The 217,523-nt window shown below is 35.4% G+C and carries 182 protein-coding genes, 3 tRNA genes and 1 pseudogene; 108 read left to right on the forward strand and 78 right to left on the reverse strand.

All coding sequences use genetic code 11. The features are described from left to right. Positions 1–149: 149 nt before the first annotated feature. Together ACEN2H_RS02600 and ACEN2H_RS02605 are read right to left on the reverse strand one after the other, a co-directional pair. Positions 150–875 (reverse strand): metallophosphoesterase, encoded by a 726-nt coding sequence (locus ACEN2H_RS02600; protein WP_441730121.1) that lies wholly within the window; start codon positions 873–875, stop codon positions 150–152. A 541-nt stretch (positions 876–1,416) separates the two neighbouring features. Then, complete coding sequence (locus tag ACEN2H_RS02605) at positions 1,417–2,556, reverse strand: ATP-binding protein (protein ID WP_441730123.1); 1,140 nt, start codon at positions 2,554–2,556, stop codon at positions 1,417–1,419. Between the two features lie 124 nt (positions 2,557–2,680). Between ACEN2H_RS02605 and ACEN2H_RS02610 the strand changes: the two genes are divergently transcribed. Continuing rightward, complete coding sequence (locus ACEN2H_RS02610; protein WP_441730125.1) at positions 2,681–3,523, forward strand: DUF4382 domain-containing protein; 843 nt, start codon at positions 2,681–2,683, stop codon at positions 3,521–3,523. Between the two features lie 120 nt (positions 3,524–3,643). On the opposite strand, the gene ACEN2H_RS02615 is transcribed toward ACEN2H_RS02610, so the two are convergent. Together ACEN2H_RS02615 and ACEN2H_RS02620 are read right to left on the reverse strand one after the other, a co-directional pair. After that, positions 3,644–4,396: an SDR family NAD(P)-dependent oxidoreductase gene (locus ACEN2H_RS02615; RefSeq protein ID WP_441730127.1), complete on the reverse strand. Its 753-nt coding sequence runs from the start codon at positions 4,394–4,396 to the stop codon at positions 3,644–3,646. Between the two features lie 76 nt (positions 4,397–4,472). After that, on the reverse strand, positions 4,473–5,345 hold the full coding sequence (locus tag ACEN2H_RS02620) for an aldo/keto reductase (protein ID WP_441730129.1): 873 nt from the start codon (positions 5,343–5,345) through the stop codon (positions 4,473–4,475). 212 nt (positions 5,346–5,557) lie between these two features. Between ACEN2H_RS02620 and ACEN2H_RS02625 the strand changes: the two genes are divergently transcribed. From ACEN2H_RS02625 to ACEN2H_RS02660, 8 genes are all read left to right on the forward strand, one after another. Continuing rightward, positions 5,558–6,562, forward strand: coding sequence for an AAA family ATPase (locus ACEN2H_RS02625; protein WP_441730131.1), 1,005 nt, complete (start codon positions 5,558–5,560; stop codon positions 6,560–6,562). A 95-nt stretch (positions 6,563–6,657) separates the two neighbouring features. Then, positions 6,658–7,521, forward strand: a complete 864-nt coding sequence (locus tag ACEN2H_RS02630; protein WP_441730133.1) for a DUF58 domain-containing protein — start codon at positions 6,658–6,660, stop codon at positions 7,519–7,521. A gap of 132 nt (positions 7,522–7,653) precedes the next feature. After that, positions 7,654–9,288, forward strand: coding sequence for a hypothetical protein (locus tag ACEN2H_RS02635; protein WP_441730135.1), 1,635 nt, complete (start codon positions 7,654–7,656; stop codon positions 9,286–9,288). Then, complete coding sequence (locus tag ACEN2H_RS02640) at positions 9,288–10,289, forward strand: vWA domain-containing protein (RefSeq protein ID WP_441730137.1); 1,002 nt, start codon at positions 9,288–9,290, stop codon at positions 10,287–10,289. Before ACEN2H_RS02635 ends, ACEN2H_RS02640 begins: the two co-directional genes overlap by 1 nt. A gap of 183 nt (positions 10,290–10,472) precedes the next feature. Continuing rightward, entirely contained in the window at positions 10,473–11,507 is a 1,035-nt protein-coding gene (locus ACEN2H_RS02645; protein ID WP_441730139.1) for a VWA domain-containing protein, read from the forward strand. A 53-nt stretch (positions 11,508–11,560) separates the two neighbouring features. Continuing rightward, complete coding sequence (locus ACEN2H_RS02650; RefSeq protein WP_441730141.1) at positions 11,561–12,316, forward strand: tetratricopeptide repeat protein; 756 nt, start codon at positions 11,561–11,563, stop codon at positions 12,314–12,316. A 74-nt stretch (positions 12,317–12,390) separates the two neighbouring features. Further along, positions 12,391–14,142 (forward strand): BatD family protein, encoded by a 1,752-nt coding sequence (locus ACEN2H_RS02655; RefSeq protein WP_441730143.1) that lies wholly within the window; start codon positions 12,391–12,393, stop codon positions 14,140–14,142. A 39-nt stretch (positions 14,143–14,181) separates the two neighbouring features. Beyond that, positions 14,182–14,925: a tetratricopeptide repeat protein gene (locus ACEN2H_RS02660; protein ID WP_441730145.1), complete on the forward strand. Its 744-nt coding sequence runs from the start codon at positions 14,182–14,184 to the stop codon at positions 14,923–14,925. Positions 14,926–14,963: 38 nt separating this feature from the next. On the opposite strand, the gene ACEN2H_RS02665 is transcribed toward ACEN2H_RS02660, so the two are convergent. Then, positions 14,964–15,485 (reverse strand): CvpA family protein, encoded by a 522-nt coding sequence (locus ACEN2H_RS02665; protein ID WP_441730147.1) that lies wholly within the window; start codon positions 15,483–15,485, stop codon positions 14,964–14,966. Positions 15,486–15,711: 226 nt separating this feature from the next. Here ACEN2H_RS02665 and ACEN2H_RS02670 point away from each other — a divergent pair, with 226 nt between their 5' ends. The 3 genes from ACEN2H_RS02670 (at position 15,712) to ACEN2H_RS02680 (ending at position 17,760) form a co-directional block, all read left to right on the forward strand. Further along, positions 15,712–16,068 carry a hypothetical protein gene (locus ACEN2H_RS02670; RefSeq protein WP_441730148.1) on the forward strand — a complete coding sequence of 119 codons (357 nt, stop codon included), beginning with the start codon at positions 15,712–15,714 and terminating at the stop codon, positions 16,066–16,068. 112 nt (positions 16,069–16,180) lie between these two features. Beyond that, positions 16,181–17,200, forward strand: a complete 1,020-nt coding sequence (gene pheS / locus ACEN2H_RS02675; RefSeq protein WP_441730150.1) for a phenylalanine--tRNA ligase subunit alpha — start codon at positions 16,181–16,183, stop codon at positions 17,198–17,200. 152 nt (positions 17,201–17,352) lie between these two features. Next, the gene (locus tag ACEN2H_RS02680; RefSeq protein WP_441730152.1) at positions 17,353–17,760 is read left to right on the forward strand and encodes a hypothetical protein; all 408 of its coding nucleotides are present in this window, start codon (positions 17,353–17,355) and stop codon (positions 17,758–17,760) included. 85 nt (positions 17,761–17,845) lie between these two features. Here ACEN2H_RS02680 and ACEN2H_RS02685 read toward each other — a convergent pair whose 3' ends face one another. From ACEN2H_RS02685 to ACEN2H_RS02695, 3 genes are all read right to left on the reverse strand, one after another. Continuing rightward, positions 17,846–18,841, reverse strand: a complete 996-nt coding sequence (locus ACEN2H_RS02685; RefSeq protein WP_441730153.1) for an NAD(P)H-dependent glycerol-3-phosphate dehydrogenase — start codon at positions 18,839–18,841, stop codon at positions 17,846–17,848. Between the two features lie 298 nt (positions 18,842–19,139). Continuing rightward, positions 19,140–20,297: an iron-containing alcohol dehydrogenase gene (locus tag ACEN2H_RS02690; RefSeq protein WP_441730155.1), complete on the reverse strand. Its 1,158-nt coding sequence runs from the start codon at positions 20,295–20,297 to the stop codon at positions 19,140–19,142. A gap of 2 nt (positions 20,298–20,299) precedes the next feature. Then, positions 20,300–21,070, reverse strand: a complete 771-nt coding sequence (locus ACEN2H_RS02695; protein ID WP_441730157.1) for a type 1 glutamine amidotransferase domain-containing protein — start codon at positions 21,068–21,070, stop codon at positions 20,300–20,302. 86 nt (positions 21,071–21,156) lie between these two features. Here ACEN2H_RS02695 and ACEN2H_RS02700 point away from each other — a divergent pair, with 86 nt between their 5' ends. Continuing rightward, entirely contained in the window at positions 21,157–22,053 is an 897-nt protein-coding gene (locus ACEN2H_RS02700) for a LysR family transcriptional regulator (protein WP_441730159.1), read from the forward strand. Here ACEN2H_RS02700 and nadD read toward each other — a convergent pair whose 3' ends face one another. The 5 genes from nadD to ACEN2H_RS02725 form a co-directional block, all read right to left on the reverse strand. Beyond that, complete coding sequence (gene nadD / locus ACEN2H_RS02705; RefSeq protein WP_441730161.1) at positions 22,054–22,635, reverse strand: nicotinate (nicotinamide) nucleotide adenylyltransferase; 582 nt, start codon at positions 22,633–22,635, stop codon at positions 22,054–22,056. An 85-nt stretch (positions 22,636–22,720) separates the two neighbouring features. Next, entirely contained in the window at positions 22,721–23,293 is a 573-nt protein-coding gene (gene gmk, locus ACEN2H_RS02710; protein ID WP_441730163.1) for a guanylate kinase, read from the reverse strand. A gap of 42 nt (positions 23,294–23,335) precedes the next feature. Further along, a complete protein-coding gene (locus tag ACEN2H_RS02715) occupies positions 23,336–24,196 on the reverse strand; it encodes a YicC/YloC family endoribonuclease (protein ID WP_441730165.1) in 861 nt (286 codons plus the stop codon). A gap of 194 nt (positions 24,197–24,390) precedes the next feature. After that, entirely contained in the window at positions 24,391–25,269 is an 879-nt protein-coding gene (locus tag ACEN2H_RS02720) for a DMT family transporter (protein ID WP_441730167.1), read from the reverse strand. Next, the gene (locus ACEN2H_RS02725; RefSeq protein ID WP_441730169.1) at positions 25,262–25,618 is read right to left on the reverse strand and encodes an arsenate reductase family protein; all 357 of its coding nucleotides are present in this window, start codon (positions 25,616–25,618) and stop codon (positions 25,262–25,264) included. The genes ACEN2H_RS02720 and ACEN2H_RS02725 overlap by 8 nt, the downstream gene beginning before the upstream one ends. 74 nt (positions 25,619–25,692) lie before the next feature. Here ACEN2H_RS02725 and ACEN2H_RS02730 point away from each other — a divergent pair, with 74 nt between their 5' ends. Continuing rightward, positions 25,693–26,148, forward strand: a complete 456-nt coding sequence (locus ACEN2H_RS02730; RefSeq protein ID WP_441730171.1) for a DinB family protein — start codon at positions 25,693–25,695, stop codon at positions 26,146–26,148. A gap of 7 nt (positions 26,149–26,155) precedes the next feature. Here ACEN2H_RS02730 and ACEN2H_RS02735 read toward each other — a convergent pair whose 3' ends face one another. Further along, positions 26,156–26,899, reverse strand: a complete 744-nt coding sequence (locus ACEN2H_RS02735) for a PdaC/SigV domain-containing protein (protein WP_441730173.1) — start codon at positions 26,897–26,899, stop codon at positions 26,156–26,158. 102 nt (positions 26,900–27,001) lie between these two features. On the opposite strand from ACEN2H_RS02735, the gene ACEN2H_RS02740 reads away from it, so the two are divergent. Continuing rightward, positions 27,002–28,144, forward strand: coding sequence for a cystathionine gamma-synthase (locus tag ACEN2H_RS02740; RefSeq protein ID WP_441730175.1), 1,143 nt, complete (start codon positions 27,002–27,004; stop codon positions 28,142–28,144). Between the two features lie 89 nt (positions 28,145–28,233). On the opposite strand, the gene ACEN2H_RS02745 is transcribed toward ACEN2H_RS02740, so the two are convergent. Continuing rightward, positions 28,234–29,037, reverse strand: coding sequence for a THC0290_0291 family protein (locus ACEN2H_RS02745; protein ID WP_441730177.1), 804 nt, complete (start codon positions 29,035–29,037; stop codon positions 28,234–28,236). A 276-nt stretch (positions 29,038–29,313) separates the two neighbouring features. Here ACEN2H_RS02745 and gdhA point away from each other — a divergent pair, with 276 nt between their 5' ends. The 8 genes from gdhA (at position 29,314) to ACEN2H_RS02785 (ending at position 39,228) form a co-directional block, all read left to right on the forward strand. Then, positions 29,314–30,657, forward strand: coding sequence for an NADP-specific glutamate dehydrogenase (gene gdhA, locus ACEN2H_RS02750; RefSeq protein WP_441730179.1), 1,344 nt, complete (start codon positions 29,314–29,316; stop codon positions 30,655–30,657). 124 nt (positions 30,658–30,781) lie between these two features. Beyond that, on the forward strand, positions 30,782–33,070 hold the full coding sequence (porZ, locus tag ACEN2H_RS02755) for a type IX secretion system anionic LPS delivery protein PorZ (RefSeq protein WP_441730181.1): 2,289 nt from the start codon (positions 30,782–30,784) through the stop codon (positions 33,068–33,070). Between the two features lie 56 nt (positions 33,071–33,126). Further along, the gene (recO, locus tag ACEN2H_RS02760) at positions 33,127–33,840 is read left to right on the forward strand and encodes a DNA repair protein RecO (RefSeq protein WP_441730183.1); all 714 of its coding nucleotides are present in this window, start codon (positions 33,127–33,129) and stop codon (positions 33,838–33,840) included. Between the two features lie 110 nt (positions 33,841–33,950). Next, complete coding sequence (locus tag ACEN2H_RS02765) at positions 33,951–34,415, forward strand: hypothetical protein (RefSeq protein WP_441730185.1); 465 nt, start codon at positions 33,951–33,953, stop codon at positions 34,413–34,415. Next, positions 34,405–34,614 (forward strand): helix-turn-helix transcriptional regulator, encoded by a 210-nt coding sequence (locus tag ACEN2H_RS02770; RefSeq protein WP_441730187.1) that lies wholly within the window; start codon positions 34,405–34,407, stop codon positions 34,612–34,614. The genes ACEN2H_RS02765 and ACEN2H_RS02770 overlap by 11 nt, the downstream gene beginning before the upstream one ends. Positions 34,615–34,749: 135 nt before the next feature. Continuing rightward, entirely contained in the window at positions 34,750–38,151 is a 3,402-nt protein-coding gene (gene ileS, locus ACEN2H_RS02775) for an isoleucine--tRNA ligase (RefSeq protein WP_441730189.1), read from the forward strand. A 7-nt stretch (positions 38,152–38,158) separates the two neighbouring features. Beyond that, positions 38,159–38,539, forward strand: a complete 381-nt coding sequence (locus tag ACEN2H_RS02780) for a TraR/DksA family transcriptional regulator (protein WP_441730191.1) — start codon at positions 38,159–38,161, stop codon at positions 38,537–38,539. Positions 38,540–38,628: 89 nt separating this feature from the next. Next, the gene (locus ACEN2H_RS02785; protein ID WP_441730193.1) at positions 38,629–39,228 is read left to right on the forward strand and encodes a lipoprotein signal peptidase; all 600 of its coding nucleotides are present in this window, start codon (positions 38,629–38,631) and stop codon (positions 39,226–39,228) included. A gap of 53 nt (positions 39,229–39,281) precedes the next feature. Here ACEN2H_RS02785 and ACEN2H_RS02790 read toward each other — a convergent pair whose 3' ends face one another. The 3 genes from ACEN2H_RS02790 to ACEN2H_RS02800 form a co-directional block, all read right to left on the reverse strand. After that, positions 39,282–39,482, reverse strand: a complete 201-nt coding sequence (locus ACEN2H_RS02790; RefSeq protein WP_441730195.1) for a hypothetical protein — start codon at positions 39,480–39,482, stop codon at positions 39,282–39,284. Positions 39,483–39,524: 42 nt separating this feature from the next. After that, positions 39,525–40,088 carry a 5-formyltetrahydrofolate cyclo-ligase gene (locus tag ACEN2H_RS02795; protein ID WP_441730197.1) on the reverse strand — a complete coding sequence of 188 codons (564 nt, stop codon included), beginning with the start codon at positions 40,086–40,088 and terminating at the stop codon, positions 39,525–39,527. Between the two features lie 69 nt (positions 40,089–40,157). Next, a complete protein-coding gene (locus ACEN2H_RS02800) occupies positions 40,158–41,126 on the reverse strand; it encodes a succinylglutamate desuccinylase/aspartoacylase family protein (protein ID WP_441730199.1) in 969 nt (322 codons plus the stop codon). Positions 41,127–41,251: 125 nt separating this feature from the next. Between ACEN2H_RS02800 and uvrC the strand changes: the two genes are divergently transcribed. The 12 genes from uvrC to ACEN2H_RS02860 all read left to right on the forward strand — a co-directional run bounded on the left by uvrC (position 41,252) and on the right by ACEN2H_RS02860 (position 61,928). Beyond that, entirely contained in the window at positions 41,252–43,051 is a 1,800-nt protein-coding gene (gene uvrC / locus ACEN2H_RS02805; RefSeq protein ID WP_441730201.1) for an excinuclease ABC subunit UvrC, read from the forward strand. A gap of 50 nt (positions 43,052–43,101) precedes the next feature. Beyond that, positions 43,102–45,306 carry a patatin-like phospholipase family protein gene (locus ACEN2H_RS02810; protein WP_441730203.1) on the forward strand — a complete coding sequence of 735 codons (2,205 nt, stop codon included), beginning with the start codon at positions 43,102–43,104 and terminating at the stop codon, positions 45,304–45,306. 184 nt (positions 45,307–45,490) lie between these two features. Next, positions 45,491–46,648 carry a homogentisate 1,2-dioxygenase gene (locus ACEN2H_RS02815; protein WP_441730205.1) on the forward strand — a complete coding sequence of 386 codons (1,158 nt, stop codon included), beginning with the start codon at positions 45,491–45,493 and terminating at the stop codon, positions 46,646–46,648. A 198-nt stretch (positions 46,649–46,846) separates the two neighbouring features. Continuing rightward, entirely contained in the window at positions 46,847–48,007 is a 1,161-nt protein-coding gene (gene hppD / locus ACEN2H_RS02820) for a 4-hydroxyphenylpyruvate dioxygenase (protein ID WP_441730207.1), read from the forward strand. Between the two features lie 290 nt (positions 48,008–48,297). Continuing rightward, positions 48,298–49,071 (forward strand): DUF3108 domain-containing protein, encoded by a 774-nt coding sequence (locus tag ACEN2H_RS02825; RefSeq protein WP_441730209.1) that lies wholly within the window; start codon positions 48,298–48,300, stop codon positions 49,069–49,071. Then, a complete protein-coding gene (locus tag ACEN2H_RS02830) occupies positions 49,068–50,000 on the forward strand; it encodes a tryptophan 2,3-dioxygenase family protein (RefSeq protein ID WP_441730211.1) in 933 nt (310 codons plus the stop codon). Before ACEN2H_RS02825 ends, ACEN2H_RS02830 begins: the two co-directional genes overlap by 4 nt. 25 nt (positions 50,001–50,025) lie before the next feature. After that, positions 50,026–51,258 carry a peptidoglycan DD-metalloendopeptidase family protein gene (locus ACEN2H_RS02835; RefSeq protein WP_441730213.1) on the forward strand — a complete coding sequence of 411 codons (1,233 nt, stop codon included), beginning with the start codon at positions 50,026–50,028 and terminating at the stop codon, positions 51,256–51,258. A gap of 216 nt (positions 51,259–51,474) precedes the next feature. Continuing rightward, the gene (gene pgi / locus ACEN2H_RS02840) at positions 51,475–53,118 is read left to right on the forward strand and encodes a glucose-6-phosphate isomerase (RefSeq protein WP_441730215.1); all 1,644 of its coding nucleotides are present in this window, start codon (positions 51,475–51,477) and stop codon (positions 53,116–53,118) included. A gap of 228 nt (positions 53,119–53,346) precedes the next feature. After that, positions 53,347–56,652, forward strand: a complete 3,306-nt coding sequence (locus tag ACEN2H_RS02845) for a carboxypeptidase regulatory-like domain-containing protein (protein ID WP_441730217.1) — start codon at positions 53,347–53,349, stop codon at positions 56,650–56,652. Positions 56,653–57,573: 921 nt separating this feature from the next. Then, positions 57,574–60,813, forward strand: a complete 3,240-nt coding sequence (locus ACEN2H_RS02850; protein WP_441730219.1) for a TonB-dependent receptor — start codon at positions 57,574–57,576, stop codon at positions 60,811–60,813. A 109-nt stretch (positions 60,814–60,922) separates the two neighbouring features. Further along, a complete protein-coding gene (locus ACEN2H_RS02855; protein WP_441730221.1) occupies positions 60,923–61,345 on the forward strand; it encodes a hypothetical protein in 423 nt (140 codons plus the stop codon). A gap of 85 nt (positions 61,346–61,430) precedes the next feature. Next, the gene (locus ACEN2H_RS02860) at positions 61,431–61,928 is read left to right on the forward strand and encodes a septal ring lytic transglycosylase RlpA family protein (protein ID WP_441730222.1); all 498 of its coding nucleotides are present in this window, start codon (positions 61,431–61,433) and stop codon (positions 61,926–61,928) included. Here the strand turns inward: ACEN2H_RS02860 and ACEN2H_RS02865 are convergent, their stop codons facing one another. Continuing rightward, positions 61,929–62,399, reverse strand: coding sequence for a CYTH domain-containing protein (locus ACEN2H_RS02865; RefSeq protein WP_441730224.1), 471 nt, complete (start codon positions 62,397–62,399; stop codon positions 61,929–61,931). Positions 62,400–62,537: 138 nt separating this feature from the next. On the opposite strand from ACEN2H_RS02865, the pseudogene dinB reads away from it, so the two are divergent. Beyond that, a pseudogene (gene dinB, locus ACEN2H_RS02870) lies at positions 62,538–63,619 on the forward strand (DNA polymerase IV). Between the two features lie 92 nt (positions 63,620–63,711). Further along, on the forward strand, positions 63,712–64,230 hold the full coding sequence (locus ACEN2H_RS02875; RefSeq protein ID WP_441730226.1) for a PAS domain-containing protein: 519 nt from the start codon (positions 63,712–63,714) through the stop codon (positions 64,228–64,230). 56 nt (positions 64,231–64,286) lie between these two features. Here ACEN2H_RS02875 and ACEN2H_RS02880 read toward each other — a convergent pair whose 3' ends face one another. The 6 genes from ACEN2H_RS02880 to ACEN2H_RS02905 form a co-directional block, all read right to left on the reverse strand. Continuing rightward, on the reverse strand, positions 64,287–65,060 hold the full coding sequence (locus ACEN2H_RS02880) for a Bax inhibitor-1/YccA family protein (protein ID WP_441730228.1): 774 nt from the start codon (positions 65,058–65,060) through the stop codon (positions 64,287–64,289). Positions 65,061–65,169: 109 nt separating this feature from the next. Further along, positions 65,170–66,600 carry a pyruvate kinase gene (gene pyk, locus ACEN2H_RS02885; protein ID WP_441730230.1) on the reverse strand — a complete coding sequence of 477 codons (1,431 nt, stop codon included), beginning with the start codon at positions 66,598–66,600 and terminating at the stop codon, positions 65,170–65,172. Positions 66,601–66,605: 5 nt separating this feature from the next. Then, the gene (locus tag ACEN2H_RS02890; RefSeq protein ID WP_441730232.1) at positions 66,606–67,094 is read right to left on the reverse strand and encodes an IPExxxVDY family protein; all 489 of its coding nucleotides are present in this window, start codon (positions 67,092–67,094) and stop codon (positions 66,606–66,608) included. Positions 67,095–67,208: 114 nt separating this feature from the next. Next, the gene (locus tag ACEN2H_RS02895) at positions 67,209–67,949 is read right to left on the reverse strand and encodes a ribonuclease III family protein (RefSeq protein WP_441730234.1); all 741 of its coding nucleotides are present in this window, start codon (positions 67,947–67,949) and stop codon (positions 67,209–67,211) included. Between the two features lie 5 nt (positions 67,950–67,954). Next, positions 67,955–69,208 carry a beta-ketoacyl-ACP synthase II gene (gene fabF, locus ACEN2H_RS02900; RefSeq protein WP_441730236.1) on the reverse strand — a complete coding sequence of 418 codons (1,254 nt, stop codon included), beginning with the start codon at positions 69,206–69,208 and terminating at the stop codon, positions 67,955–67,957. Positions 69,209–69,387: 179 nt separating this feature from the next. Further along, positions 69,388–69,624, reverse strand: a complete 237-nt coding sequence (locus tag ACEN2H_RS02905; protein WP_007137004.1) for an acyl carrier protein — start codon at positions 69,622–69,624, stop codon at positions 69,388–69,390. 175 nt (positions 69,625–69,799) lie between these two features. Here ACEN2H_RS02905 and purN point away from each other — a divergent pair, with 175 nt between their 5' ends. The 4 genes from purN (at position 69,800) to ACEN2H_RS02925 (ending at position 73,911) form a co-directional block, all read left to right on the forward strand. Beyond that, positions 69,800–70,372, forward strand: coding sequence for a phosphoribosylglycinamide formyltransferase (gene purN / locus ACEN2H_RS02910; protein WP_441730239.1), 573 nt, complete (start codon positions 69,800–69,802; stop codon positions 70,370–70,372). Beyond that, entirely contained in the window at positions 70,372–70,860 is a 489-nt protein-coding gene (gene rnhA, locus ACEN2H_RS02915) for a ribonuclease HI (RefSeq protein ID WP_441730241.1), read from the forward strand. Before purN ends, rnhA begins: the two co-directional genes overlap by 1 nt. A 106-nt stretch (positions 70,861–70,966) precedes the next feature. After that, the gene (locus tag ACEN2H_RS02920; protein WP_441730243.1) at positions 70,967–71,890 is read left to right on the forward strand and encodes a PfkB family carbohydrate kinase; all 924 of its coding nucleotides are present in this window, start codon (positions 70,967–70,969) and stop codon (positions 71,888–71,890) included. A gap of 122 nt (positions 71,891–72,012) precedes the next feature. Continuing rightward, a complete protein-coding gene (locus ACEN2H_RS02925) occupies positions 72,013–73,911 on the forward strand; it encodes an amidophosphoribosyltransferase (RefSeq protein ID WP_441730244.1) in 1,899 nt (632 codons plus the stop codon). A gap of 345 nt (positions 73,912–74,256) precedes the next feature. On the opposite strand, the gene ACEN2H_RS02930 is transcribed toward ACEN2H_RS02925, so the two are convergent. Further along, positions 74,257–74,865 carry a superoxide dismutase gene (locus ACEN2H_RS02930; protein ID WP_441730246.1) on the reverse strand — a complete coding sequence of 203 codons (609 nt, stop codon included), beginning with the start codon at positions 74,863–74,865 and terminating at the stop codon, positions 74,257–74,259. 297 nt (positions 74,866–75,162) lie between these two features. Beyond that, complete coding sequence (locus ACEN2H_RS02935; RefSeq protein WP_441730248.1) at positions 75,163–75,846, reverse strand: ComF family protein; 684 nt, start codon at positions 75,844–75,846, stop codon at positions 75,163–75,165. Between the two features lie 94 nt (positions 75,847–75,940). On the opposite strand from ACEN2H_RS02935, the gene ACEN2H_RS02940 reads away from it, so the two are divergent. The 5 genes from ACEN2H_RS02940 to ACEN2H_RS02960 all read left to right on the forward strand — a co-directional run bounded on the left by ACEN2H_RS02940 (position 75,941) and on the right by ACEN2H_RS02960 (position 81,979). Then, on the forward strand, positions 75,941–77,482 hold the full coding sequence (locus ACEN2H_RS02940; RefSeq protein ID WP_441730249.1) for a glycine--tRNA ligase: 1,542 nt from the start codon (positions 75,941–75,943) through the stop codon (positions 77,480–77,482). Positions 77,483–77,852: 370 nt separating this feature from the next. Further along, a complete protein-coding gene (locus ACEN2H_RS02945; protein ID WP_441730251.1) occupies positions 77,853–78,668 on the forward strand; it encodes a LytR/AlgR family response regulator transcription factor in 816 nt (271 codons plus the stop codon). 180 nt (positions 78,669–78,848) lie between these two features. Continuing rightward, the gene (locus ACEN2H_RS02950) at positions 78,849–79,121 is read left to right on the forward strand and encodes a 3-oxoacyl-ACP reductase (protein ID WP_441730253.1); all 273 of its coding nucleotides are present in this window, start codon (positions 78,849–78,851) and stop codon (positions 79,119–79,121) included. Positions 79,122–79,227: 106 nt separating this feature from the next. After that, positions 79,228–81,285 (forward strand): tetratricopeptide repeat-containing sensor histidine kinase, encoded by a 2,058-nt coding sequence (locus ACEN2H_RS02955; protein WP_441730255.1) that lies wholly within the window; start codon positions 79,228–79,230, stop codon positions 81,283–81,285. A gap of 7 nt (positions 81,286–81,292) precedes the next feature. Continuing rightward, a complete protein-coding gene (locus tag ACEN2H_RS02960; RefSeq protein ID WP_441730257.1) occupies positions 81,293–81,979 on the forward strand; it encodes a response regulator in 687 nt (228 codons plus the stop codon). Between the two features lie 64 nt (positions 81,980–82,043). Here ACEN2H_RS02960 and thiL read toward each other — a convergent pair whose 3' ends face one another. Next, on the reverse strand, positions 82,044–83,090 hold the full coding sequence (thiL, locus tag ACEN2H_RS02965; protein WP_441730259.1) for a thiamine-phosphate kinase: 1,047 nt from the start codon (positions 83,088–83,090) through the stop codon (positions 82,044–82,046). Positions 83,091–83,266: 176 nt separating this feature from the next. On the opposite strand from thiL, the gene ACEN2H_RS02970 reads away from it, so the two are divergent. Further along, positions 83,267–84,199 (forward strand): 1-phosphofructokinase family hexose kinase, encoded by a 933-nt coding sequence (locus tag ACEN2H_RS02970; protein WP_441730261.1) that lies wholly within the window; start codon positions 83,267–83,269, stop codon positions 84,197–84,199. A gap of 108 nt (positions 84,200–84,307) precedes the next feature. On the opposite strand, the gene lepA is transcribed toward ACEN2H_RS02970, so the two are convergent. Next, positions 84,308–86,104 (reverse strand): translation elongation factor 4, encoded by a 1,797-nt coding sequence (gene lepA, locus ACEN2H_RS02975; RefSeq protein ID WP_441730262.1) that lies wholly within the window; start codon positions 86,102–86,104, stop codon positions 84,308–84,310. A 286-nt stretch (positions 86,105–86,390) separates the two neighbouring features. Here lepA and dusB point away from each other — a divergent pair, with 286 nt between their 5' ends. Continuing rightward, positions 86,391–87,383 carry a tRNA dihydrouridine synthase DusB gene (dusB, locus tag ACEN2H_RS02980; RefSeq protein WP_441730264.1) on the forward strand — a complete coding sequence of 331 codons (993 nt, stop codon included), beginning with the start codon at positions 86,391–86,393 and terminating at the stop codon, positions 87,381–87,383. A 147-nt stretch (positions 87,384–87,530) separates the two neighbouring features. On the opposite strand, the gene ACEN2H_RS02985 is transcribed toward dusB, so the two are convergent. Then, entirely contained in the window at positions 87,531–88,730 is a 1,200-nt protein-coding gene (locus ACEN2H_RS02985; RefSeq protein WP_441730265.1) for an ABC transporter permease, read from the reverse strand. A gap of 1 nt (position 88,731) precedes the next feature. Beyond that, positions 88,732–89,124, reverse strand: coding sequence for a 30S ribosome-binding factor RbfA (gene rbfA / locus ACEN2H_RS02990; protein ID WP_007137022.1), 393 nt, complete (start codon positions 89,122–89,124; stop codon positions 88,732–88,734). A 221-nt stretch (positions 89,125–89,345) separates the two neighbouring features. On the opposite strand from rbfA, the gene ACEN2H_RS02995 reads away from it, so the two are divergent. From ACEN2H_RS02995 to ACEN2H_RS03020, 6 genes are all read left to right on the forward strand, one after another. Continuing rightward, positions 89,346–92,507 (forward strand): UvrD-helicase domain-containing protein, encoded by a 3,162-nt coding sequence (locus tag ACEN2H_RS02995; RefSeq protein ID WP_441730267.1) that lies wholly within the window; start codon positions 89,346–89,348, stop codon positions 92,505–92,507. 48 nt (positions 92,508–92,555) lie between these two features. Next, positions 92,556–93,749 (forward strand): glycine C-acetyltransferase, encoded by a 1,194-nt coding sequence (gene kbl, locus ACEN2H_RS03000; protein WP_441730269.1) that lies wholly within the window; start codon positions 92,556–92,558, stop codon positions 93,747–93,749. 134 nt (positions 93,750–93,883) lie between these two features. Beyond that, positions 93,884–95,299: an OmpA family protein gene (locus tag ACEN2H_RS03005; RefSeq protein ID WP_441730270.1), complete on the forward strand. Its 1,416-nt coding sequence runs from the start codon at positions 93,884–93,886 to the stop codon at positions 95,297–95,299. 783 nt (positions 95,300–96,082) lie between these two features. After that, positions 96,083–97,516 carry an OmpA family protein gene (locus ACEN2H_RS03010; RefSeq protein WP_441730272.1) on the forward strand — a complete coding sequence of 478 codons (1,434 nt, stop codon included), beginning with the start codon at positions 96,083–96,085 and terminating at the stop codon, positions 97,514–97,516. Positions 97,517–98,061: 545 nt separating this feature from the next. Further along, on the forward strand, positions 98,062–99,477 hold the full coding sequence (locus ACEN2H_RS03015; RefSeq protein ID WP_441730274.1) for an OmpA family protein: 1,416 nt from the start codon (positions 98,062–98,064) through the stop codon (positions 99,475–99,477). A gap of 64 nt (positions 99,478–99,541) precedes the next feature. Continuing rightward, positions 99,542–102,304 carry a PD-(D/E)XK nuclease family protein gene (locus ACEN2H_RS03020; protein WP_441730276.1) on the forward strand — a complete coding sequence of 921 codons (2,763 nt, stop codon included), beginning with the start codon at positions 99,542–99,544 and terminating at the stop codon, positions 102,302–102,304. A gap of 39 nt (positions 102,305–102,343) precedes the next feature. Here ACEN2H_RS03020 and ACEN2H_RS03025 read toward each other — a convergent pair whose 3' ends face one another. The 5 genes from ACEN2H_RS03025 to aceB form a co-directional block, all read right to left on the reverse strand. Next, positions 102,344–103,129, reverse strand: a complete 786-nt coding sequence (locus ACEN2H_RS03025) for an alpha/beta fold hydrolase (RefSeq protein ID WP_441730278.1) — start codon at positions 103,127–103,129, stop codon at positions 102,344–102,346. 90 nt (positions 103,130–103,219) lie between these two features. Continuing rightward, the gene (locus tag ACEN2H_RS03030; RefSeq protein WP_441730279.1) at positions 103,220–104,020 is read right to left on the reverse strand and encodes a TIGR00266 family protein; all 801 of its coding nucleotides are present in this window, start codon (positions 104,018–104,020) and stop codon (positions 103,220–103,222) included. A 256-nt stretch (positions 104,021–104,276) separates the two neighbouring features. Next, on the reverse strand, positions 104,277–105,569 hold the full coding sequence (locus ACEN2H_RS03035) for an aminopeptidase P family protein (protein ID WP_441730281.1): 1,293 nt from the start codon (positions 105,567–105,569) through the stop codon (positions 104,277–104,279). A 158-nt stretch (positions 105,570–105,727) separates the two neighbouring features. Further along, on the reverse strand, positions 105,728–107,008 hold the full coding sequence (gene aceA, locus ACEN2H_RS03040; protein WP_441730283.1) for an isocitrate lyase: 1,281 nt from the start codon (positions 107,006–107,008) through the stop codon (positions 105,728–105,730). 35 nt (positions 107,009–107,043) lie between these two features. Further along, positions 107,044–108,645 carry a malate synthase A gene (aceB, locus tag ACEN2H_RS03045; RefSeq protein ID WP_441730285.1) on the reverse strand — a complete coding sequence of 534 codons (1,602 nt, stop codon included), beginning with the start codon at positions 108,643–108,645 and terminating at the stop codon, positions 107,044–107,046. 117 nt (positions 108,646–108,762) lie between these two features. Here aceB and ACEN2H_RS03050 point away from each other — a divergent pair, with 117 nt between their 5' ends. Further along, positions 108,763–110,244: a helix-turn-helix domain-containing protein gene (locus tag ACEN2H_RS03050; RefSeq protein WP_441730287.1), complete on the forward strand. Its 1,482-nt coding sequence runs from the start codon at positions 108,763–108,765 to the stop codon at positions 110,242–110,244. Between the two features lie 62 nt (positions 110,245–110,306). On the opposite strand, the gene ACEN2H_RS03055 is transcribed toward ACEN2H_RS03050, so the two are convergent. Beyond that, a complete protein-coding gene (locus tag ACEN2H_RS03055; RefSeq protein ID WP_441730289.1) occupies positions 110,307–111,668 on the reverse strand; it encodes a hydroxymethylglutaryl-CoA synthase family protein in 1,362 nt (453 codons plus the stop codon). A gap of 370 nt (positions 111,669–112,038) precedes the next feature. On the opposite strand from ACEN2H_RS03055, the gene ACEN2H_RS03060 reads away from it, so the two are divergent. The 4 genes from ACEN2H_RS03060 (at position 112,039) to ACEN2H_RS03075 (ending at position 116,946) form a co-directional block, all read left to right on the forward strand. Beyond that, positions 112,039–112,704 carry a succinate dehydrogenase cytochrome b subunit gene (locus tag ACEN2H_RS03060; RefSeq protein ID WP_441730291.1) on the forward strand — a complete coding sequence of 222 codons (666 nt, stop codon included), beginning with the start codon at positions 112,039–112,041 and terminating at the stop codon, positions 112,702–112,704. Positions 112,705–112,717: 13 nt separating this feature from the next. Continuing rightward, positions 112,718–114,718 carry a fumarate reductase/succinate dehydrogenase flavoprotein subunit gene (locus ACEN2H_RS03065; protein ID WP_441730292.1) on the forward strand — a complete coding sequence of 667 codons (2,001 nt, stop codon included), beginning with the start codon at positions 112,718–112,720 and terminating at the stop codon, positions 114,716–114,718. 83 nt (positions 114,719–114,801) lie between these two features. Then, positions 114,802–115,548, forward strand: a complete 747-nt coding sequence (locus ACEN2H_RS03070) for a succinate dehydrogenase/fumarate reductase iron-sulfur subunit (protein WP_441730294.1) — start codon at positions 114,802–114,804, stop codon at positions 115,546–115,548. A gap of 633 nt (positions 115,549–116,181) precedes the next feature. Continuing rightward, complete coding sequence (locus ACEN2H_RS03075) at positions 116,182–116,946, forward strand: amidohydrolase (protein WP_441730296.1); 765 nt, start codon at positions 116,182–116,184, stop codon at positions 116,944–116,946. A 35-nt stretch (positions 116,947–116,981) separates the two neighbouring features. Here the strand turns inward: ACEN2H_RS03075 and ACEN2H_RS03080 are convergent, their stop codons facing one another. After that, positions 116,982–118,619, reverse strand: a complete 1,638-nt coding sequence (locus tag ACEN2H_RS03080) for an Ig-like domain-containing protein (RefSeq protein WP_441730298.1) — start codon at positions 118,617–118,619, stop codon at positions 116,982–116,984. 213 nt (positions 118,620–118,832) lie between these two features. On the opposite strand from ACEN2H_RS03080, the gene mce reads away from it, so the two are divergent. The 3 genes from mce to ACEN2H_RS03095 all read left to right on the forward strand — a co-directional run bounded on the left by mce (position 118,833) and on the right by ACEN2H_RS03095 (position 120,754). Next, a complete protein-coding gene (gene mce, locus ACEN2H_RS03085) occupies positions 118,833–119,234 on the forward strand; it encodes a methylmalonyl-CoA epimerase (RefSeq protein ID WP_441730300.1) in 402 nt (133 codons plus the stop codon). 142 nt (positions 119,235–119,376) lie between these two features. Further along, a tRNA-Ile gene (locus tag ACEN2H_RS03090) sits at positions 119,377–119,450 on the forward strand. Between the two features lie 101 nt (positions 119,451–119,551). Then, positions 119,552–120,754, forward strand: a complete 1,203-nt coding sequence (locus ACEN2H_RS03095) for a phage integrase SAM-like domain-containing protein (RefSeq protein ID WP_441730302.1) — start codon at positions 119,552–119,554, stop codon at positions 120,752–120,754. A 66-nt stretch (positions 120,755–120,820) separates the two neighbouring features. Here the strand turns inward: ACEN2H_RS03095 and ACEN2H_RS03100 are convergent, their stop codons facing one another. Further along, positions 120,821–121,054, reverse strand: coding sequence for a hypothetical protein (locus tag ACEN2H_RS03100; protein WP_441730304.1), 234 nt, complete (start codon positions 121,052–121,054; stop codon positions 120,821–120,823). 659 nt (positions 121,055–121,713) lie between these two features. Here ACEN2H_RS03100 and ACEN2H_RS03105 point away from each other — a divergent pair. The 6 genes from ACEN2H_RS03105 to ACEN2H_RS03130 all read left to right on the forward strand — a co-directional run bounded on the left by ACEN2H_RS03105 (position 121,714) and on the right by ACEN2H_RS03130 (position 126,925). After that, positions 121,714–122,214 (forward strand): T9SS type A sorting domain-containing protein, encoded by a 501-nt coding sequence (locus ACEN2H_RS03105; protein WP_441730306.1) that lies wholly within the window; start codon positions 121,714–121,716, stop codon positions 122,212–122,214. After that, on the forward strand, positions 122,211–122,825 hold the full coding sequence (locus ACEN2H_RS03110; RefSeq protein ID WP_441730307.1) for a hypothetical protein: 615 nt from the start codon (positions 122,211–122,213) through the stop codon (positions 122,823–122,825). The genes ACEN2H_RS03105 and ACEN2H_RS03110 overlap by 4 nt, the downstream gene beginning before the upstream one ends. Positions 122,826–122,834: 9 nt before the next feature. After that, positions 122,835–124,646, forward strand: coding sequence for a hypothetical protein (locus ACEN2H_RS03115; RefSeq protein WP_441730309.1), 1,812 nt, complete (start codon positions 122,835–122,837; stop codon positions 124,644–124,646). Between the two features lie 17 nt (positions 124,647–124,663). Continuing rightward, positions 124,664–125,065 (forward strand): hypothetical protein, encoded by a 402-nt coding sequence (locus ACEN2H_RS03120; RefSeq protein ID WP_441730310.1) that lies wholly within the window; start codon positions 124,664–124,666, stop codon positions 125,063–125,065. A 1,354-nt stretch (positions 125,066–126,419) separates the two neighbouring features. Beyond that, positions 126,420–126,485: transfer RNA gene (locus ACEN2H_RS03125), tRNA-Met, on the forward strand. A 188-nt stretch (positions 126,486–126,673) separates the two neighbouring features. Continuing rightward, positions 126,674–126,925: a hypothetical protein gene (locus tag ACEN2H_RS03130; protein ID WP_441730312.1), complete on the forward strand. Its 252-nt coding sequence runs from the start codon at positions 126,674–126,676 to the stop codon at positions 126,923–126,925. A 35-nt stretch (positions 126,926–126,960) separates the two neighbouring features. Here ACEN2H_RS03130 and ACEN2H_RS03135 read toward each other — a convergent pair whose 3' ends face one another. Beyond that, positions 126,961–127,548, reverse strand: a complete 588-nt coding sequence (locus tag ACEN2H_RS03135) for a riboflavin synthase (protein WP_441730314.1) — start codon at positions 127,546–127,548, stop codon at positions 126,961–126,963. 58 nt (positions 127,549–127,606) lie between these two features. Between ACEN2H_RS03135 and pdxA the strand changes: the two genes are divergently transcribed. The 6 genes from pdxA (at position 127,607) to accC (ending at position 132,593) form a co-directional block, all read left to right on the forward strand. After that, positions 127,607–128,656 (forward strand): 4-hydroxythreonine-4-phosphate dehydrogenase PdxA, encoded by a 1,050-nt coding sequence (gene pdxA, locus ACEN2H_RS03140; protein ID WP_441730316.1) that lies wholly within the window; start codon positions 127,607–127,609, stop codon positions 128,654–128,656. An 84-nt stretch (positions 128,657–128,740) separates the two neighbouring features. After that, positions 128,741–129,292, forward strand: a complete 552-nt coding sequence (locus ACEN2H_RS03145) for a YceD family protein (RefSeq protein WP_441730318.1) — start codon at positions 128,741–128,743, stop codon at positions 129,290–129,292. Positions 129,293–129,301: 9 nt separating this feature from the next. Next, the gene (gene rpmF / locus ACEN2H_RS03150) at positions 129,302–129,496 is read left to right on the forward strand and encodes a 50S ribosomal protein L32 (RefSeq protein WP_007137315.1); all 195 of its coding nucleotides are present in this window, start codon (positions 129,302–129,304) and stop codon (positions 129,494–129,496) included. Positions 129,497–129,670: 174 nt separating this feature from the next. Continuing rightward, a complete protein-coding gene (locus tag ACEN2H_RS03155; protein ID WP_441730320.1) occupies positions 129,671–130,669 on the forward strand; it encodes a beta-ketoacyl-ACP synthase III in 999 nt (332 codons plus the stop codon). Positions 130,670–130,692: 23 nt separating this feature from the next. After that, complete coding sequence (accB, locus tag ACEN2H_RS03160) at positions 130,693–131,166, forward strand: acetyl-CoA carboxylase biotin carboxyl carrier protein (protein WP_441730322.1); 474 nt, start codon at positions 130,693–130,695, stop codon at positions 131,164–131,166. A gap of 80 nt (positions 131,167–131,246) precedes the next feature. Then, positions 131,247–132,593 (forward strand): acetyl-CoA carboxylase biotin carboxylase subunit, encoded by a 1,347-nt coding sequence (accC, locus tag ACEN2H_RS03165; RefSeq protein WP_441730324.1) that lies wholly within the window; start codon positions 131,247–131,249, stop codon positions 132,591–132,593. A 63-nt stretch (positions 132,594–132,656) separates the two neighbouring features. Here accC and ACEN2H_RS03170 read toward each other — a convergent pair whose 3' ends face one another. After that, the gene (locus ACEN2H_RS03170; RefSeq protein ID WP_441730325.1) at positions 132,657–134,558 is read right to left on the reverse strand and encodes a S9 family peptidase; all 1,902 of its coding nucleotides are present in this window, start codon (positions 134,556–134,558) and stop codon (positions 132,657–132,659) included. 216 nt (positions 134,559–134,774) lie between these two features. Here ACEN2H_RS03170 and ACEN2H_RS03175 point away from each other — a divergent pair, with 216 nt between their 5' ends. From ACEN2H_RS03175 to ACEN2H_RS03190, 4 genes are all read left to right on the forward strand, one after another. Beyond that, on the forward strand, positions 134,775–135,887 hold the full coding sequence (locus ACEN2H_RS03175) for an NAD(P)/FAD-dependent oxidoreductase (RefSeq protein WP_441730327.1): 1,113 nt from the start codon (positions 134,775–134,777) through the stop codon (positions 135,885–135,887). Beyond that, positions 135,887–136,630: a monofunctional biosynthetic peptidoglycan transglycosylase gene (gene mtgA, locus ACEN2H_RS03180; protein WP_441730328.1), complete on the forward strand. Its 744-nt coding sequence runs from the start codon at positions 135,887–135,889 to the stop codon at positions 136,628–136,630. Before ACEN2H_RS03175 ends, mtgA begins: the two co-directional genes overlap by 1 nt. Beyond that, positions 136,631–137,476 (forward strand): lipid A deacylase LpxR family protein, encoded by an 846-nt coding sequence (locus ACEN2H_RS03185; protein ID WP_441730330.1) that lies wholly within the window; start codon positions 136,631–136,633, stop codon positions 137,474–137,476. Between the two features lie 323 nt (positions 137,477–137,799). Then, the gene (locus ACEN2H_RS03190) at positions 137,800–139,644 is read left to right on the forward strand and encodes a hypothetical protein (RefSeq protein WP_441730332.1); all 1,845 of its coding nucleotides are present in this window, start codon (positions 137,800–137,802) and stop codon (positions 139,642–139,644) included. 112 nt (positions 139,645–139,756) lie between these two features. Here ACEN2H_RS03190 and ACEN2H_RS03195 read toward each other — a convergent pair. Then, positions 139,757–139,830 (reverse strand) — tRNA-Ala (locus tag ACEN2H_RS03195). 114 nt (positions 139,831–139,944) lie between these two features. On the opposite strand from ACEN2H_RS03195, the gene ACEN2H_RS03200 reads away from it, so the two are divergent. The 3 genes from ACEN2H_RS03200 (at position 139,945) to ACEN2H_RS03210 (ending at position 142,128) form a co-directional block, all read left to right on the forward strand. Then, entirely contained in the window at positions 139,945–140,712 is a 768-nt protein-coding gene (locus tag ACEN2H_RS03200) for an enoyl-CoA hydratase/isomerase family protein (RefSeq protein WP_441730334.1), read from the forward strand. Positions 140,713–140,898: 186 nt separating this feature from the next. Continuing rightward, positions 140,899–141,351 carry a 6-pyruvoyl trahydropterin synthase family protein gene (locus ACEN2H_RS03205; RefSeq protein WP_441730336.1) on the forward strand — a complete coding sequence of 151 codons (453 nt, stop codon included), beginning with the start codon at positions 140,899–140,901 and terminating at the stop codon, positions 141,349–141,351. Positions 141,352–141,375: 24 nt separating this feature from the next. After that, complete coding sequence (locus ACEN2H_RS03210) at positions 141,376–142,128, forward strand: UDP-2,3-diacylglucosamine diphosphatase (protein WP_441730338.1); 753 nt, start codon at positions 141,376–141,378, stop codon at positions 142,126–142,128. A 2-nt stretch (positions 142,129–142,130) separates the two neighbouring features. Here the strand turns inward: ACEN2H_RS03210 and ACEN2H_RS03215 are convergent, their stop codons facing one another. The 6 genes from ACEN2H_RS03215 to ACEN2H_RS03240 form a co-directional block, all read right to left on the reverse strand. Beyond that, complete coding sequence (locus tag ACEN2H_RS03215) at positions 142,131–142,487, reverse strand: hypothetical protein (RefSeq protein WP_441730340.1); 357 nt, start codon at positions 142,485–142,487, stop codon at positions 142,131–142,133. Between the two features lie 64 nt (positions 142,488–142,551). Beyond that, positions 142,552–143,820, reverse strand: a complete 1,269-nt coding sequence (locus ACEN2H_RS03220; protein WP_441730342.1) for an MFS transporter — start codon at positions 143,818–143,820, stop codon at positions 142,552–142,554. A 13-nt stretch (positions 143,821–143,833) separates the two neighbouring features. Then, the gene (gene recJ, locus ACEN2H_RS03225; RefSeq protein WP_441730344.1) at positions 143,834–145,522 is read right to left on the reverse strand and encodes a single-stranded-DNA-specific exonuclease RecJ; all 1,689 of its coding nucleotides are present in this window, start codon (positions 145,520–145,522) and stop codon (positions 143,834–143,836) included. A 131-nt stretch (positions 145,523–145,653) separates the two neighbouring features. Next, positions 145,654–145,998 (reverse strand): HopJ type III effector protein, encoded by a 345-nt coding sequence (locus ACEN2H_RS03230; protein ID WP_441730346.1) that lies wholly within the window; start codon positions 145,996–145,998, stop codon positions 145,654–145,656. A gap of 10 nt (positions 145,999–146,008) precedes the next feature. Next, positions 146,009–146,743, reverse strand: coding sequence for a 16S rRNA (cytidine(1402)-2'-O)-methyltransferase (rsmI, locus tag ACEN2H_RS03235; protein ID WP_441730348.1), 735 nt, complete (start codon positions 146,741–146,743; stop codon positions 146,009–146,011). A 77-nt stretch (positions 146,744–146,820) separates the two neighbouring features. After that, positions 146,821–147,879 (reverse strand): hypothetical protein, encoded by a 1,059-nt coding sequence (locus tag ACEN2H_RS03240; protein WP_441730350.1) that lies wholly within the window; start codon positions 147,877–147,879, stop codon positions 146,821–146,823. 242 nt (positions 147,880–148,121) lie between these two features. Here ACEN2H_RS03240 and ACEN2H_RS03245 point away from each other — a divergent pair, with 242 nt between their 5' ends. Then, positions 148,122–148,715: a thymidine kinase gene (locus ACEN2H_RS03245; RefSeq protein WP_441730352.1), complete on the forward strand. Its 594-nt coding sequence runs from the start codon at positions 148,122–148,124 to the stop codon at positions 148,713–148,715. 144 nt (positions 148,716–148,859) lie between these two features. On the opposite strand, the gene ACEN2H_RS03250 is transcribed toward ACEN2H_RS03245, so the two are convergent. Continuing rightward, complete coding sequence (locus tag ACEN2H_RS03250; protein WP_441730456.1) at positions 148,860–148,985, reverse strand: hypothetical protein; 126 nt, start codon at positions 148,983–148,985, stop codon at positions 148,860–148,862. A 146-nt stretch (positions 148,986–149,131) separates the two neighbouring features. Between ACEN2H_RS03250 and ACEN2H_RS03255 the strand changes: the two genes are divergently transcribed. After that, positions 149,132–151,360 (forward strand): putative Ig domain-containing protein, encoded by a 2,229-nt coding sequence (locus tag ACEN2H_RS03255; protein ID WP_441730354.1) that lies wholly within the window; start codon positions 149,132–149,134, stop codon positions 151,358–151,360. A gap of 123 nt (positions 151,361–151,483) precedes the next feature. Here the strand turns inward: ACEN2H_RS03255 and rpoN are convergent, their stop codons facing one another. From rpoN to ACEN2H_RS03270, 3 genes are all read right to left on the reverse strand, one after another. Then, positions 151,484–152,950 (reverse strand): RNA polymerase factor sigma-54, encoded by a 1,467-nt coding sequence (gene rpoN / locus ACEN2H_RS03260; protein ID WP_441730356.1) that lies wholly within the window; start codon positions 152,948–152,950, stop codon positions 151,484–151,486. A 64-nt stretch (positions 152,951–153,014) separates the two neighbouring features. Then, entirely contained in the window at positions 153,015–154,451 is a 1,437-nt protein-coding gene (gene asnS, locus ACEN2H_RS03265; protein WP_441730357.1) for an asparagine--tRNA ligase, read from the reverse strand. A 184-nt stretch (positions 154,452–154,635) separates the two neighbouring features. After that, positions 154,636–155,004, reverse strand: a complete 369-nt coding sequence (locus ACEN2H_RS03270; protein ID WP_441730359.1) for a hypothetical protein — start codon at positions 155,002–155,004, stop codon at positions 154,636–154,638. A gap of 199 nt (positions 155,005–155,203) precedes the next feature. Here ACEN2H_RS03270 and ACEN2H_RS03275 point away from each other — a divergent pair, with 199 nt between their 5' ends. Continuing rightward, on the forward strand, positions 155,204–155,392 hold the full coding sequence (locus ACEN2H_RS03275; protein WP_441730361.1) for a membrane lipoprotein lipid attachment site-containing protein: 189 nt from the start codon (positions 155,204–155,206) through the stop codon (positions 155,390–155,392). A 159-nt stretch (positions 155,393–155,551) separates the two neighbouring features. Continuing rightward, positions 155,552–155,977, forward strand: a complete 426-nt coding sequence (locus ACEN2H_RS03280) for a TlpA family protein disulfide reductase (protein WP_441730458.1) — start codon at positions 155,552–155,554, stop codon at positions 155,975–155,977. A gap of 188 nt (positions 155,978–156,165) precedes the next feature. On the opposite strand, the gene ACEN2H_RS03285 is transcribed toward ACEN2H_RS03280, so the two are convergent. Then, positions 156,166–158,796 (reverse strand): MGH1-like glycoside hydrolase domain-containing protein, encoded by a 2,631-nt coding sequence (locus tag ACEN2H_RS03285; protein WP_441730363.1) that lies wholly within the window; start codon positions 158,794–158,796, stop codon positions 156,166–156,168. A gap of 323 nt (positions 158,797–159,119) precedes the next feature. Further along, positions 159,120–161,525: an efflux RND transporter permease subunit gene (locus ACEN2H_RS03290; protein WP_441730365.1), complete on the reverse strand. Its 2,406-nt coding sequence runs from the start codon at positions 161,523–161,525 to the stop codon at positions 159,120–159,122. 196 nt (positions 161,526–161,721) lie between these two features. Here ACEN2H_RS03290 and ACEN2H_RS03295 point away from each other — a divergent pair, with 196 nt between their 5' ends. Next, complete coding sequence (locus ACEN2H_RS03295) at positions 161,722–163,992, forward strand: cation:proton antiporter domain-containing protein (RefSeq protein ID WP_441730367.1); 2,271 nt, start codon at positions 161,722–161,724, stop codon at positions 163,990–163,992. A 69-nt stretch (positions 163,993–164,061) separates the two neighbouring features. Here the strand turns inward: ACEN2H_RS03295 and frr are convergent, their stop codons facing one another. The 3 genes from frr to ACEN2H_RS03310 form a co-directional block, all read right to left on the reverse strand. After that, positions 164,062–164,625: a ribosome recycling factor gene (gene frr / locus ACEN2H_RS03300; RefSeq protein WP_441730369.1), complete on the reverse strand. Its 564-nt coding sequence runs from the start codon at positions 164,623–164,625 to the stop codon at positions 164,062–164,064. Between the two features lie 75 nt (positions 164,626–164,700). Continuing rightward, entirely contained in the window at positions 164,701–165,408 is a 708-nt protein-coding gene (pyrH, locus tag ACEN2H_RS03305; protein ID WP_441730371.1) for a UMP kinase, read from the reverse strand. 68 nt (positions 165,409–165,476) lie between these two features. Further along, positions 165,477–166,256, reverse strand: coding sequence for a patatin-like phospholipase family protein (locus tag ACEN2H_RS03310; RefSeq protein ID WP_441730373.1), 780 nt, complete (start codon positions 166,254–166,256; stop codon positions 165,477–165,479). Between the two features lie 110 nt (positions 166,257–166,366). Between ACEN2H_RS03310 and ACEN2H_RS03315 the strand changes: the two genes are divergently transcribed. Continuing rightward, positions 166,367–166,975, forward strand: coding sequence for a thioredoxin family protein (locus ACEN2H_RS03315; protein ID WP_441730375.1), 609 nt, complete (start codon positions 166,367–166,369; stop codon positions 166,973–166,975). Between the two features lie 572 nt (positions 166,976–167,547). On the opposite strand, the gene truB is transcribed toward ACEN2H_RS03315, so the two are convergent. The 4 genes from truB to ACEN2H_RS03335 form a co-directional block, all read right to left on the reverse strand. Further along, complete coding sequence (gene truB / locus ACEN2H_RS03320; protein ID WP_441730377.1) at positions 167,548–168,249, reverse strand: tRNA pseudouridine(55) synthase TruB; 702 nt, start codon at positions 168,247–168,249, stop codon at positions 167,548–167,550. A gap of 6 nt (positions 168,250–168,255) precedes the next feature. Next, positions 168,256–169,077 carry an undecaprenyl-diphosphate phosphatase gene (locus ACEN2H_RS03325; RefSeq protein WP_441730379.1) on the reverse strand — a complete coding sequence of 274 codons (822 nt, stop codon included), beginning with the start codon at positions 169,075–169,077 and terminating at the stop codon, positions 168,256–168,258. Next, positions 169,078–169,320 (reverse strand): DUF3098 domain-containing protein, encoded by a 243-nt coding sequence (locus tag ACEN2H_RS03330; RefSeq protein ID WP_441730381.1) that lies wholly within the window; start codon positions 169,318–169,320, stop codon positions 169,078–169,080. A gap of 66 nt (positions 169,321–169,386) precedes the next feature. Then, a complete protein-coding gene (locus ACEN2H_RS03335) occupies positions 169,387–170,262 on the reverse strand; it encodes a cell division protein FtsX (RefSeq protein ID WP_441730383.1) in 876 nt (291 codons plus the stop codon). Between the two features lie 201 nt (positions 170,263–170,463). Between ACEN2H_RS03335 and ACEN2H_RS03340 the strand changes: the two genes are divergently transcribed. Further along, positions 170,464–173,700: a leucine--tRNA ligase gene (locus ACEN2H_RS03340; RefSeq protein WP_441730385.1), complete on the forward strand. Its 3,237-nt coding sequence runs from the start codon at positions 170,464–170,466 to the stop codon at positions 173,698–173,700. Positions 173,701–173,897: 197 nt separating this feature from the next. Then, a complete protein-coding gene (locus ACEN2H_RS03345; RefSeq protein WP_441730387.1) occupies positions 173,898–174,587 on the forward strand; it encodes a zinc metallopeptidase in 690 nt (229 codons plus the stop codon). Positions 174,588–174,649: 62 nt separating this feature from the next. On the opposite strand, the gene ACEN2H_RS03350 is transcribed toward ACEN2H_RS03345, so the two are convergent. The 3 genes from ACEN2H_RS03350 to ACEN2H_RS03360 form a co-directional block, all read right to left on the reverse strand. Next, positions 174,650–175,120 carry an Lrp/AsnC family transcriptional regulator gene (locus tag ACEN2H_RS03350; protein ID WP_441730389.1) on the reverse strand — a complete coding sequence of 157 codons (471 nt, stop codon included), beginning with the start codon at positions 175,118–175,120 and terminating at the stop codon, positions 174,650–174,652. A gap of 162 nt (positions 175,121–175,282) precedes the next feature. Further along, positions 175,283–176,032 carry a uroporphyrinogen-III synthase gene (locus ACEN2H_RS03355; RefSeq protein WP_441730391.1) on the reverse strand — a complete coding sequence of 250 codons (750 nt, stop codon included), beginning with the start codon at positions 176,030–176,032 and terminating at the stop codon, positions 175,283–175,285. Positions 176,033–176,045: 13 nt separating this feature from the next. Then, positions 176,046–176,717 (reverse strand): DUF4271 domain-containing protein, encoded by a 672-nt coding sequence (locus ACEN2H_RS03360; protein ID WP_441730393.1) that lies wholly within the window; start codon positions 176,715–176,717, stop codon positions 176,046–176,048. A 103-nt stretch (positions 176,718–176,820) separates the two neighbouring features. Here ACEN2H_RS03360 and ACEN2H_RS03365 point away from each other — a divergent pair, with 103 nt between their 5' ends. The 3 genes from ACEN2H_RS03365 to ACEN2H_RS03375 are packed head-to-tail and all read left to right on the forward strand — an operon-like array spanning position 176,821 to position 179,392. Next, positions 176,821–177,546, forward strand: coding sequence for a polyprenol monophosphomannose synthase (locus ACEN2H_RS03365; RefSeq protein WP_441730395.1), 726 nt, complete (start codon positions 176,821–176,823; stop codon positions 177,544–177,546). 11 nt (positions 177,547–177,557) lie between these two features. Then, the gene (locus tag ACEN2H_RS03370; protein WP_441730397.1) at positions 177,558–178,898 is read left to right on the forward strand and encodes a dihydroorotase; all 1,341 of its coding nucleotides are present in this window, start codon (positions 177,558–177,560) and stop codon (positions 178,896–178,898) included. A gap of 14 nt (positions 178,899–178,912) precedes the next feature. Continuing rightward, complete coding sequence (locus ACEN2H_RS03375; protein WP_441730399.1) at positions 178,913–179,392, forward strand: DUF4296 domain-containing protein; 480 nt, start codon at positions 178,913–178,915, stop codon at positions 179,390–179,392. Between the two features lie 11 nt (positions 179,393–179,403). Here ACEN2H_RS03375 and ACEN2H_RS03380 read toward each other — a convergent pair whose 3' ends face one another. Further along, complete coding sequence (locus ACEN2H_RS03380; protein WP_441730401.1) at positions 179,404–180,405, reverse strand: NAD-dependent epimerase/dehydratase family protein; 1,002 nt, start codon at positions 180,403–180,405, stop codon at positions 179,404–179,406. Between the two features lie 93 nt (positions 180,406–180,498). Between ACEN2H_RS03380 and tyrS the strand changes: the two genes are divergently transcribed. Beyond that, positions 180,499–181,797, forward strand: coding sequence for a tyrosine--tRNA ligase (tyrS, locus tag ACEN2H_RS03385; protein WP_441730403.1), 1,299 nt, complete (start codon positions 180,499–180,501; stop codon positions 181,795–181,797). A 44-nt stretch (positions 181,798–181,841) separates the two neighbouring features. On the opposite strand, the gene ACEN2H_RS03390 is transcribed toward tyrS, so the two are convergent. The 4 genes from ACEN2H_RS03390 to ACEN2H_RS03405 all read right to left on the reverse strand — a co-directional run bounded on the left by ACEN2H_RS03390 (position 181,842) and on the right by ACEN2H_RS03405 (position 187,463). Then, on the reverse strand, positions 181,842–182,822 hold the full coding sequence (locus ACEN2H_RS03390; RefSeq protein ID WP_441730404.1) for a LuxE/PaaK family acyltransferase: 981 nt from the start codon (positions 182,820–182,822) through the stop codon (positions 181,842–181,844). 122 nt (positions 182,823–182,944) lie between these two features. Next, on the reverse strand, positions 182,945–183,283 hold the full coding sequence (locus ACEN2H_RS03395; RefSeq protein WP_441730406.1) for a T9SS type A sorting domain-containing protein: 339 nt from the start codon (positions 183,281–183,283) through the stop codon (positions 182,945–182,947). Positions 183,284–183,386: 103 nt separating this feature from the next. Next, positions 183,387–184,493 carry a hypothetical protein gene (locus ACEN2H_RS03400; RefSeq protein WP_441730408.1) on the reverse strand — a complete coding sequence of 369 codons (1,107 nt, stop codon included), beginning with the start codon at positions 184,491–184,493 and terminating at the stop codon, positions 183,387–183,389. 210 nt (positions 184,494–184,703) lie between these two features. Then, positions 184,704–187,463: a TonB-dependent receptor domain-containing protein gene (locus ACEN2H_RS03405; RefSeq protein ID WP_441730410.1), complete on the reverse strand. Its 2,760-nt coding sequence runs from the start codon at positions 187,461–187,463 to the stop codon at positions 184,704–184,706. 177 nt (positions 187,464–187,640) lie between these two features. On the opposite strand from ACEN2H_RS03405, the gene ACEN2H_RS03410 reads away from it, so the two are divergent. After that, positions 187,641–188,324 (forward strand): response regulator transcription factor, encoded by a 684-nt coding sequence (locus ACEN2H_RS03410; RefSeq protein ID WP_441730412.1) that lies wholly within the window; start codon positions 187,641–187,643, stop codon positions 188,322–188,324. 84 nt (positions 188,325–188,408) lie between these two features. Further along, positions 188,409–189,500: a sensor histidine kinase gene (locus ACEN2H_RS03415; protein WP_441730414.1), complete on the forward strand. Its 1,092-nt coding sequence runs from the start codon at positions 188,409–188,411 to the stop codon at positions 189,498–189,500. A 97-nt stretch (positions 189,501–189,597) separates the two neighbouring features. Here ACEN2H_RS03415 and ACEN2H_RS03420 read toward each other — a convergent pair whose 3' ends face one another. Beyond that, positions 189,598–190,269 carry a TetR/AcrR family transcriptional regulator gene (locus tag ACEN2H_RS03420; protein ID WP_441730416.1) on the reverse strand — a complete coding sequence of 224 codons (672 nt, stop codon included), beginning with the start codon at positions 190,267–190,269 and terminating at the stop codon, positions 189,598–189,600. A gap of 367 nt (positions 190,270–190,636) precedes the next feature. Between ACEN2H_RS03420 and ACEN2H_RS03425 the strand changes: the two genes are divergently transcribed. From ACEN2H_RS03425 to ACEN2H_RS03445, 5 genes are all read left to right on the forward strand, one after another. Further along, positions 190,637–190,978, forward strand: a complete 342-nt coding sequence (locus ACEN2H_RS03425; protein WP_441730418.1) for a hypothetical protein — start codon at positions 190,637–190,639, stop codon at positions 190,976–190,978. Positions 190,979–191,075: 97 nt separating this feature from the next. Beyond that, positions 191,076–192,035: an L-threonylcarbamoyladenylate synthase gene (locus tag ACEN2H_RS03430; protein ID WP_441730420.1), complete on the forward strand. Its 960-nt coding sequence runs from the start codon at positions 191,076–191,078 to the stop codon at positions 192,033–192,035. 12 nt (positions 192,036–192,047) lie between these two features. Next, a complete protein-coding gene (locus tag ACEN2H_RS03435) occupies positions 192,048–193,010 on the forward strand; it encodes a sodium-dependent bicarbonate transport family permease (RefSeq protein ID WP_441730422.1) in 963 nt (320 codons plus the stop codon). Between the two features lie 430 nt (positions 193,011–193,440). After that, complete coding sequence (locus tag ACEN2H_RS03440) at positions 193,441–194,808, forward strand: dihydroorotase (RefSeq protein WP_441730424.1); 1,368 nt, start codon at positions 193,441–193,443, stop codon at positions 194,806–194,808. A gap of 1,124 nt (positions 194,809–195,932) precedes the next feature. After that, a complete protein-coding gene (locus ACEN2H_RS03445) occupies positions 195,933–198,194 on the forward strand; it encodes an anion permease (RefSeq protein WP_441730426.1) in 2,262 nt (753 codons plus the stop codon). Between the two features lie 403 nt (positions 198,195–198,597). Here ACEN2H_RS03445 and ACEN2H_RS03450 read toward each other — a convergent pair whose 3' ends face one another. The 4 genes from ACEN2H_RS03450 to ACEN2H_RS03465 all read right to left on the reverse strand — a co-directional run bounded on the left by ACEN2H_RS03450 (position 198,598) and on the right by ACEN2H_RS03465 (position 205,071). After that, positions 198,598–199,671: a glycosyltransferase gene (locus ACEN2H_RS03450; RefSeq protein WP_441730428.1), complete on the reverse strand. Its 1,074-nt coding sequence runs from the start codon at positions 199,669–199,671 to the stop codon at positions 198,598–198,600. A 118-nt stretch (positions 199,672–199,789) separates the two neighbouring features. Then, positions 199,790–203,221 (reverse strand): hypothetical protein, encoded by a 3,432-nt coding sequence (locus ACEN2H_RS03455; RefSeq protein WP_441730429.1) that lies wholly within the window; start codon positions 203,219–203,221, stop codon positions 199,790–199,792. An 83-nt stretch (positions 203,222–203,304) separates the two neighbouring features. Then, a complete protein-coding gene (locus ACEN2H_RS03460; RefSeq protein WP_441730431.1) occupies positions 203,305–204,564 on the reverse strand; it encodes an aspartate kinase in 1,260 nt (419 codons plus the stop codon). A gap of 27 nt (positions 204,565–204,591) precedes the next feature. Beyond that, a complete protein-coding gene (locus ACEN2H_RS03465; RefSeq protein WP_441730433.1) occupies positions 204,592–205,071 on the reverse strand; it encodes a GNAT family N-acetyltransferase in 480 nt (159 codons plus the stop codon). Between the two features lie 169 nt (positions 205,072–205,240). Here ACEN2H_RS03465 and fbp point away from each other — a divergent pair, with 169 nt between their 5' ends. Further along, a complete protein-coding gene (fbp, locus tag ACEN2H_RS03470; RefSeq protein ID WP_441730435.1) occupies positions 205,241–206,260 on the forward strand; it encodes a class 1 fructose-bisphosphatase in 1,020 nt (339 codons plus the stop codon). 55 nt (positions 206,261–206,315) lie between these two features. Here the strand turns inward: fbp and ACEN2H_RS03475 are convergent, their stop codons facing one another. Next, the gene (locus tag ACEN2H_RS03475) at positions 206,316–206,747 is read right to left on the reverse strand and encodes a TerB family tellurite resistance protein (protein ID WP_441730460.1); all 432 of its coding nucleotides are present in this window, start codon (positions 206,745–206,747) and stop codon (positions 206,316–206,318) included. 184 nt (positions 206,748–206,931) lie between these two features. Between ACEN2H_RS03475 and ACEN2H_RS03480 the strand changes: the two genes are divergently transcribed. From ACEN2H_RS03480 to ACEN2H_RS03490, 3 genes are read left to right on the forward strand one after another with little or no spacing between them, the layout of a single operon-like run. Then, positions 206,932–207,525: a HupE/UreJ family protein gene (locus ACEN2H_RS03480; protein WP_441730437.1), complete on the forward strand. Its 594-nt coding sequence runs from the start codon at positions 206,932–206,934 to the stop codon at positions 207,523–207,525. 2 nt (positions 207,526–207,527) lie between these two features. Next, complete coding sequence (locus tag ACEN2H_RS03485) at positions 207,528–207,959, forward strand: deoxycytidylate deaminase (RefSeq protein ID WP_441730439.1); 432 nt, start codon at positions 207,528–207,530, stop codon at positions 207,957–207,959. Continuing rightward, positions 207,960–209,537: a S41 family peptidase gene (locus ACEN2H_RS03490; RefSeq protein WP_441730441.1), complete on the forward strand. Its 1,578-nt coding sequence runs from the start codon at positions 207,960–207,962 to the stop codon at positions 209,535–209,537. It begins immediately after the preceding gene. 24 nt (positions 209,538–209,561) lie between these two features. Here the strand turns inward: ACEN2H_RS03490 and ACEN2H_RS03495 are convergent, their stop codons facing one another. The 3 genes from ACEN2H_RS03495 to ACEN2H_RS03505 all read right to left on the reverse strand — a co-directional run bounded on the left by ACEN2H_RS03495 (position 209,562) and on the right by ACEN2H_RS03505 (position 211,860). Continuing rightward, positions 209,562–210,311: a lysophospholipid acyltransferase family protein gene (locus tag ACEN2H_RS03495; protein ID WP_441730443.1), complete on the reverse strand. Its 750-nt coding sequence runs from the start codon at positions 210,309–210,311 to the stop codon at positions 209,562–209,564. Positions 210,312–210,958: 647 nt separating this feature from the next. Further along, positions 210,959–211,156, reverse strand: a complete 198-nt coding sequence (locus ACEN2H_RS03500; protein WP_441730445.1) for a hypothetical protein — start codon at positions 211,154–211,156, stop codon at positions 210,959–210,961. 122 nt (positions 211,157–211,278) lie between these two features. Next, positions 211,279–211,860 (reverse strand): MarC family protein, encoded by a 582-nt coding sequence (locus ACEN2H_RS03505; protein WP_441730446.1) that lies wholly within the window; start codon positions 211,858–211,860, stop codon positions 211,279–211,281. A 212-nt stretch (positions 211,861–212,072) separates the two neighbouring features. On the opposite strand from ACEN2H_RS03505, the gene ACEN2H_RS03510 reads away from it, so the two are divergent. The 4 genes from ACEN2H_RS03510 (at position 212,073) to ACEN2H_RS03525 (ending at position 217,420) form a co-directional block, all read left to right on the forward strand. Next, positions 212,073–212,639: a DUF3109 family protein gene (locus tag ACEN2H_RS03510; protein ID WP_441730448.1), complete on the forward strand. Its 567-nt coding sequence runs from the start codon at positions 212,073–212,075 to the stop codon at positions 212,637–212,639. Positions 212,640–212,900: 261 nt separating this feature from the next. Beyond that, positions 212,901–213,878, forward strand: coding sequence for a ribonucleotide-diphosphate reductase subunit beta (locus tag ACEN2H_RS03515; RefSeq protein WP_441730450.1), 978 nt, complete (start codon positions 212,901–212,903; stop codon positions 213,876–213,878). A gap of 280 nt (positions 213,879–214,158) precedes the next feature. Then, on the forward strand, positions 214,159–216,582 hold the full coding sequence (locus ACEN2H_RS03520) for a ribonucleoside-diphosphate reductase subunit alpha (protein ID WP_441730452.1): 2,424 nt from the start codon (positions 214,159–214,161) through the stop codon (positions 216,580–216,582). A 337-nt stretch (positions 216,583–216,919) separates the two neighbouring features. Beyond that, the gene (locus ACEN2H_RS03525; protein WP_441730454.1) at positions 216,920–217,420 is read left to right on the forward strand and encodes an RDD family protein; all 501 of its coding nucleotides are present in this window, start codon (positions 216,920–216,922) and stop codon (positions 217,418–217,420) included. Positions 217,421–217,523: the final 103 nt, after the last annotated feature.

The raw sequence follows: 217,523 nt of genomic DNA on the forward strand, positions 1-217,523 counted from the left end.
CGCAGTCAACTTAAAAAGAATACTCAAATTAATGTAGGAAAATCAAAGCTACATGCGCAGTACACTCAATGAGCCTAAAAAGTCAAAAATCGACTCTAATCAAAATAAGTGAAGTTTTTCAGTGGCCTCGTAAAAATTGAAGCGGTTTTTTAGTTTCTACCTTTTTCGTCAAAATACAAGTTATGCAAGTGCTCGCTTTGCCAAAATTCTTTGGTGTCGATATCCATTATAGTCAAAGGTCCTTTGAAAGCCGCTCCAGTATCGACATTCCAAACACATGCCATTTGCAAAGGTTCGGTTTTTCCTACTCTTGTTACAGGTGTATGTCCAATATAAATCTCATCGTACAATGTTAAGCGTTTGGGATACAATAAATCATTGGGTTTTATACTTCGATCTAAAGCTAATGCAGTTTCCCACAAGGTTCTGTCCCAATAAAATAGTTTTGGATAAAATTCATATTTCACACCGTTCAAGTTCGTAAATCCAGCATGAACAAAAAGACGATTTTTTTCATCTAAATAATAATCTTCTAGAGATAATAGAAAGTCGATGTGCAGTTGCTTTGTGTTTTTATCTACTTGTTCATATGCTAAAATCGTTGCTTCTCCCCCGTGCTTATGCCACAAAGGGTTGTCCTTAGTTTCTTTGAGCCAATGCAATAATAATTCATCGTGGTTACCACGAATAAAAATACAATTATTAGTGCTTTTTAATTGAATAAGATAATCTATTACCTGAGGAGATTGGCTCCAGCCATCTACATAATCTCCTAAAAAAATTAAGCTGTCCTGCGGAGTAACGTTAGCTCTTTCCATAATTTGGTGAAGTGCACGCAAACCTCCGTGGATGTCACCTATAACTAATGTTCTCATTTGGTGTGTTCTCAATAGGGTTTTCTAAAAGCCTAAGTAGGCTTTTTCTAGGTGATAAAAATAGGCAAAAGAGTTTGTACCTAAGAGATTTTAATTAGTTTTTTCGATAGAAAAGAGTCTAAAACAGCTCGATTTGCGTTAAAACAGCTTTATTATGAGTTAGTAAATCTGTTGGATTAGTTTTCCTTCTTCTGTTGATTGTATAAAAGAATGTGATTTGAATTAGGACAGATTGGAAAAATGAAGTGGTAAAACGATTATTGGTCCAGCCTTGAAATATACCCAGTTTTAGTGATTGATTAGTTTAATAATTAAGCTTAGCTTTAAAAAAAATAAAACGTCAGAAAAATGAATGCAATTATCGCTTTTTCACTTTTAATTATGGAAATGATATGTAGTCTTATAAACGACTTATTATTTGGTTGAAAGTTTAGTTTCTCTTGTAGGCATAACTAAGATTTTAATTACCCTACTTTTGATATAGTAATTATTAATGCTAGAGAATTAATAGCCATCATGCCCTTAAAATTTTAATGGCAACTTACTGCACGTCATATTTCATCTTCCTCAAAATCCGCATGGCTTCTTTAAAGGACAAATATATTTGTGGATAGGGTTTCAATAACGGTTTTGCTTCAATCAGTTTTTCTTTCGCATCATCAAATCCGTTGAGGTAACAAATCATGAAAGTGGAGGGTAAATTTTCCAGATCCCTATGTTCTCGTTCAATCAAGGCTTGTTCTTTCTTCAATTTTTTTAATAAGGCTAGATTGGAGTTATATATGTGGTGGAGTAGTTTGCGATTGAATTCTGGAGGCTGAAAAAGCATTTCACTTTCAATCCTATAATAGCCATTTTCGTAAAAGTAAATAGTTTGTTTTTCCAATGGATAATAACTTGTTTTGTCATTCAATCCCAAAGGGACATATTCCATTATGGTAAAAGAGTGTTCGTCATAGTTGATCGCGACAACATCTTGCGCCGAATAGAATAATTTCACTTGTTCATTGATGAGTTCAATATCAACACGCGATAAAAAGAGGGTTCCACGCACTATTTTAGGAATTCCAGCCCAGCAAATGATAAATAATTCTTTGAATACTTTGTATTTTGGTGCCATGTCTTTGTGCCGAAAATTCATAAAATCAAAGACGCCATCCAAAGTATGTTCAATATTGTTCCTCGAACTATTTTCAATACCAATAACGGTTTCTGTATTTTGATAATTTTTTTCGATCTTATCCTCCGTTGGCGTCGTATTGCTGCCTCGTCTGATAAAGACGCTCCCAGCAGGAATGGTATGAATTCCCTTTTTGAAAAAGGAACTGTTTTTTTTTGGTTTAACAGTTACTAGTCCTATGACTTTATCTTTAGGTAGATTCGGAAAAGGTACATTCTCGTATTGTATTTTGGGAGGATTTTCCAGGTAAGCATTAACTAAATTCTGAATATGACTGTCGTCAAAAAAATCATCTCCCACAATTTCGTTGTCTTGGTCTTCTACTCCCACGACGATATAGGAATTATTATTAGGATTAGAATTTGACAATGCACAAATGTGTTTCAAAAATTTTGCTTTTCCTTCTCGCGTATGTAAATTTAGCTGGCGTTTTTTATCGTAAAAACTGCACTCATCGTTATAGGCGAGCAGGTTTTTGATTAAAAGACGTTTATTTATCATTTGGTAAATACTGAGTTTGTAAAATAATTAAAAGTGAAATTATTGAGCTAAAGTAAAATTTATTCGCTAAATTTATGTATTGATTTTACGTTGTTAATATACTAATTTTTAATAATTTAAAGATATGAAAAAGATAAAATTTTGCTTAAAAGGCTTTTTTGCAATAAGCTTAATGGGTTTAGTTTTTTTGGGATGTGATAGTAATAATGATGCATCCGGAACTTCAAGAGTGACTGTTAGAATGGTGGATGCTCCAGGAGATTATGACGAGGTGAATGTCGAGGTACTAGACATTTTGATAAAAGACAATTCAGACACCGGTGATCAAGGTTGGGTAAGTATTGGAGATGCTCTTGAAGTTGGACCAGGTAAAATTTATAACTTACTTGATTTAACAGGAGGCGTTAATATTTTATTGGCAGACAACTTAGTCCCTTCTGGAAAGTTGGGCCAAATTCGGTTATTGTTAGGAGACGAAAATTCTTTAATGCTGAAAGGGGCCACAACTACTATTCCTTTGAAAACGCCAAGCGCCCAGCAATCAGGTTTGAAACTCAAGGTTAACCAAACCTTAGAAGGAGGGAAAACGTATGAGTTTTTATTAGATTTTGATGTGGAGCATTCAGTTGTCAAAGCTGGAAATTCAGGGATTTATAATTTACACCCCGTGATCAGAGTTACCACAAAAGAAAATACGGGGGGCATTAAAGGAAAGGTTGTAAGTCCTTCTCCATTTCCAGCAGATTTTGCAGTTTTAGTATCTATACCTGTGGAAGGCGGAACAATTTCTTCGTACATGAATTTGGAAACGGGAGAATTTCTTTTAAGCGGTGTCCCTGCCGGCAAACATACTGTAACTCTAGACCCTGGAGCAGATTCAGCATATGCAGCAAGAATTATTGAGAATACGGATGTAATCAATGGGTCAATTACGGATGTGGGTGATCAAACTTTTATTTTAAAATAATCTAAATTAGTTAAGAAAAAAAAGCAGCTGTCTCACAGCTGCTTTTTTTAAATTTAGTGCGTTAATCTGTTCATCGGTATTTTTCGACTTCGTGATCACGATTACTAATTCGGTTTAAAATCAATCTTTTTTTACAATAGTTGATGAAGCTTGCGCCGTGCTCATTACTACTAGATCAGCAATATTGATATGATATGGTCTAGAAACTACAAAGTGGATGATACCAGCAATATCTTCGGGCTGCAACGGATCGAAACCTTTATACACATTTGAAGCTCTGTCGGTATCTCCTTTGAAACGTACCTCACTAAATTCAGTTTGCACCATTCCGGGATGAATTGCACCAACCCTTATTCCAAATGGGTTTAGATCCATACGCATTCCTTGATTTAGCGCATCAACGGCATGTTTTGTGGCACAATAGACATTTCCATTTGGATATACTTCTTTTGCAGCAGTGGAACCGATATTAATAATATGGCCTGATTTTCTTTCGATCATTTGAGGGATGATGGCTTTAGAAACATATAAAAGTCCTTTTACATTGATGTCGATCATGGCGTCCCAATCGTCTAAATCGCCATTTTGAATGGGATCTAAACCATGCGCATTACCAGCATTGTTAATTAGGATGTCAATTTTTGAAAACGCTTCTGGCAAGGAATTGATCTGCTCTGAAACGGCTTTTTTATCCCTAACATCAAAATGTAAAGTGTGCACTTCGGTCAATTTAGAAAGTTCAGTCTCAATGGCAAGCAGGCGGTCTTCCCGTCTTCCGCAAAGGATGATTTTATATTTGTTTTTTGCTAATAGTTCAGCTGTGGCTTTACCAATACCGCTTGTGGCACCAGTTATGAGGACTGTTTTATTCATAGTTCGTATTGCTATTTAGTTTCTAATTATTTATTTTTTGTGGGAAGGAGGTATGGTTTGAAAAGGTATAACCAATTTAAGGCACGTCTTTTCCCATGCTTTCTGACCAGATGGCAAACCAATCTTCTTTCTCGAGTTCTAATCCAACCGCTTTCATTAATGATTGTATTCGAGCCACATTTACGGTTCCTGCAATCGGAATAACTTTTGACGGATGTTTCAAAACCCAAGAGAGCAAAATGGTATCGGAACCCAAATGATATTTAGAAACTAGTGTCGCCAATAGTTTTTTCAATCGGTGCGTTTGTGGAATATCTTTCCTGAATACGCAACCTAAAGGATTCCATGACATAGGCCTAATGTCATGCATTTGCATATAGTCAAAACTTCCGTCGAGCATTGGTTCGAAATTAGTTGCCGAAAACTGGACTTGATTATAGCTAATTTCCGTTTTTTGACGAATCAATTCGGTCTGTGAAGAGGTAAAATTTGAAAGTCCGAAATCGATAATTTTCCCCTCAGATTTTAGTTTTTCAACTGCTTCAGCAATTTCGTCGGCTTGCATCAATGGACTTGGTCTGTGTAGCAAAAATACGTCTAAATAATCAGTTTGTAGGTTCTTTAAGGATTGTTCAACGGACTGGATAATATGCGATTTGGAATAGTCGTAATGTTTGATAGTATTATCCCTGTTTTCTGACAGCATCCTTATGCCGCATTTAGAAATTAATTGTATTTTTTCTCTCGCTATTTTGCTCGAGGCAAATCCTTTCCCGAAACCCGCCTCGGTGGTGTAAGATCCATAAATATCGGCGTGATCAAAGCTAGTTATCTTGTTCTCTACGCAAACGTGAATCATGTTTTCCATTTCCTTTGAAGTGAGGTTTTTATCCCAGACTCCCCAATTCATGGTACCCGCTATTATAGGGGATAATGTTGTTTTACTCATGGTTTTTATTTTTTAAGGAAATCACTAATTCAGTGATTCCGAAGTATATTTTTTAAAGTTCTTAAAAATATAAAAATTGTATCATAATTCGACCTTAAAATTAGAGCAATGATTGAAGTTTTAACCATTTTTTAACATCTTACGTCTAAAAAATAATTCAATTTGCACTCTCAAAATGAAGACATTAAATTCAAGGTTTTAAATATATCAATATGGAAGAAAATACATCGACTTTAGACATTAGAGCAATCAATGAAAAAATAGAGAGAGAGAGCGCTTTTATCGACCTCCTGACTATGGAAATGAATAAAGTGATTGTGGGTCAAAAGCACATGATTGAGCGATTATTAATTGGACTTTTGGGTCAGGGACATATTTTGTTAGAAGGTGTTCCGGGATTAGCAAAAACATTGGCCATAAATACACTTTCACAAGCAGTGCATGGTTCATTTAGCAGAATCCAGTTTACTCCTGATTTATTGCCTGCGGATGTTGTAGGGACAATGATTTACAATATTAAACAAAATGAATTTTCCATAAAAAAAGGACCTATTTTTGCCAATTTTGTCCTTGCCGATGAGATTAACCGTGCTCCGGCCAAAGTGCAATCAGCGTTGCTGGAAGCGATGCAGGAAAAACAAGTAACCATTGGAGACACCACTTTCAAGTTAGATAGACCTTTCTTGGTCTTGGCCACGCAAAACCCTATCGAGCAAGAGGGAACATACCAACTTCCAGAAGCGCAAGTCGATCGTTTTATGTTGAAAACGGTGATCGATTATCCTAAAATGGATGAAGAGCGTCTGGTTATGCGTCAAAATCTAAAAGGAAACTATGAGAAAGTAAATCAAGTGGTTTCTGTGGAACAGATTTTACGTGCGCAAGAAGCAGTTCGTGAAGTATATATGGACGAAAAAATAGAAAAATACATCCTTGATATTGTTTTTGCCACTCGTTTCCCAGAGAAGTACAAACTGGCAGACTTGAAGCCGCTAATCAGTTTTGGGGCTTCACCACGGGGAAGTATCAATTTAGCCAATGCGGCCAAATGTTATGCTTTCATCAAGCGTCGCGGTTATGTTATTCCAGAGGATGTTCGTGCCGTTGTTCACGATGTTTTGCGTCACAGAGTAGGTATTACCTATGAAGCGGAAGCAGAAAATATTACTTCTGTTGATATTATTAATAAAATAATTAACGAAGTTGAAGTACCTTAAATTTAGTATGCAGTGCTCAGCCCGTAATTAATTAAGTCCCTTATGGACCTAATTAGCTGAATACTAAAGTAACTGAATGCTGAACACTCTAAAAAATGGATACAAAAGAGCTTTTAAAGAAAGTACGAAAAATAGAAATTAAAACCCGAAGATTGAGCGATCATATCTTTTCGGGGGAATACCATACTTCGTTCAAGGGGCGCGGAATGACTTTCAGCGAAGTGCGCCAATATCAGTATGGAGATGACATTCGTGCTATTGACTGGAACGTAACGGCGAGATATAACGAAGCGCATGTCAAAGTTTTTGAAGAAGAGCGTGAATTGACGATGATGCTGATGGTTGATATTTCAGGCTCTGAGAGCTTTGGTTCCAAAAAACAATTCAAAAAAGATATTGTTACTGAAATCGCTGCGACGATGGCTTTTTCAGCTACGCAAAATAATGATAAAATAGGATTGATTTTATTTTCGGACCAAATCGAATTATACATCCCGCCAAAAAAAGGACGATCACACGTATTGCGCATTATCCGAGAATTGATAGAGTTTCAGCCTAAAAGCTATAAAACGGATATTGCTCAAGCATTGAAGTTTTTATCAAGTACTCAAAAGAAGAAGGCAATCGTGTTTATGATTTCTGATTTCATGTCTGAGGACTATGAGCAAACCTTGAAAATAGCTTCTAAAAAACATGATATAACCGGTATTCGAGTATTTGATATTCGAGAAGAAAAGATGCCCAATGTTGGTATGGTTTCAATGCTTGACGCCGAAACGGGGGAAACCCAGTTGATTGATACCAGTTCTAAAACGGTTCGACTAAACTATGAAAAATATTATAGGGATAAAGTGAACTATTTTAAGGAAACCTTCAGTAAATCAGGTTCCGGGGTTGTTAATACTAGAGTTGACGAAAGTTATGTGACTAAATTGTTAGGTTATTTTAAATCGAGATAGAGATTAAGTATTAATACAGTCAAAATAAATCTCAAATAATTTAGTTTTTTGAGGTCAAACGAATAATGATTTTGGAAAAAAAGCAAAATCTCAAACCGTTATCCTAAAATCAAAAATTCGCAAAAGTGAAAAATGAAAAATAATTATTACCTACTAATACTGTTGATTTCCACTGCTGTTTTTGCTCAACAAAAAAGGCCTGAAACAAGTATAGATACAACAAAAAATAAAATCGGCGCCGAGTTTAAATTAACAATAAAAACTTCGGTTGATACTTTGTCCAAAGTTATTTTTCCGAACCTTAAAAATATTGGTGCCCTAGAAGTGATACATTCTTACCCGATTGACACGGTTAAGAAAGACGACCGCTATGAACTAATCAAGAAATACGGATTGACACAATTTGATTCTGGAAAATATGTGGTTCCTAGCATAAAGATTTTTATCAACAGTAAACCGTATATGACGGACTCTCTTTTAGTGGAAGTTGCAAATGTTCGGGTTGATACATTGAAACAAAAAATGTATGACATTAAGGAAATCACTCCGGTTAAGAGTACGTTGGGCGACTGGTGGAAATACTTGTTGGTACTTGCTTTAATTCTGGGTATTGGCGCATTGGTTTATTGGTTTGTAAAAAAGAAGCAAAAGAAAAAAATCGAGGAAGAGGTATATAAAACACCTATTGAAAGAGCCACTAGTTTACTGAACAGCTTAGAAAAGAAAGAGCTTTGGCAAAAGGGAGAAGTTAAAGAATATTATAGCGAATTAACAGATATCGCGAGAAATTATATTGAGGAAGCGATAGAAATTCCTGCTATGGAAAGCACGACTTCTGAGCTGATATTGGGACTTAGAGCCGCATCCGTCAGAAAAAAAATGACGGTTTCAAGAGAAACTATAGAAAATCTGGAGAGGGTGTTGAAACAAGCAGATTTAGTAAAGTTTGCCAAGTCAAAACCTTTAGATTACGAAATAACGGAAGATAAAAATAAAATACAAAAAGCAATTTTAACACTTGATAGTGCTATTCCTATTGAGGTGGAGATTGAAGAAGATGCGATACTGAATGAAGCGCAAAAACAAAAACAGATCAAAATCCAGTTAAAGAAAAAGAGAAAGAGAAGAATTCTTACTGCAGTAGCTTCAGTTCTTTTATTGCTATTGGCAACCACAAGTTATTTTGTCGTGACCAAAGGTTTTACTTATGTGAAAGACACAATAGTCGGTAATTCTAATAAGGAATTATTAGAAGGGGAATGGATAAAAAGCACTTACGGGAATCCAGGGGTTAGCATAGAAACCCCCGAAGTGCTGAAAAGGGTAGATTTGAAAAAATCATTGCCTAAAAACGGATTGGCCCTTATTAAAGAAATGAATTCTTTTACCTACGGTAGTGTTTCTGATAATTTTTACCTGATGGTTTCTACTCTAAAATACAAGCAGGACTCAACGGCAGTGGATTTGAAAAAATCTTTAGAAGTGAGCTTGCAGACATTAGAGTCTCAAGGGGCGCAAAATATGATTGTGAAGCAAGAAGATTTTGAGACGAGAGAGGGAGTAACCGGTATAAAAGGATATGGTACTTTTTCGAGAGTAAATGACAAATCTATAGGGAGCGAAAAATTATATTATGAGATAGTATTATTTAGTCAAGAAGGGGGATTGCAACAAATCATGATTTTCCATGAAGATGGGGATTCCTATGCAAATGAAATAGCTAACCGGGTTTTCAACTCAGTCGAATTAATACAAGTAAGTAAATAATGACGAAAATAACTTTTCTAAATCCTGAGTTCTTCTGGTTGTTTCTTTTGATTCCAATTGCCATTGTTTGGGTGGTTTTCAAAAGAAACAAGCAGGCGGTCACTTTAAAAATTAGTTCAATTCAAGGATTCAAGGGATCAAATTCTTTATTGGCAAGGTTTAAACCTTTTTTGAGCGTATTCCGTTTATTAGCGTTAAGCTCCTTAATTGTGGCCATGGCGAGACCAAGAACGGTTGATATAAGCAATCAAACAAAAACGACAAGGGGAATCGACATTGTAATGGCGGTGGATGTTTCAGGGAGTATGTTGGCCAAAGATTTGAAGCCAAACCGAATGGAAGCGCTAAAGAGGGTGGCGGCCGATTTTGTTGACGAAAGATCTAACGACAGGATAGGGCTTGTGGTTTATGCCTCTGAAGCGTATACAAAAACACCGGTAACCAGCGATAAAGCGGTCGTTCTTCAGGCTATTAAGAGCATTAAATACGACAATGTTTTACAAGATGGCACTGGAATAGGTATGGGATTGGCCACGGCCATAAACAGATTGAAAGACAGTAAGGCTAAAAGTAAAGTGGTTATTCTTTTGACGGACGGTGTCAATAATGCAGGTTTTATTGAGCCAGAAACGGCTGCCGATATTGCGAAGCAATATGGTATAAAAGTATATACAATAGGTATTGGAACAAACGGTATGGCTGAATTTCCATACGCAGTGGGTCCAAATGGTCAGTTTTTATTCCAAATGATGAAAGTGGAAATTGACGAGAGACTTTTGAAAAGTGTTGCTAAAAAAACAGAGGGACGGTATTTTCGAGCAACAAGCAATAACAAACTTGCTGAGATTTATGGAGAAATCAATAAATTAGAAACCACCGAAATCGAAGAGCTGAAGTTCTATGATTATGACGAGAAATACAGACCTTTTGTTTGGCTTGCAGGGTTTCTACTATTAGCAGAAATTGGTTTAAGAAATACAGTGTACAAAAGCTTTATATGATGTTCAGTTGGCGCAACTGTTGAATTATTTAAGATTATGAAAATGTAAGGAAGGATTGTTCATCAACTTTAATGTTAGTTTGTTAAAGAATGGAGTAAAGAGAGTGATAAATAGCACTCTTTGATTTAAAATAATTTTGTGTGCTTTGTGCTAAAACTTAGTGCCCTTTGTGTTTAAGAAAATATGGAATTAGACGAAAAAAAATATTTATACCTGCTTTTCATACTACCATTAGTAGTGTTGTTGTTTCTTTTCAATTTATATTGGAAACAAAAAAAGCAGCGTGAATTCGGAGATTTAGATGCCATAAAAAGGTTAAGTCCGGAGAGATCTACTTTTAAACCCACTTTAAAGTTGGTAATTATTCTTCTAGCGTTAGCGGGATTGATACTGGGATTAGTAAATCCAAAAATAGGAACCAAAATGGAAACCGTGAAACGGGAAGGGATTGATATCGTTTTTGCGATGGATATTTCTAAAAGTATGCTTGCAGAAGATGTGGCTCCGAGCCGATTGGAAAAAAGCAAACAGATTATTTCACAAATTATAAATCAATTAGGAAGCGACAGAATAGGGATCGTAGCTTATGCAGGAAGTGCGTTTCCGGTCTTGCCTATAACTACTGATTACAGCGTCGCTAAAATGTTTTTGCAAAGCATGAATACCGACATGGTTTCTTCTCAAGGTACCTCTCTTGATGAAGCTATAAAATTGTCGGCGACGTATTTTGACGATAAAAGCAAAACGAGCAAGTTGTTGATTTTAATTTCAGATGGAGAAGATCATTCTGAAGGGGCTCAGGCAGCGGCAGAAGAAGCTAATAAGCAAGGAATGAGAATCATTACAATTGGTATTGGAACCGATAAAGGAGGGACTATTCCTTTAAAAAGGAACGGAATTGTGGAAAGCTATCAACGTGACAATAATGACCAAGTTGTCGTAACTAAATTAAACCGTGCCAGTCTAGAAGCTATTGCTAAGGCTACTAAAGGGGGTTATGTAAGCGGAAACAATACAAAGGAAGTCCTGGAATACATAAAGAGTAACCTAGATAAAATTCAAAAAACAGAATTTGAATCTACTCAAATGGCTGATTTTCAGTCGCAATTTCAATGGTTTCTTGGAATTGCATTTGGCTTATTGTTTTTGGATTTCTTCTTGTTGGAAGGAAAAACTAACTGGGTCAGAAAGTTGAATTTATTTAATGAAGAAAAGTAAATCTCTATTCCTTCAATGTTTAGGCTTTGCAGGATTAACAGAATTAAATTAAAATGAAAAACAGTAAAAAACGCATATTTGTCTCTTTCCTATTTCTCCTTTGGGGAATAGCAGCGGTGACTGCACAAGAGAAGGATAAAAGTTTACCCAAAGCCAATGCGGAATATGAAGACAGTAAATTTGCTGAGGCTGAGGCCAATTACAGAATTTCGAGCTCAAAATTTCCTGGCAGAACAATAGCTTCCTATAACTTAGGAAATACCATATATAAGCAAAATCAAGCTTCGGAAGCAAAGTTTGCATATGCAAAATCAATCAAAAATGCCAAAACTAGACCTCAAAAACATAAGGCCTATCACAATTTAGGTAATGTTTTTATGAAGGAAAAAAACTATTCTGAAGCAGTTGAGGCGTATAAAAACGCACTGCGTAACAAGCCGTCGGACGAGGAAACGAGATACAATTATGCCTTGGCTAAAAAGATGCTTAAGGACAACCCTCCAAAAGACGACAAGGACAAGGACAAAAAAGACAAGGACAAGGATAAAAAAGACGAAAAAGATAAAGATAAAAAAGACGACAAGGGCGACAAGGACAAGGATAAAAAAGACGAAAAAGATAACGACGGAAAAAATAAGGACGACAAATCGAAAAATGAAGAAAAACCGAAGCCAGCTCCCGGAGGAATTTCTAAACAACGATTAGAAAATCTTTTGGATGCCGTCAGTAATGAAGAAAAGAAAGTCCAAGACAAAGTAAACGCTTCGAAGGTACAAGGAAAGCCAACGAAAACCGAGAAAGATTGGTAATCAGTTTGGCAATTTCAGCAAAGAAATAATAGAATTTAATATATATATCCGGTAAGGAAAGATTGAATAAGAAAATGAAGAGATATTTGGTTTTACTACTGATTAGTTTTCAAGGACTTTTGGCTCAAGTGCAGTTTGAAGCGAAAGTCAGCAAAACAACACTTGGATTAAACGAAAGACTTCGTGTGGACTTTGTCATGAATATTGATGGTGATAACTTTAATCAACCTTCTTTTGATGGATTTAAACTAATTGCAGGACCTAGCCAGCAAGTGAGTCAGTCTTGGGTAAATGGCAGAAGCTCTTTTGAGAAAATTTATTCCTATTATCTTTTGCCAAATCAAAAAGGAAGCTTGGTAATCAAGCAGGCTACGATTGAATACAATGGGCAAGTATATAAGACATCTCCAATAAAAGTCAACGTAACAGCTGCCGTTGAACAACCTAGAGACCCAAATGACACCAGTGTTTTGGCAAATAATAATATTTATCTGGTTGCTGATATCTCTAAAATGAACCCCTATGTGAACGAACCGATTACGGTTGTATATAAATTGTATTTTAGTTTTAATGTAGGTATTGACAATTTTAAAGAATTAAACAAGCCCAAATTCAATAATTTTTGGAGTCAAAATATCGAAATAAAACAGCTTGTGGCTGAAGAAGGTATGTTTAAGGGTGAGAATTACCGCTACGTTGTGTTAAAAAAGGTGGTCTTGTATCCCCAAAAACCTGGTAAGCTTGATATTGAGCCTTTATCGATGGATATTGATGTACAACTGCCCAGTAATCGAAGAGACGTTTTTGGAAGAATGGTCTTAATCGAGGATAATAAAAGGGTATCGGCTGGAGCTAAAACCATAACGGTTAAAGCACTTCCAGAAAATGGCAAACCAGAAGATTTTTCTGGGGCTGTTGGTAATTTTGATTTCAAAGTTACGCCTACTAAAACGAACCTAAAAAATGGGGAAAGTCTTGATTTAATTGTAAGCGTTACCGGTAAGGGAAATATGAAATTGTTTAGTTTGCCAAAACCTGTAGTTCCTAATGCATTAGAAATGTATGATCCTGTTCACAACGAGCAAGTTACTACTTCATTGGCAGGGATGTCCGGAAAAGTGTCGGATAATTATACTATCGTGCCACAATACAAAGGGAACTATCCTGTAAAACCAATGCAATTTTCCTATTTCGATTTGGGGTCAAAATCCTATAAAACGATAACATCTGCTGAGGTAATGATCAATGTACTTGAAGGTCCTACCGATACTAGAATTGCTAAAACTGAAAATTCTACTAGTGATAAGAATGCCGTTGCGAGTTTAGAGCAATTTAAATACATTAAATTAAAAACTAATCTTATCCCGAAAGCCAAAAATGATTTCTTTGGATCTAATTTGTTTTTTGGATTACTGTTTATACCCTTTTTAATGTTGCCGCTTATTGTTTTGTTTAAGAAGAAGAAAGAAGCTATTGACGGGGATGTTGTCGGTAATAGGATTCGAAGGAATAACAAGTTGGCTAAGAAATACTTGTCTGAGGCAAAAAGGCAAATTAAAAACAAGGAGCCTTTTTATGTTGCTTTAGAAAAAGCAATGCATAATTTCTTGAAGGCTAAATTGCATATCGAAACTTCAGAAATGAGTAAAGACAATATTAAGGAATTATTATTAGAGAAAAATGCCAGCCCAGAAGGGGTAGCCGATTTTATTGCTCTTACGGAGAATTGTGAAATTGCTAGATATGCTCCGGCCTCAAGTGCTACAATCCAGAAGGATTATGATAAGGCGGTTGTAATAATCTCCGAACTTGAAAAGCAGATATAACAATTGATAATCAGAAATACAATTGACAATTGAAATAAAATGAAAAATATTTTTTATATACTATTACTGACTACTCAAGTTTTCTTTGCCCAAAATGGTTTTGAAACTGGAAACGATTTATACCAAAAAAGTAAATACAAGGAAGCGATTGCGGCCTATGAAAATGTTTTGAAATCCAACAAGCAATCTGCCGAGGTATATTTTAACTTGGGAAACTGCTACTACAAGCTCAATCAGGTAGCGCCAGCGATTTATAATTACGAAAAGGCATTGTTGTTTAGTCCAAATGATAGCGAAGTGCTCGAGAACCTAAGATTTGCACAGAAGCGTACCATAGACGAAATAAAAGTAATTCCCAAAGTGGGTTTTGGCAAATTGCTTCGGGAATTTACGGCCACCTATCATTACAATACTTGGGCATGGATTTCGGTTTCCTTTTCCGTGTTGTTTTTATTTTCTTTTATTGGCTACTATTTTTCTCAATTGACATTGTACAAAAGAACATTTTTTGTGGGAATGTTTGTGTTGTTTTTTTTACTTCTGATTAGTGTCGCAGCAGCTATTTTCGAAAAAAGCCATTATAGGAATGAAAAACCTGCAATTGTCTTTGCTGAAATGGTAGAGTTGAAGAGTGAACCTCAAAAGTTAAGTTCAAATGTGATAACGTTGCACGAAGGGACAAAGGTTTATGTGAAAGAAACACTTGAAAACTGGAAAAAAGTTCAGTTAACGGATGGAAGTGAGGGTTGGATTGAAGCAAATGCCATTAAAGAAGTGAAGTGATTTAAACTTTAGAACTAATTACTTTTCAAAAACTGGTTTTAAACGGGATTGCTTTGTTTTTTATTTTTAAAATCAGTGTACCAAGTTTCTAGAGAAGGATAAATATATTTTGAAGTCTCTTGAATTGGGTTATAAAAAATCGAACTGTCGAGAGTTTTTTCTTTTACAATCATATTGTTGATGTTGACTTTCTGAAAAAGATTGAAAAGAATACTCAAAAGTAAGACGTTCTTTATAACACTAAAAAATCCTCCGGCGAGTTTATTAACCCAGCCTAAAAAAGCAAAGTCCATAATTCCCGTAAAAACCTTTGCTAATAAATGTACCGCTAAAACTACAGCTATAAAAGTCAATCCAAAAGCAATTATCTCGATATATTTAGGTGACCAAGAAACATGGCCAGCAAGAGATTTTCGAATCAAATAAGAGAATTTTATGGCAACATAGATTCCCAATAGCAATGAAATCAACGAGGCTAATTCTATAAATAGACCATTTTTCATGCCTTTATACAAGGCGTAAAGTAGTAAGGAACCTAAAACAATATCTAAAAAACTCATAGTTAAAGAATAAAGAGAAAATAGCAAAGATAGGGGAATAAAGAAAATAGAGGGAAGAACAGCAAGAAAAGAAAGCAAAAGAGAAAAGGTATTAAAAGAATGAAGAAAATAGAGAATAGAAAATCCCGAAGTCAAAAATGGAGTTCCTATCTTTGCAAAAATTAATTTTTTTAAACGCAAAGGATGAAGTGTTTTATCTTTATTCTTTATTCTATTTTGTAAAAAAATGTCAAGAGATACACAACTTAAAGACCGCTGGGAAAACCTAGTAAACATACTTTCAAATCAGTTTTCGCAAGGTGAAGATTTAGATTTGGACGCCATTATTTATTTAATCGGAGTGCAGGAACTTGGAAAGGTTCATAGTGAATATAAAAAAGACGAGAAATTAAATTTGATGCATATTGCCATTTGTAGGTTATTAGAGCCTTATGGATTCTATGAATTCGAGTTTTTTGATGAAGATGGTTGGCCGCATTATACCGTAAAAGAAGAATTACCACCTCTAAAGGCGGGAGAGCAATCTGTTTTAATGAAAGAAGCGATTGTTAATTATTTTCTGGAAAGAGAAGTTATAGAATAAGGATTTAGGATTGCAGATTTATGAGTTTTGATTTTAGCGTGTAAAGTTTGAACTTTAAACTATAAACCTGAAACAAATTATGTAAATTTGCGCACTCAATTATGGAATGAAAATGATAGAAAAGATAAAAGAATATATTGGTGAAGCACAAGCTTTCTCAACACAAAATGCATCAGAACTAGAAGCTTTCCGAATTAAATTTCTTGGAAGTAAAGGTGTTTTAAAAGAATTTTTTGCCGAATTCAAAAATGTTCCTAACGAACAAAAAAAGGAATTTGGACAAGTGATTAACTTGTTAAAGACCTCTGCTGAAGAAAAGGTAAAATCAATACAGGAAGCTTTAGAAAACAAAGAAGAAAGTAAGGGGTTTTATGGTGATTTGACAAGATCGGGCGAGCCGGTAACTATTGGTTCACGACACCCTATATCTCTAGTTAAAAACCAAATTATAGATATTTTTTCAAATATTGGTTTCAATGTTTCTGAAGGGCCTGAAATCGAAGATGATTGGCATAATTTTACCGCATTAAACTTGCCAGAATACCATCCGGCGCGTGATATGCAGGATACTTTTTTTATTCAAACCGATCCTGATATTTTGTTGCGCACCCATACCTCATCAGTTCAGGTGCGTTACATGGAAAACAACAAGCCGCCCATACGTACTATTTCACCAGGAAGAGTTTTTCGTAATGAGGCAGTTTCCTCTCGTTCGCATTGTATTTTCCACCAAGTAGAAGGTTTATATATCGACAAAGATGTTTCATTTGCCGACTTGAAACAAACGCTTTTGCATTTTACAAAGGAGATGTTCGGAAAATCAAAAATCCGATTGCGTCCCTCTTATTTTCCATTCACGGAACCAAGTGCCGAAATTGATATTTATTGGGGACTGAAAACCGAAACAGATTACAGAATCACCAAGGGAACTGGTTGGTTAGAAATTGGCGGTTGCGGAATGGTAGACCCTAATGTGCTTAAAAACTGCGGAATAGATTCAGACGAATATACTGGTTTTGCTTTCGGGATGGGAATTGAAAGAATTGCCATGCTGAATTATCAAATCGGTGATATCCGTATGTTTTACGAAAATGACGTTCGTTTCTTGGAGCAGTTCAAAGCGAGTATTTAATTAATAAGAATTCGGAGCTATTTCCAGCTATTCGTTACAATCTTTTCTTGTTTTAAAGAAAAATAAGAAAAGGATTTTCACTTCTATCTGGGCTAGGAAGTTCTAAACAATACTATATTTTGTCTCTGAGACATCATAGCAAAACAGCAGTAATGAAAAAAGACATCATCATACCAGAAGTGGAAAACGTATTTGTAGCTGCCGTTCAGGAGTGGAGCGACGATTTCATGGAGAAAGTTTGGTTTGCCTATTTAGTAAACGATAGTGACTTCCTTATCGAAAGCGTTATGGTTGTTTCAAAAGCTTTTGGAACTATAGATGGTGAAATGAAAAAAACGTCTCTACTTCGTCATGCTTTTATCGAAATTCCTCCAGTTTCTGTTATGAAAATCGAAATGATCTATAAAAGTGTTTTGGCACTTAATAACGAGTTTTCAGTATCTTATTTTATTGGCGATAAGCTATACGATAAAAAATTTATTTTTAAAGCGAATTCAATTAACGAAACAGCGACAGAAGAAGTGCCTATTTTATTCGTTGAAGGAATAATTGTGAGGTAAATTATGTTTATTAAGTAATACTATAAAACTAAAGGCGCTATTTCTAAAAAATAGCGCCTTTAGTTTTATATATCTTGTAATGTCTTTAATCTAGCTTATCAGTTAGTGCCTTAAACACTGCTTTTGCATCTTTTCCTTCGTATAAAATTTGATAAACGGCATCGATAATCGGCGTTTTTGCTCCATAACCTTGATTGAGCTTATAGGCGCTTTTTGTCGCATAATAGCCTTCAGAAACCATGCTCATTTCTAGCATAGCGCTTTTTACCGTATATCCTTTACCAATCATGTTTCCAAAGGTTCTATTTCTAGAAAAAACAGAATATCCAGTTACTAATAGATCGCCCAAATAAGCAGAATCATTTATGTTTCTTTTCATTTTGTGGACTTTTTTGATGAATTTTTTCATCTCTCTGATCCCATTGCTCATTAAAACGGCTTGGAAGTTATCGCCATAACCTAAGCCATGAGCCATACCTGCAGCAATAGCGTAAATGTTTTTAAGCATAGCAGCATATTCCGTACCTATAATGTCATCAGTAATCTTAGTATTAATATAGTTTCCTGATAAATACTTGGCTACAATTTCTGCCTTTTCTGGATCTCCACAAGCGATTGTTAGATAAGATAGACGCTCTAGTGCCACCTCTTCGGCATGACATGGGCCAGTAATTACTCCCACATTATGATAAGGGATGTCATACTTGAAGTGAAAATGTTCTCCTACGATCATACTTGTTTCTGGAACGATTCCTTTTATCGCGGAGAAAATTACCTTGTCGTGTAGAGGCACTGTAAGCTTTTCTAATTCGGTACTTAAAAATGCGGAAGGAACTGCAAATATGATATAATCAGCATAAGCAACAGCCTCGTTAATATCGCTGGTTAATTTGAGTTTTTTTGTGTCAAACTCTACTGAGCTTAAATAATTAGGGTTGTGTTTGTAGGTTTTAATATGTTCAATTGCAGATTCATTGCGCATGTACCATGAAACTTCAGTAAGATTTACACACAGCATTTTTGTAAGTGCCGTTGCCCAACTTCCTCCACCGATCACTGCAAACTTTATATTTTTGGTCATTTTATCATTAAATTTTATCAAAAGTACTTAAAAATGGATTGATTAAACAAGAAAACAATCGAAGATAATTGTAAGTCTTACGTCCATAAAAACAGAGTTATTGAAATTAAAGTGTTTTATGTGACAATACCGCACAATAAACATATTTTATTAACGTTCTAACTTATTATAAATTAAGTTTTTAATAAAAAATGAGGATTGAGTTAGTTAGTTTTGTTTTTGTATTATGAAAAAGGCGTCCTGAATTAAATTCAAGAACGCCTTTTTATTTCACACTGAATGATTCCAGTATTCTGAATTAGTAACTCATTTCCACAATAGATTTTACTTTGTCTAATGTGATATTTTGTTTTTCACCTAAGGCTTTCCATCCTCTTTCGTCAAAACGATTTACAATGAAATCAGCTGTTTGATCATATTCTTTTGTATAGTCAGAAAGTTTAGTTTCCATTCCCATTGTGTGGAAAAAGGCAACCGTTTTGTTGATTGCTTCATTAGCAATTTCGTCTTCCGTTCCTTCTAGGTTGAAGATGCGTTTACCGTATTGTGCTAGTTTTGCTTTCTTAGTTTCAAACATAACTTTGTACAGATTTGGTGCAATAACAGCTAGTGTTCTCGCGTGGTCAATTCCATACAGAGCAGTAAGTTCGTGGCCAATCATGTGCGTTGCCCAGTCACTAGGAACACCTTTTTGGATTAGTCCGTTCAGCGCCATGGTACAACTCCACATAAAATTAGATGCTAAAGCATAATCTTTAGGGTCTTCCACTACTTTTGGGCCAACTTCAAGTAAGGTTTGTAAAATTCCTTCAGCAATACGATCTTGCAAATAGCCTTCATGAGGATAAGTTAAATATTGCTCCATCACATGCGTGTAGGCGTCTACGACTCCGTTTTGTAATTGCCTTTTTGGCAAAGACTCAATCACTGTAGGGTCACAAATAGAGAATTTTGGAAAAATGGCGGAACCTCCAAAAGATAATTTTTCTTTAGTAGATTCAATTGTTACCACAGCGCCAGAGTTCATTTCGCTTCCAGTTGCAGGTAAAGTTAATACTGTTCCGAAAGGGACTGCATTTTCCTTGATTAAAATTCGCTTTTGTAATATTGCGATGGGGTTTCCTTCAAAATTAACAGCAGCTGAAATAAATTTCACACCATCAATTACAGATCCACCACCTACAGCCAAGATGAAGTCAATCTTTTGTTCTTTAACAATCGCTACAGCTTTCATTAAAGTCTCAAAATGAGGATTAGCTTCTATTCCGCTAAATTCTACAATTTTATGACCGTTAAGGTTGTTGATTACTTGTTCGTGTATTCCGTTTTTAAATATACTCCCACCACCGTAAGCCAATAATATTTTAGCTCCTTTGGGTACAAGGCTTCCTAACTTTTCTATTTGCCCTTTTCCGAATACAAGATTCGTGGGGTTGTATAATTCAAAGTTTAACATGATTATTTTTTTGCGTTCAATTGATGTAATAATTTCTCAGCAACTAATTTAGAGGAAGCAGGGTTTTGACCGGTAATCAACAATCCATCTTCAACTGCATAAGGATGCCAGTCTTCTACTTTTGAATAGCTTGCTCCATTTGCTTGCAAAGCGTCTTCTAATAAGAAAGGAACAACATCAGTTAATCCAACAGCTGCTTCTTCAGTATTTGAAAAACCGGTTACATTTTTACCTTTCACTAAAAACGCTCCATCTACTTTTACGTTTTTCAGTACTCCCGGTGAATGACAAACAAAAGCTACTGGTTTATTATTTGAATAAAAAGCTTCAATTAACGCACTTGATGTTTTATCTGTAGCTAGATCCCAAAGTGGACCGTGGCCCCCCGGATAAAAAACAGCATCATAATCAGCTTCATTTACATCTGATAATTTGTGCGTGTTTTTTAATTTTGCCAATACTTCGGTGTCTTTATCTAGTCTTTTTGTGTCTTCAGTTGCAGCAGAAGCATCGTCACTTTTCGGATCGATTGGAGGTTGTCCTCCTAGTGGAGTTGCAATATCGATTTGAACACCATTATCTGCTAATTCGTAATATGGAGCTGCAAATTCTTCTGTCCAATATCCTGTTTTTTCTCCGGTATCTCCTAGTTTGTCATGACTAGTAAGAACAAATAATACTTTTTTCATAATTTTTTTATTTTGTTGTTGTGCGGTTGCGCTTAGGCAACTTACTGTTAATGCTATTGCTGTAAACAATGCTATTTTTTTCATTACTGATTTTCTTTATACAAATATACGGCGAATATGTTATTAGTAAAAATAATTTAAATTATGTTTGTGATAAATATATTTATATCATGGTTAATTTAGAATGGTACAGAACCTTTAAATCTGTATATAAAAACGGTAACTTTTCTTTGGCAGCCAAAGAATTATTTATCAGTCAGCCTGCGGTAAGTCAGCAAATGTCAATGCTGGAGGCACATGTGGGCTATAAATTGTTCAATAGAAAGTCAAAAGGAGTTGAGCCGACGGAATATGCTAAGTTGTTAAATAACCTAATCATAGAGGCCTTAGATCGATTGGAAAATGTGGAAAACGGTTTTCGTACCAAGGCTTTTAACGCTAACCGATTAATTACAATAGGTATTTCCAAAGATTTGTTCAGTAGTTTAGGCGGAGCGCTTATTTCAAAATTTGATTATATCGATTTTAGTTTTCATGAAAATCAAATGCTTTTTGAATTGGTTAATGCTAAGAAATTAGATTTTGCAGTTCTAACCGCAAAATATGATACTTTTGATACCATTCAAAAAAAAGTAGGTGATATCAAACAAATTATAGTTGGATCAAATACTGTTGATGCCTTTGGATTAAAATTTAAAATTAAAGAAAATGATTTTGCTGCAACGGAAAATTGGCTAAACGAACAGATTTGGTATAGCCATGATTCAGGAATTCCACACGTTAAATTATTTTGGATGTATGCCTTTAACAAAAAAAGACCCTCGATAATCCCTAATTATATTATTCCTTCTGAATACGAAATGCTAGAGGTGCTTTCAAAAAACAATGGTGTTGCGGTTGTTTGGAATTGTAACGCCAAATCCTTTTTGCAAGATAAAAGATTGCAACTTTTGTGGAATAGCGATCAAATGCCCAATACCGAAGTTTATCTCTTATCAGGTAAAAGCGACAATATGCAGGCCGCTTTTGAAAAAATTGAGTCCGAGTTGAAAAATATATTGGAGTAATTACTTTTTGTAAAAATTATTATGATCAATGTATTCCCAAACTTTTGAAGGTAATAATGGCTGGATATTTTTCCCCTCCTTGATACTTTTTCGAATAAAAGTCGAAGAAATTTCAACAATTGGAGCGTTAATCAAATGAACTTTCGGGTGGTTTTTTAAATCTGAATCTTCCTGTTCAGCAGAGAGCCTTGGATAAACATAAATTTCATGATTTTGTAAAAGGACCTCAAAGTTTTTCCATTTGTGTAAGGATTTCAAGTTGTCTTCTCCCATAATAAGGGAAAATTCATGGTCTGGATATTTTTCTTCAAGATGAACCAAGGTATTTACCGTAAAATTAGGTTGCGATAATTTGAATTCAATATCAGAAGGCTTGAGTTTTGGGTAGTCCTCGGTAGCTAGGTGTGCCATTTGGAGGCGATGATAATCGTCGAGTAAGGTTTCTTTCTTTTTGTGGGGATTGTGTGGTGTCACGACTAACCATACTTGTTCTAAGTCCGCATTTTCCGCCATATGATTGGCGATAATTAGGTGACCAACATGCATGGGGTTGAACGTACCAAAATAAAGTCCTATTTTCATAGATTTAATTTAAAGATTTTAAAATTTAAGGATTGAAAGAATATCATCTGTTGTTAAATCTTTCAAATCTTCAATCTTTTAATTTCTATTTATTTACAAAATCTTTCACCAATTCATGGGCTTCTTTCAAAGCGATATCTAAGTCGTAGTTTTTGATAACGACATCAAACTGGGGAGCAGTAGCTAATTCTACCGAAGCTTTAGCGATACGCATATTGATCTTATCCTCACTTTCTGTGGATCTTTTTTTCAAGCGAATCTTCAACTCGTCAATACTGGGAGGTTTAACAAAAACGGCTAATGTTTCTTCAGGAAACTTGTGTTTTATTCGTAATCCACCGGCTACGTCAATATCAAAAATAACGTTTTTGCCTTTTGCCCAGATCCGCTCCACTTCACTTTTTAGGGTACCGTAGAAATTATCGCGATAGACTTCTTCCCATTCCACAAAATCTTCGTTTTTGATATGGGTTTTAAATTCTTCCAAAGACATGAAGTAGTAATCTTTTCCGTTGACTTCTTCCCCCCTACATTCGCGGGTAGCAGCTGAAATAGAAAATTCCAAATTCAAATCCGGTTTGCTTAATAAATGCCTAACGATGGTCGTTTTCCCAGAACCAGATGGTGCTGAAAAAACGATTAACTTTCCTTTTTTCATTTTACGCTGAATTTATTTCAGTATGTTTTTTAGTAGTTAAAGCTACAATACATTCAAAACTTGTTCTTTAATTTTTTCCAATTCGTCTTTCATTTGAACGACTAACTTTTGCATTTGTGCATGATTTGATTTAGAACCCATAGTATTGATTTCACGTCCCATTTCTTGGGTAATAAAACCTAGTTTTCTGCCGTTGGCTTCTGTTCCGTTTATAGTATCTAAAAAATAATCTAAATGATTGGTTAGACGTACTTTTTCCTCAGTAATGTCAAGTTTTTCCAGGTAATAGATTAATTCTTGTTCAAAACGATTTTCATCCACATTTACTTTAAGTTCTGCAATTGCAGTTTGTAAACGGTCTTTAATAGCTTGCACACGTTCTGGGTCTAAAGCCAGTGCTTCAGTCATATATTGACGGATATTTCCAATGCGCAATTGAAATTCTTTTTCTAGAGACATTCCCTCGTCTTTTCTAAAAGCTAAGATGTTCTGAACGGCTTCTTCGACAACTGTTTGTATTTGGACCCAGTCATTTTCGTCAATTTCGTCACGTTCCACTTTTAATGCGTCTGGCATTCTTACCGCCATTTTCATTAATTCAGTCTCATCTGCCTCAGCGTAGATTTCTTTCAATTGCTTGATGTATCCTTTAATGATTGGAGCATTCACTTTAGTTGAAGTTTGTTCTGCTGTGCTTTCGATAAAAATGGAGAAGTCTACTTTTCCTCTTTCAAGTTTCAGTGCTATCTGGTTGCGTAAGCCCAATTCCATTTCACGGTAAAGAGAAGGCATTCTTACGTTCAAATCCAGTCCTTTACTGTTAAGGGATTTTACTTCTATTGTTATTTTTTTGGTTGGTAATTGCAAAGAGGCTTTACCAAAACCGGTCATTGATTGTATCATATAATTTTCTAAAAGAGTTCAAAGATAAGAAAAAGTGTTCGGTGTTCCGTTTTTAGTGTACAGTGATTTGGTTTGAAAAAAATCTTTTAGTAATCTGATTTTTATTTTTCATTCTTAAAATAGAGGTAAAAAACAGTAAACTGAAAATTAAAAGGTAAAATAGAACTGAGTACTAAAAAAAATGAACACTGTTTTTACTTTTTCTGCGTAACCATATAAACACCCACAAAGATCAAAATTGCCGAAATGATTTTTACCACACTTAAGTCGTCTTTTCCTAATCCGATTGCAAAAACGGTGGCGAAAAATGGCTGAAGATAAATAAAAACGGCAACTGTTGTTGGTTTTAGTTCTTTCATGGTGATCAGATTTAATAGATAGGTAATGAAGGTCGAAATGACTACCACGAATCCTATTTTCCAATAAATATGCATTGGGACTATCGCCCAATTTACCGCTTCAAATTGGCTCCAGCCAAATGGTAAAACCATAAGGAAACCAAATAGATAGATCCATTTAACAAAGGTAAATGCATTGTATTTGTCCATTAGTTTCTTGACGGTTATCAGATAGAAACCATAGGAAACGGCATTAACAAAAACTAAAATATTACCCAAACTAGCATTAGAGGCAGTGCCAATAGATCTGCCGTAAAGAATCAGAAAGGCAGTCCCTACTAACCCTAAAATTATACCAATAACCATACGTTTTTGCATGCGTTCTTTCATAATAATTGCTGAAAGTACTAGTACAATCATGGGTGTGGTGACCATGATCACAGACGCCGAGATGGGAGAAGTTAAGCTTAATCCTTTAAAAAAAGTAAGCATGTTAAAAGCCACTCCAAAAAAAGCAGCGGCGATTATTCGCGGAAAATCTTTTAGTGCAATTTTTTCTTTTGGCATAAAAAACCAAGAAAGCCAAAACAATAACATGGTTCCGCTTACTCGCAATAATATAAAGCCATAAGCATCTATATACTCTGGCATTACGTCTTTAGCAATAGTAAAAGTGACGCCGTAAATTACAGAAACAATAGTAGCGCCAAAAAGAGCAACATTCCTTTTAGACATTTCCCAATGCTTTCATAACTTGAAGCATGTTTTGTTGTGTGCCGCCTACATAAACGTTATTATCGATGACGAAAACGGGACGGCTCAAAAAAGTATAATGTTCTAATATGTATTTTTTGTAATCGGCTTCGGTCAAAGACTTGTTCTTTAAATCCATCGATTTGTACAATTGTGCTTTTTTACTGAACAGCGCTTCGTAACTACCAGAAAGCTGGTACATTTCATCTAATTCCTCTTCCGTCAAAGCGGTTTGCTTGATATCACGAAAAACCAGATTATTCCCTTTTGGTAATGATTTTATGATTTTTCGGCAAGTGTCACAAGAAGCGATGTAATATATTTTGTTCATAATAATTTCAATTTATTGGTGCAAAGAAAAATCATTTGAAACTGAAAATGATTATTTTTATCAAAAAATTAAAAATGAACACCTCTTTAGACGTTACCAGAACCAGCAGAAAAATGTTATCTCAATTTTTAAAAGGCTATAGTTTAGGGCAACTTAACACCATTCCTGAAGGACATAACAATAATTTGATTTGGAATATTGCTCATATAATTGTGGTACAACAAATGCTGGTATATAAATTGTCTGGGGTTCCAATGAAAATTTCAGATACGCTTGTAGAGAAATATAAAAAAGGAACAAAACCGGAACAAGATGCAACACAAGCTGAAGTAGATGAAATCCATAATTTACTTATGGAAACGATCGATCAAACGGAGATTGATATGAATAATAATATTTTTGTTAACTTTCAAGAATACCCAACTTCGACAGGATTTGTTTTGAAAAGTGTCAAAGACGCTATGCTCTTTAATAATTTTCATGAAGGCATCCATATTGGAGCTATTTTGAGTTTGAGAAAATTTATTTAGTTTTAAATTACTTAATCAGTAAATAATCATTTACCTCTTTATAAGGCAATAGTAATTCTTTAGGTCCATCAACATAGGACGCCGCTTCATAAGGGTTGTAATATAAAAGTAGCCCTTTTTCTGTGTAAAAGATGTTGAGAGGTAATTGAAACGCATTATCTTCAAATAGAAATCCTGTAGCGTTTATGGACTTGTTTTCTGGGATTTTATATTTGCTTCTGAATTTTTTTTCTGCGAAAGACTTAAAAGCATTCTGGTCCTTAAATAATTGATTGTTTTGGATTGATTTTCCGGTCTCAGGATCAAAAAGCAAAGAACGCAGGCCTTGATAACCATGTGCGCCACCCGTGTAAGTGTAATGCTTAATTTGCAGATTTAGGATGCTTTCAGATTGGTATTTAATGGTTCCTTCAATTTCTGCTTCCCAACCAAAAGTATCTTCTGGAAATTCTTTCCGAAGCTGCTCATAGGAACCAATAAATGAATTTATAAGACCATTATAATCGGTCGAGGTATATGGTTTTTTGCCAAAATAAATAATCTCCTTCAAAACTGAAAACACTTTTTTATTGATGCTATCAGCTACGATTGGGAGGTTTTTCGCAATTGGAATAGTAACGGTTATATGGGGGCAGTTTTCGGTACATGGTAAACTGGTTTTTTTTTCGAAGGACTGGTTTTCAAAAGTCAGCTCTTTTGAACAGCTTGCTACAGTAAAGAGTAATATTGAATACAGTACAATGTTTTTCATCTTAAAAAGTGTTGATTAAGTACAAAGGTATGTTGTTGTTTCTTGCTGAGAATAAATTTAAAGCTAAGTTTGTTAAACTATTAAAAACTCAAAATTAAAGATATGAAATTCAATACTAAAACGATACATGGCGGGCAACATCATGACCCTACTACGGGGGCGGTTATGCCAGCAGTTTTTCAAACCTCCACTTTTGCGCAAACTAGTCCTGGGAAACCTATTGGTGATTATGTTTATAGTAGGTCGGCAAATCCAACCAGAACGGCACTAGAAGCTGCTCTGGCAAGTATCGAAAATGGTGCAAAAGGTTTGGCTTTTTCATCTGGCTTAGCGGCAACAGATTGTTTATTGCGTTCTTTTAAAGCAGGTGACGAAATTATTGCTATGGATGATTTGTACGGCGGGACCTATCGTATGTTTACTAGAATATATAAAGATTCGGGGATCAAGTTTCATTTTGTAGATATGAATAACTTGGATAATGTTCGGTCATTAATTAACGAAAACACTAAAATGGTTTGGTTAGAAACACCAACCAACCCGTTGATGAAATTGGCAGATATTGCAGCTGTAGCAAAAATCACTAAGGCAAACAATATTCTGTTAGCGGTGGATAATACTTTTGCAACACCCTACTTGCAGAATCCATTAGACTTAGGGGCAGATGTAGTGATGCATTCAGCTACAAAATACCTTTCAGGACATTCTGATGTTGTGGCTGGAGCTTTAATTGCTAAAACGGCTGAACTGGGAGAGCAATTGCTTTTTCAACAATTTGCCACGGGAGCGACACTTGGACCAATGGATTGTTTTCTTGTTCTAAGAGGAATAAAAACATTGCACTTACGAATGCAAAGGCATTGTGAGAACGGGGAGAAAGTGGTTGAATTTTTAAGCAATCACCCAAAAGTCAAAACAGTTTTTTATCCCGGATTAGTGAGCCATCCTTTTCATGAAATTGCTAAAAAGCAAATGAGTGGTTTTGGCGGAATGGTTTCTTTTAATTTTGTATCGGGTAAAAAAGAGGATTCTGTTGATTTCTTAGAAAAAGTTCGCTTGTTTACTTTGGCAGAATCTTTAGGAGGTGTTGAGTCTTTAGCAAATCACCCAGCTTTGATGACGCATGCTTCTATACCGGAGGACAAACGAAAAGAAGTTGGAATTACAGATGATTTAGTGCGCCTAAGTGTTGGGATAGAAGATATAGAGGATCTGATAGAAGATTTGAGAAAAGCATTGGAATAAAGTATTCTTCTCTGTTTTGGGATAGGTTGTAACCAATAAAAAAATCAATTTAAGTTTGGGATTGGTTTTTTTCTATTGTCGATAATTACCTATTGCAGATAATAAATGTAACCTACATTAAGCCACACTAACCAGTCGTTTGCTTTATTCTCCTTGTAAATCGCAGGGTTGGGATTTAAGCCATCCACCCAGTTGGAAAAAAAATATTGGAAACGTAAATCTATCATTAAGTCGCGCAAAGGCGTTAATTTATATCGTGTTCCCACGCTTGAAACAACTGACCAAACGGAGCCTCCTTCTGTCGAAAACCCATAAGGACGGTTGTCAGTAGGGACCAAATATTTTGGGAATGTCGTTAAGGGGGTGCCCAATGGGCCTAATGTAGAATAAGCCTTGGCGTCATAATAACTGAATTGAGCTCCCAGACTAACGAATGGACCTAAACTACCTATTCTGGATGTGAAATCACGGATGCTAAAAGGAAAGTACTCTAGTTGCATTCCTATATTGGTTACCGCTGTGCTTCCTTTCATGGCCCTCAACTGATCAGCACCTAATGACGTTCTTTCTGGAGCGACCCATTCTCCAAGGTGCTCTAAATCAGTTTTATTATAGGATAATTCGCTTCTTAATTTAAAATGATCATTAAAATAGGTTTCGGGGGTATAACAGTTACATTCTGCTTCGTAGGAGAAGTTTATATAGTGGATTATTCCTATTCCCAATCCCGTATTTCCTGCATTAGTGTTTAAATTGTAACGCTCACCGTAGTCTGATTGAAAAGCTACAGGGCCAGCAATAACTCCCACCTCATGAGAGAAGCCGAATTGAGCATTTGAATTGTTTGAAAATGCGAATAAAACAAATAAAATAAGAGAGAAGTATCTGTGCATTTCCTGTTAAAATTTCGAGTACGGACAAATATATGAAAAACATCATTGCCCCGTTAAAATTAAAATCGAAAATAAGTTAACAAACAGTAATTTACTTATGAAAAAGACAAGGTTTTTATGTAATTGGCAACTTCAAAAGCGAAAATTTTAAAGAATGATTAATAAAAAGATAATTCGGCAATATATAATTAAATATTAATTAGAAAGATTTTTATAAAATGTATATTTGTGTCCACTAACGAAAACGTTTTCATAAACGTTAATAATCTAATAATCATGTCACAAAGTATTACTACTTTTATAGAAGAGGTTGCTAAAAAAAACCCAAACGAACCGGAATTCTTGCAGGCAGTTTTAGAAGTTGCTGAAACAGTGATTCCTTTTATCGAAAAAAATAAAAAATACCAAAACAAAATGCTTTTGGAAAGAATGGTCGAATCGGATCGAATCATTATTTTTCGTGTAGCTTGGATTGATGATAAAGGGGCAACTCAGGTAAATAGAGGATTTCGTATCCAAATGAATTCGGCTATAGGACCATACAAAGGAGGTCTTCGTTTTCACCCGTCTGTGAATTTGAGTATCTTAAAGTTTTTGGCTTTCGAACAAACATTTAAAAACAGCTTAACTACATTGCCAATGGGTGGTGGAAAAGGTGGAGCTGATTTTGATCCAAAAGGGAAATCAGATAATGAAGTAATGCGTTTTTGTCAAAGTTTCATGACAGAATTATCCAGACATATCGGAGCGAACACAGATGTTCCAGCAGGAGATATTGGTGTAGGAGGAAGAGAAGTAGGATTTATGTTTGGTCAATATAAAAGACTGAGAAATGAATTTACAGGAATTTTAACGGGTAAGGGACTTTCTTTTGGGGGTTCATTAATAAGACCAGAAGCTACAGGCTACGGAAACGTATACTTCGCTCAAAGTATGTTAGAAACAAAAGGGGATAGTTTTGCGGGTAAAACAGTTGTTGTTTCTGGATCTGGGAACGTTGCTCAATATTCTACTGAAAAAGCAACTCAATTAGGAGGTAAAGTAGTTACTATGTCAGATTCTGCGGGGTATATATACGATGCTGAAGGGATTGATGCTGAAAAGTTAGCTTTTGTAATGGAGCTTAAAAATGAATTAAGAGGAAGAATTAGCGAGTATGTTGAGAAATATCCAAACGCTAAATATATCGCTGGAAAACGCCCATGGGAAGTAAAATGTGATATTGCATTGCCTTGTGCAACTCAAAACGAATTGAACGAAGAGGAAGCAAAAGCTTTAGTGGCACACGGATGTATTTGTGTGGCTGAAGGAGCTAATATGCCAACTATGCCAGACGCAGTTATTGTGTTCCAGAAAGCAAAATTATTGTTTGCTCCAGGAAAAGCATCAAATGCAGGTGGTGTTGCAACTTCAGGATTAGAAATGTCTCAAAACTCATTGCGATTGAGCTGGACTTCTGCAGAGGTAGACCAAAAATTAAAGGAAATCATGCTTAATATTCACTCTTCATGTGTGAAGTACGGTTCTGATTCAAATGGATATGTTGACTACGTGAAAGGGGCAAATATTGCTGGTTTCGTAAAAGTGGCTGATGCTATGCTAGCCCAAGGGGTGGTATAAATCTTTTTTAAATACTTAAAAAGCCTTCTGCCGAAGTTTCGGACAGAAGGCTTTTTTTTTGGATAGAACGAAAACCGGATGCTTTTGTTTGTGTTATATTTGTAAACCAATAGCCATACCTGTAATGAAAAAAGTATTTTTAAGTTTGCTGCTTCTATTGATGATTCAAATGAGTTTTGCTCAAACTAATTTGTCTTGGCAAGGCTATTTTTCATACAATGAAATTAAGGATGTGTCAGTATCGGCAGCTGGAATTTTTGCGGCGTCAGAAAACGCCTTATTTTCTATAAATTCAATTAGCAACCAAATAAAGACAACCAATACTATAGATGGGCTTTCAGGTCAAACCATTAGTTCACTTTATTATAGCTCTAAGTTTAACAAATCACTTGTTGGTTACGAAAACGGATTGATTATTGTTATCAACGAGGCTGACGGGAGTATGTTAAATGTGATTGATATTATCAATAAACAACTCCCTTCTAACGTGAAAAAAATAAATCATTTCATGGAATATGAGGGCATTGTTTATGTTTCTTGTGATTTTGGAATAGTCCAATTCAATTTAAGCACGATGCTTTTTGGAGATACTTATTTCATAGGAAATAATGGAGCTGAAATCAGTATTAGACAAACGGCAGTTTATAACGGATTTATGTATGCAGCCACAAATGATGGTATTCTGCGAGCAGCTGTGTCTAGCCAAAATTTAAATGACTTTAATCAATGGGAACAAATTGCAGCTGGGACTTGGTCCAGTATAGAAACTTTTGACATGGAGTTGGTGGCGATTAATAGTTCAGGAAATATACATAGATACAATACAAATACAAATTCCTTTACCAGTTTTTTAGCTCTCGGTCAACCGACTTTCGATATGAGGGCAAATGACACTTACTTGATTATTACAAGCTCAAGTACAGTTTATGTCTACGATAAACAAATGCAGTTGGTACGTCAAATAAATAGCAATCAAATCCCAGAAAGTAACCCCGCATTTAGCTGTGCCGCAACTGTAGGGGACGTAATATACATTGGGACAAAAGAAGATGGCTTATTTAGGACTACAGCTGTTGCTGTTTCGGATTTTGAAAACACAACTCCATCAGGACCTTCGAGAAATAATATTTTTGCGCTTCAGGCGACGTTTAGTGCAGTTTGGGCAGTTTATGGAGATTATTCAGTTGAATATAATCCTTATCCATTAGATAATTATGGCATCAGTAAGTTTACTTCAACAGGTTGGTTAAATATTCCTTATGAATCAGTTCTTGGGGCAAAATCAATAAGTAGGATAATTGTTAATCCAAATAAAGAAAACACCGTGTACGCCAGCTCGTTCTTTTCTGGGTTGTTAAAGATAGAAAACGACGAACCTACATTTTTGTATGATCACACTAATAGTGGCTTGGAAACTTTAACCTTCGCTGGTCCGGGTTATTTTGATGTGAGGATAAATGGAGCTGCATTTGATAAGTCTGGAAATCTTTGGGTCACAAATAGCAGGGTAAAGAACGGATTAAAGGTATTGGGAACTAATGAACAGTGGCAAAGTTATTCGATGGACAACGTATTAGATGCAAGTCAAGACAATAGTTTCGGTAGGATGGCGATTGATAAAAACGGAACAAAATGGATGGCTACAAATCGAGATGGTGTTGTTGGTTTTAATGAAAGTAATAAGTCGTTCAAGAAAATTACATTTGGACCTGATACAGGAAACTTGCCTACTTCAGACGTAAGAGCAGTTGCTATAGATAACAGAAACCAACTATGGATTGGTACAACAAAAGGGCTGCGTGTGTTATTTAATGTGAGTAATTTTCAAACCGAAAATCAGTTGACAACGAATTCGATTATTATATTAGAAGACAACCTTGCTCAAGAATTATTATACGAGCAATTTATTACTGACATTGTTGTTGATGGAGCCAATAATAAGTGGATTGGTACAGCAGATTCTGGTTTGTTTCTGGTTTCTCCTAACGGTCAGCAAACAATGTATCATTTTACGATAAAAAATTCCCCTTTACCTAGTAATTTTATCAACGATATTGATATAAATAGTTCGACTGGAGAGGTTTTTATTGCCACAGACAAAGGATTAGTTTCTTTTAGAGGAATCGCTACAGAAGCGAGTGAGGATCTAAGTAAAGCTTATGTATATCCAAATCCGGTTCGGCCAGAATATGAAGGCACCGTAAAAATTGCAGGTTTGATAGATAGGGCCAACGTAAAAATCACTGACATTGAAGGTAATTTGGTTTACGAGGCCACTTCCGAAGGAGGCACATTAGAATGGGATACCTATGCTTTTGGGAAATACAAAGTAGCTTCTGGAGTCTATATGATTTTTATTTCTGCACAAGACGGGCTGGAAACCAAAGTAAAAAAAGTGATGATCGTAAGGTAATTTAAAGAATGAATTAATTTTTCAATCTTAAATTTTTCAATCTTTAAATTAAAATAATGCAAGTCAAAACCAAAGCCATCGTTATTTCATCTATAAAATTCCAAGAGAAAAGCTTGATTGTAAAATGCTTTACGCAATCACATGGTTTGAAATCTTATTTTGTTAGAGATGCTTTTTCGGGTAGAAAGTCCAATCAAAAAATCGCTTATTTCCAACCCCTGTCACTTCTTGAAATCGAGGCGGTACATAAGAATAAAGGAACTTTGGAAAACTTCAAAGAAATTAAGTTAAGTACTCCATTCCAGACGATACATTCGGATATTTACAAAAGTACTATTGTTATTTTCATTTCCGAGATTTTATACCATTCTATTCATGAAGAAGAAAAAAACGAATCACTTTTTAGCTTTCTGGAGACAGCTTTGCTTTGGCTGGATCATCATGATGAAATAGCCAATTTTCATTTGATTCTAATGTTGGGAGCCACAAAATATTTGGGTTTTTACCCTGACACTTCTGATATGGATATGCCTTTTTTCGAAATGACAGAAGGTGTCTTCACCCCGTTTCATGCCATAAGCTCCTTAACGGAGCACGAAACGAATTTATTCAGGAAACTCATCAACTTAAAATTTGACAATGACCAAAAAACTTTTCATGTCATTGAAAGACAAATTGTTCTAAAAATACTGATTGATTACTACAGTTTTCATCTTGACGGCTTCAAAAAACCAAAATCTCTTGACGTTTTAAAGGAAGTTTTTTCTTAGAGTTGAAAATTTTACAGTAAATTATTTTTTGTATTAAAAAGTAAAGTATATTTGTCTTTTAATCAAGTTTGTTGTCCTTTAAGGAAAACAAACTTTAACTAATAAAGTTTATGGAAGTAAAAGTAAAACAAGAAGGAGATATCGAAAAAATCAATAAAATTACGGGTTACCAACTTCCTAATAAATTTAAAATTGTTGGGTTGGTGTTATTTATTGTTTCGATTTTAGCAATTGTTAGCTCTATTAAAATTTATTTTACAGAGGTAAGATGGCAAGAGTTATTTGAGAGAATAGCTCAAACAGGAATGGTTTTAGGGTTGCTTATAATTTCAATTTCTAAAGAAAAAATAGAAGATGAGTTAGTTGCAAAAATCCGAATGCAATCGTATAATTATGCTGTTATAGGAACAGTCGTTTTTTATTTAATAATAGGATTTGTTAACTATGCCATTATTTTTGTTAAGTCATCTGCGTCTAAAATGGATGGAAGTACCGATATTGCTGTTTTAGCACTTATGCTGACGGTGCAGATTCTTACTTTTAGGTCGTTAAAAAAAGCGTACAATGAAGAATAAACTAAAAATTGAACGTGCCATTTTAGACCTTACACAAGAGCAGTTAGCAGATAAAATCGGCGTTTCTCGTCAAACGATTAATTCAATTGAGAAAAATCGGTTTGTGCCATCTACTTTATTAGCCTTAAAATTATCAATGTTATTCGGGAAATCAGTTAATGATTTTTTCGAGTTAGACGAGGAGGATAAAAAACAGTAGTTGATAGAATGGTTTCCATAAGAAATTCTAGTGATTAAAGAGTTTTTATAAACAAAAAGGGTGTCAATTCGTGAAATTTTCGTTTAATTATTGAAAATTCCTTACTTTCGCACTTCGATTAAAGAAAAGGATAAAATGAGCACAAAATTTACTGAATACAAAGGACTTGACTTACCAACAGTAGCGTCAGAAGTACTTGATTTTTGGAAGAAAGAGAACATATTTGAAAAAAGCATAACTACTCGTGAAGGGAATCCACCGTACGTGTTTTTTGAGGGGCCGCCTTCGGCAAATGGCTTACCGGGAATTCACCATGTGATGGCACGTGCCATTAAAGATATTTTTTGCAGATATAAAACACAAAAAGGATTCCAAGTAAAGCGTAAAGCCGGTTGGGATACCCACGGTTTACCTGTAGAACTAGGAACAGAGGCAGCATTAGGAATTACAAAAGAAGATATAGGAAAAAAAATATCTGTAGAGGACTATAACGAAGCGTGTAAAAAAACCGTGATGCGTTATACGGATGTTTGGAATGATCTGACCGAAAAAATGGGGTACTGGGTTGATATGGAAGATCCGTATGTGACTTACAAGCCTAAATATATGGAAACCGTTTGGTGGTTGCTGAAGCAAATCTACAACAAGGACCTGATGTATAAAGGCTATACCATCCAGCCTTATTCACCAAAAGCAGGGACCGGATTGAGTTCTCATGAAGTGAATCAGCCGGGTAGTTACCGCGATGTAACTGACACTACGGTTGTTGCACAGTTCAAAGCAATAAGCGAGACACTTCCAGTTGCGTTTCAAGGATTTGGAGATATTCTTCTCTTGGCTTGGACAACGACTCCTTGGACGTTACCTTCAAACACTGCTTTGACCGTGGGGCCAAAAATTGATTATGTTGTAGTGAGAACATTCAATCAATATACTTTTCTTCCTACAAATGTGGTTTTGGCTAAAAATTTAGTTGGAAAACAATTCGGGAAAGGTTTTTTCGAAAGTAAAGAGGTTGCCGATTTTGAAAATTTTAAAGAAGGAGATAAAAAAATTCCATATCAAGTTATTGCTGAATGCAAAGGGAAAGATTTAGTTGGGATTCGTTATGAACAACTAATGCCTTTGGTTCTTCCATATCAAAATGCAGAAAATGCTTTTAGAGTAATTCCTGGGGATTTTGTGACCATTGAAGATGGAACAGGAATCGTGCATACTTCACCTACTTTTGGTGCAGACGATGCAAAAGTAGCTAAAGAAGCTACTCCAGAGGTTCCGCCAATGTTAGTTTTGGACGAAAATGATTTTCCAGTTCCGTTAGTGGACTTGCAAGGAAGGTTTACTTCACATGTGGGAGAGTATGCCGGTAAATACGTGAAGAACGAATATTATAACGACGGCGAAGCACCTGAACGATCTGTAGATGTTGAAATTGCCATTCGATTAAAAGAAGAAAATAAAGCTTTTAAAGTAGAGAAATATGTGCATAGTTATCCGCATTGTTGGAGAACAGATAAGCCTATTTTGTACTACCCTCTTGATTCTTGGTTCATAAAAATTACGGAAGTTAGAGACCGAATGTTCGAACTTAACGAAACCATCAACTGGAAACCAAAATCAACAGGAGAAGGGCGTTTTGGAAACTGGATAAAGAATGCCAACGACTGGAATTTATCCCGTTCAAGGTATTGGGGAATCCCGTTACCGATTTGGAGAAATGAAGAAGGAACCGAAGAAATCCTGATAGGTTCGATAGAAGAATTATACAATGAAATCGAAAAATCGGTTGCAGCTGGATTCCAAAAGGAAAACCCTTTTAAAGGTTTTGAAATTGGGAATATGGCAGAAGAAAACTATGATTTAGTTGATTTGCATAAAAATGTAGTCGATGCGATTACTTTAGTTTCCGCTTCGGGGAAACCAATGAAAAGGGAGGCGGATTTGATCGACGTTTGGTTTGATTCAGGCTCAATGCCTTACGCGCAATGGCATTATCCTTTTGAAAACAAAGAGAAAATAGACGAGAATAAAGATTTTCCAGCTGATTTTATTGCAGAAGGAGTGGATCAAACACGTGGGTGGTTTTATACCCTGCACGCTATAGCCACATTGGTTTTTGATAAAGTAGCTTATAAAAATGTAGTTTCAAACGGTTTAGTTTTGGATAAAAACGGACAAAAAATGTCCAAACGTTTAGGAAATGCAGCAGATCCTTTTGACACATTAGGGGAATATGGTCCGGACGCCACAAGATGGTATATGATATCGAATGCCAATCCTTGGGACAATTTAAAATTTGACCTTGAAGGGATTGCAGAAGTGCGTAGAAAATTCTTCGGAACCTTGTACAATACCTACTCTTTCTTTAGTTTATATGCTAATATCGATGGATTCAAATACGATGAAGCCGAAATCCCAATTAATGAAAGACCCGAAATTGATCAATGGATTATTTCTGAACTAAATACTTTGATAAAAGACGTCGATGGTTTCTATACCGATTATGAGCCAACAAAAGCTGCTCGTGCGATATCTGAATTCGTTCAGGAGAATTTGAGCAACTGGTATGTTCGTTTGTGCAGAAGACGCTTCTGGAAAGGCGAATATGCACAAGACAAAATTGCGGCCTATCAGACCTTATATACCTGCTTATTGACCGTAAGTAAGCTGGGTGCCCCGATCGCTCCCTTCTTTATGGATAAGCTTTACAGAGATTTAACTTTAACAACACGATCAGAGAAATATGAGAGTGTACATTTGGCTAAGTTTCCGGTTTCGGTTGAAAACTATGTTAATAAAATGTTAGAGAGTAAAATGCAGAAAGCGCAGACTATTTCTTCATTAGTATTATCACTCCGAAAAAAGGAAATGATTAAGGTGCGTCAACCATTGCAAAAGGTAATGATACCGGTTCTTGACGAGAATCAGAAGCTTGAAATTGAGGCAGTTTCTGATCTGATAAAAGCTGAGGTAAATGTTAAAGAAATCTTACTTTTAGACGATGCTTCTGGAGTTTTGGTGAAGCAAATAAAACCCAATTTTAAAACTCTGGGACCTCGTTTCGGTAAAGATATGGGTTTGATTTCCAGAGAGATAAAATATTTTTCTCCCGAAAAAATAGCTCAATTGGAGAGTAATGGAGTTATAGATGTAATTATTGGAGGAAAAAGTATAACTTTATCTATGGAAGACGTAGAGATTTCATCCCAAGATATCGAAGGATGGTTGGTCGCTAATTCAAACGGAATAACGGTAGCCCTTGATATAGTTATTTCTCCAGAATTGAAAAAAGAGGGTATAGCAAGAGAATTAGTTAACAGAATTCAAAATATAAGGAAAGAGTCTGGATTTGAAGTTACAGATAAAATAAAGGTTCATTTGCAAAAAAATGATACTTTAGAGGAGGCAGTAAAATCAAATGAAGAATATATTAAATCAGAAACGCTTACAGAGGAATTGGTTTTTGAAGAAAATTTAGAAAATAGTACAGAAATTGAATTTGACGAGATAAAAACAAAAATAAAAATTACTAAATAATCAGGATATGGTAGATGCACCAACAAGATACTCTGACGCCGATTTGGCTGAGTTCAAACAAATAATTTTAAATAAAATAAATAGAGCGCAAGCAGACTTAGAACTGATAAAGAGCGCCTATATGAACGATGGAAATAATGGAACTGATGATACATCCCCAACATTTAAAGCATTTGAGGAGGGAAGTGAAAGTATGTCTAAGGAAGCGAACTCTCAGTTGGCAATCCGTCAGGAAAAATTTATCCGTGATTTGAAGAATGCATTATTCCGTGTAGAGAATAAAACTTACGGTGTATGCCGAATGACAGGCAAACTAATTAGCAAAGAAAGATTAAAAATCGTTCCTCATGCTACAATGAGTATAGAGGCCAAAAATCTACAACGATAAGCTTGCCCCGTTATATAAATATTTAACGCTCCATTAGGAGCGTTTTTTTTGATAAAATTATTACTTTTACGCCACTTAAAATTTTAAAAATGTCATTACGAAAAGCGTATCTACTTATATTCATCATATTAATCGTTGATCAAGTTTCGAAAATATTTGTAAAAACTAATTTTATATTAGGAGAAGAAGTTGAGGTTTTCAGATGGTTTAAAATTCTTTTTATAGAGAATGAAGGAATGGCTTGGGGTACCGAAATCCCAGGGACTTATGGAAAATTGTTTTTGACTGTTTTTAGATTGATCGCAGTTGGTGGGATTGGTTACTGGTTGTGGGATTCTGTAGAAAGAAAACACAGTTCTAATTACTTGATTGTAGCAATAGCATTAATTCTGGCAGGAGCCTTTGGAAACATCATTGATTCTGTATTTTATGGCGTTATATTCGACGATAGTAATTCGCAATTAGCTACATTATTTTCTGACCAGCCTTACGGCAAATATTTTCACGGTAAGGTGGTCGACATGTTTTACTTTCCTTTTTGGCGTGGTACTTTACCAAGTTGGTTGCCGATTTGGGGCGGAAACGATTTTACCTTTTTTAATGCTATTTTTAATGTTGCCGATATGGCCATATCGACAGGCGTAGGAATATTGATTTTTTTCAACAAAAAAGCTTTTCATAAGAGTTAGATATTAAATTAGGATAAAAAAAAGACCAATTCAGATTTGAATTGGTCTTTTTTTTATTTGTTATGTCCTGGAGCATATCGTTTTGCGCTTTTGTCTCCGTGCAGTTTTTTAGCTTGTCCAGGAGGAAGTTTTTTAGCTTTGTGACTATGAGTAGCTCGATTCGTTCTCCAGTTAACACTACAGTTTGATACTGAAACGGCAAACAGAAGAACTAGAATTGCCACTATAGATCTTGGACATTTAATTTTTTTCATGGTTTTTAAAATAAATTGAACGCAAAATTAAGGTTTTTAAAATTAGAACTCATAAATAGTATTCGGACTAACGCAGTAATCTAATTTCACGTCAGTTTCACAAATATCGGCAATCAATTCCTCCGCTTCAAAAAAAGAGAGTCCGATTTTAATTGTTTCAGGTTTGCACTCAGATAAAAAGACATCATAAAAGCCTTTGCCGTAACCCACGCGATGTCCTTCTTTGTCAAAGGCCAATAGCGGAACAAAAACTACTTCGATTTTATTAGAAGGGACTTCGATTCCGTCAACAGGTTCGGGAATATTATATTTGTTTTTCTTGATCTGTGTATTATCTGTAAGTAGAAAGTGAGTCATATTACGGGTTTCAAAATCAGATTTAGAAATGACGATTTCTTTATCTTTTCCTGAAAGCAGATGTAAGATGAGCTCAGTATCGACTTCTTTATGTTCAACTATAGGCAAGAAAACATGAAAGTAGGTCTTCTCCCAAATAGGCAGTAGCATCAATTTATTGGCAATAGTCAAACTCATTTCCTCCAACTCATTTTCAGATAGTTGGGTTCTTAGTGTTTTATACTTCGAGCGTAATTCTTTTTTTTGCATGAATGCTGGTTTTTAAATCAGGCATAAAAGTACTCAAATGGACTATTTCTAAACGATTCGTGTTCCCTTTTATTTTTCTAAAGTTTTAGATATATGATAAATAGCATCACCTTGGTAAACAATAGAAGAAAGATTTGCATTGATTATATATCCGTCATTTGAGGCTTTTATTTTTCTTTCAAATTTTCCAAAAGGGTCAGTAATAATAGCCAGAACAGTTCCTTTTTTTACAAAGCTGCCAATGGTGTTTTGATCATGCAATAAGCCAGAGCACTTAGCTCTAATCCATCCTGATTTTTCAATGTAAATCGTGTTAGAGCCTTGTTTTTCGATAAGCTGTTTCGAGTCTAGCATGTCAAGGTGTGCTAAAACTCGTTTCACACCATTCACTCCTGCATCGGCGACTGATTCGTTGATGTCGAGCGATTTTCCTCCTTCAAAAAGTAACATCTTCACATTTAATTTCTGACTCGAATTCCTGAAAGATCCAGCGATATTTTTAGAAAACAGCGTGAAAGGGGCATTAAAAACATCAGCTAATTCTTTTAGCTCAGGACTGTTTGGGGCAAGCCGAATTTGAGGTGCGTTGAAGCGACTTGCGCCTCCTGCGTGAAAATCAACTGCATAATCAACAAGAGGCATGATTTCAGTTAAGATATGGTAAGCAAACCGGCTAGCTAATGATCCTTTTTTGCTTCCAGGAAAAACCCTATTTAAATCCCGGCCGTCAGGAAATTGTCGTGACATATTAATAAAACCAAACATATTGATTATTGGAATGCAAATTATAGTTCCTTTTTTTGGTTTGTTGATTTTTTTTGTAATCAGTTGGCGTACTATCTCCACGCCGTTGATTTCGTCGCCATGGATTCCAGCTGAAAAAAGAACTGTGGGACCGTCAATTTTAGACCGTTGAATAATGATCGGAATTTTAAGTCTCGCCGTGTTGTGCAATTTGGCGATTTCCATATCGATGGTTTTGCTTTCACCAGGTAAGATCACCTCTCCTAGAATAGTGATGGGTCGTGTGTTTTTCATGGGTAATAAAAAGTCTAAATGTAGAAATTATTATTTGTAATTCGTAAATTTGGAATCAAATTCAATTTAATAAAACCCCACACATCACTAAATGCTGCTGTGTGTCTTTGTGAAAGATCAATAAAATGCAAAACCCAACTCTCGAGCTCCAAATAAAGACTTTGCCAGACGGCCCTGGTGTATATCAATATTATGATAAAGAAGGGAAAATACTATATGTAGGTAAGGCGAAAAATTTAAAAAAGAGAGTTTCTTCCTATTTTAATAAGATTCACGATACGGCCAAAACAAATGTGTTGGTCAAGAAGATTGTTACTATTAAGCATATAGTAGTGCCTACAGAGACAGACGCACTTTTATTGGAAAACAACCTTATAAAAACACTACAGCCTCGTTACAATGTGTTACTGCGTGATGACAAAAGCTACCCTTGGTTGTGTATTAAGAAAGAGCCTTTTTCACGCATTTTTGCCACAAGAAGAGTCGTTAAGGATGGCTCTGAGTATTTTGGACCATATACCAGTTTTAAGACTGTTAACACCATATTAGAGCTTATAAAGGAATTGTATCCGCTTCGCAGCTGTAATTATGATTTGAATAAGTCAAATGTAGAAACGGGAAAATTTAAAGTTTGTCTCGAATATCATATTGGAAACTGCAAAGGCCCATGTGAAGGCTATGAATCTTTAGAAAATTATCAAAAACAAGTCGATGCCATTCGTGAAATTCTCAAAGGAAATTTTAAAGAAAGCATGAAAGACTTTAAAAAGGTGATGACGGAGTTAGCCCAAAACATGCATTTTGAAGAAGCTCAAAAAATAAAAGAGAAAATTGAGGTGCTCGAGAATTACCAATCGCGTTCCACGATTATAAATCCAAAAATCACCAATATCGATGTGTTCTCTATAGTTTCCGATGAAAGCGCTGCATATGTGAATTTTTTGCAAATTTCCCATGGATCGATTATTCGCTCACACACCATGGAAATAAAGAAAAAACTGGAAGAGACGGATGAAGAGTTATTAGAGCTGGCGATTATTGAATTGAGGGAACGGTTTCAATTATTATCTCGAGAAGTTCTTGTTCCGTTTTTAGTGGACTTAGGTGAAAATATAAAAGTTACCGTGCCGCAGTTGGGGGATAAAAAGCAGATTTTGGATCTTTCTATTCGCAACGCTAAATTTTACAGGATCGAGCAGTTAAAACAATTGCAAATTGTAGATCCTGACAGACATACTAATCGAATCATGACACAAATGCAGAAAGATTTGCGATTGCCATTTGAACCAAGGCATATCGAGTGTTTTGACAATTCGAATATTCAAGGTACGAACCCTGTGGCGGCCTGTGTGGTTTTCAAGGATGGAAAGCCAAGTAAGAAAGATTATCGTCATTTTAATATAAAGACAGTCGAAGGCCCAGATGATTTTGCATCTATGACTGAGGTTGTTTATCGTCGTTACAAAAGGCTTGTCGAAGAAAACCAGCCTTTACCACAACTGATAATTATCGATGGAGGGAAAGGGCAATTGTCAGCGGCGCTGAAAAGTATCGACGAATTGGATTTGAGGGGGAAAATAGCCATCATTGGTATTGCGAAAAGACTTGAGGAATTGTTCTATCCAGGAGATTCTATTCCTTTATATTTAGATAAAAAATCAGAAACGCTTAAGGTAATCCAACAATTGCGAAATGAAGCGCATCGATTTGGGATAACTCACCATAGAGACCAAAGAAGTAAAGCGGCATTAAATTCATCTATAGAATCCATTCCTGGAATTGGCGAAAAAACGATGCTGGCTTTAATTCAACATTTTAAAAGTGTTAAAAGAATAAAGTTGGCAACAGAAAAAGAAATTTCAGATGTTATTGGCATGTCAAAAGCGAAAAAAATAGTCGACTTTTACAAAACCATAAAGGAATGACTTTAAGCCAAATAATGAGAAATAGCAATCTCACAAATAAAAAAAGCTTTATGAAAAAACATTTTTTTATAACACTTATGTTTTTCAGTTATGTGGCGATGTTTTCACAAGAGTATGATAGGCCAAAAGTAGGTTTGGTTTTAAGCGGTGGTGGAGCAAAAGGATTTGCACATATAGGAGTTTTGAAAGTACTGGAAGACGCAGGTGTAAAAGTTGATTATATAGGAGGAACGAGTATGGGTGCCGTAGTAGGTGGTTTATATGCTACGGGATATAATGCCGCACAAATTGATTCTATTTTCCGGACGACCAACTTTAATGAACTGATAAATGATTTCATTCCAAGGTCCTCAAAAAATTTTTATGAAAAAAGAAACGATGAATTGTATGCACTCGTTTTACCTTTCAATAAGTTCAGCATTAGTATACCACAAGCTTTATCAAAGGGACTTTATAACTTTAATTTATTAAGTAGGATCACAAGGAATGTAAGGCATGTAAGAGACTTCAATAATTTGTCGATTCCTTTTTTATGCATAGGGTCTGATATTGAAACGGGTAAACAGGTCATATTGAACAAAGGAAATTTGGCTGAGGCTTTACTCGCTAGCTCTGCATTTCCGTCCCTATTTTCTCCAGTGGAAATTGATGGGCAACTTTTAGTTGATGGCGGTGTTACTAACAACTATCCTATTGACGAGGTTAGGAAGCTGGGTGCAGATATTATTATTGGAGTGGATGTGCAAGATGACTTAAGAGATAGATCTACCCTTAATGACGCCACAAAAATTTTAGTCCAAATTACGAATCTGCAATCGATAGAAAAAATGAAAGGCAATGTCCTTAAAACCGATATTTACATCAAGCCTGATATTACAGAATTTGGAGTGATATCATTTGATAAAGGAAAAGAAATTATTGAAAAAGGAGAAGAGGCTGCTTTTTCTGTATTTGAGAGAATGAAAGAATTAGGTCGAAATGATTTAATACAGTACAAAAAACCCAAATTAAGAATTCAAACGGACAGTTTACACATAAAGAACATAAATATTGCTAAATTAAACAACTTTACAAAAGACTATGTTCTTGGGAAATTGAGATTCAAACCAGGATCAACAATTAGTTATAAACAGTTGGAGGTTGGGATTAATAATATTAATTCAACAAATAACTTTAGCGTCATAAATTATTCGTTCGACGCAAATAAGGGGGGAGATGACTTAAACCTTTATTTGAAGGAGAATCCAATTAAGACCTATTTGAAGTTTGGAATGCACTATGACGGCCTGTTTAAAAGTGGTGTGTTACTAAACTTGACTCGTAAAAGAACATTTTTTAAAAATGATATCGCATCATTAGATATAGTTTTGGGAGACAACTTTAGGTATAATTTTGACTACTACCTCGAAAACGGATACAATTTGAGTTTTGGTTTTAAATCATTTTTAAATCAATTTAATAGAAATGTTACTAGCGATATAAGTAGTTTAGATTTTGGGTCTTTAGGTTTAAACGCGATTAATATTGACTTTTCGGATGTAACGAATCAGGTTTATTTTCAATCGTTATTTGTACAGAAATTTTTGATAGGAGGAGGTGTTGAATATAAATTTTTAAAAATTAAGTCGGAAACCTTAGCTACTTTGGATCCTATCATAGACAGGAGTGATTATTTAAGTCTTTTTGGGTATATGAAGTATGATTCATTTGATGATAAATATTTCCCTAAAAAAGGTTGGTATTTTTCTGGTGACATGCAGTCCTATTTGCTTTCTTCAAACTATACTAAGCAGTTTAACACTTTTTCTATTGCAAAGGCTGACTTTGGCGTGGCTGCAACAATTTTTAAAGACACTACAATAAAAATTCAAACGGAGGCTGGTTTTTCTTTTGGGAATGACAGTGTAAGTTTTTTTAATTTCGTTCTGGGAGGATATGGGTATAACACTATAAATAACTTCAAACATTTTTATGGCTATGATTTTTTAAGTATTGCGGGCAATAGTTACGTAAAGTCTACTTTAACTTTCGATTATGAGTTCTATAAAAACAATCACCTTAATTTTTCCGCCAATTATGCTAACTTAGGGGATAGGATTTTTGAATCTGTTAATTGGGTTTCACTTCCTAAATATTCGGGTTATGCAATTGGATATGGACTTGAAACGGCAATAGGCCCTGTCGAAATAAAACATTCTTGGTCGCCTGAAACTCAGCAGGGATATACTGTGTTTAGTGTTGGATTTTTGTTTTAAATTCAGAATATATCAATAAAAATTCCGATATTTGTTATAATGAAAAAGAAATGGATCGGTTTGTTGGATTATCTTCAATTCCTCATCAAGAGAAATCCTGAGTGAGCAACTATTTTTTGATTTAACGCAAATCGTTATAAAGTAATCTCAACTTTAAACTTTTAAACTTATAAATAAAAAAATCATGCCAGTATACCATAAATTAGGGGATTTCCCCCAAAAAAGACACACACAATTTCAAAAACCGAGTGGAGGTTTTTATTATGAACAATTATTTGGAACGGAAGGTTTTCATGGAAATTCCTCACTTTTGTACCATGTTCACAGACCAACTCAGGTAAAAGAAATTACAAAGTCCTATTCCGTTGAACCCAAAATTACCATTGGTAAAAACATAAAATCATTATTATTAAAAGGATTTGACTTGAAGCCTGAAGATGATTTTTTGGACAGTCGCAAAGCTATGTTGGTAAATAAAGACTGTACAATAGGTCTAGCCGCGCCACAAAAGTCATTGCGTGAATATTTCTATAAAAATGCCGACGCGGATGAAATGATTTTTATTCACAAAGGGAAAGGAAAATTACGCACAATGATGGGAAACATACCATTTGAATATGGTGACTACCTAATCATTCCTAGAGGAATTATATATCAAATTGATTTTGAAACATCTGTAAACAGACTGTTTTATGTTGAGTCTTTTGCGCCATTTTACACCCCTAAACGTTATAAAAATGAATCTGGACAGCACCTGGAGCATTCTCCATTTTGCGAACGCGATTTTATTCTACCAACGGAACTAGAAACCCATGATGAAAAGGGTGATTTTTTAATTAAAATCAAAAAAGAAGGTATGATACATGAGGTAGTTTACGCTACACATCCTTTTGATGTAGTTGGCTGGGATGGTTACAATTACCCTTACGGATTCAGTATTCACAATTTTGAGCCCATTACCGGGCGAGTACATCAACCGCCACCAGTACATCAAACATTCGAAACGTCAACATTTGTGGTTTGTTCCTTTGTCCCTAGGCTATATGATTACCATCCAAAATCAATTCCAGCTCCATACAATCATAGCAATATTGACAGTGATGAGGTATTATATTATGTAGACGGTGACTTTATGAGTCGCAACAATATAGAGCAAGGGCATATCACTCTGCATCCAAAAGGAATTCCTCATGGTCCAGCACCCGGAGCAATGGAAAGAAGCATTGGTCATAAAGAAACTCATGAGTTAGCGGTAATGGTTGATACATTTCGACCTCTAATGGTAACAGAAACTGCAATGGGACTAGATGACGGAAAATACTATAAATCCTGGGTTGAGTAGGGGAAAGAGCTGTTTCCTGCTGTTCGTTATATCTCTTTATTCTGAAAGTTCAGAATAAAAAGGATGTCGCTTCCTTCAGGGCGATGGCCTTTGTGTAAACATCAAGACTTTTTAAATTAATATAATCAGCGTAAATCTCTTTGTACTCGTGTTTTCTGCGTTTAAAAATCAGATTTTCTAGTAAAAAAAATTAAGATCATGTCAAAAGAAGTAAAATCAGTGGAATACGGACTAGAGAAAATATTCGAAGGAGCGCAAGATTTCCTTCCCTTACTAGGAACCGACTATGTAGAATTCTACGTAGGTAATGCAAAACAATCGGCACATTATTATAAAACTGCTTTTGGATACCAATCGTTAGCTTACGCCGGGTTAGAAACAGGAGTAAGAGACAGGACTTCTTATGTCCTGAAACAAGATAAGGTTCGTATCGTACTTACAACACCATTAACACAGGATTCTCCCATACACGAACATCTGAGAAAACATGGGGATGGAGTGAAAGTTGCTGCGCTTTGGGTTGAAGACGCTACAAGTGCCTACGAGGAAACAATGAAACGCGGTGCTCGCTCGTTTATGGAGCCTACTATAGAGAAAGATGAATTTGGAGAAGTAGTGCGTTCCGGAATTTACACCTACGGAGACACGGTTCATATTTTTGTGGAGCGTAAAAACTATAAAGGTATTTTCTTGCCTGGTTATAAAGAATGGAAGTCCGACTATAACCCTGAACCAACTGGATTAAAATACATTGACCACATGGTAGGAAATGTAGGTTGGAATGAAATGAATATTTGGGTTAAGTTCTATGAAGACGTAATGGGATTTGTAAACTTTCTTTCTTTTGATGACAAACAAATTAACACAGAGTACTCGGCCTTGATGAGTAAAGTAATGTCTAACGGAAACGGAAGAATCAAATTTCCTATTAACGAACCTGCAGAAGGAAAGAAGAAATCTCAAATCGAGGAATATCTTGACTTTTATGGCGGACCTGGAATACAACATATTGCTATTGCAACAGACGACATCATTAAAACAATAAGTCAATTAAAGGCTAGAGGAGTCGAGTTTTTATCGGCGCCCCCACATACCTATTATCAAGCGATTCCGGAACGTTTGGGGGAGCATATGAAAATGATGAAAGAAGATTTAAACGAATTAGAAAGATTGGCTATCATGGTAGATGCAGATGAGGAGGGGTATTTATTACAAATTTTCACAAAACCAGTACAGGATAGGCCTACATTGTTTTTTGAAATTATACAAAGAATGGGAGCCAAAGGTTTTGGCGCGGGGAATTTTAAGGCCCTGTTTGAATCTATTGAGAGGGAGCAGGCATTGCGAGGAACGCTATAAAACCTTATTTTTTTTACATTATGTAAAAAAATAATTGACTAACACCTTGTTATTTTAACAATGTTGTGTTAAACTTATTTTTTGGTTTAATTATGTAGTTTTGTTAACTACCTTTGCACTCGCAAAAAGGAAGGGGTGGTTTCCTTCCAAATTGATATAAATTTCACAATTTATAGTTTTTTGGTTAGTTAATAGCATAAAAACTCAGTCATTATTTGACTGAGTTTTTTTGTTTTAATATATTTGGAACAAAATTTGCACCTGCAGTCGATAAATAGGTAAAGTAAGTTATGAAAAAAATAATACTATTCTTGTTATTGATAGTAACCGTAAGTTTTGATGCACCTAAGCAAGAAGCCTACAATACGGGCGAATGGTTTAAATTTCGTATTCATTATGGCTTTGTAAATGCAGGCTACGCTACCCTAGAGGTTAAAGATGCTGTTGTGAATAACAAAAAAACATTTCATGTTATAGGTAAAGGATATACTACTGGAATGTCTCGATTTTTCTTTAAAGTAGATGACTTATATGAAAGTTATATCGATAGGGAGTCTGGTAACCCGCACCAATTTTTAAGAAAAATTAATGAGGGTGGCTATACTAAAGACCAGCAAGGTTTTTTTAATCAAACTGCCAATAGTATTTTGGTAAAAGATTATAAACATGGAAACGAAAAAACCTTTGTTATTCCTAAAAACACCCAAGATATTTTATCTTCTTTTTATTATCTAAGGAACTATCCAAGTATTGACAAAATTAATCCAGGAGAAACAATCGCAATCGACATGTTTTTTGACGATGAAACGACAAAATTTAAGTTAAAGTTCTTAGGCCGTGAAGATATTACGACTAAATTTGGCACCGTGTCTTGTATGGTATTTAAACCATATGTACAATCCGGACGTGTTTTTAAGGAACAGGAGAGTTTAACGGTTTGGATATCAGATGACAAAAACAGATTACCTATTAGAATAAAGGCGGATCTTGCAGTAGGGTCAATTAAAGCAGATTTAGACGCGTTTAAAGGATTGAATAATCCGTTTAAAATAAAAATACAATGAAAATTAGTGGGAATAGAGAGGCTATTTTGAAGGAAATCGAGCTTAAGTACGACTCCATAGACCAAAAAACAGACACACATTTAGAAGGTTTGCTTTGGTCAAAACCAATAAATTACTGGGATTATATTCAGACTGATGCACTCTTAAATTTACAGATTCAAAGAACAACACTTCCTGATGAAATGGTTTTTATCATGTATCATCAGGTGAATGAGTTACTGTTTAAAATGATTCTGTGGGAAATGAATCAGATCTCTTATTGCAAAAACATCAAAGCTGACTTTTTCGCGGAGAGGTTAATGAGAATCAGTCGGTATTTTGATATGTTAACCACTTCTTTCGATATAATGGGTGACGGTATGGAAGTAGAACAATACATGAAGTTTAGAAATACGCTAACTCCTGCGAGTGGTTTTCAAAGCGCGCAATATCGCCTAATAGAATTTTCTTCTACTGATTTAATCAACCTTATTGATCACCGATATAGAGACGCAATAGATAGGAACACTGCTTATGAGCATGCCTTCGAGCACTTATATTGGCAAGCTGCAGGTAAAGATTATAAAACTGGAAAGAAGTCTTTCTTACTAGAAGAATTTGAGCGAAAGTATAAGGGAAGTTTCTTAAGACATATGGAGGAATACAATACCATAAACATATGGCAGAAATTCAAGCAGCTTCCAGATTCAGACCAGAATAATCCACAATTGGTAAAAGCGATGCGTCATTACGACCATACGGTAAATATAACCTGGGTCATGGGCCATTTGAATGCCGCTAGGAAATATATCGATAGCGGATACGGTACAGGTGAAGCTACGGGGGGGAGTGATTGGAAAAAATACATGCACCCAAAGTACCAAAGGAGAATCTTTTTTCCGGAATTATGGAATGTAGATGAATTAGCAAATTGGGGCGTAGAAAATTAAATTGAATACAGAAAAATAACAAAGTTTGAAGAAGGTATTAATGATTATCATAGTATTGGCAGCAGTACTATCTTGTAATAAATCGAGTAATAAAACTGAAGAGGCAATTAAGGTCAAGCCTGTAAAGCAGATTGCGAAAAATTCGGATTTCGGATTTAATTATTCGGATTTTAATGTAGTTGAGGATACAGTTAAAAGTGGTGATACTTTTGGGACCATCATTAATAGACAAAATATTGGCGATAGGAAGGTTTATGAAATTGTTAAAAGTGTAAAGGATACCTTTAATGTGAGGGTAATTAGACCAGAGAAGCCCTATACAGTTCTTAGGTCGAAGGATAAAACAAATAAATTGCAGGTTTTTATATATCAACAAAGTGCTGTAAATTATTATGTCTTTGATTTCCGCGACAGCACAGTTGTTGCTTATAAAAAAACAAGACCCATCACCCTTAGACGCAGAACGATTGCGGGGGTTTTAAAAGGCTCTTTATCCGAAACTTTAGGGAATGCGGGGGTTGGAGCTGCTTTAGCATATAAAATCACAAAAATTTATTCTTGGTCAATTGATTTTTTTAAAGTTAAAAAGGGTGACCGCTTTGGTGTCACGTTTACGGAACGATTCATAAATGATTCTATTTACGATGGAGTTGACAATCTTGAAGCTGCGTTTTTTGAATACAACGGAAAAATCATTTATGCCTTTTCCTTTGCCCAAGATCCTTCATCTGGACAAATTAGCTATTACGATGAAGAAGGAAGGACGTTGAAGAATTTTTTCCTTAAAACGCCAATCAAGTTTAGTAGAATCTCGTCTAGATTTACAATGAATAGATATCATCCTGTACAACACAGGTGGAAAGCACATAAAGGTACTGATTATGCCGCGCCTAGAGGAACTCCCATTACGACTACGGCCGCTGGAACCGTCATTACAACTGGCTATACGGCTGGAAACGGTAATTATGTCAAAGTAAAACACAACAACACCTATACTACTCAGTACTTACACATGTCAAAAATTTTGGTACGACGTGGTCAGCGCGTGAATCAAGGAGATGTTATAGGAAGAGTTGGCAGCACTGGTTTGGCGACGGGACCACATGTGTGTTATCGCTTTTGGAAAAACGGTAAGCAAGTGGATGCATTGAAGCTAAATTTACCAGGAGGAGAACCAATGAACAGTAAAAATAAAGCAAGATATTTAAAGACAATGGAGCCGTTGAAATTTGAACTAGATAGCATTGGGAATTTATAATTCGATATGTAAATGGTATAAAAAGAGTCTTTTAGAAATTAATCTATGGGGTCACAATTATTTTAAACAAATAATCGTGACCCCTTTTCTTTTTCTTTGTAAAACCGTTTCTCTTTCAATTTTCATTAAATTTTAATAAAAATTAAAACGCTTTATCGATTAAAACTTAATGTAGTATTTTTGCAAATATAAAATAATACTTGAACCCAACTAAAAATGGCCTTAAATACCACAAATCCTACAGAAACGGCATCTTGGAAAAAATTACAAAAACACTTTGATGAGATGCAAGATGCTTCAATGTTGAAGATGTTTCAAACCGATGCTACAAGAACTGAAAAATTCAACTTGAAATGGAATGACTTTTTAATAGATTATTCAAAAAACATCATTAATAAAGATACGATGATTCTTTTGCTTGAATTGGCAAATGAAATGGGCCTTGAAAAGGCGATAGCAAATTGCTTTGAAGGTGATATCATTAACCAGACTGAAAATAGAGCGGTACTTCATACCGCATTAAGAGCTAAGGAGTCAGCTGTTATCAAAGTAAATGACATCAATATAGTTCCTGAAATATATGACGTAAAGAGTAAGATAAAAGCCTTTACAAATCAAATTGTATCAGGGGACAGAAAAGGGTATAGCGGAAAAGCTTTTACAGATGTTGTAAATATAGGAATCGGAGGTTCTGATTTGGGTCCTGCAATGGCGGTTGAGGCGCTCCAATACTATTCAAATCATCTTAATGTTCATTTTGTTTCGAATATTGATGGGGATCACGTAAATGAAATTATTAAAAAGTTAGATCCAGAGACGACGCTTTTTGTTGTTGTCTCTAAGACATTCACAACCCAAGAAACGTTGACTAATTCTGAAACGATTAAAAAATGGTTTTTGCAATCAGCAAATCAGGAGGACATAGCTAAACATTTCGTTGCGGTTTCTACCAATGTGCAAAAGGTAACTGAATTTGGGATAGATCCAGAAAACGTTTTTCCAATGTGGGATTGGGTTGGTGGCCGCTTTTCTTTGTGGAGTGCGGTTGGACTTACTATTAGTTTAGCGATAGGATTTGATAATTTTGACGATTTGTTAGGCGGTGCAAATGAAATGGACGAGCATTTTAAAACGACTGATTTTGATAAGAACATGCCCGTAGTTTTAGCTTTACTAAGTGTATGGTACAATAATTTCTTTGGTGCCGAAAGTGAAGCGTTAATACCTTATAGTCAATATTTACAAAAATTAGCTCCTTATCTTCAACAAGGGACGATGGAAAGTAATGGTAAAAGTGTAGGTAGAGATGGTAAGCCGGTCGATTATCAAACTGGAACTATTATCTGGGGTGAACCCGGAACCAATGCGCAGCATGCTTTTTTCCAATTGATTCATCAGGGGACTAAGTTAATTCCGTCTGATTTTATTGGGTTTGTAAAGCCTCTGTATGGAGATCAGGATCATCACGACAAATTGATGTCTAACTTTTTTGCGCAAACCGAAGCCTTAATGCACGGTAAAACGGCAGGCCAAGTTCAAGCAGAATTTGATAAAGAAGGGCTTTCGGCTGATAAAGCAAAACTGCTTCTTCCTTTCAAAGTGTTTAATGGCAATAAACCGACTAATACTATTCTTATCGACAAACTGTCTCCAAAATCGCTAGGTTCTCTTATTGCCTTATACGAACACAAGATTTTCGTTCAAGGTGTCATTTGGAATATTTTTAGTTTTGATCAATGGGGAGTAGAACTAGGAAAGCAGCTCGCGAGCTCTATATTGAAAGAGATAAACACTAAAAAAGTTGAAAATCATGATAGTTCAACGGAGTTTTTGTTGAACTATTTTTTAGAAAATAAATAAGAAACAATTATTAATTCCTTTTAAAACTCGAGCTTTAATTAAGCTCGAGTTTTTTTTTAACATTTGTTTGTTTCGAATTTGTTATTTTATTGTGTTTAAAGCTGTTTATATTTATTTTGCTTTAACAAAATGAATGTTGTATTGATTTTTTATTAACGTTGTCTTAACTTTTTAAGCTAAAAATGTTATACTTTTGCTAAAAATTAATAAACTAACAAAAAAACAAAAATGAAAAAGATTATTTTTATTTTCATGATTTTTTTATCGGCTTTTGGCTATTCGCAGGTTACTAGTTCTGCAATGTCGGGGACTGTTAAATCAAGTGGTGGGGAACTGCTTCCTGGTGCATCTGTTCAAGTTGTTCACAAGCCAACTGGAACGATATATTTTTCAACTACTAGTGCTAGTGGTGGGTATGCTGTACAGGGGATAAGACCCGGGGGACCTTATACGGTTAAGGTTATTTATGTTGGGTATCAAACAAGCGAAATTACTGAGATCACTGCACCTTTAGGGAGTAGTATCGTAGTTAATGTAGTTCTTGCTGAGGAATCTAATGCTTTAGAAGAAGTTGTTGTTTCGACAAAATCAAATGGCGCTTTTAATAAAGGTAAAACTGGGGCTTCGCAGCAATTTTCAAATAGAGAGTTAACAGCTATACCGGTTACTGGGTCTAGATCAATAAACTCAGTAACTAAGTACAACGCTAATGCAGGTGCAGGTGGTTCATTTGGGGGACAAGATTCTAGATTGAATAACTTTACAATTGACGGTTCTGTCTTTAATAACGGCTTTGGTCTTGGTTCTGACTCACAAGCGGGAGGAAGAACAGGTTCAACAGCAATTTCTTTAGATGCAATCGAGCAATTACAAGTTAGTGTTGCCCCTTTTGACGTACGTCAATCAGGCTTTTTAGGTTCTGGAATTAATGCAGTAACTAAATCTGGATCAAACGAAATCGAAGGGTCTGTTTACACATCATCTAGAAGTAATAAGAAGAGTTTTATAGGTACAAAAGCTGGGGATCAAGAAATTGTTCCGGGAAAATTTTCGGAAAAAATTCTTGGAGCAAGAATTGGGGCTCCAATTATTAAAGATAAATTATTTTTCTTTGGAAACTTTGAAACGGTAACAAATACGAGTCCGGCTACAACATGGACTTCTACAGGTTCTCCGCAGCCAAGTGCTCAAGTATCGGCGCCAACTTTCACACAAATGGAAACTCTTTCTACGTTTTTGAAAGACAAATTTGGATATGTAACTGGACCATGGGAAAATTATGATGCTGAAAATGTATCTAAAAAATTTCTTGCACGATTAGATTGGAACATAAATGATAATAATCAATTAACTGCTAGATATGTTTTTCATAATTCAAATGCGGATAATTTAATTTCAAATTCAAGATCGGCAGGAAATGGAGATAGAAGAACGAATCCTAATTCAATGTCTTTTCAAAATAGCGGATACGTCGTTCAGGATAATACAAGATCTATTGTATTAGAATTGAATAGCAAGTTAAGCAACTCGTGGTATAACAACTTTGTGGCAGGTTTTGATAAGCAAATAGAGGATAGGGCTTTAATTGGTGGAGGTTTATTTCCTACAATCGATATTAAAGAAGGTGCAAATACCTTTATATCAGCTGGTTTAGATCCTTTTACTAATGGAAACAAACTGTCTTATTCAACATTACATTTTACAGATAATTTGACTAAAACAATAGGGAAACATACTTTATTGTTTGGAGGGAATTTTGAGCATTTCAAATCGAGTAATTTATTTTTCCCTGCGTCAAACGGGGTCTACATCTTTAATTCCCTTTCTGATTTTTATGCTGCTGCAAATGAGTCCTCTGCTAATGGAGGAGCTCCTTCAACTACGGCGCTTCCATTTCGCACACAATTTAGATATTCTGCTTTAGAAGGAGCCGCAGAGCCGTTACAAATTTACAAGTCAAATAAATTAGATCTATACACTCAAGACGAAATAAGATTTAATGAAAGGTTTAAACTTACTATTGGTCTTCGTGCTTCTAGAGTTTGGTTTGCAAATACTGCCTTAGAAAATCCAGCAGTTACTGCATTGACGTTTTTGGACGGTCAAAAGTTCAATACTGGAACAATGCCGGGTGCTCAAACAATTTTAGAACCAAGGGTTGGTTTTAATTATGACGTTAAAGGTGATGCCGCAACTATTCTTCGAGGAGGTAGTGGTGTGTTTACGGGTAGAGCCCCAGGTGTGTTTTTGTCTAATGCAATTGGTAATAATGGAGTGCTCACAGGTTTTGTAGATGCGAGTGGAGCGTCACTAGCTTCAGGAGGTTATGGTTTTACTCCTAATCCAAATGATTATTTCATTCCTGAAACTCCAACATTGCCTTCTACTTTTGATTTGGCATTAACAGACACTAAATTTAAATTCCCACAAGTTTGGAAAACAAATTTTGCTGTAGATCAAAAACTTCCTTTCGGTTTTAGAGGAACACTTGAAGGTATTTTTCAATCGAATATTAATGCTATACATTACTATAATGCTAATTTTGATGCTCCAGTGGGTAATTTTAGTGGACCAGATACAAGACCGGTGTACGCTCGTAATGACAATGGTGTACGTATAAATGATAATGTGTCAAATGCGATTGTTTTGACAAATACTGACAAAGGTTATTTCTATTCTTCAACAGTTAAATTAGAGTATCCTTACAAGAAAGGTCTTTGGGGGTCTTTTGCTTATACTTATTCAAGTGCTACTGATTTGCTGTCAGCAGGTTCTATTGCCTCTGGTTCATGGACAGGAGCTAGATCTGTTAATGGAAATAATGATTTACCAGTATCATTGTCAAATAACAATACACCACATAGATTAGTTGGTATATTAGGATATAAAATTGAGTACGGTAATAAATCAGGTGCTGCGACTTCAATTAACTTAGGTTATATTGGAGAACAGGCAGGTGCGTTTTCTTATTCTTATGCTGGGGACATGAATGGAGACAGAATATCTAATAACGACTTGATTTATGTTCCTAATAATGCAAATGAATTGCGTTTTCAAAATTTGTCAGTTACAAATGTTGTAAATGGAGCAAATGTGACAACAGTTTATACTGAAGTAGATCAACAAAATGCATTTGAGGCATACATTAAGCAAGACTCATACCTGTCAACTAGAAGAGGTCAGTATGTGGATAGAAATGCTGCTACGTTGCCGATGTTACATAGATTGGACTTATCTGTAACACAAGATTTCTTTGTTAAAATTGCAGGTAAAAAGAACAGTTTTCAGTTTAGAGCTGATATCTTAAACTTTACTAATTTATTAAATAGAGATTGGGGAGTTACCCAAAGAGTTACTAATGAAAGAGTGCTAAGCTATAGAACGACAACGGCTAACGTACCATTTTATCAGTTGGCTACACAAGTAGATGCAGCTGGAACAAGGGCTTTAATTAAAGATACTTTTCAAAACAATGCTTCGCCATTTGACGTGTGGCAGGCGCAATTTACACTTAGATATATTTTTGGGAAATAATAAACTAAGCAAAATATTTTAAACTAAAAACCACGCTGTACAGCGTGGTTTTTTTTATGTCTTCTATTGATATTTTATTATACCTAGAGCCTAATATACTATTATGTTTTTTTGACGGTACGCTTCAGCTATTGCTCTTATTAATGGAGATTATAATTATCAACTCACCCATGGCTAATTAAATCGTTAGAGCCAAATTTATTGTGTTTACTATCAGTGACTTTAAATGTTTTGTGAACTGTAGTGTTGATTTCTTTAGGAGCAAATAGATTTGTGAATATTATTTTTGAGAGTATTTTTGAGGATTCGTGTATGAATACTAAAACAACAAAGTAAAAGCGAATGGCGCAATTACTAGTATATGTTGCCTTTGGATTTAGAAAGAGATTGCGCAATAGCAAGCTCGGTTAGTTTTTCTGCTTTAATTGCTAAGTTTCCTATCATGACTTTGCACACGAGTGATATATTCGAAACTTTATGGAGCGTGCTTAAAACTTAATATAAAGGATAGATAATCAAAAGACCTAAATAATTAGTTACAGTCAAAATTGTGATCGAAAAGGGAATTAAGGATTCCTGTTGTTTTTCTATAGCTGATCTTGAGGTTGTTTTAACTTCTGTGTGTTTATTTTAGGTAATCGTTGTCGAACCCCTGGTAATTTTGTTTTATCAGCCATTTTTTATTGCGAAAAAGGAGGTTTTGCAGAATTGCGGACATGGCTTATTAAGTTCCTTTGTTTTTGTTAAATACTTAATTTATTGTGATTAAAAGTGATTAATTAATATATTTTTATTAAAATAAAGTGATTTTTTGATTTTAGTGCAAGAAAAATAAAGTAAGGCTTTTTCACTTCTTAACGTTATGTTAACGTATTGTGGTAATAATATTATAATTTTGCCCTAAACAATTAACAAAAAAAGATGAAAAAAACATTTAAGTTATTTTTAGCGCTAGTTGTACTAGTTTTTACTAGTACTGACATTTATGCTCAAGGTAACACAACTTCTTCAATAAATGGAGTTGTATTTGATAATGTAGGGGAAGCTTTGCCGGGAGCATCAATTTTGGCTACTCACTTAGAATCGGGAACACGTTACAGTGGGGCAACTGATTTTAGTGGGAATTTTAGAATTTCTAACATGAGAGTGGGAGGTCCGTATGAAATTGTTGTTAGCTACATTGGTTTTGGAACATTTAAACAAAACGGTATTTATCTGCAATTAGGGGATTCTAAAAATTTCAAAATAGTGCTGGCAGAGGACACAAACGAACTACAAGAAGTAGTGGTTAAGAGTGTTAAAGACAATACTTTCAATTCAAACAGAACTGGTGCTCAAACTGTAATTAATTCTGATCAAATCAAATCCTTGCCATCATTGTCAAGAAATATAGCAGACTTTGCAAGGTTGACTCCACAAGCACAGATTAGTGGGGATGACGTTTTATCTATTGGTGGTCAAAATAATAGATATAATGCGATTTATATTGATGGAGCTGTTAATAATGATGTTTTTGGATTATCTTCAAGCGGCACGAATGGTGGTCAAACAGGAGTTAGCCCAATATCTCTTGATGCTATTGAGCAATTTCAAGTAAGTGTTTCTCCGTTTGATGTTAAATTATCTGGATTTGCAGGGGGAGCAATTAGCGCTATTACTCGTTCTGGATCAAATAATTTTGAAGGATCTACTTATTTTTTCTACAGAGATCAAGCGTTAGCAGGAAAAACTCCTCTGGAATCTGGAAGTACTAGTACTAGAGAAAAATTAGCTGACTTTTCAGCTCAAACTTATGGGGTAAGAGCAGGTGGCGCTATTACAAAAAATAAATTGTTTTATTTCATTAATTACGAAAGACAAGATAATGCTACACCAAATCCTTTTGATCTCAAAGATTATTTAGGTGACAGTGGTGCGAGAATACCAGAACTTGTAAATTATTTAGGAGACAAGTATAATTATAATCCGGGTTCTTTTACCAACAATATAAGTACATTAGTTAGTGATAAATTGATCGCTAAAATAGATTGGAATATTAATGACAACCATAAATTATCTTTTAAAAATAGTTATGTAAAAGCAACTAATTTTTCACCAAATAGATCTTCTTCAAGAGGTATTAATTTCTTGAATGGTTCTCAAAATTTTGTTTCTACAACAAATTCTACAGCGCTTGAATTAAATTCACGCTTCAGCAATAAGTTTTCAAATAATTTAGTTATTGGTTATACAGTAGTAGATGATAACAGGGACCCTATTGGTGATCGTTTTCCTAGTGTAGAAATCATTGATGGTTCAGGAAGAATGTATTTTGGAGCTGAGGCATTTTCCACAGCAAACTTACTAAAGCAGAGAATCCTTACGGTGTCTGACAACTTTGAAATCAATGTCGGGAAACACAATATTTCGATAGGAACTCACAATGAATTTTCTTACGCTAAAAATGTATTTGTTGGAAGAAACTTTGGGTATTACAGGTATAGCGCTCTACAAGACTTTTTAGATGATGCTAAACCAGATAGATACCGTTTGGGATATTCATTATTTGGTGGTTCAGGAGACGACTCACAAGGAGCTGCAGAATTTAATGTTAGCCAATTTGGTGTTTATATTCAAGATAATTTTAAAATTACTAATAACTTTAAATTTTCTTATGGTTTAAGAGTTGATGTTCCGGTTTGGGATAAAGGGACTGTAAATGAAGATTTTAACAGTAGAACTATACCTTTGTTAAACGCTGCAGGTAAAAATCTTCAAGGTGCAACAGTGGGTGATAGAATAGCTACCACAGCTCATTATTCTCCTCGTGTCGGATTTAATTATGACTTAAATGGAGACAGAGTTACTCAGTTTAGAGGAGGTTTAGGTATTTTTACTTCTAGATTACCTTTAGTATGGCCAGGTGGTGCATATAATAATAATGGAGTTTCTCAAGGTGCAATTGATATTAGTACCGGAACACCTAATTTTAATCCAGATACAAGTGTAGAAAGTCAACTTAATAATAATGGTACCGCTCTAGGACCTTTGCCTGGAAGTGGAAAACTAGGAGGAAACATTGATTTGTTTTCTAAAAACTTCAAACTACCTCAAGTGTTTAAAGCTAGCTTTGCAGTAGATCAAAAATTGCCAGCAGGATTTGTAGTTTCAGGGGAGATTATTTATAATGATAATATCTCTGCGGTTACTTATGAAAATGTAAATCTGGGTAATCCAACTTCAAATTTAACCGGAGCTGATACAAGGCCAAGATATGATGAAAGAAATAACCGTATCGATAATACATACGTTGGTGTTTTCTTAGGTTCAAATACAAGCGCAGGTAAAGCTTGGAACTCATCAATTACAGTGACTAAAAATTTTGCATCTGATCTTGTTGATGCTAATATTTCTGCAACTTATGCCTATGGGAAATCTACTGTATTGTTAGATGCTACATCTTCTCAAAACAGTTCTCAGTGGAATAACATCGAAACAGTAAACGGTTCTAATGCAATTGGTAGAATTTCAAGATCTGATTTTGATCAAGGGCATAGGGTTTTGAGCAATTCATCCGTAAAATTCAAGTGGTCTAACAATATGAAAACTACAATTGGAATTTTCTATGAAGGAGCTCAAGGGTCACCGTTTAGTTATGTTTATAACGACAGAGGAAACTTGTTGCAAGACACATTTAGTGCATCAGCTTTGATTTTTGTGCCGGGTAATAGAGCAGATATTAACTTAGTTTCAAATTCAAATTTCACAGCTGATCAGCAGTGGGAAGCGCTTAGCGCTTTTATTGAAGGGGACAGCTACTTGAGAGGTCGTAAAGGTAATTATGTTGAAAGAAATGCCGATCGTTTAAAGTGGAGTCATGTTGTTGATTTAAAATTAGCACATGAATTCTCAATAAATGTTAATAAAAAGAGTCACAAAATAGAGTTGACTGCAGATGTGTTTAACTTCACTAATTTACTTAACAAAAATTGGGGAAAGAGATATTTTGCATCATTTGGTCAAGTTCAGTTACTTGAACAAAGAGGATTCTTAGCAGATAAAACGACGCCAACATTTAGTTTTGATCCTAACAATGCTGATAGAATCAATCAAGTTGATGATTTAGGATTGCAATCTTCAAGATGGCAAATGCAGGTAGGAGTTAGATATTCATTTGAATAACTTCTATTGGTAAAAAACAATATTACTAAAACCCTTCAATTCAACTGATTTGAAGGGTTTTTTTTATTCCTTTTTTACTTATATTTGTTAAAACAAAAAACACTTTTACATGTACGAATTCATTCAAAAATTTCATTCTGGTTGGGCTTATTTAGCACTTTTATTATTGGTTGTCGCGGTTATAAATTCAGTAGTTGGCTTAGTTGGTAATAAGGAATTTACTGCCAAAGACAGAAAGATCGCGATGTTCGGACTGATAGGGACACACACCCAATTGTTAGTGGGAGTGATATTGTATTTTGTTTCTCCACTCGGTTTTGCCTCTCTTGGACAAATGTCCGATAAAGCATTAAGGTTAACTTCATTGGAACATCCTTTAATTAATATTATCGCTATAGTGTTGATTACCGTTGGTTGGACAAAACATAAAAAATCTTCAATATCCAAATCAAAATTCAAAGCTATTTCTATTTTTTATGGATTAGGATTGGTGCTTATTTTGAGTAGAATTCCATGGTCGATGTGGTTTTAAAAACACCTAAAAGTCCTAGAAATGGGACTTTTTTTCATCTAGGTATGGTTCTTGTTTAAAGAGGTTTATAACTAAAAAGTTAATAATGAGAAAATCAATAACAGCTCTTTTTCTATTTGCCATCGTTGCATTGGTGAGTAGCCAAAGTCAAATTATAAATAATCAAAAATCCCTAATTCAAAAAGCTGTGGTAGCTACAGACACAGTAAAAAAGACAAAAGAGATAGTACTTCAGCAGGAAGTTAAAAAGGATACTGTAGAGGAAAAAATAGGGAAGCCAATTCCCTATAAAAAAGGGGCTCACGCGTCCTATTATGCTGATAAATTTCATGGAAGAAGAACGGCTAGTGGTACTTTATTTGACATGAATAAATATACAGCCGCCCATAAAAAATTTGCTTTCGGAACAAAATTAAAGATAACTAACGAGGCAAATGGAGCGTCCGTAATCGTAGAGGTTACTGATAGGGGGCCGTTTGTTAAATCAAGAGAAATTGACCTTTCAAAGAAAGCTTTTATGGAGATTGCTAAGAATAAGGGAGCAGGCGCAATGACTGTAACTATTGAGGTATTTAAAAAATAGTTATTGCCAGCTTGTGTATGGACTAGCACTTAAAGTAGAATTATAATAACGTTTGTCATTCGTTACTTCTTGTCCCAGCCAGCTTGGTTTTTCATAATCTTCTCCTTCAGATTGAAGTTCTATTTCCGCGATTATTAAGCCTTCATTGTCTCCGTAAAACTCATCGACTTCATAGATGTGTTGACCGACTTTTACTTCATATCGAGTTTTGTCGATGGTTCCTTTTTCGCATAAAAGCAGTAGGCTTTTGGCTTCATCAATCGGAATTTCTTTTTCCCATTCAAAACGAGACATTCCTGTTTTGTTTGTTATTCCTTTAATAGTAAGGTATCCTTTGTCTCCTTTTATGCGTACCCGCACTGTTCGCTCCGCCACTGAGCTCAAATATCCTTGTGCAATTCGGTTTTGGCTAAAAGCAGTTGTCTTGAACGAATGGTTTTTAACTAAAAATTTTCTTTCTATTTCTATCATATGGTGTCAATTTTGCGGTAGATTAGATATTCCCCAACAGCGTTGGCCTGCATCTGTGCTTGCTAAGTTTCCCAAATATATCAAATATTTTAACTGTGAGACCTCTCATTATATATAAAAGGGCGTTAAATTTGTGTCATGCCTGATAACGCTAAAAATAGGAAAATTATTCATATCGACATGGATGCTTTTTATGCTTCTGTGGAGCAAATGGACAATCCCAAATTACGCGGCAAGCCTGTTGCGGTGGGTGGTTCAGAGAGTAGGGGCGTTGTCGCTGCGGCTAGCTACGAGGCACGGAAATTTGGGGTTAGAAGTGCTATTAGTGGTGTGATGGCTAAAAAGTACTGTCCTGAGATTATTTTTGTTAAACCGAGATTCGATAGGTATAAGGAAATTTCAAGCAAGATTCAGAAAATTTTTCTTGAGTACACTGACTTGGTTGAGCCGCTCTCACTTGATGAGGCTTACTTAGACGTTACCCAAAACAAAAAAGGAAATCCAAGTGCCAGTTTATTGGCAGAAGAGATTAGGCTGCGAATTTTTAATGAGGTTGGTTTAACAGCTTCAGCGGGAATTTCAATTAATAAATTCGTTGCTAAAATAGCCAGCGATTATAATAAACCAAATGGCCAAAAAACAGTTAATCCAGATGAAGTTATTTCTTTTCTGGAGGACTTGCCCATTCGCAAATTTTACGGTGTAGGTAAGGTTACAACAGAAAAAATGTATCAGCTGGGAATTTTTACCGGTGTAGAGTTGAAAAGTAAGTCACTTGAATTTTTAGAAAAACATTTTGGGAAAGCGGGGAATTTTTATTTTAATGTGGTCCGTGGAATCCACAATAGTGAGGTCAAATCAGATCGAATTACAAAGTCAGTTGCAGCCGAACATACTTTTGATGTCAATCTTTCCTCAGAAATATTTATGTTAGAAAAATTAGAGAGTATTGCGATTGCCCTAGAAAAAAGATTAAGTAAGCACAAGGTCGCCGGAAAAACAATCACTTTAAAAATAAAATACAGTAATTTCACACAACAAACTCGCAGTAAGACAGTTGCGTATTTCATTTCGGATAAAGGCCTTATTTTAGAAATAGTAAAAGAGCTTTTGTATCAAGAACGGATGAAAGAATCGTACGGCTGCTGGGTATAGCTTTAAGTAATTTGAATACAGAAGAAAAGAAAACCCTTGCAGTACAGTTAAAGTTTGCTTTTTGATCCTGTAAAATGATCGTTCAACAATGGTTAAATTTCGGAGATTGTTTTTTTTTTTTTACAAAAAATTTTACTTTTGGTTCAAATAAAAAAAAATGAGCGATTTAAAAGAATATGAAGAGGCTATTGTTAAATACAATAAGGAATTACGAATTAAATCTCTTCCAGTTATTTCTTCAGATTTTCATTATCAATTTGTAAATGAATTAAAGCAGTCGCTTTCCGACTTGCGCGACCTTAAAGGTATGGCGTTGAGAAATAAGTGGGCGCTGTGTTCAGATTGGGATATTGAAGCGCCTATAAAAGAAGAAGTAATAGTAGTTACAGATGCCAAGTTAACTATCGTTTTCGCTTCACAGAATATAAAGAAAATGAATGGTTATTCTGCAACTGAAGTAATGGGGAAAAGTCCAAAAATGTTCCAAGGCGAAGTGACTGATAGTATAGTTTCGGGCGAAATAAGTACTTCGATTCGATCACAAAAAGCTTTTGAAAAGACAGTTTTAAATTATAAAAAGAACGGCGAGGTATACGCTTGTCTAATAAAAGCCTACCCTATTTTTAATAAAAACGGGAAACTTAGTCACTATATTGCTTTCGAGAAAGCAGCATAAAAAAGGCCTTTCTAAATAAGAAAGGCCTTTTATTATTTTATAGTGGCTTATTTTACTTAGTTTTTACTGTTTAGTTTTGATAGTAAACGTAAAAACTCAATATATAGCCACACTAAAGTAACCATTAACCCCATTGCGCCATACCATTCCATGAATTTTGGCATCTTTTGTTCGGCTCCTTTTTCTATTCTGTCAAAATCCAGGAATAAATTTAATGAGGCGATTATAATTACAAACACACTAATTCCGATACTCATCATGGAGTTACCGTGGTGAACTGGCTGGAAGTTTGTAAACATAGAAAACACCCATGAAATTAGATAGTAGGTTGCAATAGCAAGTGTGGCCGCAACTACCACTGATTTGAATTGCTCTGTTACTTTTACAATTTTATATCTATATAATCCTAAACAGACAATAAAAGTGACAAAAGTTGCTCCAACGGCCTGCATTACTATTCCAGGATACATCGTTTCGAAAATTGCCGAAATTCCACCGATAAACAATCCCTCAAATAATGCGTATCCAGGTGCTAAGTAAGGCGAGTATTGTGGTTTGAAAGCAGCTATCACTACTAAAATTAAACCTACAATAGCACCTCCAATTGTTGGAACAATAGGATTTGTGCCATTAAAAGTCATCCACCAAATCACCATGGCTGATGCGGCAAGCAATAAAAAGAGAATTAAAGTTTTATTGATGGTGCCAGACAAGGTCATTTCTTGGCTGTAATCTAAAACAGTTGCATGATGTACTTCTTCTTTTCTAGCAGCAGTTGTCGCAGAAAAAGATTTGTTAGTTAAAAAAGGATTCTTGGATTTGAAACTCATTGGGGATGGATTTATTTTGTGCAAAGATAAATTAAAAAAAAATTAGGCACAAAAAAATCCGTCTTGTTTAGTTATTAAACAGACGGATTGTATTTTGATTATCTTAAACTTATTCTATTTCCGAAACTCTCATGGTATTCACCATTCCTTTTTCTTTAATAGGCATAGCCGCTAAATTAATAAGGAAATCACCTGGAGTTACGTATCCTTTCTCTTTTACAATGTTGTTTATGTCTGTGACAGTATCGTCAGTACTTACTACTTTGTCGTAGTAATATGATTTTACTCCCCACAATAAACTTAATTGTGTCAAGATTCTTTTATTCGATGTAAAAACTAGGATATAGGCTGATGGCCTCCACGCTGAAATTTGGAAAGCGGTGTAACCACTATTAGTCAAAGTGCAAATAGCTTTTGCGTTAATGGCATTTGCCATAAGTGCGGCATGTCGACAAATTGTTTTAGTGATAAAACGTTTTGTTTTTATTTGCGGTGTGTTTTGTGGTACAGTTATTAGTGGAGAATCCTCAACTGCTTTAATGATTTGCGTCATTTTTTCGATTACTTGTACGGGATAATTACCAGTAGCTGTTTCACCGGAAAGCATTACCGCATCAGCACCATCCATTACCGAGTTGGCAACATCATTTACTTCAGCTCTTGTAGGGGTCAAACTAGTGATCATCGTTTCCATCATTTGAGTGGCAACAATTACAGGAATTCGAGCCATTTTGGCTTTGCGAATCAATTCTTTTTGAACAAGTGGAACTTCGTGAGCAGGAAGTTCAACACCAAGATCTCCACGTGCAACCATTAATGCATCACAATAAGCAACTATCTTGTCAATGTTTTCTAATGCTTCAGGCATCTCAATTTTAGCTACAATCGGAATTTTATGTTCAGAATGCTCTGCAATCAAATCTTGCAAGTCTTTTAAATCTTGTGGTGTTTTTACAAAAGAAAGGGCAATCCAGTCCACTTTTTGTTCAATCGCAAAAATAGCATCGGCAATATCTTTTTCTGTCATTGCTGGAAGTGATATTTTTGTGTTGGGCAGATTAACTCCTTTTTTAGATTTCAGTTCACCACCTTGTATTACTCTTGCAACGACTTCTGTTTTTTTGTCTGTTTCAACTATTTCAAAAATTAGCTTCCCGTCATCCAATAAAATACGCTCCCCAGGATTAACATCATTTGGGAAGTTTTTGTATTTCATGAATACTTTTTGTGCCGTTCCAATAATGTCCTCTGCAGTAGTGAAGGTTATTAAATCTCCATCATTTACTACAACCCCTTCACCCATAACTCCTACGCGAAGTTTTGGTCCTTGTAAGTCGCCAAGTATTGCAGTCGTATAGCCATATTCATCGTTGAGTCCTCTGATGATTTTAATTTTTTCTTTAACATCTGCGTAATCTGCGTGAGAGAAATTAACTCTGAACACATTTACACCTGCGTCAATCATATCTTTTATGATTTCTCTAGTACTACATGCAGGCCCAAGTGTGGCTACAATTTTTGTTTTTTTGTTTGTAATCATTTGTATTAAAAAATTAAATTGTTTTTCGATTTTATTTGATTAGTATCTACAGTATATACAGCAGATATGTGATCAATGGTATTTAATAATATCTTTATTTCTGACACATCTATGGTGTCGTCAGTGTTATCAATTTTAAAAAAAAAATCGGCTTTTTTAAATTCTGGTAACAAGAATACTTTTGTGGCAGTTTCCATGGTTATATTTGAAAATAAATTTTGGAGTGTTTCTTTTTTTTGTTGGTACACTTCGTTTTTATTCTGGACCAAATTCCAAGAAACTGCTTTTTCTAAGTCATAATAATGAAACCTAGAAAAATTTGTCTCCCCTTCTTTTATATTAATTTGAACCTCATCCTTACTTTTTCTTAAATTTATCGGCAATTTTTGATTGATGAAATAGGCTAGTCGGAAATCTTCTAATGAAGTATGAATAGCAATAAGATTGTAATCTATTTCGTCGAAGTCGCCAAGATCCAGTTTGTGAATAGCCATTTCATCATAAAATAAGTTGTAAATATACTATATCTAATGAAGTTATGATGCACCAAACCAGCATGTTTTAGTTCATTTACTAACGATAACGTTGTAGTTTTAAGTAAAAGGACGCTATTTTTTATCCATTTTATCTTGAAAAGCAAAAAAGGTACGTTGTGATGCTTTCTCTTCTGCTTTCTTTTTTGAAGTCGCTCTAGCTTTTGCAATTACTTTGCCATCAATGCTCAATTTTACTCCAAATAGACGTTGCCCATCGATTGCGTTGTCTTCAAAAATATCATAATGGAATATTTTCTTTTCTTTCTGGCACCATTCTATAACCAAGCTTTTGTAGCTAATCACCTTTCCTTCCAATCTGGTAATATCAACATAAGGGATGACAACTCTTTTTTGTATAAACTTTTCACAATAGACATAACTTCTATCAAGATAAATTGCGCCTATCAAAGATTCAAAAATGTTACCATGAATGTTTTCTCCAAAATGTTGTATTGGGACTTTGCTTTCTATAAATTGTATCAAGTTCAGGTCTTTCCCCAGTTCGTTTAAGTGTTCTCTACTTACGATTTTGGAGCGCATTTTTGTAAGATAACCCTCGTCTCCGTGAGGAGCTTCGCGAAAGAGATACGCCGCAATTACAGAACTCAGCATCGCGTCGCCTAAAAACTCCAAGCGCTCATAGTTAATAATGTTTCCTGCCTGGTCAAGACTGCTAGAAGAACGGTGAGTAAATGCTTTTCTATAGTGATCTAAGTTTTTAGGGGGAAAGCCTAAAATTGTTTGGATAGCATCAAAAAAAATCCCGTCTTCTGGAGAACGGGATTTTGTAAATATTTTTCTTAATCTATTCATTTAAATTAGAATTCTAATTTTTTTACTAATACACAAGCATTATGTCCACCAAAACCAAAAGTATTACTCATGACTACTTTCATATCTCTTTTTTGGGCAACATTAAAAGTAAAGTTTAGTTTTGAATCAATATTTTCATCATCTGTGAAATGGTTGATGGTTGGTGGGACTATTCCGTATTTCATAGATAGAATAGAGGAGATAGTTTCAACTGCTCCAGCAGCACCAAGTAAGTGACCCGTCATTGATTTTGTCGAATTCAAGTTCATGGTGTAGGCATGCTCACCAAAAACATGCTCAATCGCCTTTGACTCTGCTAAATCCCCAAGAGGAGTAGAAGTTCCATGCATATTTACACCGTCAACATCAGTTGGTTTTAATCCTGCATCTCTCAAACAGTTTAACATTACGTTTTTTGCACCTAAGCCGTCAGGATGAGGAGCTGTTATGTGATAGGCATCAGCTGACATACCGCCACCGCCAATTTCACAATATATATTAGCGCCACGGGCTACTGCATGTTCGTATTCTTCAAGAACTAAGGCACCTGCACCTTCTCCTAATACAAATCCATCTCTGTCTTTGTCCATAGGTCTGGAAGCTGTTGTTGGATCATCATTTCTTGTGGATAGCGCATGCATAGCGTTAAAGCCACCCATTCCCGCAATAGTTACCGCAGCTTCTGACCCGCCAGTTACCATAACATCTGCGTGTCCTAAACGGATGTAGTTAAATGCATCGATGATCGCGTTTGTAGAAGAAGCGCAAGCCGAAACGGTTGCGAAGTTGGGCCCTCTAAAGCCATATTTAATTGAAATATGACCACAAGCGATATCAGAAATCATCTTCGGTATAAAGAAAGGGTTGAATTTTGGAGTGCCATCGCCGGCAGAATAATTCAACATTTCTATTTGAAAGGTTTCTAAGCCACCTATTCCTGAGCCCCAAATAACTCCGGCCCTGTCTTTATCTAATTTTTCAAAGTTGAAAGCTGCATCATTTATCGCTTCTTCAGATGAAACCATGGCATATTGTGCATAACGATCCATTTTTCTAGCTTCTTTTCTGTCTAAGAAATCTTCTACATTAAAGTTTTTCAATTCGCAAGCAAATTTAGTTTTGAACTTTGTAGGGTCAAAGTAAGTTATTGTGGCAGATCCACTTACGCCACTGATAAGGGCGTTCCAATATTCTTGAACATTATTTCCAATAGGAGTAAGAGCACCTAAACCCGTAACAACAACTCGTCTTAATACCATAACTATTTTATTTTGTTATCTTTAAACAAATAAAACCCATGCTTTCTTTGCCGTATTTTTATTACAAAAGAGCCATGGGTATTACAATAAATATCTTTTGATTGAAAATCAATCTTAATTTAGTTTTTTAAAATAATAATAACACCCGCGTGCAAAGCTGCAGGCGGGTGCTTAAATTATTATTTTTTAGCTTCTTCGATGTAAGAAATAGCTTGACCAACAGTAGCAATGTTTTCTGCTTGATCGTCTGGAATTTGAATATCAAATTCTTTTTCGAATTCCATAATAAGCTCAACTGTGTCCAATGAATCAGCCCCTAAGTCATTAGTGAAGCTTGCTTCTGTTACAACTTCGTTTTCGTCAACGCCTAATTTGTCTACGATAATCGCTTTAACTCTTGATGCAATGTCTGACATAATCTTTAATTTTAGAATTTAATTTGTTGGCAAAAATAAAAAACTTTATTTTAAAACAACGAATAAGTTGATAAATGTGACATCTAAATTAGAAAATAAATTTAAACAAAGACTTACAATGTTCTTTAAATTGAATTTTTATGCTTTTTTTTGCGTAATATAAATTGGAAAAATTATGAAAAAAATAGTTGTTTTTGCTTCCGGATCAGGTACAAATGCTGAAAATATCATAAAGCATTTTACTTCAAATGAAGAAGCAACAGTAGTAGCAGTTTTTACAAACAATCCAAATGCTAAAGTTATTGAAAGAGCTAAGAATAATGATGTGGCAATGGAGATTTTTTCGAAAACAGAGCTAAATGAAGGTAGAGTACTACAGGTTTTAAACACGATTCAACCGGATTTAATTGTCCTCGCTGGATTTTTATTAAAATTCCCTGAAACCATTATAGCTGCTTATCCCAATAAAATAATAAATATTCACCCTGCATTATTACCCAAATATGGCGGGAAAGGAATGTATGGAATGAACATCCATAAAGCAATCGCTGATAATAAGGAAAGGGAAACAGGAATTACGATTCATTATGTTGATGAAAATTATGATGAAGGGGATGTTATTTTCCAAAAAAAGATTTTCTTAACGGGAAGTGAGTCGGCCGAAGATATTGCTGCTAGGATCCATGAAATAGAACAGGAATTTTTTCCAAGAGTAATCGAAAAATTGATAACTGAGATTTCAAAATAGTGAATACTTACGATGTACACATATACACAGATGGAGCTGCAAAAGGAAATCCTGGAAAAGGAGGATATGGCGTAGTTATGGAAACAGTTGTGGGTGGTAAGACTTACAAAAAAGAATTTTACGAAGGTTTTAGACTTACCACTAATAATAGAATGGAGTTACTGGCCGTAATTGTAGGTCTAGAAAAACTAAAAAATCCAAATACCAGAGTTTTAGTCGTTTCTGATTCTAAATATGTAGTGGATTCAGTTCAAAAGAAGTGGGTTTTGGGCTGGGAAAAAAAGGGTTTTGCTGCTAGAAAAAATGCTGATCTTTGGAAGCGTCTTTTAGCTATTTATAGAAAGCACAAAGTAGACTTTAAATGGATAAAAGGACACAACAATCATTTGCAAAATGAAAGGTGTGACGAATTAGCGGTTATGGCTTCCGCCCAAAAGGAGCTTTCTATTGATTTATTTTATGAAAAAGAAGTCGGCAAGTTGCTGTAAGCATTGATTTTAATGGTTTGTAAATTAGCGTAACTTTACAATTAGCAGTCTTTGCAATTTTATACTTTATAAACTACCTTTGCGACTTAATTAGAATCTCAAATAAATGAATAAATTATTGATTGTTGGAACAGTTGCTTTCGACGCCATAGAAACACCTTTTGGCAAAACAGATAAAATTTTAGGTGGTGCAGGAACGTACATTGGTTTGTCCGCCTCTTTTTTTAATTTACAATCTGCCATAGTTTCTGTAGTTGGTGATGATTTTCCACAAGAATATTTAGATTTGTTGACCGAAAGAAATGTTGATATTTCTGGACTTGAAGTGGTGAAGGGTGGGAAAACCTTCTTTTGGAGCGGTCGCTACCGCAACGATTTAAATTCACGTGATACTCTTGATACTCAATTGAATGTTTTAGCGGATTTTCAACCTAAAGTACCTCAAGATTTTAAAGATGCTGGTGTAGTGATGCTAGGAAACTTGCATCCACTAGTACAAAGTAGTGTCTTGGACCAAATGGAAACGAAGCCAAAATTAGTAGTTTTAGACACTATGAATTTTTGGATGGATTGCGCTTTACCAGAATTATTGGAGGTAATAAAACGTGTAGACGTTATAACGATCAATGATGAAGAAGCAAGACAACTTTCTGGAGAATATTCTTTGGTTAAAGCTGCTGCGATAATTCAGGCTATGGGACCAGAATATGTAGTAATCAAAAAGGGGGAGCATGGTGCACTTTTGTTTCACGATAAAGAAGTGTTCTTTGCGCCGGCATTGCCATTGGAAGAAGTGTTTGACCCAACAGGGGCTGGTGATACTTTTGCAGGTGGATTTGCAGGATTCATTACGCAAAGTGAAAACGTCTCATTTGAGAACATGAAAAATGCGGTAATATATGGTTCAAATTTAGCCTCATTTTGTGTTGAGAAATTTGGTACTGAAAGAATGGTTGATTTAGATAAAAAAGAGGTAATGTCAAGATTGAAACAATTCAAGTCATTGACACAGTTTGAAATAGTATTGTAATACTTTGAAACCCCGGGAATGGGGTTTTTTTGATTTATAATAAGTTGGGAGTGAAAAAAGAAGATCCCTTTTATTTGTAAGAATTTATATTTAGAAACAACAACACAACAAATAACTACACAATGAGCGATGCGTTACAACATGAATGTGGAATAGCCTTAGTTAGACTGCTTAAACCGCTTGAATTTTATAAGGAAAAATACGGAACTGCTTTTTACGGGATACAGAAAATGTATCTCCTTATGGAAAAGCAACACAATCGTGGACAAGATGGTGCAGGTTTTGCAAGTATAAAATTAGACATGGAACCGGGAGAGAGGTATATAAGTAGAGTGCGTTCTAATCACGCGCAGCCTATTCAAGATGTTTTTGCGCAAATAAATGACAGAATAAACGAGGAGATGACTTCTCATCTTAAATACGCTGATAATGTATCTCTTCAAAAGACGAATATTCCATACATAGGAGAATTGTTTTTAGGACATGTGCGTTATGGTACTTTTGGTAAAAATAGTATCGAAAGTGTTCATCCTTTTTTACGTCAAAGTAATTGGATGCATAGAAACCTGATATTGGCCGGAAATTTTAATATGACCAATGTAAAAGAGCTATTCGAAAACTTAGTTGAACTGGGTCAGCATCCAAAAGAGATGGCAGATACGGTTACGGTTATGGAAAAAATAGGGCATTTTCTAGACAAAGAAGTAATGCAATTGTATCAAGATTGTAAGCAGGAAGGCTTGTCAAAAAGAGAAGCATCTCCAGTTATTGCCGAAAGACTAGATATTGCTAAAATTTTGAGACGTTCGTCAAAGAATTTAGATGGAGGTTATGCTATGGCAGGACTTTTGGGGCATGGTGATTCATTCGTGTTTAGAGACCCTGCAGGGATTCGTCCTGCTTATTTTTATCAAGATGATGAAGTTGTTGTTGTGGCTTCAGAGAGACCCGTTATTCAAACCGTTTTCAATGTTCCATTCGAAAAAGTGCAGGAAATTGAACCAGGAAATGCTTTGATAATTAAGAAAAATGGAACTGTTACAATGGAAGAAATTCTTGAGCCAACAGAAAAAAAAGCGTGCTCATTTGAAAGAATTTATTTTTCTAGAGGTAGCGATGCTGAAATATACCAAGAAAGAAAAAACTTGGGTAGATTAATTCTGCCTGCAGTTCTTGAATCGATTGATCAAGACACTGACAACACTGTTTTTTCTTATATTCCTAATACTGCTGAAACCTCTTTTTACGGTTTAGTAGAAGCGGCTCAGGATTTCTTGAACCAACGTAAAAATAATTTCATTTTAGAAAATAGAAATACACTGACCAAAGAAACATTACAAGAGCTTCTTCAGGTAAAAATACGTACTGAAAAAGTTGCGATTAAAGATGCTAAACTTAGGACGTTTATTACAGAGGACAGTAGTCGCGATGATTTAGTAGCCCATATTTATGATGTAACTTATGGTGTTATAAAACCAACAGATAATCTAGTGATTATAGATGATAGTATTGTACGTGGAACTACCTTGAAAATGAGTATTATCAAAATGATGGATCGCTTGAACCCAAAAAGAATAGTTGTCGTTTCTTCGGCACCTCAAATACGATTCCCTGATTGCTACGGTATAGACATGGCAAAACTAGAAGGTTTAGTGGCGTTTAAAGCGGCATTAGGATTATTGAAAGAAAGAAATTTGTACCATATTGTTGATGAAGTTTATGCTAACTGTAAAGCTCAAGAAAACTTTAAAGACAGTGACATGATAAATTATGTTACCGCAATTTATGAGCCTTTTAAACCTCAAGAGGTTTCTGATAAAATAGCTCAAATGTTGAGCTCTCCTGAAATAAAAGCGGAAGTGAAGATTATATTCCAAACCGTTGAAGATTTACATATTGCTTGTCCTAAAAACTTAGGAGACTGGTATTTTACTGGAGACTATCCTACTCCCGGCGGTAATAGGGTTGTGAGTCGTGCATTTATGAATTTCTATGAAGGAAAAGATGCAAGAGCATATTAAAAACTATGAAATTGTGCAATTAAACGAATTTACGGGTTGTTCATCTAAAACATTTGGTTAAAATACACATCTGCCATAAATTTGGAGAGTCATAAAATTAGTAGGTTAAGTTTATGGTAGATTTGGGGCAAAAAAGGTGGAAGAGATTCCACCTTTTTTATTGGAATAAAGTCAAATAAAATTAGAACAGAGGAATAACGAATAGGCTGAGAGTTTATTCGTTTTTTTATTTGAATCAGCTGTGTAAAATTTAGAAACGAGTAGGCGTAAAAAAAGAACAGACAAACCAACTTCTCAGTCAATTTGTCTATTCTTTATGTTCTTTAATCTATATTTCTATGAAAACTATTTCTCAGAAGCGTATCTTCTAGAAACTTCTGTCCAATTAATTGTGTTGAAAAAAGCTTCAATATAATCGGGTCTTCTGTTTTGGTAATGCAAATAATAAGCATGTTCCCAAACATCCATACCCAAAATTGGAGTACCGCCACAACCGATTCCCGGCATTAATGGATTGTCTTGATTTGGAGTTCCACAAACCTCTACTTTTCCTCCTGGGTGAACACAAAGCCAAGCCCATCCTGAACCGAACTGCGTAGCTCCCGCTTTGCTGAATTTAGCTTTGAACTCTTCAAAAGATCCAAAAGCAGTTTCAATCGCAGTAAGCAAATCTCCATTAGGAAGTCCACCTCCATTTGGAGTCATAACAGTCCAATACAGATTGTGATTATAAAATCCACCACCATTATTTCGAACAGCGGTATTTTTCATGTCTAGGTTGAGTAGAATATTATCTATAGTCTTACCTTCCATGTCAGTACCAGCGGTAGCCGCATTTAGGTTTGTAGTATATGCATTATGATGCTTTGTATGATGAATTTCCATCGTGCGTGCATCTATATAAGGTTCTAATGCGTCATACGCATAAGGTAATTGAGGTAATTCAAAAGCCATAATATATTTGTTTAATGATTTATAAAATTTATTCAAATTTAATCATTTAAGTTTGGAATTGAAAATTCTATGTCGTTATATTTTTATTAATTAAATTTGTAGTGTAATTAATTGTGCTGATAATTGTCTTTTTATTGAGGTAAAACCATGTCGTTTTTAAATAATAAACAATGAAACGACGTACATTGGCTATTTTAAGGCACTAGAAAGACTTAGTTTGTAAGTAGAATAATGATTTCTTTTAAGCGCTGAAAAAACGGATCTTAATTTTATTGGACTGAAGTAATTGCCGATTTTTTAGGATTGTGCCATTGCCATGCATGCGATGCTAATCTTTGATCCTGGAATTGTAAGCAAAGCGCGGGAGCAAGCTTCAAGTGTGGCTCCTGTTGTAATTACATCATCAATAAGTAGAAAGTGTTTGCCATGATCATTTTCCGTAAAGGAAACTTCAAAAATGGTTTTAATACCTTCGTTCCTGCCCAAAAGGTTTTTTTTGGATTGTGTTTTTGAATAGACTTTTCGTTTCAATATAGAGTCATTATAAGGAACATTCAATTCAGACGAAAGCGCTTTTCCAAAAGTAGTTACTTGATTGTAGCCTCGTTCCCTATGCTTTCTTTTGTGCAAAGGAACTGGAATTATAGCATCTACTGTTTTTAGGATTACGACATCCTTTAAATATTGAGCATACCAATGTCCCAGAACTGTTCCTATTTCTTGATGCCCTTTATATTTTAATTTGTGAATTAGTTCTTGTGCTATTCCTTTTTTATGAAAATAGAGGAGCGCCGATGCATATTCTAAAGGAATTCTACCGTAAAACTTTTTGAAGGCCTCGTTATTTGGACTGATGTGTTGATGAGTTAGCGGTATGTTGTGCCTGCAAATTGTACAAATCACTTTTTCATTCGGTGATAATAAAGAGTTGCAGCCAGCGCACACAGCAGGGAAAAATAGATTTATTATGTGTTTGAACATATAATTAGCAATTTATTTATAAAAATATGAAAATCAACGCTTCAAACTTCAGCTATTCTTCTTTTTTTAAGTTCTCTTTTTATATTTTTGCAGTATGGCTAAACAAGAAGATATATTTAAGAATGTAATTTCGCATGCAAAAGAGTACGGATTTATTTTTCCGTCAAGCGAAATATACGATGGTTTGAGTGCAGTTTATGATTATGCACAAAACGGAGTGGAGTTAAAAAAGAACATACGTGAATATTGGTGGAAATCAATGGTTCAATTAAATGATAATATTGTCGGTCTGGACGCTTCGATACTGATGCACCCTACTACTTGGAAAGCGTCAGGACACGTAGATGCTTTTAATGATCCATTGATTGACAATAAAGATTCTAAAAGAAGGTATAGAGCCGACGTTTTGATTGAAGACTATGCTGAAAAGTTAAATGTCAAAGCAGTTAAGGAAGTTGAAAAAGCGAAGATTCGTTTTGGCGATGCCTTCAACGAACAGGAGTTTGTAACAACAAACACTAGGGTCGTTGAGTATAAAGCCAAAGAAAGAGAAATTCTAGAGCGACTTGGGCGTTCTCTAGGTAATGAAGATCTGGAAGATGTAAAAGCGCTAATTGAAGAGTTAGAAATAGCCTGTCCTGAATCAGGTTCCAGAAACTGGACCGAAGTGCGACAATTCAACCTAATGTTTGGAACTAAGTTGGGAGCATCTGCAGATACAGCGATGGATTTATATTTGCGTCCGGAAACTGCTCAAGGTATTTTTGTCAATTTCGCGAATGTACAAAAATCGGGAAGAATGAAAATTCCTTTTGGAATTGCGCAAACAGGGAAAGCATTTAGAAATGAAATTGTTGCTAGACAGTTCATATTCCGTATGCGTGAGTTTGAACAAATGGAAATGCAATTTTTTGTACGTCCAGGAGATGAAATGAAACATTATGAATTCTGGAAAGAAACAAGGCTAAAATGGCATTTGTCATTAGGTTTGGGTAAAGAAAACTACCGTTTTCATGATCATGAAAAATTAGCTCATTATGCAAATGCTGCGGCTGATATTGAGTTTGATTTTCCTTTTGGATTCAAAGAACTGGAAGGGATTCACTCTCGTACAGATTTTGATTTAAAAGCACACGAAAAATTCTCTGGAAGAAAATTGCAGTATTTTGATGCCGAGTTGAATCAGAGCTATGTGCCTTATGTAGTAGAAACTTCTGTGGGATTAGATAGAATGTTCTTGGCCGTTTTTGCGACTTCCTTGAAAGAAGAAACATTGGAAGATGGCTCAACGAGAACGGTTCTTAAATTGCCTTCAGTACTTGCACCTACCAAGGCAGCAGTTTTACCCTTAGTTAAAAAAGATGGGTTACCTGATTTAGCGCATAAAATCATTGAAGATTTAAAATGGGATTTCAATGTAACATATGATGAGAAAGATGCAGTTGGTCGTCGCTATAGAAGGCAAGATGCATTAGGAACGCCGTTTTGTATTACGGTTGATCATCAAACTGTAGAAGATCAAACGGTAACAATTCGTCATAGAGATACGATGAAACAAGACCGTGTTAAAATATCAGAATTGAAAGCCATTATTGATAATGAAGTTTCCATGAAAAACTGGTTGATGAAAATGTAATTAAATATCATTCTATATTACAAAGGCCTTCCTCGCGAAAGGCCTTTTGCATGGCATAATGTTCTTAAGATCGCAGTTAAAGAGATAACTTCATATTCTCTAGCATCTGAATTCATGTACTTTATCGGGTTTATTTGCGCTTCATCTTAATGTGTTAACATTTGTTAAGAACATATTAACATCTTGCACGAAAAATACTCTAAACCTGTATTTTTAGTTTGTTAAATAAGTATTAAAGACGTGTTATTAATTTGATAACTGGCTTTTCTTATGCAATTAGTTTCCCAAAACTACCATCAATTTTTAATGCTTTGACGTATATCATCTTCAAGCATCCGATAATATGCCTAACAATTAGGAAAAGCCATCAATGAATTATTCGTACATTATTATTGACGACGATCAAGAAAGTGTTTTGAAAACAAAAGCCATGGCTGACAGTTTTTCGGAGCTGGATTTTATAGCTTCGGCTAACAATTATCAAGATGGCTTAAGCCTTATATTAGAACACACTCCTCAATTAGTTTTTCTTGAGATCGATCCCACCGATAAAAAAAGTAATTTATCATTAGCACTAATCAATGAACTCTACCGTTATTTAAAGATTGTTCCAAAGATTATTATCACTACAAAAAAAAGTGAGCTGGCTTTTGAAGCGATACAATATGAGGTTACGGATTATTTATTGAAGCCACTAGAGCGAATTACTTTTGTTAAATTGATTCTGAAATTGAATAAATCAAATCAGGAGTCTGAAAACCAGTCTGTGCAGCCTATAGTTATTGCGAATGAGTCCCCAAAAACTGTTCAACACCAGGAAATAAGCTATAGGGAAAAGCCGTTAATATTATGTATAAAGTCTTACGGTGATTATAGATATATTGATGCGAACGATATTGCTTACCTCCAAGCGGATAATAACTCCACTGACATTCACCTAAGTAATGGCGAGATGATCACTGCGTTCAAGACATTGAAACATTTTGAGAGTGTATTGACCTATCCATTTATTAGAATTCACAACAGCTATATTGTAAATCGGACTTATATTTCTAGAATTCACAGCGGCAACACCGTGTGTTATATTAAAAACACTACAACAAAACTTCCCTTTTCTAAATCATATAAGGCAAATATTGACCTTATCATTAGTGAGTTTTCAAACGAAAATTACCTAGAAATTTAAAACCCATCCATTCACATTAATTTGGCATCCATCTACTACCAGATGGACGTATTCTACCATTTATGCTTTTTTTTGTAAGAAAAAAACAGAGATGCTATGTAGTTTTACACCGTGATACTTCAATAACTAAAAGGTCACCTAGTAATGTACATTCATATAATCATATAAAAAAAACCTATTATGAAAAAAGCAATCTTAACAATCAGTTTATTCTCTTTAGTAATGATCTTAACTTCATTTACTACGCCAGAAACAAGTAATAATGATGTAAATATCACCAACAGTGCAGCATCTCAGGATACTGGAGATAATTTAAAAGTCGACATTAGAGGAGCGCAGTCAGTTGGCGGAAACATGAAAGTTGATATTAGAGGATCACAGTGTACTGGAGGCAACATGAAAGTTGATATCCGAGGATCACAATGTACTGGCGGAAACATGAAAGTAGACTGAAAATTAAATTTTTCTCAATATAATATAGGCTATCAATTTATTTGATAGCCTTTTTTTTATGTCAGTAGTTTTATTTCACTATTTTTGATGAAATCCAAAGCAAATATTGAAAAATAAAGAGTACATACTTTTATTGTTATTTATAATCTCTATTTTTTTTGGATGTACCAAAAAAGATAGAGAAAAAATTTCTGTTACTTCTTCATCAGACAGTTTGTCAACTTATTTTTCACTAGCAAATGATTTTAGTTTGGGTTACGAAAAAAGACTGCTGTTTACTCAAAAAGCATTTACCATCGTTGCCAATAAGGAGAATGATTCGTTAAACCGGGTGAATCTATTTAAAGTTGCCAACAGATATTATAACATAAATCATTACAAGGAATTTAATAAGACCGTCAATCTTGTATTGTCTAACTCAGAAGCGGCTCAGGACACTTTGAATATTATAAAAGCTTATACCTACCTGGGGGATTATTATGATTCACAATCAGTTATGGACAGTTCTTTTCAGTTTTATTATGCAGCGGAAAAAATGTCTGTGGACTCAGGTGACAAATTTAATTTAAGCAGAATCCTCATAAACAAAGCAAATTTGCAGTTTAAGGCAGGCGATTATTTTGGGGCTGAAAAGTCCGTTTTCAGTGTGTTGCGAACAATTAAGGGAACAGAGCTAACAAATAACACTTTATATGACGCATATAACCTTTTAGGAGTGATATATGTGGAGTTTGGAGAATATGAAAATGGAATTACTTATCATAATAAAGCATTATTAATTAGTGGTGATAAAACAATACCGGAGGTATTTCAGTCAATGGCTACCTCTTACAACAATATTGGATTTCTGTATCTCAATTCAAAAAAGTATTTGCTTGCCAAGGAATATTATCAAAAAGGATTACAGCAGAAAAATTTAATCATTCAAAAGCCACTACTGTATTCGATGTTATTGGATAATTTGGCGTATTCTAAATTTAAGTTAAAAGAGAAAGAGGGACTCCCGAAACTGTTTTACCAATCTTTGAAGCTACGGGATAGTCTACAATTGACATCTGGAATATTCGCTAGTAAGGTGCACTTATCAGAATATTTTGCTTCAAATGAAGATTCGATCAAGGCGTTGCAGTATGCGAAAGAGGCTTTGCTGCTAGCCCGTAGCACGAATAGTTCCCGAGATATCTTAGTGGCTCTTAAACAATTGGCTTTAATTGAACCTGAAAAAGCATCTGTTTATACAAAAGAATATATTCAAATTAATGAAAAGTTGCAAAAAGCGGAGCGCGCTATGGGAGATAAATTTTCTCGTATTGAATACGAAACGGACAAAATTAAGACTGAAAATTCTAGTTTAGAGGTCCAAAATAGGAATTTGGTGTATCTGTTTAGTGCGTTGGCCATCTTAGGGATGTTTTTGTATATACTAAAATCCCAAAAGACCAAAAACAGGGAACTATTGTACAAACAACAGCAACAAAAAGCCAATGAGGACATCTATAACTTAATGATTTCCCAACAAAACACGATCGAAACAAATAGGGTAAAAGAGAAAAAAAGAGTGGCTCAAGAATTACACGATGGTGTCTTAGGCAGAATGTTTGGTGTTAGGATGAATCTCGATGGTTTAAATGGTCTCCAAGATGAAATAGCTATCAGTCAAAGAGTTAGTTACTTGTCTGAATTAAAGAATATCGAACAAGATATTCGCGAAATTTCTCACGATCTGAATAGAGAAAAATCAGAATTAATTAATAACTTCGTTGCCATTGTTGATAATCTGTTTGAAGAGCAAAGAAAAACATTTCAATCTAAATTAGTCTCAACCATAGATAGTAGAATAAAATGGGAGTTAATGACCAATTCTTTGAAGATCAATTTATTCCGAATTATCCAAGAGTCATTTCAGAACATTAACAAGTACGCCAAGGCAGATTGCATTATTGTTGAAATAAAAAGACAAGAAGACGATTTGTTATTAGTAATTAGTGATAATGGTGTTGGATTTAATTCTAATTTGAAACGAAAGGGGATAGGGATACAAAACATGCTTTCGAGAACTAAAGAATGCAACGGTATCTTTAATATTAAATCTAAAAAAGGCGAGGGTACAGTTATCACGGTTACTTTGCCAATAGAACAAAAACAATTACAAACACTTATATAAAACATCAATGGACTCAGCCGGCCTAACAATAATAAAGAATAATATACTAATTGTGGACGACCATCCTTTTATTATACAAGGATATAAGAATGCAATCACTAGATACAATCCTAGTAAGTATGAGTTCTCAATATCTGAAGCTAAGGATTGCGAGTCAGCATATAATGTTGTTACAGATCTGGATACCGTCGCTTTTGACATTGCTTTTTTAGACATTAGTATGCCGCCTTATGAAGAGAAAGCGATTTATTCTGGTGAAGATCTGGCAAAATTGATTTTGGAGAAGATGCCAAACTGCAAAATTATTTTACTTACTATGTTCACCGAGTTTTTAAAAATAAAAACCATCCTGAACAACATCAATCCTCATGGTTTAGTGATCAAAAATGACTTAACATTCGATGAATTATTATTCGCTTTTGATAAAGTGATCAAAAACGAGCGGTATTATAGTGAATCTGTTCTGAAAATGTTGGATTCCCAAGAACAGACTGTAGAAATTGACTTATTTGACCAACAGATTTTGTTCCACTTATCTAAAGGAACAAAAACCAAAGACATTCCTCAATATATTCCAATATCATTAAACGCAATCGAAGTAAGAAAGTTAAACCTCAAGGTATTATTAAAAGTACCTGAAGCGAGTGACATAGAGTTGGTACGAGAAGCCCGAAATATTGGGTTGTTGTTTTAATATTAAAGTAGTAGCACAAAAAAAACCGACATTTGATGAAAATGCCGGTTTTTTTCTGTTTTAATTATTCAGTAATGGAGTCCCAGCCTCTTGCCTTTAAAGGAATTTTAGTATTTGCTCTGGTCACTAAATGAATGCCCTCACTTTCCTGAGTCATATGTCCAATGATGGAGAAATTAGGATTAGCTTTTATCTTTTCAAAATCATCCATGGCTATGGTAAAAAGTAGTTCATAATCCTCTCCTCCGTTTATGGCAACCGTAGTGCTATCAATATCAAATTCTTCACACACACTGATCAGTTGAGGATCTAATGGTAATTTATCTTCATATAGATTACAGCCCACTTTTGATTGCTTACACAAATGCATGATTTCAGAAGATAGTCCATCAGAAATATCAATCATTGAAGTTGGTTTTATTTCTAATGCATGAAATAAAGTACGAACATCTTTTCTTGCTTCGGGTTTGAGTTGGCGTTCGATTAAGTAGGTATAAGCATCTAAATCTGGTTGTGAATTCGGGTTTACCTGAAACACCTGTTTTTCACGCTCTAAAACTTGTAAGCCCATGTATGCTGCACCTATATCGCCAGTTACTACTAATAAATCGGTTTGTTTTGCGCCATTTCTGTAGACGATTTCATCTTCGTCAGCTTCTCCAATTGCAGTAATACTTATGATTAAACCTTTTTGAGAAGATGTTGTGTCACCACCAATTACATCCACATTATATTCCTTAGCAGCATGGTTAATTCCAGCAAATAACTCATCTAGTGCTTCTAATGGGAAACGATTTGAAACTGCGATGGAAACTGTAATCTGAGTTGCTTTAGCATTCATTGCGCAAATATCAGAAATGTTAGTTGTTACTGCTTTGTAACCCAAGTGCTTCAAAGGCATATAGGCCAAATCAAAATGCACCCCTTCAATAAGTAGATCAGTGGAAATAACTACTTTTTTATCCTTAAAGTCAAGAACGGCAGCGTCGTCTCCAATTCCTTTTATGGTCGAAGCTTGATTAATTTCGAAGTTTTTTGTCAAATGGTCAATCAGTCCAAATTCGCCTAATTGCGCAATACTGGTACGTTGTGGGTTTTTATCTTCAATCATGTTTTTATGTTTATTTTGTGGAAGTCTTATTCAAAATTTATTAGGATGACAAAGGTACAAAGTTGCAAAGGTTTTGTCTAATTTAAAAAAAACATTAATAGCTAAATGACAATGGTAAATAGTGCTAATGATATTTAGTTTTTTTTCGGATCTTTAACTAAGTAAAACTGTCCAAGATGAAAAAATACAAAATCGTAACTCTAACTGTAAACCCTGCACTTGATAAAAGTGCTCATTTCTCTGGACTCGTGCCTGAACAGAAGATTAGGTGCCAAGCTCCGTTGTATGACGCAGGAGGCGGAGGAATAAATGTTTCTAAGGCAATATCTCGGATGGAAGGAACTTCATTGGCGGTAATAGCTTCTGGCGGGCCCTCAGGCGAAATGATAAAAAAAATTCTAAACAAGGAATTAATTCCGTTTCATTCTATTGAAACTAAAAATTGGACAAGGGAAAGTTTTGTCGCGGTTGATGACAATACCAATTCTCAATATCGTTTCAATTTTCCAGGAACTTCAATTACAGATGCTGAGAAAAACAAGATCACTCAAGCAGTTGAAGAACTTGAATCGGATTTTCTTGTTATAAGCGGAAGTTTAAGGGATGGTTTACCGGTCAATTTTTATCAAGAGATTGCTGAAATTGCAAAAAAGTCAAATACAAAATTGATTGTTGACACAGCAGGTGAAGCGTTGAAGAAAGTATTAGAAACCGGAGTATATCTAATTAAACCTAATGTGGGCGAGCTCGCCAAGCTAATTGGTGTTGAACGCCTCGAAATGGAAGAAGTAAATGATGCCGCCAAACAAATTATTGAAAAAGGTGGAGCCGAAATTGTAGTCGTATCTCTTGGTCCGCAAGGAGCAGTGTTAGTAACTAAAGATGCGTGTGATTTTGTACCAGCACCAAATGTTGCTAAAAAAAGTACGGTGGGTGCCGGTGACAGTATGGTAGGGGGCATGGTCTGGGCACTGTCGCAAAATAAAAACATGAAAGAGGTAATCCGTTGGGGCGTGGCCTGCGGTTCAGCGGCAACAATGAACGAAGGAACCCAGTTATTCAAATTAGAAGATGCGAAACGTTTGTATGAATGGTTGAAGGATAAATAACACCGGTATATTCGCAGTGCAGTTCGCACTGATTAAATAAAAAACCCTGACAATTTCTACATCGTCAGGGTTCATTTATAATTTAAAACTCAGAATTTAAAATATTTTTTAATCATTCAATTTCAACACCGCCATAAACGCTTCCTGAGGAATTTCTACATTACCTACCTGTCTCATACGTTTCTTTCCTTTTTTCTGTTTTTCAAGTAGTTTACGTTTACGGGAAATATCACCACCATAACATTTAGCGGTAACATCTTTACGTAAGGCTTTGATCGTTTCACGTGAAATTACTTTTACTCCAATCGCTGCCTGAATCGGAATATCAAATTGTTGACGTGGAATCAATTCTTTCAATTTCTCACACATTTTTTTACCAATGTGGTAGGCGTTATCTACGTGAATTAATAAAGACAGTGCGTCAACGATAGTCGCATTCAATAGTATATCTACTTTTACCAAGTTTGAAGTACGCATGCCGATAGGAGCATAATCGAAAGAAGCGTATCCTTTTGAAACTGTTTTCAAACGGTCGTAAAAATCAAATACAATTTCTGCTAGAGGCATGTCAAAATTCAATTCAACACGATCAGTAGTCAAATAGGTTTGATTCGTGATTTGGCCGCGTTTTTCGATACACAATGACATTACATTACCCACAAAATCTGATTTAGTAATGATAGTCGCTTTTATAAACGGTTCTTCTACGTGATCCAGTTTAGAAGGCTCCGGCAAATCAGTTGGATTGTTTACCACTAATGCGGTTTCTGGATTTTTTTTGGTATAAGCAAAATAAGAAACGTTAGGAACTGTGGTAATTACAGTCATGTTGAACTCCCGTTCTAAACGTTCTTGAATGATTTCCATGTGTAACATTCCTAAGAATCCACAACGGAAACCAAATCCTAGAGCAGCAGAACTTTCTGGTAAAAACACAAGTGAAGCATCATTCAGTTGTAGTTTTTCCATCGAGTTTCTCAAGTCTTCATAATCCTCGGTGTCAACAGGATATATTCCAGCAAAAACCATTGGTTTCACATCCTCAAAACCTTTAACCATATTAGTTGTTGGAGTTTTTGCATCAGTTACAGTGTCTCCCACTTTTACTTCTTTCGCTTCTTTAATACCAGATATCAAATAGCCAACATCACCAGTGGAAATCACTTTTTTAGGAACTTGGTTTAATTTTAAAGTTCCAATTTCGTCAGCATAATACTCGTTTCCAGTAGCCATGAATTTAATCTTCTGACCTTTTTTAATTTCCCCGTTTATAACACGGAAAATAACTTCAATTCCGCGGAATGGATTGTAATGGGAGTCAAAAATTAAAGCTTGTAAAGGCTCGTCTATATTTCCTTTTGGAGGTGGAATTCTTTCGATAATTGCAGCTAATATATTTTCGACACCTAAGCCAGTTTTTCCTGACGCATGTATGATTTCTTCCAGTTTGCAACCCAATAAGTCAACAATATCATCGCTTACTTCTTCTGGATTAGCACTTGGTAAATCTACTTTATTTAAAACTGGGATAATTTCAAGATCATTCTCTAAAGCCAAATACAAATTCGAAATGGTTTGTGCCTGTATGCTTTGAGCCGCATCTACAATCAAAAGTGCTCCTTCACAGGCAGCAATTGATCGAGAAACTTCATAGGAGAAATCGACATGTCCGGGAGTGTCAATCAAATTCAGGATGTATTCTACTCCTTTGTAAGTGTACTCCATTTGTATGGCGTGACTCTTAATCGTAATTCCGCGTTCCCGCTCTAAGTCCATGCTGTCAAGCAGCTGTGCTTTTTCTTCACGTGCCGTAACAGTTTGTGTAGCGGCAAGTAAACGGTCAGCAAGCGTGCTTTTCCCGTGGTCAATATGTGCAATAATGCAAAAATTACGTATATGTTTCATCTTCTATTTATGTCAATTTTTATTTGGGCATGACTTTGCTTTCACTTTCGTTTCAGCAAGGTCGGGCTATTCGCTTCAAGTCCTCGCAAAGTTTCGCTATCGCTACACTTTACTGTGGGCTTTTCACTGCCATCCCTCATGCAAGGATTTTAATCTGCAAAGATAGTTTAAATTCAACAGTTTCAAACTCAGAAATCGCAAACTAATGGGTTAAGTAATAAGTCTTTCGTCATTACGATTTCCTCCTTTAATCAAAAAAGCGTAATTTTGCACAAAATTTAAGCATATGATTAAGATTGGCAACATAGAATTACCAGATTTCCCTTTACTTCTCGCTCCTATGGAGGATGTGAGCGACCCGCCTTTTCGCAGGTTGTGTAAAATGCATGGTGCTGATATGATGTATTCTGAATTTATTTCTTCCGAAGGGCTAATTCGGGACGCTATCAAAAGCCGAATGAAATTAGACATCTTCGATTACGAACGACCTGTGGGGATTCAGATTTTTGGAGGAGACGAGGAAGCAATGGCCATGTCTTCTAAAATTGTTTCTACAGTAAATCCAGATATCATCGATATTAACTTTGGTTGTCCAGTAAAAAAGGTTGTTTGCAAAGGCGCTGGCGCCGGAGTTTTGAAAGATGTTGATTTAATGATACGCTTGACACAAGCCGTTATCGATAGCACACATTTGCCCGTAACGGTAAAAACTCGCTTGGGATGGGATGATAATTCCATTAATATTGATGAGGTTGCGGAACGGTTACAAGACATTGGTGTAGCTGCTTTGAGCATACACGCCAGAACTCGTGCCCAAATGTATAAAGGGCATTCCGACTGGTCGCATATCGCCCGAGTGAAAAATAACCCTAGAATAACCATGCCCATTTTTGGGAATGGAGATATTAGTAGTCCAGAGAAAGCATTACAATATAAAAACGAATACGGTATCGACGGAATCATGATTGGTCGTGCCGCCATTGGGTATCCTTGGATTTTTAACGAAATAAAACATTACTTCAAAACAGGGGAACATTTGGCTAAACCCACAGTAGTTGACAGAGTAGAAGCGGTGCGCAACCATTTGACTTGGGCAATGGAATGGAAAGGGGAAAGATTAGGTATTGTAGAAACAAGACCTCATTACACTAATTATTTTAAAGGAATCCATTCGTTTAAACCATTCAAACAACAACTAGTGACATTAGATCGCCCAGAGGAATTATTTGCGGCTCTTAACGAGATTGAAGATGCTTATGCAGCATACGAGTTTGCATAGCGGCTAGATTTAAATAAATCAGAAGAAAATAGTTAAACATAAGTTCCGCTAATTTGCACAAATTAATTCGTGTAAATTAGTGGTTTTCGTGTTTTTATATGACTTTTTTATTCCTTGTAAAAATGTACTGTAGTGTATCAATTTCCGCTAGTCCAATAATTTCTTACTCACACGGCTACTCGCAATAAGCGAAGCAATAAAGCCAAGACAAACAATTGTTCCCATAACAATCAATACGTTTTCTAAAGTAAAAACAACGGGATAAGCCAGTGTTGGTGTGATCATAACTAATTGGAAATGTTGCTGTAGCAAGACAATGATTATTCCTAAAGTCAATCCAATAACTCCTCCAAAAACACTCAACAGCGTTCCTTGAAGCAAAAATATTTTTCTTAAGCCTCCGATTTCGGTTCCTAGATTAAAAAGTGTTTTCAGATTTTCTTTTTTGTCGAGAATCATCATAATCAATGCTCCGATGAGGTTGAAAAGCGCCACAACAATTACCAAAGTAAATATTAAATACACGGCAATATTCTCTGTATTCAACATTTTATATAGGGCATCATTAAGTTGCGCCCTGTTTTTTACCTCGATTTTGTTTTTGAAAATGATTTGTAATTGGTTGATAATGGCATTTTCATCGGCTCCCGTTTTTTCTTTAATCTCAATTCCAGAAATCTGATTGGTTTTGTATTCCATTAATTCTTGGGCTAAACCTAAATCGGCAAAAACATACTTGGAGTCTAGATCTTCACTTATGGCATAAATCCCAACAGGAATAACAGCCGTTTTATTAAAAGCTTGTTCTGCATTTTCTATAGTGCCTTTACCTGGTTTTGGAACCAGTACTTCCAGGTTTTTATTAAAATCAAGCAGGCCCATCGAGAATTTTTGTGCAATTCCATAACCCACAACTACTTGGTAACTATCGGGTTCAAGCCATTGCCCGTTGTAAAGCGTCTTTTTAATAGCATTTACGTTACTAAAGTTGGAATCAACACCTTTCAAATAAGTCACTTCCTGCTTGTCGTCAAAAACAAACAAGACGCGTTCTTCTATTATTTTAGAATAAGAGGCAACGCCCTCAATTTTTTTGATTTGGTCTTCTTGCTTTGCCGTAACAAAAAACGATTTCCCTAAAGTGCTACTTATTTTTAGATCTGGATCGATATCATTGGTAAACGAAAGGCTAAAAACCTTCAGGCCGCTAAAAACTGACAAGACCACAAACAAAGCCATTGCGCCAACAATGATCCCCATACTCGCAATGCGATTAATGATATTTATGGCATTGTTTTTACTGTTACTAAGAATGTAACGTTTGGCTATGTAAAGGGGGAAATTCAAATTATATCAGCTTGCGTTTCTCTAAAAGGTCCCTGTTTTCGATAGGGTTATCTCTGTTTGATAATGCATTGTCAATTTTTTCAATGTAATCTAAAGAATCGTCAATAAAGAAAACCAAGTTAGGTACTTTTCTTAATTGCAAACGAACCCTTTGTGATAGATCGTGTTTTATTGTTTTAGCATTCGACTTAACTGCCTCTAAAATCTCTTTCGCTTTATCTTGCGGAAAAACGCTTAAATAAACTGTAGCCACAGATAAATCTGTTGTAACAGTAACTTTGGATACCGAAATAATTAAATTACTTACTCCGTTTTTTCTCACTTCACCTTGTAGGATGTCAACCAAATCTTTTTGGATAACCCCACCTATTTTTTTCTGTCTATTTGTTTCCATAGTGCAAAAATAGTACTTTTAAACATTAAACAATCAAATTTTAAAAGCAACCTAGCAATAGTTATTTTTTATGGAGCTTTTTCCTGCTATACACTCTATCTTTCCTGCCGAACGCCGGCAGTAAAGGATGCCGTTTCCATCTGGGCTAGGGCTTTTGGGAAATTAGAAAGTTGCGTTTAAATCAGGAATCTAAAATTGTTAATCAGAAATCTAAAATTCAAATGCAAAGACCTTCTTTCGCTATATATGACGCATCCGCAGGATCTGGAAAAACCTACGCACTTGTCAAAGAATATTTAAAAATCATTCTAGTGGCTCATAAAAATGATGCTTACCGAAATATTCTCGCTATCACATTTACCAATAAAGCGGTACACGAAATGAAAAGCCGTATCGTGGGCAGCTTGTCTGAATTTGCCAAAGACGAACCGTCGCAAAAAGCAAATGATCTTATGCAGGATTTGGCAATTGATACCCAACTTTCCATTATCCAAATCAAAACCAAGTCCCAGCAAATCATAAAGCATATTATCCATAATTATGCTGCTTTTGATATTTCGACCATTGACAAATTTACCCACAAAGTGATTCGGGCTTTTGCGCACGATCTTAATTTGCCCATGACGTTCGAGGTGACTTTGGACACGGAGAATTTATTAATTGAAGCCGTAGATGCGATTATTGCGCAAGCTGGTGAAGACGAAACCTTGACGAAGTTACTGATCGATTTCACGATGGAAAAAACCGATGATGATAAGTCTTGGGATATTTCGCGCGAAATTCTAGACACAGGCCGCTTGGTGCTGAATGAAAATCACCGTTCTGAGATTACTCATTTCCATGACAAATCCATTGCTGATTTTGTAGAAATTAAAAAGAAACTCGCCGAAACCTGTAAAGTTTTGGGTAAGGATAACGCCGCGCTTGCAGAAGGTCTCTTGACCCTTATTGCAAGCAACGGCATCGATTTAAAATCTTTTTCTCGTGGTACTTTTCCAAACCATTTGGTTAGTATTCGAGATGGAAAATTCAATCCAAAAAACAAGACTTTTCACGAGTTTGATGATATTGCAATTAATAAAACGGCAAAAGACCGTGCTTTAATTGAAAATTTAATTCCAGAATTGATCCAAGTTTTGGCAGCTATTTATAAAAATTCCGAGAAAAGAGATTTCTACAAAGCCTTTCTTAAAAATATAACGCCACTTTCATTACTGAATACGGTGAGTAATGAATTGGCCAAAATTCAGGAAGAACAAAACGTACTTTCGATAACCGAATTTAACGCCATTATTCATAGGGAAATTCAAAATCAGCCTGCCCCTTTTATATACGAACGATTGGGCGAACGCTACCGTCATTTTTTTATTGACGAATTTCAGGATACATCCGAGATGCAATGGCAAAACCTGATTCCGCTTATTGATAATGCGCTCTCTGGTCAGGATGATTTTGGCGAAAAAGGTACCTTGATGATTGTGGGCGATCCCAAACAGTCTATTTATCGCTGGCGCGGAGGGAAAGCGGAACAATTTATTGAGTTGAGTAAAGACAATAATCCCTTTAATAATCCAGATAAAAAATTAGAGCATTTAGATAAAAATTATCGCAGCTATTCGCAAGTAATTGATTTTAATAATGAATTTTTTAAATTAGTGTCAGGAGAATTTGAGCACCCTGATTATAAAGATTTGTATGAAAACCATAGCCATCAAAAAACCAATAGTAAAACGGGAGGCTATGTAAATATTTCCTTTATTCCGAAAGTGGAAGTCGCTGAGGTTGACGAAGAATCTTTGGGTAAGACCGAATTATACGTTTTAGCGACTTTGAAGACGATTCAAAAAGTACTCCGTGAAGGTTTTGAATATAAAGATATTGTGATTTTGACTCGTAAAAGAAGTCAAGGAATTGCTATTGCTAATTATTTAACGGAGCAAAACATACCGCTTTTGTCATCAGAAACACTGATGATTCAAAACGCCACCGAAGTACGCTTAATTATTCACTTATTAAAATACCTGAAAAATAACGCCGACTTAGAAGCAAAAGCCTATTTTTTGCATTATATCGCCGAAAATATTCAGGACAAAATGCCAGTGCATGATTTCATTGCTAAAGGTATGGAACAAAAACAGGAAGTTGATTTCGAGAATTGGCTTATGAGTTTTGATATTTCACTATCCTTTCAAAACATTCGAAAAAAGTCATTGTACGAAGCGGTGGAGATTATTACAGCTAAATTTCTGTCGCCAAATCTTGCCAAAGGCGGCGGAGCTTACGTACAATATTTCCTTGACATTGTCCTCGAACGTGATGTACGCAACCAAGCGGGAATATCTGATTTCTTAAACTTTTGGGATAAGAATGCGGAGAAATTCAGTATTCCGTCGCCAGAAGGAAATAATGCAGTGCGCATTATGACCATTCATAAATCAAAAGGGTTGGAATTTCCAGTGGTAATCATGCCTTTTGCCGAAGAAGATTACAGTAGAAAGCCTAAAGATAAATTATGGTTAGATGGGGAGAAAATGGATTTTGGTTTGCCTAAGGTATTGATTGATAACAGTGCCGCTGTGGAAGGTTTTGGTGAAGAAGCAAAATTGGTTTATGATCAAAAAAAACAGGAAGAGTTGTTGGATAATATTAATGTTTTGTATGTAGCGCTTACACGTGCGGAGGAGCAATTGTATATTATTTCGAATATGAATTTGACTAGTAAAGGCGAAGTGAAGACAAATGATATGTCGACTTTCTTTATTAATTATTTAATGAATTACGGTGGTTTTGATGAAGGTAAGTTGGAATATGAATTTGGAAGCCCAAGTAAATTGTCTTCAAATGCCAAACATGTTGACACTTCAAAAAAAATAGAGGTAGTAGCTGAAACTTTAGATCCAAAAAATATAAAAATTGCTCAACGGGAAGCTTTAATGTGGGGGACCCAGCAGCAGGAGTCAATCGAATACGGAAATGTAGTGCATGAAATTTTGTCTTATGTGAAAACAAAAGAAGATGTTGACTTAGCTGTTCATAAAGCTATAGAAAATGGACTGATTAATTTTACGCAAAAAGAGTTGGTTTATCGAACGATTCAGGACATTGTCAACCATAGGGAATTAGAATTTTTTTTTACAGAGGGGAATACTATTTTGAACGAACAAACCATCATTCAAAAAGAAGGAAGTACTATAAAACCTGACAGAATGGTTGTTAATACTAATAATGAAGTCTATTTATTGGATTATAAAACAGGTACGCAAAATGCAAAATATCAAAAGCAGCTTGAGAATTATCAGCATGCAATCGAGTTAATGGGTTATAAAGTCGTAAAAAAAGCATTGATTTACATAGGAAAACAAATCGATGTAGTAAATTTGTAGGGTAAAAATGAATTATTCGCAAAAAGCAAACTTATAAAAACATAAAAAATGTACGGAAAAATTAAAGAACATCTTCAAGGCGAATTGCAAACGATAGAAGATAATGGAATTTTTAAAAAAGAAAGAATTATCACCTCTGCACAAGGCGCAGAAATTACGATTTCTACAGGGGAAACAGTGTTGAATTTTTGTTCCAATAATTATTTAGGGTTGTCATCTCATCCAGAAGTAGTTCAAGCTGCAAAAGATGCTTTAGATTCGCATGGTTTTGGAATGTCGTCAGTACGTTTTATTTGTGGGACGCAAGACATTCACAAAACTTTAGAAAGAAAAATAGCTGAATTTTACGGAACAGAAGACACGATACTTTATGCTGCCGCTTTTGATGCGAATGGGGGCGTGTTTGAACCATTATTAGCTGAAGGGGATGCAATTATATCAGATAGTTTAAATCACGCCTCAATTATCGATGGAGTGCGTTTATGTAAAGCATCACGTTACCGTTATGAGAATAGTAACATGGAGGACTTAGAACAACAACTAATTAAGGCCCATGAAGCTGGAAGTCGTTTCAAAATTATCGTTACGGACGGGGTTTTCTCTATGGATGGTGTGGTGGCACCTTTGGACAAAATCTGTGATTTAGCGGATAAATATGATGCCATGGTTATGGTTGATGAATGTCATGCTGCGGGTTTTATAGGAGCAACGGGCAAAGGCACTCCCGAGGCTAAGGGAGTGATGGGTCGAGTAGATATCATTACTGGAACTCTTGGAAAAGCCTTAGGTGGAGCAATGGGTGGCTATACTACCGCTAAAAAAGAAATAATAGAACTGTTACGTCAACGTTCAAGACCGTATTTGTTTTCAAATTCGTTGGCACCGGCAATTGTTGGGGCTTCCATTAAGGTTTTTGAACTATTAGAAAAAGACACGAGTTTAAGAGACAAACTGGAATGGAATACCAATTATTTTAAGGCAGGAATGAAAAAGGCAGGTTTTGATATCGTGGATGGGGATTCGGCAATTGTACCTGTAATGTTATATGATGCTAAGTTATCTCAGACTATGGCTGATGAATTATTGAAGAAAGGCATTTACGTGATTGGGTTCTTTTTCCCAGTTGTGCCAAAAGATAAGGCTAGAATCAGAGTTCAACTCTCAGCGGCGCATACAAAAGAGCATTTGGACAAGGCAATAAATGCATTTATTGAAGTGGGAAGCTCTTTGAATGTTGTATAATTAGGTTTGGAAGTTATATAATTATCATTTTTAGTTATTTCTTAACACTTTTTTTAACATTTTTTTTTGTAGTTAAAAAATTACGTGTTACTTTTGAGTGTAATTAACTAAATTTTAAACAAAAAAAATTAAGTATGAAACATCTTAACAAGATTTTAGTTGCTGTAATGATGGCGATGGGCTTAAGCTCTCAAGCACAAGACAGTAACAACCCGTGGGCAATCTCTTTTGGAGTTAATGCCGTAGATACTAAAGCAAGTGCTGGTGGTGGAAATGGATGGTTAGACCAACATTTTTCTCAGCCATTCGCTGTTAAAGACAACTGGAATATTCTTCCTTCTCTGTCATACATAAGCGTATCTAAGTATCTAGGAGATAATTTTTCCTTCGGAGTTCAAGGAACTGTAAATAAAATTGATAAACTTGTTAGGTTTGCCCCCACTGAAGCAGGTAGTGATTCAAGAGGATATGTAGTTAGTAACCCTGGAGACTTAATGTATTACGGTATTGATGCTACGGTTAAATATAGCTTTATGAATCTAGTCAATTCTAAAGTTATTGATCCTGCTTTATCTGTTGGAGGAGGTTATACTTTCTTAGGCGATAGTAGTTTTGGAACATTAAATCCTGGAGCCGGACTTACTTTCTGGTTTAGCGATAATATTGGTTTAGAGCTTGCTACTAGATATAAAAAGGCATTTGGAGAAGGAGAATTTGTTAGATCTCACTTCCAGCATACAGCGGGTCTTACTTTCAAATTTGGAGGAAAAGATACTGACGGAGACGGAATATACGACAAAGACGATGCTTGTCCAGAGGTTGCAGGTTTAAAAGAATTCAACGGTTGTCCTGATACTGACGGAGATGGAATTATCGATGGAAATGATACTTGTCCAGATGTATTTGGTTTAGCAGCATTAAACGGTTGTCCTGACACTGACGGAGATGGTATTGCTGATAAAGATGATGCTTGTCCAGATGTATTTGGTTTAGCTGCATTAAACGGTTGTCCAGATGCTGATGGAGATGGAATAACTGATAAAGATGACAAATGTCCTAAGGTCGCGGGTCCAAAAGAAAACGCAGGTTGTCCTTGGCCAGATACCGATGGAGATAGTGTTTTAGATAAAGATGATAAATGTCCAGAAGTGAAAGGGACTGTTGCTAACAAAGGATGTCCTGAAGTATCAAAAGAGGTTATGATGCAATTAAACGAGTACAGTAAAACAGTCTTGTTTGATTCTGGAAAATCTAGCTTCCAAAAACAAACTTACCCAGTTTTGGTATCGATCACTGATATCTTGAAAGAATACCCTTATTCAAAATTCTTGGTTGAAGGCCATACTGATAGTGATGGTGCTAACGAAATGAACCAAATATTATCTGAAAACAGAGCTGCGGCAGTTAAAAATTACTTAATTGAAAATGGTATTAAAGCGGATAGATTAAAATCTACTGGCTACGGCGAAACAAAACCAATTGACACTAATAAAACGTCTACTGGAAAAGCACATAATAGAAGGGTTGAAATATCTTTAATAAAAGAATAAACTTTTTAAAATATTTATTAAAAACGCCTCGATTTATCGGGGCGTTTTTTTGTTTAAAGGCAAAACAATTCTCTTTAATATGAAATCAGGGGCTTTTAATAGACGATTACTGCAACAAACTTTAAAAAATAGGGAGATGGCGCGATAAAAAAAAATTTAAATAATTTTCATCGATTGACTAAATAGCGAGTTAAAACAATTATATTGCTTCTAAAATTATCAGTTTTGATGAACTTATTTGTAATACTTCATCCGTTGATTCAATCGAATGTTTATTTAATTTTGGAAAGTGTATTTTTTGGACTTAGAAAAGTGAACTTTGCTATTTTTCGAATTATTTGCTGACTAAGCAAAAAATCCTTGGTCAAAGATTTTATCAGATCGACTAATATTTATTATGTACTTCCCATCTTTAGCCTTCTTAAAAAGAAGTTGAATACCAGCAAAAATAAAAGTAAAAACAGAAATACTTCCGAAATTACTATCAGTCTTGATACAACATTCACATGGTAAAAAAATCGGGAATTAGAGAGGCTTATTTGGAAGTAATTGATATTTTAATTCATAAAAAAAGCATCTATTTGGTAGTTTTAGCTGACGTAATACCGCTGAAGAAAAAACAACGCAGGACCAATATTTTTTTGTTTTTAATCAGAATAGAACTTTTTGGGAACTTCATCATTTTTCTTGACTTAGCGATTAAATCGGAAAATTATTTTTCAATTAAGAAATTCATTGCTTTTTTTACGTAAAATTAGTTAAATTGCGATCAAAAAAACAAGTATGAAACATCTTAACAAGATTTTATTTGCTGTAATAATGGTGGTGGGAATAAATTCGCACGCACAGGAAATTAATAAGCAGTGGACCTTCTCTTTTGGAGTTAATGCTATAGACACAAAAACAAGTGCTGGTGGTGGAAATGGGTGGTTAGACCAACACTTCTCTCAACCATTAGCAGTTAAAGACAACTGGAATGTTCTCCCTTCTCCGTCTTTTATCAGTATATCTAAGTACCTTTTTAATAATATCTCATTCGGAGTTCAGGGTTCTATAAATAAAATTGACAAAGCAGTTTACTTTAAACCAGCTGCTGAAGGTCATGACTCAAGAGGTTATATTGTTAGTAATCCGGGAGACTTAATGTACTACGGAATTGATGCTACTTTTAAATACAGTTTTATGGGGTTGATTAAATCAAAAGTGATTGATCCTACATTAAACTTTGGAGGAGGTTATATATTCTTAGGGAAAGACAGTTATGGAACTATTAATCCTGGAGCAGGCGTTACATTATGGTTTACTAACAACATAGGTCTATCTTTTGAAACTGCTTACAAAAAATCTTTTGGAAATAGAGAAGATCAAAAAGGATTTATTGATTCTCCATCACATTTTCAACATACTGCAGGTTTTACGTTCAAGTTTGGTGGAAAAGATACTGATGGAGATGGAATTTACGATAAAGATGATACTTGCCCCGAAGTTGCTGGTTTAAAAGAATTCAGCGGTTGCCCTGACACTGATGGAGATGGAATTATCGATGGAAATGATATCTGTCCAGATGTATTTGGTTTTGCCGTATTAAATGGCTGTCCTGATACTGACGGTGATAGCGTTGCTGATAAAGATGATGCTTGTCCAGACGTATTTGGTTTAGTTGCTTTGAAAGGTTGTCCAGATGTTGATGGAGATGGAATAGCTGATAAAGACGACAGATGTCCTACCGTTCCGGGTTCAAAAGAAAACACAGGTTGTCCTTGGCCGGATACTGATGGAGATAGTGTTTTGGATAAAGATGATAAATGCCCTGACGAGAAAGGTCCGGTTGCTAATAAAGGATGTCCAGAGGTGTCAAAAGAGGTTATGATGAAATTAAACGAGTACAGTAAAACTATATTGTTTGACTCGGGGAAATCGAGTTTCAAAAAACAAACTTATCTAGTTTTAGTATCAATCACTGATCTCTTGAAAGAATACCCATATTCAAGATTTTTGATTGAAGGTCATACTGATAATGATGGTGCTAACGGAATGAACCAAACTTTATCTGAAAACAGGGCTCACGCCGTCAAAAATTACTTAATTGAAAATGGCATTAAAGCTGACAGATTAGAGCACTATGGTTATGGTGAAACTAAACCAATTGATACTAATAAAACTGCTCTAGGAAAAGAACACAACAGAAGAGTTGAAATTTCTTTAATAAAAGAATAAAACTTTTAAAATATTTATGAAAAATGCCTCGATTTATCGGGGCGTTTTTTTTTTTGAAACAACACACTCTTTCTTTTTTAGAAATACTACTGTAATATTTTTAAATAATTGATAGTAAATTTCCAATTATTTACATTATTTGAAGTACGTGAAACACATTTAATTTGTCAAAAAGGGAGGGCTGGGGCTCGATACAGATGATATTTACTTAATAATCAGTTTGCAATTAATACCAGCTTTTATCTATTCATACGTTAAAAAAAACGGAATACCAGAGTTGACTTATAAGGAAGTGAAAGCCGCAATAATTTTTGAAAATCAAGAACAGAAATGCAACATCTATTTGTTAGTTTTAGCGCAGGTAACGGGGCTAAAAATAAAATAAAATGAAATCAAAGTTTTATAGTTTTAAATCATGCTGAAATTTATTGAAATATCGACGAAGCACTCCATAAACAGCCTAATATCAGTAAATTATTTTGTAGTTAAAAAATTACTTATTACTTTTGTGCCCAATTAATTAAATTACAATAAAATAAATAAACATGAAACAACTTAACAAGATTTTAATTGCTGTAATGATGGTGATGGGCTTAAGCTCTCAAGCACAAGACAGTAACAACCCGTGGGCAATCTCTTTTGGAGTTAATGCCGTAGATACTAAAGCAAGTGCTGGTGGTGGAAATGGATGGTTAGACCAACATTTTTCTCAGCCATTCGCTGTTAAAGACAATTGGAATATTCTTCCTTCTGTATCATATATCAGCGTATCTAAGTATGTAGGAGATAATTTTTCTTTCGGAGTTCAGGGAACTGTAAATAAAATTGATAAACTTGTTAGGTTTGCCCCTACTGAAGCAGGTAGCGATTCAAGAGGATATGTAGTTAGCAACCCTGGAAACTTAATGTATTATGGTATTGATGCTACGGTTAAATATAGCTTTATGAATCTAATCAATTCTAAAGTTATTGATCCTGCTCTATCTGTTGGAGGAGGTTATACTTTCTTAGGCGATAGTAGTTTTGGGACAGTAAATCCTGGAGCCGGACTTACTTTCTGGTTTAGCGATAATATTGGTTTTGAGCTTGCAACTAGATACAAAAAAGCATTTGGAGAAGGAGAATTTGTTAGATCTCACTTCCAGCATACAGCGGGTCTTACTTTCAAATTTGGAGGAAAAGATACTGACGGTGATGGAGTTTATGATAAATATGATGCTTGTCCAGAAGTTGCAGGTTTAAAAGAATTTGACGGTTGTCCTGACACAGATGGAGATGGAATTATCGATGGAAATGATACTTGTCCAGACGTATTTGGTTTAGCTGCGTTAAACGGTTGTCCTGATACTGACGGAGATGGAATTGCTGATAAAGATGATGCTTGTCCAGATGTATTTGGTTTAGCTGCATTAAACGGTTGTCCAGATGCTGATGGAGATGGAATAACTGATAAAGATGACAAATGTCCTACTGTTGCAGGCCCAAAGGAAAACGCAGGTTGTCCTTGGCCAGATACCGATGGAGATAGTGTTTTAGACAAAGACGATAAATGTCCAGACGAAAAAGGGACTGTTGCTAATAATGGATGTCCTGAGGTAACTCAAGCAGACTTAGATGCAATTAGCTTAGAAGCTAGATCAATTTTCTTTAATACTGGTAAATCAACATTTAAATCTGCAGATGTTCCAGTAAGATTAGAGTCAATTGCAAAAATTCTTAAAAACTATCCTAAAGCTAGCTTTGTGGTAGAAGGTCATACAGATAGCGTTGGATCAGATAAAGCAAATCAAAAACTTTCTGAAGCGAGAGCTAATGCGGTTAAAGAGTCTTTGATTTCAAATGGTGTTGCTGCTATGAAGATCAGTACTATTGGTGCAGGAGAATCTACTCCCATCGCAACTAATGCTACTGCAGCTGGTAGAGCTGAAAACAGAAGAACAGAAGTGAAATTAGTAAAATAATTTTTTCTAAAATATTTATAAGAAACGCCTCGATTTATCGGGGCGTTTTTTTTATTTTTATGAAATGATAAACACTTCTTTTTTAGATAAAATTGCCCAAGTTTTAATTGAAAATCACTCCGGAGAATTGTCCAATATGATAGTGGTGTTACCTAATAAAAGGGCTAAAATATTTTTAATTGAAGCTCTTAAAAAGCAAGTTGAGAACAACATCCTCGCACCAGAAATAATTAGTATTGAAGACTTTATTCAGGATATTTCAGGCATACGTTCCATTGATCCAATTGAATTGTTGTTTGAGTTTTATGAAGTTTATTTGTCCGTTACTGAAAAATCAAAGCAACAATCTTTTGAATTGTTTGCTAATTGGTCAAAAACATTACTGCAAGACTTTAATGAAATCGACCGTTATTTATTAGACCCTACTCATGTTTTGTCTTACTTAAAAGATATTGAGGATATCAAAAAATGGGGAATTGAAGTGGAAAATAAAACTCAACTGCTCGAAAACTATATCGATTTTTGGAAATTATTACCCAATTATTATCAATCGTTGTATGCACACCTGCTCAAAAAGGGAGTAGGTTACCAAGGATTAATTTACCGCCAAGCGGTCGAGAATCTAAATCATTTTTCGAAGTCGATAACTCCAAAGCAATATCTATTTGCGGGTTTTAATGCATTGAATGCCGCCGAAGAAAAAATAATACAACATCTGATTGCTGCTGATCAGGCCAAAATTTATTGGGATGTCGATAAAACGTTTCTTAATGATCCTTATCACGATGCAGGATTGTTTGTTAGGAGGTTTAAAGAGAGTTGGAAACATTACAAAACGAATCCTTTTGAATGGATTGTAGACGATTTTTCGCAAACTAAAAATATTCAGGTTATCGGGACGCCAAAGACCATTGGTCAGGCTAAAATTACCGGTAGCATCATTGAAAACATCGTCAAGGATAATCCAGATACAACTTTAGACAAGGTTGCGGTTGTTCTTGGAGAAGAAAACCTTTTGGTTCCGCTTTTATATTCATTGCCATCAACAGTTGGCGCTTTGAATATTACCATGGGTTATTCGAGTAAAAACAATCCTGCCCAGATATTGATTGCGAAGATGTTCAAGCTGCATACGAATGCCTTGTCCAGAAACGCAAAGAACTATGTCTTGTACTATAAAGATGTGTTAGACATATTGACCCATCCATTGGTAGAACCTTACTCGAAAACAGCTGGTTTAGTAAATATTATTAATCAAAATAATTACACCTTTATAACCCATCACAAATTGATGGAGTTAAATCCCGATCCTAGTGACTTGTTTCGTCTGCTATTCGAAAAATGGGAAAAAGGTTCGATCCCCGTTTTAGAAACGGTATCAAAGTTATTATTAACGATTAAAGACAATTTGAATAATGAGAATGAAGAAGAAAAAATTACAAAAGCCTTTGTTTTTGCTATTTTTAAAGTAATCAATAAGTTGATTAACTATTACTCTCAGCATGAACATATTGATAAAATTGATACACTGCATGCTATTTACAAACAGGTAATTGATCTTGCTGAAGTTTCTTTTGAAGGCGAGCCGCTCAATGGTTTACAAATCATGGGGGTTTTAGAAAGTAGGGTGCTTGATTTTGATACCGTTATTGTTACTTCAATGAATGAAGGGAAATTTCCGGCAGGGAAATCGCAGAATTCTTTTATTCCCTATGATGTGAAACGCGAATTAGGTTTGCCTACTTTTAAAGAGAAGGATGCAATTTACACCTATCATTTTTACCATTTGTTGCAACGAGCCAAGAATATTTATTTGCTTTACAATACGGAAAGCGAAGGACTGGATGCAGGAGAAAAAAGTCGGTTTATCACACAGTTAGAAGTGGAGAAACAACCTAACCATAACTTAACCCACGAAATATACAATGCCGTTTTGCCTGAAACGGCTTATAAGCCTATGGTAATTGAGAAATCAGAAGCTGTGATGGCCCGCTTGGAAGAAATTGCGACTGTTGGTTTTTCTCCTTCTGCTTTGACTAGTTATCTTCGGAATCCAATTCAGTTTTATTTCCAAAAGATTTTACGCATTCGGGAAGTCGAAGAAGTCGAAGAAAATATTGCCTTGAATACCCTAGGAACTATTATTCACGAAACTTTAAAAGCCTTGTATGAGCCTTTCATTGGGAAGTTTGTTTCTGAACAGGATATTCAAAATTGCTTTAAGCAAATAGATGCTGAGGTTTTAAAGCAGTTTAAAGCAGTTTATAAAGAAGGAGAGATTAAAAAAGGGAGGAACTTATTGGCTTTTGAAGTTGCGAAACGTAATGTTTTCAATTTCTTGAAAGTAGAATTAGAATGTGTTAAAGCCGGTGATGCAATCAAAATTCTTGCCTTAGAAAAAACCTTTGAACGTAAATTAGAACATCCAAGTTTGGCTTTTCCTGTTTTGATAAAGGGAAATGTCGACAGAATCGAAGAGCGCAACGGAACCATTCGGATTATCGATTACAAAACGGGTAAAGTGGAGAAAGCAAGTGTAACCTTGAAAACCTGGCGAGGATTGACGGAAGAGATAAAGAATGACAAAATAATACAGGTTTTGGCGTATGCCTATATGTATGAAACCGAGGCTAAATCAAGACCAATAGAAGCCGGTATTATTTCTTTCAAAAACTTAAAGTCTGGATTTTTGCCATTTAACTTTAAAGAAGAAAAAGAAGCAAACATGATCATTAATGAAGAGGTTATGACTAATTATCTCGAGCAAATTGTTTTGTTGTTAAATGAAATATTGGACGTGAATATTCCGTTTGAAGAGAAAATATAGGGTTTTAACATCAAATCTAGTTAAGCGATTAAAGTAATTTCATTGGATTTTCTTAAAAAATTGTAATAATACTTTGGTCAGTTCGTCCTGGTTTTCAATGTGTGACATGTGTCCGTCAGGGAAAGTGACTAATTGCACTTCGGTATTTTCAATTTGTTCTTTGGCTTCTTCATATGCTACAATAGGATCTTTTTTACCAAGGATAAGCATTTTTGGATAGGGACTAAGGTGTAATAAAACTTCTCTGTCTGATCTTATTTTCATGCCTTCAAGTGAAGCTATAATCGCTTGAAGTGGTGTTTTTAGAGCTTCTTTTTTTGCGTTCGCGATTTCTGCAACAAGTCTTTCTCGATTGTTTTCGCTGAATAGATTGGCTATAGCCAAACTGACAAAACCGATATAACTTTTCTTTACAGCGATAATGGCACGATCTCGGTTTAATTGTCGTTCAGTACTATCGGCTCTGGCAGTCGAATTCAATAGAACTAGGCCTTTTACATTTTCAGGATACAATTCGGCGAAAGCCAAACCCACATAGCCGCCCATGGAGTGGCCAACGAGAATCGCTTTGCGGATATGCAACTCAGCTAGTACTGCATGAACCGCATCAGCATTGTCCTCCATACTGTGCACATAGCCTTGGCATTCCGTATGTCCATGACCCAACAAATCAATGGTAATAACGCGGTTTTTTTTAGAAAACGCCTCAACGTAATTGTCCCACATTTTTTGGTTTTCTAGAAATCCGTGTAGTAGAACTATCGCGGTGCCTTTTCCATTATCAGAATAGGAGATACTTGTATTTTTAAATTGTATGTTTTTCAAAAGCTATAATTTGCAGTAGCAAAAATAATTTTTAATAGTGAAAATGAAAATTAAAACGGCTCACATTTTAGCAGATCTTGCTAATTGAAGTTAAAAACGATTATCTCCATCTAATAAATTACCTAAACCTCCTAATACACTGCCTTCTCCACGGCTACTTCCTCCTGCTTTTGGTGCGGAAGCAATGATTCGATCTGCTAGGCGGCTGAAAGGCAAGGATTGTATGTAGACAGTTCCAGGACCTCGTAGGGTTGCGTAAAACAAACCTTCTCCGCCAAAAACAGAATTTTTTATGCCGCCAATGAATTCGATGTCATAATCTACGTCTTTAGTGAAGCCAACAATACAGCCGGTGTCTACTTTTAGTATTTCCCCAGCTCTTAATTCTTTTTTTGCTAAGGTTCCCCCCGAATGCACAAAAGCCAGACCGTCACCTTCGATTTTTTGCATGATGAATCCTTCACCTCCAAAGAAACCACGGCCTAATTTTTTGGAAAATTCAATCCCTACGGAAACTCCTTTTGCTGCACAGAGGAAAGAACTTTTCTGGCAGATGAATTTTCCTTGGAATTCAGTTAAGTCAATAGGAAGGATTTGTCCAGGATATGGCGAAGCAAAAGAAACTTTGCCCTTAGTATTGTTTTGGTTTATGAAAGCGGTCATGAAAAGACTTTCGCCTGTGAGCACTCTTTTTCCTGCATTTAGTAATTTGCCAAACAGACCGTATTGCTGCTCAGATCCATCGCCAAAAATAGTTTCCATTTGGATATTATTATCCATCATCATAAAACTTCCTGCCTCGGCGATAACGATTTCTTGTGGATCTAATTCTATTTCTACATATTGCATTTCTTGACCGAAAATCTGATACTCTATTTCGTGTGCTTTCATAATTTAGTTTTTTTGATTAGTTGGGCCTGACGTCAAAATGTTACATATTTATGATTTATTTAAGGTTTTTTCGTAAGGGATAATAGCGAGCATCCCGACCCTGCCGGAGTTTACGGAGGCGCGATGCGCCCAAGGAATTGTTTAATTTTTTTAGCGTTTAATTGTTGAGTTGGTCGAGAGAATATTGGGGCATAAAAAAACGGCTCACATTACTGCGAACCGTCTTTATTCTTTTCTCTTTATTCTTTTTTCTAAATTAAGAATTCATCAAGCTTTCAATCTCGTCTACTTCAATAGGGATGTTGCGCATTAAATTAAACGGTTCGCCAGTTTCCTGAATCACGACATCGTCCTCAAGGCGAATTCCAAAACCTTCAGCAGGAATGTAAATTCCGGGCTCTACAGTGAAGACCATATTGGCTTGCATTGGTTCTGTAAGTATTCCGTAATCATGCGTGTCTAGTCCCATGTGGTGCGAGGTTCCGTGCATGAAGTATTTTTTATAAGCAGGCCATTCTGGGTTTTCGTTCTGAACATCGGCTTTGTCTAGCAATCCTAAACCTAATAATTCTGAAGTCATAAGCTTGCCCACTTCGATGTGGTATTGTTTCCAAAGTGTTCCGGGAGTTAGCATCTTGGTTGCTTCATTTTTTACTCTCAAAACAGCATTGTATACGTCTTTTTGTCGGTCATTATATTTACCCGAAACTGGAACGGAACGTGTCATGTCACTTGAATAATTTGCATATTCTGCACCAACATCCATTAAGATTAAATCCCCCGCTTTACATTGCTGGTTGTTCTCGATGTAATGCAATACATTGGCACTGTTTCCAGACGCTATGATTGGAGTATATGCGAAACCTTGCGAGCGGTTACGTGTAAACTCGTGGATGAATTCGGCTTCAATTTCATACTCCATCACATTCGGTTTTACGAAAGATAAAATACGTCTGAAACCTTTTTCGGTAATGCTACAGGCTTGTTGTATCAAATCTAATTCTTCACTTTCTTTTACGGAGCGAATGCGTTGCAGGATTGGGTTGCTTTTTGCGACAGCATGTGCGGGGTATTTATCCTTCCACCATTTCACAAAGCGCGCTTCACGAGTTTCCGTCTCTACTGATGCACGATAATGCTCATTAGTATTGATGTAAATAGTATCGGAATGTGTCATCATTTCGAACAGTATTTTTTCAAAATCTTGCAACCAATAAACTGTCTTAATTCCAGAAACGGCTAAAGCGCGTTCTTTGGTGAGTTTCTCACCTTCCCAAACTGCAATATGGTCATTCGTTTCTTTCAGGAATAATATTTCTCTTTGATGTTCATAAGGAGCGTCAGGGAAAAGCAGTAAAATACTTTCCTCTTGATCTACACCGCTTAAATAAAAAATATCTCGATCCTGTGCGAAAGGCATTGTGCTATCGGCGCCAATTGGATAAATATCATTAGAGTTAAAAATGGCAACGCTTTTCGGCTTCATTTGAGCCAAGAATTTCGAGCGATTTTTTATAAATAAGTCACGGTCAATTTGGTGGTATTTCATAGTAATTTGAGATTTACGTTTAATATCTCAAAAATACTAAGATTAAATCGTTTGAGGTCATCAATATGGCAATATTAAATAAAAAAACACAAAACACATCAGTTTAAAATATTGCGTTTAAACCGATGCGCTTTGTGCTGAACAAAAATCAAATTTATTTAAAACTGAGCGGCTTCTGTAGAGTCTTTCATGGCAGTTGTTGAAGATTTCCCAGTAGTAACGGTGTTTTGTACGGCATCAAAGTAGGATGTTCCTACGAAGCCTTGGTGTTTAACGGCTCTAAAACCGTGTTTTTGTAACGCAAACTCTCTTTCTTGTAATTCAGAATATCCAGCCATTCCTCGTTCTTTATACGCTTTAGATAATTCAAACATACTTGTGTTCAAAGCATGAAATCCAGCTAAGGTTATGAATTGGAATTTGTATCCCATTGAAGCTAAATCTTCCCTGAAGGTTTCCATCTGTGCAACAGACAATTTTGCAGCCCAATTGAATGACGGTGAGCAATTGTAAGCTAACATTTTACCTGGAAATTCTTTGTGAATTGCATCTGCAAATTGTTTTGCATATTCTAGATCTGGATTGCTGGTTTCCATCCAAATTAGATCAGCGTAAGGCGCATAACTTAAACCTCTGTCGATTCCCTGTTGTACCCCACAATTCACATGAAAAAAACCTTCAGATGTTTTCTCTCCCGTAATGAATTTTGCGTCTCTGGGATCAATATCGCTTGTTAATAAATTAGCGGCATCAGCATCCGTACGAGCTATAATCAAAGTAGATGTTCCCATAACATCTGTTGCGAGTCTGGCTGCGACCAACTTGTTGATGGCTTCCTGTGTAGGAACCAGAACTTTTCCTCCAAGATGACCACATTTTTTAGCAGAACTTAATTGATCTTCAAAGTGAACTCCTGCAGCGCCTGACTCAATCATCGATTTCATTAATTCGAATGCGTTTAGATTACCCCCAAAACCCGCCTCGGCATCAGCTACTATAGGTACTAAATAGTCTTTTTTATTTACTTCCCCATTTACAACTTGAATTTGGTCTGCACGCAACAGTGCATTGTTGATTCTTTTCACAACTAAAGGGACACTGTTTGCAGGATATAAAGATTGGTCAGGGTACATTTCTCCTGCAACATTAGCGTCTGCAGCAACTTGCCATCCGCTTAAGTAAATAGCTTCTAGACCTGCTTCCACTTCTTGGATGGCCTGATTTCCGGTTAATGCCCCAAGTCCTGCAACAAAATCTTGAGAATTAAGTTTTCTCCATAGTTTTTCCGCTCCAATTTTTGCGATGCTGTGCTCTATTTTGTATGATCCTTGTAGTTTTACAACTTCTTCAGCAGTGTATGGACGTTCGACACCTTTCCATCTAGGGTTTGATATCCAGTCAGCAACTAATTCTTGAATTCTTGTTTCGGTAGTTTTCATAATTTTTTTTTAATAGTTTTTTGGTTGGTGGTTTTTTAAATGTATTTGTAGCCAGGAATAGTTAGAAAGTCTATAAAATTTGGATTCACGACTAGTACGTCTAATAGTTGTTCTGCCAAATTGTATTTTCCCTTTTCGTGATTCTCCTCACCAACTAGTTTTTTTATTTTTTCGAATTCTTCCACTGCTAATCGATGGTAATAATTGTTGGTCAGTTTTTTGTCATTGTCCAACTTGACTTCGTTTTGTAGCCACTGCCATAATTGGGATCTCGAAATTTCGGCTGTCGCCGCGTCTTCCATTAAATGATGTATTGCTACCGCACCTTGTCCGTTAAGCCATGAAGCCAGATATAAAATAGAGATACTGATGTTTTTCCTGACACCTTCCTCCGTAATCGTTCCCTGAGGCACTTCTAGCAGCTCCTTTTCGGTCACTTGTATGTCACTTCTTTTTACATGAATTTGGTTTTTTGTCGGCATGCATTTGTTGAATACATCCAGCGCTAATGAAACCAAATCTGGGTGCGCCACCCAAGTCCCGTCATGTCCGTTTTTTGCTTCGCGCTCTTTGTCAGCAATTACTTTGTTGAAAGCAATCGTATTTGCTTGCTCGTCATTTTTTATCGGAATTTGAGCCGCCATTCCGCCAATAGCATGTATGTTGCGTTTATGGCAACGTTGAATCACCAGTTGTGAATAGGCACTCATGAAAGGAGAAGTCATTGATACTTGATCCCTATTTGGAACAATGAATGCTGGGTTGTTTCTTAGCTTTTTGATGTAAGAAAAAATATAATCCCATCTTCCGCAATTGAGACCCACGATATGGTCTTTCAATTCGAAAATTATTTCGTCTAATTGAAAACTGGCTGTTATCGTTTCGATTAAAACGGTGGCCTTGAAAGTCCCGTTTTGCTCCCCTAAATATTCTTGCGTAAATTCAAAAACATCATTCCACCATCTCGCTTCCAGATAATGCTCTAGTTTAGGTAAATAAAAATAGGGTGCAGATCCGTTTCTTGTTAGTTCTTCGTGATTGTGAAAAGCATACAATCCGAAATCTATCAGGGATCCCGAAGCTTGCTCTCCATCTATCAAAATATTTTTTTCCGACAAATGCAGTCCTCTTGGTCGGACAATTAAAACTGCCGTGTCTTCATTTAAGGAGTAAGTCTTGTTTTTTATAGGGTCTTCAAGAAAGATTGTTTTGTTTACTGCATCAATCAAGTTTTGTTGGCCAGTCATTAGGTTGTTCCAAGTTGGTGAAGTGCTATCTTCAAAATCAGCCATGAATGTTTTTGCACCCGAATTCAAAGCGTTGATGACCATTTTCCTGTCAACGGGACCGGTTATTTCTACTCTTCGGTCTAATAAATCTTGTGGTGTGGACGCAGCGCTCCAGTTGCTTTCACGAATACTTTTTGTTTCAAGTGGAAAAGAAGGTAATGCGCCGGCATCAAATAATACTTGTTGTTGTTTCCTTTCCTCTAATAACAAAAGTCTTTTGTCGTTGAATTTCTGGTGCAATGCAGTTAGGAAATCAATAGCCTTATCCGTCAGTATTTCAGGATATTTTTGGTTTGTTTGAGCTGAAAATTTGAAATTTTTTACGGATGTTTCAGGTAGATTTGTCATGGTTAATTCGTTTTACATGACAATGTTACGAAAAGTATTTTACAAAACAAGCGAACGTACGCTAAAAATACAAAAAACTTTTTTTACGAATTTTATTTTTTAAACTATCTTTGAAATATGAATGTAGAAAAAGAGTATATTAAATTAATTTTTGGGCTAAAGCTCAAGCAGGCTCGTACCGGTAAGAATCTGTCTTTATTTGGACTGGCCAAAATAACGGAGCTTTCTAAGTCCTATTTGAATGAAATAGAAAAAGGTAAAAAATACCCTAAAACGGATAAGATTATTCTTTTGGCGGAAAAGCTAGAAGTTTCGTACGATCATATGGTCTCTTTGAAGCTAGATAATAATTTGGCTCCAATTGGGGAGATTTTAAAATCGGGTATTCTCAAAGAGATCCCCTTGGATATTTTTGGGATTCAGGAAAACGACCTTATTGATATCATTGCAAATGCCCCTGCAAAAGTAAATGCGTTCATAAGTACCATTATTGAGATTGCACAGCATTATAATTTGACCAGAGAAAGTTTTTTTCTGGCTGCCTTACGTTCATATCAGGAAGCGCATAATAATTATTTTGAGGACTTAGAGCAAAAAGTCTTAGACTTCTCCAAAGCATTTCAGATTAATATAAACACTAAAATTTCTATAGAAGACTTAACTGCAGTGCTGACCGAGGAATATGGCTATACCATTCAGGAAATTGCCTTTTCGGAACAAGAGGAATTAGGGGATTTAAGATCCATATATGTGCCTAAGAGCAAAACCTTGTTGCTTTCTGTAGATATCGATTCTCAGCAAAAAGCGTTTATTTTGGCAAAAGAAATTGCTTATAATTATCTTGAAATAACGGAAAGGTTGTACACATTCAGTTGGATCAAGTTTAAGAATTTTGATGAGGTTCTAAATAATTTCTATGCCTCTTACTTTGCTGGAGCCTTGTTGATTCCACGTAAACAGTTGGTGAGTGAGCTTAATTTATTTTTGGCCAAAACAGATCCTAAGCCGCAAGAAATGATTCAGTTGATGAGCCAGTTTAACGTTTCCCCAGAATCTTTTTACCAGAGGTTAACGAATATTTTACCAAAGGACTTTCAATTAAAAAATATTTTTTTCCTTCGTTTGTCTCATAGAATAGGTGCAGAAACCTATCAGATTAAAAAGGAACTGCATATTACTAATCAGCAGGAGCCACACGCTAACGAAATGAATGAGCATTACTGCCGTAGATGGGTTTCAGTAAAAACAATTGTAGAATCTATAAAGCAAAACAAAAGTCATTTTTTTGATGCTCAAATTTCGCGCTATGAAAACAGCGGTAATGAGTTTTTGGTTTTTTCATCAGCTACAGAAGACCCGTTCAAAAAAGATTGTTTGAGGAGTATATCCGTTGGGATTTTGATTACGCCCGGGATGAAGAAAAAATTTAAATTTATTGACAACAAATCACTAAAAAAACAAATTGTGGGGGTGACTTGCGAAACCTGCGCCGTCAAAAATTGCGAAGAGAGAGGTTCTCCGCCAATTCAACTAGATCTTAAAATCCGAAATGAAAACACAGATTTGATTGTTCAAAAATACATGGCTAAATTTAGCTGATCAAACTTATTTTAAAGAAAAAACCTCGGTTGATACTTATTACAATCGAGGTTTTTCTGTTTTTAGTCAATCCATTTGTAGTATCGTGCGCCTAATAGGTTTGAAATTTCAGTTTCTATTCGGTCTAAAACCCATTCATTTTGTGGAGTTCGGATACTTTGATTATACTCTTTTTTATGCAACTTTTCGTAGGTTTCAAAATCAATTTCAAAACTACTTTTTAAAGTTTCAAATAAACTGCATTTAGCTACCGCTTCTTTCCAATTATCTTGAATAGTACCTTCGAAAACTTTTGATTTAGAACCGCTACCATAAGCTAAGAATCCAAATTTAAAGTTAGCTATCTCTTGGTTAGTACCATGAAAATGAGCTAAAGTAGATAGTAATCCCATAAAGATAGAGCCTGTGTATAAATTCCCTATCAAGGAAGAGGCCAGTTCCGCAGGTACTAATTTTTCAGCTACAAAATTTATATATTCGTCAGATTTGCTGATTGCTTTAAGCTTATTTTGGTACTCAGTGGCATCTTCATTTCCTATGATTATTTTTGTTTCCGAATCTAATGCGTAAATTTCAGATAGCATTCTGCGGCCCTGAAAAGCATAAGGCAAATGCATGATGATACTTTTCCAGGAATTATAAATGGTTTCGTTCGTTTGCTTTAGTTTTTTGAATGAAAAATAGGCATTCCGAGTTCTTTCCATATAACATTGATTCGAATATTGGCCATCAAAAACGGGTTGCTCTTTGTGAATTTCAATCTCGGATTCTAAATTATCAAACCAAGGTTCGTTAGTATCTTTTCCGGTAATAGCTTTTTTTGAGATTGTTCTGGATGGTTTGAAAAAGTCAAAAACGCCTTTTGTACTTGTCGCCCAATTGTTGTCAAAAGCAATAATTCTGGGGTTCGCGGTAATGAGCGTCGCTAACGCTCCAGCGCCTTGTGTGTATTCTCCGGTTGAGTTTAAATCGTATTTTGCTAAGTCTGTAGTGACGACAATCGCTTTTTTTGTAGGATTTAATTTTATGTAATCGATGCAATTTTGCATGGCATCAACGCCTCCAATACAGGCAAAAGTAAAATCGACTACGTCACATTCAGACAAGCAGTTTTCTCCGAATTTCTGCTCCATTAAACCAACTAAAAAGGAGCTTATGGGTTTTGAACTGTCAACACTACTTTCTGTTCCGACATATATACGTGCGATTTCGTTCAGATCAATGTTGTTATCTTGGATTAGTTTTGTCAATGCATTTGCTCCAAAAACCACCGGGTCTTGGTGAGAATCGGCTAAAGTCATTTTTAATAGTCCGAGGCCTTTTTCTAGCTTTTCGGGTTCAATGTTTCTGGCTTTCGCCAAAGTTGTAATGGGTAAATGTATTTTGGCAACGTCAAAAGAGATGCAGTCAATTCCTATTTTCATATTGAATTCATTTTAGCCTGTAAAGTTAAAATCACTTGGGTATAAAGCAATTTTTTAAACTAACAAAACGTCTCTTTTTTGTGTTTTTGTTAATTCGGAGGGAAATAGTAAGTATAATTATGGTATTGCTAATTCTAACTCTTTTTGCGATGTTGATATTGCTCATTGTCTAAATTCTTATTTAAGACTTTTTTATTATGTGTTTAAGTAACTTGCCGGAGGATAATGATTTAATACTGAGTTTTTAGTGATTTATTAGCTTTGTGGTTAAAACACTTTAAAATCATTATAAATAACAGCGAAATGGTTGTAGTTAATGTCTATTTGGTTTATTTTTGTGGTATATTTTAAAACAAATTACTCAAATCTTATGGCACAATCTGCATTATTGAAGTCGTCAATAGCTAAAAAAGTTGCTATGGCGCTTTCAGGACTTTTTCTGATGTTGTTTCTAGCACAGCACTTCTTTATCAATATGACCTCGGTGTTTAGCGCCGACGTATTCAATTCTATTTCGCATTTTATGGGGAATAATCCCTTAGTTCAATTTGTAATTCAACCAATTTTGATCGTTGGAGTTGTTTTTCACTTTATAATGGGCTTTGTTTTGGATATTAAAAACAAAAAAGCAAGACCAATCGCTTATGCAAAAAACAATGGTGCTGCAAACTCTTCTTGGGCGTCAAGAAATATGATTATTTCCGGTTCAGTGATTTTGGCGTTTTTAGGTCTGCACTTTTATGATTTCTGGGTTCCGGAAATGGTGTATAAGTATGTAGCGTTTAATCCACTTGACGAAACTAGGTATTTTCATGAATTAGCTGAAAAGTTTGAAAGTCCAGTTCGTACAGGATTGTATAGCTTAGCTTTTGTGTTGTTATCGTTGCACTTGAAGCATGGGTTTAGTTCTTCTTTTCAATCGGTAGGTTTCAATAATAAATATTCTAAAGGACTGAAAAATTTCGGATTAGCTTTCGCATTTGTAGTTCCTTTTGGGTTTATTTTTATTGCATTATTTCATTATTTCAATCATTAATATTCAATTATCAATGGCATTAGATTCAAAAATTCCAAGCGGTTCAATTTCGGACAAATGGACAAATTATAAAGATCATATTAATTTAGTTAACCCTGCAAACAAGCGTAATTTAGATGTTATCGTTGTTGGAACAGGATTAGCTGGAGGTTCTGCTGCTGCAACATTAGCAGAATTAGGATATAACGTAAAAGCTTTTTGCTTTCAAGATTCACCTCGTCGTGCACACTCTATTGCTGCACAAGGAGGGATCAATGCGGCAAAAAACTATCAAGGAGACGGTGATTCTGTATTCAGATTATTTTATGATACCGTAAAAGGTGGAGATTACCGCTCTCGTGAAGCAAACGTTCATCGTTTGGCTGAAGTTTCTACTAATATTATTGATCAGTGCGTAGCGCAAGGTGTGCCTTTTGCACGTGAATATGGAGGGTTACTAGATAACCGTTCTTTTGGAGGAACTTTAGTATCGCGTACTTTTTACGCTAAAGGACAAACAGGACAACAATTGTTGCTAGGTGCGTATTCAGCAATGAATCGCCAAATAGGACGTGGTAAAATAACAATGCACAAGCGTCACGAGATGCTAGATCTAGTAATCGTGGACGGAAAAGCAAGAGGTATTATAGCTCGTAATTTAGTTACAGGTGAAATCGAAAGACATTCAGCTCACGCTGTTGTTATTGCTTCTGGAGGATATGGAAACGTTTTCTTTTTATCTACCAATGCAATGGGATCTAATGCTACTGCAGCTTGGAAAATACATAAAAAAGGAGCCTTTTTTGCGAACCCTTGTTATACGCAAATTCACCCAACATGTATTCCAGTTTCTGGAGATCATCAGGCAAAATTAACCTTGATGTCTGAGTCTTTAAGAAATGATGGTCGTATATGGGTACCAGCAAAACTAGAAGATGCTAAAGCGATTCGTGAAGGGAAATTAAAACCAACTCAAATTGTTGAAGCCGATAGAGATTATTATTTAGAAAGAAGATATCCTGCATTTGGGAATCTTGTTCCTCGTGATGTAGCTTCTCGTGCTTCCAAAGAAAGATGCGATGCTGGTTTTGGAGTGAATAAAACAGGCGAAGCTGTATACTTGGACTTTGCTGCGGCAATTCAACGTTACGGAAAAGAACAAGCACACATAAAGGGATTAGATGAAAAGGATGCTGAAGTAATTGTCAAATTAGGTACTGATGTGGTTGCCAATAAATACGGTAACTTATTTCAGATGTATGAGAAAATTGTAGATGAAAATCCATATGTAACTCCTATGATGATTTATCCTGCAGTACACTACACAATGGGTGGAACTTGGGTTGATTATAACTTGCAGACTACTATTCCTGGATGTTTCTCTATCGGGGAATCAAACTTTTCGGATCACGGTGCAAATCGCTTAGGTGCCTCTGCTTTAATGCAAGGTTTAGCTGATGGATATTTTGTATTGCCTTATACTATTGGAGATTATTTATCACCTGATATTAAAATGGGACCAATCTCTACCGACTCGCCAGAATTCGCTGCCGCTGAAAAAGGAGTGAAGGACCAGATTGAAAAATTCATGAACAATAACGGAACACAATCTGTTGACCACTTCCATAGAAGATTGGGTAAAATTATGTGGGACAAAGTTGGAATGGCTAGAAACGCTAAAGGTCTTAATGAAGCGATCACAGAAATTGCAGCGTTACGCGAAGAGTTTTATAAAGATGTTAGAGTTCCAGGAACTGATAAAGGATTCAATCAAGAATTGGAAAAGGCCACTCGCGTTGCCGATTTCTTAGAGTTGGGAGAATTGTTCGCAAAAGATGCGTTACACCGTAATGAATCTTGTGGAGGTCACTTCCGTGAGGAATATCAATCTGCCGATGGTGAAGCACAGCGTGATGACGAGAACTTCGCTTATGTAGCCGCATGGGAATACAAAGGGAAACCAAGTGATGCCGTTCTACATAAAGAAGAATTAATTTTCGATAATGTTAAATTAGTAACTCGTAGTTATAAATAGTAATTTGTCGAAAGTTAAAAGTTAGGAGTCTCAATAAAATTGGACTTTTGACCTTCGACTTAAAGACTTTCAAATTTAAAAAGATGAAACTTACATTAAAAATATGGCGTCAGAAAAACGCCCAAGATAAAGGAGCAATGGTCGACTATCAAATCGACGGAATTGAGCCAGATATGTCGTTCCTTGAAATGCTTGACGTATTTAATCAAGACTTGATGAATAAAGGGGGAGAACCAGTAGCGTTTGACCACGATTGTCGCGAAGGAATTTGCGGAATGTGTTCTTTATATATTAATGGTGAAGCGCACGGACCTGATAGAAAAGTAACCACTTGCCAACTGCACATGCGCATGTTCAAGGACGGGGATACAATCACTATTGAGCCATTTCGTGCAGGTGCTTTTCCTGTAGTAAAAGATTTAGTTGTTGACAGAAGTGCTTTTGATAGAATTCAACACGCTGGAGGATTTATATCTGTAAACACTTCAGGAAATACAATCGATGCAAACACGATTCCAATTAATAAGCAAGATGCAGATGATGCGTTTGATGCGGCGACTTGTATTGGTTGTGGTGCTTGTGTTGCTTCTTGTAAAAACTCATCAGCCATGCTATTCGTAGCTGCAAAAGTATCTCAGTATGCTTTATTGCCGCAAGGAAGAATCGAGGCGACTGATCGTGTATTAAACATGGTACACCAGATGGATGCTGAAGGTTTTGGTAACTGTACTAATACTGGAGCATGTGAGGTGGAATGTCCTAAAGGAATTTCTTTAGAGAACATCGCACGTATGAACAGAGAATATCTTTCTGCAAGTATGAAAGGATAAGAACATTTTAGCCAAATGGCGAAATAGATAGTTTTAAAAAACGCATTCATTCACTTGGATGCGTTTTTTGTTTTTGGGCTGCCCTGCGCAAAAGCTCCGGTCGGGCTATGCGTTGCAATCTTTTATTCCATTTCATTTCATAAAAGGGTTTTCACTGCTATCCCTCATCCTAGAGAAAGAGTTTAGAGCATAGAAAATAGAAAAATGAGACTTACACTATTTACTCTCTTTTATGATTTTAGCCGATGGCCGAAATGATAAATAAATCCGTAATTTTATGTAATTGACTGCTATTCATCACTTGAGAGAAATGAAGAGCTAAGAATAAAGAATATAGATGTATTTTGTTGATTTCAAATACTTGATTTTTTGATTGGATTTGCGTCGTTAAAAACAACCAATATTAAAATTATTTTACGAACGGAAAAGGTTAGGGTTTTTTGTTTCTATTTATCCCGATTCCCCGGAATCTTCAATCCGTTCCTGAAAATAATTCGACGAATAAATCTTAAAATTTGGGTAAAGTTTTTATTTAATTCGCTTAATCCGTCTCATTTGCGTTCCGTTTTAAAGCAGAGTAATTCAAAATAACACCCCATCATCTGTTTGCCATATTTTTAGTAATTTTATAAAATGAAAGTAGCCTTAATTCAATCCGCCTTAGTTTGGGAAAACCCAGAAGCAAACAGAACGTATTTTGAAGAAAAAATCAATTCAATTACTGAGGAAGTAAATCTAATTGTGCTTCCTGAAATGTTTACTACCGGCTTTACGATGAACCCATCAGCAGTTGCCGAGACTATGGAAGGCAAAACGGTAGTCTGGATGCAATCTTTGGCGAAAGCTAAAAATACAGCCATTACAGGAAGTGTAGTAATTGAAGAAAATTCAAATTTTTACAATCGCATGTTATTTGTTTTTCCGTCAGGCAAAATTGAGCATTATGATAAAAGGCATTTGTTTACGCTAGCCGGCGAAGACAAAGTTTATTCAAGAGGCATTCAGAAATTGATTGTAGACTACCTAGGTTGGAAGATCTGTCCTTTCGTTTGTTATGACTTACGATTCCCAGTTCTCTCTCGGAATGTAGAGAATTACGACTTGTTACTGTATGTGGCAAGCTGGCCCAAAACAAGAATTAAAGCTTGGGATACCTTACTTGCTGCGCGTGCTATCGAAAACATGAGTTACACTATTGGCGTAAATAGGATTGGGAAAGATTCTAATGGTTATGAATATGTAGGACATTCTCAAGCAGTAGATTTTCTGGGTGAATCTATCTTGGAACCACAAGAATCGGAAGGTGTTTTCTTTGTTGAATTAAATAAAGAAAAAATGATGCAAACGCGATCAAAATTAGACTTTTTGAGTGATAGAGATGCTTTTGAAATACTCTAAGCGCTATTCTAAAGCCCTTTCTTTTTCTCTTTTTCCTATTTCTTTTTGGGTTCTGGAGTATAAGGAAGGCTCACATCAAAAACTTGTTCCACATCCCAGTTTGCCCGTACGTCTATTTCTTTCGAGAAATAAATGACTTCTTCGGCATATCGTTTTTCTAAATAACTGCCGGAATCATAAGCCTTATTTTTGTTTTCGTCATAAATAAGACGCAATGTAAATTGCGCGGGTTCTAGTAAATTAAAGTCCACGGTGGAATTGCTTTCAGAATATTCGCTTGCAATCAGGTCTCCTTTGGGATTCGTCAATTCAACAATAACAGGGAAGCTTTTAACGTTTTGTAGTATCACCCTTAGATTGCCGTATTCTGCAGTGCTTTTCGTATTCACTTTATAGGTCAAAGTGTCATTTGATTTTTCATAAAAGTCAGTTAATGCACCTGGTAAAATAGTGAAGCTGTATTTTTCGGAAGGTTCTTTCTTGAAATCAAAAAACAATTTTTGGTTAAAGTCATCATATTCGGAGGTAAAGGCTACTGGAATAGAATCGTTTGCTGTCAATTTTATTTTTGTGTTATCAAAACTAACCAAAGGAGTGGCAGATTCTAAGGTAAATCGATCTCTGAAATTTAAAGTACCAGTAGATAAAGCAGAGATGTTCAAACTGTCTTTTTTCTGTTCTTTAATTTTCAACACGAAATTAGCTGAGTATTTGTTTTTAGTTACTTCTAATGCCAGAGAATCGACCTTCAAAGGCTTGTACCATATTTGGAGTGAATCTTTTTTAGGGAACTGTGTTACAATAGTAGCCAAGGTTTCACTATTGTTTTTTAAAGCTATTTTAGGTCTCGAACTTGCCTGTTTCATATTGCCTTCATAACCCATCAAAAGTCGATTTCCGGATGCTTGAATAGGTCTGTATCCTTTAAAAGCGGATGTCTCCTTAAACAGGCTCAATTCGTAGGTGGTGTCGGTAGGGATTGTAATATAGTCCTTGATAAATCCGATTTTATCTTCTCTAGGATTGAATTTATTGTTGCTGTTTTTATCTTTCATAGCCACAAGAAGGTACTTTCCTGCTTTTAAATTCTCTAATTTGAAAGTTTTCATACTGTCAAGTGTATTCGTAATATACCTTGGGGATTCTTTATAAACGATGGAGTCATTAAATGCGTCATTGGCCTCATAAAGCATCACGGAAACGAAAGATTCCACTTCTTTACTGTACGCATCTTTTATTTTTCCACCCAAAGTCAGTGAATCAATATACTCTCCAGTCGAAAAGACATATTTGAACTGATTAAAAGGGTTACCTTCGTTATTATCGGCTATACTTTGGCCAAAGTTGAAACTATAGGTGGTATTGGGTAGTAAAGTATCCTTTATTTTTATCGTAAGATATTTAGTTGCAGATGTCGGCGCTATTAGCGGCTCATTCTTCATAGGAGGAGAAATGACCAATTGTTTATTTAAATTTTTGAGCTTAATATTTTCATCGAAGACTAATTTAATTTCATTTTCCTTAAAGTTTGTGCTGAAGTTTTTTGGGAAGCTCATTTTTAATACGGGAGCAATGCTATCTTTCAAACCTCCAGTAATCGTTCCTCTTTTGGCACAGCCTACCACAATTAAAAGTGTCAGTAAGAGAATGTATTTTAAATCGTTTTTCAACATATCAAATTTGTATTAGAGTTTACAAAATAACAATTATAATTAATGGAATTGAAATTTTTTATAGATTTATTATGCTCGTGTAATTAGTCTAGTTTTTGCGAGTCTTCTTATTTTTTAGATTTTAATATGTAGATTTACAACAACAGGAAGTTGGGGTACAAGACTCATGATTAATAGGTTCTTTGGACTAAATTTTAATAAAAGTATTAAATAATGAAAAAAATAGAGCACGTAGGGATCGCCGTTAAAGACTTAGCCGTTTCAAATTTAATTTTCGAAAAATTGTTTGGTGCGCCAGCCTACAAGTGTGAAGAGGTGGAGAGTGAAGGGGTGTCGACTTCGTTTTTTAAAAGCGGACCAAATAAAATAGAACTTTTGGCAGCCACAAGCCCTGAGAGTCCCATTGCTAAGTTTATAGAAAAAAAAGGAGAGGGTGTTCATCATATCGCTTTTGCTGTAGAGGATATTGTGTCAGAAATCGCGCGTTTGCAGAAAGAAGGCTTCGTCGTCTTGAATGAAACACCTAAAAAAGGTGCGGATAACAAACTGGTGGCTTTTCTGCATCCAAAAAGTACAAATGGGGTTTTAATAGAATTATGCCAGGAAATAAATTAATTTATTTGTTCGAAAATTTTTATAAATCTAATAATCAGCCGTTTTCGACATCAAGTGGTTTGTAATTGCAATTAACTATGAATATGAGGTAAAAATATTTGCAGTAAACGAAAAATAGTATTAATATTGCAAACTCTAAACCGGTCCTATAGCTCAGCTGGTTAGAGCACCTGACTCATAATCAGGTGGTCCCTGGTTCGAGCCCAGGTGGGACCACTACTAAAAAAAGACTTCACATTCAAGTGAGGTCTTTTTTGTTTAAATAGTTTGCACATAGTTTGCGCAAAATTGTATTCCAAGACCATAATTTATCCTTTATGGCAAACATTAAAACGCTCTTAGACATTCGTAGAGCAAAATCTGATGGAACATTTAACATCATCTTTAGAATCATTGATTTTAAGAAAGTTTACACCATTAATTCAGGTATTTCCCTTCAACAGCATTATTGGGATGAAAAAAAAGGGCAAGTGGGAAAGGCACACCCAAATTCCAAGCTTCTTAACATCAAACTCTCCAAGGACTTCTTTAAAATCGAACAAGCTGTTCTCTCATTAGATGATGAATTCTCTATTGAGAAGCTCAAAGCGATGTTCTCTGGGAAGCCTCAAGATGAAGCTCCTGAAACATTCCAAGTATTTGCTGATAAAATCATTCAACAAATGATGGAAGCTAACAGGGTTGGTAATGCAATGGTCTACCAAACAGCAGTTAACAGACTTATCGCTTATTGTGAGAAAGATGTTACCTTTCTTGAAGTTAATTACAAGCTCTTAGACCAGTTTAGTCATCATTTAACCACCTCAGGACTTAAAATCAATAGTGTGTCAAACTATTTCAGATCAATTAGAGCTATCTACAATAAGGCAATTAAGATGAAAGTGGTTGACAGGTCATTATATCCATTCCATGATATCAGTATCAAGAGTGAAAAGACAGTAAAAAGAGCTATTTTAAAAGATGATATTGCCAAGCTTTTAGGAATTCACGTAGAGAAGAATTCAACCTCTTGGAGGGCGCTAAATTATTTCATGCTGAGCTTCTATCTTCGTGGGATTTCTTTCACCGATTTAGCCTATTTAAAGTACTCAAACATCGTCGACGGTACAATTGAATACAAGAGAAGAAAAACCCACAAAAACTACAGTGTGAAGTTGTTTCCTGAGGCAGAATCTATAATAAATCAGATGCATATTTCAGGAAGTGATTATCTACTGCCGATTATTCCATTTGGAGTGACAGAAAACAGTATTAGGGCTAAAAAAATCATTCATCAATGCATCAAGACCACAAATAAATATTTGAAGCGATTATCTGCAGAGGTTGATCTAGGTTCTCCTGTAACAACTTATTCAAGTAGACATTCATTTGCCACCATAGCTAAGCGAATGGGCTATTCTAACGAGCTTATAGCAGAATCACTCGGGCATGAGTATGGGAATAAGATCACTAACATATACTTAGATGCATTTGAAGTAGAAGTGCTTGATGCAATGCATCAGCATGTGATTAAAATGTAACTCTGTATCTTATAAAAGAATGTATTAAAAAGTATTAATTGATTATGCTTCTACAGGAGAACGAGATTAATTAAGTCTTTTGTAGGAGCTCTTATCAGTACCAATAGTACCAGATGAGATTGCTTTAGAAAGTTTCATCTTATTCTTGTGAAGCTCACCATTTACTTTATTGATAGCTATAAGTTCTGGTGCTACTTTAGATATTACTTGCTTCAATTTGTAATGATCAGTGCTTACAAGACGAATTTTACTGCCTCTAGAGTGTATTAAGTTCCACAGTTTAACAGGGTCAGTATCCATTAGCTTCTGGATAGATATGTAAGCGTTATCTAGTTTAATGCTATCTTGAATCCTAAGCCTACTAGAGATACAAAAGTCATCTAATCTTCTACTCATCTTGTTGTATATCTATATGTTATGGGAAGCCCAAAGGTAATGCCAATTTTTTAAGCATACAATTTTTGAACCTTCAATTTATAAACAAAATGGGGCTGTTTTCAACACATATGTGACAAATGGGACAAAATATTCTTCAAATAAAAACTTACACACAAATGATGAGCTGTATTCACAACACCCCCTAAATCATCCTTCAAAACCAAAAACTATATTTGGGAGCCATATACTATTAATATAGCTTTAAGTTGGTTATTTGGAGTATTTTCAATACATCATTTAATAAATTATTATCCAAAAATTTTTTAACTAGTTTGGTTATTTTGATGTGTACGTAAATTTTAATACGCATCCCAGTCAAAACCCCCTAGTGTTATTTTCAAGTTCGATAGCCCTCCCTATGAAGGCTGATTTAAAAAACATTTTGACTAAATGTTAAAAAACCGTGTATTTTTTTTAAGTGTGAAATAGAATCTTTAATAATAAATAAGTGTTTTGAAATAAATTATGTTTTGAAATAATTATGGGCAGCTTATGGGCTATTTAAATTATCTGTTTTCAGTATGTTTGTAAATTATCAAATAGTTATGAAGTATGTTATTTTATTATTAATCAGTATTTCGGGGTTTAGCCAAGATCTTCACCACCAAATGCTGTCCTCACAAGGTAAAAGCGTTGTAATGAGTAACGGAGTGCTAATAAGTCAAACTATAGGGCAGCAAAGCGCTATTGGTAACTTTAAAAATGGCTATACAGTTGGGCAAGGTTTTCAGCAAAGTAATTGGAAGAAAATAGTTGCAAAAAATATTGAAACCAATATTTCAACCATAACGTTTCCTAATCCTTTTATTTCAAGAATAAATTTTCAGTTTTCTAAACAAATTACAGACAAAATTCAAATTGCAATTTTTGATGTTAGAGGTAGATTAATTTTTCAACAAGAAAAAAGAGCAAATAATAATATTCTAACAATTGATTTAGAATCTATTGCATCAAGCAATTATCTGGTAAAACTAACTGCTGAAAACTATACTTATTATACTCAAATCTTAAAAAAACAATGAAAAAAAAAATACTGCTAATGGTGATTTTAGGTGCATTACAGAACTTACATTCACAAGAAATTTATTTTTATTCAGGAAAGAATTATACCAATTATGATTACAAAGATAATGCAGGTTTTTCAAATCCTGAATTACAAAAAGGTAGTGGAGTTTTTTATGAAATGGGTTATGCGATACCATTAGCTAATGAAAAAATCAGTTATGCTATAGGATTAAATTTAAACGATTACAATGCTATTGGAGGAAATAACGTCAATTCTTATTCATGGAATTCACAATATTTAGGAGTAAAAAATTCTATATCCTATTCATTATTTGATAGGAGAAGTTTTGATATCGGTATTAGTGGAGGTATTACTATTGCTACACTAGTGTATGGAAAGCAAATTCGCAATGGTACTTACCTTGACCTAATGTCACAAAAAGAATTCTCTGGTGTAATTGTTCAACCTTTTTTAGGATTCCAAACTAGATATAACATTTTACAAGATGGCTATTTAAGTTTTGGTTATAACTTTTCTAAAAGCTTTAATGTAACCAATAGTACTAGCGAGAAATTATCTTTTAACAATAGTCAGTTACAATTCGGAATTCATTTCAATATGCAATAATCTACAATCATGAAAAAAAAATACTTTTATTTCTTACTACTTTGTAGTTCCTTTCTATATTCTCAAACCAGTGGAATAACTTATCAAGCGGTCATTCTAAATCCTATAGGAGAACGTATTCCTGGTTATAACAATGACAGAACTCCGCTTATAAACAAATTAATCTGTTTGCAGTTTAAGATAATGGCAGGAGCTTCACAAATAGAGTATCAAGAAAACTTAACCACTACAACGGATGAATTTGGAATGGTGAATGTTGTCATTGGAACTGGCGTTCCATCAGGAGGAACTGCCAGCTCATTTAGTGGAATTGTTTGGAATGGAACTCCAAAAAAATTAATTGTTGAGTTAGATTTACAAGGAACCTGCTCCTTTTTCACAGAAATTAGCAATCAACCTTTTACGGCTGTTCCTTATGCAATGTATGCTGCCAATGCAGGTATGCCAGGTGTCGCTGGACCATCTGGAGCAACAGGTTCACAAGGGATTCAAGGTTTAACGGGATTAACAGGGCCTCAAGGAATTCAAGGTCTAAAAGGAGACATCGGTTTGATAGGACCTAATGGGCCACAAGGAGATATAGGATTAACTGGTATAGCTGGAGCAACTGGACCTCAAGGTATTCAGGGTTTTACAGGTGCAATAGGGCCTCAAGGGCCAAAAGGTGATACTGGTGCTACTGGACCGCAAGGTATTCAGGGTTTAATAGGATCTACTGGACTTCAAGGCATTCAAGGATTAAAAGGCGATATAGGATTAGCAGGTGCAACAGGAACGCAGGGTGCTAAAGGTTTAACAGGACCGACTGGACCACAAGGAATTCAAGGTTTAATAGGCTCACAAGGTCTTATAGGATTAACTGGTGGTACAGGTCCTCAAGGACTAAAAGGAGATATTGGATTGACTGGACCTGCGGGTCCACAAGGATTAAAAGGTGATACAGGCTTGGCAGGTACTGCTGGAGCTACTGGAGTAACAGGACCACAAGGAATTCAAGGCCTAAAAGGAGATACAGGATTAACTGGACCTCAAGGAATACAGGGATTGACAGGTGATACGGGTTTAGCTGGTTCAGCAGGCCCTCAAGGACTAAAAGGTGATACAGGATTAACAGGAGCAACAGGACCGCAAGGCATTCAAGGGCTTAAAGGAGATACAGGTTTACCTGGAGCAACTGGACCACAAGGTTCAGCTGGTTTGAACGGAATAAATGGTGCTGTTGGTGCAGCTGGTCCGCAAGGGCCTATTGGGTTGACGGGTGCAACGGGTTCACAAGGACAAATAGGCCTAACAGGACCTACTGGAGCAACAGGAACACAAGGTATCCAGGGACTAAAAGGTGATACAGGATTGGCAGGAGCCATTGGGGCAACTGGTCCACAAGGAATTCAAGGACCGCAGGGTCTAATTGGATTGGATGGACCTACTGGATCAACAGGATCACAAGGTATTAAGGGTGATATTGGAGCCAATGGTATTGATGGTACGCAAGGTATTCAAGGTATTCAAGGAATCCAGGGTTTAACAGGACCACAGGGTATTGCAGGACCTAACGGTATAGACGGAGTTGACGGCGCTACTGGTCCACAAGGTCCACAAGGTCCATCAGGTCCATCAGGAACGAATGGCATATCTATTAATTGGCTTGGTACGTTAACAGCAGCACCAATTACCCCTTCAATTAACGATGCTTATTATAATAGCACTGAGGGCAAATCTCTTATTTGGAACGGTGCTTGGGTAATTTTAGCAAAAGATGGCACAGTACCTACTTCTGGTAGTAATGCCAATACTTTAATTTATACGACAAACGGATTTTAATACTAAAAACAAATACAATGAAAACAATTTTATTAACACTAGCTATCGCATTTTCATGTACCATTTTTGCTCAAGGTGATTTACAATTCAATCAAGTAGTAACTAAGACAGGCACATCAACAGCCACTGCAACAACTTACACGGTACCAACAGGAAAAATATGGAAAATAACTGGTGTTTTTAGTGGTGCATATGCCAGTAATGCCTCCTTTTTTGGATTAAATATTAATGGAGCTAAAATTGTGAAAGTAAATCATTCTAATAATGGAAATGGATACGTAAATAACGACCCTATTTGGCTTAATGCTGGAGATACTGTCGCTATTTATGCAGGGGAACTTGGTACTGGTGGGATAGTTGCTGTAAATCCAGATTATGCTTGGACGATTTCCATCATCGAATTTAATGTAGTGCCTTAGGCATAGCATTATTACTTATAAAATATAACTTTACAATTAATGAAGATACTTAAAATAATAGTACAACTTATATGATACTGGTTCAGAGATTCCTTTAACGGCAAATCTTTTTCCAAACTTTAGTTATTTAGGGGGGGGCGTTAAAACTTTCTAGTCCACCAAATGTTGGTTGGATTAACATGAATTAGTAATTTTAATTAACTTCATACATTTTAGTATTCATAAGAAACAAATTAAGTTAAAAAGGAGTTCTTATAAATTTAAATACAACTTGCTGATGTGGTATTAATAAACTATCAATTTGTTTGTTGAAAGTCGTAAAAGGCTTATCTTATACTATAATATCTTCATCAGGCATCTTATTGCAGCCTACCATAAGAAATCGAAGCAAGAAGAAATATAAAAGTTTACTCATTTTAATTACAGATAAATTTATTAATTCATTAAAACAAATATACTAAGAAAAAAAACAGGAGCTTTATTGCTAGAGTGTTTGCATCAACCCAAGCTATGTTGCATTTTTAAACATTATAGTTTAGTATAAAAACAATATCTTCGTTACAAAGAATAAGGGCAAAATAAAGGTCTCTCTTTGGTCGTTCATTTTGTTGCATGATGCTTTTCCAGTCAGTCGTGCCTCCTTCCATTCCAAAGATCACTTCACTACATAAAAATAAAAGCAGCTTGAAAATAAGCAGCTATTATTCTTATTCCGTTCGTTCATCATTTCACACAATCACTTCCTTCGTTCGTTAGGGCTAATAAATCCAAAATACATCTTCACTCAGTTACACTTCGCAAGCTACGTTTCTCTTCATTTCAGAAGTATTTAGTCTTTCGCCCTATGTTTTTTCAGCGGTTGCACCTATGCCCAGCAGTTGGGTTTGCTCCGTTATCACTTTGCATTAAATTAAGGAACGCTACGCTGTCTTTTATTGTTCTCCCAACGAAACGCTCTAAGTCTTTCGCATCACTTCGCAAAAGCTACGTTCTGCTCTCATCCTTAGGCTGCTGTTCATGGCCGCAACTCCGCAGCTTGTTCCTCTAAAAATATTCCGTAAACTCCATATTTTTATGCGGTATAGCTGGTCGTTAGTCTTACCAATAACATTTTGCTAAAACATAAAAAAATCCAGCAAATTTAGAGTTCATTCTTCACTTTCAGTCAGTCAATGCTTCCTTCCATTCTCGTTCATCACTACCTCAATTTGTAGAGCTTTCTTTTTTTCTTTTTTGTTTTGAAAAAATAGTTATAAATTTGAAGTAGTATAACAAATATATTTAAACCAGGTTTTGGTTTGCACATAGTTTGTACAATCAGTGAAAGACTTTTAAAATATACAGTTTCCTTCTTAGCTCAGCTGGTTAGAGCACCTGACTCATAATCAGGTGGTCCCTGGTTCGAGCCCAGGTGGGACCACAGCAAAGCCCTTAAAATCTATGATTTTAAGGGCTTTTTTAATTATATAAAGATAGCATTTGTCCGAGAATTGATAACCGCTTTGTTTTTTAGGAAATAGGATATTGAAGTCAATTTTTTTAATCAGTTCGTAGGAAATAAGTTAAATTAATTTTTTTATAACAATTGTTTTGCTAATTTTGAAAATTATGAAAATTGCATCAAACAGATTCATTATTTTAACAGTCTTAGTTATTGGATGGTTTTCTGTGATTGCTGGTAATAATCCGCCACAGCCTAATCCTATGGGGAAAAATAATGCAGCAATGGATGATTCTTTTCCTCCTCCTCCTCCTGGCCTTCCTGTCGATGAGAATATTTTTGTTTTATTTAGCGTTGCGATATTATTAGGAACTTTTATTATCTATAAGAACAACTTAAAAGCAAAAAACCCAATCTAAGTTGGGTTTTTTGCTTTTTATAATAAATCATAATTTTATTTTTTTGCATACAATCGAGACACGTACTTACCTATTACGTCAAATTCCAGATTTATTTTTGTCCCTACTTTAAAGCTGTTGAAGTTGGTGTGTTCGTATGTGTATGGGATAATAGCTACACTAAATTCATTCTTTTTTGAGTCCACTACCGTTAGGCTTACCCCGTTTACGGTAATTGAGCCTTTTTCAATAGTAATGTTGTTTAGTGCTTCGTCATATTCAAAAGTATAAAGCCAGCTGCCGCCAGTTTCTTTTGCTACAATGCAGGTTCCAGTCTGATCTACATGCCCCTGTACCATATGACCATCGAGCCGATCGCCTAGTTTCATCGCTCTTTCAAGATTAATACTGTCGCCAGTCTTCCAGTTCCCCAGATTTGTTTTTCTTACCGTTTCATCAATAGCTGTTACCGTATAGGAGGTGTCCTTTATGGCGACCACGGTTAAGCAGATGCCATTGTGAGCTACACTCTGGTCAATTTGGAGTTCGGCAGTTATGGGCGAGTCCACTGTGATATGAAGGTTGTCTTTGTCTTTTCGTATTTCCTGGATAGTACCAAGGGTTTCTATGATTCCTGTAAACATTTCTTATTTTATTTTACTAAATTTGCACTTCAAAATTAGCAATAAATAACTTGTGGTCATGATGAAAAATGCAGAAAATATTATAGTAGGAATTTCAATAGGAGATTTAAACGGTATTGGAAGCGAAGTGGTACTGAAAACTTTTGAGGATTCACGAATGTTAGAGCTGTGTACGCCTGTTATTTTTGCCAATGTAAAAATAATGTCATTTATAAAAAAAAATATAGATTCGACGGTCGCTTTGCATGGTATTGATAAACTAGACCAAATTCTACCAGGAAAAATTAATGTTTTGAACCTTTGGAGAGAAGGTGTGGACATAAACTTGGGGGTTAACGATGATAAAGTTGGCGAGTATGCGGTGAAATCGTTTGTAGCAGCTACTACGGCACTAAAAAATGGATTGGTAGACGTTTTGGTTACGGCACCTATAAATAAATACAATATCCAGTCGGAGTCTTTTAAGTTCCCAGGTCATACGGATTATTTAAATCAAGAATTGGAAGGGAATGCGTTAATGTTGATGGTTCAAGATAATTTGAGGGTTGGGTTGCTGACAGACCATATTCCTTTGAATGAAGTCGCTTCGCATCTTACGGAAGAGTTGATCAAGCAAAAAATTGAAACGGTAAAGCAGTCGCTAATCCAAGACTTTAGTATTAATAAGCCAAAAATTGCTGTCTTGGGTTTAAACCCTCATTGCGGTGATGGCGGGGTTATTGGTAAGGAAGACGATACGATATTAAAACCAGTACTTAAAAAATTATTCGAAAAGGGAACTTTAGTTTTTGGGCCCTTTGCTGCCGATGGTTTTTTTGGGAGTGGGCAATATGAAAAATATGATGCTGTCATAGCAACGTATCACGACCAGGGATTGATTCCCTTTAAAACATTGTCATTTGGTAATGGCGTAAATTTTACAGCAGGGTTAAATAAAATTAGGACTTCACCAGATCACGGCACCGCTTATGATATCGCTGGGAAAGGGATTGCAGATTACAACTCTTTTAAGGAAGCCGTATATCTTGCCTTGGATGTATATCGCTCAAGGTTTCAGCATGCAGAAATTAGCCAAAAACCGCTTAAAATTAAAGAAAAACAGCAGTAAAGAAAAAAAGATAAATAAGCTTATTAATTTTATAATAATTTTATATCTTTGCACTCCCGAAGTTTGGGGTAAAATTGTGTCGAAATGAATAAAACTAAACAATATTTAATTCCTTTTGTAGGGTTAAAGCTAGGCAAACATCATTTTGAATATCAAATAAATAAAACGTTCTTTGAAATCTTTGATTACGATGAATTTGAAAATTCGGATATCAAAGTAAATGTAGTTTTAGAGAAAAAAGGTACGATGCTCGAATTAATTTTCAAGCACCAAGGGACAGTTAACGTGCCTTGTGATCTTACTAGTGAAGATTTTGACTTGTCTATAGAAGGTGAGATGAAATTGATAGTGCGTTTTGGTGATGTGTATAATAGTGATAATGAAGAATTGCTTATTCTGCCTTTTGGAGAATTTGAAATAGATATCTCACAATACATATACGAAATGATCGTGCTTTCAGTCCCTCTAAGGCGTGTTCATCCAGGAGTAAAAGATGGCAGTTTAAAAACTGAAGTGCTTACAAAACTGAATGAAATGACACTGAAAGAACAAACAGAAGTAGAAGAAACAGAAAATAAAGAAGAGAATATAGACCCGCGTTGGGACAAATTAAAGCAACTATTAACGGATAAATAATATAGTAAAATGGCGCATCCTAAGAGAAAAATCTCCAAAACAAGAAGAGATAAAAGAAGAACACATTACAAAGCTACAGTAGCACAGATCGCTACTTGCCCAATCACGGGTGAGGCACATTTATACCATAGAGCCTACTGGCATGAAGGTAAAATGTACTACAGAGGGCAAGTTGTTATAGATAAGTCTGTAGCTGTTGCTTAATGCATTTTTTTTGTAAATGATATTGGAACTCTCACATCGTGAGAGTTTTTTTGTTGTCTATAACTTTGTTAAATAAGAAGTTCAAAACTAGTGCTTTGGATTTTTTTTTGTAGATTTCAACTCTTTTAAACGTTTTTCCAAATGGTAACATTTGAAAAAAAATATTCGAATACAATGAATACAATTACAGCCGCAATAACCGCTGTTGGAGCTTACGTTCCCGACTTTGTTCTTTCAAACAAAGTGCTAGAAACAATGGTCGATACAAATGATGAGTGGATAACTTCAAGAACAGGGATTAAAGAAAGAAGAATTCTCAAAGATGAGGATAAAGGAACTTCTTTTTTAGCTATTAAAGCAGCTCAAGACCTATTGTCTAAAATAGATGTCGATCCTTTAGATATTGACTTAGTCATCATGGCAACTGCAACACCAGACATGCCAGTAGCCTCTACGGGAGTTTATGTCGCTACTGAAATTGGAGCGACGAATGCTTTCGCTTACGATTTGCAAGCAGCATGTTCCAGCTTTTTATTTGGAATGTCAACTGCAGCTGCGCACATTGAATCGGGTAGGTACAAAAAAATATTATTAATTGGGGCGGATAAAATGTCTTCGATTGTAGATTATACTGATAGATCTACCTGCATAATCTTTGGAGATGGTGCAGGAGCAGTTTTATTTGAACCAAATTATGAAGGACTAGGTTTACAAGATGAATATTTAAGAAGCGACGGTATAGGCCGAGATTTTCTAAAAATTGATGCTGGAGGATCTCTTAACCCAACTTCATTAGAAACAATAAAAGGAAACAAACATAATATCGTTCAAGATGGTAAGACTGTATTTAAATATGCAGTAACAAACATGGCCGATGCGAGTGAGTTAATCCTTAAAAGAAACAACCTAACTAACGAAGATGTTAATTGGTTAGTTCCGCATCAGGCAAATAAGCGTATCATAGATGCTACAGCCAACAGAATGAATTTAGAAGAATCTAAAGTTTTGATGAATATAGAAAAGTATGGAAATACTACCTCGGCAACCCTGCCTCTGGTGCTTAATGACTTTGAGCACCTGTTCAAAAAAGGAGATACCATTATTTTAGCGGCATTTGGCGGAGGGTTCACTTGGGGGTCTATTTATTTAAAATGGGCATACGACAAAAAATAAATTTAAACTAAAAACAAATAATTATGGATTTAAAAGAAATTCAGAACTTAATCAAATTTGTAGCAAATTCGGGAGTTGCAGAAGTTAAATTGGAAATGGATGATGTAAAAATCACTATCAGAACAACTTTGGAAGGAAACTCAGATACCACTTATGTGCAGCAAGTGCCTTCTCAAAGCCCATTTCAGCAAGCTTTAGCACCACAACCAGTTGCTCCAGTCGCTTCTGCTCCAGTTGCAGTTGAAGAGGATTCAAAATTTATTACTATAAAATCTCCAATTATAGGGACTTTCTATAGAAAACCATCTCCTGATAAGGCTATGTTCGTAGAAGTAGGGACTACTATAGGTAAAGGGGATGTTCTTTGTGTTATAGAAGCAATGAAATTATTTAACGAAATCGAGTCTGAAGTTTCAGGTAAAATCGTAAAAATATTAGTTGACGATATGTCTCCTGTTGAATTTGACCAACCTTTATTCTTAGTTGATCCATCTTAATTAATTTTAAATTATACATTTCAGAGGACGATTTCGTTATCTGAAAAAATTTAAAAGTCACAATTAAAATTTAAAAAAAGATGTTTAAAAAAATATTAATTGCAAATAGAGGAGAAATTGCACTTCGTATAATACGAACTTGCAAAGAAATGGGCATCAAAACTGTGGCTGTTTACTCTACTGCTGATGCAGAAAGTTTGCATGTTAGGTTTGCTGACGAAGCTGTTTGTATAGGGCCTCCTCCAAGCAACTTGTCCTATTTAAAAATGTCAAATATTATTGCAGCTGCAGAAATAACAAATGCTGATGCAATACATCCCGGATATGGATTTCTTTCTGAAAACTCAAAGTTTTCAAAAATATGTCAAGAACACGGAATAAAATTTATTGGAGCTTCTCCTGAAATGATTGACAGAATGGGCGATAAGGCATCTGCCAAATCGACTATGATTGAAGCTGGTGTTCCTTGTGTTCCAGGTTCAGTGGGAATTTTGGAGTCATTCGAACAAACTCAAGAAATAGCAAAATCTTTTGGATACCCGGTAATGCTTAAAGCTACTGCTGGTGGTGGAGGTAAAGGAATGCGTGCCGTTTGGAAAGAAGAGGATTTATTAAAAGCTTGGGAAGGTGCTCGTCAAGAGTCAGCGGCCGCGTTTGGTAACGACGGAATGTATCTTGAAAAATTGATTGAAGAACCACGTCATATCGAAATTCAAGTGATTGGAGATTCTTACGGAAAAGCCTGTCATCTTTCTGAGAGAGACTGTTCTGTGCAACGTCGTCACCAAAAACTAACTGAAGAAACTCCTTCTCCATTTATGACAGACGAGCTGCGTTTGAAAATGGGAGACGCTGCGGTAAAAGCAGCCGAATATATTAAATATGAAGGTGCTGGTACAGTAGAATTTTTGGTTGATAAACACCGTAATTTCTATTTCATGGAAATGAATACTCGTATTCAGGTAGAACACCCAATTACTGAACAAGTAATCGATTATGATTTAATACGTGAGCAAATATTAGTTGCTGCTGGTGTCCCTATTTCAGGTAAAAACTATACGCCACAGTTACATGCTATTGAGTGTCGTATTAATGCGGAAGATCCTTACAATGACTTTAGACCTTCACCAGGAAAGATAACAACATTGCATATGCCAGGAGGCCACGGAGTTCGTTTAGATACTCATGTATATTCTGGGTATACGATTCCTCCAAATTACGATTCGATGATTGCAAAACTGATTACTACTGCACAATCTCGCGAGGAAGCAATTAGTAAAATGAGAAGAGCACTTGATGAATTCGTAATCGAGGGAATAAAGACAACAATACCTTTTCATAGACAATTGATGGATGATCCAAGATATATAGCTGGAGATTATACTACGGCTTTTATGGATACCTTTCAAATGATTGCTCCTGAATAGGATGATAAATTTATTTTAAAAACCTCACTGGAAAGTGAGGTTTTTTTATGGTTATTTTTGAACTTACAAAGTTTCTTTCAACCATTTAAAAAATTCTTTTTGCCAAACCTGTGCGTTTTGAGGCTTAAGAACCCAATGATTTTCTTCAGGAAAGTAAACGAACCTACTTTTTATTCCGCGTAATTGTGCTGCTTGAAAAGCTTCTTGTCCTTGTCCAATAGGCACACGAAAATCTTTACCTCCTTGATAAATTAATATTGGAGTGTCCCATTTTTCAACTAAAGTGGCTGGATTGAATGTGGTGTAGGTTTTTTGGGCAACTGCGTTGTCTTTTTCCCAATAGGCACCTCCAAAATCCCAATTGCTGAAGAAAACTTCCTCAGTGGTTCCAAACATACTTTGGGTATTAAATACCCCGTCGTGTGCAATAAAAGTTTTAAATCGGTTATTGTGGATTCCAGCTAAATAAAAGACGGAGTAGCCACCGTAGCTTGCGCCAACGCAGCCTAGACGTTCTTTGTCTACATAGCTTTCTTTGGCCACATCATCAATAGCTGATAAGTAGTCGTCCATTACTTGTCCGCCCCAGTCCTTGCTTATTTGTTCATTCCATTCTACTCCGTGTCCTGGCATTCCTCGACGATTGGGTGCTACTACGATGTATCCGTTGGCCGCCATTAATTGAAAATTCCAACGGAAAGAATAAAACTGTGTCAATGCGGCTTGTGGTCCGCCTTGACAATATAAAAGAGTTGGGTATTTTTTTGAAGCATCAAAGTTAGGTGGTAGAATTACCCAAACTAGCATTTTCTTACCATCAGTTGTGGTAACATATCTTCTTTCGGTTTTGCTTAACGCCAAAGAATTATAAGTATCCGTGTTTACATTAGATAATTGTTTCCAAGTTTTTTTCTTCATGTCAAAAGAAAATATTTCGGAAGCATGATTCATGTCGGCTCTTGTAACAATGATGTTATTACCTGAGAAGCCCACGATTTCATTAACGTCAAAATCACCCTTGGTAACTTGTTGAACTTGGATTGCAATTTTTGTTAAACCTGGGAAATTAACTTCAAATAGTTGTTTAGTACCATCAATTGCTGCATTAAAATAGATTGTTTTACCGTCTTTACTCCAGGTAAAACTATCAACTGTTCCATCCCAATTAGCGGTCAGGTTCATTTTAGTTCCTTTAAAATCAACTATGATGTCATTTTTATCTGCTTCATAACCCTCACGCTTCATTTGTAACCAAGTCAAATTTCCTGAAGGCGAAAATATAGGTGCAACGTCATATCCTAGATTATCTTCAGTTCTATTTACCGTTTGTCCTGTTTCTATATTATATTGGTAAATATTCGTATTTGTGGAGATGGCATATTGCGTACCCGCTTTTTTCTTACTAACGTATAAAATGTGTTTACTGTCGGGAGACCAAATATAATCTTCGTCACCACCGAAAGGTTTTTGTGGACTATCAAAGATTTCTGATCCAAGAATGTCTACTCCAACAGCTCCTTCACTATTCTCTTTGTAAAGGACATGGTTAAACTTGCCTTCATTCCAAGTATCCCAATGGCGATAATCAAGGCCGTCATAGATTTGCACTTCTGACTTATCTAATTTGGGATAAAAGTCTTTTCCAAGAACATTACTAAGCTTTACTTCCTCGTTATAAACAATGTATTTACCGTCTGGAGATATATTTTTGTCTTTTACTAAATCTTTATAAGATTCAACTTCTGTTGGAGCTCCGCCATTAACGGGGATGAAATAATATTTTGAATTTGATTTGTTTTCTTCAATTGAAGGAATTGATACTTTGTAAACGATGTTTTTTGTGTCATTAGAGATGCCTAAGGGAGTTACTCTACCCAATTCCCAAAGGGTTTGGGGTGACATTACATTTTGACCAAGAGCACTTAAACTTATCATAGTTAGGGTTGTAAGGAGTATTTTTTTCATTTTAATAGTGTGATTTTTCTTGACATAAAAATAGAAAATTTAAGTTAGTTGCTTGTCGCTTTTGGAATTCTTTTAGAGTAGATCATTACTTTAGCTGTTCTATTTTTTTTAAATACTTAAAGACTATACAGAACTTCTTTTATTTTAATTTTAGTTTATTGCATTATATAGCTGCAGTGGGAGCAAAAAAATATTATTTTTATAAAAAATTAAAGCATGCAATTAAGTTATTGGGAGTTAAAAAATTGGTTTACAGACGTTAATTATACAGTTGTAGGAAGCGGGATTGTAGGTTTGCACGCTGCTCTACGCTTGCGCGAAAAATTCCCAGACAGCAAAATAGTAGTTTTAGAAAAAGGAATGTTACCCCATGGCGCCAGTACTAAGAATGCGGGCTTTGCTTGCTTTGGAAGTATTTCTGAGATAATCGATGATTTAAAATCCCATTCTGAGGAAGAGGTTTTTAATCTGGTTCAAAAACGCTTGAAGGGATTACAATTATTGCGAAAAAGACTCGGGGATGAACAGATCGACTTTAAACCACATGGCGGTTATGAGCTGTTTTTAAAAGAAGACGAGAGTTGTTATGAGGAATGCGTTAAGAAATTGCCTTTAATCAATGAAATATTAAGACCACTTTTCAAAGCAGACGCTTTTGTAAAAGAAATTGATCGTTTTGGTTTTAATGGGATTCGGGAGCACTTAGTTTTTAACCCATTCGAGGCGCAAATCGATACAGGAAATATGATGCAGGCCTTGTTGAAAGAGGCTGTTTCTGAAAATATATTAATTTTGAATCAGCAGACGGTTACTTCCTTTTTAGATAAGGGCCATGAAGTCGAAATCGTATTAGATGATTTTAGTTTTAGTACTAAGAAAGTTTTGTTTGCTACAAATGGTTTTTCAAATGAATTAACTAGGGGAGCAGTGAAACCTGCAAGAGCTCAGGTTTTAGTTACGGAACCAATTAAAAACCTAGATATCAAAGGAACTTTTCATTTGGATCGCGGCTATTATTATTTTAGAAATATTGGCGATCGAATTCTATTAGGTGGAGGGAGAAACTTGGATTTTGATGCTGAAACTACAACTGAGTTTGCCCAAACTGAAATTGTGCAGAGTAAATTAGAACAGTTATTAAAAGAAGTGATTTTGCCGAATCAAGAGGTTAAAATTGCGCATCGCTGGAGTGGGATAATGGGTATAGGTAATAGCAAAAACCCCATTGTTTCCCAATTATCTGAAAACGTGTATTGCGGAGTGAGATTAGGAGGAATGGGAGTCGCCATAGGAAGTTTAATAGGAACAGAATTAGCAGATTTAATATAATGGCTACAAAAATCACACAAAGAAAACCCGCAAAAAAACCAGTAAAGAAAGGATCGAGTAGCTTTATGAGCAAATTAAGTCGGTTTTTATTTAAAGTTTTTTTATGGTTTTTAGGAGTATCCGTTTTTTTTGTTCTGCTTTTTAAGTTTGTACCAGTGCCGTTTACACCGTTAATGGTAATCCGTGCAATCGAAAATAAGACGGCTGGCAAGGAAGTGTATTTTAGTCATGACTGGGAGCCTATCGAAAATATATCGGTTAATTTACAAAAAGCAGTAATCGCAAGTGAAGACGGAACCTTTTTGAAACACAGTGGTTTTGACTTTACGGCGATGCAAAAAGCATATAAAAACAACGAGCGTGGCCGAAGGATAAAAGGAGGCAGTACTATTTCGCAACAAACAGCCAAAAATGTATTTCTGTGGCAGGGACGTAGTTACTTAAGAAAAGGGTTAGAAGCCTATTTTACGGTTCTTATAGAAGTTATTTGGGGCAAAGAACGGATCATGGAAGTGTATTTGAATAGTATCGAAATGGGCGATGGCGTTTATGGAGCACAAGCGGCGGCTGAGCATTGGTATAGAAAAGACGCTGTGAATCTTACTCCAATTCAAGCAGCTGGAATAGCAGCTATTTTGCCTAGTCCTAGAAAATATACTGCTACCAGTTCGTCGTCCTATATCAACAATCGAAAATCAAAAATTATGCGCGTGATGCGTACTGTTGGAAAAATAGAATATTAGATGTTATGTAAAAAAGCACTCCTTGTTTTAGCGGTTATGATGTCGTTTCTTGCTTTTGGGCAACAGAAAAATACTGAAATAGGAATTATTACAGATAACGACTTGTATACTTCTTCACGGAATGATAAATACTATACCAATGGTCTCGAGGTATTTTATCGATTTTTGAGTAAAAATAAAAAGGAAGAAGTAAACAAAGAAATCACCCAAATAAGCATAGGGCAGTACATTTATACACCTAGATTCTTAAACTCTCCCAGAAAAGAAATTATGGACCGCCCTTTTGCTGGATACCTTTTTGGGGAGATAGGGAAAAACATATTCTATAAAAATGAATCTGTTTTTAAAATAGATTTGCAAATTGGTGTTGTTGGGCCAAATTCTTTTGCCAAAGAAACACAAAAAAATTTTCACGATTTAATGGGGTATAAGGTGGTTCGTGGTTGGGAATATCAAGTCAAGAGTGCGGTTGCTGTTCAAACTCATTTCTTATTTTCAAAAAAGATTTTTTCAAAAAGGGATAACAAGGCAGTCGATTTGCATTTTCAATCTGAAGCTAATTTAGGAACAATCTTTACAGGAGGCTCAGCTGGTTTTATGACTAGAATAGGGTTTTCAAAGCTAGCTCCTATGTATGATTCTAATTTTTATGGTGGATCGATAGGAAGCAAGGCAAAGGAATTTTATTTTTATATTGCGCCAAGTATGAACTATCAGTTGTATGATGCTACTATTCAAGGAAGTCTTTTTAATAATAATAGTCCCGTTACCTTCGACTTGGTTCCCTTGCGGTTTAATGGGGAAGCAGGTCTTAAATACCGAAAAAATAATCTAAATCTATCTTAGCCTTTATTTACAGAGGAAAAGAGGTGAGGAATAAAGATAACAAAGGATATTTTTATGGCTCGATTTCCGTTTCTTTTTTATTTAAATAGAACGAGACTTACGTAAAATAAAGAACCGTAAACACTTATTTAAAAGTATTTACGGTTTTTGTTTATTGTGGAGAATATTTTTATCGAATAGTCGTAAAAGAAAGTATCTAATTAAAAAAGGTAATTTTATATATATACTTCAAATATAATAAATTAGCACTTTTACGAAAAATATTGATTGTAAGAATTTTATTTAATTTACATTTGAGTAACGCTAACTTTTACTTGGATAAAATGAAATTAGAAAAAATACTAGATAAATTGGGTTCTCTTGAGAAAAACTCCTTCATAAAAATAATAGATAATATTATCTCTAGTAATCCTAAAAATTTTAAAGAAATTGATTTAATACTAAGTTCTACCGATAAAGTTTTGAAAACGGTTGATAGTCAGAATGTAACTAAAATTTTTGAATTGATTAAAAATGAGTTTTTAGACTATATTAAAACTGAATTTGAAGATACGGCATCACAATTAGATATTTTAATTGATATCATTATTCGAGATGGGAACTGTATAATGAGTCAAGTACATCTTTCAAAATTATACGAAATTGAGCTTAAAAATTTAAAAAGTAATATCAAAACCCTAAATTCTGATTTAGAAAACGATAAATCAGAATTGACTCTTGACAGAAAGCGAGATTACAAAATTTATAAATCTTGTTTATCTACTGCATACAATAATGATTTGCTAAATAATAGAGAGGCAAAAGTATCTTCTGATGAATTATCAATTTTATTGACTCTTTCAAAAGAATTAGAGCTCTCCCAAGAAGAAATAAAATTAATCAATTATTCTATTCTTCCAGTAAAGAATATTCAAATTCCAGACGTTATAAACAGTTTGAAGAATTTCGGGGTTGTTTTTTATTCAAAGAAAGATAGTACAGTTTTTGTTGCAGACGAGATGGTTAGTATTTTGAGAGAATTAAGAGGAAAGGAAATTGCAGATAAATACTTCAGAAGAACTCTAACTTTACTAAGAGAGCCGATTATAAATCAGATAGCAAAAAAACATAGTATCGATAGAAAACTAACCAATTCACAGAAAATTGAGAAAATTATAAAGGGAGGAATTTCATTTGCAGGAGTTTTATCAACTGACATTTATAAAGAAGGCATGTCATTAACTGAAAAGAAAAAAGAACTTAATGATCTATGTGAAGAAGGATTAAATCTTTCTAATTTAAAAGGAAGTACTTTAGAGGACAAAATAAGTAGTTTAATTACCTATTTTGAGAATATTGACAAAGATGAAAAGATAGGTATTTCTTTAGATGGATATAAAAAAATGGTTTCTGAACTAAACACATCAATACCAAAGTTCAACAAACAAGTTAAAGACCAATTCGAGTTGCAAGACGACTTTGTGTTAAATGCAACATTCCTTTTAGATTATAATATTAAGCCTAGAGACTTATTAGATTTAATAGAAAAAAATGACTTGATTGCATTTATAAAACATAACGGCATCAGACAAAGGGGAGACAATATCACTAATATTCTTGAAAATTATAAGGATGCAGAAAACCTATACTTAGAAAATTATCAAAATGTTGGGTATAGAGACTTAAACGTTTTAAAAGACAATGGAATCGTGATAAAAGAAAGTGAACTTGGTTTGAAATTCGAGGAGTTGACGAAAGTTATTTTTAATAATATTGGCTTTAATGTGGATGAAAAATTAAAAAATTCATTAAACACTACTAAAGATAAAATAGATGTTGTTTTAAATATAGGTAATGATGAAATCATTATTGTAGAATGTAAAACCAGCAAAGAAAGTAGTTACAATAAATTTAGCGCCGTATCTAGACAACTAAAATCATATCAAAATCTAGCTTTAAAAAATAACTTAAGGGTAATTAAGGTACTATTAATTGCGCCTGATTTTAGTGAAGATTTTATATCAGATTGTGAAATGGACACTGAAATGAACTTGTCACTTATAACCGCCTCTACATTGTCTAAAATTGCAGATACTTTCAAATTATCAAAACATAAAGTTTTTCCCTATATTTTATTCCGAGATGTAATAGTTAATGAAGAAAGAATCTTAAAAGCCTTACTTAAATAAATGCTCAGAGTAGCCTCAAGAGTCACTCCTTTTTATGTAAATAGAATCAGACTTAAGTAAAAAAAAGAACCGTAAACACTTATTTAAAAGTTTTTACGGTTTTTGTTTACTGTGGAGAATATCGGATTCGAACCGATCACCTCTTGCCTGCCAGGCAAGCACTCTAGCCAAATGAGCTAATCCCCCAGAACTGCCGCAAATATAGTATAAAAAACACATATTTTGAAAAACAGCTTTCAAATTTTTCAAAAATGTATTGTTTCCTTGTAAAATTTATAACTTTACATCAAAACAACTTAAATGGCAGCACAAAACCCAAATGGTTCTCTCACTACAATAATCGAAAATAAAATTGCTACGGTTGAATTCGGACATCCAGCGAGCAATTCTTTTCCTCGTCAGTTGTTGGATTCATTGACTTCAGAGCTTAATGTATTGAGTGCTAACGAGGACGTATCGGTAATTGTTTTGCGAAGTGTTGGTACAGGAGCTTTTTGTGCAGGCGCTTCTTTTGATGAGCTTTTGGCTGTGTCAAATCAAGAGCAAGGAACAATCTTTTTCTCTGGTTTTGCTAATTTAATTAATGCTATGCGCAGCTGTTCCAAAATAATTGTGGGTCGCATCCACGGGAAAGCAGTGGGAGGCGGCGTCGGTATTGCGGCTGCCTGTGATTATGCTTTTGCAACTGTAGATAGCTCGATAAAGCTTTCGGAATTGGCTATTGGAATTGGGCCGTTTGTGATTGAACCCGCTGTGAGCCGAAAAATAGGGAAAAGCGCTATGTCCGAAATGACATTGTCAGCTCACGAATGGAAAAATACCGATTGGGCACATCAAAAAGGACTTTATGCCAAAGTACTGCAAGACCAAGTGGAGTTAGACATTGATTTGGCTCATTTCACCAGTAAACTGGCTTCGTATAATCCAGAAGCTTTAATCGAAATGAAAAAAGTGATGTGGGAAGGGACAGCACATTGGGACAATCTTTTGTTAGAAAGGGCCGCCATTACTGGTAAATTAGTGCTAGCGGACTTCTGTAAAAACGTATTGTCTCAATTCAAAAAGTAGTTTTAAGGACTCATTCCTTTTTTTTAGGAGCTATTCCTGCTATTCGCTATATCTTTGGCTGCCTAAAAAAGCCAGCCAAAGGATGTCGCTGCTATCAGGGCTAAAACCAATCGGAGTGGGAAACCCAAGATTTCCAAGCCATTTCTCATGTCAATTTACTAAATTTGCAGTCAAAATTATATCTCGATGAGCAATATCAGAATTACCAAAAAATTTAGTTTCGAAACCGGTCACGCCTTATATGGTTATGATGGGAAATGTAAAAATGTTCATGGGCATAGTTATAAATTGTCAGTTACCGTGATAGGAAGCCCTATTGAGAACCGAAATGATGTTAAATTTGGAATGGTTATCGATTTTACCGACTTGAAAAAAATTGTTAAAGAAGAAATTGTCGATCAGTTTGACCACGCGACTGTTTTCAACGAAACGACACCGCATGTTGAGTTGGCACACGAATTAATTAATAGAGGTCACCACGTAATCTTGGTAGATTACCAACCTACTAGCGAGAATATGGTAGTCGATTTTTCACAAAGAATTATCGGAAGGTTGCCTGTAGGGATTCAACTTTTTTCACTAAAACTTCAAGAAACAGAGTCCTCTTTTGCCGAATGGTACGCTAGCGACAATTTGTAATTTCAAAATCCATACTTTAGCTGCATGCAATTACCTAATAATAAGAAAGTATATTTCGCATCCGATCAACATTTTGGAGCACCAACACCCGAATTGAGTTTTCCAAGAGAACAAAAATTTGTGGCCTGGCTCGATGAAGTAAAAAAAGATGCAGAAGTTATTTTTTTGGTGGGTGATTTATTCGATTTTTGGTTTGAATATAAAACGGTTGTGCCTAAAGGGTTTGTCCGAGTTTTAGGTAAACTAGCTGAAATTCGCGACAGCGGAATTCCAATCTATTTTTTCGTAGGAAATCATGATTTATGGATGGATGATTATTTTCAGAAAGAATTGAATATTCCAGTTTACTATGACAATCAGGAGTACACTTTTGGAAATAAAACCTTTTTAGTAGGTCATGGAGATGGAAAAGGGCCGGGAGATATGGGTTACAAACGCATGAAAAAAGTGTTTACAAATCCGTTTTCTAAATGGCTTTTTAGATGGTTACATCCCGATATTGGAGTTCTTTTGGCGCAATATCTATCCGTAAAAAACAAATTGATTTCTGGAGATGAAGACATCACTTTTCTTGGAGAGGAGAAGGAATGGCTGATTTTGTATTCCAAAAGAAAACTAGAAACTAAACATTACAATTACCTTGTTTTCGGTCACCGCCATCTACCTATGAAAGTGTCTGTAGGAGAAAATTCAGAATACGTAAATCTGGGCGACTGGATCATTTATTTCACTTACGGTGTTTTTGACGGGGAAAATTTTGAACTAAAAAAGTACTAGAATTAATTCATTCCCTCACCAAATAAATAATCATTTAGATTAATTTTAAACAAAGTACCTTCTACTAGGTCTTTTATCGAACTTAGCTCGTCCATAGAAACGGCTAAATCAATTTGAGAACAGGGTGTTTTTAATAGAAATTTAGGGCACTCATTTTTTAAGGCACAATCATCACAAGAGTTGTTAAGCGTATAACTTTCGTGAATACAACACTGAAACAGTTTCAGTTCATGGCGGCTAAAATAAAAACCAGTTTCTCTAAAAATCAATTGGACTTTGTCTGTTAATACTTCGTTCTCTTTTCTCCAGTAGAAAGAAGTGCCTTCATCATTGAAATATATTTGTTTCATTTCTTGCATAGTAATTAGTTTCAAACAAATATAATAATTATTTAGATTTATTCTAAATAAAATTAGTTAAAATTTACTCCTGATTTTCGTGTTCTTCTAAGTCTTTGGTCAGATCTAGTTTTCTAAAAGTTGGTGAAATTATCCCTGTGGTCAATACAACGAAGAGAGTCATACTTCCACCAAAAACTACCGCAGTTACTGTTCCCATTAGTTTTGCCGTAAGTCCGCTTTCAAAAGCCCCTAATTCGTTTGAAGAACCCACAAACATCGAGTTTACTGCTGAAACCCTCCCGCGCATGTGGTCAGGCGTTTTAAGTTGTAAAATAGTTTGTCTGATGACAACTGAAATCCCATCGAATACGCCGCTGAGGAACAAGGCTAAAAGCGATACCCAGAAAATAGTGGAAAGCCCGAAGACAATGATACAGATTCCAAAGGCAAAAATAGCGGACAATAATTTCATCCCTGCATTTTTACTCAAAGGAACGTATGCCGTAATGAGCATGGTGATGAAAGCGCCAATCGCTGGAGCAGCTCTCAAGAAGCCAAACCCTTCTGGACCTACTTTTAAAATGTCCTGCGCAAAAATAGGCAATAGTGCCACAGCTCCTCCAAAAAGAACGGCCACCATATCTAGTGTTATGGCTCCTAAAACGGTCTTGTTGTTGAATACAAACTTTAATCCTTCAGATAAGCTTTGCATCACCGGTTCTCCTATTTTCGGATTCAGAATTGGCTTTTTCTCAATTTGAGATAAAAAAAGCATTGCAAAAATGGAACAGCCAAAAACGGAACACATAGACCAGTGAACACCAATTAAAGTGATCGAAAAACCCGCTACGGCAGGCCCGGCCACTGAAGCTATTTGCCAAACGGAACTGCTCCAAGTAGCAGCATTAGGATAAATTTTCTTTGGTATTAATAGTGATAGAAAGGAAAAAATGGTGGGTCCCAGAAAAGCTCTCACTAATCCTCCTAGAAAAACCAAGAAGTAAATGGAATACAAAATAGTTTTTGTAGTGTAACCTTGAACAACTGCAGGCCAAGTCAATAGAAAAAGTCCGAAACTAATTACCGAGAAAGCTAAAATACATTTCAGCAACAGCCCTTTCTTCTCCTTTTGGTCGACAATGTGTCCGGCAAACAATGCCATAGATACGGCGGGAATTACTTCCATCAAGCCAATAAGTCCTAGTGAAAGCGGATCTTTAGTGATACTGTATACCTGCCATTCAATTACGATAAACTGCATAGACCAAGCAAAAACCATGGCAAAACGCAACAATAAAAAAGTATTAAATTCTTTGTAACGTAAAGCTGCGTATGGATCTTTCTTTTTCATTTTGGATTGCTAATTATCTGATATTTTTTAATCTCAGTTGGATCGAAATTTTTCCATTCCATTCATTTTCGTCAATGCAATAGACGGCTTCAAATGCTTTTTGGTTTGTAGTCAAATCGATCTTGTTTCCTAATCCAAAACCTATTGCTGAAATGCCTTCAGAATTATTTTGTTTTACAAATAATTTCAAATGCTCGTCTTCACCACCTAGTTTCTTTGCATATCCGGTATCTTTTACATTCTTGGTCAAAAACACAGGTGTCATGTTTTGTGGACCAAAGGGTTCAAATTGTTTTAAAATTCGGGTAAGTTTGGGTGTGATATCGGCAAAGTCAATTTCGGAATCAATTTCGATTTCTGGGATCAACATATCGGGATGGATTGTTTCCTGAACTTGTTTTTCAAATGCTTCCTTGAAAGTCGAGTAGTTTTCTTCCTTTAATGTCATTCCTGCAGCATACATATGTCCTCCAAATTGTTCCAAATGTTGTGAGCAGGCTTCCAGAGCATTATATACATCAAAACCTTTGACAGATCTTGCCGAAGCCGCATATTTATCGCCACTTTTCGTAAAAACAAGCGTAGGACGATAGTAGGTTTCGATTAAACGAGAAGCCACAATCCCGATAACCCCTTTGTGCCAGTCTTCCTGATAAATGACCGTGGTGAAGCGTTCTTTTTCGTCATTATTTTCAATTTGCAGCAAACCTTCTTTGGTGATTTGCTTGTCTAGGTCTTTTCGGTCAGAATTGTATTGTTCAATCTCCGAAGCAAACTGCTGTGCTTGTTCAAAATCAAATTCGGTTAATAACTCAACCGCATGATTTCCGTGTTTTAAGCGTCCCGCTGCATTGATACGCGGAGCAATAATAAAAACGACATCGGTAATATCTAAGCTTTGTTTTTTTATTTGGTGAATCAGCGCTTTAATTCCCGGTCTCGGATCGCTATTAATAACTTGCAAGCCAAAGTGGGCAAGCACCCGATTTTCGCCAGTCATAGGGACAATATCGGCGGCAATTGCCGTAGCGACAAGGTCTAAGTAGGGGATAAAATCATCAATAGTTTGATTTCTATTATTTCCCAAAGCCTGTATTAATTTGAAACCAACGCCACAACCGCACAATTCGTCATAAGGATAGCTGCAATCATCTCTTTTTGGGTCGAGAACCGCAACGGCATCGGGCAAAGTAATTCCTGGTCTGTGGTGATCACAAATGATGAAGTCGATGCTTCTTTCTTTTGCATAAGCAACATGATCGATCGATTTTATTCCGCAATCTAGAGCAATGATTAGCGTAAAGCCATTGTCATCAGCAAAGTCAATTCCTTTAAAAGAGATGCCGTAGCCTTCGGCATAACGATCTGGAATGTAAGTGGCAATATTCGGGTAATAGGTCTTTAGATAAGATGAAACAAGCGAAACCGCTGTTGTACCATCAACATCATAATCACCAAAAACAAGAATATTCTCTTCATTAGCAATCGCAAGTTCAATCCTTGCTACCGCTTTATCCATGTCTTTCATCAAGAATGGATCATGCAAATGGGCTAATGAAGGGCGGAAAAAATTCTTGGCATCTTCAAAAGTTTCAATGCCTCGTTGAACCAATAATGTAGCTACGAAATCTTCGACATTCAATTCTTGCGCCAGGTTTTTTATTTTCTCCTCTGCAGGTTTTGGTTTAATGGTCCAACGCATATTAATTTGGGATTATAATAGTTTATGAATTTCTATTGTATCGAAAAAAGAGACCGCAAATTCGCAAATTAAGTTTATCAAACTGAAATAAAAAAATTTGTGAATTTGCGGTTAAATTGTCTTTTTTTATATTATTTCGAATCTAAAACTTCTCCTTCAAAACGAATTCCGTCCCAACCCATTTTTATGAAATTACGAATATTTTGATGGTCATTTCCTTCAGGGTTTTTTAAAACGTCTTCAAAATAATAGGCCCCAAAACAAGCTAATGTTTCTTCTTTCGAAAGGCGATGCAATTTGGCGAAAGCAAATAATTTACATGAACCAGAGTTTTCGCCAGCCGCATTATGCTGACTTCCATTTTGGAATGCTGTTGGAGTAAAAACATAATTTTCCTCTATTGTAGCTATGGTTTCAGTAAACGCAATAGTTTTTGGAAATTGTTTTAACTGGGTAATATAAGTTTCTAAAGTCATATTTTATAAATTAAACTTCTTCTATTTCTTGTGTTTCGTCTTTCGAAAATTTGCTTTTTTTTACTTCTTTAATGATTGGTTTTCCGCCAACTACAACAACAATTTCTCCTCGCGGCGCTGTTTTTTCAAAATGAGTCAAAACCTCACGAGTTGTTCCTCTCACATTTTCCTCATGTAATTTTGATAATTCTCTAGAAACACATATTTGGCGTTCTTCACCAAAGTACGTTATGAATTCGGCTAATGTTTTAACTAGCTTATGAGGTGAAACATATAGAATCATAGTTCTTGTTTCCTCGGCCAGTTCTAAATATCGGGTTTGCCGCCCTTTTTTTTCGGGTAAGAAACCTTCAAAGATAAATCTGTCATTGGGCAAGGCACTATTCACTAAGGCAGGAACAAACGCTGTCGCGCCAGGCAAACATTCGACCGTGATGCCGTTTTCGACACAAGCGCGAGTTAATAGGAAACCAGGATCAGAAATTGCTGGAGTTCCCGCATCAGATATTAAGGCAATGGTTTCGCCTGCTTTTAATCGCGAAATTAAATTCTCTACGGTTTTGTGCTCATTATGCATGTGATGACTGTACATGTGCGTACCGATCTCAAAATGCTTCAAGAGTTTTCCGCTGGTGCGGGTGTCTTCGGCCAGGATTAAATCGGCTTCTTTTAGAATTCGGATTGCTCGAAAAGTCATGTCTTCGAGATTACCAATTGGTGTGGGTACTATATATAATTTTGACATAAGATGGATGCGAGTATTCTATTTAGTTTTGGATAAGAACAAAAAAGTCTTCTGTTATTTTAGAAATTCAGATTTGTCTAAAGGAATTTTTTCTCAATGATGTCCATAAAACGTTCTGCATAATCATCTTTTCCTTTCCAATCATTGTAATCGGGTTTTACCATCTCTTCGATAAAGTTTTTTGTTTCATAAAAGTTATCAAAAGTGATTAATTGATTTAGCACGCGATTATAGTCTTCGTTGCTATTTCCAAAAAGGTGTTTTACAAATGCAATTCTATCATTCAAATCGATATCGATTCCTTTTGAAAGTTTATCGTTCAGAGATACATTTTTTGCTTGTTCAATTTCTGGTGGGTTTATCTCTGTATTAATTTGAGCTTTTTCTGATTCTGGAATGTCGTGCACCGCTTTAAATAGGGTTATTGGTGGTAAAGCTTCAATATCATCTACTTTTACAAAATGTGGTTCACTATAATTGCCGCCCAATAAATCTGAAAATGATATCTGTACTGTTTCTGCCAGCTTCGTAATTTCAGTTTCGCTATCTTCTGTTAACTCAAAAGCGGCTTTAAACGGTGGAGGTGTTTCTTCCTCAGGGAATAGATTTTCGCCTGTTTCCTCTGGAGATGTCTCTTCGTGATTGCTTTCTTCTGGCTCAAGCTGTAGCTCCTGTATATCTGCTTGAAATTCTTCAACCACTTCTTCGTCTTCCTCGTTTTCAGGTGCTTCTTTTTCTTCATCGACAGAGGAATCTGCTTCAGTAACTATTTCTGCTGCTGGCGCTTCTTCGTGATCTAAACTTTCAGGTGCCTCATCCTCATCAACAGGGTGGGTCTCATTGTGGGTTTGTTCTTCTGCAACTTCCGGAAACACTTTGCTTTCCGTCATTTCGATTACAGTTTCAGCAGGCAATTCTTCAGTACGGTCATAAAAATCTTCTATTTCTTTCTGCATTTCAGCATGACCTATAGTTGGTTTAATTAGGCCATAATTTTCTTCTATAAATCGTAAAACGGACAATTTTTCATATAATTTTTGAGTTTCAAAAAACAATTGATTGACATCAGATTTATTCTTTATTTTTAATATTCTATGGGCAATGCTGATTAAGTCGGCTTCCAATTTTTTTTTCATAACGTTTTAGATTATAGTATGTATGGCGTATGTATTTGTGTTTTTTGTCTAATTGTATTTTGCCTAAGAAATAAAGATCTTTTTATCTGGAACATTTTATTGTTTAAATAAGCGTTCACAGATTCCCGAATTGATAAAATTTTTCTACATTTGAGACAACGTAAAAGTATAAAATCTTAAGCGGGTTTATTACACTACAAAGTAATAAAAACTATTCATGTTTTAAGTTAGAAAAATACGAAATGTTTCTCGAAAATACAGTAAATCATAAAGAACAATTTGGTTGGATCGAAGTTATATGCGGTTCCATGTTTTCAGGCAAAACCGAAGAGCTTATACGGCGTTTGCGAAGAGCGCAATTCGCTAAGCAAAAAGTCGAAATTTTCAAACCTGAAATTGATACCCGCTATCATGATGATATGGTAGTTTCTCATGATGCTAATCAAATTCGCTCCACAGCAGTACCTGCAGCCGCAAACATAGCTATTTTAGCTCAAGGTTGTGATGTCGTAGGAATTGATGAGGCGCAATTTTTTGATGACGAGATTGTGCGAGTTTGTAATGATCTTGCCAATCAAGGTATTCGCGTTATTGTAGCCGGACTGGATATGGATTTTAAGGGGAATCCTTTTGGTCCAATGCCTGCATTAATGGCAACTGCTGAATATGTTACCAAAGTTCACGCAGTATGCACAAGAACAGGAAATTTAGCTAATTACAGTTTCCGTAAAACTGACAATGACAAATTAGTTATGTTAGGGGAAACCGAAGAATATGAGCCATTAAGTCGAGCAGCTTATTATCATGCGATGCATAAAGATCAGGAGAATAGATAAAACCTTCTCCGCAACCATCTCAAAAGGATACTCAGGCGGAACGGAAATTTAGTAAATAAGAAACCCTTGCAAAATTTTATTTTTGAAAGGGTTTCTTATTTATAGGGATATTCGATTTTGGCGATAAATTTAAGAACGATACTCTTAAATCTTTTTCCTTATCCTTGCTACAGGAGCGTCCAGTTGTTCTCTATATTTTGCAATTGTTGTTCTGGCAATAGGGTATAATTTTTCCTTTAGCAATGTGCTTAAATCATTGATTTCCAAAATATTTTTTGAAGATTAATACTAATTTTTTTGTTTTCGAAAACGTTTTTGTAAGCTCATTAATGTTATAGTTTTGTTTTAAGTATGTTTTATTAAACTTAATTTTATATTTACGAATCAATATTTTTTTGATATAAATAAATTTTAATATGGTTGATTTTAAGAAAATTGTTAGTGTAATTGTTCTTCTTATTTCTAGTGTAGCATTTTCTCAGAAAAGTATATCTTTTCCTGAGGCTAAATTTAAAAAAGGGGATCAGCCTGAATGGAAAAATATTGATCATGATGATAGTGATTGGGCAACCATAAAAACTACTTTACGCTGGGAAGAGCAAGGGTATATAAAGTATGATGGTTATGCATGGTATCGTATCAAGTTTGTAGTGCCTTCGTCATTTAAAAGTGAAGCTGCTGCAAAAGAAGGGTTGACTTTTTTTCTCAGTAGAATAGATGATGCAGATGAAACGTATTTTAATGGCGTAATGATTGGTAAAACAGGCAGTTTTCCAATTGATACAGAAGGACCTGTTACTGCATGGGGAGTGAATAGGGTTTACAAAGTGGATACCAATAAGGTCGGTATCAATTGGGATAAAGAAAACATACTTGCTATACGGGTGTCCGATTTTTCAGGAGGCGGTGGTGTTTTTGGCGCTGTTCCTACTGTTAGAATGAATACGTTGAAAGATGTTTTAGACATGAATATTGAAGCAGACTCTATCAAAAAAATGGATTATCATGTTGTAATAAAAAACACAACTCAAAGTGTGATTGAAGGAATTTGGACTATCTATACCAAAGACGGGGAGACCAATAAAATAATAAATACCGTAAATAAACCTATTCAATTAAAAGGTCAGGCCCAATTCGAAGAGAATATTGCAGTCACTGATGTTTCTAAAAGAATTGAAATTGTTTCTTCTTTCAAAGAAAATGAAAGTTCTGAAGAAAAAAATGTAGTTTGTGTTACGCCATATATCCTTACGCCCGCATCTTCCGACATTCCTAGAATTAATAGTCCTGCAGTTTTTGGAGTTCGTCCAAACTCCCCTATGTTGTTTAAAATTGCGGCAACGGGTAAAGGAGAATTGATTTATAAAGTGAAAGATCTTCCTAGAGATTTGAGTTTAAATAGTAAAACAGGAATCATTAGCGGAAAAATATCTAATAAAGGAAACTATAAATTATCGGTAGTTGTTTCAAATAAATTAGGCAAAGCAGTTCAAGATTTTGTTATTAAAGTTGGAGATCAAATAGCGCTAACTCCGCCAATGGGTTGGAATAGTTGGAACTGTTGGGGGTTAAGTGTGAGTGATGAAAAGGTGCGAAGTTCTGCGCAAGCAATTATAGACAAAGGGTTAATTAACCACGGATGGAGTTTTGTTAATATTGATGACGGCTGGGAAAGTGAAAAACGCAATGATGACGGTACTATTTCTTCCAATAAAAAATTTAAGGATATGAAATCCATGGGAGATTGGTTGCATGATAACGGAATGAAATTTGGGATATATTCTTCTCCGGGTACTAAAACCTGTGGAGATTATTTAGGATCTTATCAATATGAAGATAAGGATGCAGCAATATATTCAAAATGGGGTGTGGATTATTTAAAATACGATTGGTGTAGTTATGACGATATTTTTTATCAAGCAAAAGATTCGTCACTTGCGGCTTTTCAAAAACCGTATAAAATAATGCAGAAAGCCTTGTTAAGTCAATCCCGCGACATTGTTTATAGTTTGTGTCAATATGGAATGGCAGATGTTTGGAAGTGGGGAGGCGAAGTGTCTGGAAATAGCTGGAGAACTACTGATGATATCAATGACTCTTGGCAAAGTGTAAAAAACACAGGGTTTACCCAAGGTAAATTATATCCTTATGCAAAACCCGGGAACTGGAATGATCCAGATATGTTGGTTGTAGGTCAGGTAGGTTGGTCAGGAAAGCTAAGACCATCTAGACTAAATCCAGATGAACAATATTCTCATATTAGTTTGTGGTGTTTGTTGTCTGCTCCTTTATTAATAGGTTGTGATATTAATATGCTGGACGATTTTACACTTAATCTTTTAACAAATGACGAAGTGATTGCTGTAAATCAAGATGTTTTAGGAAGGCAAGCACAGCAAAAAATTAAGACAGATGATACTGAAATCTGGGTAAAAGACCTTGATGATGGTGGCAAAGCAATTGGTATTTTCAATATGAGCGAAAATTATGCAAAGATCCAACTTAATTTTGCTGAAATTGGATTGGATAATAGCTTTGAAATTAGAGATATATGGAGGCAAAAAGATTTGGGTGTTTTCAAAAATGAGTTCCCAACATCAATTCCGCCTCATGGGGTAACTTTTATAAAACTCCTTAGGAAATAAAGTTTTGCTAAAACATAGAAAAACGCATAATGAAAAACTTTCATTATGCGTTTTTTTTTGTGGATTAGAAAAAAAGTAGTCCTGAAATTCAAATTTCAAGTTGTTATTGGAACCACAAAATTTCTAAATCTTTTTCCTCATTCTTGCTACAGGGATGTCTAGTTGTTCTCTATATTTTGCAATAGTTCTTCTAGCAATAGGATAACCTTTCTCTTTTAGCAATTCGGCCAATTGATCATCTGGTAAAGGTTTTTTCTTGTCCTCTTCCTCAATGATATTCTGCAATATTTTTTTAATTTCAAGTGTCGAAACATCTTCACCCTGGTCATTTTTCATCGCTTCTGAGAAGAATTCTTTAATCAGTTTTGTACCGTAAGGTGTTTCTACATATTTACTGTTGGCTACACGTGAAATAGTTGATATGTCAAGGCCTACCAGGTCCGCAATGTCTTTTAGAATCATCGGTTTCAACTTGATCTCGTCGCCATCTAGGAAATACTCTTCCTGATAATGCATGATGGCGTTCATCGTTACAAAAAGTGTTTCCTGACGCTGTCTAATGGCGTCAATAAACCATTTTGCGGAGTCCAGTTTTTGTTTGATAAACTGAACGGCATCTTTTTGTGTACCTGATTTATCCTTGGACTCCTTGTAAGTCTGCATCATTTCTTGATAATCTTTGGAAACATGCAGCGAAGGGGCATTTCTTCCATTTAAAGTCAATTCCAGTTCGCCATCTACGATTCTAATGGCAAAATCGGGAACGACATTCTCCGTGATTTTATTATTACCTGTAAAGGCTCCACCTGGTTTCGGGTTGAGTCTTTCTATTTCATGAATCGCTTTTTTTAGCTGCTCATTCGAAATATTATATTTCTGGATTAACTTGTCATAATGTTTTTTTGTAAAAGCATCAAACTGATTTTCGATAATATCAGTAGCCAGTTCCAGGTATTCTGTAGGGGTTTTATGTTTTAATTGTAACAGTAAACATTCTTGTAAATCTCTTGCGCCAACTCCTGAAGGTTCCAGTTCATGGATTACGTGCAACATTCTTTCTACAGTCAGTTCATCAGTATAAGTTCCTTGAGTAAACGCCAAATCATCGACAATGTCAGCTACGCTTCTACGGATATACCCCATGTCATCAATACTTCCAACAAGAAATTCAGCGATATCCCTTTCGTCGTCATTCAAAATGAAAGTGTTTAACTGGTTGATCAAATCTTGATGAAAACTCACTGGTGCTGCTAATGGAGACTCCCGTTCCTCATCATCATCACTGTAATTATTGGCTTGTGTTTTATAATCGGGGGTCTCGTCATTACTCAGATATTCGTCAATATTAATGTCTTCGGCCTCGATTCTGTCGGATTCCGAATCGTCATAATCATCGTAATCTTCATTTTCATATTCATCCTTTTCGTATTCCTCTTCTTCTTTACCCGCTTCAAGTGCAGGATTTTCATTCATTTCTTCGAGTAAACGTTGCTCAAAGGCTTGCGTAGGCAATTGAATTAACTTCATCAGCTGTATTTGCTGCGGAGATAATTTCTGAGATAATTTTAAATTTAAGAATTGCTTCAGCATTAAGTTTAATCGTTTATTCGGTTAATCGTTTATTTGGTTAAGCAATTAACCGAATAATTTTTTTTTAAAACTCTGCATTCATTGGCGTTCTTGGAAAAGGAATTACGTCACGTATGTTCGTCATTCCAGTTACAAACAGCACTAATCTTTCAAATCCAAGTCCAAAACCAGAGTGAACCGCTGAACCAAATCTACGTGTATCAAGGTACCACCATAATTCTTCTTCGTCGATTCCTAAAGCTTTCATTTTTTCTACCAAAACATCAAAACGCTCTTCTCTTTGAGATCCTCCTACGATTTCGCCAATTCCAGGGAAAAGGATATCCATAGCACGAACTGTTTTTCCGTCTTCGTTTAAACGCATATAAAATGCTTTGATATTTGCTGGGTAATCAAACAAGATTACTGGGCATTTAAAGTGTTTTTCTACTAAATAACGCTCGTGTTCTGATTGTAAATCAGCTCCCCATTCGTTGATGATATAATTGAATTTTTTCTTTTTATTTGGAGTACAATCTCTCAAAATATCTATCGCCTCAGTGTAAGATACGCGTTTGAAATTGTTTTCTAAAACAAAATTTAATTTGTCAAGCAAAGCCATTTCACTTCTTTCCGCCTGTGGTTTTGATTTCTCTTCATCTAGCAATCTTCCTTCTAGAAATTTCAAATCGTCTGGACATTTGTCTAAAACATATTTAATTACATACTGAATAAAATCTTCAGCCAAATCCATATTGTCGTCCAAATCATTAAAAGCCACTTCGGGCTCAATCATCCAGAATTCAGCTAAATGGCGAGAAGTGTTTGAGTTTTCGGCTCTAAATGTTGGTCCAAAAGTATATACTTGGCCCAAAGCCATAGCATAGGTTTCTGCTTCCAGCTGACCTGAAACGGTAAGGTTTGTTTCCTTACCAAAGAAATCTTCTTTGTAATTTACCTTTCCATCTTCAGTTCTTGGAGTACCGTCAAATGGTAAAGCTGTAACTTTAAACATTTCACCAGCACCTTCCGCGTCAGATCCAGTAACGATTGGCGTATTAACATACACAAAGCCTTTTTCCTGAAAATAACTATGAACGGCAAACGATAAAACCGAACGCACGCGCATGATTGCGCCAAACATATTGGTACGTACACGCAAATGTGCATTTTCACGTAAGTAATCCAAGCTTGGTTTGTTTTTTGGCTGTATTGGGAATTTCTCTGCGTCAGAGTCTCCTAATATTTCCAGCTTGTTCACTTGAATTTCAACTTTCTGACCAGCACCTTTACTTTCGACCAAAGTTCCTGTTACAGAAATAGCGGCGCCAGTAGTTATTCTCTTCAATGTTTCATCGGGAGTGTTCTCAAAATCGACAACACATTGTATATTGTTGATGGTAGAACCATCATTTAAAGCGATAAATTGATTGTTTCTAAAAGTTCTCACCCAACCTTTTGCATTTACTTCATGAAGTGTCGTTGTACTGTCTAGTAAGTCTTTAACTTTTGTATGTCTCATTTAATTGTATAATTGATATTAAAAATTCTGGTTCAATCGAATTACAAATATAATCGATTTCTTTTAAATGTCATTGTTGTGATAGTGTATTCAGGAGCTATTTCCCGCTATTCGCTTTATCTTTTACTTTTTAAAGAAAAAAGTAAAAGGATGCCGCTACTATCGGGGCTAGGAAATATTGGAATTATGGGTTTCTTGTCTTACTTCGTTTTATAAAGTGACTAAGATTAAAATAGATTCCATATCCCGAAACGATAGCTGAAACTAATAACGAAATGGTATATCCAATATAGGAGAATACAACCAAGAGTAAATAAATTATTCCAATATTTTTCAACACATGATAGTCTTTTTTTAAGAGAAAAATAAGGTCAATCGGTAATGTAAATAAGATGAAAATAAAAACATTAAGAATTACGGCGTATCCTTCAAAGAATTTTTTTATGACAAAGTAATCATAAGATAGTGGAATTATGACACCAAATAAAAATAATGCAAATGCAATCCCCAAAAGCAGTAGGTGGAAATTATCTTTTAAATTCGTATTATTCATGTAGCTTAATTTACTAGAACAGCTTTTTATTTTAAAAAAGAATTTTGATTCGTGAGGCTTCTTTTCAATAAATTTACTACTTTTCAGAGTATTTAATAGATAAAATGGAGTTCTTTTTTTAATTTTGTTCAGCTTTAGTAATCATATTATTTTTTGCTTCTTTAAGCAAATGGTTAATTTAATCGCCTAGTAAACCGCAATGAAAAAAACATTCTACGCCATCTTCTTAGTGCTGTTACTTGCTTCTTGTTCTGGACAAAATTCGTTTGGCAAACCTGAAGTAAATCCAATTGATATTCAAACTGATTTTATGGATTGGTGGACCTATCAGTACAATAATATTATGCTTTCTAGGGATTTTGTAGCATTAGATGCAAATTCAAAATAAATTACCAAAGTCCATTTTCTAAAAGAATTAAGTGAGGGAAATTACATCCCAATTCGGTTAGATTCAGATACCACTATTTTTTATTACAAACTTTTTAAGATTGATCCAGCATCAGACACAAGTATCAAAGCTACAATTACTGAAACAGCTTTCAATGAAATTCAAAATCTAAAGAAAGAAGGCGAGCCATTTCCTGAATTTTCATTCAAAGATTTAAACGGTAATTTAATTACAAATGAAAATCTTAAAGGAAAAATTGTAGTTATAAAATGTTGGTACATTCATTGTTCTGCTTGCATCAAGGAATTTCCCGATGTCAACCAATTAGCCAGCAAGTATAAAAGTCGAAACGATATTGTATTTCTAAGCCTAGCCGAGGATTCGCCAGAACAGTTAAAACCCTTTTTAGCTAGAAAACCACTTTCGTATGCTGTTGTTCCCAATATGAAATCCTATATGAATTTGACCTTACAACTCAATGCTTTTCCTACACATTTTATAATCAACGAAGAAGGAGTAATCGTAAAAGTACTATCTGATTTTAAAAGTCTAGAGGTTGCTTTTGAGAAAGTAAGTGGGGAATAAATGTATTGGTTTAAAATAAATCTTAAAACCAAATGTTGCAATGGGCCTTGCTTAGCGTGTAAAAATTTAAGTTACAGCTATACAGATTAAAAGGATTAATCTGTACTAATCCTTTTAATCTGTGGCTAATAAAAAATGGGATAGACTTTCAGGTTGTCCCAAATCTATGAATTTTGAGTACGTAGGGCTTACTTATTGTCCTCCATGTCCATTATTAAATTGGCAATAAGAGCAGTCCAGCCCGTTTGGTGAGATGCACCTAGCCCTTTACCTGTGTCTCCATCAAAAAACTCGTAGAAGAAATGTTCGTTTTTGAAATGTTCGTCTGTCGCAAAATGTTTTTCAGCGTCATCAGAATGGTATTGAAATTTACCTTCGGCATTTGTCTCAAAAAGATTGACTAATCTTTTCGTTAATTCGTTGGCAATTTCATTTAAGTTCAATTTGTGTCCTGAGCCTGTAGGGAATTCATAAACATACGTAGGCCCGTAAAAAGTAAAATATTTACGTAATGACGTAATGATCATATAATTCAAAGGCATCCAGATAGGACCACGCCAGTTTGAATTTCCTCCAAACATACCCGAACGACTTTCGCCAGGTTCATATTGAATTTGGTGATGACCTTGGTCTCCAAAAACAAAAGGATGGTCTTTATGGTACTTAGATAACGAACGAATTCCATAATCAGAAAGAAACTCGTCTTCATCTAACAAGCGTTTCAAAAGGTGTTCTAATCTAAAACCACGCATAATCGAGAATAGAAAATTACCCTCTTTATTGACGTTCTCTATATTTGAAATTAAGGATGCCAGATCGGGACGTGTTCTTATAATTTCCTTTGATCGTCTTTGAAAGTCTTTTAACTCTTTAAATAAATCGATATTCATGATTTCGACTGCAAACATTGGAATAACACCAACTAAAGAACGCACTTTTAAACGTTCTGTACTTCCGTCAGACATTTCAACAACATCGTAATAGAAATTGTCCTCATCATCCCAAAGCGAAATGTCTTTTTTTCCAATATGATGCATAGCCCAAGCGATATTTAAAAAATGCCTGAAAAACTTAGCCGAGATTTCTTCGTAAATTTTGTTTGTTTTTGCTAATTCAAGTGACATGCGCAACATATTCAAAGAGAACATCGCCATCCAACTCGTTGCATCTGCCTGTTGCATTTTCTTAATTCCCTCCGGCATATGGTTGCGGTCAAAAACGCCAATGTTGTCTAGACCTAAAAACCCGCCTTCAAATAAGTCCGTACCACTAGTATCTTTTTGGTTTACCCACCACGTAAAATTGATGAGTAGTTTTTGGAATGCTTTTTCTAGAAATGGAGTGTCAGCTTTGCCTGTTCGCTTTCTGTCTTTTTCATAAACAGTCCACACTGCCCAAGAGTGAACTGGCGGATTTACATCGCTAAAATTCCACTCATACGCTGGAATTTGGCCATTGGGATGCATATAGCTCTCTTGTAATACTAATAGCAGTTGTTGTTTAGCAAAATAAGGGTCTATTTCTACAAAGGAGGCCATGTGAAAAGCGAGGTCCCAAGCGGCATACCAAGGATATTCCCATTTATCGGGCATGGAAATAATGTGCCTGTTATTAAGGTGTTGCCAGCTAAAATTGCGGGAGTCAGTTCTTCTGTTGGCTGCTGTTTCATCAGTGCTACCAAATATCCATTTGTGGACATTGTAATAGTAAAACTGTTTGGTCCATAGCAATCCTGAAAATGCACTCTTTGCAATAGCTCGATGCTCTTTTGGAATGTCTTTACTTATGATTTCATTATAGAATGCTTCACATTCCGTTTTTCTTATATCAAATATCGTGTCAAAATTTTCCCAGGGATTTTCTAAAGCGACATTGCTCAAACGTATTTTGATGCTTTTTTCTGCGCCTGCTTTTAAGTCGAATTGATGCCAGATAGCCGCTTTAGTACCTTGCTTTTCTGGGTTTACAGTTGCTTCTCCGCCTATAATATGGTTGTTTATGCCATCCTTAACATAATCATATTCATTAGGGGAATTATAAATGCGCTCGTTGTTTGTTTCGTTTTCGCAGAATAATTGTTCACCTTCATTATGATAAAGATAATAATCGTTATTTCGGCTACTTTTAGAAAGTATGGTATTCTCTGAAACAGATTCCATATTAGGACGTGGATGTCTGTTATTGTGTTTCCAGAAATTACGAAACCATAGATGAGGAAGGACGTGAATTCCAGCGGTGTCCTTTCCTCTGTTAACCACAGTAACTTTCATCAAAATGTCGTCAATATCCGCTTTTGCATATTCGATATAACAATCAAAATAGGCATTGTCTTTAAAGGCAGCAGTATCTAATAGTTCAAATTCTGATTCTTCTCTATTCCTGTGATTGTTTGTTACTATTATTTCCTCATAAGGAAATTCGTTTTGCGGGTATTTATAGAGGTATTTGTTGTAGGAGTGGGTAGGCGTTGAAACTTGATGGAAATAAAGTTCTTTAACGTCCTCTCCGTGATTTCCTTGATTGTTAGTGAGGCCAAATAAGCGTTCTTTTAAAATTGGGTCTTTTCCGTTCCAAAAAACGGGAGCCAAGCATAAAATCTCACGGGAGTCGCAAAATCCACCAATACCTTCTTCTCCCCATCGATAGGCATTACTTCGCGCTTTGTCATGATTGATAAATCCCCATGCGTCTCCGTTATCGCTATAATCTTCACGAACAGTTCCCCATTGTCTTTCGGCTAAATAAGGTCCCCATTTTTTCCAATTCTCGTAGCTATTAGAAACCGCTAATTTTTCTGTCTCAGAAATTTGATGAGTCATGTTTTGTGGTGTAATCGTTAATTTTAGTTTAAAAAATCAAACACTTAGTCATAACCCCTTTCAATTAAAAATATAAATGAAGGCTCTTTTCTTTAAAAGGGTACTGCTAAAAATAAGATTTATCTTGTATAAGTAGTTATTCAATTAGTTACTATTATTTAATTGTTGTTATTGATGTGATTTTTTTGGTATCTCGTGAAAAAACAAAGCGTTAATTGACGAACACTTACTGAAATTCAGGCAATAACTTATAAAAAAGCTATATAAAAAGACGTTCACCTTTATAAAAGCTAAAAATATATTTTTATCAGAGTAGTCATAAATTATTTTAAATGTTCTTCTTCCTCCATGTTACTTAAAACATCAATTTTAGGTTCGATGAATTCTTGCTCGTTGGCCAAGGATTTGTTTAATGTCAACACTAAACAAGGTAGCAGCATGAGATTCGATAGCATTCCGAAGATTAAGGTAACGGCCACTAATCCTCCCAGAGCCACTGTACCTCCAAAATCAGACAACATAAATACAGAGAATCCTGCAAATAAAACCACTGAAGTGTAGAACATACTTATTCCAGATTCCTTTATAGTTGCAAAAACCGATTTTTTAATCTTCCAGTTGTTGTTTGTCAACTCTTGACGGTATTGTGCCAGAAAGTGAATGGTGTCATCGACTGAAAGTCCAAACGCAATACTAAAAACTAAAATCGTAGACGGCTTCAGAGGAATCCCAAAATAACCCATTAGTCCAGCAGTAATCATTAACGGTAATAAATTTGGAATCAGTGAAACGATCACCATTTTGAAGGAACGGAACATGAAAACCATTAAAAGTGAAATTAGTAAAACGGCAAATAGTAATGAAGTGACCAAGTTGTCAAGTAAGTATTTTGTTCCTTTTTCAAAAACCAATGCTTTTCCAGTCAGTACCACTTTATAGCGGTCTGAAGGAAATACTTTGTTGATTTTTGTCCAAAGTTTAGTTTCGATTTTACCCATGTTCCCAGTGGCGATATCTCTCATGAAAGTAGTAATTCTAGCCACTTGCCCCGTATTGTCAACATAACTTTTCATGATGTTGTTATCGGTATCCTTGGTAGCGTTTTTCGCGTAACCTAAAATAAAACTTTGTTCCTGAGAAGTGGGTAGCTCATAATATTCAGGGTTCCCGTTATAATAGGCTTGTTTAGAATATTTAACTAAATTTAGAATGGAAATAGGTTTAGAAAGCTCAGGGATTTCCTCGATAGTTTTTTGAAGTTCATCCATCTTTTTCAAGGTAGAGAGTTTCATTACTCCTTTTTTTCTTTTGGTATCAATGGTGATTTCAAGGGGCATTATTCCTTCAAACTCTTTTTCGAAGAACTGAATATCTTGAAAGAACCCAGTATTTTTCGGCATATCTTCAATCAAACTACCCGAGGTCTTAATTTTAAAAGCGCCAATAGCACTGACTAAAAACAAAAAGATAGCTACGGCATAGACATAACGTCTGTTGTATTTCACCATTTTTTCTATCCAATCCATGAAGACGCGAGTATAATTACGGCTTAAATGTTCCAAATGTTTCTTTTTTGGAATAGGTTGGTAGCTATAATAAATAGGAATGATGATGAGGCATAAAAAGAACAAAGCGATAATACTCAAAGAGGAAATGATTCCAAATTCTCTCAACAACTCACTTTGGGTAACTATAAAAGTGGCAAAGCCGGCGGCGGTAGTCAAGTTCGTCATCAGGGTTGCGGTTCCCACCTTCGTAATTACCCTTTGTAGCGCGCGCGCTTTATTACCGTGGGAAATAAATTCTTGTTGGTACTTATTGGTCAGAAAAATGCAATTGGGAATCCCAATCACAATCACCAATGAGGGAACTAGTGCGGTAAGGACCGTAATTTCAAAATGGAATAAACCAAGCAGTCCGAAGGTCCACATGACACCAATTACGACGATAAGTATTGAAATTAAAGTCGCTCGAAAAGAGCGGAAAAAGAAAAAGAAAATTAAGGAAGTGACTAGTAGAGATGCGCCTATAAAGAGGCTTATCTCGTCAGTAATGCTTTTTGCATTCAGTGTTCTGATGTACGGCATTCCTGAAACCCGTAAATCAATACCCGTTTCTTTTTCAAAAGCTTCAATTTTTGGGATAAAATCACTTAAAATATAATCCCTGCGCTCGGAGGTATTTACAATTTCCTTGTCTAAGTAAATTGCTGAACGAATAGTTCCATTTTTTTTATTGAAAAGTAATCCTTCGTAAAAAGGCATTTTCTCAAACAACTCTTTTTTAATTGACGTAAGATACTCTTGATTTATTGTTTTACTTTGATCCACAAAAGGGACTAATTCAAAAGTCTGAAGGCTGTCATTTTTCTGAAGCTTCTTCAAGTCGCTGATGGAAACAATCAAATCGATTTCTTTTTGGGATTTGATGTCGTTCATTAATTTATCCCATGCGGCAAACGCTTTCGGAGTGAAGAAAGTGTCGTCTTTGACCCCTACGACAATTAAATTCCCCTCTTCTCCAAACATATTTAAAAAAGCATTGTATTCTTTATTTACAATGTGAGTATCAGGAAGTAAATTAGCTTCTGTAAAAGAAAACCGAATGTTTTTCCATTGCAGGGCTAAAAACACGGTTATTAAGATAATAACACCAAGTATAACAATTCTATTTTTAAGCACGATTCTGGCGATTAGCGCCCAGAAATCCACTTTTGACTTCTTTTTCATAAATGTATTAAGTGGGTGCAAATGTAGTGAAAACCACCACTAAACAGGAGGTTTGTTTAAAAAATTTTACACTGTTTTACGCTAAATACGTGTTTTTAAATTTCGTAAAAATCTTAATTTGACTGTTGTAAAACATATGATAGAATTTCACATCTTTGTGTACGTATTAAAATGAAATAGCTATCATAAAAGGAATATGAAAAAACATAAAAACAGCTTGTTTTATTTCAGTGTTACAGGTGGTTTTACCGTTTTGATTTATTGGGTACTCACCAAGGGAAAACAATTGCAAGGAGGTAAAATTGTTGCTGTATCTGACATGGGGAGTAATAGCTGGAATGAATTCTTGACAGCACTGCATGAAAATTTCCAAGATCCTTTGGCCATATTATTGTCTCAGATAGTAATGATAATTTTAGTGGCTCGTCTTTTTGGATGGGTTTTTAAAAAAATTGGACAACCAACGGTTATTGGCGAAATCATTGCAGGAATCGTTTTGGGCCCATCCTTGGTCGGGCTATATTTTCCTGAATTTTCGGCTGCGTTATTTCCCGTTGAATCCTTGGGGAATTTAAAATTCCTAAGTCAAGTAGGGCTTATTCTTTTCATGTTTGTCATAGGAATGGAGCTCGATATAAAAATCTTGAAAAATAAGGCTAGTGAAGCAATCGTGATCAGTCATGCCAGTATAATTATTCCATTCGCAATGGGCATTGGACTGTCTTATTTCGTTTATAATAAATTTGCTCCAACGGGTGTTGAGTTTCTTTCCTTTAGTTTGTTTATGGGAATCGCCATGAGTATAACCGCTTTTCCGGTGTTAGCGCGAATTGTCCAAGAGAGAGAGATTCATAAAACGAAGTTAGGAGCCATAGTGATAACATGTGCTGCGGCAGATGATATTACCGCTTGGTGCCTTCTGGCCGTGGTAATTGCAATAGTAAAAGCGGGAAATTTCGTTGGGTCAGTATATGTAATTTCGCTTGCTGTACTTTATGTGCTTGCCATGATCTTTATCGTAAAGCCTTTTTTGAAAAGAATTGGTGATTTATATGGTTCAAAGGCTAGTATTGGAAAGCCGGTGATGGCCATTTTTTTTCTCTTTCTTATTCTGTCTTCGTACGCCACTGAGGTAATTGGAATTCATGCGCTATTTGGAGCTTTTATGATGGGCTCTATTATGCCCGATGTTTCTAAATTTAGGATGATATTTATAGAAAAAGTAGAGGATGTTGCTGTCATTCTTTTGCTGCCTCTATTTTTTGTGTACACGGGTTTACAAACACAAATAGGGCTTATTAACGACCCTTATTTATGGAAAGTAACCGCAGCTATTATTGCAGTTGCCGTTACGGGCAAGTTTCTAGGAAGCGCTTTGGCTGCTCGCTTTGTGGGACAAAACTGGAAAGATAGTTTAACCATTGGTGCTTTAATGAATACTAGAGGACTAATGGAATTAATCGTTTTAAATATAGGGTTGGAATTAAAGGTCCTTAATCCAGAAGTGTTTGCGATGATGGTGATAATGGCATTAGTAACAACTTTTATGACCGGTCCTGCATTGGATTTTATTAATTTTATTTTTAGAAATAAAGATACCGCCGAAGCCGAGGAAGTTACGAGTCAGAATAAATACCGAATACTCTTCGCGTTTGGGAATAATGAGAAGGGGAAGTCATTATTGCGATTAGCAAATAGCTTGGCAAAAAAACAAAAAAACAGCTCTGATATCACCGCGATGCATTTTTCGTTGAGTGATGAGTTGCATTCTTTCAACTTGGAAGATAAAGAAAAAAGTAGTTTTGATCCTATTTTTGAAGAGGCAGAGCAATTAAACCTGAAAATAGCGACCATCTTTAAGGTTACCAACGATATTGAAAACGAAATTGTTGATGTTGCGAATCACGGAGATTATGATCTGCTATTGGTAGGCTTGGGAAAATCTATTTTCGAAGGTACGTTGCTTGGCAGAGTAGTAGGTTTCACAACCAGGATGATCAATCCGGATCGGCTGATTGACAAATTCACGGGTAAGGAAGGCTTGTTCGAAAATTCTCCTTTTGATGAAAGAACCAGACAGATCGTCGCGAAAACGAAGTTACCGTTGGGAATATTGATTGACAAAGAATTACAAGAAATAGACCGAGTTTTTATTCCCGTTTTTAAATCGGAGGATTCCTTGTTGATTGATTATGCTCAAAAACTGATCAGCAACAACAATTCTAAAATAGTGGTTTTGGATTTGAACGGTCACGTTCGTACCAATTTTGTCATTCAGAGTGCCGTAAACTCACTCGAGCAAAAATACCCGAACAATATGGAGATTGTGTTGGAGAGCATGGTTGACACTGCGTTTTTGGAAAACCAGGATCTTATGATGATTAGTCTTGAGAGTTGGAAAATTTTAATAAATTCAGACGCTAACTGGCTAAGCGGCGTTCCGTCGGTTCTGATTATTAAACACTAGGAAATATTATAAAAAAATATCCGTCCTGTTAAAATAACGAGACGGATATTAATGTTGAATTTATGAAATTTATACTTTCATGATTTCGGCTTCTTTCGTTACAAGAAGTTCATCTACTTTCCTGATGTAACTATTGGTTAAGTTTTGAACATCTTCTTCTGCACTTTTACAAATGTCTTCGGATGTTCCATCTTTCTCCAATTTTTTAATCTCTGTATTGGCATCTTTACGCGCATTTCGAACACCCACTTTAGCATCTTCAGCTTCTACTTTTGCTTGTTTGGCAAGATCGCGTCTTCGTTCCTCTGTCAATGCGGGAACGCTTATAATAATTACATCACCATTATTCATTGGGTTAAAACCAAGATTAGCAATCATAATTGCTTTTTCGATGGGGTGCAACATGTTTTTTTCAAAAGGCTGCAAGGTGATCGTTCTTGCATCTGGAACACTGATTTTTGACACTTGCGAAAGCGGCGTTGCTGAACCGTAGTAATCAACAAAAACACTTCCTAACATAGCGGGGGATGCTTTACCAGCACGAATGTTTAAAAATTCTTTTTCTAAGTGAGCAATAGAGCCAATCATTGATTCTTTTGTGCTATCTAATATAAATTCAATTTCTTCAGTCATAACTTTTTATTTAGTGGTCAGTGATCAGTATACAGTGATCGGTTTTACTGCAAATTGATCACTGCTTACTGCTAACTATATATTTACTACGGTTCCTATGTTTTCTCCTTCGCATATTTTCTCAAGATTTCCTTGTTTGTTCATATCGAAAATTACTATCGGCAATTTGTTTTCTTGGCTTAAAGTGAATGCAGTTGAGTCCATCACATTTAGCCCTTTTTTAATTACATCTTCAAATGAAATAGTATCAAATTTTACTGCAGAAGTATTTTTTTCTGGGTCTGAATCATAAACACCATCCACTCTTGTTCCTTTAAGAATAACATCAGCATGAATTTCAACACCTCGCAAAACGGCTGCTGTATCTGTTGTGAAATAAGGGTTTCCGGTTCCGGCTCCAAAAATCACGATTCTGCCTTTTTCAAGATGGCGAACCGCTCTTCTTTTTATATAAGGTTCTGCTATGGCTTCGATCTTCAATGCCGTTTGCAAACGAGTAAGCATTCCTTTGTCTTCTAATGCGCCTTGCAAGGCCATTCCGTTAATAACAGTGGCGAGCATTCCCATGTAGTCTCCTTGAACTCTATCCATACCATTGCTGGCTCCAGCAACACCCCTAAAAATATTTCCCCCACCTATCACAATGGCGATTTCGACCCCTTTATTGTGAATCTTTTTGATTTCTTCGGCGTATTCAGCTAATCTCACTGGGTCAATACCGTATTGTCTATCGCCCATTAAAGCTTCGCCACTTAATTTCAGAAGAATTCTTTTATATTTCATGTGTTTGTTGAGTTGTTTCGTGCAAATATAGTCATATTCTTTTTTTTTGAAATAGCGTCGCCAAAGTTTTATAGATTAAGTTTTTCATAAGAGCTTTTCGCTGCTTCATATCCGATATTAAAAATGGCGTCCATTTTAAGTCTGTTCATTTCAAATGTACTGTAAAGAGTTAACTCCGTAGGTTCAATTACCCAATCGCAGATGCTAAATTTTTGCAGATTTGTGTTCGCAGAAAGAATATCAAAAGCCCTTGAAGTAACTGCTCTTATGGAATTCAGATCTTTAGCTTCTATTTTTTGTACAGGGCTTACGTAAACGCCAATTATGATTTCGCATTGTCCTTGCAAAATATCCGTTGGGAAATGATTTAAAATACCGCCGTCGCTATAATGTTCTCCTCTTATTTCAAAAGGGGAGATTACTCCAGGAAAAGCTGATGAGGCTAAAAGAGCATCGATGATTTTCGTTTCCGAATCAAAAATCTTCAATCTTCCCTTCACCATGTCTGTTGCCGTAATTTGCGTAGGAATATTTAACTCTCCAATCACCGCATCTTTAAAAATAGCATAAAAATCATTTCTAAACGAGTCTGAATCGATAAAACCGGCTTTTTTGAATGTGAAATGTCTCCATTGAAAAAGGTAGATGGATTTAAAAAAATCTAAAATTTCATCTGGGGTTTTCCCCCAAGCATACATAGCGCCGACGATCGATCCGGCACTTGTTCCAGCAATCCGATTTGGGCGAATGTTTTTTTCTTCCAAGAATTTTAAGGCACCAGCGTGAGCCAAACCTTTTGATCCACCGCCGGAGAGCGCAAGGCCAATCGATTTTGAAGCTAAATTCATCTACTTTTATTAGTTTTTTATAAAATTACACTTTTTGTTTACTTGGATATGATTTTTATCATATTTAAAATGGTTAAATTATTTTAGCTTTACTTGTGTAAAAAGAAAACATGAAAACGACAGTTGCTAAAGCACTATTTAATAGTCATTCATATACAGAATATAGAAAAATGGTGTCTGATTTGCTTCGTGATGAAAGATCTACCGGTAATGAACAGTCAGCAAAATTGACAAATTGCAGTGGTTTGAACCAAACCCGCATGAATCTTTTGGAGAAAACAATAAAAATACCAGAGGGTATCATTCAGAGCTTGCGATCCTTGAAAAACGAGTATATATGGTTAGTCATTACCGAAGGTTGGAGTCGTGATGCAGCTCAGGCACTACCCGTTTTTAACGAGATGGCTAGAGAGTCCAAAGGTAAAGTTGATGTAAAAATTGTGCTAAGAAATGAAAACGAAGAATTGATGCGCTTATTTTTGACAAATAAGAAAAGATCTATTCCTAAACTAATTGTGATTAATCGAGAAACGGGCGGTATGCTTGCTCACTGGGGACCAAGACCCAAAGGAGCTTCAGATTTGATTAATGATTATATCAAAGAGCATGGGTCAATTGACGAAGCCGTAGAAATGCAATTAGAAGTATGGTATCTGCACGATAAAGGCCAATCTATTCAAAATGAAATTATTGGGATGATGCTTGATTTGGACCAATAGACACTTCTAGTTGCGTACCTATAAAAGTAAATTCTAGGCATTACGTACTAATATTAGTGTAGTGATCGTCGAGATAAATTCGACGTTTTTATAGGTTGTTTTGTTGCAAACTAAGCCGATTTAAATTCAAGGAACTGCTGTTTTATTATTTTTCCTACATGGCTAAGGCTAATCAAATCGGAACTTTTTTTTGCTGATTTACAAAGTCTTATAAAAAACGGCGGTATCGGCAAGCTACTTAAAGTTAGTTGATTAAGTGTTGTTTTTATCGTAGAAAAATTATAACTTAGCTCCGCCCTTCAATATCCGCCATTTTCTATTTGATATACTATTTTATTCGTGTTAATATATTGTTTCACAATTTTAAAAAACATCATTATGAAAAAGCTATTTGAAAGGTTTTACGATTATTTATCAAACTTTCTTTTTGGAGGTGAAAACATAAGTAATTATTAAACCAGTGGTGAGCAGCCACATAGACAAAAAGAGTATGGTATAAAAGTACTTCATTTTAGGAAAAAGACACATCACAAAATCAATTTTGAGTTTTGTGATGTGTTTTTCTTTTTTATTTAAAGAGTAGGACTTATAGTTTCTTCGAATAATTCCGCATTTATGGCGTTTGTCACGTCATAATTTCCAATTTTTGTCCTTCGTAAAACGGTGAGGTGCGCCCCAGATTTCATAGCGAGTCCGAAATCAAATGCTAAAGAACGAATGTAAGTCCCTTTGCTACAAACTACTCTAAAGTCGATCTCGGGCAGTTCGATTCTAGTGATTTCAAATTCATGAATACTGGTTTTCCGAGTGGCTATTTCTACAGTTTCGCCAGCGCGTGCATGTTCGTACAAACGAATTCCGTTTTTTTTAATGGCAGAAAAAATAGGTGGCTTTTGATCAATTTCGCCCATAAACTGTTTCACGGTTTCGAGGATTAGGGATTCATTTATATGAGTAGTTTCAAAAGTCTCATCAACTTCAGTTTCTAAATCATATGAAGGTGTTGTCGCACCTATAAAAAAAGTACCTGTGTATTCTTTGGCTTGGCCTTGAAGTTCAGTAATTCTTTTCGTGAACTTTCCAGTACATATTAATAGCAGTCCTGTCGCTAGGGGGTCTAAAGTGCCCGCATGTCCAATTTTAATTTTTTTTGGTAGCCCTAATTTGTTTATGAGCGCGTATTTTAATTTGTTTACAGCCTGAAAAGAACTCCACTTCAAGGGTTTGTCAATTAATAAAATTTGTCCGTTTTGGAAATCTTCTGCTGTCTTCAAATAGAATTATTTTAGATATGTAAAGTAAATTAATAAAAATGCACCAACAATAATTCGGTACCATCCCCAAGGCTTGAAACCGTATTTTTTTATGATCTCAATAAAGAACTTTATTGCTATAATGGCAACGATAAAGGCAACGAGATTTCCAATAAGGAACAATTGTATGTTTTCGTTAGACTTTAGAATAAGTTCGTAACCCTTCAATTGAGTAGTCTCGTAAGTTTTTAAGAAAAGCGAATAACATGTAACTGCCATCATTGTTGGAACTGCCAGAAAGAAAGAGAATTCTGCAGCTGCATGACGTGTTAATCCTTGTTGCATTCCACCAATTATTGAAGCGGCAGAACGACTTGTTCCTGGCATCATAGCCAAACATTGCCAAAAACCTATCGCTACGGCTTTTTTTACGGTAATGTCTTCTTCTTTAACAACAGTTGGGTTTTGAAAACGACTGTCAACAAAAAGCAGAACTACTCCGCCTAAAATTAATACAATTGCGATGGGAATAGGATCGCCCATAACTGCTTCGATTTTATCGTCAAATAATTTTCCTAAAACTAAGGCCGGAATTACGGCATAAATAAGTTTGAGATAAAAGCGCATCGCAACATTAAGGGAAGAGAAATCGAAAAATTTTCTCCAATATAAAGCGACGACTGCTAGAATAGCACCAAATTGAATAGAAACCTGAAAAAGTTTGACAAAATCGTCTTCTTGAATTCCAAAATAGGAGCTCAGAAAAACCATATGAGCTGTCGAGGAAATAGGAAGGTATTCAGTTATTCCTTCGAGAATGGCAATTAGAAAAGCCTGTAATGTATTCATCTAGGCTTTGTTTGGATTCTTTAATATGGCATAAATAGTAATCCCAAAACCAATCAAAACGGTTGTAGGTGCCAAGCGAATTCTTCTAAAGCTGAATATTGCGTCGCTGAAAACGTTTGGGTCATCACTCCCTCCACCTGACATTAGTAAAAAACCAAGGATGATAACTCCAATGCCAATCAGTAGAATTTTGTAGTTTATTTTGCCAAAAAGGAACTCTTGTTTGTGTGCTTTATTTTCCATTTATGCTGAGTTTATTTCAACATTAAAAAAATGCTGAATTATATTGTAGTTTTTTAGAATCGTAAATTAATAAAGTTCGTCTGTCCTTAAATTCAAGAATCGTTGCGTTGCAAAATAAGTGCTTAGCCATGTAATTAGTATACCAAACCCCAGCACACACAATAGTACTGCTGCAATTAGTACTTTGTCATTCAAGATTCCAAGGTCAGGAAAGCTGGTTTCAACGTAGGCTAAAACACCAAGTAGCGCGAGGATTGCCAATGCGGCTCCAAGCATTCCTAGTTTTACGCTTCGCATCACGAACGGTTTTCTTATAAATGATTTTGTTGCGCCGACCATCTGCATGGTTTTTATGATAAAGCGGTTAGAATGTATCGAAAGACGTAATGAGCTATTGATTAACAAAACGGCGATAAAAGTCAAAAAGCCACTTATTATTAAAATCCACATACTCACTTTTTTGATATTGTCATTGACCATATTCACTAATTGTTTATCATAAACAATATCTGAAATCATAGGGTTAGATCGTAGTTGTTTTTCAATTTTTGGAATACTGTCCTTTTCCACGTATTCCGCTTTTAAGTGAATGTCATACGAATTTTGCAAAGGATTTTCTCCAAGGAAAGTCATGAAGTCTTCACCAATGATATCAGTATGTTGCTTCGCAGCAGTTTCTTTGGAAACAAAAACATTTGATTTTGCGTATGGAGCTACTTTTAATTGTTTGCCAAAAGTCTTTAGTATACTGTCATTTGCCTCATTTTTGAAAAATACCGTCATGGCAATTTTTTCTTTAAAATCGTTGGCTAGTTTTTGTGAATTTATGATAAAAAATCCTAAAATCCCCAATAAGAATAAAACTAAGAATACGCTTAGCACTACCGAAAAATAAGAGGAAATTAACCTGCGTTTTTGAAATTTATCAAATGAAGAACTCATAGTTTACTTTAATTACGGGGTAAAAATAATAAAGAATTTCTTTATTTGAAGTTAATAACGTCCAAAGTTTCAACTTTCGTACAATAAACGTAAATTTGCCGCTTTATAATTCATTGTGAAAAAGCATATATAACATTGAATCCGAACTAATGATGGGAGTTAGCGACTGCATTTCTCCATTAAAAAACAATAATAAAGGGAATGAAATACAATCCGAACGAAATAGAGGCCAAATGGCAAAAATATTGGGCAGAAAATCAAACTTTTGCTGCAGAAAACAAGTCCGAAAAGCCCAAATATTATGTGCTTGACATGTTTCCTTATCCATCTGGTGCAGGATTGCACGTAGGTCATCCATTAGGTTACATTGCCTCCGATGTGTATTCACGATATAAAAGGCATCAAGGTTTTAATGTTTTGCATCCAATGGGGTATGATAGTTTTGGTTTACCTGCAGAACAATATGCTATTCAAACGGGGCAGCGTCCGGAAGATACTACTTCAGTAAATATTGACGGAGGTTTTGATAAAGAAGGAAATCAAATTGCAGGTTATAGAAAGCAGTTGGACAAAATAGGGTTTTCGTTCGATTGGAGCAGAGAAGTGCGCACTTCAAATCCCGATTACTATAAACACACTCAATGGATTTTTATCCAACTATTCAATTCTTGGTATAATAAACATAGTGACAAAGCGGAAGATATTGCGACATTAATTTCGGTTTTTGAAAAGGAAGGAAACGCAACAATCAATGCGGTTTGCGATGACAAAATCATCTTTTTTTCTGCAACTGAATGGAATGCTTTCACAAATAAACATCAGGAAGAAATACTATTGCAATATAGACTGACTTACTTGGCGGAGGCTGAAGTGAACTGGTGTCCAGGTTTGGGGACAGTTTTGGCGAATGACGAAATTGTAAATGGAGTTTCAGAACGTGGTGGTTTCACTGTAGTTCGTAAAAAAATGACGCAATGGAGCATGCGTATTTCTGCATACGCAGAGCGCTTGCTGCAAGGATTGAATGATGTCGATTGGAGTGAAAGTATTAAAGAAAGTCAACGCAACTGGATTGGAAAATCTATTGGGGCGATGGTTAGTTTTCCAGTTATGCCAGTAGGTATTAACAGCGAAAACAACAATAGTTTTGCGCTCGAAAAAGCACTAGAAATCAGAGGGGATTCAACGGTGACTGAACAAAAATTATGGCAAAGTTTAAAGTCAAAAGCATTAGATTATAAGTTCAAGCACCAATATTTAATAGGTGACTTTATCGTTGACTTTGTTTGTCTTTCAAAAAAAATGGTTGTTGTAATTAACGATGAGACTATAGATTTTCAAGAAGTTGCAAATGTAGAAAGATCGAAAGTTATTATTGAAAAAGGGTTTAAAATAATTCGTTTTAACAAAGAAGAAATTTTAAGAAATATCGATGGAGTTCTAGATGCGATCACACAAGAATTAGATGAAAGTGAAGGTGTAGCTTCTGTCATTGATAAGATCGAAGTTTTTACCACTCGTCCTGACACCATATTCGGAGTTACTTTTATGACTCTTGCTCCAGAGCACGAATTGGTAGCGAAAATCACTACTCCAGAACAGAAAGTAGCTGTTGAGGCTTACGTTGAAAAAACTGCAAAACGTTCGGAAAGAGAACGCATGGCCGATGTTAAAACCATTTCTGGTGTGTTTACAGGAGCCTATGTTGAGCATCCTTTTACCAAAGAGCCAGTTCCTGTTTGGATTGGAGATTATGTTTTGGCAGGTTATGGAACAGGAGCTGTAATGGCAGTTCCTTGTGGAGACGAAAGAGATTATGCTTTTGCTAATTTCTTTAAAGGTCAAAGCGGAATGAAAGAAATAAAAAACATTTTTGCTAATGTTGACATTTCCAAAGAAGCCTATGGTTCTAAAGACAACGTGATTATTGCCAATTCAGATTTCTTGGACGGCCTTACATATAAAGAAGCGGCCAAGAAAGCGATTGAAGAATTGGAGAAATTAAACCAAGGATACGCAAAAATTAATTACCGTTTGCGTGATGCTGTATTCTCTAGACAAAGGTATTGGGGAGAACCATTCCCAGTATATTATGTGAGTGGCTTACCAAAAATGATTGATTCAAAATATTTACCTATTGTTTTACCAGAAGTGGAGAAGTATTTGCCAACAGAAGACGGATTACCTCCTTTAGGGAATGCTGAGGTTTGGGCTTGGGACAGTGTTCAGTGTTCAGTTGTCAGTAGTCAGATGGTAGACAACAAAACTATTTTTCCATTGGAACTTAACACTATGCCAGGTTGGGCGGGAAGTTCTTTTTACTGGATGCGTTATATGGATGCGCACAATGAAAACGAAATTGCTAGTAAAGAAGCGCTTGCTTATTGGGAAAGCGTTGATTTATACATTGGCGGAAGCGAACATGCAACCGGGCATTTATTGTATTCCCGTTTTTGGAATAAATTTTTAAAGGACAAAGGTTTTGCACCAACGGAAGAACCCTTCAAAAAACTGATTAATCAGGGGATGATTTTGGGAACGAGTGCTTTTGTTTATAGAGTTGAAGGAACAAATACATTTGTTTCTAAAAACAAGATTGATGGGCAGAATGTGCAGCCTATTCATGCAGACGTTTCAATGGTCAATTCTTCAGATGAGTTAGACATAGAAAAATTCAAAGCTTGGAGAGAAGATTATAAAGATGCCGAATTCATTTGTGACGAAAACGGAAAATACATCGTGGGTCGTGAAGTCGAGAAAATGTCGAAATCTAAATACAATGTGGTAACGCCAGATGATATTTGTAATGAATACGGAGCAGATACTTTGCGTTTGTATGAAATGTTTTTAGGGCCATTGGAACAAGCCAAACCTTGGAACACCTCGGGTATTTCTGGAGTTTTTGGTTTCTTAAAAAAACTGTGTCGTTTGTATTTCGATGAACAGGCAATGATTGTCACTGATGAGCTGCCAACCAAAGACAATCTAAAAACTTTACACAAGACCATTAAGAAAGTTTCTGATGATATTGAGAATTTTTCATTCAATACTTCGGTTTCACAATTTATGATTTGTGTCAATGAATTGTCGACTCAAGCTTGTCATTCCCGTGCCATTCTTGAACCACTAGCAATTGTGATTTCGCCTTATGCCCCGCATATCGCAGAGGAATTATGGAGTTTGTTGGGAAATAGAGGTTCTGTCGCGACGGTGCCATTTCCGGTTTTCGAACCAAAGCATTTAGTAGAATCTGAAAAAGAATACCCAGTTTCTTTCAACGGAAAAATGCGTTTTACGATCACATTGCCTTTGGATTTAACCAAAGATCAAATTGAACAAATCATTATGAAAGACGAAAGAACAATAAAACAATTGGAAGGAAGGACGCCAAATAAGATCATTATTGTTCCGGGAAAAATCATTAATTTGGTGGGGTAGACCTGAACAGCGTAAGCTTTTAGCGTGATCTGCAGCGCATATTCTGATATGACATATAAAAACCGAAATTTCACATCTAGTGGAGTTTGGTTTTTTTTATGGTTATTTTAACGTGTGTCAAATTGACATTGTAAAAAATTGGTTCGTAATTTGATGTTGATTTTTTGACTTTATATAGGAACAAAAACACAAAGGATATGGGAATGAGTTATTTGATATTGGCCGGTGTAATCATGCTGGCTAGTTGGCTGGTAAGTTCAAGGTTAAAAAGCAAATTTGAGCATTATTCTAAAATGCAATTGCAAAATGGGATGAGTGGGGCCGAGATTGCCACGAAAATGCTCGCCGATAATGGTATCCATGATGTACGTGTGATTTCGGTAGCAGGGCAATTGACAGATCATTATAATCCAGTTAAAAAAACCGTGAATCTTAGTGAAGCTGTATATAACCAGCGCAATGCTGCGTCAGCTGCAGTCGCTGCACATGAATGTGGTCACGCGGTACAACACGCTGTGGGATATGAATGGTTGACGATGCGTTCTAAGTTAGTGCCTTTTGTGAATGTGGCATCAACGTACATGCAATGGATTTTGATAGGAGGAATATTGATGATGAGAACTTTTCCACAATTATTACTTTTTGGAATCGTGCTGTTTGCTGCTACGACCTTGTTTTCAATTATTACTTTACCTGTAGAGTATGACGCGAGTAATCGTGCTTTGGCTTGGTTGGAAAATAAAAGGATGCTTACTCAACAAGAACAAGCAGGGGCAAAAGACGCCTTAAAATGGGCGGCCAGAACTTATGTAGTCGCTGCTCTGGGGTCAATCGCGACTTTACTGTATTATGTTTCGATTTATATGGGCGGGAGTAGAAGAGATTAAAAGAAATGAAATAAGAAACTTTAAATCCTACTTATGAAGATTGTAGTTTCTTATATGGTTTTTTATAATTGTATTTGTCTGTCAATTTGTTGGTCCAGAGAAATAAAGGTTTCTGTTCTTGAAACACCTTCTATCGTTTGAATTTTTGTGTTAAGTAGTTGCATTAAATGTTGATTGTCGCGACAGATTATTTTTATTAATATTGACCAGTTTCCAGTAGTGTAGTGGCATTCCAATACTTCGGGTATTTTGTTTAATTCTTTTACGGCTTCTAGATTTTTTGCTGCCTTGTCCAAATAAACGCCAACAAACGCCATGGTGTTATAACCCAAAACTTTTTGATTCACCACAAACTTAGATCCGGAAATCACGCCAGATTGTTCTAGTTTTCTCAACCGCTGGTGTATCGCTGCTCCGGAGATACCGATTTTATTGGCTATTTGTAGAATTGGCTTACGGGCGTCTTCCATTAGGGATCTTAAGATTTCTTTGTCAATACCGTCGATTTCTACTACTAGAGAGTTGATTTTCATAAGTTGATTTTTGGAGCTTAAACCTATATTTTCGTTGCAATTTAGAATCAAAATTAAACAAAATAAGATAAAAAGGGTCTGATTTGCTAGCTTTATTTAAAAAACAGGAAATAAAAAAAGCCGCAGATGTTGCGACTTTTTGATATATAATAAGAATCTAGTTTATTTTCCTTTATTGGCCTCGGTAATGTATTTTTCTAAGGCCATGGTCATCGACGGTGTGTCTGGAGTAGGCGCAAGAATATCTATTCTTAAACCACTTTCTAAGGCTTCTTTTTGAGTAGAGCTGCCAAAAACAGCGATTCTTGTATTGTTTTGTTCAAAATCCGGAAAATTTTTCAATAATGATTTTATTCCTGTAGGGCTGAAAAAGACTAAAATATCATAATAAACATCAGCTAAGTCACGGAGGTCACTCATGACCGTTTTGTAAAAAACAGCCTGCGTCCAGTCCACCTTTAATGCGTTAAGAGTAATTGGGGCATCAACATTCAGTTGATCCGAGGCAGGTAAAAGGAACTTTTCGTCTTTGTATTTTTTAATTAATGGAGATAAATCTGCGAAATCTTTAGGACCAACGTAGATTTTTCGTTTTCTGTATACAACATACTTTTGTAAGTAAAATGCAACAGCTTCCGATTGGCAAAAATATTTCAATCCTTCGGGTACTTTAAAGCGCATTTCTTCGGCGACTCTAAAAAAATGATCGACAGCATTTCTACTTGTCAAAATAATTGCAGTATAGTGATTAAGATCGATTTTTTGTAATCTTATCTCTTTAGCACTGACTCCTTCTATATGAATAAAAGGTCTGAAATCAATTTTTACTTTATGTTTTTGCTGAAGCTCAAAGTAAGGAGAATTCTCTACTTTAGGTTCGGGTTGTGACACCAAAATTGTTTTCACTTTCATATTTTAACTTTTTCTAAGCGCCTCCTTTAGTAATAAAATAATAAATGAAGAAATAGGGGGCTATTTCAAGAGTGCAAAGATATAAAATAAAGTAAAACAAGTTGCCGAATATTAAATTATGATACTTTTTTATTGAAATCATATAGGTTATAATACTGAATATTAGCATTATAGACATAATAGTTAGTGGAATAATTCTAGGTATTGTGTCGTAATAGAACAGAATAACGTTTATTGGCAGTAGTATAAGCCCTATATATGTTCGATAAGTAACTTTTTGCAGATTAAATTGTTCTACAAATTCTTCGATATTAAATGCCGTTGCGATAATTTTTTCTATCAGATATTTTGATAATATAAAAAAAACTAGAAAAGTTACGATCTGAATATAGAGGATGAAATCAGTCTTGGATGCATATCCAAAAAGGGTTAATGTAAGTTGAATAAAAAATGCTAATGAAATCACCTGAGCAAAAAAAAGAGAAATGTTAAATCCGCTATTCATTTGGCTCCCATCGCGGTACATCTTATTGTATTTATCCGAAAATAGTAGATTCATGAAGTCTGCAAATCGATTTTCGTTAGTGGATTTGGTAACGGCGATTATGGCGAAGCACAGAATAAATAAAAAGGTTGCCCAATCTTTATTCTCAGTGATTCGAGGGTGAAGTAGATGTTCAATCATAATGGGCAAAATTAGTAATTTTTTATATCAATCTTTTTATTATAATTTTATTATGTACCAAATGCTATAAAAAGGTTACTTTTGCGCTGAAACCACTAGAAATATGAACGATTGTATTGTTATAATTCCTACCTATAACGAAATTGAAAATATTGAAAGCATTATCAGATCGGTGCTTTCTCAACACAAGCCTTTTCATATTCTTATCGTTGATGATAATTCTCCGGATCATACTGCAGAAAGGGTAAAGCTTTTGCAAACAGAATTTGAAGGTCGCTTGTTTTTGGAAAATAGGGAGAAAAAGGCCGGACTAGGAACAGCTTATGTTCATGGATTTAGATGGGGACTAGATAATGGTTACGACTTTATTTTTGAAATGGATGCTGATTTTTCCCATAATCCGAACGACCTGGAAAAGCTCTACAATGCTTGTCATTTTGGGAAAGCAGATTTAGCGATTGGATCGCGCTATGTCACAGGAGTAAATGTGGTCAACTGGCCTTTAAATCGTGTGCTGATGTCTTATTTTGCCTCGGTCTATGTGCGACTCATAACAGGTATGGAAATCCATGATGCTACAGCAGGCTTCATATGTTATAGGCGAGAGGTTCTAGAAAAAATTGACCTTAATAAAATAAAATTTGTGGGTTATGCGTTCCAAATTGAAATGAAGTACAGAACCTTTTGTAACAAATTCAAGATCGTCGAGGTTCCAATAATATTTACAGACAGGACAAAAGGAGAATCGAAAATGAGTAATTCAATAATAGTTGAAGCCGTTTTTGGAGTAATCTCTTTAAGATTTAAAAAATTAGTTAACAGTTTATAAGAAAATATACAATGAATAGGGTTTTAATTAAGAATGCCAAAATAGTAAATGAAGGGGTGATTTTTGAGGGCGATGTTTTAATTGAAAATGACTTAATTGTTGAGGTTTCAGAAAGCATAAGTGCAAAATCATCGCAATGTCTCATTATTGATGCTGAGGGAAATTATTTGATGCCGGGTGCTATTGATGATCAAGTTCATTTTAGAGAGCCTGGACTCACTCATAAAGGAGATATAGAATCGGAATCTAGGGCCGCGGTTGCGGGGGGAATAACTTCATATATTGAGCAGCCCAATACAGTTCCTAATGCCGTTACTCAGGCAATTTTAGAGGAAAAATATCAGCTTGCTGCCGAAAAGTCATACGCCAACTATTCGTTCATGATGGGTGCAACCAATGATAATTTAGAAGAAGTCCTAAAGACAAATCCTAAAAATGTTGCTGGGATAAAAATATTTTTAGGGTCTTCAACTGGGAATATGCTGGTTGACAATGAAGCTACTCTCGAAAAGATATTTTCAAGTACACCAATGCTGATTGCTGTTCACTGCGAGGATGAAGCTACCATTAGAAATAATTTAGAAAAATATAAAGCGGAATTTGGAGAAGATATTCCTATTACCGCACACCACCTTATCCGATCTGAAGAAGCTTGTTACATTTCTTCTTCTAAAGCAGTCGCTCTTGCCAAGAAGACTGGTGCGCGTTTGCATGTTTTTCATCTGTCTACTGCCAAAGAAATGAATTTGTTTACGAACAAAATTCCCTTGGAAGACAAGAAAATTACTGCTGAAGTTTGCATTCATCACTTATGGTTTACTAATGATGATTATGCAACCAAAGGGAATCTTATAAAATGGAACCCTGCCGTAAAAACCGCTAACGACCGAAAAGTACTTTGGGAAGCATTGCTTGATGACAGAATCGATGTCATTGCTACCGATCATGCGCCCCATACATTGGAGGAAAAAAAGCAATCATATCTAAAAGCACCCTCGGGTGGTCCACTAGTTCAACATGCCATACCGGCTATATTTGAAGCCTATCATCAAGGCAAAATCAGTATTGAGAAAATTGTTGAAAAGATGTGTCATAATCCGGCCAAGATTTTCAAAATAGAAAAGCGTGGTTTTATTAGAGAAGGCTATTATGCTGATTTAGTTATCGTAAATTCGGCTTTGCCATGGAGCGTTAAAAAGGAAAATATTTTTGCTAAATGCGGATGGTCTCCCTTTGAAGGATTTACATTCAAATCTAGAATTACGCACACTTTTGTGAATGGTCAACTAGTTTACAACAATTTTAAGGTAAAAGAAATTCGTGCAGGTAAACGAATGTTATTTGATCGATAAAAAAGACTAATTAGATGAGAAAAACAGTGTCATTGTTAGTGGTTTTAATTTTATTTTTAAGCTGTAAGGAAGAGGCAGTTGAAAAGCCAGATCGTCTTATTGAAAAAGGAAAGATGGTCAATATCATGTATGATTTAGCCATTTTGGAGGGGATAAAGTACCAAAACCCAACTTCTTTGGTTACTTATGATATAAATCCATCCAAATATATTTATAAAAAATATAAAATTGATAGTTTACAATTCGCGCAGAGTAATGTTTATTATGCCTCTAATTATGAGGATTATAAGGATGTTTTTGATGAAATAATCAAACGAATTGACGATCAAAAAGAAGTGATGGACTCATTGGTAAAGATGGAGAATAAGAAAAAGATGAAACTTGACTCCATCAAATCAAAAAGAGAAGTTTTAAAAGTCGGTGATACTTTATTACCGTTGAAAAAGAGGCGGGAAAACTTAAAATTGACGAAGAAAATTTTAAAAAAGAGATAATCTTAGACGGCTTATAAGCTTGAGATTTCTTTAATGTATTGATGAACGTCTAAAAAATCTGTTGTTAATTCTGCTTTAATTTTTTCATTGGAGTGGTCATTGTTTGAACATGATGCCTGAGCCATAGCTTTTGGTAGCTTGCTTTTTCTTCGAAAAACGGCAGATAAAATCCAATCGATTCTCCAACCAACTCCCATCAAGAAAGGTGTTAAGTGAATGGTAGGTCGTTTTACTTTCAATGCGTCGGCTACGGTGTTCAAAAGATCACGAAAAACGACATTTTGGGAAATTAGGGTATATCGTTGATTCTGAATTTCACTTTTTGTAAGTTGAACTGCGATCCTGACCACGTCACTAACCGCAATAAATCCCGTGCTGCCCAGTGTGTAAAATGATAATCCATTGGCCACTTGCTTAAATAGCTGTCCACTTCCTTGTTCTGGAAATCCAGGACCTATGATAACCCCAGGGTTGACTATTATGACAGCTAATCCTTCTTGCTGGCCCCGCCAAACTTCCATCTCAGCACCATACTTAGAAATGGCATAATCGCTATGGGTTTTTTCTGGGTTCCATTCTGATTCTTCATTAATGACGGATTCATGCGCGGCTAAATCCCCAAGTGCAGCTGTAGAGCTAATGTAGCATAGTTTTTTCACCCCTTTGTCGAGACAAAAATTGACAATATTTGCAGTTCCTTCAATGTTTGTTTTTCGGAGTAAACCTTCGTCTTTTGGATCGAATGAAATTACAGCAGCACAATGATATACAAACTCAATTTCATTAAAAGCGCGCTCTAGTGATGGAACATCTACAATATCTGCCTGTACCCATTCTATGGTGTCAAATAAGATGTCTTTTTTGTACAGACTAAATAGAGACTTTGTTTTTTCTATGCTCTCGAAATTCCGATAAATAGCGCGTACTTTATCGCTGCCAATGCTTCGTGATTCTATCAAATGAAGCAATAAATGTGCGCCTACTAAACCGGTTCCTCCTGTTACTAAAATCATTTTGTAAAGATAATTAGATTGTTGGATTTTTAGACTGTTTGATTTTCAAATTATGCAATTAAAACTATCTTTGTGAAAATTGATTTTTAGAAAATGAAAAATATTATTTCCGAATTACAATGGCGCGGATTGGTTCACGACATTATGCCTGGAACCGAAGAACAACTTCAAAAAGAAATGACTACGACATATATAGGATTTGATCCAACATCTGATTCTTTGCATATCGGGAGTTTGGTGCCTATCATACTTTTAGTTCATTTAAAAAACTTCGGTCATAAACCAATTGCATTGGTGGGCGGAGCTACGGGAATGATTGGTGATCCTTCGGGAAAATCGGATGAGCGAAACTTATTGGATGAAGCGACTTTAGATCATAACGTAGAGGGAATTAAAAAGGTATTGTCTCGTTTTCTGGATTTTAATTCGAAGGAAATAAATGCTCCGATTCTTGTCAATAATTACGACTGGATGAAAAACTTATCCTTCATTAATTTTGCGCGTGATGTGGGTAAACGCATTACCGTGAATTATATGATGGCCAAGGATTCTGTCAAAAAGAGATTGGCAGGGGAAGGGGAAGGGATGTCTTTTACGGAATTCACCTATCAGTTAATCCAAGGATACGATTTTTATCATTTGCATAAAGAGTACAACTGTTTGTTGCAAATGGGGGGTTCTGACCAGTGGGGGAATATCACAACTGGAACTGAATTAGTGCGCAGAATGAATGTAGGCGAAGAAGCTAAAGCTTACGCAATGACCTGTCCTTTGATTACGAAAGCAGACGGAACAAAATTTGGAAAATCTGAAGGCGGTAATGTTTGGTTGACGGCGGATAAAACTTCGGTTTATAAATTTTACCAGTTTTGGATGAACACAACCGATGTGGACGCGGAGAAATACATCAAGATATTCACGTTTTTAGACAAGCAAACAATCGATAATCTCATCGAAGAGCATAAGACGGCTCCTCATATGAGGGCGTTGCAAAAAAGATTGGCAGAAGAGTTAACAACTTTTGTTCACTCGAAAGAAGAACTAGAAAAAGCGATCAAAGCATCTGCTATTTTATTTGGAAATGCAACAGCCGAAGATTTAAAGGAATTGGATGAAACCACTTTCCTGGAAGTTTTCGATGGTGTGCCCCAAGCTGAAATTGCAAGAAACGAAATCGAAGCTGGAATCGACATCATTACTGTATTGAATGAAAAGACAGCTTTCTTTAAATCGAATGGTGAAGCCAGACGCGCTTTGGCCGCTAATTCGATTTCTGTAAACAAGGAGAAAGTGAAAGAAGATTTTGTGCTTTCATCAAAAGATCTCATCAACAACCAATTTGTTTTGTTGCAAAGCGGAAAGAAAAATTATTTTGTGGTGAGGATTGTTTAATTGTTTATTCTGTTATACGATTAAAAAAACAACCGAATCAACTTTTACAAAACCATCAAATTACAACCTCGAATATCAGAATTATCAAAACGTCCCAATACTTCAAAAGAGTTATTGGGATTTTTTTTGCCCAAATCCTGGGTGGCAATAAATGAGCAGGAATTGATGTTAGCCAAATCGATTACGTTCAGGCCGCCCGTTTTTCCTTGCGGAATGTAGCTTAAAGCATCTTCGGTATCGCGAATGAGGACATGCATCCAAGAAGGGCATTCAAACACCCCGTTTCCTAAAGAATAGGCTTGTGACAGCAGTTCTGTCATTCCGTATTCTGAATGTATCATTGACACTCCAAAACCTTCGCATAGTTCGTTATGCAGTTCTTCCCGAATCATTTCTTTACGTTTGCCTTTCATACCGCCGGTTTCCATGATGATGGTGTTCTGTAGCTGGAATTGTTGCTTTTCGATCAAATCCAGTAAAGCATAGGTAACCCCGATAAGAATTATGTTTTGACCTGATTGATCTAATTCGAGAAGTTTCTTGATTAGTTCGTCATGATTGTGTAGGTAAAAGCCGCTATCAGAATGCTTAGACAATTGAATCAAATCTTCTACCATGTAAATTAATGAGGAGCCTTCCCGTTCGAGATAAGAAGGCAATAATGCCAAAACGACATAATCTTCTATGTTCCCATAAAATTGGGAAAAACCTTTTCGATAACTTTCTTCGTAGATGGAAGTGTCAGTTACCAAATGTTTGCTCGTATTCGTCCCGGTAGTGCCGCTACTAGTAAATGTGGCTTCAATTGCATTTGTATTAGAAACCACTTTGTGACTTTTGAAAAACTGTATGGGCAAAAACGGAATTTGCTGTAGTGTTTTTACTTTTTGAGGTTCCACTTTCATGAGGTCGCAAAATGCCCTGTATACCAAGTTATTTTCATGCTGGTAGCGAAATACTTTTAAGGCTATTTTTTCAAATTGCTTTTGACTCGAAATGGCAAATATGGTGGTGGCTGTAATCAAGAATTTTTATTGCAAAGGTATCAATTTTAATAACCCTTTCGGTTGTATGTACGTGGTGTAATTTTAAATAAAAAAGCTCCAATTTGACTTGGAGCCTTAGAAATATTTTCCGGGAATAATTTTTATCGTACAATAAGTTTTCTGGTAGCCGATGCATTGTCTTCGGTAATTTTAATGATATAAACCCCAGAGTTTAGACTCGATACATTTAGTTCTTTTGAGCTTATCAATGTCTGCATTACTTTTTTACCTAGAAGATCAAAAATGATAATTTCTTTTTCCGAATCGTTTTTGGTGGATATATATATTTTACCATTACTAACGGGATTCGGGTACAAGTTTAATCCTTCAATAATGGAGGTTTCTTGTAGTTTTGGTTGTTGCTTCATGTCTTGGGCGCTGAGGCTTAGGGAAAAGAAGAAGACCAATAAGATTACACTATAGAAGTAATTTTTTGCCATTAGCTTGATTGTGAGGAGTAAATATACAAAAAAATCAAATACTGAACCAAAAAAAAACACCTCCCGAAATGAGAGGTGTTTTACTGTTGTTTATGTGCTGTAATTATTTAGTCCAATCAGCCCAAGAAGGTAGAGTTGCACCAGCACCAGCACCAGTTTGATTTGTCACATATGTTGCTGTAGTATTATTTGCAGTTACAAAATTTGCACCATTTACTTTGAATTCTCCTGCAGCGATTCTAGCTGTAGCTCCTGTATTTGCGTCTAACTTAGCAAATGTTGTAATTCCGTCAACAAATAGATTAGTGTATGTTTGTTTTCCACCACCTTCTTTGAAATTGATTGCTTTCTCAGAAGCTGTAAATTTAGAGGCTGTCCCTTTTACAATTGATATATTTGTAATTTTTGCATCTGTCATCGGTAAAGCGATGTCGTTTGCTCCGTTGTTTGATCCTTCAACACCACCAAAAGAAATACCGTTGATGTAAACATTTGTAATTGTTCCAACGTATCCATCTGCAAAATCTAATGAATCATCGTACGAATTTATCATTACAAGATTACTGGCATTTACTGCACCTCCAAAAAATTCAATTGCATCATCTCCACTTTCAAAAGTGTAGATATTTGATACTTTAGTACCACTACCTACTCCAAAGAATGAAACTCCATTGTATTCTTTACTATCACTAAATTTAGATCCTGTGTAAGAAATTTTCAAGTAATTGATTTCTCCAGATGAATCCGCATTGTTGTTACCTCCGTATAATAATCCACCTACTTCAGATGTTCCATTGTCTCCTGTGTTTACTTTAGCATCTCCACATATAATCAAACCGCCCCAGTTTCCTTCAGTTGGAACTGCGTTACCTGAAGTCATAACTACTGGTTTAGCAGCAGTACCATTCACAAAGATTTTAGCGCCTCTTTCTACAGCGATGTAAATTGTTTTAGAATCAGCTGTTGGGTCAGATTTAATTGTTGTTCCTGCCGGAATATTTAATGTAGCTCCAGATTTAACTACTAATCCGCCTGTTAATGTGTATGTTTTTGTAGGGTCTAATGTTACAGATCCATCAATTATAGTTCCTTTTAAATCATCTACTTTTAAAACAAAAGTACTTGCAGGAGTTGTTTCTGGAGTATCACTTGTACAGCTTGTAAATGCAATTGTCACTACCGTTAAAATTGCTAAAATTGATTTTTTCATTTTCGTTTAATTTTTGTTTTTGTTTTTTTTAACAATACAAAGAAACATATTTACGTTTTTTTTCAGGTTAAGCGATTATTACTATGCTGTTAAGAATTCTTCTAAGGTTTTCAATATAATTAACATTAAATTTACACTCCTTATTAAACATTAAAAAGAGGTAGCTGATGATGATCAATTACCTCTTTTTAAAGTTATTTTAAGTTGGGGCTAGAACTTATAATTCAAAGACAAACTTAAGTTAGATCCAATTTTATACGAACTTGCTAATACATCTGCAGTTTTAATTAGTGGAGCACTGCTTTGATCAGTAAATCTTTCATAAACTGGATTTAAGATGTTTTTATATGACAATCCTATGTTTATTTTTTTAGTTAAGCTAGATTTTAGAATAAAGTCTAACCTACCAATTGATTTGTCTATTAAGTTTCCTCTTTCTGAAGTCCCTATTACAGCTAATTTATCAGAAACATAGGCATATGTTACTGTTGCGGTAATGTCTTTGTCGTTTTGGAATTCCTTTGTAAAAGAAACATCTGCATTTGCTAAAAAGTCAGCAGCTCCTGATAATTTTGAGTTTTTATAAGTAAAGTTAGCACCGAATCCATTTTCATTTAAAACTTTGGTATTACTTAAATCCATATCCTGATACATATAGGACCCGTTAAAGCCGAAGGTTAATTTTTCTTTTAAGTCATTTTCATTGCTAATTTCAAAAATATTTTTTCTAAATTCTAACTCTATTCCAGCTACTACCGCATTATCACCTGTGTTTGCCCAAGTAATGTTTCCAGAGGAGGAATTGGTATACATTTCATTGATTGGGTTTTGGATTAATTTTCCAAAGGCAGTTACCGAAAGAATTTCGTCGTTACTAGGATATAATTCCCAACTTAAATCAGCATTGTAGTTTGTTGAAGCGTAAAGTTTATCGTTTCCTTCATAACTTTGCCCTACTTCTTGAAAGAGGATTCTTACCTTTTCTTTAAATTGTGGGAGAGTGTAGGTATTACTAGCTGCAAATTTTAAGTTTTGCTTATCATTTAATTTGTATTTAGCGATTATGCTAGGTAAAAACTTCACTGGTGCGTAAGTATTACCAGTTCCGTCCGGAGCATCTAAACTCACGTAATAAACGTATTGCTCTATTTGTTCAAATCTACCTCCTAAAATCACCGATAATCTATCAGTAAAATTGTATTGTGCATTTCCGTAAACGGCATGAATATTTAAATGGCCATTATAAAGTTGAGATAGTATGCTAGAACTGTCGCCATTTGCTAAATCAAAATTGGTGTCATTTAAATACAAATCGGTATTGTTAAATCCATCTTTTGGAAAAAGCGTTTTATTAGTTTCTGGAAAAAAGGAGTATTGCTGGGAATTAAAGTCAACAGTTTTCATCTTACCAGAGTATCCTATTGTAGCTTTACCTTTAAATTCGTCTTCATTTGTTTTAGTAAAGTTATACGAACCTGAAATATTTGCTGACCATTCTTTTTCAGTTAAGCCCTGGTAATAGCGGTGATTGTTTATGCTTGAGTTTTTGAAGAAAGTATAATCTGTAGATCCATCATTTGAGGGAACAAAAGTATTTTGCATACGATCTGGAATGGTATTGTCTAATATGCTGTAGCCAAGACCCCAATTTGCTGTAATTCTTTCATTGTATTTGTGCTTACCTAATAATTGGTTTACAATTAACTGTGTTTTATCGAAAGTTCCGCGTTTTATAAAACCTATTTGGTCTAAACCTGAGAACTCAATGTTAAACCCTTCGTACTCACTGTAATCTTGTGAAGTAGAGTTTAAAAATAAAGTAGTAAATAAAATAGAGTTGTCTCTATTGATTTTGTAATCTGCGGTACCCATTACGGTAGAATTAGTGTTGAACTGATACGTTTTTCTAAAGAGATCAGTATTGGCTGCACCTTGTGCAGTAATGGCTGTTCTATAGATACCTTCGTTGTATTTGTTTTCAGCGTCAAATCCAGCAGTTATGAAAGCACTAATAGTGCTGTTTGCACCAACATTGAATTTTTTTCCTGCGGACAAAGAAATATTATTATTTAAAGTGTTTTTTCTTTCTTGTCTGTCCCAGCTATTATTATAGTTGTATGGTAGTAATGGGTTGCTTGGAGCGCTTGTTTTATTGAAACCAAAGTAAGAAGGACCGTCTTGCAGGTAGAAATTATCAAGTTTAGCTACGTTTGTGTTCGTGCCTGCACCAACACCGATTTGGATAAATGGAGAACCCGTCATTTTTTTTGACACTATATCCACGTTTGCTCCTCCAAAATCGGCGTAATTTTGTGATTCAAATGTTTTGCTGATCCCTACAGATTCAACAATATCTGTAGAGAAAATGTCCAAAAGTATATTCTTGTTTTTAGGATTATTAGATGGTAAAGGCAATCCGTTTAAAGTGGTTACATTATAACGGTCTCCTAAACCTCTTACAAAAACACTTCCTGAACCTTCTTGTTTGGTAATACCGCTTATTTTAGTCACTGCAGAAGCGACATCACTTACTCCTTTTCGGGCTAGTTCTTGCGCACCGATACTTTGCTTTATCTCTACTGCATTCTTCTGATCCATTAATAAAGCCGTTTCTCTCTGTTTGTTTATTGTAGTGGTGATTACAACATCGTCAAGTTTATAACTAGATGAGGAAAGGGCTATATTTACAGTAATTGTTCCGTTCTCTTTTACTGTTACAGGAATCTCAACAGATTGGTAACCAATAAAACTAAACTGAATAATATGGTTACCCGCTGCTGTGTTTATAGTATACTTGCCGTCTATGTCCGTTGTTGTGTTTTCGTTTGTACCTTTGATTAATACATTGGCGAATGGTAATGTTTCGTTGTTAGAATCTTTATCAGTTATTACCCCAGAAATAGTACCCTTGTTTTGTGAGAAAGAAATGGTAGTAATAAAAAGCGCTAAAATGAATAATTTCAGTTTCATAGTTTTCTTAAATTTTTTGCAAAGTAACGCCGCTAATGTAAGTTTTGTGTTACCGAGTCGTTAAGGTTTCGAGTCCTCAGTGTTAACAAAAAGTTATCACATTAAATTATGGCTAAGAGCGGTTTTTAAGAAATGATTTATCGTTACATTTACAAGCTTAAGAATAAATTTGCCCAAATGAAAAAGAAACACACAAAGATTTTATTGGTTGATGATGAGCCGGATATTTTAGAAATTGTTGGTTACAATCTTAAACAGGAGGGGTATCAAATTTTTACTGCTGCAAATGGTAAAGAAGCTGTCACAAAAGCAAAAAAGGAATTGCCAGATCTTATAATAATGGATGTGATGATGCCTGAAATGGACGGTATGGAGGCTTGCGAAAACATCCGAAAAATACCAGAATTAAGTAATGTGATAATCACTTTCTTAACAGCAAGAAGTGAAGATTATTCGCAAGTAGCAGGATTTGATGCGGGGGCTGATGATTATATAGCAAAGCCTATAAAACCAAAGTTATTGGTGAGTAAAGTAAAAGCCTTGTTGCGACGTTTAAAAGAAACGGAGCAAAACAGTGAAACTCTAAATGTGGGGGGAATAGAAATTAATCGCGAAGAGTATAAAATAGTAAAAGATGATATCGAAATAGCATTGCCTAGGAAAGAATTTGAATTGTTTTATCTCTTGGCATCTAAACCAGGTAAGGTATTCAAGAGGGATGAAATCCTAGATAAAGTATGGGGAAATGAAGTTGTAGTTGGAGGAAGGACTATAGACGTTCATATTAGGAAACTCAGAGAAAAAATCGGGGAAGATTTTTTTAAAACGATAAAAGGAGTTGGCTATAAATTTGAAGTTTAAATATAATACACTTAAAGAGGAATTTATGTATCGGTCATAATTATTCGTCAGGTCTTTTATTTTAATTACTCAAGAACAATATAAATGAAAGTCAGTTTTAAAAAAACTTACAAGTTTGCTGTAAAATCAGCGTTATACATCAGTCTTTTTGCAACGGCATTTGTTGTATTGTTAGTATCTACGATATTTAGCTATACTTCGGAAATCTTGCTGTTGTTTGCTGGTATTTTTATTCTCGTAATTTACCTCTTTTCATTTGTTGTTTTGCAGTATCGGGTAGAACGTTTTATTTACAGAAGGGTAAAGAAGATCTATGACGACGTGTCTTTATTGGAATCCAGTTCCTTAATCAATTACCCTATAACCACTGATATGGAGACCCTGACTAGGGAAGTAAAGAAATTTGCCACGGATAAAAAAATGGAAATTGAAATGCTTAAGGTGCGGGAGGAATACAGGCGGGAATTTCTTGGTAACGTGTCGCATGAACTTAAAACCCCACTTTTCACGGTTCAGGGTTATATTTCGACTTTGCTAGATGGAGCAATGGAAGACAAAGACATTCGTAAAAAATACTTAAAGCGTGCCGAAAAAGGGGTGGAGCGATTGATCTATATCGTTGAGGATTTAGATATGATAACCAAGCTGGAAGTAGGGTACTTAAATCTAGATTATTCTGAATTTGACATTGTCGAGTTAATTCAGAATGTGTTTGATTTACTAGAAATGAAAGCAGACAAAAAGAAAATTACACTCGCCTTTGAAAATTACCCTATTCTGCCAAACTTTGTGAGAGCTGATAAAGATCGTATACAGCAGGTTATTGAAAACTTAATAGTTAATTCCATTAAATACGGAAAAACCAAAGGTACAACTGAAGTGGCAGTGGTTAATTTGACAAAAGAAAAAGTGCTAATCCGTATTAGTGATAATGGAGAGGGAATAGACAAGCAAAACATACCAAGGTTATTCGAGCGTTTCTATCGCGTCAATCAAAGCGGTTCCCGATCGGAGGGGGGGTCTGGATTAGGTCTAGCCATCGTTAAACATTTAATAGAGGCACATAAAGAAAAAATTTATGTTGAGAGTGAGTTAGGAGTTGGCTCAGAGTTTTCTTTCACTCTTGAAAAGGCCAGTAAAAAAAAGCCCTTGGAAATAGAAACTACGCTTCCGTAAATAGCTTCTCTTTCTGTTAAGCTTTCATCTTGGTGTAAGACTAAATTAATTTTTTTTCAATAAATAGCACTTTACTTGGTAACGGAATAACAATGCTTTAGTTTATGCTACTAAATACCAAATCGTTAAGGAACGCAGCGATTTTCGACTCCTTTTTGCTATCACCAAAATCAGTCAGGGAAGGGAGATTGTTCATGAAAAAATTTTGAAAATGTGCCATTTCAATTATTGTTGTGGCTAGTGATCGGGGATATTTGTACTTTGAATTGCACTCTAATATTAAGTCCCCAATAACTTTACAAAGATCTTTGTATGGTTTAAAAAAACGGTGTTTATTGTCTTCACCTACTTGTTTCGTTAAATATACTTTGGAGCCTTCTGAAATTACAATTTGATGCAGTAAACTTGAGTTGACATAGCTTATTTCTTCATCATCCTCCACGGCCGTTGCCAGTATATTTATTACTTTTTTCAGTTTTAATTTCGGGCTTTTGATATTTTTAGTTTGGAAAACAATCTGGAACTCAATCCAACTCCAATACCAAGATATTACATAGGTCAATAAGAGGTGTTTGTTTTCGAAATACCTGTAAATACCAGCTTCTGTAGTTCCAATCTCTTTTGCCAGTTTTTTAAAAGTAAGCGCCTCGAAGCCATTTTTGTGGATCATAATTATGCTGTGCATAATTATGTTTTTACCTAACTCTGATTGTTCGGGGTTACGCAGGTATAGAGCCTCATTCATTTTTATTTGTAACTGTAACTCCATTTATGTTTTAAGGTTGGCTGATTATTTTTGTATATGTTGGAAAACCAAGTTTTCCCTTTAGCAAATGTAATAAAAAACATTTCATATTTTTAAGACAGCATTACTATCATTAATGATATTATGTCTATCTTTGTCGCGTTTAATCTAAAAGTGGATTGTGAAAATAGAAAGAGGAGTAGGAGAGTCGACAATAACTTGACAGGAAGTGTTTTTTTATTGTTCTTTTATTTTCCATGGAGACCAAGATTAGTACAGGTTGTACATTTTTTTTAGATAGTTTATTGATAATAAATTAATTCTGGCAAAGGTGATTTGTAGGGATTTTGAATATAGTAGCATCAAAAAACAGTAATAAAGTCAAAGGTTTATGGAACGATTAAGCAAAGCAAAAAAGAGTAATACTGTAAAAATAAAACAAACAAGTGTGAAAATGGAAAATCAAGAAGTTTTTAAATTAATCGAAGGGGTTTTTACCTCAGAAGAGGCAGGTGATGTATTAACTAAATTAATAAATAGTAAGATTGACCATCACAATCTAGAGGATTTTAGTAGTCATATTCGTTTCAATAATGACATTTCTAATTCTAAAAAACGATTGCTGGAACTTAACGAAACCAAAGAAGAAATTAAAAAATTACTGAAGGTTGCGGAAGGAAAGGGATTAAATTTATTCATAAAGAGCACGATTGAAATAAGTTTTAACGAATAATCAGTTGTTGCTAAGGAATAGAAATTTTTACTGCAAGCATTTACCAAGAATAACCGAAGTCTAGTTAAATTCGGTTTTCTCAACACTTAAAAAAATCATGATAATAGTTTCAGAAGACATATTAAAAGCTGCCGATATTTTAAAAGAGGAAAATTTAGTTGCTATTCCAACTGAGACCGTATATGGGTTGGCTGGGAATATTTATAGCGAAAAAGCGATAAAAGCTATTTTTGAAATGAAGCAAAGACCTTTTTTTAACCCTTTAATCGTGCACATTAAGTCGATAGCACAATTAGATGAATTAGCAAAAGAGATACCAGAAAAAGCAAGGTTATTAGCCGATAAGTTTTGGCCTGGTTCTTTGACAATGGTTCTGAAAAAACAAGAATCAGTTCCTGACTTGGTGACTGCCGGAAAAGAATCAGTAGCGATTAGAATTCCAAATCATGCTGCCACATTAGCACTTTTGGAAGCATTAGACTTTCCATTAGCTGCTCCAAGTGCCAATCCTTTTGGGTGTATAAGCCCAACATCTGCATCTCATGTTGTCAACTATTTTGCTGAAAAATTACGAATGGTTTTAGACGGAGGCAATTGTCAAAATGGAATTGAGTCTACCATAATTGGTTTTGAAGACGAAGAAGCTGTATTATATCGATTAGGGTCTATTTCTGTTGAAGATATTGAAGGGGTTATTGGAAAAATTCAAATTAAAAACAAAAAAGAAAGTGCGCCGCACGCACCAGGGATGTTATCAAAGCATTATGCCCCCGTGACTCCCACTTTTTTAATAAATGATGTAGCAGAATTCATAAAAGAATTTCCTGAAAGAAGGATCGGATTATTACTTTTTAAAGATAAAGTTGAAAGCACAAGTCTGATTCACCAAGAGGTTTTATCTGTAAAAGGTGACTTAAAAGAGGCTGCGTCAAACTTGTATGCGGCAATGCATCGACTAGACATGAAGAAATTAGATATGATTGTTGCAGAACAATTTCCAGATTTTGAATTGGGAAAATCAATTAATGACAGATTAGAGCGCGCCACGGCAAAATAAAAAACAAATAAAATGAACTTAGACTTACTATTTGACAATCTAACAAATCCGGCTTTATTGTTTTTCCTCCTTGGAATAATAGCCACTAGATTGAAGAGCGATTTAGAAATCCCTTCCAATACATCCAAGTTTATTTCTTTGTACTTACTATTATCTATAGGTTTTAAGGGCGGACAAGAATTAGCGCACAGTCACTTTACTATGGATATCATTTGGGCAGTGTTATTTGGAGTACTAATTGCATCTGTTATTCCTATTTATTGTTTTTTTATTCTCAAGCGAAAGTTTAGCATTGAAAATTCGGGAGCGATTGCGGCATCATATGGATCGGTCAGTGCGGTAACTTTTGTAACCGCAGTAACTTTTTTGGAAATGCAAAAATATACTTTCAGTGGGCACATGGTAGCTGTGATGGCTTTAATGGAAGCTCCTGCGATAATTATTGGCGTAATTTTAATTAAAATGTACAATAAGAAAGAAGCTAGTTCTACTAAAATTAGTGCCGTAATAAAGCATTCTTTTACAAATGGAAGTGTTTTATTAATCCTAGGAAGTTTAGTAATTGGATTTCTAGCTAGTGAACAGCAGGCAATGGGAATTAAACCTTTTACTACTGATATTTTTAAAGGGTTTTTAGCCGTTTTTTTACTGGATATGGGTATTATAAGTGGAAGAAAATTAAACGATTTCATTAAAAGCGGCTGGTCTACTTTGGTATTTGCCATCGTAATACCCTTGATTAATGGTATAGTAGTGGCGTATTTAAGCCAAATAGTGACTGATGATGTGGGCAACCGATTTATTTTTGCTATTCTCGGCGCCAGTGCTTCCTATATTGCAGTGCCAGCAGCCATGAAGATTGCGGCACCAAAAGCCAATCCGGGCTTGTACCTGCCCATGGCCTTGGCCGTTACTTTTCCATTCAATATAACTTTTGGAATGCCTATATACCTGTCTATCATTCTGAGTTCATAAAGGATAATAACTGTAATGAGAAAGACAAAATAGTAAATGATAAATAGCTGCGTTAAGGGTAATTCAGCTGCTTGTACATGACAAAAAAACTGGGGCCAGAATTCTTAGTTCGATGAAAAAGAGTAGTACTAATTCCAAATATGAGGCGCTATAATAGCCGCACTTTTGATGTTTACGAGGACTTTAATAAAATGGCTGTCGCTATTAATTGTTCTGTTTTCTATAAAAGCTAGTTTTTTCAAAGTCAAAGAATTAGGAAAAATAATGGTATAGGTAGGATCGCTGCTATAAACACTTTAAAAGTAAGCTCGAAAATAACTTTGCTCGCTGAAACTCAATTGCGGAAGGCTTAGAAAAGCCACAAAAAAATTGTTTTGCCTAGGCCGCTCTCAAAACGGGTACAAAATTGCATTTTCAATATAATAAAATTATGGAAAACTCTACATTAATAAAGAATGTCAATATCGTAAACGAGGGTCAAATTAAAATTGCTGATGTTTTTATTCAAAATGGTATTATAGAATACATTGGTAGTAGTCTCTCTTCAGAGATAACAAAGCTTGCACGATTTATTGACGGAACGGATAAACATCTTTTTCCAGGTGTAATTGATGGACAAGTACATTTTAGAGAACCAGGTTTAACACATAAGGGGGATATTTTTTCTGAAAGTGGAGCAGCTGTTGCTGGGGGAACTACATCTTTTATCGATATGCCAAACACTGTTCCAAATGTTTTGACCACTGAAATACTTGATGAAAAGTTCAGGATTGCCGCTGAAAAATCCTGGGCGAATTACTCCTTTTTTTTAGGAGTTAATAAGGACAACTTAGAGACGGTTCTTGAAATGGATACTACCCAGTTTATCGGGGTTTCTGATGATGGACTTTATTTTACAAAAAAAGGGAATTTACTTGCCGATAGTCCAGATACAATGGATAAACTTTTTTCTAAATGTAAATCAATTATCGCTATACATTCGGAGTTGGAAGAAATTATAGAGGGAAATGAGAAAATATTTAGGGCAAATTATGGAGATGATGTGCCTATCGAAAAACATCCGTTAATTCGTAGTGGCGAGGGCTGTTATCAATCTACTAAAAGAGCAATTGCTATAGCTGAAAAGTATAAAGCGAGATTGCATATTTTACATTTGACAACCGAGGCTGAAACTCACTTGTTTAGAAACGACATACCTCTTAGCGAAAAGAATATTACCACTGAAGTATCGGTTCAAAACCTGTGGTTCTCTGATAAAGACTATACGCGGTTGGGGACATTTATAAAATGGAATCCAGCAATAAAGACTGAAAAGGATAGAGAAGGCCTTTTAAAAGCTCTTCTTGATGATCGAATAGATATTATTACAACAGATCATGCGCCACACACCATAGAAGAAAAGCAAAAGCCTTATTTTCAATCAATGTCGGGAGCCCCAATGGTGCAGCATGCCCTATATATTATGCTAGAATTATATAAAAGAGGACTTATCTCTTTAGAGAAGATCGCTGAAAAGATGAGCCATAATGTAGCAGTTCTTTATGGTATTGAAAAAAGAGGGTTCATTCGTGAAGGATATTTTGCTGATTTAACTTTAGTTGACTTGAATTCACCCTGGACTGTTAGTAAAGAAAATGTTTTATACAAGTGCGGATGGTCACCTTTGGAGGGAGAAACGTTTCATTCGAAAGTGACTCATACCTTTGTTAATGGGAATATTGTTTATGAAAACGGCAGTTTATCAAGGTTTTGTGTAGGGCGAAGATTAGAGTTTAAACAGGAAAGCGATGCCAAATAGTTCTGGTTAAATTAGATGAGTTTATTTTGAGTTAGTATAAAATGAATTCATTTGGAAAGCTTCATAGTCATAATGGCTACGGAGCTTTTTTTGTAAAATAAACTTATTTAGACAGATTTTTTTTCTATCAAATGTATTTTTAGTCATTTTTTAATCTTGTATAAAGGTTGACTAATTATTCATTGCAATAATGTATTATTTTTATTGTATTCCGTCCATGAGACATGTTAGGAATAGCAAATAACGGAAATATAATTTTTTACATAATTCTATTTTATTTGCCTACAAAAAACTGGGTAATTGGATTTGGGCAAGTAAAGCTATCGTGAAATAATCAAAGAGTAGTATCGTCAGGATCTTTAGAATTTACGGATAAAACTATTAACAATTAATTATTCACCTGGACTTTGGATTATCTCTAGATTATTTTTTACAAGAAGCCAATCATTTTTCTGATGCGTTCAAAGGAACCATTACTAAAGATGAAGAAAGGAATTAAACAAAAGATTTAAATAATAGTAATGCCTTGGCAGGAATAGTGCAATTATTTCCTTGGATAGCGTTTATTGCATTTTGAAATAACCAAGCCCACTGTAGGTGAGTAGTCAAGAAATTCCATACTGGTAATACTCTGGTTAAGTGTTATATTCATTTTCAGGTTACGACTGCTATTTAAAAATAGGGCTGTAATAGTAAATGTTGCGTAACACTTACGTAACACTGAATTTACATTTGCATATTACTTTTGTACAATGTTTTGAAAAAAATGTTGAAAGCAAAACCAAAGAATATAGCTGTTGAGTCAAGAATCGCTGCTGTAGCAGTAGCAATAAAAGCAAGCGATATTGTTTACCATTATCATAAAATAATGTAGATGGTTTAATGAAAATGAATAAAGATGTTAGTGTCATCAATTTAGCTTGTGTATCTCGTTTAGGTTTAATGGCTTTAGTTGATGTTACTAGAAATATTTCAGTGACTTAAGGAGACTTGAAAATAGAAGAGAGACTTAAGTTCTCTGAAAACAGTTAAAAGTTAAAGACACGAATTTTAAAATATAAACACAGAAAGTTTAGAATAATTAACCGATTTTTGCAGTCCTATTTAAAAAATTATTATCAATTATGGAACAAATTTATTTAGTAATGCTCGTTGTTTTGGGTATACTTGCAATAACGGATCTGGTTGTAGGAGTTAGTAATGATGCCGTAAATTTCCTTAATTCTGCAATAGGTTCCAAAGCTGTTTCTTTCCGTACCATAATGATTGTGGCTAGTTTAGGAGTTTTAGTTGGGGCATTATTCTCCAGTGGAATGATGGAGATTGCCAGAAGTGGAATTTTTATTCCAGCCATGTTCAGTTTCAATGATGTAATGATTATTTTTTTGGCTGTCATGATTGCGGACATTATACTGTTAGATTTTTATAATTCTTTCGGAATGCCTACTTCGACAACGGTATCCATCATTTTTGAACTTTTGGGTGCCGCTTTCTGCCTAGCACTCTATAAAATATACATGTCAGGTGACAGTTTTAATACGGTTGGGAATTATATTAATACTGAGAAAGCGACGCAAATCGTTTCCAGCATTCTTCTATCAGTAGTTCTATCGTTTACTTTGGGTAGCATTGTTCAGTATATTTCTCGTCTTATTTTTACCTTTCAGTATGAAAAGAGGATGAAATATATTGGGTCAGTTTTTGGAGGATTTGCGATTACCGCTATTAGCTTTTTCATCCTGATTAAGGGGTTGAAAGGTGTTTCTTTTATCAGTGCCAATACCCACTTGTGGATAAAAGAAAATCAGTTTTTGATTATTGGTGGAAACTTTGTCTTTTTTACCTTGCTTTCTCAAGTGTTAATGACCTTTTTTAAGGTTAATATTCTTAGAGTGATTATTGTTATCGGAACCTTTGCACTGGCATTGGCATTTGCCGGAAATGATTTGGTTAACTTCATCGGAGTGCCTATCGCAGCATTCAATTCGTACCAGATTTTTAGTGGTTCAGGAGTGTCTGGTGATGTATTTATGATGGGAGGCCTTGCGGACGAAAATATTGTAGCTCCATTCTACTTTTTGGTCTTTGCAGGAGTTGTTATGGTAGTAACCATCTGGACTTCTAAAAAAGCAAAAAATGTTATTGAAACCGAAGTCAATTTGTCTAGGCAAGATGAGGGATCAGAGCGTTTTTCGTCGAATGCTTTATCTAAATCGGTGGTTAGATCAAGTGTATATGTGGGTCAATGGCTTAATTATGTTTTACCTAAGGCCATTCAGATCAGAATTGACAAACAATTTGAAAAGCCCGAATTAAAAGGGAAAAAGAAGAAAGAGGAACCTGCTTTTGATATGATCCGTGCGGCCGTCAATCTGATGGTAGCCAGTATTTTAATATCTATTGGTACTTCATTGAAATTACCGCTTTCTACCACCTACGTTACGTTTATGGTGGCTATGGGATCTTCGTTTGCTGATAGAGCATGGGATAGAGAAAGCGCAGTTTATCGTATCGCTGGTGTTTTTAATGTTATTGGCGGTTGGTTTTTTACGGCCATTATTGCCTTTATATCTGCCTTTATTATTGCTTTTTTACTAAAAGTAGGAGAGGTTTTTGCTTTTGTGGGACTCTTGGTTTCTTTGGGGATTATTTTATACCGTAGTGCAAAAAAATATACTAAGAAAGAGAAAGAAGTACAGGAACTAATGCTTCTAAAGCGGGAAGATATTGTAACAATTAATGAAGTTATTAATGAAAGCTCGGCTCAGATTTCACATGTTATTCGTAGTGCCAACGAAATATACAGTAATGTCATTGATAATTTAGGACTGCAGGATTTAGGTAAGCTAAAGGAAAATAAAAAAGTTCTAAAAAAACTCGAGAAAGAAGTGGATGAATTGAAGACTAATGTCTACTATTTCATTAAAAATTTGGATGAAACCTCTGTCGAAGCTAGTATGTTTTACATTATGATTCTAGGGTATTTGCAGGATATGATCCAGTCACTTGTCCTTATAAGCCAAAACAGTTACAACCATATTGATAACAATCATAAGCAACTAAAATTCAATCAGATTAGAGACCTTAAAAAGGTAGATAATGAATTAATGGCCCTTTTTGATAAGATAGAAGTTGTTTTTAGCGACAACACTTTTGACGATATTAGCAATCTTGTCGAAGGAAGAAATGAGCTTTTAGAGTTAGTTTCCAGTTTGATTCAAAAGCAAATTGGAAGGATTAGAACCGTAGAAACAAGCCCGAAAAATAGTAAGCTTTATTTTGCCTTGCTTCTAGAAACTAACGACTTGATAAAAGCGACGATGAGTTTACTCGAGTTATTCAACGAATTTAATGTCCATGCCAATTCAAAAGTTACTAAATTGTAACTAAAATATTTTAAATCATATATACAGCTTACAAACATCCTTATTACTGGGATTAGGCTGTTTTTTATGCCATTATTAATCAGATAGTTGTCCTCCATTAGTGCGGTTTTTGATTGGTGTTAAGACCTAAAAAGCTTGTATTTATAACAAATCTTAAGATACAGAAGCGTTTTGCGCATTATAAATAACTAATTAATTATGGTAATGAAACAATTCGATAGAATTGCATATCATTTTACAAATAGTGCAGAATCTACCTGTTTATGATTAATGCAAAGAAGAGTAAGCATTAAAAAGTTAGAGATAAAAAATAATTACTTACTCCTATAAGGATAATTTAAAGCGGATTTACGTATTCATTTTAGAGCGAAAATTAGTTGTACGTATTAAAAAAGAACCATTATTAACTTTCGAAGATATTAAACAGATTTTTCCACTCGATTGCAGGATTGAAAGATTTCAATCCTGCATAAGACTGAACCTCTGACAAGTTTTCAATTGAAAAATTGTCTTGATCTGCGTACGGTACCAAACCTTCTTTTTTCAATTTTTTTGCTAAATACATCTGTTCGTATTGTCCAGGGGTAGGTATAAAAAAGGCTTTTTTTCCTAGTTTTGCTAAATCCATAATAGTGGTGTATCCTGATCTACATAGGACAATATCACTTTCGTTAAATGTTTGTTCGAGCTGGCGGCTATTCATGAAATTATAATAGCAAATCTTATCAATTTGTTCCTTGACTTGATCTGCCTGCACTAGTCCTTTAATAAAAACTACATTGCCTTTGAATTTTTGTACTTCGGTTTTTAGCTTTTCCTCCAATATTCCTCGTTGTGGTTCTGGTCCTGACAGAATAATCATCAGGTCATATTTCTTAGGAGAATCTTTTTTTTGCATTCGACTTAATGGGCCAATGTATTTCAGTTTTAAAGAAGACTTTTTTATATGGCTAAGTTCTCCAGCTAAACTTCGATCAGTTTCAGTATCGGGAACCCAGCATTCTGAGTATTTCTTTATAATATTTTGATGTAGTTTACTAGTTAGCCAAGTAGTGCTTCCGGTCATTACTTGCAGTTGGTGAGTGATAAATACAGAGGGGATGCTTTTACTAAAAACACCTAGCCGATTGTCTGATATTATTCCATCTATACCATGTTGACTAACCCAAGTTTTTACTAATTGTTTCTCGTGTAAAACTGCCTTAATCATTTTTGGTAAGTTTTTTATCAATTTCCATTTGAAATGTCTACCGTTTTTAGCATATTCTATATGGTAAGATGGTAGTTCTAGAAATTTTAAATAAGGAAATTCTTTGCGTAATAATGCAAGTGCAATACCATCTGAAGCAATTATAGGGATGTGATTATTTTGTTGTAATGCTTTTATGATAGGAATACAACGCGTCGCATGACCCAAACCCCAGTTCAGTGGCGCAATCAAAATAGTTTTATTGTCTTGGTTGGCGTCTTGTAACATAGGTAGTATTCTTTTTCGTGCAAGTTACATAAACATACGATTTGTAAATACACAAGCTGGATTACCAAACGATTAAGTTATTGTCGTACAATGTGTATTGAATGAGGTATGGTTTTTTTTAAAAATAAGCTCTTAACTGGACGTTTCCAGTATGAATGGTTTGAGTTGACTCACTCTTGCGTCCCTGATAATTTAGGTTAATGTCTAGAAATTGTGTGATGTTCTTCTGAACTAGGAATCTCCAGGTCAGGTTTTCGCCAGTTTGTAGACCTTCTAGCATTTGGAAACCAACAGGGGAGTATTCATTACCATTAAATTTGTTTTGATAAAATGAAAGCTCTCCGTTCATAATGAGTTTGTTATTCCCTGCATAGGTGAATGAAGTTCCAAAACGACTTTGAAGCAGGGTTTCTAATTCGCCTATTTTGTTCTGCTTGTTTTGTAGCTCGTAAAACAAATCCCAACTGGTGTTTTTTGAAAATAGGTAACTGATTTTTGGGGCCAATTGATAGCCTTTTATAGTGTAGTTTTTTTCAGGAAAGTTTTCAGATAACAGAGACGTTTGGATTGTTTTTCCAAAAACACTCAACAACCAGCTTTTCTTGTACAAATGGGAATACTGTGTTTGGTGGGAGCTATTGTCGGATTCCTGTGACCCTATGGAAAGCAAGTTTTTTATACGGTTTTGTAAATAGGAATAGGTAACTGAATGGTTTTGCTTTCCGCGATTGTAAAACAAGCTGTTTCTGAAACTGGAGCTAAGGCCCAACACATTCTCCTTTGAGGTAGAAAATGGATTTAGTTCGAAATTGTTGCCTTCGTTTTTTGTTTTTCGATCGATGATAAAAGAAGTTTGATTGTAAAAAAAAGAAGCTATTTTTTTTAACCCAGTCTCATTTTGCCACTGATTAGGATTTAAAATTAAAGACTGGGAGAATTTAGTTTGATGTGTTTTAATGTACACTCGATTGGGCAAATAGATTCTAATGAAGGTAGCCTGATCAATAAACGGAGCTACTTCAAATTCTTGTAATTCCTGAATTCCATTGTTGTTGTAGTCATTCCAGGTGTAAACTCCCTGTCCAGCAGGAACCTCTATATAAGTGAATTCTTGTTGAGGTAGCGTTCCAGAGTTATTTTCGTAGGCAGTTGTTCCTTGAATTAGTTGATTGAAAAAACGATCGTTGTACACGATTCTAGAATTTAGAGAAGGTTCATTTTTTTTTGAAGAGTCGGCAAAATCAAGAACCCTATAATTAGAGTAAACGGATAAATCGCTTTTGCTTGTTTGGATTAATTTCGATTTCAAGAAATAGGTTTGTGAGCTGTTTACCCTTTGTAATAATCCACTCTGTATGCTGTCATTGTTTCTTTTCAAAAATCCCATTTCTACATAGACATTCGTACTATCTCCCCGACCTGCGAAAAACCCATATTCGGAAAAGCGCTGGCTTAAACTGGACAATTGTTTTGTGGATTTATTTTTTTCTTGGTTATCTTCAAGCCGTTGGCTAGTGCCAATCCAGTTTTTAGTAAAATGATACTTAATCTGAGATTCATTCCGAAGGAATTTTGAAGAAGTTACCGGTCCGTCGCTTTTCAAGTAACTGCCTCGGTTTTGAAAGAGCCAGTCTTTAGTAGTGTATCGGCCATTTATAATGTGCCTGTTGCCCGAAAAACTATCTGAAAATGCTAGGTTTTCAAATTGGTAGGTTATCAATCCCTTATTTGCTGAATCAATTCTTTTATTTAGGTTGAAATTGAGCCCAGACACTAATAAACTTTGATTTCCAACAGCCGTTGTTCCCAGATTCCAATCCCTGTTAAACTCGATGGTGTATACGCGTTCAACTGATGTGAATTCCTTTTGGGTAAATTGATAATTCGCAAATGCATCAACATTCCATTTTGCCGATAAAAGCCGTTGTTTTAGGTTTATTTTACCACTTAAACCGTGGTTGTCAGAGTCATCACTAGTAGAGAAAAGATTCTTATCATTATTACTGATTCCCATTTCAAAATTAACGGCTGATTTTTCTGAGGGACTATATCTTCCTAAAAATGTGGCTATTTGAATTTTCGTAGGAGAAACCAATTGAATAATGGGTTCATAACCTCCTTGCGGAATTCCGTTGATGGGTTCGACATATTCATATATGCGAGTGATGCCAGAAGCGTTTTTCAGGATGTAATTGCCTTTTTCAGATCCAATTGGAGTAAAGCGGACATTGAACAGTTCTTGTTGTGAGTCATTAGAATATTCAAAAACTTCAACGGCGTTAATAATAGTTTTTTTATACAACACCTTATTGTCAGAATAGGAATCCAGGTATGCTGAAGGCGCTACCATTAATTCCGGATTGTCGCCAGCACGTACTAAAATTTGTGCTTGTTCTTCAGTAAGACTTTGTTGGAGTGGTTGGTTTTTTATATCATTTTCAGAATATAGGTAACTCCCAAAACTCCATGTTTCATTTTTATGAGTGGCTCCGGCGTAGCTTACAAAGCGGGTATAATTTCTATCCGAGTATTGATATTCTATCGCAATTCGCATTTCGGAGGTGATTGTAAACAGTGGAGTGAATGTAATTTCTCCGGCGTTATAGTCGATTGTATAATCGTTGTTTTCTCCTCTTTTTAAAAGAAGGCCATTTACGTACACTCGTTCAGAACCAGATATGACTAGGACGTACAATTCGCCATTTGTCCCTTTTAATTTGTATGGACCCTGGTTACCTTCAATCCCAGTGAAATTGCTCTTTGCGTATTGGCCTCTTACTAAAGCCGCTGCCGCAAAGACCTCGGTTTTGTTTTTATCGTTTCCTAAAGTGAAATTTGCGGAAAGCCCTTGTACCTTTTTATTAAAATTTAGAAATTCGGTTTTATGATTTTCAAGAAACACATCCCCTGCCCGAAGGCTCCATTTGTCGCTGAAAAGTTCCATGAAAACATTATCAAACTGATCTAATTTTTGAGAGTAGCCTCCATCCTGTAATGGAATGTTACTGTCTTGTAAAGAAGCGCGCAGACTCACTTTTTCGGATAACTTGCCGGTGATTTGTAAGTCTAGATTTGAGTTTAATACTGTGTTTTGGTTGTTGCCTATCGTAACGCCCCGCGTAATGCTTCCTGAAGTGCTTAGTCCGTCAAACGGTATGTTTTTTTGCGTAGGGTTTACATCGATTTTATAGAGCTTTTCTTCATTAATGTCAGTGCTGACGATTCGGCTAGGATCGTAAGTTTGGTAATTTTTCGTTAAGAAATCAGGAAACTTTAGGTATTTGACTGTTAGTGAATCTGAAGTTAGGGCAAAGTTTCCATTTAGAATGAATGTTCCATTTTCAAAGTCAACCTTATAAAGAGATGGGTCAATAGTATTGTTATTAGCATCAAGCAAATTAAAAAAACTAGAATTGAGACTTTCGTTTTCAAGGTGGATGCTGTCCTTGGAAACAGGAATTTTTTTTGTTTTGTATAACGATTTATTCTCTTGGGCTTGCAACCCAGAAAAACAAGTAATCATCGCTAATAGCAATAGCTTTTTGACCATAAAGAAAAAAATTTCTATATCTCAAAAGTAGTGTATTCTATATTATTGATTGCGATTGTGATACAATAACGATTAAAGTTTTATTATTTGTCATCACTAGTTACGATTTGCATGGTTTCCGTGCTGACTTGTTTTAAAATCACTTTTTTACCTTGTTCAACTGTTTGTGTCGCCGTATCATTAAAATGTCTAATGGTATATAAAGTAACATTCTCGCTAAAGTCAACTTTGAATTTTTTTGATAATATGGTGTTCAAACTTTTAAAGTTATCAAATTTATCTTCTACACATACTGCAAAACTAATTGCGGTGTTCTGAATTAAATTTACCTTAATTTTGAATTCATGAAACAAAGCGAAGATTTCACTGATATTCTCTTCCATTATGAAAGAGAAATCAATTGATGAAAGAGAAATCAATAATTGGTTTCTTTTGACTATAAAGCAAGGTAAATGAGGCTCTAATGCAACGCCTTTAGAAACGCTTGTTCCTTTTAATAAAGGATTGATAAATGATTTAACATACAATGGAATTTCCTTTTTTTGTAAAGGTTGTAATGTTTTTGGATGTATAACGGTTGCGCCATAAAAGGCTAGTTCTATCGCCTCGCGATAAGAAATCTGATTCAGTAAACTTGCATTTTCAAAGTATCTTGGATCTGCATTCATGACTCCGGGTACATCTTTCCAGATTGTTACACTTTCTGCATTCAAGCAATAAGCAAATATGGCGGCAGTATAGTCAGAACCTTCACGACCTAAGGTGGTTGTAAAATTATCTTCGTTAGAACCTAAGAATCCTTGAGTAATGTTTAAAACTTTTCTTTGTATATTTTTTGAAATGTTTTTTTGCGTTAAGTCCCAATCAACTTCGGCGTCTCTATAGTTTGAGTTCGTTTTGATGAAATCACGAACATCAACCCACTGTGTTTTGATATTCATGTAGTTCATGAAATGACTCAAAATAGTTGTAGAAATTAATTCTCCAAAACTCACGATTTGATCGTAAACAAAATCATAGTTTGGGGATTTGTTATGGGCCAAAAAATATTCTAAATCCGAAAAATGAGACTTTACCGCTACGAAAGCCGGATTGTTTTCGTTTTCAAATAAATCCAATAAGATTTGGTTATGGTATTTTTTGACTTCCTGAACGGAGGATTGCAATGAGGCCGATTTGTCAAAATAGTCCTTGATGACCGCTTCAAGAGCATTAGTTGTTTTCCCCATAGCCGAAACTACCAAGAGCACATCCTCAAAACCTACTTTTTGTAAAACCTCGTAAACGTTTCTAATCGCGTCGGCATCTTTTACAGATGCTCCTCCAAATTTGAATACTCTCATATTTTTTAAGCAAATGATATTGTAACTTTATTTCAATCTATTATCTACAAAATAATTGATTCCTTCCTCATCCATTTGTGCCAGATACCAGTTTTTAAGTACTTTTGCGCCTGATTTTTCGTAGAATTCAATTGCGGGAGTATTCCAGTCAAGGACATGCCAATCAATTCTGAGGACATTGTCCCGTTTGCCTTGTTTGATGATTTCAGAATATAAAGCATAGCCTAGTCCTGTACCTCTCATCTTTTGCTTTACCACTAAATCTTCAAGATGAATTATTTTTCCCTTCCAGGTGGAATATCGATAATAATACAATGCAATTCCTACGATTTCTGATTCAACTTCTGCTACAAAAACATGAAATAATGGATTGGAACCAAAACCGTCCCGAACCAAGTCATCTACTGTTACTAAAACCGCATCGGGCTCTTTTTCATAATCCGCCAATTCTTGAATTAATTCTAAAACTGCGGTCATGTCCTCTGCTTTCCCTCTTCTAATATTCATATAATCTAATTTTAAAGGTTTAAATGCTCAAAATAGAGCTTTTCAACTCCTAATCTAGTTATTTTTATAAGCAAATATACAATACTGCCAAACTAAGTAAATTTTATTGAATCCATTTTCACAAAATTAGCGATATTTGTGACCTTAAACTAACTACAACGATTTCGTAATGGAAGAACGCAACAAGACCTTAGGGGAATTTATCATTGAAAACCAGAATGCCTTTCAATATTCGTCTGGCGAATTATCAAGAATTATTAATTCAATCAGATTAGCAGCTAAGGTGGTCAATTATAAGGTGAACAAAGCCGGATTAGTTGACATAGTGGGATCGGCAGGAGAGCAAAACATTCAAGGAGAAGATCAGCAAAAAATGGACGTTTACGCTAATGATGTTTTTATTCAAACTTTAATAAACCGTGAAATTGTATGTGGGATTGCTTCTGAGGAAAATGACGATTTTATAACTGTACAGGGCAGCGATAACAGTCATAACAATAAGTATGTCGTTTTGATGGATCCTCTAGACGGTTCCTCAAATATTGACGTAAACGTTTCTGTTGGGACCATTTTCTCTGTTTATAGAAGAATAACTCCAGAAGGAACTCCAGTTACAATTGAAGATTTCTTGCAGCCAGGTACAAATCAAGTTGCCGCAGGATATGTGATTTACGGTACATCGACTATGATTGTTTATACGACAGGTTATGGAGTAAACGGTTTTACGTTAAATCCGGCAATCGGAACCTTTTATTTGTCACACCCAAACATGAAGTTTTCCGAAGACGGGACCATTTACTCTATTAATGAGGGTAACTATATTCATTTTCCTCAAGGTGTTAAAAATTATCTCAAATACTGTCAATCAGAAGAAGGTGACAGACCGTATACTTCTCGTTATATAGGGAGTCTAGTCTCTGACATTCATAGAAATATGATAAAAGGAGGAATTTATATTTATCCAACAAGTTCTAAATCGCCAAAGGGAAAGCTACGATTGTTGTACGAATGCAACCCAATGGCTTTCATTGTAGAGCAGGCCGGAGGAAAAGCGTCTGATGGTTTTGGAAGAATAATGGAAATTAAACCAACAGAACTACATGAACGTGTGCCGTTTTTCTGTGGTAGTTATAACATGGTAGAGAAAGCAGAAGAATTTATGTATGAGGCGAAATTAAGCAAATACTAAAAAGCATAAAAAAAGCTTCCGTTAACTACGGAAGCTTTCTTTGTTTTTATTAATTCTATTTTTCTACCTTTTCTATTTCTACTTGAAAAGTATCTAGATCTGCTTTTTCGTCTGCTAATGAAAGAGCTTTAGAGACAACTGCATCTACGTTTTCTAATGTAAAACCAATGCCTAAACAAAGTTTTTTTAACATAATTTCCTGATTGTCACCAAGGTGATGGTCGATATTGACAATTCGAGCCAAATCATACAGACGCTCAATTCTCCTAGAATTTAAGTAAGGAGGGTTGATTGGGTACTTTGTGGGGTTTTCTAGAATTTCTTCATATTCTTCTAGAGAAATTTCTAGTCGAATAGCTAATTTGTCTAAAAATTCTTTTTCTTCTGGGGCAAAAAACCCGTCTGCTAATGCTAACCTTACAATAGAAGAAAAGTGACCTTTATTCCTTTGTTTGAATTCGCTATCAAATAAATCTGAAAATGACATAGTTAATTTTTTATTTATATGTAGCAAAGATAATTCAATTTTTAAAATATTAATTTTCTTTTTAGATTTTCTTTGAGTACCATTATTTTTAATGAAATTGTAGATGATTTGCGGGTTCAATTCAGTCATTTTCAAAATTAATCGTAAGTTTACAATCCCTTTATCAATTTAATTATTTTAGCCTATGTCACAGTTTTGGATTTATTTTCAAATAGGATTAAAGCATGTTTTAGACGTACATTCTTATGATCATGTTCTGTTCTTAATCGCATTGGCTATTCCATTTTCTTTCAAAGACTGGAAGAGAATAGTACTTTTAGTTTCGCTTTTTACGATAGGTCATACAATGGCTTTAGTGCTTTCTGTTTTTGAGATTATAGCGATCAAAGTGAGCGTGGTAGAATTATTAATCCCGATAACTATTTTGATAACCGCATTTTATAACCTCCTAACCGCAGGTAAATCAAATAAAAAAGAGGGGTTGAATTTGATTTTTTTTATTACCCTGTTTTTTGGTATAATACATGGATTGGGTTTTTCAAACTACTTCAAATCCATTCTAGGCGGAAGTGCTTTATCTAAAGTATTGCCTTTGTCTGAATTTGCATTAGGAATTGAAGCTGCGCAAATTGTTGTGGTTTTTATTGTTTTGATTTTGTCGTATATTGTACAGACCGTTTTTAGATTCTCAAGAAGGGATTGGGTTTTGGTTTTTTCGGCGTTTGTTATAGGGGTGGTTTTGCCAATGGTAATAGGAAATGAAATTTGGATAAGATAGAAATGGAGACAAAAAAATTGAATAAATACGACAAAGCGTACCTTAGAATTGCCACAGAATGGGGGCTTTTATCATATTGCAAACGGAGACAGGTAGGAGCGATAATTGTCCGTGATCGAATGATAATTTCGGATGGTTATAACGGTACGCCTTCTGGCTTTGAAAACTGCTGTGAGGATGAAGAAGGGTTAACGCGTTGGGATGTTTTACATGCGGAGGCGAATGCAATACTAAAAGTAGCTAGATCCACTCAGTCTTGTGAAGGGGCAACTTTGTATATCACTCTTTCACCATGCAAAGAATGTAGTAAATTAATACACCAATCCGGGATAAAAAGAGTGGTGTATCACAAGGGATATCGTGATGATTCCGGAATTCAGTTTTTAAAAAAAGCGGGAGTGATTGTTGAGCACATTTCAGCGTTAGAAGAATAAATGAAAAAGAATATTAAATACCTTTCTTTACTACTTGTAATGACTCTTGTTCTAGGGGTTTTTCTAGGGGTGCTTTTGAGCTCGTCTAATGAAAATTACTTTTCAGCAAATAATACTTCAAAAACAAAACTCAGTAAACTGATTGACTTTATCGATAATGAATATGTAGATGATGTTAATACGGATTCTATTGTAAACATAACGGTCGATAATATTTTAGGCCAACTAGATCCTCATTCTGTTTACATGCCGCCAAGTGAGCAAGCGCAAGTTGCTGAAAATATGAAAGGTGATTTTGTGGGAATTGGAGTTAATTTTTATATGTACAATGATTCTGTAGCGATTATAAAACCAGTTGAAAACGGTCCTTCTGCAAGAGCGGGGATTAAGTCAGGTGACAGAATTTTATATGCGGGAAAGACGAGGCTTTTTGGACGTAAGTTACCTAGCGATAGTTTGTTTTCTCAGTTAAAAGGAGAACAAGGCTCTGTTGTTGAACTAACTATTTACAGAAAATCAGAACGGAAAAGAATAAAAGTAAAAGTTAAAAGGGATGTTATTCCTTTAAAAAGCTTGGATGTTGCGGTGATGCTAGATGACGTCACCGGGTACCTAAAAATCAACCGATTTGCCGAGACGACATTTGAAGAGTTTAAGACAGGGCTAGCCAAATTAAAAAAAGAGGGGGCTAAAGTACTCGTTATTGACCTTAGAGATAATGGGGGTGGTTATATGGAAGAAGCCATTGACATTGCTGATGAGTTTTTAAAAGACGAAAAATTAATCGTTTTTACCAAAAACAAAAGTGGCAACATAAAAAAGACCTTTGCTACTAAAAAAGGTGATTTCGAGAACGGGGGGGTGTTTGTTTTAATCAATGAAAATAGTGCGTCTGCTAGCGAAATTCTTGCTGGTGCCATTCAGGATAATGATAGAGGAACTATTGTGGGTCGTCGTTCTTTTGGCAAAGGGCTTGTGCAACGAGAAATGGATTTTGCTGATGGCTCTGCAGTGCGATTGACCGTTGCTAGATATTATACGCCTACAGGGCGATCCATTCAAAAACCCTATTCCAACGGAAATGAAGAATATTTTAAAGAATCAGAATCTCGTTTTGAAAAAGGAGAGCTTTATGAAAAAGATAGTATAAAATTAGTGGATAGCTTGAAATACAAAACCCCAAAAGGAAAAATTGTATATGGAGGTGGAGGCATCGTCCCCGATATTTTTATACCGCTTGGAGCAGAAGACGGTAATGAAAATGTCCTTTATTTAATGCAATCTGGTATTGTTGGTAATTTTGTTTTTGAAGAATTGGACAGTGATAGAAGTGTTTTTAAAAAGCTTTCATTTGAAGGTTTTGTTTCTAAAATGAATGCTACCAATTTATATTTTAAGCATTTTCAGGAACAGCTAAATAAAAACGGATTAAACATAAAGTTGACAAGTAGTAAGACAATGGTGAAGCGGTACCTCATGGCCGAGTTCGCCCGACAGTTATATGGAGAAGATAAGTATTATGAAATTCTCTTAAAGGAAGACGCAATGATTAAAGCGATATTAAATAACAAAAGCTAAAAGGTAGGGTATTAAAAATATTTTTTATTTTTCATTATCCCAGTCTTTCCTAAAACGAATAAGTTCTTTGTCAATCATGTCTTTAGAAGTCTTTAATAAATATTCTGCATCTGCAGAATATAGTGGAGGGAAATAAGTGATTTTTATTTCGGTAGTCTGTTTTCCAAAACATTTTAAAAAATGGGGGATAAAGGTGTCGTCATTTACAAAGGCGTCTGATATTACTTTATAATCAATAGCAACAGGTATGATTGCTGCTTTTATTTGGGTAGCAGTTCTAAACGAACCGTAATTAAATGCTACTGTCGTTGGTAAAACATGAGTTGTACCTTCAGGGAAGTTTATTACGGAGTTACCGTTATTGATTATATCTTTTATCCCTTCACAGGTCTTTTGTCTGCTATCTTGACATTTTCTATCTACGAAAACAACGCCCGATATTTTACAAAGATAACCGATAACAGGCCAGGATGCTACTTCTTTCTTGCCTACAGGAAAAGCATTGAGATGGGTAACAATGAGTATTGGATCGAAATAAGAACGATGATTAGCAATGATTAATCCTTGAACTTTGGGCAGCTCCCCATATGTAATACTGCGAATGCCTAAAATTCGATTTGTTATTTTTAGTATAAAATCACGAAGTAAAAGAGCGTTTCGTCTTGTAGTGTCTTCGTTCCAAAAAAAACTTACCAAATAAAAGCTTAATGAAAAAATAGAAACATATAGAATAAAAATGATTAGTCTAATTAACCCAAGTAGAAATGAAAACATAGCGTTGATTTATAAAAAGGTAAATCTAGCATTAATTTTCTAATACAAGAGCTTCTATTTTTCTAATGCTTTCTTCAGCAAGGCTTTTAAGTAGAATCATTAAGTAAAACAAGAGTTTCTTTGACGACAGCTGCCCGACCTCCAGATCGTACTTGTCAGTTGACTCGTTAAGACTACAGGAGTAATGTCCTCATTCAGCCACTTTGTGGTCTAGCTTTCGCTATTGTACACTTTGCTTCTCCCGTATTGATTTTTGTTGGGGCTTCATTCTATTGCCTGTGTCCTTCAATGGAAAATGCACATAAAGCAGCAATACTCAGAGCGATTATTTTAGATTAGATCCATTCTTGTGCATGGTAAATTCAGGAAAACCACTTTCTGTTTTTAAGCGCTCTTTCGTTTGGGATTTGCCTAAGCTGCTCGAAAGCATTATGCAAGTGCTGTCCTTTAACAGTTCAGAACTACGGTGCAAGCGCTCTAAAATGGATTCTCTAAAACAAACTTCTGTAGGTTAGGTGTGTTTATTGATCGTAAATATTCCATTTTTTTTGGTGACAAAAGCTTTGTTTTGTAAAGGTCCAGTATAAGCGGGTATGAAACAGAAGAAATCCCTCCCCGATAATTAAAAAATCAAAAAAGAGTTGTAATTAGTCCTTCAGTTTTTCTTCGATTTTCTTGGACATTCTAAAGATTAGCAGGATTAACACTGCGCAAAATGATGCAGCAATTCCAATAAAAGCAACTACGCTATCCCCTTGAAATGGATGTTTGAAGTCTAACAAAGTGATATTAAAGATAATAAGCGCCAATGCCAGAAATACTAAGATGTTGGTGAATATTTTCATAAGGTTATTTTTTTGCTGTATGTTAAAAGTGAATTTCGGAATCCTTTTTTAAAAAATGGATCTAGACAAAAGTCAGATTATTCTACAGACTATATTATTGGACAAATCTATAAAAAAATATATTAGACAAACAAACCTTTAACATTAGCTGCGAATAATTTAACAGCGATTGCAAGTAATATAACTCCAAAAACCTTTCGGATGATCCCTAATCCTGAAGATCCAAGCATTTTTTCAATTTTCGAAGATGATTTTAAGACAAGGTAAACTAAAATCATATTAAGTAGGATGGCAATAATTATATTGACAGTATGGTATTGCGATTTTAATGATAGCAAGGTTGTCATTGTTCCTGCTCCAGCAATTAAAGGAAAAGCGATTGGAACAATAGAAGCTGTTTCAGACTCTTCTTCTTTATATAGGCGAATACCCAAAATCATTTCCAGCGCTAGGAAAAACAGAACAAAAGCTCCGGCAACTGCAAAAGAATTTACGTCAATTCCAATTATGTTTAACAATTCCTCTCCAATGAAAAGAAACAGGACCATTATGATCATGGCTACAATACTAGCTTTTTCAGACTGGATGTGTCCTACTTTACTTCTCAAATCAACAATAATAGGTATGCTTCCTAAAATATCAATTACAGCAAAAAGTACCATTCCAACTGTAACAATCTCTCTTAGGTCTATTTGTGATATCATTTTTTAATTTTTTGCAAAGGTAAACGATTCAATGAAATGTGGACGTAATTAGCTGTTTATTAAGTATTCTAATTTAAGGTTTTATCACATTCATTTTTTTAAACGAACTCGTTTGCATTTTGTATTATGGTTGTGTTAAAACCAATATTTAATCAGGACGTTTTATCTTAGTTTGACTATCTTTGTGCTTTATAATCACAGTACCAATAGCAATGTTTCAATTAGGAAAAACCATCGTCTCAGAAGACATATTAAATAAAGATTTTGTTTGTAATCTATCAGCCTGTAAAGGGGCTTGTTGTGTAGATGGCGATGCCGGAGCACCACTAAGTGTAGAGGAAACTAAAATCATGGAAGAAATATATCCGAAAGTAAAACCATTCCTTCGCAAGCAAGGAATCGCAGCAATCGAAGCTCAGGGATCTTGGGTAAAAGGAACGGATGGGGAGTTTGAAACACCGCTTATTGATAATAAAGATTGTGCCTACTCTATTTTTGATGGAAAAACAGCTTTGTGTGGTATAGAACAAGCCTACAACCAAGGGGCAATTGACTGGAAAAAACCTGTTTCTTGTCATTTGTACCCAATTCGTGTAAAAGATTTTACGGAGTTTGCTGCAGTTAATTATGACAAATGGGACATTTGTGATCCAGCCTGTTCTTTAGGGCAGGAATTGGAAGTTCCCGTATATAAATTTGTTAAAGAAGCACTGATTAGGAAATTTGGTGAAGACTGGTATATGGAACTTGAAAAAGTAGCCCAAGAGATGAAAAAATAAACATCCACTTATAGATAATTTTATATTCAATATTTTTAAAAAACCTATATTTTACGGTGCTTTACTTAGTTTTCAAAAATACAAAATACTGATTTTCAACAGCTTATATGTTGGTTAAAATCCTACTATTTTTTCCGTTTTGTTAAAAACTATCGCCGATTGTGGATAAGTTTGGCTTTTTATTACCGCAATATTTTACAATCTTTGTAATCCACAGAACACAAAAAATTTCGTTAAAATTTCAAAAAAAAAACAACAGCAATGTCGCAAATTGAACCAATTTTACAAGAAAATAAAAATCGTTTCGTAATATTTCCTATCAAACACCATGATATTTGGGAGTGGTATAAGAAAATGGAAGCTAGTTTCTGGACTGCTGAGGAAATCGATTTATCTCAGGATTTAAATGACTGGAATAATAAATTGAATGATGATGAAAGATATTTCGTTAAACACATTCTAGCGTTTTTTGCAGCGTCAGATGGGATTGTAAACGAGAACTTAGCTGAAAACTTCGTAAATGAAGTGCAATATGCTGAGGCGAAATTCTTTTATGGCTTTCAGATCATGATGGAAAACATACACAGTGAGACTTACTCATTGTTGATTGACACTTATGTGAAAGATGATGCTGAAAAAGATCAATTGTTCAATGCCTTGGAAGTTTTTCCAGCGATCAAGAAAAAAGCGGACTGGGCTCTACAGTGGATCGAATCAGATTCATTTGCTGAAAGACTGATTGCTTTTGCGGCCGTGGAAGGGATTTTCTTTTCGGGAGCTTTTTGCTCTATTTATTGGTTGAAAAAACGTGGATTAATGCCGGGACTTACATTCTCAAATGAATTAATTTCTCGCGACGAAGGAGTTCATTGTGATTTTGCAGTGCATTTGCACAACCACCACTTAATAAATAAGGTACCTAAAGAAAGAATCAGAAGTATAATTGTTGATGCTTTAAATATCGAAAGAGAGTTTATTACGGAATCACTTCCGGTAAGTTTGATTGGTATGAATGCAGTTTTGATGACACAATATTTAGAGTTTGTCGCTGATAGATTGTTAGTGGAATTAGGTTGCGAAAGAGAATTCAATACTACGAACCCTTTTGATTTTATGGATATGATTTCGTTGCAAGGCAAAACAAATTTCTTTGAAAAGAAAGTGGCAGAATATCAAAAAGCGGGAGTGATGAAAGCCGAGGAAGGATCCCAAAAAATTTCATTTGACGCCGATTTTTAGATCGACTACAAATTAAAACAAAAACAGTTGAGCTCATGGAACTATTGGTTCATAAAAAGCCAATTTGGAGATTAGCTTAGCCCCGATAGAAGTGGAAATCCTTTGCATTCCTGAGCTTGTTTCAGGTTTCTGACATAAGCTCAGGAATACAAAGATTGTAGCGGATAGCGGGAATAGCTGCTGAAACTAAAATCAGCACAAATAAAGAAAATACAGTGTTTGAAAATTGAAATTCACTTTTCAAGATTTAAATTATTTTAATAACTAAAAAAGTAAACTTATGTATGTAGTAAAGAGAGATGGCCATAAGGAGCCTGTAATGTTTGATAAGATTACTGATAGAATAAAAAAACTGTGTTACGGTCTCAACGAATTAGTTGATCCGGTAAAAGTGGCGATGCGCGTGATTGAAGGCTTGTATGACGGTGTTTCGACCTCTGAATTGGATAGTCTTGCTGCCGAAACTGCCGCATCTATGACTATTGCACATCCAGATTATGCACAATTAGCTGCTCGCATAGCAATTTCAAACTTACATTCAAATACTACCAAATTGTTCTCGGAAACGATGAACGAAATGTTTCATTATGTAAATCCAAGAAATGGCCAAGAAGCGCCATTACTTTCGGAAGAAGTGCATAAAGTGATTCAGGAGAATGCTGAATTTCTTGATTCCCATATCATATATAATAGGGATTTTAACTACGATTATTTTGGTTTCAAAACATTAGAACGGTCTTATCTGCTTAAGATAAACGGGAAAATTGTAGAGAGACCCCAACATATGTTAATGCGTGTTTCTGTAGGGATTCACTTGGATGATTTAGAGTCGGTTTTAGAAACCTATGACCTAATGTCTAAAAAGTTCTTTACCCACGCTACGCCTACCTTATTCAACTCAGGAACGCCAAAACCTCAAATGTCTTCTTGCTTCCTTTTAGCAATGCAAGACGATAGTATTGACGGGATTTACGATACTTTGAAACAAACAGCAAAAATATCGCAATCAGCAGGTGGAGTAGGACTTTCTATTCACAATGTACGTGCAACAGGTTCTTATATTCGTGGAACTAATGGAACTTCAAACGGGATTGTTCCTATGTTGAGAGTCTTTAATGATACGGCTCGTTATGTAGATCAAGGTGGTGGAAAACGTAAAGGAAGTTTTGCTATTTATATCGAAACTTGGCATGCAGATATCTTTGATTTCTTAGACTTGAAAAAGAATACAGGGAAAGAGGAAATGCGGGCTAGAGACTTATTCTTTGCGATGTGGACTTCAGATTTATTCATGAAACGCGTTCAGGAAGATGGGAATTGGACTTTAATGTGTCCTAACGAATGCCCTGGATTGTATGACGTTTACGGTGAGGAATTTGAAAAAATGTACACTGACTATGAAAAAGCCGGTAAAGGAAGAAAAACGATCAAAGCACATGAGTTGTGGGAAAAAATTCTAGAATCTCAAATTGAAACTGGAACACCATACATGCTATATAAGGATGCGGTTAACCGTAAGTCAAACCAAAAAAATTTAGGAACGATTCGTTCGTCTAACTTGTGCACCGAAATCATGGAGTACACTTCTCCTGATGAGGTAGCGGTTTGTAACTTAGCTTCACTTTCATTACCAATGTTTGTTGATAATGATAAATTTGATCATGATTCGCTTTATACCGTTACTAAACGAGTAACAAGAAACTTAAATAAAGTTATTGACAGGAATTACTATCCAGTAAAAGAGGCAGAAAATTCAAATATGCGCCACAGACCAATTGGTCTTGGTGTGCAAGGATTGGCGGATGCTTTTATCATGTTGCGTTTGCCTTTTACATCTGATGCTGCTAAAAAACTGAATCAAGAGATTTTTGAAACATTATACTTTGCTGCTGTAACCGCTTCTATGGAGCTGGCCAAAGAAGAAGGGCCGTATTCTTCATTTAAAGGGTCGCCAATGTCTCAAGGGGAATTCCAATACAATTTGTGGGGAATGAAAGATGAGGAATTGTCGGGTCGTTGGGATTGGGCTTCTTTACGTAAAGAAGTGATGGAACACGGTGTTCGTAACTCGTTATTAGTTGCGCCTATGCCAACTGCTTCAACATCTCAAATTTTAGGTAATAACGAAGCATTTGAACCTTACACATCTAATATTTACACAAGAAGAGTACTTTCAGGCGAATTCATTGTGGTAAACAAACATTTACTACGTGACCTAGTAGAGCTTGGGTTGTGGAACGAGACCATGAAGCAAGAATTGATGCGTAATAACGGTTCTGTTCAGGACTTAGATATTCCGCAAGATTTGAAAGAGTTGTATAAAACAGTTTGGGAGATGTCTATGAAAGACATTATCGATATGTCACGTCAGCGTGGTTATTTTGTAGATCAATCTCAATCTTTGAACTTATTCATGCAAAACGCTAATTATTCTAAATTGACCTCTATGCATTTTTATGCATGGCAATCTGGATTGAAAACGGGTATGTATTACTTGAGAACAAAAGCTGCGGTAGATGCAATTAAGTTTACCTTGAATAATGATAAAAAAGCGGAGCCCATAGAGGTAAAATCACAAGCTGCTAATGCTACTGTAGCAGTTGAAACTGTCGAGCACGTAGCAATAAATGCAGAAGAATACAGAGCGATGCTTGAACTGGCTAAAAATGCCGGTCCAGATGATTGCGAAATGTGTGGTTCTTAATTAGAAAATAGAATAAGGAGTAAAGAATAAACAGCTATCAATTTTGGTAGCTGTTTTTTTTTGGAGCTATTTCCCGCTTTCCATTTCAATCTTTCTATTTCTGAATAAAAATTCAGTAATAGAAAGGATTTCCATTTCAATCGGGGCTAGGGAATTGTCGCGAGAATCCATTTTAGGGTTGTCTTGTTGAAAGGTACTTTAATTGTTTTTAATTCTAAAACGAAATTACAGAACCAACGTATTAATGAATATTCTTAATAATAATTCGAGAATAAATCACTATATTTGAGTGTGTTGAGGTTATCTATGATGCTATTTTAATATTAAAACAGTAAATATGAAAAACAAAGAATTTACAATAACAGAAAATGTACTTGCTTCACAAGGACAACGTTTCCTGAATGTAATAATTGATTCAGTATTTATCTATATTCTTATTTTGAGTGCAGGAACGACTATTGTTTTAATAGGCGAAGCAACAAATAACTTTGCTGTTTCCAGCTGGGTTGAAAACATGAATTTTGTTGAAGTTATTGCTTATGGATTGCTAATACTGTTTTTGTATTACTTTTTGACTGAAGTATATTTCTCTAGAACACTAGCGAAATTAGTCACCCGAACTGTTGTTGTTACAAGCGATGGTTCAAAACCCACGATCAAAATGATTTTTATCAGAACCTTAAGTCGGTTTATTGTTTTTGAAGGCTTGTCGTATCTAGGGTCGGTTTCCAGAGGTTGGCATGATAGTCTTTCAGGTACTTATGTGGTTAAGAAAAAGAATTTAGCAAAAAGTAAACTCTACTTTGAGCATCCAGAAGAATTTGGAAGAGCAGAATAATATAAAAAACCTAGTGCGTAAATACGGAGGGCACTGAAAAAGTCTTTTTAGGAATTAATTGTTAATAAAAAGGAGTAGAAAACTATAGTTTTTTGCTCCTTTT

This window comes from Flavobacterium sp. W22_SRS_FP1 (assembly GCF_052113685.1).
GTDB lineage: Bacteria > Bacteroidota > Bacteroidia > Flavobacteriales > Flavobacteriaceae > Flavobacterium.

What these genes read in the sequence shown, in the direction of transcription:
- ACEN2H_RS03065 (WP_441730292.1), top strand. Translation starts at nt 112,718, where the DNA reads ATGGCATTAGATTCAAAAATTCCAAGCGGTTCAATTTCGGACAAATGG.
- ACEN2H_RS03275 (WP_441730361.1), top strand. Translation starts at nt 155,204, where the DNA reads ATGAAAAAAACATTCTACGCCATCTTCTTAGTGCTGTTACTTGCTTCT.
- ACEN2H_RS02790 (WP_441730195.1), bottom strand. Translation starts at nt 39,482, where the DNA reads ATGAAAAAAATTAAATGTCCAAGATCTATAGTGGCAATTCTAGTTCTT.
- pyk (WP_441730230.1), bottom strand. Translation starts at nt 66,600, where the DNA reads ATGATTACAAACAAAAAAACAAAAATTGTAGCCACACTTGGGCCTGCA.
- ACEN2H_RS03435 (WP_441730422.1), top strand. Translation starts at nt 192,048, where the DNA reads ATGAACTTAGACTTACTATTTGACAATCTAACAAATCCGGCTTTATTG.
- ACEN2H_RS03370 (WP_441730397.1), top strand. Translation starts at nt 177,558, where the DNA reads ATGAATAGGGTTTTAATTAAGAATGCCAAAATAGTAAATGAAGGGGTG.
- ACEN2H_RS03425 (WP_441730418.1), top strand. Translation starts at nt 190,637, where the DNA reads ATGGAACGATTAAGCAAAGCAAAAAAGAGTAATACTGTAAAAATAAAA.
- ACEN2H_RS03190 (WP_441730332.1), top strand. Translation starts at nt 137,800, where the DNA reads ATGAAATTAGAAAAAATACTAGATAAATTGGGTTCTCTTGAGAAAAAC.
- ACEN2H_RS02730 (WP_441730171.1), top strand. Translation starts at nt 25,693, where the DNA reads ATGAACACCTCTTTAGACGTTACCAGAACCAGCAGAAAAATGTTATCT.
- asnS (WP_441730357.1), bottom strand. Translation starts at nt 154,451, where the DNA reads ATGAGACATACAAAAGTTAAAGACTTACTAGACAGTACAACGACACTT.
- ACEN2H_RS02635 (WP_441730135.1), top strand. Translation starts at nt 7,654, where the DNA reads ATGAAAAATAATTATTACCTACTAATACTGTTGATTTCCACTGCTGTT.
- ACEN2H_RS03405 (WP_441730410.1), bottom strand. Translation starts at nt 187,463, where the DNA reads ATGAAACTGAAATTATTCATTTTAGCGCTTTTTATTACTACCATTTCT.
- ACEN2H_RS02615 (WP_441730127.1), bottom strand. Translation starts at nt 4,396, where the DNA reads ATGAATAAAACAGTCCTCATAACTGGTGCCACAAGCGGTATTGGTAAA.
- ACEN2H_RS03270 (WP_441730359.1), bottom strand. Translation starts at nt 155,004, where the DNA reads ATGAATAATACGAATTTAAAAGATAATTTCCACCTACTGCTTTTGGGG.
- ACEN2H_RS03430 (WP_441730420.1), top strand. Translation starts at nt 191,076, where the DNA reads ATGATAATAGTTTCAGAAGACATATTAAAAGCTGCCGATATTTTAAAA.
- ACEN2H_RS03050 (WP_441730287.1), top strand. Translation starts at nt 108,763, where the DNA reads ATGAATGTAGAAAAAGAGTATATTAAATTAATTTTTGGGCTAAAGCTC.
- ACEN2H_RS02960 (WP_441730257.1), top strand. Translation starts at nt 81,293, where the DNA reads ATGGACTCAGCCGGCCTAACAATAATAAAGAATAATATACTAATTGTG.
- ACEN2H_RS03350 (WP_441730389.1), bottom strand. Translation starts at nt 175,120, where the DNA reads ATGAAAATCAACTCTCTAGTAGTAGAAATCGACGGTATTGACAAAGAA.
- ACEN2H_RS03415 (WP_441730414.1), top strand. Translation starts at nt 188,409, where the DNA reads ATGAAAGTCAGTTTTAAAAAAACTTACAAGTTTGCTGTAAAATCAGCG.
- ACEN2H_RS02680 (WP_441730152.1), top strand. Translation starts at nt 17,353, where the DNA reads ATGAAAAAAGACATCATCATACCAGAAGTGGAAAACGTATTTGTAGCT.
- ACEN2H_RS03095 (WP_441730302.1), top strand. Translation starts at nt 119,552, where the DNA reads ATGGCAAACATTAAAACGCTCTTAGACATTCGTAGAGCAAAATCTGAT.
- ACEN2H_RS03380 (WP_441730401.1), bottom strand. Translation starts at nt 180,405, where the DNA reads ATGATTTTAGTAACAGGAGGAACCGGTTTAGTAGGCGCACATTTATTG.
- ACEN2H_RS03200 (WP_441730334.1), top strand. Translation starts at nt 139,945, where the DNA reads ATGGCAGCACAAAACCCAAATGGTTCTCTCACTACAATAATCGAAAAT.
- ACEN2H_RS02935 (WP_441730248.1), bottom strand. Translation starts at nt 75,846, where the DNA reads ATGTTCAAACACATAATAAATCTATTTTTCCCTGCTGTGTGCGCTGGC.
- ACEN2H_RS03420 (WP_441730416.1), bottom strand. Translation starts at nt 190,269, where the DNA reads ATGGAGTTACAGTTACAAATAAAAATGAATGAGGCTCTATACCTGCGT.
- mce (WP_441730300.1), top strand. Translation starts at nt 118,833, where the DNA reads ATGAAAAAAATAGAGCACGTAGGGATCGCCGTTAAAGACTTAGCCGTT.
- ACEN2H_RS03210 (WP_441730338.1), top strand. Translation starts at nt 141,376, where the DNA reads ATGCAATTACCTAATAATAAGAAAGTATATTTCGCATCCGATCAACAT.
- ACEN2H_RS03120 (WP_441730310.1), top strand. Translation starts at nt 124,664, where the DNA reads ATGAAAACAATTTTATTAACACTAGCTATCGCATTTTCATGTACCATT.
- ACEN2H_RS02970 (WP_441730261.1), top strand. Translation starts at nt 83,267, where the DNA reads ATGAAAAAATACAAAATCGTAACTCTAACTGTAAACCCTGCACTTGAT.
- ACEN2H_RS03505 (WP_441730446.1), bottom strand. Translation starts at nt 211,860, where the DNA reads ATGATATCACAAATAGACCTAAGAGAGATTGTTACAGTTGGAATGGTA.
- porZ (WP_441730181.1), top strand. Translation starts at nt 30,782, where the DNA reads ATGAAAAAAGTATTTTTAAGTTTGCTGCTTCTATTGATGATTCAAATG.
- ACEN2H_RS03015 (WP_441730274.1), top strand. Translation starts at nt 98,062, where the DNA reads ATGAAACAACTTAACAAGATTTTAATTGCTGTAATGATGGTGATGGGC.
- ACEN2H_RS03035 (WP_441730281.1), bottom strand. Translation starts at nt 105,569, where the DNA reads ATGAAATACCACCAAATTGACCGTGACTTATTTATAAAAAATCGCTCG.
- ACEN2H_RS03310 (WP_441730373.1), bottom strand. Translation starts at nt 166,256, where the DNA reads ATGAATTTAGCTTCAAAATCGATTGGCCTTGCGCTCTCCGGCGGTGGA.
- thiL (WP_441730259.1), bottom strand. Translation starts at nt 83,090, where the DNA reads ATGATTGAAGATAAAAACCCACAACGTACCAGTATTGCGCAATTAGGC.
- ACEN2H_RS02665 (WP_441730147.1), bottom strand. Translation starts at nt 15,485, where the DNA reads ATGAGTTTTTTAGATATTGTTTTAGGTTCCTTACTACTTTACGCCTTG.
- ACEN2H_RS03445 (WP_441730426.1), top strand. Translation starts at nt 195,933, where the DNA reads ATGGAACAAATTTATTTAGTAATGCTCGTTGTTTTGGGTATACTTGCA.
- ACEN2H_RS02620 (WP_441730129.1), bottom strand. Translation starts at nt 5,345, where the DNA reads ATGAGTAAAACAACATTATCCCCTATAATAGCGGGTACCATGAATTGG.
- ACEN2H_RS02815 (WP_441730205.1), top strand. Translation starts at nt 45,491, where the DNA reads ATGCCAGTATACCATAAATTAGGGGATTTCCCCCAAAAAAGACACACA.
- pheS (WP_441730150.1), top strand. Translation starts at nt 16,181, where the DNA reads ATGATAGAAAAGATAAAAGAATATATTGGTGAAGCACAAGCTTTCTCA.
- ACEN2H_RS02940 (WP_441730249.1), top strand. Translation starts at nt 75,941, where the DNA reads ATGGCTAAACAAGAAGATATATTTAAGAATGTAATTTCGCATGCAAAA.
- lepA (WP_441730262.1), bottom strand. Translation starts at nt 86,104, where the DNA reads ATGAAACATATACGTAATTTTTGCATTATTGCACATATTGACCACGGG.
- ACEN2H_RS03055 (WP_441730289.1), bottom strand. Translation starts at nt 111,668, where the DNA reads ATGAAAATAGGAATTGACTGCATCTCTTTTGACGTTGCCAAAATACAT.
- ACEN2H_RS02895 (WP_441730234.1), bottom strand. Translation starts at nt 67,949, where the DNA reads ATGAATAGATTAAGAAAAATATTTACAAAATCCCGTTCTCCAGAAGAC.
- ACEN2H_RS02855 (WP_441730221.1), top strand. Translation starts at nt 60,923, where the DNA reads ATGTACGAATTCATTCAAAAATTTCATTCTGGTTGGGCTTATTTAGCA.
- ACEN2H_RS03100 (WP_441730304.1), bottom strand. Translation starts at nt 121,054, where the DNA reads ATGGATACTGACCCTGTTAAACTGTGGAACTTAATACACTCTAGAGGC.
- ACEN2H_RS03400 (WP_441730408.1), bottom strand. Translation starts at nt 184,493, where the DNA reads ATGAAAAAATCAATTTTAGCAATTTTAACGGTAGTGACAATTGCATTT.
- ACEN2H_RS02720 (WP_441730167.1), bottom strand. Translation starts at nt 25,269, where the DNA reads ATGTCTAAAAGGAATGTTGCTCTTTTTGGCGCTACTATTGTTTCTGTA.
- ACEN2H_RS02850 (WP_441730219.1), top strand. Translation starts at nt 57,574, where the DNA reads ATGAAAAAAACATTTAAGTTATTTTTAGCGCTAGTTGTACTAGTTTTT.
- ACEN2H_RS03345 (WP_441730387.1), top strand. Translation starts at nt 173,898, where the DNA reads ATGGGAATGAGTTATTTGATATTGGCCGGTGTAATCATGCTGGCTAGT.
- ACEN2H_RS03460 (WP_441730431.1), bottom strand. Translation starts at nt 204,564, where the DNA reads ATGAGAGTATTCAAATTTGGAGGAGCATCTGTAAAAGATGCCGACGCG.
- ACEN2H_RS03485 (WP_441730439.1), top strand. Translation starts at nt 207,528, where the DNA reads ATGGAGACAAAAAAATTGAATAAATACGACAAAGCGTACCTTAGAATT.
- ACEN2H_RS03285 (WP_441730363.1), bottom strand. Translation starts at nt 158,796, where the DNA reads ATGACTCATCAAATTTCTGAGACAGAAAAATTAGCGGTTTCTAATAGC.
- ACEN2H_RS02670 (WP_441730148.1), top strand. Translation starts at nt 15,712, where the DNA reads ATGTCAAGAGATACACAACTTAAAGACCGCTGGGAAAACCTAGTAAAC.
- accC (WP_441730324.1), top strand. Translation starts at nt 131,247, where the DNA reads ATGTTTAAAAAAATATTAATTGCAAATAGAGGAGAAATTGCACTTCGT.
- ACEN2H_RS03205 (WP_441730336.1), top strand. Translation starts at nt 140,899, where the DNA reads ATGAGCAATATCAGAATTACCAAAAAATTTAGTTTCGAAACCGGTCAC.
- frr (WP_441730369.1), bottom strand. Translation starts at nt 164,625, where the DNA reads ATGACTGAAGAAATTGAATTTATATTAGATAGCACAAAAGAATCAATG.
- ACEN2H_RS02995 (WP_441730267.1), top strand. Translation starts at nt 89,346, where the DNA reads ATGCAAAGACCTTCTTTCGCTATATATGACGCATCCGCAGGATCTGGA.
- ACEN2H_RS02640 (WP_441730137.1), top strand. Translation starts at nt 9,288, where the DNA reads ATGACGAAAATAACTTTTCTAAATCCTGAGTTCTTCTGGTTGTTTCTT.
- ACEN2H_RS03495 (WP_441730443.1), bottom strand. Translation starts at nt 210,311, where the DNA reads ATGTTTTCATTTCTACTTGGGTTAATTAGACTAATCATTTTTATTCTA.
- rbfA (WP_007137022.1), bottom strand. Translation starts at nt 89,124, where the DNA reads ATGGAAACAAATAGACAGAAAAAAATAGGTGGGGTTATCCAAAAAGAT.
- ACEN2H_RS03155 (WP_441730320.1), top strand. Translation starts at nt 129,671, where the DNA reads ATGAATACAATTACAGCCGCAATAACCGCTGTTGGAGCTTACGTTCCC.
- ACEN2H_RS02920 (WP_441730243.1), top strand. Translation starts at nt 70,967, where the DNA reads ATGAATAAATTATTGATTGTTGGAACAGTTGCTTTCGACGCCATAGAA.
- ACEN2H_RS03315 (WP_441730375.1), top strand. Translation starts at nt 166,367, where the DNA reads ATGAAAACGACAGTTGCTAAAGCACTATTTAATAGTCATTCATATACA.
- ACEN2H_RS02655 (WP_441730143.1), top strand. Translation starts at nt 12,391, where the DNA reads ATGAAGAGATATTTGGTTTTACTACTGATTAGTTTTCAAGGACTTTTG.
- aceA (WP_441730283.1), bottom strand. Translation starts at nt 107,008, where the DNA reads ATGAAAACTACCGAAACAAGAATTCAAGAATTAGTTGCTGACTGGATA.
- ACEN2H_RS02930 (WP_441730246.1), bottom strand. Translation starts at nt 74,865, where the DNA reads ATGGCTTTTGAATTACCTCAATTACCTTATGCGTATGACGCATTAGAA.
- nadD (WP_441730161.1), bottom strand. Translation starts at nt 22,635, where the DNA reads ATGAAAATAGGACTTTATTTTGGTACGTTCAACCCCATGCATGTTGGT.
- mtgA (WP_441730328.1), top strand. Translation starts at nt 135,887, where the DNA reads ATGGCTACAAAAATCACACAAAGAAAACCCGCAAAAAAACCAGTAAAG.
- ACEN2H_RS03110 (WP_441730307.1), top strand. Translation starts at nt 122,211, where the DNA reads ATGAAAAAAAAAATACTGCTAATGGTGATTTTAGGTGCATTACAGAAC.
- ACEN2H_RS03335 (WP_441730383.1), bottom strand. Translation starts at nt 170,262, where the DNA reads ATGAGTTCTTCATTTGATAAATTTCAAAAACGCAGGTTAATTTCCTCT.
- ACEN2H_RS03245 (WP_441730352.1), top strand. Translation starts at nt 148,122, where the DNA reads ATGTTTCTCGAAAATACAGTAAATCATAAAGAACAATTTGGTTGGATC.
- ACEN2H_RS03395 (WP_441730406.1), bottom strand. Translation starts at nt 183,283, where the DNA reads ATGGCAAAAAATTACTTCTATAGTGTAATCTTATTGGTCTTCTTCTTT.
- purN (WP_441730239.1), top strand. Translation starts at nt 69,800, where the DNA reads ATGAAAAAAATAGTTGTTTTTGCTTCCGGATCAGGTACAAATGCTGAA.
- ACEN2H_RS03475 (WP_441730460.1), bottom strand. Translation starts at nt 206,747, where the DNA reads ATGTCATTTTCAGATTTATTTGATAGCGAATTCAAACAAAGGAATAAA.
- ACEN2H_RS03480 (WP_441730437.1), top strand. Translation starts at nt 206,932, where the DNA reads ATGTCACAGTTTTGGATTTATTTTCAAATAGGATTAAAGCATGTTTTA.
- ACEN2H_RS03070 (WP_441730294.1), top strand. Translation starts at nt 114,802, where the DNA reads ATGAAACTTACATTAAAAATATGGCGTCAGAAAAACGCCCAAGATAAA.
- ACEN2H_RS03360 (WP_441730393.1), bottom strand. Translation starts at nt 176,717, where the DNA reads ATGATTGAACATCTACTTCACCCTCGAATCACTGAGAATAAAGATTGG.
- ACEN2H_RS02945 (WP_441730251.1), top strand. Translation starts at nt 77,853, where the DNA reads ATGAATTATTCGTACATTATTATTGACGACGATCAAGAAAGTGTTTTG.
- pyrH (WP_441730371.1), bottom strand. Translation starts at nt 165,408, where the DNA reads ATGAAATATAAAAGAATTCTTCTGAAATTAAGTGGCGAAGCTTTAATG.
- ACEN2H_RS02770 (WP_441730187.1), top strand. Translation starts at nt 34,405, where the DNA reads ATGAAGAATAAACTAAAAATTGAACGTGCCATTTTAGACCTTACACAA.
- fbp (WP_441730435.1), top strand. Translation starts at nt 205,241, where the DNA reads ATGGAAGAACGCAACAAGACCTTAGGGGAATTTATCATTGAAAACCAG.
- ACEN2H_RS02735 (WP_441730173.1), bottom strand. Translation starts at nt 26,899, where the DNA reads ATGAAAAACATTGTACTGTATTCAATATTACTCTTTACTGTAGCAAGC.
- ACEN2H_RS03170 (WP_441730325.1), bottom strand. Translation starts at nt 134,558, where the DNA reads ATGAAAAAAATACTCCTTACAACCCTAACTATGATAAGTTTAAGTGCT.
- ACEN2H_RS02825 (WP_441730209.1), top strand. Translation starts at nt 48,298, where the DNA reads ATGAAAAAAATAATACTATTCTTGTTATTGATAGTAACCGTAAGTTTT.
- ACEN2H_RS03020 (WP_441730276.1), top strand. Translation starts at nt 99,542, where the DNA reads ATGATAAACACTTCTTTTTTAGATAAAATTGCCCAAGTTTTAATTGAA.
- ACEN2H_RS02700 (WP_441730159.1), top strand. Translation starts at nt 21,157, where the DNA reads ATGGTTAATTTAGAATGGTACAGAACCTTTAAATCTGTATATAAAAAC.
- ACEN2H_RS03500 (WP_441730445.1), bottom strand. Translation starts at nt 211,156, where the DNA reads ATGAAAATATTCACCAACATCTTAGTATTTCTGGCATTGGCGCTTATT.
- ACEN2H_RS02745 (WP_441730177.1), bottom strand. Translation starts at nt 29,037, where the DNA reads ATGCACAGATACTTCTCTCTTATTTTATTTGTTTTATTCGCATTTTCA.
- ACEN2H_RS03455 (WP_441730429.1), bottom strand. Translation starts at nt 203,221, where the DNA reads ATGGTCAAAAAGCTATTGCTATTAGCGATGATTACTTGTTTTTCTGGG.
- ACEN2H_RS03410 (WP_441730412.1), top strand. Translation starts at nt 187,641, where the DNA reads ATGAAAAAGAAACACACAAAGATTTTATTGGTTGATGATGAGCCGGAT.
- ACEN2H_RS03365 (WP_441730395.1), top strand. Translation starts at nt 176,821, where the DNA reads ATGAACGATTGTATTGTTATAATTCCTACCTATAACGAAATTGAAAAT.
- ACEN2H_RS02690 (WP_441730155.1), bottom strand. Translation starts at nt 20,297, where the DNA reads ATGTTAAACTTTGAATTATACAACCCCACGAATCTTGTATTCGGAAAA.
- ACEN2H_RS03490 (WP_441730441.1), top strand. Translation starts at nt 207,960, where the DNA reads ATGAAAAAGAATATTAAATACCTTTCTTTACTACTTGTAATGACTCTT.
- ACEN2H_RS02950 (WP_441730253.1), top strand. Translation starts at nt 78,849, where the DNA reads ATGAAAAAAGCAATCTTAACAATCAGTTTATTCTCTTTAGTAATGATC.
- ACEN2H_RS03330 (WP_441730381.1), bottom strand. Translation starts at nt 169,320, where the DNA reads ATGGAAAATAAAGCACACAAACAAGAGTTCCTTTTTGGCAAAATAAAC.
- ACEN2H_RS02890 (WP_441730232.1), bottom strand. Translation starts at nt 67,094, where the DNA reads ATGGCTATTCACAAACTGGATCTTGGCGACTTCGACGAAATAGATTAC.
- ACEN2H_RS03440 (WP_441730424.1), top strand. Translation starts at nt 193,441, where the DNA reads ATGGAAAACTCTACATTAATAAAGAATGTCAATATCGTAAACGAGGGT.
- ACEN2H_RS02810 (WP_441730203.1), top strand. Translation starts at nt 43,102, where the DNA reads ATGAAAAAACATTTTTTTATAACACTTATGTTTTTCAGTTATGTGGCG.
- aceB (WP_441730285.1), bottom strand. Translation starts at nt 108,645, where the DNA reads ATGACAAATCTACCTGAAACATCCGTAAAAAATTTCAAATTTTCAGCT.
- ACEN2H_RS02630 (WP_441730133.1), top strand. Translation starts at nt 6,658, where the DNA reads ATGGATACAAAAGAGCTTTTAAAGAAAGTACGAAAAATAGAAATTAAA.
- ACEN2H_RS03465 (WP_441730433.1), bottom strand. Translation starts at nt 205,071, where the DNA reads ATGAATATTAGAAGAGGGAAAGCAGAGGACATGACCGCAGTTTTAGAA.
- ACEN2H_RS03005 (WP_441730270.1), top strand. Translation starts at nt 93,884, where the DNA reads ATGAAACATCTTAACAAGATTTTAGTTGCTGTAATGATGGCGATGGGC.
- ACEN2H_RS02865 (WP_441730224.1), bottom strand. Translation starts at nt 62,399, where the DNA reads ATGATAGAAATAGAAAGAAAATTTTTAGTTAAAAACCATTCGTTCAAG.
- ACEN2H_RS02925 (WP_441730244.1), top strand. Translation starts at nt 72,013, where the DNA reads ATGAGCGATGCGTTACAACATGAATGTGGAATAGCCTTAGTTAGACTG.
- ACEN2H_RS03215 (WP_441730340.1), bottom strand. Translation starts at nt 142,487, where the DNA reads ATGCAAGAAATGAAACAAATATATTTCAATGATGAAGGCACTTCTTTC.
- ACEN2H_RS02715 (WP_441730165.1), bottom strand. Translation starts at nt 24,196, where the DNA reads ATGATACAATCAATGACCGGTTTTGGTAAAGCCTCTTTGCAATTACCA.
- dusB (WP_441730264.1), top strand. Translation starts at nt 86,391, where the DNA reads ATGATTAAGATTGGCAACATAGAATTACCAGATTTCCCTTTACTTCTC.
- ACEN2H_RS02880 (WP_441730228.1), bottom strand. Translation starts at nt 65,060, where the DNA reads ATGAGTTTCAAATCCAAGAATCCTTTTTTAACTAACAAATCTTTTTCT.
- ileS (WP_441730189.1), top strand. Translation starts at nt 34,750, where the DNA reads ATGAGCACAAAATTTACTGAATACAAAGGACTTGACTTACCAACAGTA.
- rpoN (WP_441730356.1), bottom strand. Translation starts at nt 152,950, where the DNA reads ATGCTGAAGCAATTCTTAAATTTAAAATTATCTCAGAAATTATCTCCG.
- ACEN2H_RS02875 (WP_441730226.1), top strand. Translation starts at nt 63,712, where the DNA reads ATGAGCGATTTAAAAGAATATGAAGAGGCTATTGTTAAATACAATAAG.
- ACEN2H_RS03105 (WP_441730306.1), top strand. Translation starts at nt 121,714, where the DNA reads ATGTTTGTAAATTATCAAATAGTTATGAAGTATGTTATTTTATTATTA.
- uvrC (WP_441730201.1), top strand. Translation starts at nt 41,252, where the DNA reads ATGCAAAACCCAACTCTCGAGCTCCAAATAAAGACTTTGCCAGACGGC.
- ACEN2H_RS02605 (WP_441730123.1), bottom strand. Translation starts at nt 2,556, where the DNA reads ATGATAAATAAACGTCTTTTAATCAAAAACCTGCTCGCCTATAACGAT.
- ACEN2H_RS03450 (WP_441730428.1), bottom strand. Translation starts at nt 199,671, where the DNA reads ATGTTACAAGACGCCAACCAAGACAATAAAACTATTTTGATTGCGCCA.
- fabF (WP_441730236.1), bottom strand. Translation starts at nt 69,208, where the DNA reads ATGGTATTAAGACGAGTTGTTGTTACGGGTTTAGGTGCTCTTACTCCT.
- ACEN2H_RS03030 (WP_441730279.1), bottom strand. Translation starts at nt 104,020, where the DNA reads ATGAAAGCACACGAAATAGAGTATCAGATTTTCGGTCAAGAAATGCAA.
- ACEN2H_RS02695 (WP_441730157.1), bottom strand. Translation starts at nt 21,070, where the DNA reads ATGAAAAAAATAGCATTGTTTACAGCAATAGCATTAACAGTAAGTTGC.
- ACEN2H_RS02780 (WP_441730191.1), top strand. Translation starts at nt 38,159, where the DNA reads ATGGTAGATGCACCAACAAGATACTCTGACGCCGATTTGGCTGAGTTC.
- ACEN2H_RS03340 (WP_441730385.1), top strand. Translation starts at nt 170,464, where the DNA reads ATGAAATACAATCCGAACGAAATAGAGGCCAAATGGCAAAAATATTGG.
- ACEN2H_RS03525 (WP_441730454.1), top strand. Translation starts at nt 216,920, where the DNA reads ATGAAAAACAAAGAATTTACAATAACAGAAAATGTACTTGCTTCACAA.
- ACEN2H_RS02610 (WP_441730125.1), top strand. Translation starts at nt 2,681, where the DNA reads ATGAAAAAGATAAAATTTTGCTTAAAAGGCTTTTTTGCAATAAGCTTA.
- gmk (WP_441730163.1), bottom strand. Translation starts at nt 23,293, where the DNA reads ATGAAAAAAGGAAAGTTAATCGTTTTTTCAGCACCATCTGGTTCTGGG.
- ACEN2H_RS03130 (WP_441730312.1), top strand. Translation starts at nt 126,674, where the DNA reads ATGAAAATTGCATCAAACAGATTCATTATTTTAACAGTCTTAGTTATT.
- ACEN2H_RS03375 (WP_441730399.1), top strand. Translation starts at nt 178,913, where the DNA reads ATGAGAAAAACAGTGTCATTGTTAGTGGTTTTAATTTTATTTTTAAGC.
- ACEN2H_RS03080 (WP_441730298.1), bottom strand. Translation starts at nt 118,619, where the DNA reads ATGTTGAAAAACGATTTAAAATACATTCTCTTACTGACACTTTTAATT.
- ACEN2H_RS03145 (WP_441730318.1), top strand. Translation starts at nt 128,741, where the DNA reads ATGAATAAAACTAAACAATATTTAATTCCTTTTGTAGGGTTAAAGCTA.
- pdxA (WP_441730316.1), top strand. Translation starts at nt 127,607, where the DNA reads ATGATGAAAAATGCAGAAAATATTATAGTAGGAATTTCAATAGGAGAT.
- ACEN2H_RS02725 (WP_441730169.1), bottom strand. Translation starts at nt 25,618, where the DNA reads ATGAACAAAATATATTACATCGCTTCTTGTGACACTTGCCGAAAAATC.
- ACEN2H_RS03135 (WP_441730314.1), bottom strand. Translation starts at nt 127,548, where the DNA reads ATGTTTACAGGAATCATAGAAACCCTTGGTACTATCCAGGAAATACGA.
- rpmF (WP_007137315.1), top strand. Translation starts at nt 129,302, where the DNA reads ATGGCGCATCCTAAGAGAAAAATCTCCAAAACAAGAAGAGATAAAAGA.
- ACEN2H_RS02645 (WP_441730139.1), top strand. Translation starts at nt 10,473, where the DNA reads ATGGAATTAGACGAAAAAAAATATTTATACCTGCTTTTCATACTACCA.
- ACEN2H_RS02800 (WP_441730199.1), bottom strand. Translation starts at nt 41,126, where the DNA reads ATGAAAAACACACGACCCATCACTATTCTAGGAGAGGTGATCTTACCT.
- recO (WP_441730183.1), top strand. Translation starts at nt 33,127, where the DNA reads ATGCAAGTCAAAACCAAAGCCATCGTTATTTCATCTATAAAATTCCAA.
- ACEN2H_RS03295 (WP_441730367.1), top strand. Translation starts at nt 161,722, where the DNA reads ATGAAAAAACATAAAAACAGCTTGTTTTATTTCAGTGTTACAGGTGGT.
- ACEN2H_RS02830 (WP_441730211.1), top strand. Translation starts at nt 49,068, where the DNA reads ATGAAAATTAGTGGGAATAGAGAGGCTATTTTGAAGGAAATCGAGCTT.
- ACEN2H_RS03520 (WP_441730452.1), top strand. Translation starts at nt 214,159, where the DNA reads ATGTATGTAGTAAAGAGAGATGGCCATAAGGAGCCTGTAATGTTTGAT.
- ACEN2H_RS02740 (WP_441730175.1), top strand. Translation starts at nt 27,002, where the DNA reads ATGAAATTCAATACTAAAACGATACATGGCGGGCAACATCATGACCCT.
- ACEN2H_RS03175 (WP_441730327.1), top strand. Translation starts at nt 134,775, where the DNA reads ATGCAATTAAGTTATTGGGAGTTAAAAAATTGGTTTACAGACGTTAAT.
- ACEN2H_RS03115 (WP_441730309.1), top strand. Translation starts at nt 122,835, where the DNA reads ATGAAAAAAAAATACTTTTATTTCTTACTACTTTGTAGTTCCTTTCTA.
- gdhA (WP_441730179.1), top strand. Translation starts at nt 29,314, where the DNA reads ATGTCACAAAGTATTACTACTTTTATAGAAGAGGTTGCTAAAAAAAAC.
- ACEN2H_RS02845 (WP_441730217.1), top strand. Translation starts at nt 53,347, where the DNA reads ATGAAAAAGATTATTTTTATTTTCATGATTTTTTTATCGGCTTTTGGC.
- ACEN2H_RS02660 (WP_441730145.1), top strand. Translation starts at nt 14,182, where the DNA reads ATGAAAAATATTTTTTATATACTATTACTGACTACTCAAGTTTTCTTT.
- ACEN2H_RS02860 (WP_441730222.1), top strand. Translation starts at nt 61,431, where the DNA reads ATGAGAAAATCAATAACAGCTCTTTTTCTATTTGCCATCGTTGCATTG.
- ACEN2H_RS02785 (WP_441730193.1), top strand. Translation starts at nt 38,629, where the DNA reads ATGTCATTACGAAAAGCGTATCTACTTATATTCATCATATTAATCGTT.
- ACEN2H_RS02795 (WP_441730197.1), bottom strand. Translation starts at nt 40,088, where the DNA reads ATGCAAAAAAAAGAATTACGCTCGAAGTATAAAACACTAAGAACCCAA.
- ACEN2H_RS02625 (WP_441730131.1), top strand. Translation starts at nt 5,558, where the DNA reads ATGGAAGAAAATACATCGACTTTAGACATTAGAGCAATCAATGAAAAA.
- ACEN2H_RS03355 (WP_441730391.1), bottom strand. Translation starts at nt 176,032, where the DNA reads ATGAAAGTGAAAACAATTTTGGTGTCACAACCCGAACCTAAAGTAGAG.
- ACEN2H_RS02685 (WP_441730153.1), bottom strand. Translation starts at nt 18,841, where the DNA reads ATGACCAAAAATATAAAGTTTGCAGTGATCGGTGGAGGAAGTTGGGCA.
- pgi (WP_441730215.1), top strand. Translation starts at nt 51,475, where the DNA reads ATGGCCTTAAATACCACAAATCCTACAGAAACGGCATCTTGGAAAAAA.
- ACEN2H_RS03185 (WP_441730330.1), top strand. Translation starts at nt 136,631, where the DNA reads ATGTTATGTAAAAAAGCACTCCTTGTTTTAGCGGTTATGATGTCGTTT.
- ACEN2H_RS03075 (WP_441730296.1), top strand. Translation starts at nt 116,182, where the DNA reads ATGAAAGTAGCCTTAATTCAATCCGCCTTAGTTTGGGAAAACCCAGAA.
- tyrS (WP_441730403.1), top strand. Translation starts at nt 180,499, where the DNA reads ATGAAAAATATTATTTCCGAATTACAATGGCGCGGATTGGTTCACGAC.
- kbl (WP_441730269.1), top strand. Translation starts at nt 92,556, where the DNA reads ATGTACGGAAAAATTAAAGAACATCTTCAAGGCGAATTGCAAACGATA.
- ACEN2H_RS02905 (WP_007137004.1), bottom strand. Translation starts at nt 69,624, where the DNA reads ATGTCAGACATTGCATCAAGAGTTAAAGCGATTATCGTAGACAAATTA.
- ACEN2H_RS03240 (WP_441730350.1), bottom strand. Translation starts at nt 147,879, where the DNA reads ATGAAAAAAAAATTGGAAGCCGACTTAATCAGCATTGCCCATAGAATA.
- ACEN2H_RS03510 (WP_441730448.1), top strand. Translation starts at nt 212,073, where the DNA reads ATGTTTCAATTAGGAAAAACCATCGTCTCAGAAGACATATTAAATAAA.
- accB (WP_441730322.1), top strand. Translation starts at nt 130,693, where the DNA reads ATGGATTTAAAAGAAATTCAGAACTTAATCAAATTTGTAGCAAATTCG.
- ACEN2H_RS03515 (WP_441730450.1), top strand. Translation starts at nt 212,901, where the DNA reads ATGTCGCAAATTGAACCAATTTTACAAGAAAATAAAAATCGTTTCGTA.
- ACEN2H_RS02600 (WP_441730121.1), bottom strand. Translation starts at nt 875, where the DNA reads ATGAGAACATTAGTTATAGGTGACATCCACGGAGGTTTGCGTGCACTT.
- ACEN2H_RS03060 (WP_441730291.1), top strand. Translation starts at nt 112,039, where the DNA reads ATGGCACAATCTGCATTATTGAAGTCGTCAATAGCTAAAAAAGTTGCT.
- ACEN2H_RS02650 (WP_441730141.1), top strand. Translation starts at nt 11,561, where the DNA reads ATGAAAAACAGTAAAAAACGCATATTTGTCTCTTTCCTATTTCTCCTT.
- ACEN2H_RS03290 (WP_441730365.1), bottom strand. Translation starts at nt 161,525, where the DNA reads ATGAAAAAGAAGTCAAAAGTGGATTTCTGGGCGCTAATCGCCAGAATC.
- ACEN2H_RS03220 (WP_441730342.1), bottom strand. Translation starts at nt 143,820, where the DNA reads ATGAAAAAGAAAGATCCATACGCAGCTTTACGTTACAAAGAATTTAAT.
- ACEN2H_RS03230 (WP_441730346.1), bottom strand. Translation starts at nt 145,998, where the DNA reads ATGACTTTAGAAACTTATATTACCCAGTTAAAACAATTTCCAAAAACT.
- ACEN2H_RS03010 (WP_441730272.1), top strand. Translation starts at nt 96,083, where the DNA reads ATGAAACATCTTAACAAGATTTTATTTGCTGTAATAATGGTGGTGGGA.
- ACEN2H_RS03325 (WP_441730379.1), bottom strand. Translation starts at nt 169,077, where the DNA reads ATGAATACATTACAGGCTTTTCTAATTGCCATTCTCGAAGGAATAACT.
- ACEN2H_RS02765 (WP_441730185.1), top strand. Translation starts at nt 33,951, where the DNA reads ATGGAAGTAAAAGTAAAACAAGAAGGAGATATCGAAAAAATCAATAAA.
- ACEN2H_RS03255 (WP_441730354.1), top strand. Translation starts at nt 149,132, where the DNA reads ATGGTTGATTTTAAGAAAATTGTTAGTGTAATTGTTCTTCTTATTTCT.
- hppD (WP_441730207.1), top strand. Translation starts at nt 46,847, where the DNA reads ATGTCAAAAGAAGTAAAATCAGTGGAATACGGACTAGAGAAAATATTC.
- rsmI (WP_441730348.1), bottom strand. Translation starts at nt 146,743, where the DNA reads ATGTCAAAATTATATATAGTACCCACACCAATTGGTAATCTCGAAGAC.
- recJ (WP_441730344.1), bottom strand. Translation starts at nt 145,522, where the DNA reads ATGCGTTGGACCATTAAACCAAAACCTGCAGAGGAGAAAATAAAAAAC.